The sequence below is a fragment of the Nocardia cyriacigeorgica genome, from assembly GCF_010868145.1.
GTDB lineage: Bacteria > Actinomycetota > Actinomycetes > Mycobacteriales > Mycobacteriaceae > Nocardia > Nocardia cyriacigeorgica_D.
In genome coordinates, this window is record NZ_JAAGUY010000011.1 from 1 (window position 1) to 174,816 (window position 174,816).

Sequence of the window (174,816 nt, forward strand, 5' to 3'; positions counted from 1 at the left end):
GGGCGTCGTCGTCGATCGTCGCGTGTCGTAGGCGTACTTCGGCGAGGTCGGCGCGCACCGCGTCGAGGTCGACTTCCGCGGATTCGGTGGTGGCACCGTCATGGTCGGCGTCGGTGGCGACCAGCAGCACAGCGTGTGGGTCGACGACCGCGCCGGCGGCCACAACGTGGCGCAGCACGCGAAGAGGGCGCTCGGCGCGGACCACATGCTGCATCTTCATGGCTTCGAGGACCGCAACCTCGGCGCGCGCGGGTAGCACCGTGCCGGGCTCTGCCATGGTCACCACGGTTGCGCCCATCGGCGAACGCACCACCCAGTCGTCTGCGCCGAGTTCGACGGAGTCCTGCTGCTGGTCGTCGGCAGACGGTGGTGGTGACCGACCTGTCGCAGGCCACCAGCCCGGATGCCGCGCAAACCCTCATGGGCCGGATGCAGCAGGAACCCGGCGTCGCCGCCGTACAGCCAGCAGGCAGCGGAAACGGAATCATGCTGATCCAGGTCATTCCGAAGACCGGGCCCGATGATCCCGCGACCAAAGATCTGGTGAACCGGCTGCGCGATGATCGCGACCGTATCGAAAGCGGTACCGGCGCAACGTACTTGGTCGGCGGCACCACGGCCGCCAATATCGACACCTCGGACCGGCTTGCCGACGCCCTGCCAGTCTTCCTGGCGGTCGTGGTCGGCTTGGCTCTGGTCTTGCTGACGATCGCGTTCCGCACCGTATTGGTTCCGCTCTCGTCGATCGCGGGGTTCATCCTTTCGGTCTTCGCCGCGTGCGCCACCGTCGACAACCCGATCGTCAAACCGCTGGCGTTCACCCTCGCCGTCGGTGTACTGCTGGACGCCCTCATCGTGCGGCTGACGCCGATACCCGCGTTCATGGCACTCATCGGCAATCGCATCTGGTACCACCCGCGCTGGTTCGACCGATCTGTGCCCGACCTCGACGTCGAAGGCGCCGAACTAGAGCACCGGTTCGCCACGACGGCCGAAACCGACGTCGTCGATAGTGCTGCACACGGATCCGACCAGGTCAGCCGGTAGCGATTCCCATGACGAGGTTGATCGTCGTCGCGAGGATGACGGTGCCGAACGCGTAGGAGAGCAGGTTGTGGCGCAGGGCGATGGCGCGGATCCGACGGTCGGAGACGTCGGTATCGGAGACCTGGTAGGTCATGCCGAGGTTGTAGCTGAAGTAGAAGAAATCGCGGTAGGCGGGTGGCTCATCGGAGTTGAAATCGATACCACCCTTGGGAGATTCGTAGAAGAGATAGGCGTAGCGCGCGGCGTACATGAGGTGCAGCGCGGCCCACGCCATGAAGACACCGCCGAGGGCGACGGCGGCGGCCGCCTTTCGTGCTCCGGTGTCGCCGAGGACAAGGATCACCACGATGCCGATGAGTGCGCTCGATGCCGCGGTGACCACGGAAAGTTCTTCGACGACGGGCCGGAAGTCCTCGCGTCGCGCGTTCGCCTTCGTCTGGTCGGCGTCCATCGGCCACAGCACGAGCCACCCGATGATGACGAAGAGGGTGTCGGCCGCGGCGATGCCCGCGATCACCCCGAGCGGCCACTCGGTGAGCATGCCGACGGGCACTCCGATCAGGAGGCCTGCGATGACCGAGCCGATGAGTCGACTGACGGCGGAATGCAGGAGCCGGGTAGTCATGCACGCTCACTGTACTGATCGGTTGAGCGCGAGGTTTCAGTCCTCGTCCTGTGCGTCGGCAATGCGGTTGCGAGCCTGGGCGATCTCCAACGCCTTCTCGGCAGTCGCTTGATCGCGGTACGGCCCCATCCGGTCACCGACCCAGCAGTCCTTACCCTGTTCCGCGCGATGGTGTTCGAGGCAGTAGTACCAGGCGTCGTTGTCGGAAGTCATGGCGTTAGTATGCGCGAATTCGCATACCGGTTGAGCTCTTGCGGGCGGCGTGGCGAGGGGTTCATGAAGAACTCGAAGGTCGAGGTCGAGTGCTCCACGGGGCCACCACTCAGCGGATGGCAATTTTACAGCTATCAATTCCCGATCGGTGCGATTGCGACAGGCTCCGAGGGGGTGGCGCGTGCGCCAGCCCTCTCGGTGTGGCGCAATCAGGCTTATCTGACCTGGTGACTCGCATTTCTCTCGAGTTGTCGATCGCGTAAACGGATGGCCGGGCCATCGCGTCGCAGCGCTGGATCGTGTGCCGGAATTGCGATTGCGCGCACAGCATGTCGAGCTGTCCGCTATTCTCTAGCGAACGCAAGTCGAAGTAGTGCCGCGGCACCCGGACCCGGGGACCGCTTGGGCTCGGCGGACCGGTGGACCCCAGTATGCCATCGTCCGCGCCTGCCGACCTGTTCGTGAGTTTCTCGACGACAACGCTCGGACGTGCGCTCATCGTCCTTGCGGGAGAGGGCGTTACGACATGCCGACCTCAGCTACACACAGTTCCCATGGTGCGCGCGGACTGGCAGGCGGTGATCAGTGGGCGAGCTAGGACCGCTCGACCGCTCCGCCATGTCCGACACGACCGACCGGCTCACCGACCCCACCTACGAACGTTGCCATGAGGCGCCGGTCTACCTCACCGTCCCGCACGCCCGCGGCATTGTCGGCATTCACGAACGCATCGGATGCAGCTTCGATACGTGTATCCGCTTGCGTGCGGCCCGCTTGCACTTGGCGATGGCCGAGGAGCCCGAGACGCAGAGTTGGGTGCAGTGGTCGGACGGCTCATGGGCGCCGGTATACGCCGACGGTTGGACGGGCGATCCCGTCACGTTCGCCGGAATGCTCGGCGCCGCTGTCCGTGACGCACACTCAATGGGTGAGCGCGATCTTGACGATCACGACGGCCGCGGCGCCCACCGCCAGCAGGACCGCGCCGTAGACGGACCCCCGGGTCGGACGCTCATTGTTGAGTCGAGCGATGACGAACACGATGCCCCCGATCCGGAACAGAACAGCTAGCTCCGCAATGATCTGCGCGGTCCTCGGCTCCAACCAGCCCATCCATCCAGTCGCGAGAATGACGCACGGAAGTACCGCCGAGCTGAGAATCGGGACCGAGTTGCGTAGTTCGTGAACCTTCTCGGACGTGGTCAGCGCACCATGCCGACGAACACTTCGACCGACTGCTTCGGCGAAGGCATGCGCGACGAAGGTGGATCCGCTCGCGCCGAGGACCACCAGGATCCCCACGTACTTGTCCGCCGTGACGACCGGCACCAGCGCCGCGAGCACCAGCACGTTGCCATAGATGTAGGCGCTGATGCGGCTGGCCGCATTGTCGCGGTCCAGCGGCATCCTGCGAGAGAACAACGGGCCGTGAAGAAGCGACTCAGGGCCGGTCTCCGTCATTTCGCGGGGGTCTTGCGCGGGCGAGCCCGCCGTGCGGGTCTGGCTCGAACCGCGGTTTTGGACTCCGTAGAGGTTGTGCTGCCAGAAGTATCGTCGCGCCAGCTGATCTCGATCTCGATCTCGGTTTCATCACCGTCGACCTCGATCTCGAGCTCCCAACGCACCTGGTCGGCGACCTCGATCGAGAGCGACTCACCCTCCGAGCCGAGTTCGACCTCCGAGCCGCCCGCGAGGGCCTGCCCGAGTGCGATGAGCCGCTGCGACACTTCGTCACGAGAGAGTGCGGACTTCTTCTTCAGCTCCAACTTGGGCACGACGACTCCTGACCTAGGTGGTTCATCGCGGCTGTTGCGATATCGACGTCAGCTCAGCGCTTTCGCCTTGAGGGTGTCGAACTCGGCCTGGGTGATGGTGCCCGCGTCGAGCATGGCCTTCGCGTCGGCGATCTGATCGGCGGCGGACTTCCCGGCCACCTGCTTGATGTACCGGTCGGTCGCCTCCTTGGCCTCGGCCTGTGCTTGCATCGTCCGTTCGGCCATGCCCCGGCCTCTGGCGATGATGTAGATGAACACCGAGATATAGGGCAGCACGATCAAGAAGATGATCCATAGGGTTTTGACGATTCCGGACATGCTGCGGTCACGGAAGAGGTCGGCGATGACGTGGAACAAGAGGATCAGGTAGGCGACGAACGCGAAAATGATCAGCGTGTACCACAGCAGTTCCCAGAACGAATCCAACATGGGGTGACCATCCTTCGATGCGGCATTCCAGCATGTGGGTGCGTCGGCTCGACCAGGGCGAACGTGCATGCCGACCCGGTCTACCTCCGCTGTGTCGAGTCTAGGATTTTCGGGTGGGTTCGAGGCTCACCCGCTAGGGGTGAGAATGAGCCCGGGTCGTTGCCGGAGAACGCCGACATCCGGCGTTTCCGGCGTCGAATCGACCTGAATTCACCCAACGTCGATATCAACCTGTGACCATGAGCGGAGCCGTTGTCGTTTCGTGTGTTGATCTGTCTCGGTTGCGGGACAGACGATGGACGAGCGCCGATTCGTCGCACACTGCCGTCCGGCGAATCGTCCGCCTCTGGTACGAGGCCGAGGCGACGCGGGTACGCGCCCAGGAGGTGGCCGTGATGTCATGGTTCGGCCGATGACCGAGGGGCCGACGACCAGTGATCGCCCCGAGCAGGTGGCGGGCCCGCAACGTGTGCTCGCGCTGCTGCTGGCGATGGCGATGTTCGTGCTCGTCGTCGACACATCGCTGATGAATGTGTCCATCTCGTCGGTGGTTCGCGATCTCGACACGACCGTGAGCGGCGTCCAGGCGGCGATTGCGCTCGAGGCGCTGGTATCGGCCGCGTTCATCCTGATCGGTGGCAGGGTCGGGGAACTCATCGGCCGCAAACGCGCCTATGTGCTCGGTTTGCTCGGCTATGCGATCGGGGCGTCCGCGATGGCGGTTGCGCAGAGCCTGACCGCGATCATCATCTTCTGGGCTGTGCTCGGCGGGATCGGCGCATCGCTGTTGCTACCCGCTATGCAGTCCCTCATCCACGGCAACTTCGAGGGAGTGGCGCGGCAGAAGGTCTACGCCATGGTCGGAGCGGCCGCTGCGATCGCCGCTGCCGTGGGACCACTGCTCGGAGGTTTCATCACCACGTATCTTTCCTGGCGTGTCGGCTTCGTCCTCGAGGTCGTCGTCATCGCGATCGTGCTCTCCGGTATCCGGCTCGTGCGCGAGGTGCCCTACACCGGTCCCCGAGGCGTCGACGCGGTAGGCGCGATCCTGTCCGTTCTCGGCATGGGTGGGATCGTGCTCGGCATCCTGGTGTGGCAGGAAGGTGGCGAATCGGTCGGTGTACTCATGGCGAGCGGGGCGCTTGCGTTGGCGGGCCTCGCCTATTGGCTCGTGAAACGCAAACGCGCGGGCAAATCGAGCCTGCTGGACCCCGATCTGTTCCGCTCGAAGACCTTCAGGCTCGGTATCTCCGGGCAGATGCTTCAGCAGATCGCGCTCGGCGGCATCATGATCGCGCTGCCGATCTACTTGCAGATGGTGCTCGAGTACAACGCGATGCAGGCCGGGCTCTCCCTCGCCCCGCTCTCGCTGAGCATGTTCGCGGTGGCGGTGCTGGCGGGTAGGAAGGCAGGAGATCGACGCCCGGGCATCATCATCCGCGTGGGGTTCGCGCTATTGACGATGGGGGCTGTGGCGCTGATCCCGATCGTGCCCCTGGCACAGTTCGGCTGGGGCCTGGTGATCCCACTCGTGGTCGCGGGATCAGGGTTGGGGCTGTTGGTCTCGCAACTCAACAACTACACGCTGGCGCCGATCGAGGAGGATCGGATCAGCGAAGCCGCGGGCGTGAATTCGGCGGCGGGGTCATTCGGATTGTCGTTCGGGCTGGCGTTCGCCGGCGCCATCATGCTGGCAACGTTGTCCATCACCTTCACCGCCATGGCGCAATCGAGCACCGTGCTCCCGCCCGCCGAGCAGCAGCAGGTGGCACAGGTACTCGAGGAGGACGCCGAAGTGATGACCAACACCCACCTCGAACAGCTCCTCGTCGACCAGCCCGCCGAGATCAAGGACGAGATCATCCGCATCAACACCGACGCGCGCCCGCTCGCCCTCCAGGTAGCACTGCTCGTTCCCCTGGTCGCCGGACTCATCGGCGTCGCCATTTCCTTCCGCATGGCGCACGCGTCGGCATCCGCCCGACAGAGACCCGACGAAGGACGAGATCTGCCCTGACGCGCTGACACTCGCGGCCGCGGAAGTCTGCGCATCATCGATGTTCGAAGGTCGTCTCCCGTCCACCGGGACAGAGCCGACGCGACCTCCGGACGAACCGGTTCAGTAGCAGGATCTAGGCCGCGCTTTCGGGTGCGGTGTCCGGCGGCGGATGGAGTGGACTGTGGGTTCGGAACGGATTGTTGTGGTCACCGGCGCGAGTCGCGGGGCGGGGAAGGGTATCGCGTTGGCGCTGGGGGAAACCGGTGCCACGGTGTACGTCACCGGTAGGACGCGGACCGAGGGTGACGCACCGTTACCGGGCACAGTGTTCGCGACGGCCGACGAGATCTCCAGGCGCGGTGGGCGTGGCGTCCCGGTGGTGCTCGACCACAGTGACGACGCGCAGGTCGAGGGCTTCTTCGCCCGGCTGGGAGAGGAGCACGGACGCCTGGACATCTTGGTCAACAATGCTCTGACAGTGCCCGACGGTTTGACCGACAAGGGCCCGTTCTGGGAGAAGCCGCTGACGTTGCTCGACCTGCTGGATGTCGGCATGCGCTCGAGTTACGTCTCCAGCTATTACGCGGCGCCGCTGCTGGTGGCCAACGGTTCGGGGCTGGTGGTGAACACGTCGTCATTCGGCGGCACCTGCTATATGCACGGCCCCGCCTACGGCGCGGGCAAGGCCGCGGTGGACAAGATGGCCCACGATATGGCCGTCGACTTCCGCCCGCACAACGTCGCTGTCCTCTCGATCTGGATGGGTCTGCTCAAAACCGAGCGCACGCTCGCCGGATTCGCGGCGAACCCGGGCGCCTACGAGGGTTTGGCCGCGACCGCCGAGTCGCCGGAGTTCACTGGCCGCGTCATCGATACGCTCGCTCGCGACCCCGAGGTGATGAAGCGCAGCGGGCAGGTGCTCGTCGGCGCGGAGATCGCGCAGGAACTCGGCGTGCAGGACACCGAAGGGCAACGTCCGCCATCGCATCGTCCGTTCCTCGGCGATCCGCCGGTGTTCTCCGATGCGGTCATCGACTGATCCAGGCACCCCTCGACTTCCGGTAGGAGCATCATGAAGTTCGGTTTGTCGTTGTTCACCAGTGACCGCGGGATCTCGCCGGCCGACGCCGCGAAATCGGCGGAGGACAACGGTTTCGATACCTTCTACGTTCCCGAGCACACCCATATTCCGGTGGCCCGAACCTCCGATCACCCGGCCACCGGCGACGAGACGCTGCCTGACGACCGCTACATGCGCACACTCGACCCGTGGGTAGCGCTCGGCGCGGCGGCCGCCGTCACCACTCGGATCGGGCTCGGCACCTCGGTCGCGCTTCCCCTCGAGCACGACCCCATCGCCCTCGCGAAAACGATTGCGACGCTGGACCATATGTCCGGCGGCCGAGTCGTCTTCGGCGTCGGCTACGGCTGGAACCTCGAAGAGCTCGCCGATCACGGTGTGCCACCGAACAAGAGGCGCACCGTCCTGCGTGAGTATCTCGAAGCGATGGGCGCGTTGTGGACCGAGGACGAGGCAGCTTACGAGGGTGAGTACGTGCGGTTCGGGCCGAGCTGGGCGTGGCCGAAGCCGGTGCAGCAGCCACGTCCGCCGATTCTGGTCGGTGCAGGCGGAACCGAGAAGACCTTCGCCTGGATCGTGCGCTCGGCCGACGGCTGGATCACTACACCCATCGAGCAGAACATCGACTCGGGCGTGCGCCAACTGGAGAAGATGTGGCGTGATGCAGGCCGAACCGGCGACCCGCGGGTGGTCGTCCTCGCCGACGAACCCGACCGCGAGAAGCTGAATCACTGGCGCGATATCGGCGTGGCGGAAGTGGTGTTCTCGCTGCCCGACGCCGACACCGCCGAGGTCAAGGCGTTCATCGCCCGGCTCGCCGAGCAACTCGAGGGGGTCGCCGGTGGCGCCGAGTAATAGCAGCCTGAGTTTTCAGATCGCCTACGGCGACTGTGACGCCGCTGGGATCGTGTACTTCGCGACGTATTTTCGGTGGATGGAGCGGGCATACACGTCGTGGTTGTTCGCCAATGGCATACGTGGGGGAGAGCAGTCGGAGGATTTGGGTGGGTTGGCTGTCGGTGTGAGCACCGGGGCGGACTATCTGCGGATGGTGCGGGTGTTCGACATGCTGGAACTTCAAGTGGTGCTCGACCGCATCGGCACCAGCTCCTACACCTTGGGCTACGAATTCACCCGCGGCGACGAACTCGTCACCCGAGGCCATATCGTCTATGCGTTCCGCGACCACGAGTTCGGGAAACAGCCACTGCCCCAGCGGCTTATAGAGCTTCTGCGGACCCTCCCCGAGTCGCGGCTCGAGTCTCGACGCCAACCTGTCCGATAGCCCGGCTCCGAGGAGGTGTCGGGATGGATCTTGTCGCCGGCCGTCGAGCGACCCGCGCTCAGCTCGGAGTGGCGATCTGGATCAAGTTCCCGCAGGTGTCGTCGAACACCGCGGTGGTGACCGGACCCGCATCCAGCGGCTGCTGGGTGAACGTCACCCCCAGGGAGCTGAGGCGCTCGTACTCTGCCTTGACGTCCGGGACCTGGAACGAGGTGGCAGGGATGCCGTCGGCGACGAGGCCTTCCTTGTACGGCTCGACCACGGGGTGGCCGCTCGGCTCGAGGAGGAGTTCGGTGCCTTCGGGGTCCTCGGGGGAGACGACCGTCAACCAGCGGGCTTCGCCGAGGTCGACGTCGTGCTTCTTGATGAAGCCGAGGACATCGGTGTAGAAGTCGAGTGCTTTCTGCTGGTCGTCGACAAACACGCTGGTGATGTAGATCTTCACGTGGGGTGTCCTTTCGTGGTCGGCCACCGTTCATAGATGGCGGCCAGGGGAGTGGTGTCGAGGTGGTGGAACTTGTAGCGGCCTTGTTTGCGCGTCGTGATCAGCCCCGCATCCTCCAGCACCGCCAAGTGCTGGGATACGGCTTGTCGGCTCAGGTTCAACTGATGTCGATTGGTCAGCCGGACACAGATCTCGAAGAGGGTCTGTCCGTCGCGCTCGGTCAGTTCATCGAGAATTGTCCGCCGCGTCGGATCGGCGAGGGCCTTGAAGATATCGCCCATGCACCGACGATAGGCAAGTGGTTACTTGCCTGTCAAGCAGGCGTGCCGAGGCAGTGGTTGGTGCATGCTTCGATGCACATGTGACCGGCGCGCCGCTCAGCTTCGTGACTTCACGACTTGACCTTGACACTGTGACAGGGACTTGAGTGATCGGCGAAGGAGGTAGCTGTCGTGAATACAACCAACCATGACGTCGTTGCTCGCCTCGTCGATGCTCTGGCCGACGCCGATTCGTCGGCCAGATTGCGGGCCGCGCTCTCGGCGGGCACGCTCGGCGATCCCCGCCTCGTCGAGACCTTGGTCGCGCGGTGCGCGGTCGAACCGGATTTCTTCGTCCGGGACATGTTGACCTGGGCGTTGTGCCGGCTTCCTGCCGAGATCACCGTGCCGCGGTTGCTCGCCGAACTCGTGTCCGATCGGGCGCAGGCTCGCAGCCAGGCGCTGCACACCTTGTCCAAGATCGGTGATCGGGGTGCCTGGCCTGCGGTGTCGGCGCTGCTGCACGACGAGCACGACGAGGTCGCGCTCAGCGCGTGGCGGGCGGCCACAGTGCTCGTTCCCCCTGGCGAGGAGCGTGAGCTCGCCGGCAATCTGGCGATCGCCCTCGGCCGCGGTGACCACCAGGTGCAGCGAAGTCTCAGCCGCGCGTTGGCGGCACTCGACGAGGCCGCGGCACCGGTGCTGGATGCCGCGATGGCGCACCCCGATCCACGGGTTCGCGCTCATGCGGAAGCCACCGAGCGGCTCCGTCTCGACCCCGACAGTGGGTTCACCCTGTCGCTCGAGATGGCCAAGCGCATCGCAGTGACCGGCACGGACACATAAATGGAAGGCGACGGAATGTTGATCGGTGAAGTCTCGCGGCGCTCCGGCGTCAGCACCCGCATGCTGCGTCATTACGACGCGGTGGGCTTGGTGACGCCCTCGGTCCGAACAGCGGGCGGCTACCGCGAGTATTCCGTCGACGACATCCGTCGCCTCTTCCACGTCGAGTCCCTGCGCACTCTCGGCCTATCGCTGAGCGAAGCCAAGCGTGCGTTGGACGAGCCCGGATTCACGCCAACCGAATTGGTGGGGCAGCTGATGCGGCAAACCCGTGCACGGATCGCCGCCGAGGAGGAACTGCTCAGAAAACTCGAGCAGGTCGACGCGGCGGCGCCGGCGCAGTGGGGTGAGGTACTGAGCATCGTCACCCTGTTGCGGGCGCTCGAATCGGAATCCGGAGCCCACCGTCAACAAGCGGTACTCACCCACGAGGCGTCGCTGCCGATCGATGCGCTGGTGGAGGCGGCGCTGTCGGAGGAGGACATGAATGTCGCAGGCGCGCTGCGATGGTCGCTGGCGAGGGCGGCCGGCGAAGGGTTGACGGATTTGGCCATAGGCCTGGATTCGCCGAGTAGCGAGGTCCGGCGGCGGGCTACGGTGGCGATCGCGGCCGTGCCCACCGCGGAAGCAACGATCCTGCTGCGGAGAGCTCTGGACGACCTGGATGTGACGGTGCGTGACCGCGCTGCCCTGGCACTCGGATCTCGCCGGGGCAGCGAGGCGGTACCCGCCCTCCTCGCGATGATCGTCGAGGGCCGCTCCGATGTCGAGGCCGCCGAAACACTCGGCTTGCTCGCGGAGGCGGACGCGGCCGACGACATCGTCCGCGATTTGCGGGATCGCCTCGACAACGTCGACGATGGGCCGACCCGTTTGCGAATCACGCAGGCGTTAGCCGAGATCCCGAGCGCCGCGGCGCGGGAGGCGCTCACGGAGCTGACCGGCGACGCCGATCGAACGATCGCGGCCACCGCCTCCGCGATCCTGCGGTACTGACGGGGTGGCGAATCCGCCTGTCCGACAGGGTCAGGTCAGGGCCAACCCATCGGGCCGGGCGAGTACGCATGTGGTGCGGGTGAAGATCGATGGCATGCACTTGTTGCAGTGCGTGCACAGCGACGGCGTGTGTTCGTTCTCCTGGATACGCAGCAGCAGATCGGGCTGGCGCAGCAGGGCGCGGGCCATGGCGACGAACTCGAACCCTTCGTCCATTGCCAGCTGCATCGTTTCGGCTGTGGTGATGCCACCGAGCAGGACCAGTGGCATATTCAGTTCGTACCGGAACTGGCGGGCCAAGCCGAGCATGTACGCCTCGCGGTAGGGGTATTCGCGCAGGAAGAAACGTCCGCCCAGACGCATTCCCCAGCTCATCGGGCCGTGGAACGCTTTCGCGAAATCCTTGCGTGGTGCGTCGCCGTGGAACAGATACATCGGGTTGAGCAGGGAGCTGCCGATGGTCAATTCCAGCGCGTCGAGGGTGCCGTCTTCCTCGAGCCAGCGCCCGATCTGCAAGCTCTCCTCCAGATGGAGCCCACCGACCACGCCGTCGTCCATGTTCAGCTTCGCCAGCACCGCGATCCGGTCGCCGACCGCGTCGCGCACCGCCTGTGCCACCTCCCGAGCCAGGCGCGCGCGGTTGGCCAGGCTGCCGCCGTAGCTGTCGCGCCGGTGGTTCAACAGCGGGCTGAAGAACGAGCTGATCAGGTAGTTGTGCCCGAAATGAAGTTCGACGGCGTCGAATCCGGCTTCTTCGGCGGTGAGTGCTGCGTCGGCGAAGGCCCGCACCACACGCTGTAATTCGGCCGCGTCGGGCCGCACGGTGCGCGCCATCCCCAGCGGGCTGAACATCCGGCCCGGCGCGAGTGCGGGCAGCCGGTTCGACGCGGCATTGGCCACCGGTCCCGCGTGCCCGATCTGTGCGCTCGCGGCGGCGCCCTCGGCATGGATGGCCTCGGTGAGTCGCCGCAAGCCGGGCACTGCCCCCGGGCGCATCCAGATCTGATGGCGGTCGGTGCGGCCCTCGGGGGAGACGGCGCAATAGGCCACGGTCGTCATCCCGACTCCACCCGCCGCTGGCGCGCGGTGGTACTCGATCAAGTCGTCGGTGACGAGCGCGTCGGGTGTGCGGCCTTCGAATGTCGCGGCCTTGATCACCCGGTTGCGCAACGTGACGGGACCGAGCTCGGCAGGGCTGAAAACTGTGGTCATCGGGACTCCAGGGGGGCGGACAAACCCGCGGTGACGAACGCATGCAGCGTCGTGACCGAGGGGGCGGACAGGACGCGATCGTCGGCGAGGGGCGCGCCGAACTGACCGAGGATGAGGTCGAAAGCCAGTATCCAGCGCACCCGCGCCTCGTGATCCGGCAGATCGGGATGCTGTCGGCGCAGTAGATCGACGAATGGGTCGAGGGAGAACCAGCGGGCGGTCCAGCCGATATCGTGACGGCCGAGCACCAGCCGTGACAACAGCCGGATGTGCAGCCGTCCGATCGGATCCTCGGCCAGCGTCACCAGCGGATCGATCACCGCGGATACGCATTCCGCGACCCCGGCGCCCCGGTCTTCGAGGCCGTCCATCGCGGATTCCCACACTGGGCCGAGCCGGCTTTGCAGTAGTGCGGCAACCAGTGATTCCTTCGACCCGAAGTGGTAGTGCACCGCGGCCGGATTCGACTCGGCCGCAGCGCATACCGCCCGGATGGAGACCCGCTCATAGCCCGATTCGAGCAGTAGCCGCTCGGCAGCCGTCAGCAGCCTTTCCCGGGTGGTGAGTTCAGCTTGTCGCACACAGCTAGTAGAGCACGTTTCAATCACTGATTCAATCAGTGATTGAACGATGGTTCGGCGCAGGTATGCCGAACTGATCAGGGCTGGTCTCCGGTCGTGGCCGACCGTTCAACGACGTGCCGCTCGTCGGTGCATGCCAGGCGCGACCTGATTCGCACCGACGAGCGATACGGCCTACGTGGTGTTGGTCGCGGCGGTTCGGGCAACAGGCGCCGCGTCGTCGGCAGCCGCGTTCCCCCGCGGGACCGTGAACGTTGCGAGTACTGCCGTGATCGCGATGACGAAGCAGGCGATCGTGTACCAGAGGTTGCCGATGGGGTCGCCGTTGTCGGTGATCCCATCCACGGCCCCGAAGAAATCGGGGAGGGCCGTCGCCCAGAGCGTCGCCATCACGGCCAGGTACGCCAGCGCGTACCACTGCACCAGGCCGTTGCGATAAGCACGCACCTCGGAGGTTCCCGCACGCAGGGACAACCACTGCCGGGTCATGACAACTACCGCGACCACCGAAAGCACCGCGAGCTCCGCCGCGTACAGGAATCCGCGGACGGTATCACTGCCCATCCCGAAGACCGTCGCGGGAAGGGGAAGCACGAAGGTGCCCACCGAGGCGAGCAACCCGATCACCACGGTGCGCCACACCAGCTGCAATCCGGTGAAACGTGTGCCGGCATCGACGTGGCGGCCGACGAAGTACTGCACACACAGCGCCAGCGACATCGGCCACAGGGCAGCGAAGACGACCACGCTCGGCAGCGGTACCGAATCGAACATCGGCTGGTTGATCGGATTGTCCACCGACCACTCCCACCAGCGCAGTTGCGGGCCGATCTGGTCGAAGATCTCGTAGAACGCGTGGTGCACGAAGCCGACGCAGACCGCGCCGAACAGCACGCCGTAGCGCCGGAAGATGCCGAGCATCCGGACGATTTCGAAGGCAAGCGTCGCCATCAGCGGATAGATCGCGATGATGTAGAGCGGTAGCCGTCCCCACATGAAGTCAACGGTGAACACGTTGTGCGCGAACATCGTGTCGACATGTTCGGCGATGCCGAAGGCCGACGGGAAGTACAGCGGCGGTTCGATCACGAACAGGTAGGCGGTCGCACCGAACCAGAGCACCAGATTGGTCGGGTCGCCATGCCTGCGTAGTCGCATGATCGCGTAGATCAGTGCGAGCGCCGAGCCGAGCACGATGGTCAGTTCGAGCACCGGCAGCGTCCAATTCTCCAGCGCGGCCGGGCTGCGGAACTCGACGAGTCCGCCGGCTTCGTCGCACGAGAAGCCCAGTCGTGTAGCGAGATCGGCGAAAGTGGGCGTACACAGATCCGACATCAGTTCACCACCGATACCATCGGCCGGTCCTGGTCCGCGGTGTACCAGCGAGTGCAGTCGTAGCCCGCGTCGTAGCGCTCGAACCACCTGGCGGCCAGCTCGGGTAGGTTCTCGTGCGTCGGATCATGTTTGGGCATCTGGCTACGGACGACGCCGGCAAGGGCGGTGAGCTGCTGCCGGCGGGAGAGTCCGTCGAATGCGCGTGGCATGGGGCCCTTGGTCAGATACGGCGCGAACGCCGTCAGGACCTTCTGCTTGGCACGGTGTCTGGCGAACATCGACAGCGAGTCGACCTTGCGGTCCGCCAGCGGGACATGCTGATTGAAGCCCGCGCAGGCGATCCGGATCACCTTCATCACGTGCGCGAAGATCGACGGTGCCATCCGCATCCGGTACAGCTCGTCTCCGACAACGGAATTGAACAGAATCAACGCGGAGCTGCGATGTTCGACCTCCTCGACGAAGTGCCAGATGAACAACGATGCGACCCGATCGTCGCCGGGACGGAACAGCGTCGCCTCGTTGTCGAGCATCAGCTTGAAGACCGGTGTGAAGGTGGCCTCGAGGTCGGCGGTGTAGGCGAGCCGGTAGTTGTGTGAGGTCGCCTCGGTGAGCAGGTCGAACTCACCGATCACCGCGTCGAGGGTGTTCTGCAGCCCGGGATATTGCTTGATGAGTGCCTTGACGTGCTGGCGGTGGGCGGTCGAGTGGTGACCCTCCTGGCGCATGAACGCCGTGGCTTCCTCGGCCACCTCCTGGTCGGTGAATACGGGCTTGAGCTGCATGATCAGCTTCACGATCATCTTTTCGAAGCCCACTGCCAGGAACGAGACCGCATTGGACATGCTCGACCAGGCCGGGTTCTGCGGGTTCCACAGGAACGGAACATCCGCGTCGTCGAATCCGAAATCCATCTTTCGGGGCTGCAGGTTGGTCACAGTGCATTACCTCGCGTCGGGAAATGGGGCTGTCGTGTGCGTCGGGAAGCGCACTGAAATCGCACCATACACTCGTGCTGCCGTGTGTATGATTACTTTCGGCAAGAATGACAACGCACCTGCTGAGCAGTGGTAACGTCCGCCCGGTGGCGCGCAGACGTGGGTGGGGCGGGACTCCGCCGAAGGACGACGAGGAAGCGCACCGGCGCGTCGTCGCGGCCGCGGTCGAGCTGATCGGCCGGACCGGCGCGGCCATCAGCATCGCCGATGTCGCGGAAGCGCTCGGCGTCATCCGCCAGACCGTCTACCGCTATTTCCCCAGCTCCGAGGCGTTGATGACGGCGGCCGCGATCGCCTCGGTCGACGGCTTTCTCGACCGGTTGACCGTGCATGTCGCCGGTCTCGACGACCCGGTCGAGGCGATGACCGAAGGTGTGGTCTACACCCTCACCGAAGTGCGCCGAACCCCGCACCTCGGCATCCTGCTGTCGAGCTCGTACGCGAATGTCGACCCCGACAGCCTCACCTCCGTCCAAGCCAAAGCCTTCGGCATGACGATGATCCGCCGCTTCGACGTCGACTGGGACGCACACGGCTACGACGACGCGGCCCTGCGCGAACTGGTCGAATACGTCCTACGCACAATGCACTCGTTCTTCGTGTCCCCAGGCCACCCACCCCGCACCGACGACCAGTTACGCGCCTACCTCCGCCGCTGGATGGGTTCCGCCATCGCCGCCCAGCGCGAGTTCTCGACGCGGACAGGGCGGGGCACCTGATCGGTACCCTTGTACGTTCACGCCACGAAGGTATGCCGTCGGTGGAACGGCTGGTCGGGATCTATTGCGCCGGAACCGTTCTCTCCTCTGCCCGCGGGGGCAGGGTTTCAGTGACCCACGAGATGCGCGACGGAGACAGCGCCGAGATCCGGAGGTGCGTGCCTACTGGTCGCCGATGAGTTCCGGCGGGAGGAACATCGTGCCGAGCTGTGCTGCGATGGCGCTGGTGTGCTCGACGATACGGTTGGCGTCCACGTCCAGGACCCCGGTCCGCCAAGCGGACAACAGTTCGATGAAACCGCCGATGCCGGCCAGGGTGCTCATGCGGATGGCAGTTTCGTCGACGCCAGGGCGCAGGTAGGGCCATGCGGTGGCGATGAGGAGGTCGGTGGCGTCGGTGAGCATCGTTTTGCGGCGCTGCTCGAGGACGGCGCTGCCGGCGTGGTCGGCGAGCAGGATTCTGGCATGGCCGCGCGGATCGGACTGCAACTCGACGGCGCGGGTGATGGCGGCGCGCATGATCTCGAGCGGCCTCCGGTGCGTGTTCTCGGCGACGACACTCGCTAGATCGACGAACACCCCGGTGCACACCTCGTCCCAGACCGCCGCGAGCAGTTCGTCGCGGTCGGCGAAGTGCTCGTAGAAGTAGCGGTCGTTGAGCGAGGTCCGCTGGCAGACGCCGCGCATGGTCACCGCGGCCCACCCGTTGTCGATCCAGATGTCGAGGGCGGCCTCGACCAGGCTGCTCCGCCGCTGTGCTCTGCGCTGGTCGGTGGTCAGCCCGCCCCAGGTCCGTGCCGGTGCGCGCACATCCATGGTTGACAAAGTACTCCGTCGCGAGCCTAATTGGTGTCAGGTGCGGCCAATGGTGGCAGTTGCCACCAATTCGAGCCTCGCCGGGTCGACCCGGGAGTTGCCATGCGACTGTTTCCCTTCGGCGGAGACCGCCGGACCACGAACGCCGACGCCGTGGTGACCGGCGCGGGCAGCGGCATCGGGCGGGCGTTCGCCGTCGAACTGGGCAGGCGCGGCGGCCGCGTCGTCTGCTCCGATATCGACCACGGCCGCGTCGACGAAACCGCCGGATTGGTCGAGGCCGCCGGCGGGAAGGCGATCGGCACAGTGTGCGACGTCTCCGCGATCGCCGAGGTCGACGGGCTGGCCGCCACGGCACAGGACTGGTTCGCCGGCGCACCCACCCTCGTCGTCGACAACGCGGGCATCGGGGCCGGGGGACCGGTGGTCGGCGAGTTCGCCCTCGACGACTGGCACCGCACCCTCGACGTCAATCTGTGGGGTGTCATCCACGGCTGTCACGTCTTCGCGCCGATCCTACGGACGGCGGGGCGCGGGGCGATCGTGAATGTCGCCTCGGCGGCCGCGTTCGGCGCGGCGCCGCGGATGGCCGCCTACAACGTCAGCAAGGCAGGAGTGCTGGCGCTGTCGGAGACCCTGTCCGCGGAGCTGGCTGGCACCGGAGTCGGCGTCACCGTGCTGTGCCCGACCGGTGTGAAAACCAACATCATGGACGCGGATTCACCGATAGACGAGACCGCCGAGCGGTTCGGCGGACTGCTCCTGCGCTGGACCGGTCGCGCACCGGCCGCCATCGCCCGCACCGCCCTCGACGCCGTGGACCACGGCGAGCTGTACGTGGTGCCGCAGCTGGAGGCCAAGATGCTGTGGCAGGCCAAACGGTGGATGCCCGCGACCTACACCCGTTCGGCCGGCCTGCTCGGGCGGGTCGTGCGCTGATCCATCACGCCGAAGGAGTTCGAACGATGACGTTCGCCTATCCCGATATGCTCGCCACCATTCGCACCAAGCAGTGGGCGCTGGCCGATATCGATTGGGACGCACCGGGTGCCGACACCATCACCGACGAGCAGCGCCCTCGGCTCGCCACCTTCATGGCCGATCTCGTGTGGATCGAACACGTGGGAGCCCGCGGCTTCGCCGCACTCGTGCACCAGGCGCCACCGGGGCCACTGCGGGAGATCTACCGGTACTTCCACGCCGAGGAGCAGAAGCACGCCAATGCCGAACTGGCGTTGATGCGCCGGTGGGGCATGGTCGACGGCGACGCGATGCCGGTGCCCAACAAGAACATCCGCCTCGTCATCAGCTGGCTCGACCGCTACGCCGACCAGCTGTCGCTGCCGGTGCTCGGCACCGTCATCCCTTCGCTGGAGACCGCTCTGGACGGCGCGCTGGTGAAATTCCTGCTGGACGAAGTCGAGGACCCGGTGTGTCACGAGGTGTTCCGGCACATCAACAGCGACGAATCCCGCCACCTGGCCGTCGGTTTCCAGGTGCTCGAACAGCTCGGCGCCGGGCCGCTACGCCGGATTGCCATCGAGACGGCCGGATTCGCGGTACGACCATCGTTCGTGCTCGGCGCACTGCTGTATGCGCCACTGCTGTCGCGGATGTCGACCAACATCATCGCCCTCGGGCTCGACGAGGAGAAACTGTGGCAGGCGGTGCGCCGCTACGAGAGTGTCGGCGAGCGTAGCCCGTCGATTCGGCGGATGCCGCTGTATCACGTGGTGAAGATGCACGGTAAGGCCACCATCCATCGCCGTCAGCCGTTCCAGTTGCTGGCCGATGTGTCCAACGCGTGTATCGATCGTTTCCCGGTGCGCATGCTCGGTCGCAAACCGTCCTGGTCGGACGAGCTGACCTACGAGCCGGTGGCGAAATGACCACGCCCCGGTTCGCCGAAACCTTTCACGGCACTCAGTCGCACCGTACGGCTTTCGTCCCACGGCACGAATTCACCGGTCGGCGGGTCGCGATCATCGGCACCGGCGCGGCGGCCGCGCGGCTACTGCCGGGAATCGCCGCGGAGGCCGCGCGGGTGACGGTATTCCAGTCCGATGCGGTGTGGATTCTGCCGCGGGCGCCGCTGCCAGATGCCGAAACGCTGCGGCGAACTCCCGATTGGGTGGTGCGGCTGATCGCACGCGTGAACCTGCGTGTCCAGGTGCGTGATTCGTGGCTGCGGCACCGGCTGACCCCGGACGACACCGCAGGCGTCGCGGTGCACAACAGTTACTACCGCACACTGCGGCAACCGCACTGCACGCTGGTGACCTGGCCGATCGCGCGGTTGGTTCCGCAGGGCGTGCGGACGGTCGACGGGATCGAGCACCGGGTCGACACCATTGTCTACGCCGAGGACGCCGGGCACGTCGTGCGTATGGTCGCGCGCGCTGGCCGCATGCACAACCCGCCCGAACTCGTCACCGCTGTCATTGCCACTCGGCCGAAGGAGATCGCATGACCACCGCCGGAATCGACCACGAGATCATCATCGTCGGCGCAGGGTTCTCCGGGATCGGCGCGGCGATCGCGTTGCGCAACGCCGGATTCGACGACTTCGTGATCGTCGACGACGCCGACGGTGTCGGTGGGACATGGCATTGGAACACCTATCCCGGTGTCGCCGTGGATATTCCGTCGTTCAGTTATCAGTTCTCTTTCGAGCAGCGCACCGATTGGTCACGGGTCTACGCACCAGGGCGCGAACTCAAGGCCTACGCCGAATCGTGTGTCGACAAGTACGAGCTGCGGCCGCGTATTCGCTTCGGCACCACGGTGGTCGGCGCGGACTTCGACGAGGATGCCCATCGCTGGGTTCTGCACACCGCGGAGGCGGGCGACCTCACGGCGCGTTTCGTGATCAGCGCCACCGGCGTGCTCACCCGGCCCAAGCTCCCCGACATCCCCGGCATCGATAGCTTCGCGGGCGTCACGATGCACACCTCGCGCTGGGACCACCGCCAGGACCTGCGCGGCAAGCGGGTCGCGATCATCGGTACCGGTGCATCGGCCGTACAGGTGATCCCCGAGATCGCGCCGCAGGTCGCGCAGCTGACGGTATTCCAGCGCACCCCGATATGGTGCCTGCCCCGTCCCGATGCGCCGCTGCCGCTGCCTGTGCGCTTGGCGATGAAGGTTCCGGGTGGACGCACATTGACCCGGCTGGTGAGCCAGACCTACGTCGAATTCACCTTCCCCCTTGCCGCCCACTACTACCGTTCCCTGCCGACCGCCGCGATCGGCGAGCGCGCGGGGCTGGCTCATCTGCGCCGCCAGGTGAAAGACCCGGTCGTGCGGGAGGCGCTGACCCCGAAGTACGCGCTCGGCTGTAAACGACCCAGCTTCTCCAACGACTACCTGGCGACCTTCAACCGGTCCAATGTCACGCTGGAAACCACGCCGATCGGCGACATCACACCTACCGGCGTGCACACCGAGTCCGGCAGCGAACACCCTGCCGACGTGCTCATTCTCGCCACCGGCTTCAAGGTGATGGAATCGGGCAATATGCCCACCTACGATCTGCACGGCGTGGGCGGCCGCGACCTGGAGACGTGGTGGGACGAGAACCGCCTGCAGGCCTACGAGGGCGTGAGTGTCCCCGGCTTCCCCAACTTCTTCTCCATCATCGGCCCCTACGGCTACAACGGCGCGTCCTACTTCACCCTGATCGAGAACCAGACCCGCCACATCCTGCGCTGCCTGGACCACGCCCGCGCCACCGACGCCGACCGCATCGAGGTCACCGAGGAAGCCAACGACCGCTACTTCCGCGAAATGCTCGCCCGCCGCGGTGGCCAGGTGTTCTGGCAGGACAGCTGCGCCACCGCTAACAGCTACTACTTCGACAAACACGGCGACGTGCCACTTCGTCCCGCCTCCACCCTCGAAGCTGCCTGGCGCAGTGGCCATTTCCCGCTGGCGGATTACGTCTTCACCTGACGTGCGTGCGCTGCGGCCTCGATCCCAGTCCGGTCGAAGCTTCCTCGCTGAGCAGCCTTCGCGGAGTCCGCGCAGACAACAGGGCCGAGATCGGACGGCTCGGGCACGACCTCGTTGCGGCCGGGGCGCGTGCAGCGACCCGGCCGACGAGACATCAGTAGGTGTAGAAGCCTCGGCCGGCCTTGCGGCCCAGGTACCCGGCATCGACCATGCGACGCAGCAGCACCGGCGGTGCGTACTGAGGTTCGCCGAACTCGGCATACAGCGATTCGGCCACGGCGAGGGTGACATCGAGTCCGACGGTGTCGGTCAGACGCAGTGGCCCCATCGGGTGCGCGCAGCCGCTGACCATGCCCTCATCGATGTCCTCGGCGCTGGCGAATCCGGTTTCGAACATGCGAATCGCACTGCACAGGTACGGGATCAGCAGTGCGTTGACGATGAATCCGGCCTGATCCTTGGATTCGATCGTGCGCTTGCCGAGCACGTCGCGCGCGTAGGCGGTGACCGCGTCGGCGACCGTCCGGTCGGTCTTCAACGTCACCACCACCTCGACCAGGGGCAGTACCGGGACCGGGTTGAAGAAGTGCAGGCCGACCACACGCTCGGGGTGCGCGGTGGCATTGGCCAGCCGGATCACCGGGATGGAGGAGGTATTGGTCGCCAGGACGGTCTGCGGCGACACGATGGCGTCCAGTTTGGCGAAGAAGTCCGCCTTGAGCGATTCGATCTCCGGGGCGGCTTCGATCACCAGTTCCCGGTCGGCGAAATCACCGATATCGGTGGTCACGCCGACCCGCGCCCGCGCCTCATCGGCCGCCGCCTGTTCCAACCGTCCTGATTTCACCGCGCGTGCCAGCGACTTCTCGATCCGTTCGACGGCGGCGTCGGCTGCCGCGCCGTCACGCTCCAGAATCAGGACCGATCCGCCCGCCCGGGCAGCCACCTCCGCGATGCCCGCACCCATGGTGCCACCGCCGATCACGCCGATGAATTGCATTCTCGATCTCTCCTCGTGCTCGGATGTCTCGCAGTCATCATGGTGGACCGGGGTCGACCTACCGTCGGCTGGGCTGGTGTTGTGAGGTCCGACGGGGTGTGCCAGCAACACGCCTGATCAGGTGAACGCCCCCGGCACGAATTGCCGGCGTCGTTGCACCGGCCACCAGCACCGTGCTCAGAACCCGTCGATGATGTCCTTGGCGAAGCGTCGCAGTGCGTCCGTCTTCGCGTCGAGCGGCGCGTCGAATCCGAGACCGTAGAGCGGCCAGGGGACGACGATGGTGTCGGTGACACCGATAGCGGCCAGTTCGCGGTACCCGTCGAGACCGAAGCGGTCGGTGCAGAAGGCCTGGATCTCGAACGGCTCCGCGTCACGCTGGTACTCGGAGCGTAGCCGGGTGAGGGTGGCGATGGTCTCCTCGAGCTCGGTGAAGGTCATCATCGCCGAGGTCCAGCCGTCGCCGAGGCGGGCCGCGCGGCGTAGCGCGGGCGCGGTGTGCCCACCGACGTAGATCGGGACGGGCGCGGTGGGTGCCGGGCTCATCCGCAAGCGGTCGAAGTCGAAGAAGCGGCCGTGGTACTCGACCATGCCGCCGCCCAGAATGAGCCGCAGGATATCGATCATCTCTTCGGCGCGTGGCCCACGGTGTTCATAGGGTGCGCCACACCAGGTGAATTCCTCGGGTGCCCAACCCAATCCGACACCGAGGCCGAACCGGTTGCCGGTCACCGTGGCCACGGAGCCGACCTGCCGGGCGAGCAGCACCGGATTGCGGGAGCCGAGCTTGATCACCTGGGTGTAGAACCGCAGTGTCGTGGTGACCGCACCCATCGTGGCCGCCGCTATCAGCGGATCCACCCACGGTGTATCGGCGTCCCACATCCGACTGCCGTCGGGGGTGTAGGGGTAGGCGGCGGAGACCTGCTCGGAGTAGAACAGCGAATCGGGCAGTGCGATGGAGGAGAAACCGCACTCCTCAGCGGTGATTGCCAGTGCGGGAAGCTGATCGAGGGGAATCATGGCGACGCCGAGACTGAATTTCATGGTCGTCCTCGGTATTCGTAGGGGAGGGATCGTCGAATCGCTCAGCGCATACCGGCGAATCGTTCGTCGACCTGGGCTGCGGTGAGCCCGAATTCGGCGAGCCCGTAGGTGTGCACGGGTTTGCGTTCCCCACGATGGCTCTCGTCATCCATCGCGTGGATGGCGGCCAGCGCGGTTTCGGTCAGGTCGAGCCCGAAGTGGCTGTAGACGGTGGCGACCGTGCCAAGCGGGTCGGCGACGAAGTCGTCGTACTCCACGTCGAGAAACTGTGCGGAATCGTGGCGGCGGCGGGCCTCGGTGAACTTCTCCATGCCCCGCGCCCACAGATCGAGCTGCGTACGTCCGATGGTGTGCGGGTCGAAGGCCTCCGACCAGCCGAGGGTCGCCTGCTGGTTCACGCTGCACATGGAGGCGATCACCGTCCGCGGCGAGCGATGAGTGTGGACGATCAACGCGTCCGGGTAGACGCGCAGGATCTCATCGAGGGCGAAGATGTGGCTTGGGTTCTTCAACACCCAGCGCCGGTCGGTGTCGTTGGCGCCGATGAGCTGAAGGGTGCGGCGGTGCCGTTCGTAGGCGTTGGTCCACTCCTGTTCGGCAAGCCACGCGGAGTATGTCGGGACGTAGGTGAGGCACTCGTAGGCGATCGACTGCATCGATTGCTGCAGTACCCGCCAGCATTCTTCGACCTCGACGGCATCCATGTAATGCATACCGGAGAGGTCGGGATTGGCGGCTCGCTGTGCGCGGTAGGCGGCGTCGATCTCCTGGAACGAGGGGTTCGACGCCCATTCCGACCGTGGCGGGCGCGGCTGTGGACGCTCGGCCAGCCACATCTCCAGTCCTTGGTGCGTGGGGTCGGCGGTGAGCAGCCGGTGCAATGCCGTCGTACCGGTCCGGGGCAGACCTGTGACGAAAATGGGCTGCTGGATCGGGATCTCGGTACAGTCCGGCCGTGACTGCCATGCGGCCTCGCTGAGCGAACGGGCCACGAGCGCGCCGCGCAGCGTCTCCCGTATGGCGAGCACACCCAGCGGGGTCAGCTTCGCCTCGCGGGCATAGGAATCGAGCAGGACCTCGAGGCCCTCGGAGTAGTCGTCGGGACCGAAGTCGGCGCCCTCGGTGCAAGACGCGGCGAGTTCGTGCAGATCGCGGACGGTGCCGACCGCGGTGGGGTCAGTGCTCACGGTGTTCTCCGTTCAGTGGTGGTATTCGCCGCAATTGACGTCGAGACATTGGCCGGTGATCGCGGCCGCGTGATCGGAGGCGAGGAAGACGATCGAATCGGCGATCTGGTCGGGCTCGGGCAGTCGGCGCAGATCGGTGTTGGCGGCGGTGGTCTGGTAGACCTGCTCGACGGTGCTGTTCTGTTCGGCGGCGACCGCGGCGAAGTAGCCCTTCAGGGTGTCGGCCCAGATATACCCCGGGGCAACGGAATTCACGCGGATGCCATGAGGGCCGATCTCGCTGGACAATGACTGAGCCATCGAGAGCAGGGCACTCTTGGCGATCTTGTAGCTGCCGTAGGTGGGATCGGAATGGCGCAGCACCATCGAGTTGACCATCACGATGGAACCCTGGGTCGCGGACAGCGCCGGAGTGCACAGCTGGCTCATCCGAAGCGAGCCGATCACCGACAACTCGATGCTGTCGCGGATGTGCTGGTGGTCGGTGTGTGCGAAGTCGACCATCGACGGCATATGGAACGCGTTGTTGACCAGTACGTCGATCCGGCCGTACGCCTGGCATGCCTGCGCCACGACATTCTCGGCCGACGAATGATCGGTCAGGTCGGCCTGCACCGTGATCGCACGCCGCCCGAGCGCGATCACTTCCTTCGCCACTTCCTCGAGGGTGGACCGGGTGCGCGCTACCAAGACGAGGTCGGCACCGGCGCCTGCGCTGCGCAGTGCGATCGAGCGGCCGAGCCCTGGTCCGACACCGGAGACGACGACGACCTTGTCCTGCAGCAGCCCTGTCATGGCGTTCACCCGAGCATCCGCTGGGCGAAGGTGCTCTGACGTGCCGCGATCCTGGCGGTGAAGTCCTCGGGCGTGATCTTGTTGTGCTCGAAGTAGGGCAGTCGTTCGGCGACCTGGTCGATCGTCACGATCTCGGCGGTCGGTCCGTCGGCCTCGGTCAGGGCGCGCGAGAGCCGCTGCCACCGGAACTGGAGATACCCACGCGAATGCCCCACGGTCTCCAGCCAATTGGTGACGCCGGGGTCGCGCTCACTGACGACGAGACGGATCTTGCCGTCGGGGTCCACCTGCGACTGGGCCGAGGTCAGCGAGGTCTGGTGATTGACGTAATCCAGCGACAGATACCACATGCTGCCCAGCTGGAAGCCTTGATAGGGGGCCTCGGAGCAGGGAACGGTGATGATCATCGCCTCGTCGTCGGCGAGGTCGTAGTGCCCGACCGAGGAGTACTGCGTCGCCAGACCGCCCGGGGTGAGTCGGGGCTCGATGAGGGTGTTCACCGGAAGATTCAGGTAGAACCATTCGGGGAATTGCAGCCAGGTACGGATGCGGGTGAGCAGGGCGGCGCCCGCGTCGGTGAAGCGTCGCTGGACCGTCGGCGTGGTCAGCGGCGGAATCGGCAGGCCCGCGGTGTCGGTGCGGGCAATGGTGATGGTGCCGCGCTCTGCGGTCCAGTCGCTGTAGACCTCGCGCACCAGCAGTTCGCTGGAACCGGGTGCGAGCGTGATGTAGTTGCGGCGCCCGGCCGCCTCGTGTGGGCCGAACCGCAGCTCGAAGCTGCCGTCCGGGGCGATGTCGATCTCGCGATCGTCGAATGCGGCGACGCTGGCGGGCACATTCGTGTCGGTGTACTGGCCTGCCAGCACCTGAAAGCTGAGATCGGCTGTGGTACCACGTTTTCCGGTGACCACATACTCGGCGTTGTCGCTGATCGACGCGTTGAAGTACAGGGTGTCGGGGTTATCGAGGCCCTGCTTGATGAACGGTCCCGCGCCCGAGATGAACAGCGGTGCGGCCAGCTCCGGAGCCCAGGCTGCGTGCAAGGTCGCGATGATGCTGCCCGCCAGGTATTGGTAGCCCTCGAGGAGATCCTGCTCTGTCCGGACGTGTGGTGCGCTCTTGATCAATTCTTCGGCTGCGGCCAGATCGGCGGCAAAGGAAGCGGTCAGCATGGTGTGGGATCCCTCCAATTCAGCTGTGTTCGAAATATGGAACGCAGCGGTAGATTCTGGTGGTGACGGCGAGAGTAGGCAGTGCTGCGAGCGCATCGAGCGAGTTGTCCCGCTCGGTGGGAACTCTGTGGCGGGCATGTCGACGCGGCGACCGGATGCCCCCGCGTGTCGACACTGGTGCGGTGGTGTCCCAGATCAGCCTGGGCGGCAAGGTATTTGCCGGTTGTGGCGGCGTCGGTGTCGGGTCTGTCGCCTCTGTCCAGTCCTGCCCGTCGCAGTGGGTGGCCTTGCCGACAATTGCCCGAGTGTTCGATATATGGAACACCCCGGTAGTTCTGTTACGTTCGGCGTCGGTAGATGAGGACGAGAGGAGCGGACATGGGTAACGGCTCTCCGGCGGTCGACGCCGCAACGTTGGATCGGACATCGCCGCCCACCGCCCGGGTGGTACGCCTGCTGAACTTCCTCGTCGCCCACCAGGGCGAACGCTTCGGTCTGGCCGAGCTGTCCCGACGGTGCGAGGTCAGTAAACCGACGGGGCTCGGCATCCTCACCGAACTGGTCGCGGCGGGCTATGTGACCCGCGATCCCAGGGGCAAGACCTACGGTTTGGGTCCAGCGTTGATCGCGGCCGGACGTGCCGCGCAGCGGGACATGGTGGCGTCGCCGACGGTGCGCTTGGAGCTCGAAGGGTTGAGCGAGCGTTTCGATGCCATCTGCACGGCGTCGGGGGTGGTGGGGGACAAGATCGTGGTGCTCGAGATCGTGGCTCCGCCAGGCACGACGGCTCCGGCGAAGGTGGGTCAGACCTACCCCTATGCGCCGCCGGTGGGCCTGATGTATCTGCTGTGGGAGCCCGACAGCGAGCTGGATCGCTGGATGGAGCGTGAGCCGGTGCTGCCGGTCGAACTCGACCGCGACCAATTGCTCGAGGCTGCGGCCGATTGCCGGGCGAGCGGCTATCTGGTGGAGGGCACTTCGAGGGAGATGATGCGCCTGCACACGTTGATGGCAGGTGCGGTGGGGCACGACCTGCCCGCCGATGTGCGCTACCTGCTCGGCGAGATGGTGGCGAATCTGGGGCGGCGCATGTACTTCGGGCGGACGCTGAACGATTCCGCAGGCCCGCATCGGGTGAGCCTGATCGGCGCGCCGGTCTACGACGTGGACGGACGCCAGTCGATGGTGCTCAACATCTATATCGATCGGGTGATCGAGAATGCCGAGCTCACCGAACTCACCTCCGCGCTCAAGGCGGCGGGTGATCGGCTCACCGCGGAGGCCGGTGGGTACGACCCCTTTGTCTCACTGAGAGGGACATGAACGTTGACCCTGCGCTGACCTAGCTCCTACAGTCCCCTCACTCCCCACTTGGAACGCCGCATTCCATATATGGAACACGTAGCCGGTGGGTTGATCACGAGGAGGCGTCAGTGCAATCCCACACCCTGCCGGCCTACGAGCAATCTCATCTACGCACGCTCGAATCCGAGGCCGTTCACATCTTCCGCGAGGTCGCCGCGACCTTCGAGCATCCGGTGCTGCTCTTCTCCGGCGGCAAGGACTCGGTCGTCATGCTGCATCTGGCGATGAAGGCCTTCTGGCCGTCGCCCTTGCCGTTTCCGGTGATGCACGTCGATACCGGCCACAACTTCGATGAGGTGATCGAGTTCCGGGATCGGATGGTCGCCGACTACGGTCTGCGCCTGGTGGTGGCCAGCGTGCAGGACGATATCGACGCAGGCCGTGTCGTCGAGGAGACCGGCCCGCGCGCCAGCCGCAACCGCCTGCAGACCACGGCGCTGCTGCGCGGAATCACCGAGGGCGGCTTCGACGCGGCGTTCGGTGGCGCGCGTCGCGATGAAGAGAAGGCGCGTGCCAAGGAGCGTATCTTCAGCTTCCGCGACGAATTCGGTCAATGGGACCCGAAGAATCAGCGCCCCGAGCTGTGGAATCTCTACAACGGCCGGCACCGGCGAGGAGAACACATTCGGGTCTTCCCGCTGTCGAACTGGACCGAGCTCGATATCTGGCAGTACATCGCCGACGACAACATCGACCTGCCTTCGATCTACTACGCGCACCGGCGCCAGGTCATCCCGCGTGACGGAATGCTACTGGCGCACAACAGGTTCCTCACTCTTCTGCCCGGCGAGGAGCCCCATGAAGAAATCGTGCGCTTCCGCACGGTCGGTGATGCGACCTGCACCGGCTGCGTCGAGTCGGCCGCGGCGACGGTCGACGAGGTGATCGCCGAGGTCGCCGCCACCAGGATCACCGAGCGCGGTGCCACTCGCGCCGACGACCGAATCTCCGAGGCCGGGATGGAAGACCGCAAGAAGGAAGGCTACTTCTGATGACTCAGCTACTCCGGCTCGCGACCGCGGGCAGCGTCGACGACGGGAAATCCACGCTCATCGGTCGCCTGCTGTACGACTCGAAGGCGATCTTCGAAGACCAGCTGGCCTCGGTGGAGCGCACCAGTGCCGATCGCGGTGACGAACACGCGAACCTCGCACTGCTGACCGACGGACTGCGCGCAGAACGGGAACAGGGCATCACCATCGACGTGGCCCACCGCTATTTCGCCACGCCCAAGCGGAAATTCATCATCGCCGACACTCCGGGGCACGCCCAGTACACCCGCAACATGGTGACGGGATCGTCGACGGCGGACGTCGCGTTGATCCTCGTCGACGCACGTAAGGGCATCCTCGAGCAGACGCGTCGGCACGCTTTCATCGCGAGCCTGCTCGGCATCCCGCACCTGGTGGTGTGCGTGAACAAGATGGATCTGGTCGACTGGTCCAAGGAGAGGTTCGACGAGATCCGTGAGGAGTTCCGGCAGTTCGCGATGAAGCTGAACGTCGCGGACCTGACCTTCATTCCGGTCTCAGCGCTGCTGGGCGACAATATCGTCGAGCGGACCGGCTCGATGACCTGGTACGAGGGCACCTCGTTGCTGCACCATCTCGAACAGTTACACGTGGCCTCGGACCAGAATCTCATCGACGCCCGGTTTCCCGTGCAGTACGTGATCCGCCCACAACGTCAACGCGACGATGCGCTGCACGACCACCGCAGCTATGCGGGGACCGTCGCCAGTGGCGTCTTCAAGGCAGGCGATGACGTTGTTGTCCTGCCGTCGGGGTTCGCGACCACCGTGAAGTCGATCTGGGGACCGGGCGGCCGACCGGTGGAAGAGGCGTTCGCTACCTGCTCGGTGTCCGTCGAACTGTCCGACGACATCGATATCAGCCGTGGTGACCTGCTGTGCCGCCCCGGTAACCGGCCATACGTCGGACACGAGCTCGACGCAATGGTGTGCTGGTTCACCGATCGCACCCGGCTCGCCGAGGGCGCGCGGTACATCATCCGGCAATCCACCCGCGAGTCCAAGACGGTCGTCGCCGCCCTCGACTACCGGCTCGACGTGAACACCCTGCATCGCGACGAGGCCGCTGATGCCCTGGGGCTGAACGAGATCGGGCGCGTCCAGCTCCGCACTCAGCAGCCACTGATGTTCGATCCATACCGCCGCAACCGCGCCACCGGAAGTTTCATCCTGATCGACGAGGCCACCAACAATACGGTCGCCGCGGGCATGATCACCGGGCCGACGCAGAAGGTGTCGAATGTGGTCTGGCACGAATCCTCGGTCCGTGCGCAGGACCGTGGCACCCGCGGGCAGACCGTCTGGCTGACCGGTCTGTCCGGGTCGGGAAAGTCAACGGTCGCCGCGGAAGTCGAGAAGCGGCTGGTCGCGGCCGGCGTCTCGGCCTACCTGCTGGACGGGGACAACCTGCGCCACGGGCTGAACGCGGATCTCGGCTTCTCGGCCGCCGATCGCGCCGAGAACGTGCGACGAGTCGGTGAGGTCGCGCGCCTGATCGCCGACGCGGGCCTCGTCGCGGTGGTCTCCCTGATCAGCCCCTCGCGGGCCGAGCGGGACCGGGTGCGGGAACTGCATCGGGTGGCCGGTCTGCCGTTCACCGAGGTGTTCGTCGATACGCCGTTGGACGAGTGCGAACGCCGCGATCCCAAGCAGCTGTATGCGAAGGCGCGCGCCGGCGAGATCACCGGCTTCACCGGCATCGATGCACCATACGAGCCGCCAATCGACCCAGAACTGGTGCTGCGGCCGGAACATGGAACCGCTTCGGTCCAGGCCACGACCATCCTCGATCTGCTGAACGGGTGATCGGATGATCTCGGATAGCGAACTCGCCGCGGACCTGGCGGAATCTGCCGGGCAGCTGCTGCTGGATCTGCGCGCACTCGGGTTGGAGGAGGCCGGCGCGGCAAAGGAGCTCGGGCGCCGCGGCGACGCCGAGGCCAATTCCTTGCTGCTGGAGCGACTCACCGCAGCTCGGCCGGGTGATGCCGTGTTGTCGGAGGAGTCGGCCGACAGTGCGGACCGTCTGGACGCCGAGCGGGTCTGGATCATCGATCCGCTGGACGGGACACGGGAGTTCGCCCTCGGCGGGCGCAGTGACTGGGCGGTGCACGTGGCGCTGTGGCAGGCCGGCCATGGCATTACGGCAGCGGCGGTGGCACAGCCTGCGCTCGGTGCGGTCTACGTGACCGGGCGCACGACCGCCGCGCCGTCGGTGGCGCGGTCGCGGCCGCGCATCCTGGTCAGTGAGTCACGCCCACCGGAGTTCACCGATGCCCTGGTTCGCACGTGGCCGGCCGAGGTGATCGGGATGGGGTCGGCAGGAGCCAAGGCAATGGCGGTGCTACGTGGCGAGGCCGATGCCTATGTCCATGCGGGCGGGCAATGGGAATGGGACTCCGCCGCCCCGGTAGGAGTGGCGCATTCGGCGGGCCTACACGCCTGCCGTGTCGATGGATCACCGCTGACCTACAACGCGCCGCATCCCTATCTACCCGACCTGCTGATCTGCCGCCCGGAACTGGCCGAACCGCTGCTCGCCCGGATTGCCGCCGTCTCCGATACCTCGAGTGGAGCCTCTTGATGACATCGACCGACAGCCCGCGCGTCGCCGTGGCACGGGCCTACCTGGAATCGTTGATCAGCCACGAACCCAGCGCGGTACGGCTCACTGCCGACGCGATGCGGTTCGAGAACGGCGAGCGGCTCGGATCCTCCGGGCCCGAGATTCTCGAATCGCTGGCGACCGGCGAACAGTACAAGCCGCTACGTGAGATCAGGGACCTGCGCTGGCGCGAGTGGGATTCGAATGTTGTGGCCCGCTACCTGCTCGACCTCGAGACCCCGGAGGCAGTCATCGCGACGATCCGGATCACCGAGCACTTCCTGATCCCCGACGACGCCATTGCGGCCATCACCGTGGTCTTCGAGCCGTTCGACGGCTCGGGAGACTGACCACGCGCTATGAATTGAACTGAGCAACTCACTATTTCGGAGGAATCACATGGTATCGAGCCGTCGATTCGAGGATCGAGTCGTCGTCATCACCGGCGCCGCGCGTGGGCAGGGCCGCGCCGAAGCCATCCGCTTTGCCGAAGAAGGCGCCGACATCATCGCCATCGACGCCTGCACACAATTCGAGTCGACGCCCTACGCCGGTGCGACAGCGGCCGATCTGGAGGAGACGGTCCGTTCGGTCGAGAAGACCGGCAGGCGCGTCGTCGCCCGCACCGCGGATGTGCGCGATTTCGCCGCGCTGTCGCAGGCCGTGTCCGAGGGCATCGAGCAGTTCGGCCGGCTCGATGTCGTTGTCGCGAATGCCGGGATCTGCTCGGTCGGGCTCTCTTGGGAGATCACCGCCGAACAGTGGCGCGAGACCGTCGATGTGAATCTGACCGGCGTCTTCCATACGGCGAAAGCCACGGTGCCGTACCTGATCGAGCAGGGCACAGGGGGAGCGATCGTGTTCACCAGCTCGGTGGCCGGGCTCAAAGGCGTACCGTTCACCGGTCATTACGTCGCCACCAAACACGGCATCACCGGTCTGGCCAAGACGATGGCGAATGAGCTTGGTGCGCATCGGATCCGGGTGAACACCGTGCACCCGGCAGGCGTGGAGACGGGCATGGATATGCGCGCCATGGGGCCACTGCTGGACCAGTACGCCGCCACCCTGTCCCCGATGTACATGAACACCTTGCCCGACACCATCAGCCAACCCGAGGACATCGCCGCCACCGTCGCCTGGATCTGCTCCGACGACGCACGCCACGTCACCGGAACGCAGATCCCGGTCGATATGGGAAACCTCAACCGCTGAAACGACATCACCGACGATGTCGGCGACCGGACCCGCCACCTCCATCGGGTCATCGGCACGTGACGTGGCTCGCGCAGGGCGCCGGCGATCCCGGCGCCCGGTCGATATCGGTGGCGGGCCGAATGTCGCCGGATGCTCCCCTGCGTCAGCGCTTCTGATCGTCCTCCGGTCGTCCGAGCACGATATCGACGGTCCGGGCCAGGACTTCCGCGTGATCTGCACCGTCGGCTCGATCGACGGCCAAGAACGACGCGCCGATGCGCATGCAGAAGGCGAGCAGGCTGCGGGCTTCGACTTCGACGGGGTCGGGGTAGTAGGTGCCGATCATCTCGCGCAGCAACTGCATCCGCTGGTTGTCCACTCGACGCAGGCGCTCTGCGACGGCTCGGTCGCGCCTCGCCCAGTCGCGAATTGCGAGGTCGATCGGCAGCAGTTCGGGGGAGAGGGTGAGTGCGCCCGCCAGTTGAATCTTTTCCCTGGCGTCGCCGCCATCGCGACGGACGCGCTCGAGCACCTCGTCGACGCTGCGTCGTTCCCAGGTTTCCAGCATCGCCTCCAGCAGCGCGTTCCGGTCGGAGAAGTATCCGTAGAACCCGCCCTTCGTGACACCGAGCGCTTTCGCGAGCACTTCGATACGGACTGCGTCCGGGCCTCCATGGGCCAGCGTGCGTAGCCCCTCCTCGACCCATCGGTTGCTCGGTGTCCGCGCAACACCCATGTATGTGTCTCCAATCACAGGCAACGTGCTATACGCAAGCGTATATCAGGGCTACTCTTTTCTATACGCCACCGTACATCAGGCGGGTGAGTGTGGGAAGGCGGCGGTGTGTCGAAACGCGCCCTCCCTGTGTCCTTGCATTGTGTGGAATGCGTCAACGGATGGAGAGTTGTCGATGAAACTACCCGCTGCCGAGCACACCTCTCGGTCCTGGCGCATCCATGACATCGCGCCGGGCTTCCAAGTCGAAGACGTCTGGGCGCTGGCGACGCCGGGCGGTCCCGATGACTTCCCGCGGCTCGTGCGTACATTTCTGTCCGATGACCCTGCTGGAGACCCGTTGCTCTTCCGTATGCTCTTCGCGGTCCGATGGAGAATTGGAAAGATCTTCGGATTTGATGATCCCGGATCCGGTATTTCTGCACTCGCCCCGACATTGCGCGACAGGCTGCCGTCGGATTTGCGTGACTTACCGCCTGGCCCGGAGTTCCCTACGGTGCCGTTCACGTCGCTCTATCTCACAGAGAACGAGTGGGCGGCCGAGGTGGCAAACCGAACCGTGCACGCCGTAATGCATATGGGGTGGGTGCCCGAGGAAGGCGATCGCTACCGAGGTCAAATGACTGTACTAGTCAAACCTAATGGCCTACTCGGGAAATCCTATATGGCTGCGATCGCACCTTTTCGGAGTTTCGTGATCTTTCCGTCCATGCTGCGTGGGACCGAGCGAAGGTGGCAGACATGCGCCGAGTAGGACGATCGGCGTGCCCCTCCGAGTCGCGGTGCCTGCGCATCAACTCGCGGGTGTTGGGCGGCAAGACCAAGGTCATCGTCGCTACTACCGCGGCGGTACTTGCGGTTTCGGCTATTGCCTCGGCGGGTCGGTCTCGTATCGACCGCACGGTGGGCGCCTACTACCGGGATGGCATGGACGCGGTTCGCCGTGCCGGATTCGTCGAGAAACAGATCGATATCGGCGGCCACCGCACGAATTATGCGGAGGGCCCCGATAATGGTAGGCCGCTGCTGCTGATCCATGGGCAAGGTTCGCAATGGCAGGACTATATGCGGGTCCTGCCCGAGATCTCCCGGCGGCATCACGTCTATGCCATCGATGTCTACGGCCATGGCGGATCAGCGCGGTTGCCGGCAGCTGAGTACACGAACGTCCGCATCGGTGAACTGGTGGCGCAATTCCTGGAGAGGGTAGTCGGTGAGCCGGGCATCGTGTCCGGACACTCCTCGGGTGGGCTGATTGCCACATGGATCGCGGCATACCGACCGGATCTCGTCCACGGTGTTGTTCTGGAGGACCCGCCGTTCTTCTCATCGGTCATGCCCCGTGCGGCGAAAACAACTGGCGGCGACACTGCGCTCGTCACGCACAACTTCCTTGCCCAGGCGCAGGAAGTCGGTTTCCCGCGGTACTTCATCGAGAACAGCAGGATTCTCTCGTTTCTAGGTCCGCTGGCGCGCCCGATCATTGCCTACGCGAAACGTTACATCGATACGCATCCGGGTCGGCCGCTGGAGATCTTCTTCATGCCGCCCGAACTGAACATCTTCCTGCGGGGGATTGCCAGCTACGACCCGGTGTTCGGCGCGGCCTGGTACGACAATGCGTGGTATGAGGGATTCGATACCCGGGCTGCTCTATCGGCGATCACCGCCCCGACGGTACTGATCCACGCCAACTTTTGGTACAGGCGGTTCGGCACGTACTACAGCAAAAGAGGTGTGTTGATGGCTGCCATGGACGACAGCGACGTTGCCGAGGCGACATCACTGCTGGGCGCCGACACCCAGGTTGTCGAAGTCGAATCCGGCCACATGGTCCACTTCGAGAAGCCGGAACTGTTCACCCGAACTGTCCTCGAGCTCGCCTCGAGAATCGACTAGGTGACATGGAGAGGCCGCGATCGCGAAACACCCTGCCGAAATCGGCCACAACTCTGCCCACCTACATCGTCCGTGGCGATACCGATCGTCTGGTGAATACCGCGTGGTCCACCGCCGCGGTCGCCGAAATGTGCACCCTCGGGACGCCAGTCCATGATGTGATCGTCCCGGGCGGACACGACGCGCCGAACGCGGTGTCTGTTGAGTGGCTACGGTGGGTCGGCGATGTGTTCGCCGGGGCCCCTTCGACTCGACCTGCCCTCAGTGACTTGGGCAGTGGCGGAGTCATCGGCAGAGATACGAGATCGGTGTTCAACGAAGTCCGGTAGCGTCTTTGCGGGCGCACCCGGCGCGGATCGACATCTGTGAGACCCCTTCTGGACGAACCGACATGACACACGACCTCGATATCGACGCGGCACTGGCTGGCCTCGACAGCAGGCGCGAGAGCATGGTTCCATTCGCTGGCATCTGGTGCCCCGCACCGTATCCCCGCACGCAATTGGCGGATGGCCGCGGCTGCACTGTCCTCGCTGACGACGACGGGCTACAGACCCTGGTTGTTGCCGACGACGGCGAAGTCCTGATCATGACCGACGACGGCGCCGAGCTGGTCAACACCACCATCGAGTGCTTCGCCCGCTGCGCCCGTGCCTACACCGACGCCCGCACACAAGCCCGCCAGATCGACGAGGACGACGACGAGACCATGGAAGCGCACGGAGAACACACCCTCGCCACGATTCGAAGCATCGACGCTGCTGCTGTGGTCGGAGAGAACCAGTTCTGGTCCGTCGCCGCTGAGGAGCTGGGCTACGGCCTCACCATCTGAGAATGCGGATCACCACGTCGCGATGGCGGCGATCGGAAGCCGCTGCCCTGGACCGCGGAGATCCTGTCAATCGTCGCGCAGCCCATCTCCGTTGAGGTCCGACGGGTCGTGATCCAAACCGCTGTGGCCGCGTGGCCTGTCTCTGTCAGTCGAGTCATCGTCTGGCGGGTCAGGGACATAGTCCCATTCCGGGATGTCGGAGTTCGGGACCGCAGCTCCCGCCGCACCGCCGATCAGGAACCCTGCGGCACCACCGACACCGAACCCGATCAGTGCGGTGATCGGGAAGAGGACAACGGTCAGCATCCCGAGCACCAGGCCGATAACTCCACCGGCAAGGGCGCCGATGACCATGCCGACGCCTTGGCCTGCTTCGATGCCGCGTTGCCGGGGGGAGATCTGCCGCCAGTGCCCGATGGGCTCAGCGGTGAGCGTGGTCCCCGAGGCGTCGACGCTGGTAGCGAGTGACACCTCGCCGCTGGTTGTGGAAAGGCGCATCGGGAAACTGGCGATGACGGCCCCGGTGCTGTCGACGATGTTCACGCTGTTACTGGCACGCTGGAACGAACCACCGGTCACCGTTGCGGTAACGACCGCGCCGTCGCGGCTGACACGATATCCGACACCGTGATCGGTACCTTCGACACAGCTCGGCACAGTCGGCGAGGGCTGCTCGGCATGGACTGCACCGGAGGCGGCCACGGTCGATGTGATGGCGATCAGCGACGCCGCGGCGTGCCTTCGAATTTTCATGTTGTCCTTGGATTGTGGGGTAGCTATGCGAACCTGCGTGCGACGGTTGAGGACACTGCCTGCCGCAATCTCCACAAGATCGCCGCACGAGATGATCGAAGCTACAAGCCGCTCCGCCGGTCAAAGGGTTTCGTCACATCGAAGGAACGTGACGAAACCCTTGACTGTCCGAGTAACAGACGCGCGCTACGGAGTGGGCGAAAAGTGCTGAATGCCACTGTCTCTCGGACCTTCCCCGGTAACTGTTGGCGCGTCGTCCTCTGCTCTTCCCACTGGAACTCGTCGGAATGCGCCGCTGGGGGAGTTACGACGGGTTCAACTCTCGGTCCAGCGCTACCCGCCGAGTATCCATTCGCGCTGCCACAATGATCAGCACGCCGGCAACGACGCCTGCGAAGAATGGCGAGGGGACCAGAAGGACGCCTCCCAACAGGCACCACGCCGCTACACCCCAGCCGAACCAAGCGGGCACCGCGACCCCGCGGCCGGTGAGATACCAAGTCATGCAGCCCAACAGGATCAAAGGCACGGCAAAACTTCCCGGCCCGGCCCAGAAGGTGACGTCATTCTGCAGGGTCGGCACGGTCTGCACCTCGTCCCCAAGCTCGAGCGGGACAGCCGCCCACATCCCCTGGTTCACCCATTCGGTGATCCCTGCCCAATCGGTCAGCGCGAGAAGTATCAGGTGCCCTGTCGCCACGAAGATCATGATGCCGCTCGCCCAACGGAGTAGCGTTCGTCCAGTGTTCATTGTTTCCTCCTGATGCGCGCTGACACGCGACATGATCGCGGTTGATTCCGGTTCTGGCGCAATGTCTGGCCAGCGCTTGTTGAGATGATGAAGTATCGAAAATGACATGATCGATGGCCATGTCGCTCCGAGTGGACGCGTCCGTTCAGCGTGAGGGACCGACTTTCGCAGTGCATGTCTGCCCTGGTTCCCCTCCAGTTCAGGTGTTCGGCGGTGTCTGGGGCTGCATCGTTGGCGTGCCTGAAGATTTCGCAGGCTTCGCGGTTTGACGCATCGGTCACCTCTCATTTGTACGGCACCGTATAACTCGAATATACGGTAGCGTATAAGTCGTAGGTCATCAATGCGAGCGGCCCGATCCGCAGTGTGGCCTGCCTGACAAGCTGTTGCCGATCGGTTGACGTCCCGACGTCGACTATTTCCGATCCGGCCGGCTCGGGACGCGTCGGCAGGATCATCTCGGCGGCCGTGCCATTCTGCAATGGTGAGCCGGCGGCCGGGTTTGCCACCAGCCGTTCTTGTCCGATTCAGTTCCCCGCCTCCGCTAGGCGTCGTCCAGGGTGGGACTTGTGGCCCGGTGATATGTGCGAAAGCCTGCGGGGCGATATGGGCAATCGCACCTACCTCTGTCCATGGGACGGCCGGCCAGGCCCATCCAGGTCAGGCACCGAAGAGGTCTCCCTTTTCCCGCAGGATGCTTCCAATCTCGGCACGAATCATATTTTTCTGGAGGATGATGTCAGCCTCACGCTGAACGATGCGCAATCATCAGCCCTCCTAGTGAATCCGCCCGCTGGCTCGTCGGTGAAGGTGCTTCGCGGCTGGCGTGCGACTTCTCGCCTCATCTATCGATGCGGCACTGCGGATTCGGTGTAAGGTCTTGTTTGTACGGTGCCGTATATCGGCTCTGGAGGTCGCGACGAGGCGGTCGAGCGCAAGTTGGAAGAGTCGTCGACACCCTTGCGTATGTCGCATATGGAGCGTCACGCGGCGCGGATCTTGGTGGAGGCGATGTGCCGAGCATCTCCGGTGATGTTGCAGCCCTGCGCAAGTGCGATCTGAGGAGTCGAGTGTGAGGGACGAACCGACGCGGGCCGCATCGCGATATCCGGCGGGGTCCGCGGCGCAGAGCTGTTGTCCGGCCGGGGCCGCGATTGCCGAACTGGTGCCGGGCGAAGGTGCCGACATCAGCGAGCCCACCGTCGGCGCAGGCTCCTGGGTCCAGCTCGTTCTCCTGTCGTTCTCGACCTTTGTGTATGTCACATTCGAGCTGAGAACCACCAGCAGCGTCAACACGCAGATCACACCGACGTACACCCATCGCGGACCGCTCCCGATCGATTGCCCGGGCGGCGAAGACTCGACCGAACACGACAGACGGTCACGACCGGCCGGCATCGTCCACCACAACCCGACCGCCACTACCGCCGTGAGGCAGGCGATAGTCGCCGCAGTGCGCATTTCGCCAGCTACACATATTTCGGTCCGATTGTCGTCGAGGCGCTGGGCGGCGATGCCCCGATTGCGTTCTACCTGCTCTTGTTCGGCGCTTCCGGGCTTGCGGGCGTCGTGCTCGTCGGTCGCTTCAACGATCGATGGCCACAACGATCGACAGAGGTGACTGTCGGGATACTCGCGCTGTCTGCGCTGGGAGTCATGATCACGCTGGCGCACGCTCCTCGCGTTGTCGAGTACGGCTTGCTCGCCGTAACAGTGGTGGCATGGGGCGCTGCGACAGCAGCGGTTGCGCCGGTATTTCAGTCGGCCATCATCCGAGTGGCAGGAGCGGAACGGGAACGGGCCTCGGCGTTCTATGTGACCTGTTTCCAGATCGGTATCGCCTCCGGTGCTGCGATCGGAGCAGTTCTGCTCGGAGTTTCCATCATGTGGTTGCCAGTGGGCACATTACTGTGTGCAGTGGCCACCCTTGTCGGCGTCGTCTGCTCGAAGGCGGCGTTCGGCTGACGGTGAGTGCCGTCGCGCAGGAACATCAGGATGCCGGCCGTCATACCTGCTTCATCGGCAAGACTGTCCCGATCGTGGCGACAGCCGGCATGCCGTCGCTCGCAGCCGCTTTCACACGATGGTCGACAATAGCGGCGCCGGCACCGACTCCGCGGAATTGCGGCGGCGTCACGATCATCTGTAGGTATCGGTGCGGGAATCGCGGTGGATGGTGCGCCGCGACCGCCGCGGTCATCGCGGCGAGGCAGCGGAACGGATGCAGCGCAATGGCATCGAGCGGTGCGCTTGCCTCCGTATCCACGTTGTGACCGCGATGTACCGCGCCTCACCCTTCGTCATCTATACGAAGCCGTATAGATCTGTTAGTCTGCTGATATACGCTACCGTATATCAGATGGAAGTAGGTAGATGACGGTGGGTTTCACATGCTTTCACCCGCGTGTGGCAGCGGTTGGACGAACGCATACGGCGCCACTTCGTCACGTGATCGCCTGGTAGGAGGCCGACATGGGTAAGCAACTTCGAAATGCTGCGCATACATCGCGCGCGTGGCGAATCCATGAGATCGCCGTCGGGTTCCGGCTCGAAAACGCCTGGGCAATCCAGATACCCGGCGCAGGCCCCAACGACTTCGGACCGGTGCTCGACACTCTGTTCCCTCTGGAGAGAACGGACGATCCCTTCGCCAGTGCGCCCGCTCCGCTGCGAATTCTTCTCGCCATCCGTCAGTATCTCGGTCGGTTGTTTCGGTGGGACCCGTCAGAGCCGAGTGATGGTGCTCGGGGGTTGCTCCGCGATCATCTGCCGAGCGATCTCCGCGACACTGCGACCAACCGGAGCTTCGCGATGATGACCTCGGTGTATGAACTCGATGACGAATGCGCGTTCGAATTCATCAATAACACCGTCCACGGTGTCATGCACATGGGCTGGGTACCCACGGCGGCCGGCGGGTACGAACTCCACATGGCGGAGATAACAAAGCCCAAAGGTCGACTCGGACGCCTGTATATGACCGCGATCGCGCCATTTCGCCGCACTCTCGCTGTCCCTGCGCTGCTCCGACAGTGGGAGCGACGCTTCGACGCGCCGCAGCCGACCCGTCGGTGACGTCGATCTTTCGCGGCACCGGCCTTCCCACCGCATCGAACTCAGCCTCGACGTACACGGCCGGCGCACGGACGTAGAAGCCGCCGGCGATCCCGGCATCGATCGCGTCGCGATCAGATCTCGCCCGCGGCATGCAGCGTGTTGTACATCTCGACGGCGCTGGCGACCCCCACCGGGATCCCGAGTGCCGCGCCGCCCACCACTGCGCCGATACCGGCTCCGAGGCTGGCTCCGATGATGCATCCGAACGCCGCCGCCGGTGCGGCGACCGGACCCACCGGCAGACGTCGTTCACCGGTGAATCCCGCCGCCGAAGAGTGCCGGATCAGGCGACGACGGCCAGCAATGCCGTCGCCGCGTCGGCCAGCTCCGGGTCGCCGTCGATATCGACGCGGCGGCGTGCCTCGTCGATCGAGATTCCCCGGCTGCCCAATCGCCACAGCGTGTCCTGGTCCATCCGCACCGACGCGGCGGACCGCCGCACCGACTCGCTGACGAGATCCCATCCGGCGCCGTCGGACACGGCCATCCAGCAGCCCCCGGCCGGACCGGTGAGCTCGACCCGCACCGCTGTGCCCTGCGGGCGCACCACATCGCGCAAAGCGAACGGCAGGGCATGCAGGAATGTGACGAGCACCGGCCGGATCATCTCTACCTCGTCGGAACCGGGCCGGGACACCGCATCGCGGATTTGTTGTTGATGGACCCAGAATTCGGTGTACTCACGAGCGATATCGAGCCACGCCGGGCTCGTGTGTGGGCCCACCCACGATACGTCGAGATGCGCAGGGCCGGCGAGATCGGTTTCCGTCCACACCAGGTCCAGCTGTGGGCCAAGGTGGGCCAGCAGATCGATCAGCACGTGCGGGCTGCACTGTCTCATCGCGCGAACGAACTCACCGTTGATGCGTGCCAGATAGGTCGGCAGCGTGTCGTCATCTTCGAACACCGCACCACCGTATTCGTCCCGGCTGCCGGAGATGCGTCGCAGGTAGTCGTTGACGATATGCGCTGTCACATCGTGGACATCCCAGCCTGGACATACAGTCGGCTTCGACCAGTCGTCCACATCCAACGACCGCAGCAGGTCGAGTAGCGCCTGCCGCTCGAGCGGAAACAAGGGGCGAGTATCGAGTGGAATCACATCCTCAGTCAACCGTTCGATCCCCGCCGATGCCAGCGAGTTTCGACCTCTCGAGTTGCCGGGTGACCGACCTCGGGATCCGATCCTCGGCAGCTATCGAACAGTCCCAAACCATCCGTGCCGTCTGCGGCATCAACCCATTGACCAGCCAGATCCTGCCAAGAGATTGACGCAAGACATCGGTGTCGCGGGCCTACTCCGCATTCCCAGCCAATTCTTCGTACAACCCTTCCAGAGCAGCGTGGTCGTGCTCGGTGACGATGTGCGCAGCGGCGAACCAGCGTGCATACTCGGCGATCTCGGACAGCCGCCGGTCCAGCGCGAACAGCTGCCCGGATCATTGGCCGTTGTCTACGCCTACGGCGCAAGAGGTCCTTGCAGCGATTCGTGGTAGTGGATTCCCTTCCAACCGTCGTCGGTGCGATGCGCGATCAGCGTGTTGCGGCCGCGCACGATGAACGTCTCGGTCCCTCCGGTTGTCTCACCCTCGATGTGGAAGGAAAAGAACGCGTAAGCAACGCGTTCGATGATATCGATCCGCAAGTCGGAGACAGTCATGAAGTGCACTTCACGGATGTCCCGGAAAACGCGATCGAAGTATTGGTCGATCGCGGCTTTGCCCACGATCGGTCGGGCCGATTCGGAGGGGCAGTACACGGTTTCGTACTCGGGGTCCCATATCGATTGGAGTGTGCTGGCGTCCCGTCTTGCCCACCCGTTCTGATATGCCTCGATCAGTGCGGCAACATCTTCGGTCTCGTTCGTCATCAGCACGACGCTAGAATGTCAAGCCCGCTCGAGGTCAAGTCGTTGCCGTCGCCAGGGCCGCTGTCTCGTCCGGCGATACGTCGTGCTCCTCGCTATAGGTGGGGTCACCTCGGAGTCCCGCCAAGTCTTTCACGCATATGTTTCCGATACCCGACGGAGTGGCTGGTGGGACAGGTGGAACCGGATGGTTCCACCTGTCCCCGCGCACGGCGCTCATGGGGGAGGGGGCCGTCGCCACGACGTCGGATGAGGCGATCGCGCCGGGGTGTGATGGCCGGGCGAACCGCCGGACATGGGTGTCACCGATCTGAAACCGGAGTGCTTGGCGATCTGGAGTATGGAGTCCTTGATGTTGGGGTCTTCGAGTCGTCGGCGTGGTCAGCGATGTGGGCGCGGACTCCGCGGCCGAGCGGGTCGCCCTGACCGAGGTGGCGGCTCGGTTGTACGCGCAGCGCAAGGGTCAGGAGTTCGATGAGATGAGTTGTGACGGCGACGAACTCTGGCCCGTTCATCATGTTGGCACGGTGTACGAGGGTTCCGGCCATGACCGAGACGGCTGACAGGGTGCCACGCCATTGTTCTGCGGCAATGGGCGCCCCCCGTAGGAGAATGGTACTTATTTCTTCGTGTGGGAACGTAAGTAGCCGGATCCTGGCCGGATCGGAGTGCGCGAACGTCAGTGGGCGAGCCATGGAAATTACTCCTAGGCTGCCTCGCTTCAACATGATCTGTGTGTCCATTTGATCGACTACGACGTCGCCGATCATCGGAATGATCAGGCCAACGCGATCGCCGAAATCAGTGGACTTCAGATGTTGCGTAGTTCGCTGGTAGGTAATGGGCTCAGACTCGAACTCCACCATCTGGTGCTCGTCGAACCTGGCCACTCGCGTGGACCCGCGGAAATCGCCTTTGTCACTGGGGAACACATAGGACAGCGGACCTTGGTTGCCGGTGACGTGGTCGATCCAGCTTTCGGCTCGGCTGTGTAGCGGCACGTCGGCTGTTCTCAGCGCGTCGAGATGGTATGTCGCCTCCGACACGGGTACCCCTCCTCGTTCGCAAATCAGTATGTGTGTTCGCGAATCAAGCTGTGCTGCTCGATATTAATTGTCAGCATATTGCACCTCGCGTCGGTGCGACGTGCGACCGCAACCGATGCCACGTTGCGAACAGCGGCGGGGGTGCCGGAGCGGAGGTGAGTGCGGTGCTCGACCTGCTCGCCAGCGAAATCGACACGCTTCCGATAGTCTCGACGCCTGTCTCCGATACGTGGATTGCGTCTCGTTCATGGGTGACTGTCCAGCGTTGTCCCTGTGGTATCAGAAGTCTCCGGCCTCGTCAGTGGATCCACCCATCGCATCACCTTGACTCAGCGTGTCGCCGATCCTGTCATCTGGGGAGTACACGGTCGGCCGGACGTTTCGCTGGTCGACTACCTGCGGCTTTCCATTTTCTGGGGTGGGATGCCGGGATGGTCGTTCGATCCTGATCATGTACCCGCCGCCCTCGCCGGGCTACGGACCCGCCCCGGTTTCCGACTGGTCCACGATGGCGCGGCGGCCATGACCATGCGGGTGCCAGAACGATGTTCGCGTGGTGGTCAGTCGGCACGGAGTCGCGCATGGAGGTGCATGTCGTGGCGCCCGTCGCTGTGGCGGCCGGCGGCTCGCATGGTGCCTTCGAGGAGATATCCGCATTTGCTCGCGACCCGGCACGATTGCGGATTATGAATCGAGTGGGTGAGTTCGATCCGTTCGAAGCCGATGTCGTCGAACGCCCACTGGGTCACCAGGTTCGCCGCGCGCGGTGCGATGGCGCGGCCGCGCCATTCCGGCGTGGTCCAATAGGCGATCTCGGTGACGCCTTCGGCGAGATCGGTCTTGCGAAGACCGATGCGCCCGGCCAAGTCGCTACCACAGGTAATCGCCCATTGGGCGTTACCAGCGGACCAGACCGACCGCCAGCGTTCGATCCAATCCCTGACCTGTCCGACGGATTCGGCTGTGCGCACGTGCCAGCGTTGGATTGCCTCGTCCTGGAACGCGACGAAAACAGCCTCGGCATCCGATGGAATCCACGGACGCACAACCATGCCGCCGTCGCCGACCAACACCGGCTGCACGGCGCTTGTGAAATGTGCGGCATCAACGGCCGCCGACATCAATTCGGGCACCTCGCCAGTCTCCCAGCAGACGCCATCAAGCGCACTCGGTTTCTGATCATGTGAGGATCCGGGCGAACGACCGGGCCAACGCAGACGGATTCCGTTATTTGCTGTCCCACAACATCTTTGGTTGCCCTGTGCTCACTTCTGCCGGTGCTGATCAGGTTTGGCAGGTGGCAGCACGGGGAGGCGCAGCGTTGACCGGTGAGCGCGGTGATGAGGCATTGCGGCTACTCGATAAGCCGCCGGACCGCCGCGACGACTGTCCGCCGCCCCTCGTCCGACTTCGCGTGGTGTGAGTTCGCGGCAATGCGACAAGGCCGCCGCGCTGCGCCGCCCGCAAGGCCCTGGCCTTCGCGTCATAGGCCGATCCGGAGCCGGCGATGGTGTGGTCTGCCGCCGTGCCACGTTCGAGCCGATGCCACGTCGCCAGTCGGAGGACCTCCGGGTGCGTCCGGCAGTAGTCGTATAGGGCACCGGCGTAGCCCGGCAGATCGTCGGCCGTGAATGGGACCGCGTTCAGTCCGCGTGCCACATGCTGATCGAAGACAGCATCGGACAGTTGTTCTTTGCCGCCGAAATAGACCTCCAACGATACCAACCGGTTATTCACGCGGTTTACCCCACTGGCCAGGAGATGAACTTCTCCTCGAGGAACTCCGCGATTCCGTACGGGCCGCCCTCCCGGCCGAGTCCACTCTTGCTTGTAGCCTCCGAACGGAGCATCCGGGTTGATGACGAAGGAGGAGTTGATGTTGACATTGCCGCTGCGGATTCGTCTCGCGACGGCGAGCGCACGACCGAAATCTGAGGTGAATACACCTGCGTTCAGGCCGAATTCGCTGTCGTTGGCAAGTCGGACCGCCTCGTCCGCGCCGTGAAACGGAATGATCGCGCCGACCGGTCCGGAGAACTCCTTGCGCGCTACGCCTCACCCTGTCGGATCATGCGCTCGACACGTATCCGTTCCGTGTCCCGGATCAACGGACCCGGCATCGAACGCGGATCAGCCGGGTCGCCGACGTGATGGCCCAGGCGTCGGGCACGCTCGAGAAAACCGTCTTCGAGCTCGGGGGAAAGTCGGCCGCGATCGCGTTCGCCGATGCCGACCTCGACCTGGCCGCCGCCGAGGTAGTAGGCAATATGATCGGCAACCGCGGACAAGGCTGCCTCCTACTCACCCGCACGCTCGTCGAGGAACAGGTGCACGACGAACTGGTCGACAAGGTGCTGACACTCCTACCGTTGATCACCGTGGGCACTGGCGGCCGGCTGCACCGCGGTGGTCAAGCCGTCGCCGTATACGCCGCTGCAGGTTCTGACACTCGGCGAGCTGATCGACGAAGCGGGACTTCCGCCGGGAGTGGTCAACATCGTCACCGGGGGCGACGAGGCCTCCATCGAGCTGACGACCCATCCAGCTGTCGATATCGTGAGCTTCACCGGCTCCGATGTCGTCGGCCAAGTTGCCTGCGGGATCCTGAATCAGAATCTTTTGTCCATCAATACTATTCACGATGTTGTTGCGGAGTCTGGCGCCTGCCGCACGCAGTCGGCCCACCTCGGTGGCGAGATCGTCGAGGGTCAGCTGGAGGCGGTTTCAGCCACCCGGCTCCGGAATAGCTCCGTCCGGGATGGGACGACCCGCGGGGCTCTTGGATCCGGCAAGCGGCAGCTACAGGGAAGCCCGAGCCTGGTGTCGATCTCCCGTGCGAGACGCTGGAATTCCGGATGTCAAGTATCGGATGCGAACGGATCGGGCAGGCTCCAGTGCGCCCGGACAGCCGTGCCGTGGTCGCGCGGGACCTCACGGGCCTTCGGCTGGAAGGCGGACACTCCGTTATACGGCGGCCCCGCTCGGCGAGTGCATCGGGGGGGCCAAGCGGTACTTATGATTCGGTTTTCCGAAGGTCGGGTGGCTGATGGCCCAGGCAGCGGTATTGATGATCGCCGACTTGACCCGCGCGGCCGTTCGGCCGCAGAGGGCTCCCTCCTTTGCTCGCGCGTCACCGTCGACCAGCTGGAAGAGCCCGTCGCGTCGGCCGAGGCTGATGTGGTTGCCGATATATGAGAACGTGGTCGGCGCGACGTTGCGGCCGGTCAGGTCCCCGATGATCGCCGCCGTTGCTGCCTTGCTGGTGGGTCCCGCGGAAGCGCAGGACATCGGGTACGGCAGGCCGTTGTCGCCGATGACGAATGCGCTGTCGCCGGCGGCGTAGACGTTCGGGTGTGAGAGCGACCGCATCTGCTGGTCGACTGTGATCTGCCCGTTGGGTTCCACCTGCAGGCCGCTGGCAGAGGCGATCGAGTGAACGGCGAACCCTGCGGCCCACACGATCGCGTCGGCGGTGAAGATAGTGCCGTCTGCGGCGATCGCCGCAGCCTTCTCCACGCGCTCGATAGCGGTGTGGTCGTGGATCGTGATATCGAACCGTTCGAAGGCGCGCAACATGTGGCGGCGAGCCTTGACGCCCAGCCAGCCGCCGAGTTCGCCGCGGGTGACGAGGCTGACTCGAAGCCCTGGACGGGACTCGGCGAGCTCGGTGGCCGCCTCGATCGCGGTCAGATTTCCGCCGACCACAAGCACACGCCCGTCCTCGCGCAGCTCATCCAGGCGAGTGCGCAGGCGCAGCGCGGCCGGCCGCGCTGCCACATGGAAGGTGTGCTCGTCGACCCCGGGAACGCCGTGGTCTGCGATGGTGCTGCCGAGTGTGTAGAGGAGGGTGTCGTATTCGAGCCGGTCGATGCCGTCGCCGTCTTCGACGGTGACGGTCCGATGCTCGGCGTCGACGCTGATGACGCGTGCCAGTAGTAGCCGGATGTCGGTGCGCGCGAATACCTTCGCCAGCGGCCGGTAGCGCAGCTCCTGCCCGGCGGCGAGCTGATGCAGGCGCAGCCGTTCGACAAAATCGGGTTCGGCGTTGACCACGGTGATCTCGAAGTCGTCGGAGTGGAGCCGGCGCGCTAGGAATGTGGCGGAGAATGCTCCGGCGTATCCGGCCCCGAGGACGATGATGCGGTGCTTCATGGCTGAGACTCCTGTCGGGTTTGCGTGGTTGCTGAACGAGACACCGCCGGTCACGGTTTCCTGACAGCCTCGAACGGTGCTGTGATCTATTTCACACAGTGTCAGGATTTTCGTCGACGCGGTGTCTTGTTCTCAATCCGCTCGGATGGAAGGAGGCACCATGGGCAAGAGCATCGATGTGGTCGTGGTCGGTGGCGGATACGCCGGAGTGATGGCGGCCAATCGCGCGAGGCAGAACGACGACGTGACGGTGACAGTGATCAATCCGCGCCAGGTCTTCGTCCCACGGCTGCGGCTGCACCAGCTGGTGGGCGGGACCCACGATGCGGTCGTCGACTACCAGGAGGTGCTCGCCGACGGTGTCGAGCTGGTGGTCGACAGCGTGACGCGCATCGACGCGACCGATCGCACCGTGACGCTCGCCGAGGGTGGCACCATCGGCTACGACTACCTGATCTACGCGGTAGGCAGCCTCAGCGGCGGACCAGCGGTACCGGGCGCGACCGAGTTCGCTTATCCGGTCGCGACTTTAGAGGCCGCGCAGCGGCTGCGGTCGGTGCTCTTCGACACCTCTATGACGGCCGCGGTGACGGTGGTCGGGGGCGGTCCGGTTGGTGTCGAGACCGCTGCGGAACTCGCGGAACGGGGGCGCCGCGTCAGGCTGGTTTGCGGCGGTGTCGTCGGCCCGTCGCTGCACCCCCGCGCGCGCCGCACAGCTCGCAAATACCTCACCGAACTGGGCGTCGAGGTGATCGAAGGCCCGGATACCTCGGTCACCGCGGTGCGGCCGGGGACCGTTGAAGTCGGTGACGGCCGCACCCTGGCGAGTCAGGTGACCATTTGGGCTGCGGGCTTTGGTGTGCCAGATCTGGCCGAGCGTAGCGGGTTGCGCACCGACGCCGCCGGGCGGTTGCTCACCGACGAGACCTTGACCAGCGTCGACAGCGATCGCATCTTCGCGGCGGGCGATGCATCGGCGCCGTCGGACCTACCGTTTCGGATGAGTGCCTACATCGCCGGATGCCTGGGTGCCCACGCGGCCGACACGATGCTGGCCCGGATCGCAGATGAGCGGCCGACGCCGATAGACCTGGCCTTCCAGGCTATGTGCTTCAGCTTCGGCCGCGGTGCGGGGATCTTCCAACTCCTCCGTAAAGACGACACGGCGAAGCGCTTGTACTTCACCGGTTTCATCGGCCGCAAGCTCAAGGAGTTCTCTTGCGCCGCCAGCGTCGAACACCTCGCGACCGAGGCGCACAAGCCCGGCTCGCACCACTGGCCGAAGGATGGTGAACACCGGCACGCGCTACTGAGAGCCCGGAGTGAGAACGTGACGAAAACTAGTGCGTAGAAGTTGGTTGCCGGCTATCGCCCGTGGCACGGTTCGAATCGAGACATTCGCCTGTACCGGACCCACGGTCACCTCCAGAGAGGAAAGCATGCATACGACAGGTGAATCAAGTGAGCGGCGGCGGGCCGATGGCGAGGCCGCGGGCCGCGCCGGCGGTGACCACGCCACGCTCGCGGCGACGGAAACGTTTGTCGCACACCGCAATCTGCTGTTCACCGTCGCCTACGAGATGCTCGGATCCGCGGCAGATGCCGACGACGTCCTGCAGGAAACCTGGTTACGGTGGGTCGCCGTCGACGCGGCGCACGTCGATGACCAACGTGCCTACCTGGTCCGGATCACCACGCGGCAGGCACTCAACCGGCTGCGTTCGGTGAAGCGCCGGCGGGAGGCGTACGTGGGCTCCTGGCTCCCGGAGCCGCTGCTCACCACTCCGGACGTGGCCGCCGACGTCGAACTCGCCGAAAGCGTGTCGATGGGGCTGATGGTCGTGCTCGAGACCTTGACCCCGACCGAACGAGCGGTATTCGTGCTGCGCGAAGCGTTCGGGTTGGGCTATAGCGAGATCGCGGCCGCGGTAGAGAAGTCCCCAGCCGCCGTGCACCAAATCGCCCACCGCGCCCGCCGCCATGTCGAAGCCCGCCGACCGCGCCGCGCGGTCACCGCGCGCGAGGCGCGAGCGGCTGTCGAAGCGTTCCAGCGCGCGCTGGAAACCCGAGACCTACAGGGCCTGCTCGACGTGCTGGCCCCCGACGTGGTGGCGGTCAGCGACGGCGGCGGCATCAAACAGGCCACCCCACGGCCCGTAATCGGCGCGATCAAGGTGGCGCGGTTCATGGTCGGCGGCCTCACCAAGCACGACATCGCACTCACTGTTGAACCGACCGCGATCAACGGCAGCCCTGCACTGGCGCTGCACGTCGATGGGGAACTCGACGGTGTCATCGCGATGCGGGTCGAGGACTCCCGCATCACCGGTCTCTACTTCGTCCGCAACCCGCACAAGCTGACCCACATCAACGCCGAAAACCCGCTCACCCTGCGCTGACACCAGCCACGGCAAGAGGTCCAAGGGAGAAGAAATGACCACGTGGGCACCGCTCGCCACAGACACGCTTCCGTCACGATGGCCGACCGTGGCCCGAGCAGTCGTCTTGCTCACGACGATCATCAGCGTGCTTCTGGTCGCTTTCGCCTGGCCATCGGTGCGATCGTCTCTACATGATGTGCCGATCGCTGTCGCCGGGCCGACCACAACGGTCACCCAGGTCCGCACCGCGCTCGAACAGCGCGCGCCGGGCGGTTTCGACGTCATCGAGGTCGCCGACACTGCGACCGCGGAACACCTCATCGTCGACCGGCAGGTGTACGGAGCCTTGGATCTCAGTTCAGGCACCCTGCAGGTCATCATCGCCTCCGCGGCCAATACCGCAGTCGCCCAAACGCTGCAGACCACCGCGAACGGACTTGGGCAGAGCGGCAATGCCGGTGCGCCGGCGGCGGTCCGTGACCTCGCCGCGATGCCCACCGACGACCCGCGCGGCGCAGGGTTGGCCGCCGGTGCTCTGCCGCTGGTCATGGGTGGCCTGCTCGCCGCGGTGCTGCTGACCAAGCTCATCCGTGGCATCGGCCGCCGCGTCGCCGCGACGCTGGCGTTCGCGGTCACTGGCGGCCTAGCCGTCGCGGGGATCATGCAGTTCTGGTTTGGCTCGCTCAGCGGCTCCTACCTGGCCAATGCCAGTGCCGTCGCATTGAGCATCGCGTCGGTCTCGCTGACCGTTCTCGGGCTCGAATCGGTGTTCGGATACGCCGGAATCGGGATCGGCGCCACGATCATGATGCTCATCGGGAATCCGCTCTCGGGCACGACCATCGCCCCCGAAATGCTGCCGGGCTGGTTCGGTGCGTTCGGGCAGCTGCTGCCACCCGGCGCGGGTGGTCGGTTGATGCGATCGACTGCCTTCTTCGACGGTCGTGGCGCTACCAACGCTGTCACCGTGCTGGTCGTCTGGGCCGTGCTCGGCGCGACGCTGTGCCTGATCGGTGGCCTGCGGGCGCACCGCGAACGTCGAGCCCTGAATATGCAATTCGAATATCAACCAGCGCAAGCCCAAACCGTCGCCACACGGCATGCAGCGACGAAGACCATCAAAAACGCACGCAACGGGGGGCGTCGCGACACCTCGTCGATGAGGCGGGCCAGAAGTCCCCGTAGGGTTTAGGAGAAGATCATGTTGCACGCACATTCGACCAGAGCAATGGTCACCGCTGCGTTCGGCGTCCTGCTCGTCAGTGGCGGCCTCAGCGCCTGCAGTACGGACACTAGCGAGACGGCCGTGCTCAGGCAGCGGGTCGAGATCATCGAGGCGGCCGCCCTGACTGATCAGCTCGCAGTTCTGGATCTCGATAAGCCGGGTGTCAGTCTCGGTGATATGGCTGTCTATTCCGGCGATATCGAACAAGATGGTCGTGCGATAGGGCACGGCGGTGGGACATGCCAGAACATCCATATCGAGGGTGACGAGATCACCATGCAATGTGTGCTCACCGCGCAGCTCGAACGGGGATCCCTGACCATGCAGGCGGTGTGGGTTCAGGGTGCGAGTCCGCTCGATCTGGCGATCACCGGCGGTACCGGCGCATACCGTAGTGCGACCGGGACCGCGCGGTTCTGGGAAATCAACACCCCGAATGAGCGGATGCGTGCCGAGGTCACACTTCTCACGCAGGAGTGACCGGTCGACGGCGCAGGTCATACATCGGCTGAGGACCCGGAGAGTTGGGACTCGCGGCCCACGTCGCCAACTGAGGCTCACCCCATGCCCTTCGGCTGGAATATGGTGCACCAAGTCCTTCGCCGGTGCGGGGGACAACCCGATGCGCGTCTCTCCCATGTCCTCGCGGTGGGCGCATCGCAACCGGAGTGACGCCACACATTCGGATGAGGTCGTGGAAGCTTGGTACGAACACCTTCGGCGCCATGACTTACGGCACACGGGACTCACCTGGTTCGCGGACTCGGGTGTGCCGCTACACAGGTTGCAGGGTCATCGCCGGCCACACCGACCCGCGGATCACGCAGAAATACCTGCACCCGGACATCGACGGAATGCGCGCGGACGGCGACACGCTGTCCAGCCACCTCCGTGGCGAGGGCGGCCCCAGATTGGCCCCAAGCCTCCGTGCTGCTCAGTAACGAAAAATCCCCTCCACTAGGTCGGAGGGGATTTTTCACTGTCGGGCTGACAGGATTTGAACCTGCGACCACTTGACCCCCAGTCAAGTGCGCTACCAAACTGCGCCACAGCCCGTTGCGCCTTGTTGTGGGCGCTCGAAGAGATTACCTCAGGGTGTGTCGGCAGAGCTAATCCGCTGGTCAGTGGGTGTGCGGGGGGGGGTTCGGCCCTCACGCACTCATCAGTACCTCGGAACGCAGGGGTTGGGGAGGGCTGACAAGGTGGCGAGGTCGCAGACGCCGCCGGTGAGCATCTGGAAGGGGGTGATGCCAAGGAGGACGATTACGCCGATGATGTCGCCTTCGCCGGCGAGTTCGACGACTGAGCGGGCGGCTGCTGATCCGGAGTCTGCTGCCGAGGATCCGGTTCCGGCCTCGGCGATGGGAGTGGCGGTTGTGGTGGCGGCGGTGCCGACGAGGCTCGCGGCCGCGATGGAGGCGGCTGCGAGGTGAAGGGCGGTACGCATCGTTGCGCTCCTTGGTGGTTGGTTCTGTGGGTGATGGGATGTGTTCGTGCGCAACGTGGTCGATGCCGTGTGGCACTCCCACGATTCAGCGTGGCGGCAAGCTCATGTCGCGGTTCATCGTGGGGAGTTCGATGCTGATCGGCATGCGCAGTTCGGACAGGTAGATCAGGGCGGCTTTGCGGAGGAATTCGTCGAGTAGCCAGTAGGGGTCCGCCGCCGGTGGGGCGGCGGTGAGGATGCCTTCGCGGACGGCGATGAAGGGGCCCCAGCTGAACTGGAGCAGCGGATCCCAGACCGGTTCTCTCGGGATGGCCAGGCCGTCGGCGATCTTGTCGCCGAGCAAGAAGCGGGTGAACGCGCCGAGGACTCCTCTGCTGAGGATGGTGAGGTCGATATTGGCGCCGAGGCCGAGGAGTCGGTCGGCGAGTTTGGCTCCTTCGGGTGTCGGCGCGAGGATGGGATCGAGGACCTGTGCCGCTTGGGAGTTGGCTTCGGGCCACGAGTTGGGGATGTATTCGTCGCGGACGCCGAGCATGTGCCCGGCCACCTGCCAGGAATGCAGGAATGCCTCCGACTCGTGGGCCGGGATCGGTACCTTCCAGGACGTCAGGTGTTTCATCACGGTGGTGGGCAGGCTGTGCCAGGTGACCATGATGTCGTTCTGGCTGATCGGAATGTCTTCCTGGGCGGAGTGCGCCCAGTGCGGGGACTGTGGCAGCAGGTGCCGTACCGCCGCATGGACGAGCCGGGTCTTGACGCAGGTGACGACCATTTCCCCATCGGGGGCGTAGGCGTTGTTGCTGCCGATGTCGTAGCCGAGCTTGGCGGTTTTGGAGATGCGGTCCTTGAGGTCGTGACCGCCCTTGGAGTAGTAGACCGCCCGCGCTTCCTTGGGAATGACGGTGCTCATCATGCCGCTGGCGAATCCGTACAGCACACCGAGGTACAGGCCGCGCTTCTTGTTGAACTCGACCGCGGTCCCCAGCTTGGCCGGGTCGGTCCACTGCGGCAGCTGACGGGCGTACTCCATGAAGTCCCGCAATTCCGCGGGTAAACCGTCGGGCAAGGGTTGACCGTTTCTCGTCCAGGTCCGCAGCAACTCGTTGACCCGGGGGACTTCACCCCGGTCGATGAGTCCGGCGACCAGGTCGTCGGCTTCGGGATCCCAGACGGTCATCGGGTCGGCGCCGGAACCGGATCCGGCGACCGAACCCTCGGGCGACCAGGACCAGGGTTCCGCTCGCGCGGGCGACACCATCGCGAAGGCGCCGAGGGCGCCCAGGATTCCGCCGGTCTTCAACGCATTACGTCTGTTGAGTCCATCCATGACGTCACTCCTCATTGAGTACGAGCACTCCCGATGGTGCGGGCAGCTGCCTGATCCATCTCTTGCGGGAGGAATGACGAGTAACTTAACAAGTCGCGCGCGGCGCTGTCAGGGTTTTGCCGAAACTGGAAGATCTCGATCTGTGGCGCATGCTTTGGACTCGACCGCGCTGCAGTGAACACGTGATCTTGGTCGTCTCTGACCGCTTTGCCGCGCCGGCATCCGCTCGTCTGCGGCATGATCAGCAACGGAACTCCCGGCCGGTTGGCCATGCGTATGGCGGTAAATGGACAGTAACTTATGGTTCGAATGGGCCCGCCGGGACTCGCTCAGTTCGTCGGCCCGGAATCCGACGATGAACCCGGCGACTCCACCGCCAACTGCCGACGCAGCAGCTTTCCGGTGGCGTTGCGGGGCAGTTCGGCGATCACGCTGACGTCGCGGGGTACCTTGTGCCGGGCCAGCTTCGCCTTGACGTAGTCCTTGATCTCCTGCGGGTCCACCACGGCGTGTGCGGCCGGGACGACGAACGCGTGCAGGCGTTTTCCGAAGTCGTGGTCATCGACTCCGATGACCGCCGCCTCGACGATGTCGGGTCGATCGGTCAGCAGGTTCTCCACCTCCAGCGGATAGACGTTCTCGCCGCCGGAGACGATCATGTCGTCGTCGCGGCCGTCGATGAACAGACGTCCGTCGGCGTCGAAATGCCCGACATCACCACTGGAGAGCAGCCCATCGACGATTTCCTTGTTCCTCCCGTCGGTATAGCCGGTGAAGCTGAGTCCGCTGGAGACGAAGATCGTGCCGATCTCGCCGGCAGTGGTGATCCTGGTACGGGTGTCGTCGTAGATCGCGACCCGGCATCCCACCGGCGGGCGGCCGACCGTTCCAGGTGCGATCCGCATGTCGAGCGGGGTGGCGACCGCGGCGACGGCGACTTCGGTCGAGGCGTAGAGGTTGTAGAGCACATCGCCGAACGCCTCGGCCGTACGCCGGCTCAGATCGGGCGACACCGACGATCCGGCGGCGAAGACCACCCGCAGCGACGATGTGTCGTGCCGGGCCAGCACCTCGGGGCCGAGATCGACGATTCGTTGCAGCATGGTGGGCACGAGCACCAGGGTGGCCGCGCGGTGAGTGGCCACCGCGGCGACTGTCCGTTCGGGATCGAACTTGCGTTGCTGGAAGACGATCGTATTGCCGAGCGCCCATCCGAGGGTGAACTGCGATAGTCCCGTGCCGTGGAAGATCGGGGCGGCCATGATCATCGTGTTCCCCCGTGGCAGCGGGATCCGGTCGAGGAATTGCGCCGACTGGAGTGGTGAGACCTTGTCGCGCGGAGCGCCTTTCGGGGTGCCGGTGGTGCCGCTGGTCAGGATGACCATCCCGCCCGGTTGTTTCGGTGCGGGCGGCGGCGCGGTCGAATGGCCTGCGACCAATCCATCGATGGTCGGCGTGGCGGGGTGGGCGTCTTCCGAGTCGACCCAAGACAGGAACCGCGCGACCTCGTCGGGAATCGCGGTGAGCGTGCCGAGAAATTCCTCGTCGTGCACGATGGCGCTGATGTGTTCCCGCCGCGCCACATCGGCGAGCTGTGGTGCGGCGAAGCCGGTGTTCAACAGCACGATTCGAGCGCCGAGTTTGCCCGCGGCGAGCATGGTCAGCACTATGCCACGGTGATCGCGGCACAGGGCGGCGACGACATCACCCGGGCCGATACCGGTGGCGCCGAGGCCATGGGCGAAGGCGTTCGATTGTGCGTCGAGCTCGTCGAAGGTGAGCGGGCCTCGCTCGTCGACGATCGCCACAGTCGTGCCGTCCCGGCGGACGCCATGGGCGAGGGTCGTAACGAACGGCCCGTACACCTTCGCATCGCGCATGGTTCGGACGATCTCCCCGGGATGCCGGGGATCGATCATGCCGCGCTTGGTCAGAACGGCGAGTGCGGACAGCGCGTCGGTGGCCGTGCGCAGTGCGGTCCGAGGCGTACCTGGTTTCGCCATCAGTCTGCTCCCTTGGAATGTGTATGGAGATTCTTCACTTGTCTTGTGGCCAAACTGGGTTGTTTCGCCGCTATGTTAATGGCAATTCATGAGAAGTGTCAGGGTTGTCGCAATGTCCGGCGCGGGCGCGGGATGCTGTGGAGACCTGTATTGACACCACCTCGGCGACGAGCCGGCGATGACGAACAGGTCAGCTCGGTTCCGGGCCGCCAACCGGTCATCGGATCGTGAGCGAGGCGGATTCCCTGTCGACACCAGTCGTGTCACGATGGCCTGGCCGGGAATTCGCAGCCGAGCTGATTGGGGTCGACATGGGCAAGCTCGATGGCAAGGTCGCGATCGTCACGGGCGGGGCGCGTGGGCAGGGGCGCGCGCATGCGGTGGCTTTGGCCAGCGAGGGGGCCGACGTCGTGATCTGCGATGTCGCCGAGCAGATCGGCACCGTGCGCTATCCGCTGGCCACGACTCAGGATCTGGCCGACACCGCCGAACTCGTGGATGAGGCCGGGCGCCGGTGTCTGGCGGTGCAGGCCGACGTGCGGAGCCAGGAGCAGATGAACGCGGTCGTCGAACAAGCCCGTTCGGAGTTCGGTCGCATCGATATTCTCATCGCCAACGCGGGTATCGCATCGAATGCGCCCATCGCCGAGATGGACGAGCAGACGTGGCGCGACATGATCGAGGTGAACCTCACCGGCGTTTTTCACAGCTTCCGTGCCGTCGTGCCGCACATGATCGAACAACGCAGTGGCCGCATCGTGGCGACGTCGTCGATCGCGGCCCGGATGGGGACCGCCAAAGGCGGGCATTACGCCGCGGCGAAATGGGGTGTGCTCGGGTTGGTGAAGTCGCTGTCGTTGGAGGTCGCCCAGTTCGGCATCACGGTCAACGCGGTGCTGCCCGCGGGCGTGCAGACCGACATGATCATGAATCCAGCCACCTATCAGCTGCTGCTGCCCGATATCGACAACCCGACCGAGGTTGACGCGATGGCGATGTTCGAAGCCGGTGGCGGACTCATCCAGCCCGAGGACGTCGCCGAGGTCATCCTGATGCTGGTCGCCGACTCCGGACGCCATTTCAACGGGGAGGCGATCACCATCTCCGATGGCCTCAGCGCCAATACGACCTGAATCGAGCCGACTGCTGGTCTGCTGCAAAGAAGTCCAGATTCCACGTACTGGATATGGATAGTAGATCCAGTTAGGGCAATGCTGGGCGAATGGTTCGTCGGCTGGTCGCGTTGTACGCGGGGTTGTGGTTGTACGGGTTCTCCATGGCCGTCATGGTGCGAGCAGGACTCGGATTGGATCCCTGGGATGTCTTCCATCAGGGCGTGACCGAGCATGTGTCGCTGAGTTTCGGTGTGGTGACGGCGGTGACGGGCCTGGTGGTGTTGCTGGCGTGGATTCCGTTGCGGCAACGGCCGGGTCTGGGCACGGTGAGCAATGTCGTGGTCATCGCGGTGTCGGTGGATGTGGGGCTGTGGATGCTGCCGTCGTGGGAATCGCTGCCCGTGCGGGTCGGGGCGATGGGCGCGGCGGTCGTGCTCAACGCTGTGGCAACGGTCCTCTATATCGGTGCGGGGATGGGGCCAGGGCCGCGAGATGGTCTGATGACCGGACTGGTTCGGCGCACCGGATTGTCGGTCCGGTTGGTGCGGACGGCGATCGAGGTGACCGTACTGTCCACTGGATGGCTGCTCGGCGGCTCGGTCGGTATCGGCACCCTGGTGTACGCGTTCGGGATCGGGCCGCTGATCCAGGTGCTGATACCGGTCGTGGATCGCTGGTTGCCCGGGTTCGGTGAGGGGCGTGCCGAGGAACCGGCACCGGTGGCATCGACCGCGTAATGGGTTGTGCGTACACGAGGTTGGCCGACGGCCTACGATGTGCCCACGGGAGATCTCCGTGGATGGGAGAGCGTGATGAACGACATTGCGGGCGTGGTGGATCCGAACACGCCGAGTATCGCGCGGGTATACGACTACCTGCTCGGAGGTAAGGACAACTACCCGGTCGATCAGGAGATCGGCGACCACTTCAAGATCAACCTGCCCGGTTCGGTGGCCATCGCCTTCGGCAACCGTCAGGCATTGGTGCGTGGGGTCCGTGATATCGCCCGCAGCGGCGTCGAGCAATTCATCGACCTCGGCAGTGGGCTCCCGACTGCCGACAACGTGCATCAGATCGCGGCCCGCTACACCGACAGCGCGAAAGTGGTCTACGTAGACAACGACCCGATCGTCCTCGCGCACGGTCGCGCACTGCTGGCCACCGACAAGAACACCACCGTGGTGCAGGCGGATGTGCGTGAGCCGGAGCGAATTCGCGACAACGACGAAGTGGCGCGGCTTATCGATTTCGATGAGCCGGTCGCAATCGTCTTCAGCGCGATCCTGCACCACCTCAACGACGACGAGGACCCGATCGGGGTGGTGTCCTACTGGCGCGACCAGATCCCTTCCGGCAGCCAGGTTTTCATCTCGCATTTCCGCTCCGGCGGCAATGCGGAGACCGAGGCAGCCGAGCAGAAGCTGCAGTCGACATTCGGCCGTGGCCGCTGGCGCACCGACGACGAGATCCGTGCCCTGTTCGCCGGTCTCGAGATCCTCGAGCCAGGAATCGTCCCCGCGGTCACCTGGCGCCCTGACGCACCGGGGGCGTCGGATACCTCGATCAGCACCATCGGCACACCGGAAAGAGAACTGACGGTATGGGATCAGCTGATCTCGGCCGGCCTGGCCCGCAAGCCCTGAGTCTTTCGGCACTTCTCGAGGCGGCGCGCCGACTCGGCACTTGTCCGGGCGGCGTGTCTGTGCTGATCATGATCACGTGTTGATTTCTGATGGTGTGATCGGGCTACGGCAGATCACCGTGGCCGATGCGCAGACGCATTCGGCGGGGGAGGACGCGGAGTCGGCCCGATGGCGTGACAGTGGGACAGGCTCGATCCAGACCGTGACGACGCACTTCCAGCGTTGTGTCGCCGAATGGGAGGCAGACGGCCCGAGTAAGACCTTCGCGGTGGTGACCACCGAGGACGGCGTCCTGGTGGGGACGCTGGACATCCAGATCGCTCAGGACTATCTGGCCGTCGGCCAGGCGAACGTGGCCTACGGGATCTATCCGCAGTTCCGCCGCCGCGGTCTCGCGGCCCGCGCGGTGGTGCTGGCCTGCCGTTATATCGCCGCACACGATCTCGCCGACGAGGCGGTGCTGCGCATCGACCCCGCGAACAAGGCCTCGGTGGCGGTAGCGCACCGAGTCGGTTTCGCCTATCACCACAGCACCAACGATCCGGATGAGGGCACGCTCGACTGGTTCATCCAGGCGGTATGAGTCGGTCACGGCGGTGATCAGCGGCGCAGTGCCTTGCGTGCCAGCGGCCCATAGTCCGAAGTGGCCGCAGCACGAAGGGCGTCAGTGGGTGCCGAGGGGGAGCAGGGTGCGGATGGTGTCGGCCCAGTGGCGGATCGTGTGTATTTCGGTCTGGGTGGAGGTTCGCAGGGGGTGCGCGACGACGATCCCGCGCAGTATGGCGATGGTGAGGTCGCGGATAGCGGGGTAGCGCGGGTGGGCCGTGATCTCCTGACCGAACAAGGTGTCGATGACGCGGTAGAGGTCGCGTCCGGCGCGGCGTTCGGAATCTCGTAGGACCGTCGCCAGGTCCGGGTCGGTGCGTGCGGCGGCCCAGAGCTCTTGTTCGGCTCGAGCCGGGGGGCGCGTCATCGTATCGAGGAGTGCGGTCAGGGTGCGGTCGACCGCGTCTGCCGAGTCGCCGATCGACTCGGCCGCTGCTCGCGCCGCGACTTCGTTGAGCTGAACCAGGTGCTCCACCAGGGCTGCGGTGAGGGCGTGGATGGTGGGGAAGTGGTGCAGCAGGGCACCGCGGCTCAGCCCGGCCGCCTCCTGTACCGCGAGGGTCGACAACCCGGCGTAACCCCGCTCGACCAGCAGTTGTGTCGCGGTATCCAGGATCCGGGCACGGGTGGCCGTGCGCTGTTGCTCGCGTGTGGGCATCGCGATATCCCCTCGATGATCGGCGATGACAGAGTTTCACAGTCACTATTGACTGTCAACGGTGCGATGGGACAGGCTGCTCGGTAGCGGCAGAGCGGTCAGCGGTGTGCGCATCCGGCTACCGGTGACGCCACCTTCATGAAAGGAAACCAGTGTCCGACAAGCAATCACATTCGGGAACCCGGCCTGCGGCGTGGTACGAGAACTGGACCGAAGGGCCGGAATCGCCCTGGCGGGATCGGCCGGAGCTCGCCGACGAGCACGAATACGCGACCCTGACCTACGTGCGTGACGGACGCATCGCGCGGCTCACGTTCAACCGGCCGGACAAGGGCAACACAATCACGCCGGACACGCCACGTGACCTGGCGCATGCGGTCGAGCGCGCCGACCTCGACCCGCGCGTACATGTCATTCTCGTGTCCGGGCGCGGCAAGGGCTTCTGCGGCGGATACGACCTCGATATGTTCGCCGAACAGGGCTTCGCCACCGCAGGCGGCGCCGACGAGGTCACCGGCACGGTCGTAGACCCCGTTGTCAACGCCATCAACCACAACCCGTGGGGCACCTGGGATCCGATGATCGACTACGCGATGATGAGCCGATTCAACAAGGGTTTCGCCAGCCTCATGCAGGCGAACAAGCCGACCGTAGCGAAGCTGCACGGCTTCGCCATCGCAGGCGGCACCGACATCGCGTTGTACGCCGACCAGATCATCTGCGCCGACGACACCAAGATCGGCTACCCGCCCACCCGGACCTGGGGGATTCCGGCCGGTGGCATGTGGGCGCATCGGCTCGGCGACCAGCGCGCGAAACGGCTGCTCTTCACCGGTGACTGTCTCAGCGGCAAACAGGCCGAGGAGTGGGGGCTGGCCGTCGAATCCTGCCCTGCCGACGAGCTGGACGAACGCACCGAAGAGCTGGTCGAGCGGATCGCGCGGATGCCGGTCAATCAATTGATGATGGCCAAGCTCGCCCTGAACTCGGCGCTGAACGCGCAGGGGGTGACCAACTCCGGCATGATCAGCACCGTTTTCGACGGTATCTCCCGCCACACCCGCGAGGGCTACGCATTCCAGCTGCGGTCCGCCACCGTCGGTTTCCGTGAGGCCGTCCGTGAGCGTGACGAGCCATACGGCGACCACAAGCGCGCCCAGTTCGAGCGCTGAACGGTGCGATGAGTTTCCGGTGCGGCGGTCGTCACTACTTACATGGAGACACGTTTGCTCGAGACCCCTGAGGCCGATATCGCCTACGACGTGTACGGGCCACTGCCCACCGCCGATGGGCGCCCGCCGCTGCTCATGATCGGCCAGCCCATGGATGCCAGCGGGTTCGTCGCGCTGGCGTCGCATTTCCCCGACCGCACGGTTGTCGCCTACGACCCGAGGGGTCTGGGCCGTAGCACCCGCAACGACGGCCGGGTCGACAATTCGCCGCTCGTGCAGGCCGCAGATGTGCACGCGCTGATCGAGGCGCTCGGTGCGGGTCCGGTCGAACTCTTCGGCAGCAGCGGAGGCGCGATCACGGCGCTCGCGTTGGTGGTGACGCATCCGCAGGATGTGTCCACGCTGGTCGCCCATGAGCCGCCGTTGATCACCGTGTTGCCCGACGCCGAGGCGGCCGGTCGGGCCCAGGCCTGGACGCGCGATGCTTATGTGGCCAAGGGATTCGGCGCCGGAATGGCGCAGTTCATCGCGATGACGTCGTGGCGGGGTGAGTTCACCGAGGAGTATTTCGCCCAGCCTGCGGCCGACCCGGCTCAATTCGGTCTTCCCGCCGAGGACGACGGCTCCCGCGACGACCCGTTGCTGTCGGACCATTCCTGGGCGGTCACCGCCTACCGCCCCGATGTCGGCTCCCTCGCGGCGGCGCCGACTCGCATCGTGATCGCCGTCGGCGAGGAATCGCTTGGCGTCATGACCGGACGCACCGCCGTCGCCGTGGCCGAACTGCTGGGTCAGCAGGCGACGGTATTCCCGAGTCATCACGGCGGGTTCATGGGCGGCGAGTACGGGTACGCCGGGCGGCCAGAGGCATTCGCGCACAAGCTGCGGGAAGTGCTCGAGGATAGGCGCTGACGCGATAGGTCGGGGCGCGCACCCGGGCCGGGGTGGCCGGGTGCGCCTACTCCCACAGCGGGTCGGGAAGCAGACCTTCGGACACACGGAAACGTCGGGCGAATCCGGCGAGCAGGTCGTGTGACTCCGGGGAGAGGTCGACGGCCAACTGCATCAGCCGCCGGAAGTGCGGGTCGGAGAACTCGCTGACCAGATTCGCCTGCGCCGCGGCGGGACGTGGGTCAGAGGAATAGGAATCCGGTACTGCACCCACTTCAACGCTCCCGATCGCCTAGTTGCTGTAGGTAACATACCGGCAAACCCGGCAAGACGCTGGACATCCGGAATATTCGGCGTCGGCGTGTTGCCCGAGAAGTATTGGGCATAGCACTGTTTCGTGTTCGCAACCTCCCCGTCCCTGGTGGCGATGGTGTTGCCGGGGCTGGGAAGTGTGATCTGTTCCGGGGATACCAGATGCGGTTATGTGCGGTGGAGTGCGCGGCCCTCCGTAGTCAGCACACGATCGGCTACCGCTCCCGGCTCGGCCGGGTCTGAGTAGCTGGGCGCATCGAGCCTATCGAGCGACGACGTAATCGGCATGCGTTACGGGAGGGCGGTCTCCGCAAGCGCCCGCGCTTCAGCGGTGGGCAGAGTGGATCCTGTCGCATGGGCGGTGTCGAACGCCTGCGCGCCGAGCGCCCGGCGCGCGACCGTGGCGGGACGGTCGACATCCGGCAGCTCGGCAGGCAGCAGCGGGATCCCATTCGCCGAGCGGACCGCTGCCGCGGCACCGAGCACTCGGGCAGCGATGTCGAACTGCTCCAGGGCGGCTGCGGCCGCGGCGGCACCGGCGAGGGCCATGGCGATATCGCGTGGTGCCGCCAAGCGCTGCGCGCCGTCGAATGCGCTCAGCTGCAATGTCAGCGCCGCGGTTGCCTCACCGCGTTCTTCGAGCAGATAGCCCAGCTCGACTTCGAGCATGGGCTGGAACAGTGGGGTCTCGTCGGCCTCGGGTGGGACCATGGCCAGCAGCTCACGCAGCAGGCGTTCGGCTTCCTCGGGTCTGCCGTCGCGGCGGGCGGTGAAAGCCTGCACGACCGAGGCGAAGATCCGTCCCTGGCCGTAGCCGTGTTCGGTCGCCACCCGGGCTGCGCGATCCGCCAGCTCGACCGCCTGTCCGAAGTCGGTGCGCTGCATGGCGATCCAGCCGAGCCAGCACAGATGTGAGCTCACTTGCCCCCACATGTCCAGCTCCTTGGCCAGTCTGAGGGCCTCGGTATGGATCTCGGCGGCGGCGGCGAGATCACCGGTCAACTCGGCAAGGGCGCCGAGCCATTCGGTGGCTTGCAGCCGGCCCCAACGATCGCCGATCTCGGTGAACATCCGTGCGGCCGTCCGGGCGTGCTGGTCCAGCTGTGCCAAATCGGAACGACTGTGTGCCGTTTTGGCCAGCGCGATATGTGCTGTGGCGGCTCCCCACCGATCACCGAGGGCCTCGCAGACGGTCAACGCCTGCGTGAGGGAGGGCTCCAGGTCGGCCGGATCGCCGGACTCTACGGCCGCAAAGCCGAGAACCGCTGCGGCCCTGGCATATCCGGCCGGATCGTCGACCTCGCTGTAGGCATCCAGCGCCGCACGTCGCTGTGCGGCCGCGTCGGTGAATTCACCCTGCAGGAAGGCGAAGGCGAGACGCCTACTCTTCAGCGGTGCGCGATAGGCCTGCGCGCCGCCGAGGGCGAGGGCGGAGTCGATCCGGCGTCGCGCTTCGCTCAGCCGCCCGCGCAGCATCCAGTACCAGGACAGCGCGTTCGTCAGCCGCAGCGCGGATTCGGCATCGCCGGCCGCGAGGAACCCGTCCATCGCCGCACACATATTGGCGTCTTCGCTGTCGAGGCTGCGCAGCCACCGTTGCTGGTCCGCGCCGTGTAGTTCGGGCATCGCGCGTTCGGCCAGGTCGAGGTAGTACCGGCGATGCGCTGCGTGGGCGGCGTCGAGCTCGCCGGTTTCGGCGAGCCGATCGAGGCTGAAGGCGGAGACCGACTCCAGGAGCCGGTAGCGGCGGCCGCTCGTCTGCACGAGGGATCGGTCCACCAGCCGTGCCATGACATCGGCCACCGCGGCGCGGTCGACGCCCTCGTCGGCGAGCTCGGCGCCGCCTGCGCTGACGATTTCGGCGGCCCCCAGGGTGCAGCCACCAGCATGTACGGCCAGGCGGCGCAGCACGGTGCGTTCCGCATCGTCGAGCAGGTCCCAGCTCCACGCGATCATCGCCGACAGGGTCTGCTGACGTGGCGGCGCGCCGCGATGTCCGGTGGCGAGCAGCCGAAACCTATCGTCGAGCCGGGCGACCATATCGTGGATGCCAAGCCCGCGTACCCGGGTGGCGGCGAGTTCGAGCGCGAGCGGGATGCCGTCGAGACGGCGGCACAGAGTGGCGATGGCCTCCGCGGTATCGGCGTCGACCCGGAACTCGCGTGCGTTGGCCTGGGCGCGGGACACGAACAGCGCTACGGCACTGCACTGTTCGAGTTCGGCGAGGTCGGTGTCTCGGTCGGGCACCACCAGCGGTTCCACCGCGACAACGTCCTCGCCCGGCAGGCGTAACGGCTCGCGGCTGGTCGCGAGCACCCGCACACCCGGTGCCGCGCCGAGGAGCAGTTCTGTGAGATCGGCTGCCCGGTCGACCAGGTGCTCGCAGTTGTCGAGCACGAGCAGGAGCTCCTGGTCGGCGAGGGCGTCGCAGAGCTGCTCGGCGGGGTCGCCGTCATCGATACTCGCGCCGAGTACCCGTGCCACCGCCTCGGCGAGCCATCCGAGGCCATCGCCAGCAGTCGATTGCAGTGGCGCCAGTTCGACCAGCCACACGCCGTGCCGGAAACGCTCGGTCAGCGCCGCCGCGGCAGCGAGTGCCAGCCGCGTTTTGCCGACCCCGCCCGGGCCTGTCAACGTGACCATGCGTGCCTCGGAGACGGCCGCCCGCACCGCGGCGATATCGGCGTCGCGCCCGATGAGATCGGTGCGCTGCGCACGAAGGTTGCCCGGTGCGGATCGCACGCGGGCGGGGTCCGGTGCCGCGACGACCGTCAGTTCCTGCCCGAGGATGGATCGTTGCAGGGCAACAAGTTCCGGGCTGGGGTCGAGGCCGAGCTCGTCGGCGAGGCGATGGCGCAGGTCCTCGTAGCTGTCGAGTGCTTCGGCCTGGCGTCCCGCACCGTAGAGGGCACGCAGGTGCGCCGCCCGCAGCCGTTCGCGCAGGGGATGATCACCGACGAACTCCGCGAGATCGCCCGCCACTTCGCGATATTCTCCGATCTCCAGACGGGCTTCGGCCAGCTCCTCGACCGCGACCAGTCGCTGCTCCTCCAAGCGTGCGATGGCCGGCCGGACGAATTCGGCGTCGCGGAAATCGGCGAACGCGGGCCCACGCCACAGCGCGAGCGCCTCGGTGAGGGCGCGGATCGTGCCCCTGGTGTCGGTGGCCTCGCGTGCGCTGGCCAGCAGCGCGCGGAAGCGCAGCGCGTCGACGTCGGTGGCGGCCAGACGATAGCCGGGCGGCGGAGAGACGACGAGATCGCGGCCGCCGGGTTCGGCGTCCTCGAGCGCTCGGCGCAGCTGAGAGGCCTTCGCGGCCAGCGTGCCCGCGGGATTGCCGGGTGGATCATCGGCCCATATGTCGTCGACGAGACGGTCGGCCGAGACCGGCCTGCCGCTGTTCACCAGCAGATCGGCCAGCAGCATACGCACTTTCGCGCCGGGAACAGCCACGACGGCGCCCTCGTCCGTCCACACCGTCAACGGACCGAGCACACCGAAACGCATGCGGTGAGCGTAGCGAACGCGCGGAGGTCTTCCGGCCGCATCGGAGGTCAGCGGCAACCGACCGTAAACAAACCGGAAGGTGTCCCGGCCAGAGTCGATGACAACACCGCAACAACGACAGCGAAGGACATCGACATGAAGCGCATCGCCCTCCTCACCGCCGCCGCGATCGCCGCGACCGCACTGCTGACCGCATGCGGTGGCGAGACATCAGAGGCCGCCCCCGCCGAGCCGGGCGCCTACACCGAGGTGAATGGCCTGAGGATGTACTACGAAGTGCACGGCGACAAGACCGAGCAGCCGCCGCTGGTGCTACTACACGGTGCGCTCTCGGGCATCGGCACCGATTTCGGCGACCTGATCCCCGAACTGTCGGCCTCCAGGCAGGTCATCGCGATCGAACAGCAGGCGCACGGTCGCACCGCCGATACCGATCGGCCGCTGCGCACTCCGCAGATGGCGGAGGACACGGTGGCGCTACTGCGTGGGATCGGTGTCGAACGGGCCGACCTCCTCGGCTACAGCATGGGCGCAGGCGTCGCATTGGAGATCACGCTGAAACACCCCGAGCTGGTGCGTAAGCAGATCCTGCTGGCAGGCGGCCTCGGCGAAGAGGCGATGCATCCCGGCATGATGGATGGACTTGCCGAACTGGCCCCCGAGCAGCTGCACGGTTCGCCGTTCCACCAGGACTATCTGAAGAACGCGCCGCGACCCGAGGACTTTCCGCAGCTGGTCGCTCGGGTGAAGGACCATGACCAGAACGGTCTGCCGAGCTTCGCGCCCGAGGACGTCCGCACGATCACCGCACCCACCCTGACCGTGATCGGCGATTCGGACATTGTTCGTCCCGAACACGCCGTGGAGATGTTCCGGCTCTTCGGCGGCGGCATCATGGGCGACACTCCGGCGGGGCTGCCCGACTCGCAGCTGGCCATCCTGCCCGGCACCTCGCACATCACCCTTGTGCACCGACCCGACCTGCTGCTGCCCATCCTGCCCGCGTTCCTCGACGCCCCGGTCGAGGACCAGCCGTGAGCGCAACGATCTCGCCCGACCGACTGCGGGTGGTGATGATCGTCGGGAGCATCCGCACCGGCCGGTTCGCGCCGACCGTGGCGGACTGGTTCGGCGGCTGCGTGCACCGCAGACGCGAGCTGGAGCTGGATCGGGTCGACCTGGCCACCGCAGGCCTGCCCGATCAGCTGACCGACCACGACGAGCTCCCGCCCCGAACGGTGCGGGAGCTGGGGACCCGGCTGGCCGTCGCGGATGCCTTCGTGGTGGTGACCCCCGAGTACAACCGGAGCTATCCGGCGGCGGTGAAGAACGCCATCGACTGGTACGGCGTGGAATGGGCGGCGAAACCGGTGACCGTGGTCAGCTACGGGCGTGACGCCGATGTCGGCGCCGCCACCGCGCACCTGCGCCAGGTGTTCGGTGAGCTGAACGCCGTACCCATCCGCCGGGCCGTCACCATTGCGAAGGCCTGGCAGCGATTCGGCCCCGACGGCGGCTGGCCGCGCCGCGACGCCGAGCTGGACGAGCTCGTCAGCGACGCGCTCGACCAGCTGACCTGGTGGGGACATGCGTTGCGGACCGCGCGGGCGGCCACGCCGTTCGTTGCGTGACCGCGGGGTGGCGGAAGGCGCTCGGACACGGTCAGCGGCCGGTCTGGCCGGCGCACGACGTCGACGACTGTACCTCGGTCGCCGATACCTGGCCTATCAGGTCGGATCGGGTGCGGTGACCTCGCGGAGACTGCCATCGGACAGCTCCAGCCAGCGCTCGATCCTGATATCGGCGAGGAAGCGTTCATCGTGGCTGACCACCACGAACGCGCCCCGATAGGCATCGAGTGCACTCACCAGCTGGCCGACGCTGATCAGATCGAGATTGTTGGTCGGCTCGTCCAGCAGCAGCAACTGCGGTGCCGGATCGGCGAACAGCACGCACGCCAGGGTGGCGCGCAACCGTTCACCGCCGGACAGCGCGCCGACCGGTAGCTGGACCCGGGAGCCGCGGAACAGGAAGCGCGCCAACAGATTCATTCGCTGTGCATCGGGCAGGTTCGGGGCGAACGCGGCCAGATTGCCGGCGACGCTGCGGTCGAGATCGAGCAGGTCGAGTCGTTGAGACAGGTAGGCGACCCGGCCTTCGGCGCGGCTGATCGACCCGGACTCAGGGGCCAGATCGCCGTGGATGAGGCGCAAGAGGGTGGATTTGCCAGCACCGTTGGGGCCGGTCAAGGCGATCCGTTCGGGACCGCGGATGGCCAGCTCGGCGCCGCCACCGGTGAAGATCTCGCGGTCGCCGAACCCGAACCGCATCTGCTCCCCGAGGAAGACGGTCCGTCCGGCCGGCACATCGGTACCGGGCAGTTCAAGGGCGATCTTCTGTTCGGCGCGTAATGCCCGCCCGGCCTCGTCGAGCTTCGACTTGGCGGCCTCGACCCTGGCGCTGTGTGTTTCGTCGGCTTTGCCCGCCGACTCCTGCGCGTTGCGTTTCATCGTCCCGGCGAAGATCTTCGGTAGTCCGGCGTTGCCGAGGTTGCGGGCGGCGGTGCTCGCCCGGCGCGCGGCGCGTTCGCGCGCTTGCTGCAACTCGCGTTTCTCCCGCTTGACCTCCTGTTCGGCGGTGCGGATGTTCTTCTCGGCGACCTCGCGCTCGGCCCGGACCGTTGCTTCGTATTCGGTGAAATCGCCGCTGTAGAACCGTATGTCGCCGCTGTGGAGCTCGGCGATGCGATCCATTCGGTCGAGCAGCGCGCGGTCGTGACTGACCAGCAGCAGGCACCCGCTCCAGTCGCCGAGCACGTCGTAGAGCTTGCGCCGGGCGGCGAGGTCGAGGTTGTTGGTCGGTTCATCGAGCAGCAGGACATCGGGCCTGCGCAGCAGTTGCGCTGCGAGCCCGAGCGAGACGATCTGGCCACCGCTGAGCGTGTGGAGCCTGCGCGTGAAGGCGATGTCACCGAGGCCGAGCCGGTCTAGCTGGGCGCGGGTGCGCTCCTCGATATCCCAGTCGGTGCCGATCGTGGTGAAGTGTTCCTCACTGGGGTCGCCGGATTCGACGGCATCCAAGGCCGCGAGGATCGGTGCGATACCGAGGATTTCGGCGACGGTGAGATCACCGGTCAGCGGCAGGGTCTGCGGTAGATAGCCGAGCACGCCGTCGACCGAGACACTGCCTGCGATCGGTTGGAGGTCGCCTGCGATCAGACGCAGCAGGGTGGATTTGCCCGCGCCATTCGGTGCGACCAATCCGGTGCGTCCGCCGGGAACGCTGAACGACAGGTCACGGAACACCGGGGTGTCGTCGGGCCAGGTGAAAGTGAGGGTGGAGCAGACGATATAGGCATCGGACATGGATGAGACCTCAGAGGTAGGTGGGTGAAGACGAACGGCGACATGGCCACGACAGCGGCGCCGTGCGCCTGCTGGTGGCCGTCAGAGCCGGGTAACCCCGGAGATGTCGAGTTCACCTACCATGCCGGTACTCCCTGTGCGATTTACTCCCGATCGACCATAGCAGCCGAATCCGCACCCTCCGCAGATGCGCGGGCATGCGAGAGGACAGCGCTGAGCGCGGCGGCGGCGTCGAGCAGGGCATGGGAACGGTGTGTGATGCTCGCCTCGCGTGCCGCTAGCGCCGCCGCGATGGGTTCGGAGGGGTGGCCGCGTAGGAGATTCGGGACCAGCGCGCGCAAGGTGTCGATGCGGTAGCCCGCGCTGCGCAACTGATGGATGATGCGGGCATCGCGAACCTGGGCGGGAGAGTAGCGACGGGTGCCCGTGGCGGTGACACGGTCGGGAACGACCAGCCGCTCCGCGTCCCAGTGCCGCAAGGTCGACGGGCGCACGCCGAGCGCCGCGGCGAGCTCCGACACGCTCATCGCATCCGTGGGACGGACGTCGGTGATCGGTTCGGCCGAGATCGCCGCGGCGGCGGCCTTCGCCAATCGCAGGTCGGTGCGTTCGCGGTCGAGCCCGGCGTGGGCGGCATCGACGAGGGCGACGGTCTTCGAGATCGGCGCCTGATGGACCGCGCGCATGATGGCTTTCGCCTCGGCCGGGCCGATGGCCTCGGTCAGGGCCCGGTAGGCCAACGCAGAGTGCACATGGACCTCGCCGTAGTTGCGATAGCCCGCGGCGGTGCGTGCCGCTGGGGGCAGAACCCCGTTGCGTTCGAGATCGCGCACCTGCTGCACGGAGTATCCGGCGCGCCGCGCGACATCGACAGTCCTCATCGGCGAATGGAGGGTTTGCGCATATGCTTCCTTGACTACCTGCGGAATTCTTCGACCGAGTCTCCACAAGCACTTTAATGAAACGCTGGAGCGCATGACCATCGACGAGATCATCGACTTCGTAGCAGGCCTCGACGGCGTACTGACCCTGCGGCCCGGCCCCGGCGACGGATCACCCGAAATCGCCTGGGGCGACAGCTTCTTCTACTACTCACCCAGCGGGGTCATACCAACCACGACACAGCCCTTCGCGACGATCGTGACCAAGAACTATCCGGGTGACGAGGCTTCCGACCTCGACCGCCCGGATGCGTTCCGCGTCAATATCGCTGCGGGCAAGGAATCGTTCACCCGCTGGACCGGCCACGCACCACGGGAAGCCGACACCGACGCCGACTTCGCCGCCACCGACACGGTGCTGGCCCACCCCGTCTACGGCACCGTTGGCTGGCTCGCGGTGGTGAATCCGGGGCAACGAACCGGCGAGACGGTGCGCGAACTGCTCCGGGAAGCCTACGACCGGGCGCGCTCGCGCTACGACCGCCGAACCGGCGCAACGGAGAGCTGACCGGCGCGTCAGCGGCGCAGACGTCCGGTACGGGCGAGGTTGCGTTTGATCGACGGCGACAGGTCGGGGGAGTCGGCGTCGAGCTCGGGCTCGGCGGGGTCGGCGCGGACGAACAGTGTGATGGTGGTCGACGCCCCGAAGCCGTTGCGCGACATCAGTTTCGCCGACGCCTCGTTGCTCGATTCGACATCGGTGACGATGCGGCGGGCGCCGCGCTCGAACAGCGCGTTACAGCAGGCCTCGACGAGCCTGCCCGCGATCCCGTGGCCCTGCATATCCGGGGCGACAGCGATCCATTCCAGGTAGCCCCAGTCATCACGCAGCTCGAATTCCATGGAGCCGAGCACGAACCCGACGACCCGATCGGAGTCGAGCGCGACCCAGCATGCGTTGTCGGGGCTGTCGAGATGCTCGGCGACCGAGGTCAGCGACCATGAGGTGTAGGGCTTGACGGAGGTGTCGTAGACCTCATGGCCGAGGTCGAGGACCTGACGGAGATGGCCGAGGCCCATGGGGACGATCGCGATGGCGGGGTCCATGCCAATAGTTTGCCAGCGGTATGCGCGAATCAGGCGCCTTTGCGGGTTGCCGTCTTCTTGGCAGCCGCTTTCTTGGCCGGTGCGCGTTTGCTCGCGGTCTTTGTGGCGGTCTTCTTCGCGGGTGCTGCGCGCTCCTTGCCATCGTCGGAGCGGCGCCCGCTGGCTTCCAGGCTGCGTTGCAATGCGGCGACCAGATCAACGACCTCGGCATCTTGTGCGGCGGGTTCGGCCTCGGGCTGTTCGGCGACCTTGCCGGTGCCGCTGGCGATGGCCTCGTCGAGCACTCGTTTGAGCTCGATCTGGTATTCGTCGGTGAACTCGCCCGGATCGAAATCCTCCGACATCGAATCGACGAGTGTCTCGGCCATCTTGATTTCCTGCGGACGGGGCTTGGTCGCATTCTCCAGCGACTCGAACGACACCGAACGCACCTCATCGGGCCACAGCAGCGTCTGGAGAACCAACATGCCCTCGCGCACCCGCAGTGCCGCTAGGCGCGTCTTCTGTCGGAGCGTGAAATGCACAAGTGCGGTGCGTTCGATGCGTTCGAGGGTGGCGGCGAGCAGCACGTAGGCCTTGGGGGTGGTCGAATCGGGCTCGAGATAGTAGGTCTTGTCGAACAGGATCGGATCGATCTGGTCGGACGGCACGAATTGCAGCACCGGGATTTCGTGTTTCTCGGCGACCGGCAGTTTCGAGAAATCCTCGTCGGTCAGGATCACCTTGTCACCGTCGGGTGATTCGTAGGCCTTGTCGATATCGGCATACTGCACCGAATTCCCGCAGACCGTGCAGACACGGTCGTATTTGATCCGGCCGCCGTCCTTGGCGTGGACCTGATGGAATCTGATGTCGTGATCCTCGGTGGCGGTGTAGACCTTCACCGGGACGTTAACCAGCCCGAACGCGATCGAGCCTTTCCAGATTGACCGCATCACTCCATCATGGACGAACCTCGCCGACCGCGCTCGCTAACCGGTAACCGGAGTGTCGCTGCCGCGATCCGGATCTGTAGCGGACGCGGTAAGTGCGCGAAAAGCGTGCGCATGGCGGAGATGGTGCCCGTCATGTCGGTACGGCCGGAGAGATACGCCCGCTGTAATTCCTGCGGAAGGTCGAAGAAGGCGTCGAAGAATACGGGCAGATCGGCCGGTGAGAGCGCCAGCAGGGCGCGCAGCCCGGCTTCACGTAACCGGTGGACGACGCGGGCCGTCGGCGGCCACGGCGATTCTGCTGCGGCGACGGAATCCGCGGCGGTGAGGGCGGCGGCGACGCTGTACCCGGTGGCCTGATGAATGAATCCGCCGGCCGCGCCGAATCGGAATCGTCCTGGCCTGCCGCCGGTGACCGGGAACCGCACCCGCTCGACGCGCTCACTACCGTCGACGGGGATGCCGCGCGCACGCAAGCGCTGAAGCAGGCGGTCGGCGAGTTCGGTCGGACCGAGTGCGGGGCGTCCGGCCAGACAGGTCTCTTCCAACAGCACGGAGTCCTCGCCCAGCGGCACCGCGTAGAGAAATGACCGGGGCGCGCCGGCCGGGGCACCGTTGTCGAGGCGCCAGTCCATGAACAGCGACGTCATCCCCGTGCACCGGTCGGCGTCGACGACGACGCCGTAGGCGGTCTGCTCGGCTCGCGACGGAGAGCGGGCCAGACCACGCGCATCGATGACGCGTTCGGCTCGGAGCACCGTTCCGGACGCCAGGGTTGCGCTGTCGCGGGTGAGGGCTATCGCGCGATCGGTGTGCACCTCGGCACCGGCGATATCGAGTGACTCGCGCAGCCGTTCGGTGTCGAGGACGGCGTAGCGGCGATCGATGTGGTGCTCCCAGGTACCCCAAGCAACGGGGCGATCGACGGTTGCCGCGATGACCCGGGGACCGAGCCAAGCGGGCAGTTCGTCGGCCCAGGCGGCGTAGGTCGCAGTCCAGCGCCGCTGGGGCGCCGGATCCACCACCGCGACCGACAACCCGTGGACCACACACCGATGCGCCAGCGCCCGACCCGCCGGGCCGAGCCCGCATACGACGACATCCAGCGTCATCGCAGCACCGCGCCGGAGGTCGCGCGGTCGGACGCCGCAGGCGGCGCCACTCGACGGTGCGCGCTGTCCGGACACCATGCCGTGGTGAACCGGGCGGTGTCGGCGTGGACGGGCACGGCGGGTCCTTCCCTTCGGTGGCGATGGCAGCGTACTCAGCCGCGCGCGCAGCGGGAGGTCAGGGTTCGAGCACGACCTTGCCCGTGGTGCCGCGATTCTCCAATGCGTGATGCGCGGCGGCCGCCTCCGCCAACGGATAACGGCTCACGGCCGGCTTCCAGCGACCGGACGCGGCCTCGGCCATCGCCTGCTTCTCGAGCGCGCGGATGTCGCCGCCGATCCGCTCGAGCATGGGCGGGCCGACGACCGTCTCGGAACGGATGCCGCGCCGGTCGGCCTCGGCGTCGGATACCTGCGGGGGTTCGCCGCTCGACCATCCGTAGATCAGGTGGTGGGCTCCGGGGCCGAGCAGGTCGAGCCCTGCCGCAGTGGTCGCCCCGCCGACCGAATCGAACAGCACGGTCGCCGATCGGCCGCCGAGACGTTCGCGGACCTGGTCCGGCCAGCCGGGCTCGCGGTAGTCGATCGCGATACCAGCGCCGTTGTTCCGGACGAGTTCGGTTTTTGCCGGCCCGCCCGCGAGGCCGACGACCATCGCGCCCGCGTTCTTCGCATACTGCACCAGCAGGGTGCCGATACCGCCTGCCGCGGCGGTCACGATCGCGATGTCGTCCGGGCCGAGTTCGGTGAATTGGAGGATGCCCATGGTGGTGCGTCCGGTGCCGATGATCGCTACGGCGGCGGCCGGATCGAGATTCGCCGGGATGTCGTGGAGTGTGCCGACCTCGGTCACCGCGAGTTCGGCGTAGCCGCCCGGCACCATGCCAAGGTGGGCGACCACTGCCTTGCCCAGCCAGGCGGGGTCGACGTCGGCGCCGACCCGGTCTACGGTGCCCGCGACCTCGCGGCCGGGAATCGTCGGGAGGTCGGGCACCGGGTAGGGCCCGGACTCGCCGCGGCGCAGCGCGGTATCGATGAGATGCACGCCGGCGGCTGCTACCGCTATGCGCACTTGACCGGCACCGGGCACCGGATCGGGAACGCTGTCGTAGCTGAGGTTCTCGGCCGGTCCGAAGGCGTGTAGACGGATAGCGTGCATGGTGGCTCCTGTTGATCGGGATCGGTCACCAGCCTTCAACCTGAAGTGTTGTTCAGGTCAACACGATGCGTCACCCGAGGTCGCCGCGGCCCGCGCGGCGAAACCGTCGCACAGTGCGTCCAGACCGAGTTGCAGCAGATCGGCCTGGGCGAACCGGCCGTCGTCGGCGCCTTCGAGATCGGCCAACGCGGGCGGCACCGGATGTAGCGGGCTTCCGGCCAGTAGTGCGCGCAGGCCGTTCTCGTCGTCGGAGTCGAGTCCTTTGCTGGTCAGTAGCGCCGAGCTGATGTGCGGCAGGGTCGCCCCGGAGATGTAGTTCCATACCGCGAACGACATCTGGGTGGCGTCATGGGTGGAGACGTTCAGTTCCCGGAATCCCTCGACCAGCCACGCCAGACAGCCCATGCTGCTCGGTCCGAAGCTGTAGCGGGGCACCGCGAAGGTCAGTAGCACCCATGGATGCTGCTGGTAGAGGTTCCAGTCGATCTCGGCGGCGATCCGGACGCGATCGCGCCAGGTCCAGTTCCGTTCTGCCGTCGACGGGTACGGGTAGCGGCCCGCGACTTCGTCGGTCATCGCGGCGATGAGCTCGTCTTTGTTGGTGACATGCCGGTACAGCGACATGGCGCCGACGCCGAGGCGATCGGCGATGCGGCGCATGGACAGCGCGTCGAGACCATCGCTGTCGGCCAGTTCGATCGCGACGTCGACGATGGCCGCTTTTGTGAGCTTCGGCTCGGTCATCCCATGACTGCCTTTCGATGTCCGGCCAGGATGCGTACACTGTACCCGGACTTCATGCGTACGTCGTACGCGCCAGGGAGAGGAAATCGTTGATGACGAACGTGGAGGCGGTGCGGCCCGCCCCGGACGCGAGCGTGAGCTCGCGGCGGGCATGGCTCGGCCTCGGAGTGCTGGTGTTGCCGGTGCTGTTGGTGTCGATGGACGTCTCGGTGCTGTTCCTTGCCCTGCCCACCTTGACCGTCGATCTGGACCCTTCGGCTTCTGAACAGCTCTGGATTCTCGACATCTACGGGTTCCTGATCGCCGGACTCCTGATCACCATGGGCAACCTCGGTGACCGGATCGGCAGGCGGCGCATTCTGCTGGCTGGTGCGGCCGTCTTCGGTATCGCGTCGGTGCTCGCGGCCTTCGCCCCCAATGCGGCGGTGCTCATCGCAGCGCGCGCACTCATGGGGATCGGCGGTGCGACGCTGCTGCCGTCGAGTCTGTCGCTGATCTCGACGCTGTTCGCCGATGCCAAACAGCGTGCCACCGCGATCGGTGTGTGGACGGCCTTCTTCGCCGGTGGTTCGGCGGTCGGTCCGATCATCGGCGGGGTCCTGCTGCACCATTTCTGGTGGGGATCGGTCTTCCTGATCAACGTGCCGGTGCTGCTGATCCTGTTCGCGCTCGGCCCGATCCTGCTGCCGGAGCATCGCGCCACGTCGCTCGGACCGCTGGATCTGCCGAGCGTGGCATTGTCGATCGGCGGCATCCTGCCACTGGTGTATGCGGTCAAACACGCCGCCGAGCACGGCATCGATACCGAGTTCGGGGTCACCGGGCTGATCGGTGTGGTCGTGCTGACCCTGTTCGTGCGCAGGCAGCGGCATTTGAAGGAACCACTGCTGGATCTGGGACTGTTCGGCCGCGGGCAGTTCTCGGTGGCTATCGGATCGAGCCTGGCCGGGATGATGTCGCTGGCCGCGATGAGCTATTTGGCCAGCATCTACCTGCAGTCGGTCACCGGCCGAGACCCGCTGATAGCTGCGCTGCTCGGGATTCCGATGGCGATCGCGGTGTTCATCTTCTCGATGACGGGTGCGCAGGTTGGGCGTCGATTCGGGGTCCGGCTCACCTTCGCGATGGCATTGTTCGCTTCGGCGATCGGCAATCTGATGCTGCTCGGTGTCGGTGTGGACGGCGGGTTGGCGTGGTACATCGCCGGATCGACCATTGCGGGTATGGGCTACGGAATCACCTTCACGCTGGTGTCGGAGGTGGCGGTGTCGTCGGTGCCGCCGGAACGAGCGGGCTCGGCCGTCGGTATCTCGGAGACCAGTTTCGAACTCGGCAATGCGCTGGGCCTTGCGCTGCTGGGATCGTTGGCGGCGGTGGTGTTCCGTTCGGGCGGAAACTTCGAATCGACGTTGGGGGAGACGCTCGCCCGTGACCGTGATCAGCCCGCAATCGTCGATGCCGCGCGGGAATCGTTCGTGAACGGCATGCATGCGGCCACGACGGTCGGTGCGGTGATCCTGGTGGCGATGGCGATCATCGTCCTGGTGGCGACGCCCAAAGGTCGCTGACGTATCGACAATCCAGCCCCTGGCACGCCAATGCCAGGGGCTGGATTGTGTTGTCGGCGTTGCCGAGGTCAGGAGTTGACGACCCCGCCCGATGCGGGCTGGACCACGGTCGGCTGACCGTGCGGCGGCGCCGCGAGGGCGTCGGCGGCACCGATAGCGGCCCCGGCGGCGGCACCGATAGCGGCCGCGGGCACCGTGATCACCGCGGCACCGATGGCGGCACCGAGTATCGGTCCCGCGACGAGCCCCGCAGGCAGGAACGGCACACCGGCGATCAAACCGGCGACGGCGCCGACCACGGCCGACGTCGCTGCCAGCGGAGTGCTCGCACTCGCACCGGCCACAGCGCCGACAGCCGCCGAACCGATGGTCTGGCTCGCCACCCGGTCGGAGCGGCTGCGTTCCATACCGACGGAGTCGAGGAAGGTCGCCAGACCCGCCTCGGCGTTGGCCGCACCATCGTTGACCTGAGCAGCCTGCTGTGAGTCGAGCCAGGCGGGCGATTCGATGGTGACGTCACCGAAGCGCAGCTGCCCCGGGGGCGGTGCGATCGGCGCGACGGGGGCCACCTGGGTCGGTGCATGCAGACCGCCCAACGGTGCCAGGTAGGCCTTGTCGGGGACCGGTCGAGACCAGGCGAGCGTGGTGTGCGCGCCGGGTGCGGCCGCGGACTGCTGTGCGGCGCCGGGAGCCGCCGCCAGCGCCTCGGGGGCGGTCGCGGCCCCGGGTTCGGCGATATCCGCCGCGATCGCGGCGAGATGCGCCGCAGCAGGTGAGTGGCCGGTCATCGCCGCCGGCTGAGCCGGCTGTGCGGTGGCCGTGGCGGTGCCCGTGCCGACGAGCGCGATGACGAGTGGAACCGCGCCCGCCACGACGATCGACCCGACCTTCTGCCGCTGCGGGTGAGTCATCCTGTGCTTGGCTGTGCCCATGATTGCCTTTCATCCGGAATGAGTCCGATGTCTGTTCGACATTCGGACTCCGCGCACCTCCGGATGGGTGGATTCACGGGCCGTTCGATACGGCTCTTATTGCCGAGAGTTAGCCGGTAGCGCTGGTTCTGTCGGCCTCGACCGGCGCGGCCTCGGGCTTACCGTCGGTGACCACGCCACTCGTGGCCGCCGAGCTCCCGGCGCCGGGTTTCCAGTTGTTCGCGGAGGGATCGCCCAGTGCGGACATCACCACTTCGGCTTCGCCTTCGTCCTCGCCGTTCATGGCCTCCAACGCCAATCGGGCGAACACCCACTGCTCGGTGGCGGCCATCTGACCGCGGGTACGGCCGAGGAAGGTGACGAACCACTGGATGACGGTGATGATCCGGCTGCGGTAACCGACCAGGTAGTACAGATGCAGGGCCAGCCACGCGAGCCAGGCGATGAACCCGCCGAACTCCAGCTTGCCGACCTGGCAGACGGCGCTGAACCGCGACACCGTGGCCATGCTGCCCTTGTTGAAGTACTTGAACGGCTTGCGTTCCTCGGGTGCGTGGCCCTTGAGGCTCGCCTTGATCTGCTTGGCGGCGTAGGTCGAGCCCTGGATCGCACCCTGTGCCTGACCGGGCACGTTCGGCACCGACATCAGGTCGCCGACGACGAAGACGTTCGGGTGCCCCTTGATCGTCAGATCCGGTTCGACGACGACGCGGCCCGCCCTGTCCACCTCGGTGCCGTCGGACCGGTCGGCGAGCATCTTGCCCAGCGGGCTGGCCTGCACACCGGCCGACCACACCTTGCAGGCGGATTCGATACGCCGGATCGTGCCGTCGGGGTCCTTCACCGAGACGCCGTGTGCGTCCACATCGGTGACCATGGCATTGAGCTGGATCTCCACGCCCATCTTCTCCAGCCGCCGCTGCGCCTTACCGCCCAGCTTGGGGCCCATCGGGCCGAGCACGGCGCCCGCGCCTTCGACGAGCACCACCCTGGCGTCGCGCGGATCGATGTTGTGGAAGGTGCCTTCCAGGGTGCGGTCGGCCAACTCGGCGATCTGCCCGGCGAGTTCGACACCGGTGGGGCCCGCGCCGACGACGACGAAGGTCAGCAGGCGTTCGCGTTCCTCCTGGGTGGTCGCCAATTCAGCCTGCTCGAACGCGCCGAGAATACGGCCGCGCAGCTCGAGTGCGTCATCGATGGTCTTCATGCCGGGGGCGAAGGTGGAGAACTGATCGTTGCCGAAGTACGACTGCTGCGCACCGGTGGCCACGATCAGGCTGTCGAACGGGGTGACGGTGTCCTGGTTGAGCAGCCGGGAGGTCACCGTCTTGTCGCGCAGGTCGATATCGATGACCTCGCCCATCAGCACCTGGGCGTTCTTCTGCTTGCGCAGCACCAGCCGGGTCGCGGGCGCGATCTCGCCGACCGAGAGGATGCCGGTGGCGACCTGGTAGAGCAGCGGCTGGAACAGATGCGTCGAGGTTTTGGAGATCAGGGTGACATCGACATCGGCGTTCTTGAGGTGCTTGGTCCCGAACAAGCCGCCGAAGCCGGAACCGATCACCACCACCTGGTGACGACGGTTCTCCACGGTTTCAGTGCTCATTGTCGCTGCTCCTCGACAGACTTGGGGTTGACCCCGCCGAACGTTTCTGACATGGCACACGGTAGTCGGCGCCCACGCCATCGTCACGACGAGATCCCCGTTCGCGGCGCGTGTCGGTGCGATCGCTCACCGTTGTTCGCTGTACGAAGTGAAGCCGGATTCCGGTGAAGCGCCCGGAGAGCGCCGGAAAAGAATACGATGGAGGTTCCTCGCCCAGGGAGGTCTGCCATGGTCACTGTGGACCGTGCCGCCATCGAAAAAGCCCGCGTGCGTGTCGAATCGGAGAATTCCGCGCTCATCGAGATACCCCGTGCGCATCCGATCGATCGGGCGCTGAGCCTTGTACCCGAACGTCGCAGAGTGCTCGCCAACCCGCCCAACGGCAGCACTGCGACCGCGGTGGACGGCGACGCCGGACTGCCCTACCTCGGCCGCGCGCTCCATTACATGCGCTGGGGGCCGGCCGAAATGATGGATCGCTATCGGCGGTACGGACCGGTCACGCTGAACAGCTCACTCGGCATGGAACGGGTGTTGGCCGCGGGGCCAGAGGCCATCGATGAGGTGCTCGGTCGCCGTCGCCGCGATTTCGGCCAGGGCTGGGACTATTTCATCGGCCCGTTCTTCCGGCGTGGCTTGCTGCTGCTGGAGTTCGACGAGCACATGTTCCACCGCCGGATCATGCAGCAGGCGTTCACAAGGGATCGACTCGAGGCGCATCTGTCCTCGTTGACACCCGTGGTGCGTGAGGTCGTTGATCGCTGGGTGCCGCGGGGGCGCGGAGCGAGCCGCACGATCAAACTCTTCCCGTCGGTCAAGGAACTGACCCTCGATATCGCCGGTGAGACATTCATGGCGGCCGATGTGGGTCCGCAACGCCGCCGGTTGACCGACGCGTTCGTCGACTGCACCCACGCCGGGCTTGCCATCGTCCGCCATCCCATGCCCGGTGGCCGCTGGCGGGCGGGTCTGCGCGGCCGCAAGGTGCTCGAGGACTATTTCACCGCGATGCTGCCCCAGAAGCGGCGCAGCGAGGAGCCGGATTTCTTCTCGGGGCTGTGCCATGCCCGCGACGCCGACGGATCGGTGTTCAGCGACGCCGACGTGGTCAACCACATGATCTTCCTGATCATGGCGGCCCATGACACCACCACGACCACCACCACTGCCGTCGCCTACTACCTGGGCAAACATCCTGAATGGCAGGAACGGGTGCGCGCCGAGGTGCGCGCGGCCGACCGCGAGGGCGCGCCGCCGACCATTTCTGAACTCGAAAGTATGCGTGATCTGGATCTGGTGGTGAAGGAGAGCCTGCGTCTGATGCCGCCGGTACCCGGCCTGGTGCGGCGCGCGGTGCGCGATACCGAGATCTGCGGGCACTACATTCCCGCGGGGACGCCGGTCGATCTGGCGTACCAGGTGAACCATCTGCTGCCGGAACTGTGGACCGATCCGGAGATCTTCGATCCCGAACGTTTCGCCGAACCGCGCCGCGAGGACAAATCGCATCGGCTGGCCTGGATGCCGTTCGGTGCGGGCTCGCACAAGTGCATCGGCATGCATTTCGGCACCTTCGAGGTGAAGACCGTCATCGCGGCGCTGGTCCGTGACTACGAATGGTCGATCCCGGACCCGTATCGCATGCCGTGGGGGTTCACCACCATCCCGTTCCCGCGCGACGACGCACCGTTGCGGTTACGGCGCATCACCTGAACCGCGCGCCTGGAACGTGAGTCGCGTGCTCCGGGTGGTCGCCCACCTGGAGCACGCGATCAACCGTGACTAGCGTCCGGCCAGCAGCATTTCGGCGACCTTGGTGTCGGTGTCGGCACCATCGGTGTAGCCGCCCGCGTCACCCATGGACGTCATGATCGACAGGGTGTAGCGCTCGCCGGGTCCGGCGAAGCCGACCGAGTTGACCACCCAGCCGCCCTGTTCGGCGGACCATCCGTTCTTCAGGCCCGGCCGCATCGCCGAGCCCGCGCCCCACACGCCCCAGTGCTGGTTCATGTCGACCTTGCGCATCCGGTCGAGCAGGTAGTTGCGGTCGTCGGGATGCATCCGGTCGAGCACATGCGACATGAGCCGGTCCAGGTCGGCGGCGGTGCACTTCTGGAACGACCAGTCGGGGAACAGGGCCGTGTTGGTCGGCTGAGGAACCAGGCCGGTCATGCCGTTGGCGCGGAAGGCGTTGTTGTAGGCCATCCGGTCCAGGCCCGCGTACTTGTTCCACAGGACGTCGGTGGCCTGATCGTTGGAGGTGGCCAGCATGGACTCCAGCAGTGCCCGATCCTCGGGAGGCAGGCCGATCGCACCCACGCGTGCGCGGTTGAGCAGGTCGGCGGCGATGGCGAGCTTGATCGTCGAGGCGGTCCACACCGAGGCCTCGGCGTGCTCGTTGGCGTACACGCCGCCGGACACCCGGTCGCGCAGCACGTAGCCGGTGACGCCGGGCCGGTTCTTCAGGTAGGCGTTCACGTTGGCGATCCGGCTGCTCATATCGCAGTCGAAGCCGGGCAGGCACGCTTGCGTGTGCGCCAGTGGCGCAGCGGCGGCGGTCGGCAGAATGGCGGGCACACCGGGAAGCGCGATGGCGGCGGCGGCGAGGACACAGGCGGATGCGGCGACGCGGGGAACGGCCCCGGTAGCGGCCATGGGGAAACGCACGAGGGACCACACTGGCATATCCGTGCGCTCGACGCACGTCTTGAGCTCAGCGACTGCTTGTGGTAACGGCTTCGTTATCGCTGTGCGGCAAGAACTTTCGCAGCCTCGATCAGCGCTGCAGTGCGTGCTGCTGTGCGGTGACACCCTCGTTGAGACGGTGGCAGTGCTCGAACGCTTCCGCATGCTGATCACGCGGCCATGAGTGTAGAACGACGGTGCGCCCGTAGCAGCGCGAGTTGACGAGCTCCCATCGGTCACCGATGCGGCGGACGGTGAATCCGCCTCTCGGTACCAGGGGAATCACCATCGCATCCATGAAACGCGAACCAGCCTTTCGGTGCAGTCTCCCGTTCCTCCCCGGGGAAGGACTGTGGCATAGCGTGGCGCCGATCCCTGGATGACACGGCCGAACTCCCGTCGTGTATGTGGCCTATGTCACGCGGGGTGTGGCGGGCCGCTGCGGTTGCGCGTCGGTCGCTGGGCGTATAACGGGTGCACGAAGCGCCGAGGTGCTCGACCCGAGGCCGGTGGTGTGTGGCCGGGCACGCCGAGGCGGACCGCATCGAACGAGAGGGCGCGTATGCCGCTGCACATCCACCGCGGCGAACGCGCCGACGTGCTGGCCGACGCGCTGGCCGCGCTGCTGTCGGACCCACTGCCCGACCCGTTCGCCACCGAGGTCGTCGCGGTCCCCGCCAAGGGCGTGGAACGGTGGCTGACACAGCGGCTTTCAGGTGTTCTCGGGGTATCGGCGCCTTCCGGCGGAGACGGGGTCGCCGCCAATATCGCATTCCCCTCGCCCGGTGCGCTGGTGGCCGAGGCGCTGGCCGCGGCGGGTGGGATCGCGCCCGCGAACGATCCGTGGGCGCACGATCGGGTGGTGTGGACCTTGATGCGGGTGATCGACACATCGCTGGCGCAGCCGTGGTGTGCGGTACTGGCCAGGCACCTGGGAGTGCGTGATGGCGAATCGAGCCACCGCGCCGGCCGCCGCTACGCCACCGCCGCGCATCTGGCGACGCTGTTCGACAGCTACGGCGGGCAGCGCCCGCAGCTCATCGCGGACTGGGTGGCGGGCGCCGATGCCGACGGTGCCGGACAGCCGGTGCCGGACGACCTGCGATGGCAGGTTGCGCTGTGGCGGCAATTGCGAGCCGAGATCGGCACACCGAGCCCAGCGGAGCGCCTCGGACCCGCGTGCGAGCAACTGCGGACCGAGCCGGGAAGCGTGCAGCTGCCCGCTCGGGTATCGCTGTTCGGGCCGACCAGGTTGCCCGCCGACCAGCTGGCGGTGGTCTCGGCGCTCGCCGAGCATCGCGACATTCACCTGTGGCTGACCCATCCGAGTCCGGCGATGTGGGCGGCGTTGGAGAGACTTCCGTCCTCGCTCACCCGAGCCGAGGACCGGACTGCGGCCGCCGTCGCGCATCCCTTGCTTGCCGGTTTGGGTCGCGATGTGCGGGAATTGCAGCAGCGGCTGCCCGTGGCCGCGACCGATCGGCATCACGGTTCGGCCGAGGAGGCGACCGGTGACCGTCTCGGTGCCGCCGGCAACGCCGACACACCCGATCATCGCGACGTTGCCGTTGGTGCCGATAGCGCCGGTCGTGCCGACGCTGTTCGTCGTCCGCACCGGTCGGGGCGGCCGACTCTGTTGCAAGCGCTGCAGGGAGGCATCCGCGACGACCAGTGGCCCGCTGTCACGGGCGAAGCAGACTCCAGCGTCCACATTCACGCGTGCCACGGCCCGTCCCGGCAGGTGGAGGTGCTGCGCGATTGCCTGCTCGCGATGTTCGCCGACGATCCAACGCTCGAGCCGCGCGATGTGCTGATCATGTGCCCGGAGGTCGAGGCATACGCTCCGCTGGTGCGTGCGGCGTTCGGGCAGCGTGTTCCGGGAGCGATCGAGGCAGTGGGGGATTCGGGTGGACCCGGCCATCCTGCGCATCGGTTGCGGGTGCGGCTGGCCGACCGGGGGCGTGCGGTCACCAACCCGCTCCTCGGAGTGATCTCGGTGCTGCTCGACCTGGCCGACGGGCGCGTCACCGTCACCCAGGTCCTGGACCTGGCTGCTTCCGAAACCGTTCGCCGCCGTTGCGGTTTCGATGACGACGACATCGAGCGGCTGCGCGAGTGGGCCGCCGAGACCGGTGCGCGCTGGGGGATCGGACAGCGGCAGCGGCAAGCGTTCGGTCTGGCCGATTTCGCGCAGAACACCCTCAACACCGCGGTCGACCGAATTCTGCTCGGCGTGACCGCGGGCGAGACCTCCGAGGACTGGCTCGACCTGGCACTGCCGCTCGACGATGTCGACAGCAACGATGTCGACCTGGCAGGCCGGTTCGCGGAGTTCATCGACCGGCTGGCCGTCGCGCTGCGTGATCTGCGCGGGCCGCGTCCGGCCTCGGACTGGGCTGCGGTGCTGTCGCGTGCCCTCGAGCTGCTCACCGATGTGCCGGAGTCGCAGGCCTGGATCCGTACCGAGGCGCGCCGCGAGCTCGCCGCGGCCACCGCCTTCGCCGACGGCGTCCCGCTGCGGCTGGCCGATGTCGCGGTATTACTCGCCGGACGGTTGGCGGCGCGCCCGACCCGGGCCAACTTCCGTACCGGCGAGCTGACGGTGTGCACCATGGTTCCGATGCGGTCGGTGCCGCACCGGGTGGTGGTGCTGCTCGGCCTCGATGATGACGTCTTTCCGCGTGCCGGTGCCGTCGACGGAGACGACGTGCTGGCCCGCAACCCATTGCTCGGCGAGCGGGACCATCGGGCAGAGGACCGTCAACTGCTGCTCGACGCGATCATGGCCGCGGGTGAGCGTCTGGTGCTGCTGCACACCGGCTCCGACCCGATCTCCGGGTCACATCGCCCGCCCGCCATTCCGGTGGCGGAACTGCTGGATGTCTTGCGCGCACATGTGGGTTCCGCGGGTATGGGCGAGGTGGTGACGCGGCATCCATTGCAGTCGTTCGACCGCCGCAACTTCCGCGCGGAGCGGCCGTTCAGCTTCGATACCGTGGCCCTTGCGGGCGCCCGTGCCGCCGGGAGCCCGCCGCAACCACGTCCGCTGTTCCTGCCCGCGCCGCTGCCGGCCGCGGATCCGGTGGATGTCGGCCTGGCCGAATTGATGTCGTTCGCCGAACATCCGGTGCGCGCGTTCCTGTGGCAGCGGCTGGGTGTGCGCGTGCCCGATCAGGAGGATGATATCGCCGACCGGCTTCCCATCGAGCTGGACGGTCTGGCGAAATGGGATCTCGGCGAACGTATGCTCGCCGCTCGGCTCAACGGTGCCGAGGCGGCGGGGTTGCGGGCGGCCGAGTGGCGGCGTGGCACGCTGCCGCCGTTCGGATTGGGCGGCGCGGTCCTCCAGGAGGTCGAGCACACCGTCGACACACTGGTACGGATCGCCCTGCCCGAGTACGAGATCGCTGCGCGTGCGGTCGATATCGTGGTCGACCTCGGTGGTGGGCGCCGGCTCACCGGGACGGTGCCGGAGGTGCGTGGCGACGCACTCGTTCGCACCACCTATTCGCGGCTTGCGCCCAAACATCGGATCACGGCCTGGGTGCCGTTGCTGGCGCTGGCGGCAACGCAGGACCGACCGTGGCGTGCGGTGACCATCGGTCGCGGTCAATTCCGCCGTCCCGCATGGCGTTCGGAGCTCACCGCGCCCTCCGCACCGGAGGCGCTGGCGATCCTGCGCGAGCTGGTCGCCCTGCGTGATACCGGGCTCGCCGAACCCCTGCCGATCGCGACCGCAGCCACCGCCGCCTATGCCGAACGTCGTTTCCGCGGCGGCACGATGGAGGAGGGCGTGGCCGCCGCCGAACGCGAATTCAACGGCGGCGCCAATGGTCCGGACAAGTACGGTGAGCACACCGACCGCCATCTGCGCTACATCTGGGGACCGGCGCCCCGCATCGACGATCTGATCGCCGCGCCCGCACCACCCGGCGAGCCGGGCGAGAGCACCCGCTTCGGCGCATTGTCGCGGCGGCTGTGGGTTCCACTGCTGCGGGCGGAGGAGCAGGCCAAGCCATGACCGCACACACCACACCGCTGACACCGCCGCCGTTGGACACCGCCTTCGATCCGGTCGGTGCACTCCCCACCGGAACCACCGTGCTCGAAGCCAGTGCCGGGACGGGCAAAACGTACGCGATCGTCGGGCTCGCCGTGCGGTATGTGGCCGAGGCTGGCATCGACATCTCGCAGTTGCTGCTGGTTACCTTCAGTCGCGCGGCCACCCAGGAACTGCGCGAACGCACCAGGAGCCGGTTCGTCACCGTGGCCGCAGCATTGGCCGATCCGGAGGCCGCGTGCGTCGACTCCGACGAGTTGATCCGGCATCTGGCCGACGCCGATCCCGACGAGGTGTGGCGGCGGCGGGCCCGATTGCTTGCGGCGCTATCGGATTTCGACGCGGGCGCGATCGCCACCACCCACAGCTTCTGCCAGCGCATGCTCGACGAGCTCGGCATCGCCGGCGAACACGATCAGCGTTCGCGACTGGTCGAGAACGTCGACGAACTGGTGGCGACCGTGGCCGACGACCTGTACCTGCATCGCTACGCGCGCACCGAACCGCCGTTCTCCATCAAGGAGGCGCACGCCCTCGCGCTTGCGGCGGTGCGGGACCGGCAGGCGCGGTTGGTGCCCGACACCGACGACCGGGCCGGCGAACGCGTCGGCTTCGGTGTGGCCGTGCGCGCCGAAACCGAACGCCGCAAGCGTCTCTCGGCGATTCGTGATTTCGACGACCTGCTGGTGCTGCTGCACGACGTGCTGACCGATCCGGAACACGGTCCGCGCGCCTGTGCACGTATCCGGGACCGATTCCGGGTCGCGCTGGTGGACGAATTCCAGGACACCGACCCGCTGCAATGGGACATCCTGCGCCTGGCCTTCCACGGCCACACCACCATGGTGCTGGTCGGCGACCCGAAACAAGCCATCTACGCCTTCCGCGGCGCGGAGGTACTGAGCTATCTGGACGCCGCCGCCCATGCCGAGACCCGCAGGGAACTCACCGTGAACTGGCGCAGCGACGCCGGACTGCTTGCGGCGATCGACCAGGTGATGGGTGGTGCGGCGCTCGGCCATGAGGCCATCACGGTGTACCCGGTGGCACCGACTCGGCCGTGGTCGCGGCTGTCGGGGCCGCAGGAGCTGGTGACCCCGTTGCGTCTGCGGTGCCTGCCGCGCACCGGAGCGGGACCGTTGAACAAGAGCGGTTTCCCGACGGTGGGGCGGATGCGGGTCAGGGTCGCCGATGATCTCGCCGCCGATATCGTCGGGCTGCTCGAATCCGGGATGCTGATCGCCGAGACGAATGGCACCGGCGGCAACGGTGACGGGAACAGGACCATCGATCCCGGCGATATCGCGGTTCTCGTCCGCACCCGCTCACAGATCGACGTCGTCCGTGCGGCACTCGATCGTGTCGGGGTCGCCTCAGTACTTGCCGGTGGTACCAGCGTGTTCGCCACCGAAAGCGCCACCGACTGGTTGTGGGTGCTGCGTGCTCTCGAACAACCCCATCGTGGTGATCGGGTGCGTCTGGCCGCGTGCACGCCGCTGCTCGGCGTGACAGCAACCGAGATCGATAGCGGCGGAGCGGATCTGGTCGGTCGCATCAGCGCACAGCTGCGTGACGCCGCCCGGCTGTTCGCGCGGGCCGGTTTCGCGGCCGTGTTCGAGAAGCTGTCCGCCGAGACGGAGCTGGCACCGCGGTTGCTCGGGATCGAGAACGGCGAACGCCGACTCACCGACCTTCGTCATATCGCCCAACTCCTCGACCAGGTCGCGCTCAACGAGGGGTACGGGCTGACAGCGCTCACCCGCTGGCTGGCCGACCGGGTGCGCGATCCCGCCTCTGGCGCGGTCACCGACCGCAGCCGCAGGCTGGATCGCGACGCCGCGGCGGTGCAGATCGCGACCGTGCACGCCAGTAAGGGCCTGGAGTTTCCGGTGGTATATCTGCCGTTCGCCTGGGACAGCGCGCGCAATCCGAAGGCGGCAACGCTGCTGTTCCACGACGATGGCGCCCGTGTCCTCGATGTCGGCGGCCCCGACGCCCCCGGTTACGCCGATCGCAAACGCCGCGCCGAGGCCGAGGAGGCGGGGGAGGAGCTTCGGCTGCTGTATGTGGCCCTGACCAGGGCCATGTGTCAGGTGGTGGCTTGGTGGGCGCCTGCGTACACCACCGACCACGCCCCGCTGCATCGTATGCTGCTCGGCCGCACCCCTGGTGGGGAGGACGTGGCGAACCGGGTGCCCGTTCCTGCTGATTCTGTTGTCGTGGAGCGGCTGTTGGCCTGGGCGAGGTCTGCGGGGACGGCGGTGGCGCTGCACATCGTCGACGGTGAACAGGCGGTGCAGCCACGTCGCGTGCGGGTCGAGACGGTGACCGGAGAACTCGCGGTGGCGAGCTTCGATCGCGTCCTCGATCATCAATGGCGGCGGACGTCCTATTCGGCGCTGACCGCCGCCGCGCACGCCGCACCGCAGGACAGCGAACCGGAGGATGGTCGCGGCCCCGACGACGAGCCCGTAGGCACGCCGCTCGCCGTCAACGAACCGGAATCCGGTGCGCCGTCGCTGATGAACGAACTGCCCTACGGCGCCGAATTCGGCACCCTGGTGCACAGCGTGTTCGAGCACATCGACACCGACGCCGCGGACTTGGCTGCCGAGGTCGGCGTGCGATGCAGGGAGGCGATCGAGGACATGCTCGCCGATGCCGATCCGGCGCTGCTGGCGACGGCGCTGCTCGCGGTGCTACGCACGCCGTCGCCCTACGGCACCCTCGCCGATATCCCGAGCCGGGATCGCCTGTGCGAGCTCGAATTCGAACTACCTCTTGCCGGTGGCGACACAGCGAGCGCCCACACCGCGACCCTGCGGGGTATCGCCGCGCTGCTGCGCGCACACCTGCCTGCCACCGACGACTTCCATCCCTACGCCGACCATCTGGACGCGCTGGAGGACAACCCACTGCGTGGATACCTGACCGGCAGTATCGACGCGGTGCTGCGAGCACCCGACGGACGTTTCGTCATCGTCGACTACAAAACCAACCGGCTCGGCACCGGAGACCTCACCGTCGAGCACTACACCCGCGACCGCATGGTCGCGGAGATGATGCGCTCGCACTACCCGTTGCAGGCGCTCTTGTATTCCGTTGCGCTGCATCGATATCTGCGCTGGCGGCTGCCCGGATACGACCCGGAGCGTCATCTCGGTGGTGCCGCCTACCTTTTCGTGCGCGGCATGATCGGTCCGCGGACACCCGCCGGCCGGGGCGTCCTCGATTGGGCACCGCCCGCGGCCCTGGTGATCGCGCTGTCGGACCTGCTGGCAGGAGATGGGCAATGACCTCCATTCAGATCGCCCAGCGCGGGACGGGCTTGTTGCGGGCGTTCAACGAGGCAGGTGTGCTGTCGGCTGCCGATGTGCACGTCGCGGTGCGGTTGGGTCGGCTCGGCCGTGAGGAATCCGAGCTCGCGCTGTTCGCCGCCGCCCTGGCGGTGCGTGCGGTGCGGTCGGGTTCGGTATGTCTCGAGCTGGCCCGGATGCGCGAGATCGGCATCGACGCCGACGAAACCTGGGACACCAGTATCGATCCGGCGCAACTGCCATGGCCGGAGTTCGAGGGTGTACTGGCGGCGCTACGAGCCAGTCCGCTGGTGCTCGGCGGTGCGGCCGGGCCGTTGCGGCCGCTGCGGCTCGTCGAGGAGCGAAGGCAGGGCGGGCCGCTGCTCTATCTGGATCGCTACTTTCAGCAGGAACAGGTCATCCGGCGAGTGCTGACCGAGCGTGCCGACCGGCATCCGGTGGTCGACCCGGACGTGGTGCGCCGCGAACTCGATCGGCTGTTCGCCGAGTCGGGGGTGGAATCGGTGCAGGGGGTGCCCGACCGTCAGCGCCTGGCCGCCGCCCTCGCCGCGACCCACTGGACGACGGTCGTCGCCGGTGGCCCCGGCACCGGTAAAACGCACACCATCGCTCGCATAATCGCACTACTGGACGCACATCAGCGCGCCAACCCGAAGGCGCCCGCACTGCGAATCGCGCTCGCCGCACCGACAGGGAAAGCGGCTGCGCGGCTACAGGAGGCGGTGCGCGATCAAGCCGGTGAACTCGGCCTGCCCGAACTGAGCGCGTCCACATTGCACCGGCTGCTCGGCTGGCAGCGCGGCCGCGGTACCCGCTTTCGGTATCACGAGTTCAATCGGCTGCCCTACGACGTGATCGTGGTCGACGAGACCTCCATGGTGTCGCTGACGATGATGAGCAGGCTGATGTCGGCGATGCGCCCGGACACCCGGCTGGTACTGGTCGGTGACCCGGATCAGCTCGCCTCGGTCGACGCGGGCGCCGTCCTCGCCGACTTGGTCGCGGGCCCGGTGGTCGGCACACCGAACCCGGTGTTGGAGCAGATCGCCGGGTCCGATGCGGGCGGACCACCGCATCCCGAGGCGCTGAGCACGCTCGAACAGGCACGTTTGCGCGGCGGCATCGTCCGGCTGACCCGTGGTCGCCGATTCGGCGGACGGATCGCCGATCTGGCCGTCGCGGTCCGGGCGGGCGACGCCGATACCGCGCTGGACCTGTTGCGCGCTGGTGGCGACGCACTGTCGTTGTCGGCACCCGACGACACCGCCGCGGTCCGCGCCGACGTGGTCGAGGCAGCCCGCCGCGTCACCGATGCCGCCCTCGCAGGTGACGCGGCCACCGCGCTCACCGCCCTGGAATCGCATCGTCTGTTGTGCGCGCACCGCCAGGGGCCGTTCGGTGTGGAGCGCTGGGACCGCATGGCGGCCGACTGGGCCGCCGCCGCGGGTGCGGGCCCCGAGTCCGGGCAGGCCACCTGGTATCCGGGCCAGCCGCTGCTGGTCACCGCCAACGATCACGAGGCGCGCATCTATAACGGCGATACCGGCGTAATGGTCCGGCAACCCGACGGGTCACTGCGTGCCGCCCTACAGCGCGGCAGTGAGCCGTACCTGGTGCACCCCACCCAGTTCCCTTCCGTAGTAACGGTTTTCGCGATGACGATCCATCGCAGCCAGGGCAGTCAGTACGACGCGGTCACCATCGTCCTGCCCGAACCCGAATCCACCCTGCTCACCCGTGAACTGCTCTACACCGCCATCACCCGCGCCCGCGGCCACGTCCGCATCATCGGTACCGACGCCGCCATCCGCGCCGCCACCGCCCGCCGGGTGCTGCGGGCCAGTGGGTTGAGCCACCGGGCGGACTGAATCGCCGCTATGTGATGCGCATCACTCGAACGGATGTCACGATCGGCCCGCCAACTTACGTCTGGGGTGCATCGGCCGCATACGAGAAAGGACGCGACGATGCGCGAAAACAAGGAGACGGACATGGTGACCGAGCACGAGGTTCTGATCCTCGGCGCCGGATACGCGGGGATGTCGGCGGCGGTGAACCTGGGTGCCCGGGTGAAGCGGCGCGACGATGTGCGGGTGACCGTGGTGAACGCTGGGGAACGCTTCGTGGAGCGGCTGCGGCTGCACCAGACGGCCACCGGGCAGCAACTCGCCGACTTCGATATCCCGGAACTGCTCGACAGCATCGGGGTCGGGTTCATTCGTGGCCGGGTGCGTGAGATCGATCCGGAGGCGAACACGGTACGGCTCGACGATCAGCGGTTGCTGCAGTACGACAAGCTGGTCTACGCCCTTGGCGGTGTGGCCGACACCGGCCGTGTGCCCGGCGCCGACGAGCACGCTTTCACCCTCGACAGCGTCGCCGACGCGGCGGGCCTGGCCGTCCACCTCGACCGGCTCGGGTCCGGAACGGTGGTGGTCGGCGGCGCCGGTCTCACGGGCATCGAGTCGGCCGCGGAGATCGCCGAACGCCACCCACAACTGCGGGTCCTGCTGCTCGGTCGTGACGAACCCGGAGCGAGCATGGCCGCCAAACCCGGTGCTTACCTTCGGGCCGCACTGGACCGGCTGGGAGTCGAGGTGCGCAGCGGTGTCGACGTGGTGAAGGTGCTGGCGGATTCGGTCGAGCTGGCCGACGGCGAGAGCATTGCCACCGACGCTGTGCTCTGGACCAGCGGCGTTCGCGCGGTACCACTGGCGGCCGCGGCGGGACTGGCCGTCGACGAGCTCGGCCGCATCATCACCGATCCCTCGCTGCGCTCGATCTCGCACCCGAACGTGTACGCCATCGGTGACGCGGCCGCCATCGAGCAGGGCTACGGCCTCATGCACGGCACCTGCCAAAGCGGTATGCCGACCGGCGTGCACGCGGCGGTATCGCTGCACCGCGAACTGAAAGGCAAGCAGCCCAAGTCTTTCCGATTCGGCTACTACCACACGCCGGTCAGCGTCGGCCGTAACGATGCGGTGGTCCAGTTCACCAAGCCGGATGGCTCGCCCCGCCACTGGTACCTGACCGGAAACCGCGCGACCTGGTACAAGGAAACAGTGAACGCCGCGCCGTGGCCTACCTTCCTCCGCATGACCCGATTCCCTGGATCGGGCGCCATCTGGCCAACCGGCGGCCGCTACACCCGTCGGGCCGGTGCCCTATGACCTCGCCCGATGACGGTCAGCAGGTGTTCGACGAGTACCGCAACCTGCTGTTCGCCGTCGCCTACCGCATCCTCGGCACGGCTGCCGATGCCGAGGACGCGGTACAGGACGCCTGGTTGAAATGGTCGGCCGCCGACCGGACAGGCGTGACCGACGTCAAGAACTACCTCGCGCGGATCGTGTCGAATCTGGCCATGGACCGGCTGCGCTCCACACGCCACCAACGCGAAACCTACGTCGGCCCGTGGTTGCCCGAACCCATCCTGACCAGCGGTGACATCGTCGACGATGTCACCGGTGCGGAATCGGTGTCCATGGCGATGCTGGTGGTGCTCGAGACGCTGAGCCCGATCGAGCGGGCGGTGTTCGTGCTGAAGGAAGTCTTCGATTTCAGCTACGGCGAGATCGCCTCCGCCGTCGACCGTTCCGAGGACGCCGTGCGTCAGGCCGCGCATCGCGCCCGCGGCCACGTCCAGGCACGGCGGCCGCGGTTCAGCGCGGACCGGACCAAGCAGCGCGATGTCACCACGCGGTTCGTCGCGGCGGCCGCAGGCGGCGATATCAACACCCTCATGGACCTGCTGGCCCCGGACGTGACGCTGTGGACCGACGGTGGCGGCAAAGTCCGCCAGGCCATGCGCCCGGTGATCGGCGCCGAGACCGTCGCGGCCTGGTTCGCCGGGCTCGGCGACCGCGCCTACCAGGGCGTCGAACCGGCGGACATGCGAGTCGAACTGGTCGAGATCAATGGTGCCGCCGGCCTGCTGTTCCGCGGACCGGACCGTGTCATCGCCACCATCAGCCTCACCCTCGACCCCGAGGGGCGCATCGTCGCCATCCACAATGTCGCCAACCCGGACAAGCTGCACGCGATCGTCGAGGGCGCGGTGCACCACCTCGGAGACCGCTGACGGACACGACTCGACGCCTGCCCCGAGGTCGGGCACTCGGCGGCGGGCCGCACCCGCCACTCGAATCGGTCCGACCGGGCAAGTCCCGGATCGGGTAGTGCGCTACTCGTGGCAGTGGCATTGCGCGACAGCAGAATCGGCGCGTGCGATGCGCCGTGTCGCACACAGCGATTCCAGTGGCCGATACGAATCAGGGGGATGGTGCATGGCTGAAGATCAGGTGCGGTCGGCGGCTTCGACGAGTGCGGTGCCGACGCGCGTGTGCGGTCGGACGATCAGGTCACGGCGCGACGGAAGTCCTGCGGTCACGGGGTGCGGGAATCATCGTGCGACACGGCATCCTCGCCAACCCGTCCACCTCACGCCGTCGGCAAGCCGAACGCCCGCCGCCGCACAAACCTTCGCCGAACAGGCGGTTCGCGCTGTTCTGGAAATTCTCGACCGCCGCCGTCCGATCACCCAGCTGAGAGCTTTCACGAGTCCCGACGTGGACGCTCGGATTCGTACCCTCGCCACCGGTGACCTGCCGGGTCGTCCGCTGGGGCTCGCGGTTCCGGTGCGGGTCAAGATTGCGATGGCCGATGGGCCCGCCGTCGAGGTCTGCGCCCGATACCGGCGCGGCCCAAGGAATTTCGCCCTGGCTGCTCAGATCACGCACACCCGGCGGTACGGATGGAGACTGACCGCCATACGAGTGGCCTAGTCGTTGTGCTCCGGATCACATGCTCCCGCTGGAGATCCGATCCCGAGCCTGCGGAGCCTCCCGGTCGGACTCGGCGCCCCGCCCCGACCACGGTGTCCACCAATTGAGTGGCCCCATCAGCTGAACGAGCGCGGGCACGAGCAACATCCGTACCAGTGTCGCGTCGATGATGAGGGCGAGGATCATGCCGATTCCGAGGAACCGCATCGGTGTGAGCGGGGACAGGGTGAACGCGCCGGTGACGACGATGAGCAGCACGGCGGCGGCGGTGATCACCCGCGCGGTCCGCAGCGTGCCGGTGCGCACCGATGCGGCGGTATCCGCGCCGGCGTGATGGGCTTCGACCATCCGCGACAGCAGAAATACCTCGTAGTCGGTGGACAGCCCGAATACCACCGCGATGATCAGCACCACCATGCCCGCGGCGAGCGGTCCCGGTGTCACGCCGAGCATCCCGGCGAGGTGACCGTCGTGGAAGATCCAGGTCAGGATGCCGAAGGTCGCGGCAAGGCTCACGAAGGCCATGGCGACCGCCTTCATCGGCAGCGCTATCGACCGGAAGGCCACACTCAGCAGCAGCAGAGTCGCCGCGACCATGACCGCGATCATCCACGGCATGGCGGCGGTGATCGAATCGACGCTGTCCACAGTGGCCGCGGTGTCACCACCGATGCGCAGTTCGGTCCCGGCCGGTGGCTCGAGCGCTCGTACGGCTGCGACCGCGGCGATGGCGTCATCGCTGCGGTCCGCGCTGTCGAGCATCGCGTGCACGACGACGACATCCACTGCGCGCCCGACCTGGAACACCGGACCGACACCGGGTACGGCGCCGAGATTGCGCACCACCGTGGCGACCGCCGCTGCGTCCGGCGGCGCACCCCCTGGACCGCGCAGGACGGCAGTCACACCGCTGTTCGCCGCCGGGAAACGCTCGGTCAGCTCGTCGACCGCGGTGCGCATCGGATTGTCTGCCGGCAGCGCCCGATGGTCGATATCGCCGAGTCGGACCCCCAACAGCGGTGTTGCCAGCAACAACAGCATCGCCGTCACCATGACCGCGACGATTCTTGGCCTGAGCAGTACCGCGTCGACGATCCGGCCCCAGAACCGCTCGGTGTGTCCCCGTTCCCGCGATGCACCGATGCGCGCACCGAACAGTGCGAGCATCGCGGGCAGTACCGTCAACGACAGCGCAGCGGCCAGGGCGACGGCCGCGATCGCGCCGAAGCCGAGGGATTTGAGCACCGGCTGCGGGAAGACGAACGTTCCGGCGAAGGCGCAGATCAGCAGCGCCGCCGAGAACATGACGGTACGGCCCGCCGTAGCGCAGGTCCGTTCGATGGCGGTGGGCACCCTGTGGCCGCCGGCGATTTCCTCGCGGAATCGGGTGACCAGGAACAGGCCGTAGTCGATCGCCATACCGAGCCCGATCAGTGAGGCGATATTCACCGCGAAGGTGGTGACCTCGGTGAACTCGGTGAGGGCCCGGATCGCGGCCAGTGATCCGCCCACCGCCAGCGCACCGACCAGCACCGGCAACGATGCGGCGGCGAGTCCGCCGAACACCAGCACCAGGATGAGCAGTGTGACCGGGATGGAGATGGATTCGGCGAGGATCAGATCGTGCTGCGATCGGGTGGTGATCTCGTCGGCCAGCGCGCTGTAACCGGCCAGCCGGGTGTGGATCCCGGGAACGCGCAGATCCGCCTCGACCTCACCGAATGCGGTGATGCGCTGGTTCTCGTCGCCTGCCAGATAGACCACGGCCAGCGCCTGCCTGCCATCGGCCGAGCGCAGGAACTGGGTGCGCGGCGGTGCGCTGTTCCAGTAGGTCTCGATGGGCCGCTCCAGCAGGGCCGGATCGATGCGGTCGATCGTGGCGCTGATCTGTGGACCGATCGCGTCGAGTGTCTCGCCGTCCGGCGCGGTGTAGACGGCGACGATATCGGCTGTGGTCGGACCGATGTGTGCCCGGACCAGCGCGTCCACCTGACTGGATTCGCTAGCGGGATCGGTGAATCCGGCTGCTCCGACCTTCTCGGCCGCGCTCGCGCCGTACGCCGCGCCCAACAGCATCAACCCGATGACGACCGCGAGGACCGTGCGCGGACGATTGACGACGAAACGCGCCCACGTCGTCATCGCACGCTCTCGTGGTGGGTGGCCGGGTCCGACTCCAGCGTGGCGACGATCCGGTCCAGCAGCGCGTCAAGGCGCTCGGCGACACCGCGTCCGTTGCGGGCCGAGACCGTCAATTCGGTGTGCCCACCGGATTCCATCAGTCCGAACAGCAGCGGCATCGCGACACTGTGCTGCGGCAGGATCAGCACCGAGGTCGGCCGGAACTCGGGAGTGGCGAGTTCGTCCAGGTCGAACCGGCCCATATGCGACACCGTCGCCGAGGCCAGATTTCGGCCGAATCTGGCGCCGAGCCAGTTGAGGGTGCGCAGCAATGCGCGGCCGGCGGGCTGGGGGATTTCGGCGAGCCCGCTGTTGTCCATCTGATTCAGCTCGCGCCGCTGCTCCAGGCCCGACCGCTTCAGCGCGTTGACCTCGCTCGACGTCGTACCGGCGGTGATGTCGAAGAACAAAGGGAGAGCGAGGTTTCCGGTGGAACGAAGCCGCGGATCGTGTCGGCGAAGATCGACCGGCATCATGATCCGTGACGTGCCCGTGGTCTGTTCGGCCAGCAGCGCCGCGACCCGCGCGACCGCACCCGGTCCGCTCGCCGCGATCGTACGGCGCCGTAGGAGATGCCGTGGTTCGCGTCGAGTCTGGCGTCCGTGGCCGACGGCTGTCCGATACTTCGGCAGCATCATGGTGGGCTTTCCCGGTGCGCCGACGCGACGCACCAGCTCCTGGTCGGCGACCGGGTCCGGCATGGGTTCCGGTTCCTGCCCGCGCAGGGCCGCCAGTACGGCCAGCGCCCACGTCACCAGACCCATGCCGTCCATGACCCCGTGGAAGGCCCGGAAGATCAGCGTGACCGGCCGTGTGGTCAGCAGCAGTACCTCACAGGTCACCTCGGATGTCGGCCCGATCGGAGTGTGCAGCACCCGATCACCGTCGAGCGCGGCGTAGTCGATCGTCCAATCGTCGACGACCCGCACCGCGGCGGGCACACCGCTGTCGACCCAGTCGCGGCCGCGGCGCACCAGCCGAGACCCCGGGCAGGCTGCCGACGCGACATCGATAGCCTGCCGCAGCCGCTCCGGATCGACTGTGCCCTCGCCGGGGAACACGAGCTGCATCAGGAACGGCGGAGCCAGATCACGCATCGGGAAGTACATGCGCTCGGTGGGGGAGATCCGGCGGAATACGGTGCCGGCAGCCATATCTACCTCGCTGATCGGTGGGTCGGTGCGCGCAGCTAGCGCAGCGTTCGGGTGAGTTCGGTGACGCCGCCGTTGGCGGTGAGCCACGAGATGAACGACGCGAGGCCGGTGTCCCGATCGACAACCGGGTGGTAGCCGAGATCACGGGCGGCCGCGGTGGTGTCATAGGTGGCCGACCGGGTGAGCAACGCGACCACATACCTCGACAGCGGTGGTGACCAGCGGGTCGCCACCGGCGGGAGCAGCCATATCGTCTCGATCACCGCGACCGCCGCGCGCACCACCCGCGGATTCGGGGTGCGGCTCGGCGGCGAATAGCCGAGGTCGGTGGCGACAGCGGCGAGGAAACGCCAGACATCGGTGCGTTCACCATCGGCGATGAAGTACGCCTTACCGCCTACCGCGTCACCGTCGACGGTGGCGGCCTTCACGCAGGCGTCGACGATATTGTCCACGTGGCACAGGGATGCGTAGACGGATCGGCCGAACGACAGGTCCGGCAGAGCTCCCGCCGCGGTGCGGTCGAGCAGTCGCACGATGGGGCCGGAGCGATCCCCGGCACCCCATATCGCGCGCGGCCGCAATGCACACGTGCGGAATCCGGGTGCGTCAGCGGCCAGCACCGCCCGTTCGGCGGCCGCTTTGGTCTGCGAGTACAGGTTCAGGTAGCGCCGTGGATACGGCAGCGACTCGTCGACATCCAGCTGATCGCCGCCGTCCAGGTCCATCAAAGCGCTCGGGCTGGAAACGAACACGAAGCGTGAGACCCCGTGCCGCCGAGCCGATTCCAGCAACACCTCGGTCGCACGGACGTTTTCGGCCCAGAACTGCCTGCGCGTGCCACGCTCATCCACTCGCGCCGCACTGTGGAACACCACGTCGACACCCTCGGTGGCGCGACGCAACGATGCCTCGTCGGTCAGGTCGCCGGTTAACACCCGTACGCCGTCGAGACCGTCGAGATCGCCGAGGCTGCTGGTACGGCGCACGAGAATCGAGACCTCATGGCCGCCGTCGCGCACCAGACGCCGGACCAGCGCGCCGCCGAGGAAGCCGGAAGCACCGGTCACCAGAACTTTCATCGTGCTTCCTCTCGATCGTGTTCATCCAGCGTGCGCCACCAAGTGAGCCCGAAAATCTGTGTCATCACCGCGATTTCGGTGCTCGACCGTCCGGTGTGCCGCGCGGCGCGCAGGGCAACGGGAATCTGGGCCGCGTGCACCACGGTGCTCAGGAACGCATCGATCCACCACAGTGCGCGCAGCGCCCGATTGTCCGGTGCCCGGCCCGCGGCCGCCGCAACCAACCCCGCCACCAGGTACAACCAGCCGGCGATCGGAATCGCCCGCAATGCCGTCGTCCTCATCGTGCCCAGCTCCCGCGCAACTGTTTCGCCGACCACACCGCGAGCTTCTCCCGGCCGATTTTGGCGTTGTGCCGGATATCCACCGGAAACGACGGGTGGATCAGGAAGTCGTCGACCGCGGCGGTGAGTTCTGAGCGCGCGGCGTCGGCCCGCAGCGCCGACACCACGGTGGCGGTATCCGCACCGGGTTCCGGCTCCACACACAGCACCGGACGCTGCGCTCCGGCCTCACCCACACCGACCAGCGCGGTGCGGGCCACACCCGCCACGGAATTGAACATCTGCTCCACCTGAACGGTGAACATCGGGCCGGAGGCGGTTACCACCCGCTGACTCTTTCGCCCGCAGAACCAGATTCGGCCCAGCTCATCGATCCAGGCCAGGTCACCGGTGCGATGCCAGATCCGCGGGCCTTCGGCGATCTTCCCGGCGGCATTGGCCTTGTCCGGCCAGTAGTACCGGGTGCTGACGTTCGGACCGGCAACCACGAGTTCACCGATCCCGCGCGAGGAACTCTGTTCGACCCCACGCTGCTCGACATCGTCCCAGGTCGGCAGTGGATCGTCGGTGATGGCGACGATGCGGGCCTCGATCCCTTCCGATGGCCGCCCGAGGCAGATGCCGTCGCCTCGCCGGGTCCGCTCGACGAGTCCGTCCAGCAGGTCCCGCGATTCGATAGTCGACATGGGGAGGGCTTCGGTCGAGCCGTACCCGGCATAAACCCTGGCCTCGGCGTGGAGGACTTCGCGCAGCCCGGCGATGCACCAGTGCGGCACCGGCGCACCACCGGAGAACACGCTGTCCAAGGTCGGCAGTTGGGTCGGTCGCCGGCGTAGCTCGCGTAGCAGCGGAATCAGCACTGCGGGGGAGGCGAACATGGTGCGCACTCCGAATCGGTTGATCGCATCGACCACATGCGCCGGATCGGTGGAACCGACCTTGCTCGGGATGAGCGGCGGCAGCACACAGCGCGCGCCGAGCAGTAGATCGAGGATTCCGACCAGCGGCAGCGTGATCAGCGAGGTGTCCGGCGCGATGCCGTCGCGCGCGGCGTGCACCTGGTCGACCATTGCCGCCAGATTGCCGTGGGTGAGTTCGACCGCCTTGGCCGGACCGGTACTTCCGGTGGTGAAGGCGATCAGCAGCACCTCGCCCGGGTCGGCCGGTGTGCGATCCGGTTGGACGCCACCCGGCTCGCTACCCCAGTCGGCGAGGCTGTCCCCACCCCAGCCCCACCTCCTGCCGACGGTGACGCTGGTGCGCACGCGCCGGAAGCTGCGCCGGAACAGCATTCGGACCGCATGCGCCTGTGGTATCCCGATGAACGCTTCGGCCTGCACCGCGCGTAGGCAGTGCACCATCCTCCGCAAGCCCATGCCGGGATCGATGACCACCGGCACCGCGCCGATCTTCAGCAGCCCGAGCATGATTGCGTACAGCTCGGGGCTGGGCAGCACCAGCACGATCGTGCGGGTTCCCGCGGTGACCCCGCGTGCGGTCAGGCGCTCGGCAATCGTGTCGGACCAGCGGTCCAGGTCGCGGTAGGACAGTGCCCGGTATTCCGGTGTTCCGGCCTCGGGGACGTGCGCGGGGAAGATGACCGCGTCACGGTCCGGGTCGGCCTGCGCGACCGCCCGGAACCGGTCGATCGCCTGCCAGTAGGTCGCCGTCCTCACGCGGCGACTCCGGCGGTGCCCGCGCGGGAGGGCAGCCGGTACAGCACCGCCGCCGCCGAGGGGCCCGCGCCTGCGGCGACGAACAGTACGTGTGTGTGCTCGCTCAGGCCGTCGCGTGCGGCGGCCAGGTCGTAGGCCTGGGTCAGGGACGCGGTGTGTGGGTCGCCGTCGGTGAGATCGGGCAGCAAAACGGATTCGGCGGCGATACCGAGCGATTCGGCCAGCCGGGCGGGGAACGCCGCGCTCGGTGTGGAGGCGATGAGCGCGGTCCTGGTCAGATCGGCATGGCCGGAGTCGGCCAGCGCGGCAAGCGCCGCCTCGGTGGCGAGGGCCAGCAACCGCTGCTCGGCATCCGGCTCGCGAACTACCGTCATCAGGCTACGACCCGCAGTACCCATGGTCGCGGTGTCGACGTACGCCTCGATCGCGGGTCCGCCGGCGCCGCTGAGGCTGTGCACCCGGCCGAAACCTTCGGTGCCGTCGGTGGATTCGAGGAGTAGGGCCGCACCCGAGCTCGCGTACGGGAAATCCTCGGTGGCGGCGGTCCGGGTCAGCGAGGGGTGGGTGTCGCCGGAGACGATCAGCACATGGCTCGCGCCGCCGGTCTCCAGGATCGCCGACCCGACCCGGACGGCGTCGAGCACGCCGACCGCGCCGTTCATCAGATCGAAGGAGAACGTCCGCGGATCGTCCACACCGTACTCGAGTCCGATGCCCGCGGCCTTCTGGATCAATGCGGAGACCGCGGGCTCCACTGTATTGGAGTCGCGGAACACGCCCGCGTTGATCAGCACGCCGACCTGTTCCGGTCGAACTCCGGCCCGTTCCAGGCAGTGCCGTGCGGCGCGGCCGCTGTTCTCGACGACGCTGCGGGTGTCGTCGGCACTGCTGACTGCGGTGGCGGTGATACGCACGCCCATGATCACACCTTCAGGGAGGAGATAGTGGTGGACAGGAAACCGGTGACGACCCCGGAGGCCGCCGGGATCATCAAGACCTTCGACCCGGCCGGAATGCCGGCATCGCCGAGCTGATCGTGCAGCACGATGAAATGCGATGTGGTGGAAGTGTTTCCGTACTTGTGAATGACATTGAGATCCGGTGGCATCGGCGTGCCGAACTCCCGCTCACCGATCGCGTTCATGTACGGGACCGCGGCCGCGCCGAACTGGTGGTGGATGATGTAGTCGAATTCCTCGTCGGCGAAGGAGCGCCCGCGGGCGGCGAGAAAATCGCGCTGGGTGTCGGTCCACAGCAGAAACCGGGACTCGTTGTGCATCTTGCGGTTATCGGTGTAGAGCGCGACGCCCTGGGTCTTGTCGCTTGGCATACCGAGGCACAGATGCGAGTACTCCGACGCGGTCATCATCTCGATGTAGTGGATCTTGTCGGCGTCGTCGACGGCCTGATCGAGCACGAGCGCGCATCCGGAATCGCCGACGGTGAGCGAAGCGAATTGCAGATCGTATTTTTCCGAGATCTCGTTCACGGCGGTATCGGAAATGGGTGTAATGGCTTCACCGCTGACGACGAGGCCATTGCGTACTGCACCGGAACGAATCATGCGATCGAGAATGTATGTGCCGGTGAGCATTCCTGCGCAGGCATTCGAGATATCGAAGGTGATCGCCTGTGTCGCGCCGAGCGCCCGTCCGATCGATGATGCGAACGACGGCTCCATGTACATCCGAGTTGCGTTCTTGCTGCGGGTGATCGACGTGGAGATGATGACGTCGATGTCCGCGGCCGCATATCGTGACCTGGATAAACAGTCGGTAGCGGCGGCGACGGCGAGAGTGAACGAGTCCTCATGACTGTCCGGGCGAGTGTCGCGGACGCGGCGTTCCTTGACGCCCGTGATCCGTTCGAGGTCGAATGACGGCGGAATTGCCAACTGGGACAACACCTCATCGGTGGTTACCACGTTCGAAGGCAGATAGGCGCCGATGGATTCGAATCGAGAATGCAGCACGTGTGCTCCTGAAATCGATGACGAATGCGTTCGGGGGATCGTTCCTGATGGTCGACGCCGCGGACATTACCCGACGGTAACTACCGCCGTGATCCGCTGAACTGGCGAACTGTCCTGCGACGCCGAAGGATTGAATTGCCTGTATCGTGTGGTATCACTAAACCGGTCACCGATTGGCTATGGTGCCCTGGTGATTCGATGCCCTGCTGAAGGGAACGTTGCAGTTCCTTACTTGCCGCGCCCGCTCATCCGGCGAATGTTCAGCTAACGCCCTGGAGGGGTGTGGACGGTCCTCGGGTTCAGGGCGCGCTGTGAGTGACTTCACTGTGCGCGAAAGGGTTCAGGCCTGCGTGGGAAGGTGTCGCGATCACTGTGGCGCAGCTGGAAATATCCCGGGTAGCTCCATCGCGTAGGTCAGATCGTCGGTATTGCCCAGGGTTGCCAGGACGACGCGGATCATGGTGATGCGTGCCGCGGCGACCGTCTCCGGGGCCGGTTCGGAACCGGGTTCGGCGCCGGCCGAGATGCGATAGACGACGTACTCGCAGACCTGTAGCGCGGCATCCAGATCCAGGGGAGACGGGATCGGCCGGCCGAGCTCGGTGAACTTCTCCCGCACGATGGCGCGGATGTCGTCGAGGGCGCGTTCCCGGTAACCGGAGACGGGGGATCCCGGATCGTGGAGTTCGGCGAACAGCGGGCGGAGCATGACGCCGTGGCCGCGGGCCCAGTCCAGGAAGGCATCGATGAGGCGGATGCCGAGCTCGACACCTTCGGTGGTGACGGTCAGTGCGTTGCGGATGCCGTCGACGAGGCCGTCATTGGAGGCGTCGAGTATCACCAGTAGCGGTTCGGTGGCATTGGCGAAGTAGCGATAGAACGTCGGCCGGGCCAGTCCGGCCTGCTCGATGATCTGGGCGACGCTCAGTCCGCGCGTCCCCGTCCGGCTGAACACCTCGGCGGTGGCCAGCACAATCCGTGCCCGAACCTCTTCGGCTTGCTGCTTGGTCTGGCGCGGCCTGCCGCGGCGCGCGGCGGTGGTCTCAGACATGGCCGACCTTCATACCGCGGATCGGTTCATGGCTCTCGTGCACACCCGAGAGCTTGACACGGAGCTCGTCACGCATATTAATCTAACACTAGTGTTCAATTAATCCGCCGAACCCAGGAGAAGGCCGATCATGACGACTGCCCGGCACGCCGACGCCGAAGCGCTGTCCCCGGCGCTGGTGAAACCGCTGCTCGCCCGTGCCGCCGCGGGTGGTGCGCCGTCGGTGGAGGTCTTCGCCCCCGCGACCGGCCACAAGATCGCCGACCTGCCGCAGTCCTCGACCGGTGATATCGATGCCGCCTTCGCACGCGCCCGCCAGGCGCAGCGGGCGTGGGCGGCGCGCCCGATCCGGGAGCGGGTCGCGGTGCTGCGCCGCTTCCACGACATCGTGTTGAAGGAACAGGACACGATCCTCGACATCGTGCAGACCGAGACCGGCAAGTCGCGTGTGCACGCCTTCGACGAGGTCGGCGACGTCGCCGTCAACTCCCGCTACTACGCCTCGGTCGCGCAGAGACTGCTGGCGAACCGCAAGCCGCGCGGTGTGCTGCCGGTGCTGACCAAGATCGATGTCCGCAACCGGCCCAAGGGCGTCGTCGCGGTCATCTCGCCGTGGAACTATCCGCTCGCGCTCGCCGTCTCCGACGCGCTGCCCGCCCTCGTCGCCGGCAACGCCGTGGTCGGCCGGCCCGACAACCAGACCGCGCTGACCGCACTGTGGGCCGTGGACGCCGCCGAACGCGCCGGACTGCCCGCCGACCTGTGGCAGATCGTGCTCGGTCGCGGTTCGGTCATCGGTGGTGAGGTCATCGGCCGCGCCGACTACGTCGACTACACCGGCTCCAGCGCCACCGGCCGCACCATCGCCAAGCAGGCAGGTGAACGCCTCATCGGGTGCTCGCTCGAACTCGGCGGCAAGAATCCATTGCTGGTGCTGTCGGACGCCGATGTGTCAGTGGCCGCCAAGACCGCTGTGCGGGCCTGCTTCTCCTCGGCCGGTCAGCTGTGTGAATCCATGGAGCGCATCTACGTCCACGACGCGGTCTACGACCGGTTCGTGCGTGAATTCGTCGCCAACGTGGAGGCGTTGAAGCTCGGCGCCGATCTCGACTACCGCAACGATATGGGCTCGCTGACCTTCCAGCGTCAGCTCGATACGGTGCGCGCGCACGTCGACGACGCGGTCGCCAAGGGCGCCACGGTGCTCGCAGGCGGTCAGCATCGTCCCGATCTCGGTCCGTACTTCTACGAACCAACGGTGCTCGCGAATGTGGCGCCGGGGATGACGGTGTATCGCGAGGAAACGTTCGGCCCGGTCGTGTCGGTGTACCGCGTCGGCAGTGACGACGAAGCCGTCGAACAGGCCAATGACACCGTCTACGGGCTCAACGCCAGCGTCTGGACCAAGGACACGGCACGCGGACGTGCGGTTGCCGCGCAGATCAATGCCGGTTCGGTCAATGTCAACGAAGGCTTCATCGCCGCCTGGGGCAGCGCCGACGCGCCGTCCGGCGGTCTCGGCATCTCCGGCACCGGCCGCAGGCACGGCCCCGAAGGCCTCCTCAAATACATCGACACCCAGACGATCGCGGTGCAGCGGGTGCTGCCGATCGGACCGCTGCCCGGGATGTCGGAAGAGCTGTGGTCCAAGACCATGACGCTGTACTTCGGCCTCATGAAGACACTGCGCCAGAAGTGACCGGCACCAACCACACGTCGAACAAGGGATGGGATTGATGAAACTGGACACGGTCGCGGGCAAGAAGGTCCTCGTCACCGGCGCCGCCATGGGCCTGGGCAAACTGTTCGCCGAACGTGCTGTGCGCGAGGGCGCCGCGGCGGTGGTGCTGTGGGATATCAACGAGGCCGCGCTGAAGGACACCGCCGCCGAACTGACTGCCATCGGAGGCACCGTCCACCACTATGTGGTCGACGTTTCCGCCCCCGCGGCCATCGCTGAGTCCGCGGCGGCCGTGCGCACCGAGGTCGGCGACATCGACATCCTGATCAACAACGCCGGAATCGTGCGCGGCAACACCTACTTCTGGGAAACCACCGACCGCGCCGACATCGACAAAACCATGGCGATCAACTCGCTGGCCCCGATGTATGTGACCCTCGAATTCCTGCCCGCCATGGTCGCGGGCAGCGGCGAGGCGCGCGTACTGACCATCGCCTCCTCGGCCGGGCTGGTGTCGAACCCCCGGATGAGCGTGTACGCCGCATCCAAGTGGGCGGCACTGGGCTGGTCGGATTCGGTGCGCATCGAGCTCGAGCAGGCGGGCCACGATCACGTCAAGGTGACCACGGTCTGCCCGACCTATATCGACACCGGAATGTTCGACGGCGCCAAGGGTTTCCTGTTCACCCCGATCCTGAAGCAGGACGAGGTCGTGGAGACCTCCTGGCAGGAGATGAAGAGTGGTGGGGCGCTGGTCATCCTGCCGTGGACCTCACGGCTGAACAAGGCCCTGTCGGGACTGCTGCCGATCAAGGTCCGCGACCTGTTCCTCAATGCGGTTGGCGTGTACCACTCGATGGACGAGTTCACCGGGCGCAAGTAGGTTCCCATGCCCCGGCGCGGCGTGAGTGTGCTGCGCCGGGAGCGTGTGCGGGCGAATTACCGGGTGCAGATGATGACGGTCGCGTACAGGTCGGGGGAGTGGGCGATCCTCGGAATGAGACCCGCACCGGTGGCAATCGCCGTGGCGGTAGGTCTTTGCTCCTCGCTGATCTCGACCAGCAGATGACCGCCGGGAGCCAGCCATTCGGGCGCTTCCGCGGCGACGCGGCGGAAGATGTCGAGCCCGTCGTCGCCGCCGTCGAGCGCGTTCGCCGGTTCGTGATCGCGCGCCTCGGGTGGCATCCACTCCATCTCGCTCGACGGCACATACGGCGTGTTGCAGAGCAAGATGTCGATCCGCCCGCGCAACTGCGACGGTAGCGCCGCGAACAGATCACCTTCGTAGGCTCGTCCACCGACCGCTGCCAGGTTCTCGCGGGCACATGCCACGGCGACGGGATCGATATCGGCCGCGTTCAGCTCGATCCGCGATGTCTCATCCGCCAGTTCACTCACCAGCGCGAGGCCGAGCGCGCCCGACCCGCAGCACAGATCCACGACCACGAGGTCATCGCGACTCTCCGCGTGTGCAAGGGCTACCGCCTCGTCGACCAGGAATGCCGTGCGCTGACGCGGCACGAACACCCCGGTCCGTACGCCGACCCGAATGCCGCGGAACTCGACCCAGCCGAGCAGATGCTCGAGCGGAACCCCCGAGACACGCTGCGCGACGAGCTGATCGAGTTCGTCCGCCGACCGCGTCGCCTCGGTCAGCAGGCGTGCCTCGTCCTCGGCGAAGACGCAGCCTGCCGCGCGTAGACGGGTGACGATCTCGCTGGTATCCACCGTGTTCACCGGCCCAGTCTGCCGTGGCGTGCGCCTGAGCCGCATCTCGATTATCGAGCCGGCCCGTGACGAGACCGCGGAAGCGCTCGCGGACTCGGCATCGCTGCCCGACAGCCGGGAGTGAACGGTGCGCGGTGCCGCAGGTGGACGAGGTCGTGTCTCAGCGCGCCCCGGCGAGCTGGAAGGTACGGGTGGCGTCGAGGTAGATGCCGCGCTGGGCCTGCCTGGTCGGCGGCGGCAGCTGCGAGACCAGCTGTTCCAGCGAGGTCGTCGCACCGACCACCCGGGTGCCTGCGACGATGAAATCGGCGACGGCGCGACGGATATGGTTCGGCGAGGTGACCACGACGGCGCTCGAGGCGCCGAGGTCGCGCAGCATCCGGGTGCTGAACAGCGCGTTCTGCACCGTGGACCCGGCCCGGTTCTCCACGTGGATGCGCCAGGCCGGCAGGCCACGGCCGACCAGCCAATGGAACATCGCATCGGCCTCGGCGATCCCGTTCTGCGGGTTGCCGCCGGTGACGACCACCGGGGAGAACGGTGAGGCGATCGCCTGGATCCACGCCGCAGTGAGCCGATTCACCAGCTCCGGGCGCAACGAGCCGTCGGGTAGCAACCCGTAGCCGAGCACTACGATCCCGGTCTGCGGACCGACCAGCGCGGGCAGCGGATTGGGCAGCGTCGCCACGGCCGCACCGATCGCGTTCACCACATTGTCGGTTCCTGCCGCCATGCCTGGGTCGATCCCGCGCAATCTGGTTATCGCTTCGGCGAACGCGGGGACATCGCCTGCGTAATGCGACCAGATGGCCTGCAGCGACAACGCCTCCGCGTCGTTCGGGTCGGCGCCGATGAGCCTGCGCAGATCATCGCGGCCGGCCGCATCGTTGCCCGCGGTGAAGTGGCGCTGCGCGGAGTTGTAGAGGGCGTCGGTTTCAGGGCTGGCCTGGGCGGGCGCGGTGGCGAGCCCGGCGATAGCGGTCGCGGCGAATACGGCCGCGACCAGATGTTTCATATGCCTCGAGATCTTCACTACAGTCGACACCTTTCCACGTGTGACACGGGTTTTCGGTAGGTCAGCTGGCAGTTAGCCGGTGGCAAACACTCACCACGATACGACCGACGGCGCCGGATCAGGCGCAATTGCGGGCAGAACGCACGGCGCGGCGCGCGGGGTCCGGGGCGCGAGTGGCCGCCGCCACCGCGCTAAGCTCAGGACCCGTGGATACCGTTTCGCTGACCGGCAAGGAACTTGCCGCCGCCATCAACGCCGATACCAAGCAGCGCGCCGCGGCACTGTCCGAGAGCGGGTCCGCACCCACGCTCGCGCTGGTCGTCGCGAATGCCGACCCGGCCAGCGCCTGGTACGTGAACTCACTGCGTAAGGCCGCCGAGCGACTCGGAATCAGCTGCGACACCGTCGACCTCGGCGCCGATGCCTCCGCCGACGCGATCCGATCGGAGCTGTCCGCCCGCAGCGCCGACAGCGCTACCGACGCCATCATGTTGCAGACCCCGCTGCCGTCCGGCGTCACTCTCGACGACGTCAGCTCCGCCATTGCCGCCGCCAAGGATGTCGACGGTGTCAGTCCGCTGTCGCTTGGCCTGCTCGCCACCGGCCTGGACGGCTTCGTTCCGGCAACCTCCGAAGCAGTGGTCGAACTGCTGAAGCATCACCAGATTCCGCTGTCGGGCAGGCATGTCGCGGTAGTCGGCCGCTCGAATGTGGTCGGCAAGCCGCTGGCACAGTTGCTGCTGGCCGAGAACGCCACCGTCACCGTCTGCCATTCCCGCACCACGAACCTGCCCGCCGTCACCTCCGCCGCCGATATCGTCGTCGCCGCGGCAGGCCGCATCGGGCTTGTGACCGGCGAGCACGTGCGTGCCGGCGCTGTGGTGATCGACGTAGGCACCAATGAAGCGGCCGACGGTGGAATCGTCGGCGACGTCGAGGCCGAGTCCGTGCGTGGCAAGGCGCAAGCCTCGAGCCCGGTTCCCGGCGGCGTTGGTCCGGTGACCACCGCCCTGCTCATGCGACATGTGGTCGTCGCTGCCGAGACGGCGCGTGGCTGATTCCGGTTGTTTCGTTCGGGTTCCGGTCCGTCGAGTCGACCGCCTCGCTCTCTGCGCGGAGCGCCGGCCCGATGCGACGTGAACATGGGCCGGTGGAACCGCATCACCGTAAGCGTGCCACCAGAATTCCGGGCACGCCTTCGAATAGCTCCAACAGCACGAGCCTCGTCGGCGGCACCTGGTTGCTGACCCGGGATTCGCGTTGAAGCTCGCGCGACTGATCTGACCCGCCGACAGGTTGGCGGTAGGTAGTGAGCGCCTCGGCTGAGCCCAACCGCCCGCCCTATTTCCCCACTTGCTAAAGTATGCAATCAGTATCTGTAGTCGGCGGCGGAAAGGGGCTCGAGCGATGCCCGGACTGAGTAGGCCGCTGTATCAGATGAAGGCGGACTTCTTCAAAACGCTGGGGCATCCGGTGCGGATCCGGGTGCTCGAATTGCTCAGCGAGCGTGAGCATGCGGTGTCGGAGATGCTGCCGGAGGTCGGGGTGGAGCCGGCGAATCTGTCACAGCAGTTGTCGATCCTGCGGCGGGCGGGATTGGTGACCGCGCGCCGGGAGGGGTTGTCGGTGACCTATGCGCTGACTTCGCCGCGCGTCGCCGAACTGCTGGCGACCGCGCGGGCCATTCTCACCGGAGTTGTCGCAGGGCAGGCGGAACTGCTCGAAGACACGGTCGTGCCGGCGACGATGGCGGGTGAGGCCGGGCGCTGACCCCAGATTTCGGTCCACCTCCAGGGCTGGACATTGATTGCAGAATTTCTTAAATAGATACCTAGCGTGTTTAGAAGGAGAAGATCATGACTGGACTCGCAGCGCTGCCGACCAGCCATTCCGGCATCACTGGCTGGGTGCATGAAGTCGCCGAGCTGACCGGGCCGGACCGGATCGTCTGGTGCGATGGCTCGGACCAGGAGTGGGATCGGCTGACCCAGGCCTTGGTCGCCAAAGGCACCTTCGTGCCGCTGAAGGCGAAGCCGAACTCGTTCTGGTGCGTGTCCGATCCCGACGATGTCGCCCGGGTCGAGGACCGCACGTTCATCTGCTCGCAGGATCGCGCCGACGCCGGGCCGACCAACAACTGGGTCGATCCGCTGGATATGCGCACGGTGATGACCGAGCACTACCGCAATGCGATGTCCGGCCGCACCATGTACGTGATCGCATTCTGTATGGCCCCACTCGATGCCGACGAACCGAAATACGGTGTGCAGATCACTGATTCGGAGTACGTCGCGGCGTCGATGCGGATCATGACCCGTTCGGGTACCCCGGTCTGGGACAGACTCGTCGAGGGCGCCGAGTTCGTGCGCTGCCTGCACTCGGTCGGGGCTCCGCTCGCCGAGGGAGCCGCCGACGTCGCCTGGCCGTGCGATACCACCAAATACATCGCGCACTTCCCGGAAAGCCGCACCATCTGGAGCTACGGCTCCGGCTACGGCGGCAACGCTCTGCTGGGCAAGAAATGCTTCGCGCTGCGCATCGCATCGGTGATCGGCCGTGACGAAGGCTGGCTGGCCGAGCACATGCTGATCCTCAAACTGACCTCTCCGCAGGGAAAGACGCACTACATCGCCGCGGCCTTCCCGTCCTCGTGCGGGAAGACGAATCTGGCCATGCTCGAACCCGCCTTGGACGGCTGGAAAGCTGAAACCGTCGGCGACGACATCGCCTGGCTGCGTTTCGGGCCGGACGGCCGCCTCTACGCGGTGAACCCGGAGGCCGGATTCTTCGGCGTCGCCCCCGGTACCGGCGCCGCCACCAACCCTAATGCCATCGCGACCATCGAACGCGGTAACTCGGTCTTCACCAATACCGCTTTCACCGATGACGGCGACGTCTGGTGGGAGGGCCTCACTGACACCCCGCCCGCCCATCTTGTCGACTGGCACGGCAAGGATTGGACACCGGCGTCAGAAACACCTGCCGCACACCCAAATTCGCGCTATTGCACCCCAATCGAGCAATGCCCGTCGGTGGCGCCGGAGTGGAACGATCCCGCAGGCGTGCCGATCTCGGCCATCTTCTTCGGCGGGCGCCGGGCAAGCACCATCCCGCTGGTGACGGAGTCCTTCGACTGGGCACACGGCGTCTTCATGGCCTCGGTGCTGTCCTCGGAGACCACGGCCGCCGCGGTGGGCGCGGTCGGGGTCGTGCGCCGGGATCCTATGGCGATGCTGCCGTTCCTCGGCTACCACGTCGGCGACTATTTCGCGCACTGGCTGGCCATGGGTGCGGCTGCCGATGTCGCAGCACTGCCGAAGATCTTCCAGGTCAACTGGTTCCGCCGCGACGTCGACGGCAAGTTCCTGTGGCCCGGCTTCGGTGAGAACGTCCGGGTGCTGAAATGGGCGCTGGAACGACTCGACGGCGACGCACCCGCAGCCACCACACCACTCGGGTACATCCCCGCCGCCGACGCGCTCGATCTGGCCGGACTCGACTCGAAATACCTGGACCGGGTGCCCGCGGCACTCGCCGTCGACACCGGCGAATGGGCCCGGGAAACCGAACTCATCGACGAGTGGTACGCCACAATCGGCGGAAACCGGTTGCCCGAACAGTTGCGTGAGCAGCTGGCGGATCTGAAATTGCGTCTGGCGCAGTCGAAGTGAGCGTCATGTCGTTGCTGCCGCGCGCGTCGGACTGGCGCCCCGCCGTCCGCGCGCCCGGCGCCGACCTCTTGGCCGGGCTGATCGTCGCGCTGGTGGCCCTGCCACTGGCGCTCGGCTTCGGGATCAGCTCCGGGCTCGGCGCGGCCGCGGGACTGGCCACGGCGATCGTCGCGGGCGCGATCGCGGCGGTCTTCGGCGGCTCCCGATTCCAGGTGTCGGGCCCGACGGGCGCGATGACGGTCGTGCTCGTGCCGATCGTGCATGAGCACGGCGCCAATGGCGTACTGACCGTGGGCCTGCTAGCTGGTGTGCTGCTGGTCGTGCTCGCCGGGCTCGGTGTCGGTCGGGCGGTCCGCTATATGCCTGCTCCGGTGATCGAGGGGTTCACCGCGGGCATCGCGGTGGTGATCGCGCTCCAGCAGTTCCCAGCGACCTTCGGGATCGCCGATGCCGAAGGCGAGAAAGTATGGCAGTCGGCATTCGACGCGGTCCGGCAGTGGCTCGCGGATCCGAGCCTCGCGCAACCGCTGATGGCGCTCGCGGTGGCCGTGGTGGTGCTGATCGGCGGCCGGTATCTGCCCAAGTTGCCGTTCTCACTGGTCACCGTGGTGGTGGCAGCGTTGATCGTCGCGGCATTCGATATCGATATCGCGCGCATCGGCGAGCTGCCCGCAGGATTGCCTGCGCCGTCACTCGGCTTCGTGGAATGGGAGCAGCTGGGTTCGCTGCTGTTGCCCGCGCTCGCCGTTGCCGCGCTGTCGGCACTGGAATCGCTGCTGTCGGCGACCACCGCCGATTCCATGTCGGTGGGCACCCGTCACGATCCGGACCGGGAACTGTTCGGCCAGGGCCTGGCCAACCTGGCGGCGCCCCTGTTCGGTGGTGTGCCGGCCACCGGTGCGATCGCCCGCACCGCGGTCAATGTCCGTTCCGGTGCCCGGACCCGGCTGGCCGCGCTGTTCCACGCGGTGATCCTCGCCGCAATCGTCTATCTGGCAGCACCGTTGGTGGCCGATATTCCGCTGGCGGCATTGGCCGGCGTGCTGCTCGCGACGACGGTCCGCATGGTGGAGGCGGCCTCACTCACCGCGATCGCCCGCGCCTCACGCGGTGACGCGCTCATCATGGTGGCGACCTTCCTGGTCACCGTCGCGGTGGATCTGGTGACCGCCGTGGTGATCGGCGTCGCGGTAGCGATCGTGCTCGCCCTGCGATCGGTGGCGCGCGAGGCCCGGCTGCACCAGGTCCCGCTCGACGAATCCGATCATCTCGCCGAAGAACACGACCTGCTGCGCGACCACATCGTGGCCTACCGCATCGACGGCCCGCTCTTCTTCGCCGCCGCCCACCGGTTCCTGCTCGAGTTGACCGAAGTCGCCGATGTGCGTGTGGTCATCCTGCGGATGTCGCATGTCACCGCGGTCGACACCACCGGTGCGCTGGTGCTCAAGGATGCGATCAGCAAACTCGAGCACCGCCATATCGCGGTCCTGCTCTCCGGTGTGCGCCCCGTTCATCTGCGTCGGTTGACCGCGATCGGCGCACTGCCCTCTGGTGGCGAGGCGAGCGTATTCGCCGGCACCAATGACGCGATCGACTATGGTCGCGCCGTGCTATCCGCATGAATACTCTCGGGATCGGGGACAGGCTCGCCCCGGGCACGCCCGATAGGGTCGTCAATGTGAACGTGGATGTAACTCCGCTACCGGGAATCGGTGTGCGTAAAGATTTTCAATTGACGGGTGTCCGTCGCCGGATCGGTGTGATCGACCACAAGGACGGCAGTATCGACCTAATCTTCACCAAGGTCGGCGATCCCGACACCACCGTGCAGATTCCATTGAGCGAAGTCGAAGCAGGCGTGCTGGCCAATCTGCTCGGTGCGCCGCAGCTGGTCGCGCAGTTGCGCGAGGAACACCGCGATATGGACGGGGTCAACACCCGGCAGCTGCCGATCCTGGACGGTTCGCCCTACGACGGGCGGACCTTGGGTGAGACCGGGATGCGCACCAGAACCACCTCGTCGATTGTCGCCGTGATGCGGGCCGGTCAGGTCATCGCCTCACCGGGGCCGGACTTCGCGTTCACCGCGGGAGATCTGCTTGTCGTAGTCGGTACCGGTGAGGGCCTCGAGGCCGCCGCCCGGATCCTGACCGACGGCTGACCGGTGCAGGTGAGTGCAACCGCGCTGGCATTGATCCAGTTGGGGGCGGTGTTCTTCGGGCTGGGTGTGCTCGGGCGAATCGCGGCGAAGATCGGTATGTCTCCGATTCCGCTGTATCTGATCGGTGGTCTGGTTTTCGGCGAAGGTGGATTCGTTGAACTGCATGAGGTGGACGAATTCATCCACCTGGCCAGCGAAATCGGTGTGGTGTTGTTGTTGCTGCTACTGGGGCTGGAGTACAGCGCGTCGGAACTGGTGACCGGGATGCGAAGATCCTGGCCCGCCGGCCTGCTCGATATCGCACTGAATGCCACGCCGGGCGTGATCGTCGCCCTGATGCTCGGTCTCGGGCCGACCGGCGCTATCGCGATGGCAGGAGTCACCTATATCTCCTCCTCCGGCATCGTCGCCAAAGTGCTCAACGATCTGGGGCGCCTCGGCAACCGGGAAACCCCGGTCGTGCTCTCGATCCTGGTATTCGAGGATCTGGCCATGGCCGGCTATCTGCCGGTGCTGACGGCGGTGCTGGCCGGTGTCGGATTCGTCGCGGGGTTGAAGACACTCGGTATCGCGTTGATCGCGATCACCGTCGTGCTCGTCGTCGCGCTGCGCTACGGCAAATACGTCTCGGCGGTCGTAGCCAGTGACGATCGCGAGATCTTCCTCCTCAAACTGCTCGGTGCCGCGTTGCTGGTGGCCGGAATCGCCTCGGCCGTGCAGGTCTCGGCCGCGGTCGGCGCATTCCTGCTCGGCATCGCCATCTCCGACTCCACCGCACACAACGCCACCAAAATCCTGGAACCGCTGCGGGATCTGTTCGCGGCGATGTTCTTCGTACTATTCGGGCTCAGCACGAATCCGGCCAGCATCCCGCCGGTGCTCGGCTGGGCGATCCTGCTGGCCGTGATCACCACCGCAACCAAGATCGCGACCGGCTGGTGGGCGGCCACACGCGCGGGTGCCACCCGTCTCGGCCGGGCGCGCGCCGGTGCGGCTCTGGTCGCACGCGGCGAATTCTCCATCGTCATCGCGGGACTCGCGGTGTCCGCCGGTGCGGTGCCCACCGGGTTCGCAGCCCTTGCCACGACGTATGTGCTGTTGATGGCGGTGCTCGGGCCGGTCGCGGCCCGCGTGGTGGAACCGGTGGTCGGGCTCATCGGCCAGCTGCCCAAGCCCGCCAAAGACCTGATCGACGAATGATCCGGCACGCCAGGCAGCGTCGAGGAGCCCCTACGCGGGACTGTTGCCGGGCATGGAGCCGGACGGTAGGGTGCCCAGAAGGTCAGCTGGGGAGGTGAGCGAATGGCTACCTGGCGGTTCACCGGCCTGGAGTTCGAGATTCTCTGGTCCGCGTACGGCCACGACCGGCTGCCGTACCCGCTGCGCTACCGCCCGGTCGCCGACGATTTCGAGGACCTGCGGCGCCAACGCGAAGCAGCGGTCGACGTGCTGCTGGAGAAGTACTACTCGGTCGAATTGGTCGATGTGCTCACGATCCTGCGTGAGCCGGAGGTGCGAGTCGAGGTCAAGGGGTACGGCGGCCGGAATATGGCTCGTACCTACCGCTTCCACGGTGCGATGAGCGGCTCCACCGGTGCGACACTCGTGCAACTGCCCGGCACGTCCGCCGATATCGGAGGCGATGTGATCGTCACCAACTGCGCGTCCGATCAGGTACCCGCGCAGGCAGTTGCCGCGCTGCCACCGGCACCCGCGGGCACCCGTCCGGCCGTGGAGGTCCGTCGCGCCGACCTGAGCGCTGACCGGTCCCGCTACGTGCGCCACGTCGACGAACTCAGCCTCACCCAGCAATTGGATCGCGTCTTCAAACGTCAACGGCAATCGCTGGGCGAGATCATGATCTTTCCCGGCCCCGCCGTCGACGCCAGGCCCGCCTTCGGACGCAGCTTCTGGTGGATGGATTACGAGGACGGCCGCTACTACGTCAAAACCGGCGACCCCATCGTCGCCAAACCGGCAGGGCCTACCGCTCTGAGCAATGAGATCGCCCGACTCGCCGGGCTGACCCGTCGCTTCTATCGCGAAGATCGCGAGCACCACGAATACCTGCGCGTCAATCGCTGAGCCAGGCGACCAACCCCATCTTTCTCGACGAGAGTGAGAAGTTCTGATGTCGACTTCCCCTGATGTGCGCTCGGCGCGACGCGACGAAATCGGTCCGCTGTCACACACATTGGCGGCCGCGTTCCACGAAGATCCGGTCTCGGTGTGGTTGTGGCCCGACCCTGAACGGAGAGCCGCCGGGTTGCCGCGCTTCTTCGGTGCGATGACCCGGCACCACCACTTCGCCACCGGCGGCGTCGACATTGCGCTGGACGGTTCCGGCGCCATCGGCGGCGCGGCCCTATGGAATCCGCCCGGAAGGTGGCACCACTCGACGCTGTCGGAACTGTTGATGCTGCCGCAGTTCGCGCGCGCCATGGGCACCCGATTGCTGGCAGGCAAGCGGATGGGCGACACCATAACTGCCCGCCACCCCCACGAACCGCACTGGTATCTCGCGGTGATCGGCAGCGATCCCGCGCAGCGCGGCCGCGGTTACGGGCACGCTTTGTTGCGTGCGCGGCTCGATCACTGCGACCGTGAGCAGGTGCCCGCTTATCTGGAATCGAGTAACGAATCCAACATCGGCTACTACGAGCGGTTCGGATTCGAAGTCACCGACACCATCACCACCCCGGACGACGGCCCGACCCTGTGGGCCATGTGGCGTCGACCGCGCTCGGGCAGCTGAACTGCCGCGGGGCGATCAGGCCAGGTGGTGGGTGAGCTGGTGGACGGCCTCACCCGGATGGGTGGCGAAGATGGGTTCGCCGACAGCCTGCAATTTCCAACCGGTCGCCGCGAGATACAGCTTGGCCATCACCATGCCGGTGTGTGGGCCGCCGCCGTGCAGGTCCAAGTGCGCCAGTTCGGCGCCTGTGCCGGCGTCCACGAGACGGCAGAAGGCATTGCGGATGGTGTCGAAGCTGTGGCCGTGATAGCTGGTAACCACCAGGACCACGGTCGCCACCTGCGGATGAATCCGGGACAGGTCGACCGTGATGACCTCGTTCTCCCCGCCACCCTCACCGGTCATGCTGTCACCGAGATGGCGCACCGACCCGTCGTTGGAATTGAGCTGGGCGAAGTAGACCGCATCGAGCAGATGGTGGTCGTGGTCGAAGAGGAGCGCGGCGGCGTCCAGGTCGGCGGGCGCCGCAGCGCCACCGACGTGGGTGTGTCCGGGGACGGGATCCCAGCCGAGACCGAGCCGCACCAAGTCCAGCGTGGGACCGGTGCTGGTGCGCAGCCGCACCACCTGTCCCGGCAGGAGTCCGATCGGCCGGCCCTCGGGTAGTACTGCCGCGTCCACCTGCTCACGAGCCGCGGCGCGGCGACCCACCTGGACATGGCTCTCGGCCAGCACCGCCGCGAAACCTCCGGCATGGCCGCGCCCGACCGTGGCGATCCCCCAGCCCGCCCCGGTGCGTTCGATATCGACCGCCACCACCGCCGACGCGGTGCCGAGCCCGTCGAACGCGGTGCGGTACAGACTGTCACCGCGGCCGTCGGCGACCTCGATGGCGGGCGCGTCTGCCTCGGCGAAACTGCGGTGTGGATTATCGAGGGCTACAACGACCCGAACGGTGGTCGCCGCATGGGGAATCGAGGACAGGTCGACGTGCAGGGTCGGCGCGGGCGCGACTCCCGGCCCGGCAAGCCGCAATCCCTGCGCCTCGGCTTGGCTGCCGAAAACGAAATCGGTTTCGTCGTGGATGGCGCCGTCGGGGCCCAGCAGAATCGCCGCGAGATGCGCGGGTATCGCCGTCCGCGCGGTAACGACCAGGTTGTCGGCGGCTATGGGGACGATCTGTTGCTGTTCGAGCCCTTCTGTCACGCGCATCCCTTCATCGTGTGCCGGTGAACATGCGGTGCGCCAACGCATTCCCTGCGAAAATGCACCGCGTGCCGATCGGAGGGGTTCCCCCGACGGTTCCCACTGTAGGTGCCGCGCGTTTGCGGACAAGCGATTCGGGTGAATGCGGATGGGCGCCCGTCCATCGACGAGCCGTTCGCCGATTCGGTCGAACGCCGACGAGCCGAGCGGTATCCGTTGTGGGGTTCTTCTGCCTGAACTGCTCAGGGCCTCATGGGCCCGACTTCGGGGACAGCAGTGCGGACAGCGCGTGAGCCGACTGCGGGTATCGGCCGACAAGGGCACTGAGCGCCGCAATTCGGGCGCTCTGTGCACCTGCTTCGGGCTGGTGCCAGGTGGTGTCCTGGCCCAGTGCTGTGGCCAGCGCGGTGCACGTATCGGGGTGTGCGAACAGCAGATCGGTGACAGGGCCCGTCGCAGGCACCGATGTCGGCGCGGTGACCGCAGGGGAAGCAGACCACGGTGCCGTCCACGAGTCGATTGCGGGCAATGTCGCCGGGAAGGTGCGCCCGGCCTCGGTGACCAACCCGGGAACGAAGTCCGCTGCCTCCAGCCGCAACGTCTTGATCAGTGTCGGCAACCACGGCAGCAGCACCGCATCGGGTAGCCGGCCGAATGCCTTGGACAGCAACTCCACCACAAACGGTTTCAACGCGGGTGCGGGCTCCAAGGCCTGGAGGAAGCCGCTGAGGTAGCGCGGGAAGGACGGTACGACGAGCGGGTTGGCCAGCATCTCGTCGCACCGCGTGCGCAACTCGGGCAAGGTGACAAGCCCGAGCTGGAATTGCGCGGCCCACAGCAGCGCCACTTTGTCCGGCGATTCCGGATGCGATTGGCGCACCGCCAGTTCGAGCTGGGTGTGATCGCATCCCAGCGACAGCGCGAGGTTTTCCATGCCGAACAGGAACCCGAGCATGGCGCCGACTTGCCGGGTGCCGGTGTCGTCGTCGGTGAAGGCGATCGGCAGCAGGGTGCAGTAGTGGGCGTAACCCTCGGTGACGAAGCGGCGGCTCCACTCGGGCAGCTCGGGTCCGGTGCCGCGGAAATGGTTGAGTAGCCGCCGGATCCGACGCAGCACCTCTGGTGCGTCGTCGACAGTACGTTCGGCCGACAGCAAGGCGACCGCGCGGGACCCGAGTTCATCGGCCAACCGCACCTGGTCGAGATAGACCAGCGCATCCTCGACCGCCCCCAACGCGGCGGCGGCGGTGGCGTCCGCGGCGGCGACCTCACGGCGCAGCCGGTGCTCGAGCACCTGCTCGACGGTCACACCTTCGTAGCCGAGTTCGACCAGTCTGCGCTGGTGCCTGCCCAGCGCCAGATCCCAGCTCTCCTGGATCGACCGTTCACCCAGACCCCGCGAACCCATGATCGGGCGGGCAGCATCGGGTGGCAGCAATCTGCGCAGCACCCACAGCAGATCCGAGCATGGCCGCAGCTGCGGATCAGCGCGCAGGTCGAGCAAGGTGCGCTGGATGGTGCGCTTGGTCTGATCCAGTCCGAGCGGGGCCAGCCGGTCCAGCACGTCTCGTGCCAGCGGCGGCAACGCGTCGTAGCCGACCTGGCCGATGCGGTCGCCACCCAGCAGGATCTCGCACAGATGACGCACATCGCGACGCCCCGGAACCCGATCCTTCTCGATACAGGTGATCGCGGCATCCTGGAAGTCATACGGAGTCGGCCGCGCCCGATTACGCATGCCCGCCAGCAGGATCGACGTCTCGAACACCGCGATGGCGTCCGCGGTGGAGGCCAGATAGCCGTTGCGGCGTGCCAGCCGCACGATGTCGACCGACCATTCCAGCAGTTCCGCTTCGTCGAGCTCGTCCAATGGCGGTGGACTCGACAGGAAGCCGGACAGCCGGTCTGTGACATCGGCGGTCACAGGGGCGATCGCCTTGCGCTTGGCCCGCGAACCTGTCGTCTTCGCCCCGAGCCGGAATGCCGACAGCCCACCGCGCCTGAGCCCCTTCGACCATGTCGCCGCAGCAATGGAGACCGAGCCGGGAGCGGACCCGAACTGCGCTTCGATGGCGGAATGGCTGGACGGAATCAGCCCATAACGCCATTCGGTGGCGGTGCGCGGTTCGATCACGTACGGCTCGCCCTCATATCCGACGCCGAACTCTTCGACCCGGCTGGCCGCATGGAAGGCGCCGCAGATGTAGAGACAATTCGCCGGATCGGTACCGGTCGCCGCCAGGTGCTCACGCATGCGCGTCCACATGTAGCGCTCGCGGTCTTCGTCGCGGTCGTGGTCGCGGGTGGGCCGCAGCCGGCGGAACAGACTGCCGATCATCACCATGACCTGGCGGTAGGTGTCGTAGTCGGCGCCGGTCAACGGCTGTTCGACATATTGGTCCCACCACTCCGACCAGTGCCTGACCTTGCCGTGATGGAGCAGGTACTGCTCCAGGTCGCCGAAACGTGGACGCAGATCGCCGATGTCGATACCGACCGCGTCTCCGTGCAGCGCCACCTCCTCGTCGGTGTCGGCCGTCTCACCGGGCGGACCCGAATCCTGCGGCGACCATTGGAAGACATGATCGGTTGACCGGTCGACCAGTACCAATTCCACGCCCGGTGTGCCGAGTGCATAGGCGATGGCCTGGTACTCGGCAGACGCCTCGGTGATCGGCGCGACCACCGACAGCGGCGCCCACTGTGCCGGAAATCCGTCGAGCTCGCCGGCGAAGGCCTGTAGTGCCACCGGAAGCGTGCAGTTGTGCAGTTCGTCCAGCAGGGGGCGGAGATCTTCACACAGTTCGAGATAGATGACCGCGGGCCGCTTCTCGTGTAGCCGCCGCACCATCGCCAGCGCGGAGGCAGGCGAATGGTGACAGACCGGGAAGATCTCCAGCTCTTCGCTCAGGGCACGGTCGACGTCATCGACCATCCCGGCGAGAATCTCGCCGAGTACGCCGGGCCCGGTGGCGAACTCGGTGGCAGCGTCGGCCAGCTGCTCGCGCAGCGCCGCGAAGGTGCTCACGACAACCTCGCGATGGCGTCCCGCCCACCCTCCAGGAACTGCGTCCAGGCGCCGCCTTGGTCCTTGCTGCGGGGCTCGACGACGCCGTGCCAGTACTTGTTGAGGATGGTGAGATCCTCCGGGCTGCGCCGCGCCAACGAACCGACCAGCGAACCCGCCAGGGTCTGGGCACTCAGGGTGGTGTCGCCGAAGAACTGACTGTGCAGGATCGCATCCTCCAGCACACCGATCTGCTCGGCGGTCGACAGCGCCGACTCCAGCTTGTCGTCGTCATTGGTCGCGGCATCGGCCGCTGACCGCAGGTCGGCGAAGCTGTCGAGCAGGATATCGAGCAGCGTGGGCGGCAGCTCGAGCTCGATACGGTGGCGGCGCAGCAGCTCGGTGGTGCGGAATCGGACGATCTCGGCCTCGCTGCGCTTGCTGGTGACCACCGGGATACGCACGAAGTTGAACCGCCGTTTGAGCGCCGAGGACAGGTCGTTGACACCGCGGTCGCGGCTGTTGGCGGTAGCGATGATGGAGAAACCCGGCTGAGCGAAAACGATATTGTCGTCGTCGAGTTCGGGAATCGAGACGTATTTCTCCGACAGGATGGAGATCAACGCGTCCTGCACATCGCTGGTGGAGCGGGTCAACTCCTCGAAGCGGCCGATGGTGCCCTGTTCCATCGCGGTCATGATGGGGGAGGGGATCATCGACTCGCGGGACTGACCCTTCGCGATGACCATCGAGATGTTCCACGAGTACTTGATGTGGTCTTCGGTGGTGCCTGCGGTACCTTGCACCACCAGCGTGGAGTTGCGGCTGATCGCCGCCGAGAGCAGTTCGGCGAGCCAGCTCTTACCGGTACCGGGATCGCCGATCAGCAACAGACCTCGATCGGAGGCAAGGGTGACGATGCTGCGTTCGACGAAACTTCGGTCGCCGAACCACTTCTGCTCGATATCGCGGTCGAGGCCGTCGGCACGTTCGGAACCGAGGATGAACAGTCGCACCATCTTCGGGCTCAGCCGCCAGGCGAACGGCTTCGGACCGTCATCGATCGATTCCAGCCAGTCCAGTTCTTCGGCGTACTTGACCTCGGCGGGAGCGCGCAGCGCATCGGACATGGTCGGGACTCCTTCAGTCGAGAAAGTTCTTCAGCTCGGCGACGAGCTTGCGGATATGGCCGGAGATGACGGGGGTGCCCATGGCTTTGAACCGTTGCCGGAACCACGGATTGACGCTCTGGTGGCCGGAGGAGTTCACCGAACCCACCGGGATGAACTTCACCCCGGATCGGTGCACCGACTCCATTGCCTCATACAGCGGCTGGGACCGGTCGAACTCGTAGAAGTCCGAAATCCAGACCAGCACCGTGTTCTTCGGGTCGGTGATCTTCGGCTGGGCCATCGCCATGGCGACCGGGCCGTCGTTGCCGCCGCCGAGGTTGGTGCGCAGCAGCACCTCGAACGGGTCGTGTACCCAGGGAGTGAGATCGAGGGCACGGGTGTCGTAGGCGATCAGATGGACGTCCACCTTGGGCAGACCCGCGAAGATCGAGGCCAGGATCGTGCAGTTGACCATCGAATCGACCATTGACCCGGACTGGTCGACCACCACGATCATGCGAGCCGGGGTGGTGCGCTTGGCGGTCTGCCGGTAGAACAACCGGTCGACGTAGAGCCGTTCGTCCTCGGGGTTCCAGTTGGTGAGGTTCTTCCATATCGTGCGGTCGACATCGAGATTGCGCAGGATGCGTTTGGGTGGCACCGAACGGTCCATCGCCGCTGCGGCGGTCTGCTTGACCTGGGTGCGCAGCACTTCGGCGACCTGATCGACATAGCGCCGGATCAATGCCTTCGCATTCGCCAGCGCCACACCGGACAGGTTCGTCTTGTCGCGCAGCAGCTGTTCGATCAGCGACATGCTCGGTGTCAGCTTCGCAGCGAGCGCCGGGTCGGCGAGCACCTCACGCAGCCGCATCCGTGATACCAGCTCGCCCTCGAGTTCGGACAGCACGCCGTCCATCTCGCCGCTGCCCTGACCACCGAGCGCACGCCGGAACCACCCCGCATCGCGTTGCCAATCGACGAGCTTCCCTGCGCTGACGCCGCCGCTGCCGGTGGCGAACACATTGAGCAGCAGCTTGGATACCAGGGCCGCCGAGCGGACCTGTTCGCGATCGATGGCGGCCGGGGAATCCGGTGCAGTTGACGAGGTATCGGCTTCGTCTGTCGAACAGCGTTCCTCGGCACCGCCGTTATTCGCTGAGTGCACGGCGGCATCACCCGCCGGAACTATCGCGGGCGCCATGGAAGCTGATACCGGCAGCTGCCCGGAGCTCGGCACGGGGGTGATGCACAGCGTATCGAACTCGGCGACGAGCTCTGGGAAACGCTGAACGACATTGTCGACGGAAACGCCGGGATCCAGGAGCACCGGTGGCAGGCCGAGATCCTCGACGACGGCGACGCTGCCCGATTCCAGCGCCGGTTGTGGTTCGTTGCCGAAGATGGTGGCGAGCATGCGCCAGTACAGGATCTGACGACGGGTCTCATCGGACTCGGCGGGCGTGGGTATCTCACTCATGTGCGCAGCAACCGTCCTGCCCGCTCCCGCAACACCGCAACGGCATCACCCGATTTGGCCTGTGCCTTCAGCACTTTCGGGTCCGTTGGTCCGCAGGCCCAGTCGCCACCGTGCACATCGACGACCTTGCCCTTCACCTTGCGCTGCACCGCAAGTGGACGCAGCGACCATCGGCCGTGTTCCCAACGGAGCAGAGCGATACAGGCAGACGAACCGCGCACCGCTTCGGCATCCAGCGGCCCGCACGACGGCAGCCGCTCGGCGTCCACTGCGATCGCGGAGCCATCGAGCTCGAGCACGCCATCGCTGATCCGGTAGCCCTCGAGCAACACCGGCTCGGCGATGTGGACCGGATCTCGGTCCAGCGGAGACGCCGCCGCGGCGACTGCACCGGGCAGTTGCACCCTGGCCGTGGCGAAGGGATCGGCGGGGTCACCGACGTCTGCGCGTGCGTCGTCCCACAACAGGTCGCCACCGGGCAACATCGGCATATCGGTCAGGTCGAGTGATCGGTGCGCGGCAAGGGCGGTGAGCAGATGCTGGTGCGCAGAGAGCAACTGCCACACGGCTGCGCCGACCACGGTATCGACTTTGGGCGCCGAGACACTGATTCGGACTCGCCGCGTCGTGGTGTGGTCGGCGGGTTCGAGCACCGCATACACCTGGGCCTGAACCGCTGACCCGTGCTCGTGCATATCGACACCGACGATGAACAATCGCCCGGAGACCGTGGCGGTCTCCGACGACGCGGGAACACCGGGACCACGCGTGGTGAGCAGCATCGCCCGGCTCCACAGATCAGCCCAGCGTCGGACGGGAACACGCGGCAGTGTCGCTATCGGCACGCAGGCCCGCAACTCGGCGGCGAAGCCGTCGAGGAGAAATGCCAGACGGCGCTGGTCCGGTAGGGCGAGCAGAGTTTCGATGGTGTGGTCGGCCGCGGCCACCAGATCGTGGTCGACGCCGCGCCACCCGGTGATCGCGAGCTCCTGCAGCCAGGACCGGCAGGCCAGGACCGCGCCGTCTGCCGCGCCGCCGGCGGAGGGCTCCGACCACGGCAGGCGTTCCCGCCCGGTGGCGGTGTCGAGCCGGTCAAGCAGCGCATCGTGGATCGCACCGAGCAGAGCGGCCCTGGCACCGGCGAGCGCGGTGAGATCGTCGGGTGTCGGGGCGGCGGTACCGAGGCCCGCCACAGCTGCCGCTGCCGCGGCACCGAGCGGGGAACCGGCGACAGCGCCGGCGAGCGTATGCGCCGCATCGACGGTGCCCGCGTCGAGCCTGGCCAGTCCGTCGACCAGCGCGTTGTCGAATCCGGCGACGACCTCCAGCGCCTCGATGACCCCGGCGGGTGTATCGGCGGTGAGTTCTTCGAGTTGGACGGCAAGCATCAGTCGGCCCCTCCCAGGGCCGGGAACCAGTGCATCTCCGGGATCGGCGTGGTGGTGCCCGGCAGTTCGAGATAGGCGAGGTGGCGCAGGAATCTACTGAACACCACGGCAGCGGGAGCGGGTTCATGGACAGGTGAGAGGGCCTGGGCGACAGTGTCGCCCTCGACAACCTCGACGCCGAGGTACCGCGCGACCCGATCGGTGCCGTACTGCACGACTGCCTCGGCGATCAGCGCCTGCACATGCTTGCAGGGGTACGCACCGCGCAGGCCTCCGCACGGACGATTGTTGTTCGTGCTGCAGCTGAGCCCGTGCGTGGCCGCCGATACGGAGGACACGTAGACCCGGCCGATATCCGAGCCGCTGGACACCACTCCCTGGAGCCGGCCGTCGGCGAGTTCGACGAACGGCACCTTCGCGAGCTTGCGGGGCGCGACCGCGGGAACCACCCGCACCACCGACGCACGTTCGTACTCCTCGTCGGAACTCGATTCCGGTGGATTCACCACCGAGACACCAGATATCACCGCACTCCTCCCCGTCCGATCGACATGGCACGAACCTACGTGAGCCCACCGACAAGTCCCGGCCCGCGGCGCGCACCGGCGCCAACCTGCACGAAGCTTCCGGCACGGCCCGATCCGTGCTATCGAGAACCATGACATCGACGCGTTCGGCCTACGACGTGGTGATCGTGGGTGGTGGCCACAACGGACTGGTCGCCGCCGCCTATCTGGCCCGTGCCGGCCGCTCGGTGCTCGTGCTGGAGAAACACTCCTACCTGGGTGGGGCGGCGGTGTCGGCGCGGGCCTTTCCTGGTGTGGACGTGCGGTTGTCGCGCTATTCGTACCTGGTGAGCCTGCTACCCCGGCAGATCGTCACCGACCTCGGTCTGCGGTTCGAGACCAGGCGCCGCAGCGTCTCCTCCTACACTCCGGTCGGCGATAGCGGGCTGCTGGTCGACACCACGTCCGAGGCGCGAACCAGGGACAGTTTCGTCCGTCTGACCGGGGCCGATCGGGAATTCCGGGCGTGGCAGCGGTTCTATACGATGACGGGAACCCTGGCGCGCCGCGTCTTCCCGAGCTTGACCCGCCCGCTCCCCACCCGTACGGAACTGCAACGCGCAGTGGATGATTCACATACCTGGGATGCGCTCTTCGAGCGCCCGCTCGGTGAAACGATCGAGGGCTGGTTCGCCGACGACACCATTCGCGGCGTCGTCTTCACCGACGCCTTGATCGGCACCTTCACCCATGCCCATGATCCGACGTTGCGCCAGAATCGCTGCTTCCTCTATCACGTGATCGGCAACGGCACCGGAGACTGGGACGTCCCCATCGGCGGCATGGGTGCTCTCGCTACAGCATTGGCCACCGCGGCCCGCACCGCCGGTGCGCACCTGCACACCGGGTGCACGGTCACCGGCATCGACTCCGACGGCACGCGTGCCGAGGTCCGGTGGGAGGGCGGTGCGGTAGCCGCGCGGTATGTGTTGGTGAACGCGGCGCCCGCCGAGCTCGGGCGGCTACAGGGTGAAGCCGCCGGACCGAAACCCGAAGGTGCGCAACTGAAGATCAACATGGTTGTGCGCCGCCTGCCGCGGCTGCGTGACTCTGCCGTCGACCCCCGCGACGCCTTCGCTGGAACACTCCATGTGGCCGAGTCGTACTCGCAGCTCGAGCACGCCTACGCGGAAGCCGCCTCGGGCCGGATGCCGTCAGCGCCACCCGCGGAGATCTACTGCCACACGCTCACCGATCCGAGCATCCTCGGTGCCGATGCAGCCGGCCTGCACGCCCTCACTCTGTTCGGATTGCACACGCCCGCACGGCTGTTCGAGAACACCCCAGCGGCCACGAAGGAAGAGCTGGTGGCAGCGACTCTGGCGCAGCTGGATGCGATACTCGCCGAACCGATCCGGGACTGTCTCGCGGTGGATGTCGACGGCAACCCGTGTCTCGAAGCGAAATCGCCGCTCGACCTCGAGGCCGAGGTCGGATTGCCCGGCGGCCACATCTTCCACCGCGACCTGGCCTTCCCGTACCGTCCGGACGAGGACGATCGCGACGACTCGGCGACCAGATGGGGCGTGGCCACCGGGCAGCCGAATATATTCCTCTGCGGTGCGGGCGCGCTGCGCGGCGGGGGTGTCAGTGGTATTCCCGGTCACAATGCCGCGATGGCTGTCCTGGAAGCCACCAGCGCCGGTAGGTAATTCGGCGCGAAGCAATATCCTCCTATTATTTCCACCCGAGTTTCGGGCCCGCGAATATGGCGGTATCGTTGGCGCCCGGGGCGGCGAGGATGCCGTCCGTTCCGTTGATCCGGCGCCGAGGAGAACAGGTGGAGCTCGATACCGTCCGTGAGGAAAAAGCGATACGGGACTTGGAGAATCGCCTGGTCGACAACTTCACCGACGCCCACACCGCGGAGCGGGTCGGCAGTGCGGTGCAGGATGCGCACCAACGATTCGACGGACGGCCCATCCGGGATTTCGTGCCGATTCTGGTAGAGCGGATCGTGCGCCGGGAACTAGACCCCGAACCGGTTGTGGAAAGGGTTGTCACCAGAATTGAAACGGCCCCGGAGAATTCCGGTCACGACATTGTCGTTTCGAATTCCCATTCTCGTCACCTGCCGGAAACCTTGCGCGCCGTGCTGTTCTCGCGTGGACGTCTGGTACCGGTCCTCGGGGTGGTCGGTGTGCTGGTCGTCGCCGCGGTCGCCGTGGCGGCAGTGCGCGATCCCGATGCGGCGCCGGCCGCCGCCACCGCGCCGATGACGGTAGTGGAGGGTGTCGTCGGCTCGGAGAAGATGGCGTTCTTCGACGACCCCCGAGTGGTGGCCGCGCTGGCGAAGCATGGTGTCGATGTCGACGTGCGGCCGGCGGGTTCGCGTCAGATCGCCACCTCGGTGGAGCTGAACACCCTGGATTTCGCCTTCCCGTCGAGTCTTCCTGCGGCGGAAAGGATTCAGCGTGAAGCGGGCGTGAGCGTGCAGTACACACCGTTCTCCTCGCCGATGGTGATCGCGACCTTCCGCCCGATCGTCGACCTGCTGACCCGGGCGGGCGTGGTGAAGCCCGGGCCGGTGCCGACTTTCGACGTATCGGCCTACCTGGACATGGTTGCGCGTGGTGTGCAGTGGGATCAGCTCGAAGGCAACACTACCTACCCGGTGCGCAAGAACGTCCTGGTGTCCACCACCGATCCACGCAGCTCCAACTCCGCCGCCATGTACCTCGCGGTCGCGAGCTATGTCGCCAACGGCAACGCCGTCGTGCGCGGGGGAGCGGCCGAAGCGCATGTGCTGCCGCTGCTTTCGCGACTGTTCCTGGCCCAGGGGTACACCGAGAACTCCTCCGAAGGCCCGTTCGACGAATACCTCGCCGCGGGCATGGGACCCGCGCCGATGGTGTGGGCATATGAGGCGCAGTACGTCGCCGCGGCGATCGACGACCGGATCACACCCGAGATGGTCCTGCTCTACCCGTCGCCCACCGTACTGTCGCGCCACGCCCTGGTGCCGCTGAACGAGGACGGTGACCGTATCGGTCGGTTGCTGTCCACCGATCCGGAACTTCAGTCACTGGCCGCCGAACACGGTTTCCGTACCGGTGACGCCGCGAAGTTCACCGCCGTAGCCGATGCCAACGATGTTCCCGTCGCCCGCGACCTCATCGATGTCGTCGACATCCCCGCCTATGAAACCCTCGAGAATCTGCTGAACGGAGTCGCGAACTCCTACAACTGATCACCGCGCAGGACCTGGCCGCAGATCTTTTCCTCTGTGCGTCGGATGTCGGACACTCCGGCGAGCGACTCGGCTTCGCGGCCACATGCGGTATCTCTCGGTGCGCTCAACGCGCGGGGAAGCGCAGGACCCGGTCGTCACCGGGACGGATAGTGCCGCGGCCGTCGGTGTTGGAGGTAGTGAGCCACAACGCGCCGTCGGGAGCCACCACGACGGTGCGCACGCGGCCATATCCGTCGCGGAAGTGATCGGTGGGTGTGCCGGTACCGCTGTCGGTCAGTGGTACCGTCCACAGTCGTTCGCCGCGTAATGCGCTGACGTACAAGGTATTCGCTGCGATCGCGATCCCTGATGGTGACGCTTCATCGGTGGACCAGGTCACCAGTGGGTCGGTGAATCCGCGGTCGGCCCCACCGGTGCCCTCGACGGCCGGCCAGCCGTAGTTGCGTCCCGGCTCGATCAGGTTGATTTCGTCGAAGGCGTTCTGTCCGAACTCCGCGGCGAACAGCCGTCCCGTCGAATCCCAAGCCAGGCCTTGGACATTGCGGTGGCCGAGGGAATAGACCGGGGAGTCGGCGCGCGGATTACCCGGAGCGGGGCGCCCCTCCGGGGTGAGGCGCAAGATTTTCCCGTTGGGGCTATCCGGGTCCTGCGAGTCGGCGCGCCTGCCTGCGTCGCCGGTACCCGCATACAGCATCCCGTCGGGCCCGAACGCGATCCGACCACCATTGTGGTTACCGGCCTTCGCGATCCCGTCGAACACCACCTCGGGCTGCTCTCCGAGCCGAAACCGGACGATGCGGTTGTCCGAGGCGGCGGTGAAGTAGGCGTACACATAGCGGTCCTCCGCGTACCGAGGTGAGATCGCGAGCCCGAGCAGACCTCCTTCCCCACCCGCGACTACGCCGGGCACCTCGTAGACCTGCTCCGCGGGTTGTCCCGGCACGATCCGCACGATCCGTCCGGTGTCGCGCTCCGAGACCAGCACGGCACCGGCGGGCAGGAAATCCAGGCCCCACGGAGTATCGATGCCGCGGACCACTTCTTCGGGGGCCGATAGATCCGGAGCGCCCGCAGGCCTGCTCGCCTCGGTCGTGGTCGCCAGTGGTGGCGGCGGAGTCTCTGGCGGCATCTCGGTCGTGTCGCTGCCGCAGCCCGCGATGGTCCACGCCAGGAGGGCAGCCGCGAGTACCGAGCCGGTCGCTCTGGCAGTCCAGCGTGATGGAGAAATGGCCGACCAGAGCGGAACTGACCGACCGCCGCGATCCGACCCGGCGCGGTTTCGCCGATGGTCTGACGGCGGAGGGCCATCACCAGCAAGTCGTCGTTCACCGATCGGAGCGCCAGCTGCCCCGCCCACAGAAATAGTCGTCTCGTGGCATGCGCGCATCATCGCTGACCTCCGGGGCAGAGTAGCCGTCGAGTTCGATCGTGCCCGTCTGTGCGGCTCAGATCGAGTACCGGCGTACCCGCGCCCGTCGGATCGGCCGCATGACCCTGGCTACCCAGACGGTCGAGGGCGCGGTGTGGGACAGGTCGCCGAGGACGGCGTCGTTGTACTGATCATCAACGGCGTTGCGTGGGAGCCCGCAGGCCGTACCTGGTCTCAGGCGAGCTCGTTTGTGACTTCAGAACGCCGAGTCGACTTCAGCGCCGACACCGGCTCGTACGACATGCTGATCCTCGACCACCTCGACGGCTTTCCCGGCGCGCACCAACGGCAACACCCAGAACAACACATACGTGCTGATCAAGCTGAGCGTGCAGATCCCGATGGCATAGCAACTGACCGCCAGCGACGACGCCCCCGCGGTCCACAGCGCGGTGGCGATGAGCGGGGCGAGTCCGCCGCCGAGGATCACCGACACCTGGACGATGAGTGAGGTACCGGAGTAGCGGACAGCAGGCGGGAACAGCTCCGCCACGATGATGCCGCCCACGCTGTGACTGATCGGCAGCACGGCACCCATCCCGAGCAGCGCCACGTACACCACGACCGGATTGCCGGTGTTCAGCAGCGGGAAGTACACCGCCGACCAGACCAGCAGTGCGGCCGTGCCCGCGAGGAAGACGCGGTGGGTGCCGTAGCGGTCGGCGAGCGCACCCCACAGCGGCATGGTCAGGCACCACAGCACAGAGGACACGATCACCCCGAGCAGCAGGAAATCGCGGCTGAAATCCAGCGACTTGGTGCCGTAGGTCAGTGTGAAGACCATGAAGATGTACACCACCGCCGACGTCGCGATCGCGGCGCACAAGATCAGCAGCAGCCGGGCCGGACCGACCCGTAGCGCGTCCCGCAGCGGGAACGAGGGGACCTCGCCGCGCCGGACCAGATCCGCGTACTGCGCCGATTCGGTGATGGTGAGCCGCACCACGAGCCCGACCACCACCAGCACGACGCTCAGCAAGAACGGGATCCGCCAGCCCCACGACAGGAACGCGTCCTCGGGCATCAGTGCGCTGGTGCCGAGGAACACCGCATTGGCAAGGACGAGCCCGGCCGGCGTCCCCATCTGCGGAAAGCTCGCGTAGCGATTGAGCCGACCGTGCGGCGCGTGCTCCATCGAGAACACCACCGCGCCCGCGCCCTCGCCGCCGAGTCCGACCCCTTGGATCAGCCGCAACATCACGAGCAGGACCGGCGCCCAGAACCCGATGCTGTCGTAGGTGGGCAGCACACCGATCAGAGTCGAACTCACCCCCATCAGGATCAGCGACACCACCAGCGTGGTGCGTCTGCCGATCCGATCGCCGAAGTGCCCGAACAGCAGGCCACCGATCGGCCGTGCGCCGAACCCGACCGCGAAGGTGGCGAACGCGGCCAATGTCCCAGCGGCCGGGCTCATCGAGGGAAAGAACTGCTTGCCAAGGATGAGCGCCGACGCGGTGCCGTAGAGCATGAAGTCGTACCACTCGAGTGTGGTGCCGACGAGCGTCGCCATGGCGACCTTGCGGTGTGTCGGCGCGACGGTCGAGCCGGAGGGTCCTGCGGTCACAACAATCCGTTCGGCGTGCGGCCTGAGCCGCGTGTCATCGGGGGGCGGGTCACCGAAGACCCTCAGAGCTGCGAGCCCACCTGCTGTGCGATGAGCTCGAGGTGGTCGAGATCGCGCATGTCGAGGATCTGCAGATAGATGCGCTGGGTGCCGAGCTCGGCGAAGCGGCCGATCTTGTCGACCACCTCGGCGGGCGAACCCGCGAGACCGTTGGCCTTCAGCTCGTCCACCTCGCGTCCGATCGCGTCGGCCCGCCGGGTGACTTCGGCGTCGCTGGTGCCGACGCAGGCAACCAGTGCGTTCGAATAGATCATCTCGTCGGCGGCGCGACCACGCTCGGCGACGGCGGCGCGGACCCGCTCGAACTGGGTGGCGGTTTCCTCGAGCGAGGAGAACGGCATATTGAATTCGGACGCGTAGCGGGCCGCCAGCCGGGGCGTGCGCCGTGCACCCGTGCCGCCGATCAGCACCGGCAGCGGATCCTGCACCGGCTTGGGCAGCGCTGGAGAATCGGTGAGCTGGTAGTGGGCGCCCTCGAAGGTGAACGTATCGCCGAGCTTGGTTTCCCACAGGCCGGTGATGACGGCCAGCTGCTCCTCGAGCCGCGCGAATTTGTCGTCGGGAAACGGGATCCCGTACGCGGCATGCTCTTCGGCGAACCATCCGCTGCCGAGGCCGAGCTCCACCCGTCCACTCGACATCTGGTCCACCTGCGCGACCTGGATGGCCAGCGGTCCCGGCAGCCGGAACGTCGCAGCGGTGACCAGCGTGCCGAGCCGGATGCGGCTGGTCTCCCTGGCCAGCCCGGCGAGGGTGATCCACGCATCGGTCGGACCGGGCAAACCGCTGGCATCACCCATCGCCAGATAGTGGTCGGATCGGAAGAACGCTCCGTAGCCGAGGTCTTCGGCGGCCTTCGCGACAGACAGGAGCGTGTCGTAGTCGGCGCCCTGTTGCGGCTCGGTGAAGATACGCAGTTCCATATCGCCATCGTGCCGCACATCAGGATCGTCGCCGCGGCCGGCACCGCGGCGGGAGTTCAGCTCCGGCGTTGACCGGTCGTCATCGTGGTCGGCCGGACGCGATCGGCCCACCCACACGGTAACGAGCAGGTAGCCGTTACCCAGGTTTCTTCGTCGCCGTTGTCGAAGATGTGCTTGGTGGTCGCGGCGCGGGCGGGATAGCCGCAGTCGCCGCATTTACCGAAGTAGTTGAGGATCTCTTCGGTGTGGGTGATCGCCACGCGGCGATCGGGTTTCGTCATCACTTCTCCTTCGTTGATGGTCGGCAAATCCAGTGTGCCGAAAATGTGGCTGTCGTCACACCTGATCCGGTTGGGAGTTGTCATAGGGCTGGTCGGGCGGGTTTGGGGGAACGGCCAAGCGTGCGTTCGGATGACGACGCAAAAGCCGTGGTGAACATCGGGCAACAGGATTCGCGAGCGATTCCGGCGGCTCCGGCGACACCGAAAGGCAGTGGTGTGAACCACATACCCGCTGTATTGTGACTGACGTTACACAGTAGCTACCCGCCGACCCGAGTTGTTCGTTGCGGGCCGACGAGAAGATGTACGCAGTTGGTTACCGACGTCATCGATGTGGTCGCTGAATTAGCGGCAAGCCGCGCGGCAGTATGGGATCTGCTGCTCGAAGCGCAAACCTATCCACGCGTGTTCCCGGGTATCGGCGCCGCCGAACGGCTGGACGTGCCCGACCGGAACCCGGTCATGGAACTGCGGGTCGGCACCCCAGGCGCCGGCATTCGCATCCATCAGATCCGAGTGGTCATCGGGCGCTGGTACGAAAGCATGGAACTGCACAGCCCCATGCAGGGCAGTTTCGCTTCGGTGCGGTTGAGCGGAGAGGGTGAACGAACCCGCGTCACCGTCACCTTTTTCAGCCCGGCACGGATGCATCCGCATCTGGCGGGGCTGTCCAACGGTGCTATCACCGAGTGGACCGAGAGCGGGCTGCGGCGCATCTCCGACATCATCCGTGGCGCACGCACCTCCGTGGTTGTCAACGGCGAGAATTCGCCGGTCCGGCGTCAGGTCGGCGTTCTGCGCCAGGTCGTGACCACCGGTGTGGTGGCGACGGCCAGGCCCGACGTTGCCGTGAAACAGCTTCGGTCACTGAACAAATGGGGCTTCAACCTGGCAGGCGGATACGCCGCCGGTGCCGCTCACTCACCCGACCGCATCGCCGTCGCCGACGACCGTGGCAGCCGCACGTTCGCCGAAATGCACGAGCGAACCAACGCCCTGGCCGGCGCCATGGGATCGCTGGGGCTCACCTCTGGTGACGCCATCGGGTTGTTGTCGAACAATCACGCGGGCATGGTGGAAACGATGGTCGCCGCGGGCAAGCTCGGCGTTGATGTCGCCCTGCTCAATTCGGGCCTCTCCGGGCGCCGCATCGAGGAGATCGTGCAGCGGCACCGCTTGTCGGCGCTGTTCGTCGACGGTGAACTGGAACAGCTGGTCTGTTACCTGCACTCCGAGGTGCCCCGCTACAACACCGACGGCAGGCCGCCGGTCCCGGGCCGCACCACCATCGACGACCTGATCGCCATGGGGCAGACCACGTTCCGGCGTCCGAGCCAACCGGGCCGGTTGATCGTGCTCACCTCGGGTACCAGTGGCCGCCCCAAGGGGGCGCGCCGCCCGCATCCCAAAGGCTTCGGCACCATTGCCGCGTTGCTGTCCCGGATTCCGCTGCGCATGGACGAGGCCATGCTCATTCCCGCACCCCTGTTCCATACCTGGGGCCTCGCGGGGCTGCAGTTGAGTACCGCCCTGCGGTCCACGGTGGTGTTGCCGGAACGGTTCGATGCCGAGGACTGTCTGCGCCGGATCGAACAGCATCGAGTTGTCACGCTGATCGTGGTGCCGACCATGGTGAACCGGATCATGGATCTGCCGGTGCATGTGCGGTCCCGGTACGACACCTCCAGCCTGCGCCACGTCGTCAGCTGCGGTGCACCGCTGGCCGGGGCGACCGTGCTGCGGTTCATGGACCTCTACGGCGACATTCTCTACAACGTATACGGCTCGACCGAGGTCAGCTGGGCGTCGGTCGCAACCCCTGGGGACCTGCGCACCTCGCCGACCACCGCGGGCAGGCCACCGCTCGGCACCAAGGTCGCGGTGCTGGGTGAGCACCGTAAACCGGTCCCGATCGGCGCCGCCGGCCGCATCTTCGTCGGCAACCACATGCTGTTCGACGGCTACGTCAACGCGGCACCGCCCGATGAGGCCGATGGCATGCTCGACACCGGTGACCTCGGCTATTTCGATGTGACCGGCCGGCTGTTCATCGCGGGCCGCGACGACGAGATGATCATCTCCGGTGGCGAGAACGTCTTCCCGCGCCCGGTCGAGGAGGCACTGTCGCATCTGCCGCAGATCAGTGAAGTCGCGGTGGTCGGCGTCCCCGACGACGAATTCGGCCAGCGCTTGGCGGCATTCGTAGTGAAACGGGAAGGGGCGGGATTGGACCCGGACATGATCCGCACCTACATCCGGCATCGCCTCAGCCGTTTCTCGGTGCCGCGCGATGTCACCTTCCTGAGCGCACTGCCGCGTGGCGAAACCGGCAAGATCCTCAAACGGCTGCTGACCGATGCCGGCGGCCCCGGACGCCCGCCCGCCATCGGGGGTCTGGCGCTGCCCGGTCCGATGTAAGCGAGGTAGTTGCACTCCGGGCATGCGGGGCCATCGCGTAGGTTCGTCTACGCGAACGCCCGGCATGTTGGAAAGGCACCAGTGATCGTCGTCTCGGTTCTGATGGGTCTCGTCGCACTGGCGGTGCTCAGTGCACTGCACTGGTACCTGTGGCGCCGCCTGGTACGCGACACCACCCGGCCCGGTTCGGTGACCCGGTGGTGTGGGACGGGCGTGATCGTCATCGGGGCGGTGCTCATGGTCGCCGCGTTGGTGGGGCAAGTGGCTCGGGCGCCAATGGGTTTCGTTCGCGTCGTGGCGTGGCCGGGGTTCCTGTGGGCAGCTCTGGTCATCTATCTGCTGATCGGTGTGCTGGTTGGCGAGCTACTGCGGCCGCTGGTGATGCGCTGGTATGACGGGGTTCGTGGCGATGGCGCGGATTCGACGCGAACGGCCGCGTCCGCGGCCGGCGAAGATGGCCCGGACTCTGCCCCGCGATCCACGGGCTCACCCACGACCGAATCGGTTGATCCGGCGACGGCCGAACCGGTGCGCGCCGTGGAGGATTCGGCAACGGACCCCGATCCCATCCCGGCCTCGGCCGCGAACTCGCAGGCAGGCCCCACCACGGAGGCTGGAACGGGCGACGCCGCACCGGTCGAGGACGCGAAGCCGGTGTCCAGGAGATTGTTCGTGTCCCGCGTCCTCGGCGGTGCGGCCATAGCCGCCGCCGTGGGCACGGTCGGCCTCGGCACCTACAACGTGCTCAGCGGGCCCGCCGTCAAACGCATGACCGTCCTGCTGCCCAAGCTGCCGCCGGAAGCCGACGGGTTCCGGATCACCCTGGTCAGCGACCTGCATGTCGGTCCGGCGCTTGGGCGTTCGTTCACCCAGCGGGTTGTCGACGCGGTCAACGGCACCCAACCCGATCTGATCGCGGTGGCCGGTGACCTCGTCGACGGCAGGGTGGCGGATCTGCGGTCCACTGTCGCTCCGCTGGCGGACCTGCGCTCGCGCCTCGGTACCTATTACGTGACCGGAAATCACGAGTACTACTCCGGCGCCGACGAATGGATCGCGCATGTGCAGGAACTCGGGATGCGGGTGCTGATGAACAGCCGCGTCGAGGTGGAGGGATTCGACCTGGCCGGTGTCGACGACATCGAGGGCGAAGCCGAGGGCCGCGGCCCCGATGTGGCCGCCGCATTGGCGGGCCGGGATCCGGCGCGGGCGGTGATATTGCTGGCGCATCAACCCGTCGTCATCCACGACGCCGTCGATCACGGCGTCGATCTGCAGCTGTCCGGCCATACCCATGGCGGCCAGCTCTTCCCCGGCAATCTGATCGCCGAACTGGCCAACCCGACGCTGGCAGGCCTGGAACGCTATGGCGACACTCAGCTCTACGTCACCCGTGGCGCCGGTGCCTGGGGCCCGCCGGTGCGGGTGGCCGCACCGTCCGATATCACCGTGCTCGAACTGCGCACCGTCCGCGACCGGATCAGTCCGTCGCCTCGTTGAGCAGCGCGCCGATTCTCGCGATCCGGAGTAGCTGTTCGGCGCGGAACGACGGCGGATGATGCACCTCGACGCTCAACTGCTCGTCGAAGGTGCTGATGATGGTGGTGCCGCCACCTGGTTGTTGCGATCGGCGTCCGGTGCGGTCGCGTTTGGCGATCATGGTGGAGCGGAAGTCGGTGATGCGCAGTCCCTCCGGGGTGATCGGCGCCGGGATGCGTCCCCAGTTGGTGGCGATCACGGTGCCCGGCGGTGTCGCGGCCATCTCGGGAATCTGCAGCGGCGTCTGCTGGATGAACCCCGAGTCCAGGCCCGAGCGCAGGGCGGCGCAGATACCGCGTGCCACACCGAGGAGGGTGGGCTCGACGTCAGCGCCCGGCCGGTAGGAGGTGTAGCCGAGCGCGTTGGTGGCCTCGGTCGGACCGACCGGTGGGATCAGCCGGGACCGCAGATCGATCGAGTACGCGTAGTGCAGCCGGTCCACCGGCACCCCGCGCGTCTCGGCTTCGGTGAGCAGCAGTGCGGCGGATACCATCCCGTGCACGGTGACGCCGCTGCGATGACCGAGGTCGACGAGCGCGGACGTCGCGGCCCGGCTGAGCCGGCAGCGGGTGGTGATCAGTGGGGGATAGGGGTCATCGGCGGCCGACGTCGGCACCGAAGCGGGCACGGGCATGGCCGCGTGGCCACGACTTGGACGTTTCGCGATCCCGCGCGCGCGGAGCAAGTCCTCCACCGACACCGGATACGGATGCTCCGCCACGGTCGGCGCTCGCCCGGCCGCCGCGTTTCGATAGCAGCGCCAGAGCTCGGCGAAGATTGCCAGCGAATGCACGGCGTCGGCGACGCTGTGATGAGTCAGCAGCGTGACGCTCGCCGTGTCGCCGTCGCGGACCACGCACAACGCGCATGCCGCGCGTCGTTGATCGGGATCGGCGCCGGTCAGCAGCTGTTCGGGGGTGCCGTCGGTGACGATGAGTTGTGGAGGGCCGCCCTCCGGTGCCAGCATCACATGCGCCGTGTCGTCGATCGGCGCAAGCCGTGCGCCGAGCATCGGATACGTATGAACGACCGCATCGAAGGCCACCGCCAGGGCCGTCGGATCGAGCCGGCCCGACACCCGGGCCGAATATCCGACGAAGACCTCCGCGAATGCGAAAATCTGCTCACTCGGCGCCAAAGGGCGTAGAACAGTGGCTGCGGTCATGATGTTGACGCCTTCCCCGGTGACCTGCCACGAGACTATCCCAAAACCTTGGGGCGGCCGGGGATTTCACCGGCCGGTCGCGGGGGAATCCGGGCCCGCCGGACGGTCGTGTATCGTTCGGTTAGGTAAACCTAACTTCTCGAGGGAGGCTGGATGGCCAGGAAGCGCACAACCTTGACCGTTGCCAGGACCGAGCAGATCGGCCCGCATTTCGTCCGGGTGTATCTCGGCGACCCCGGCTTCGATGAATTCGACGCGAACGAATACACCGACGCCTATGTCAAGCTGCTGTTCGATCGGCCCGACGGTGAAGTGATGCGTACCTACACGGTGCGATCTGTCGACCCCGTGGCCCGTCAGATCGCGATCGATTTCGTGGTGCACGGCGATGAAGGGATCGCGGGCCCGTGGGCGGCGAATGTGACTGCGGGCGAACAGATCACGATGTTCGGCCCCGGTGGCGCGTACGCACCGCGAGCGGACGCCGACTGGCATCTGCTCGCCGGTGACGAGTCCGCGCTGCCCGCCATCTCGGCGGCCGTGGAGGCGCTGCCCGACGGAGCGATCGCCAAGGTGTTCCTGGAGGTGGCCGACGCCGCCGACGAAATCGTCTTCAATTCCAAGGCTCAGCTCGAGGTGAACTGGATCCACCGCGGTGCCGCCGCCCACGAGGTAGGCGAGGATCGTGCCGGAGACAACGCTCCGATCATTGCCGCGGTCCGCGAGGCGGAATGGTTGCCCGGCCAGGCGGGTGTGTTCATCCACGGCGAGGCGCAGGCGGTGATGCACAACCTGCGCCGCTACATCCGCAGGGAGCGCGGTGTGCCCGCCGAGTTCGCGTCGATCTCCGGATACTGGCGGCGCGGACGCACCGAGGAGGGCTTCCGGGTCTGGAAGTCCGAACTCGCCGCCGCCGAATCCGCCGGATAGTTCCCGGCTCGGACTCTACCTACTGCGCGCGCCTCGGACGGGCTACGTGGTGACGCTGCGCTACCGCCTCCGGCCCTCGCGCGGGTCAGGCGGCGACACAGGTGCTGTCGGACAGGACCGGCAGGCAGATACCGGCCGTCGCCGACAGCAGCAGCCCCGCGCCGAGGGCAAGGGCGCCGAGGCTGACTGTCGCGAACACCAGCACCCACAGCAGTCCGGGCAGCCGGGTCAGCCGAGCGAGCTGATCGGCATCGGTGGTCAACTCACTCGAGCGGCGCCCGGACCGGGTCCGCTGCAATTCGATGACCGGCCGGATCCCGGCCAAGAGCAGCAACCAGGTCGCGAGGTAGGCGAAACCGGCCTGCAGGGTATCCGAGCCGAACCAGGAGACCCCGAAAACCAGTGCGCCGGTGACGAATACCGAGACCACACCATAGATGTTGCGCACCATGATCAGCATGAGAGCCAGCGCGGCGATCGCGATCCACAGCATGAGCGTGATCCGGTTCGCGCCGAGCAGGGCGGCGAAACCGAGGCCGAGCAACGCAGGAGCGGGATACCCCGACAAGGCCGTGAGAATCATGCCGAGCCCATACGGCTTACCGCTGGAGACCGTCAGGCCCGAGGTATCCGAATGCAGTGTGATGCTGTTGAGCCTGCGTCCGGTCAAGAGCGCCACCAGCGCGTGACCACCTTCGTGCGCGATCGTCACCACATTCCGCGTGAGCCGCCACAGCGGCCCGTACCCCACCAGCACCAGCGCCACCGCGGCGGCGCCGAGCACCAGCCACGACGGCGGCGCCGCCTGCGTCGTCGTCAGTCGATCCGCGATCGAGCTGCCACGGTCGACCAATTCGGCTGTATCCACCGCCGCACCCTAATCGACACGGCCGGGCTTCGCAGCTTGCCCGTGACGGGGACCGACCCGGTCGAGCGCAGGCTCCGGCGACTGTCGGAATGCCACGAAGCGAGATATGTGTGAATGGGACGTTTCACAATTGTTCGGCGCGCCGATTCGGCGGATTGCCGAAGTCCGGGAGATGTGACGGGATGGCCGGATAGACAGGGATACGTTCGACCTGTCGGTGGTGTTTCGGTGGAGGGAATGCGATGAACGAGGATGTCCCGTTCGATATGGCGGCACGGGAATCCCCGGTATCGCGCCGCGCGGAAAGCGATTTCGGCGCGGCACTCGGTCTCGGTCTCGAAATGGCGCTGGTGTTGCTCGATGACTCCGACCCCTCGTCGCGGCGGGTCATGGCCCGGCTCGAGCGTGCGGCTGCCCGCTGTGCCCGAGAGCAGGTACCGCTCGAGGCGATCCAGCATGTGATCCATGACAGCGTCAAGACCGGCCTCGGGCTGGGTGACCCGGGCAGGCGGCGCCTCGGATTCAGCAGCGGCGGCAGCGACGAATGCCTCATCGTCGATCTGCTCGACACCCTGACCTCGGTGGTGTCGCGTGCTTATGTTGCGCAGCTGCGATCGGCCTACGGGCACGCGTGAGCAGCGCGGGGTTGTCACCGGGCTGCTCGACGGAGAGTCAGGACGAACGGTAAGTGCGGGCCACCAGAGCCGAACGTAAATACCACAGTCCCGACGGTTGGGTCGGATCGAAGCCGGTGAGCTGGGCGATCCGCTTGAGCCGGTAGTCGATGGTGTTGGTGTGGATATGCATGACTCTGGCGGTGCGCTGACGGTTGAGGTTGTTGGAGATATGGCGTTGCAGCGTCTCCAGCAGTTCCGGGTGGCCGTCGAGGGGGTCGAGCAGTGAGCCGAGGTATTCCCGGCCCGGCCCCGGTCTGGTGAGCTGATATTCCAGGGCCATATCGTCGAACCGGTACAGCCCACGCACGCAGCGCAGCCGCTGCACCATGTCCAGCAGTTCGTGCGCCTGGTCGGCGGCGCCGGGAATCTTCGCCGTCGGCGATTCCACCACCGCGGCGGTGATGGGCACCTGCGCCGCACGCGACAATTGCGTGACGAGCTCGTCGAGTTCGTCATCGGAGAACGTCGTACTCGGAATGAGGATCGTGCCGCCGTCGACGCTCAGCAGCGACAGCGCGCGTTCTCCACAGCGGGTCGCCAGTTCGGCCTGCACCCGCCGCAGCTTGCGCCGCGCCACGACCTTGCTGTTCAGTGTCGCGTCGGCCTCGTCGGGGTGGGCGGGAATCGCCATGGCCAGCACCGTGTAGGACTCGGCGATCTCGATACCGCATTCGCGCGCCATCGTTGAGGTGCTGTGCCCGCCGAGGAGCGCGGAGGTGAGAGTGTGCACCGCCGTGTGGTGTTCGCTGACGACCGCCCGCAGCTCACGCACGTAGGCCATGGAGATCGCCGAGGTCATCCGGTCCAGCATCTCCACTACGAGCTTGGCGCCGTCGACCAGATTCGAGTAGTCGGTGACCGAGGCGTTCGACACCACCAGATCGAAGCCGAGCTTGAATCCCTCGTGGATGGCGTGATGGATCGTGTCGATGGGCACGCCCTCGCGCGCCCAACCCGCGGCGGCGTTCTCCAGGCGACGGGTCTTCTCCGGGATATCGCGCCCGTCGAGCATACTCACCGCGAGCTCGAGACATACGCGGGTGATGGTGGTGACATCGCCGTAGATGGCATCGCCCGGCAGGGTGCCGCACGGCACCACGTTCTCCACGAAGTGGCCGACCATCTGCCGCGATAGGCTGCGAACATCCTGCAGTGGCGCCGACATCGGCTGCCCGGAAACCGTGAGTGCTGCTCGCATCGCGCTGTCGACGGCCATAGTGACTCCTTCTACCCCCCGATTGCGACTGTGCGGTAACACGCTAGCCAGCCCGTCACTGCAATCGGGGAGTTTTGCGAGTGGATTGGGCGGGCACGGGTCGATGAACGACATTGTTTGTGAGCCGTCACAGGTGCGTGCCCTCGTCCTGTCGGTGACCGGCTCAGCCTGGTAGGGCCGGTGCGAGGATGGTGGTGATCCGCTCGACCCTGGTACAGGTCGACCCCCCGCCGGGGGTGGCGCTGCGATCCACCCGGATCCGCACCACCCCGCCGTCGGCGGTGCCGAGTGCGAGCGAGCAGCTGGTGGCCGGGTCGCCGCCGGAGCTGTGGAAGCGCAGGGCGGGCCGTTCGGCGACGGTGGTGTCGGTGGGCTCGGTGATGCCCGGCTCGTCGCGGAGTCGCGACAGCGCGGTGTCCTCGGCGAACAAGATGCGCACGGCGGTATCGGCGCTGCTCCAACCGCATCCGGTCCACGACTCGCCGGCACCCGCGGCGACGTCCTTGCGCTTGGAACCGGCGGCGAATCCCGCCTCGGTGATCAACTGGTCGGAGACCGTGCACGGATCCCAGGAGGGCGCCGCCGGGGTGTCGGCCTCCTCCGCACCGCATCCCGTCGCGAGGATGCCCGCGCTGATCAGTACCGCCGCCAGTCGAATCATGGCGCGGATGCTAACCAGCACGGGGCACCCCGCACAGCTCGCTTGTGCAGGTTCACAGGTGCCCGCAGTGCGAGATTGATCCTGCAACAACGGATGCGCCATATGCATGTTCGGCACGATGACGCAAGGCTCTGGCGGAGTGGCACCGGAATATCGGCGAAGTAATCGAAATTGGAACCAGTGAGCAGTGGTGATCGAGGAGGCCGTGATGACGAAGCCGATGCCGCGGGTGCGTGTCATCCCATCGGGCGAACGCGCCCACTGGTGGAACGAATGGCTCGACTCCAGGCAGTCGTTCCCGGCGACCGGCAATTTCGACCTCGAAGCCAACGCCCACGGACTGCTCATGATGCACAACGAGGACACCGTCGGCGCAGGTGAGGGCTTCGATACCCACCAGCACCGCGATATGGATATTCTGACCTGGGCCGCGTCGATTTCGAAGGTCACGGCACCCTCGCGCAGGGTGACGCCGTCCGCCTGACCGCCACCGGCGGACACCGCGTCACCGCCGCCGAACCCGCGGAGCTACTGATCTGGGAGATGCACGCGGGGCTTGTGTGAGCGGCGGCTGACCGCGGCCGCCTGCCACGATCGTCCGCGATTCGTGGGGTTCGGTCGGTGAGCGGACGGTTGGCGCTGTGGTGCGCGAGCAGTTGTGTGTCGCCGTGGTGCACGGCAGGTGGGAACCGGGAGCCCGCATCGGGATGGCCCCGGCACAGTCGCCTATCGAGATCTACGCCAGATTCCACGCTGACGCTTGGGCGGCTCGAGCCGTTCACGAGCGGACTCGGCTGCCTTGGCCCCGGCGTCGGCCAGGTGCGCACCCTGTTCATGAGCGGTGGCCGCCAGTTCCGCAGCGCGATGCCGGGCGGTTTCGGCCCATTCCGCACCACGGTGCCTGGCCACCTCGGCGAGCTCTGCTCCTCGATGCTTGGCGACATCGGCGAATTCGGAGCCGCGTGATGTCGCGAGTTCGACCCATTCCGGACCGTGCTGTTGCGCGGTCTCGGCCAGTGCGCTGCTGCGATGATGTGCCGCCTCGGCCAACGCGGCCGCACGGTGCCTGGCTGCCTCGGCCAGCTCGGCGCCACGATGGCGCGCCGTTTCGGCCCATTCCGGCGCTCGTTCCTGGGCGGTTTCGGCCAACGCGGCGCCCTTGGTCGCCGCCACACCGGCGAACTCACGTCCACGCTCGGCCGTGTGTTCGAGTTGGTGCCGTAGCGCCTCACCACTGCCGTCCTGAGACGACGCGCCGAACGGTAGTGCCGCACCGACGGCGGCAGCCGCACCCTTCGCCGCCCGTCGTCCGCGCCAACCCAGCGACGGCTTGCCCGCGGTGTCGGCGCTGGCGATCATCAGGCCGCCGAGCAAACTGACGTCCTTGAGGAATGCGGTCCGTTTCGCGGCCCTGCGATCGGGGTCGGATTCGGCCCAGAAGTCCTGCTGGGTAACGGTGGCCGGGACCACGGTCGCGGCCAGCGCCAGCGCCGCCAGCCGCGGTGCCTTGCCGAGCGCGAGCATCGCACCACCGGCGACCTGCGTCACCGCGGTCGCCTTGACCAGCACACTCGGATTGTTCGGCAGCTTCTCTGCCATATCCGACGGGAGCGACTGCTGGCCCTTCTGCACCACCGCCGACGCCGTTTTCACCCGGGGCTCCGGATGCATGAGGGTGTCGACGCCGTCCACGACGAAGGCACTCGCCAGCAGTGGTCGGGCGAGCCTACGGATCAGCATGATGGGAACCCCTTTCTTCGAGAGTGTCGATCGGCCGTGAGGGTCGTGCGGTCGAACTCGAGCGAAGCCGCGGCAACGGGTCGTCGCGGACCGGCAACGGGGTCATGCGACGATGTCGTCGGCCCGCCTACCAGGTGAATCCGACCGTACCACCGCGTATACCCGCTATGACCGAGCCGAATCGGCGGGTGTTCGCGGGCGTTGGCCCGTATACCGACGCGCGGCCGGAAGTCAGAGTGTGATGCGCCTACGTCACTACCTGCCGCCGCCCCTTCGAGACAGTGTGGCGGACTCGGCAGTGCGGTAAGCGTTCGATGAGCGCCGCGATCGGTCGCGGTCACGAACCCGGCCCTGGCAGCGAAGGCACAGATGTGGAGATAGGGGCGCTGTCCCCGGTGGGTCGGTTCGGGCGCGGCGATCGACGTGAGGAGGTCGGCGACCCTCGGCCGTGTGCGGTGCCGGGGGACAGATGAGACGATGCTGCAAGTTTGCCCTGCATGCGGAAGGTGTTCTGGGCCAGTCTATTACGTGCTCACAGGCGCCGTTTCTGTCAGACCTACCGACTATTCTGATGGGGTACGAAACAGTCGGCCAAGGACCTGGACCGTGGGTGCGGGATCCGGCGTCGACACCTGATGGAACGGGGGTTCTGTCCATGCAATTCAACGGACACGATCGGCTGGTGCCGCCGCGCCAACATGGTGCTTCGTGGCGGGAATCGGAGTTCCGATTGCTCGCGGCCCGGGTGCGGGCCGGAATCGGGTTGCGGGAGATCGCAGCAGAGTTGGGGCGCACGCCGTCGGCGGTGCAGGCGGCATTGCGCAATGTCGTTCCCCCAGGTGAGAGGGTGCGCGCGAATGATCGGGCTGGCTGGTTCCAGGATCGGATGGCCGCGGAGCCGGAGTGGGATTGGTGGTCGGTGGTGGTCGAGCATCATCAGCACAGCGCGTCGGTGCTGTGGCTGACCGATGACGAGCACACCGCGCGCGAGGCGTGGGGCGATCGCACCCCGATGCCGGTGCTGGCCCAGCGCCTGCACACCTCGGAGCTCTCGGTCGCGGAGTTCCTGCGGGCGCTTGGCCTGGCCGAAAGCCTGGCCGAGGTCGCCGACCGGCTCGGCGCGACACCGGGCCATGCGCTGGCCAAACGAGTGCGCGCCGCCCGCGATCAGGACACCTCCGCCAGTTGGGTTCTCGTCGTCGACGGTGCCGAGGGCACAGTCCGCCCGCGTAGCGCGCCGGTGAAAAGGCATGTGTCCGTGTACGAATCCCGCGCCGCTGCCGAAGCGGGCCGGGACCGGGTATTGCGCTGGCACCGCCGCAACGCCGGCGACAGCGCCGCACCTGTGTGGTGGACCATCGCCCAGCGCGGCGTCGGCGATATGGCGGGCCGCACATACTGCGGTATCTACGGCCCCCGCGACACCGAGGGCGGCGTCCGCGCCGACACGCTCATGGTGGGCGACCACATCCGCGTCGCCTCCGCTGATGGCGTCGTCCTGGACGCGGTGGTGGAATCGGTCGAGCACTCCGCCGGCGTGGTGGTGGTCGACCTCGGCCCGATCGCAGATTCCCGGGTCCGGCAGGTGATCGAGTTCGACGCCGCCGAACGCGTTGAGGTATTGACGGCCGAGCGCGCCGAGTCGTGACGCATGCACCGTGGCGTCGCGGGATTTCCCCGTGACGCCACGGTACGTCGGCACCGGTTCGGCTCGGCGCCATGGCGTGACCCCACGACGTCGCAATGTGAGGGCGCGACGATGTTCACTACGGCGTCGAGGCTCTCCTCAGAGCTTGTCGCCCGTCCGCCGCGGCATCATGGCGCACGCGATCACCGTCAGCACCGTTATCACCACCACGGCGATGAACACCAGATGCACCGCCGCGGCCAGCGTGTCCGGCGCCGGGCTGTCGGTATCACCGATGCGAGCATTGACGATTGCGCCGAAAACCGCCACACCCACCGCGCTGCCCAGCGATCGGGCGAACATGTTCGCCGAGGTGACCACACCCCGTTCGTTCCAGTCGGCACTGGTCTGCGCGGCAATCAGCGTCGGTGTCGCGACCAGGCCCATTCCGGTTCCGATCACGAAACACGATGCGGCGACCTGCCACAGCGGGCTCTGCGCACCGATCAGCAGCGTCGAGGCCGCGCCGACGGCCGCGAGGATGCTGCCGATCAACGCGGTCGCGCGGAAACCGAGCCGTAGATATACCCGCCCGGCTTGCGAGGCCGCCAGCGGCCAGCCGAGAGTGAGCGCGCCGACCGTCAGCCCGGCCACCAGGGCACCCGTACCCAAGACTCCTTGCGCGAAGGTCGGCACGTAGGAGGTCAACCCGAGCAGCAGTGCCCCGACCATCAACGACACGGCACTGCTGGCCACCACCACCCGCCGCGTGAACAGCCACAGAGGCAGGATCGGATGTGCGGCGCGGCGCTGGACCAGCACGAACAACCCGAGCACCGCGGCACCACCGGCGAAGATCGCGATGCTCGCCGGTGACTGCCACGCCCAGGCCTGTCCGCCCTCGAGCAGTCCGAGGATCAGCGCTCCCGCACCGACCGTGAGCAGCGTGGCGCCCAGGTAGTCCACGCGCTGCTGTCGCCGCGGCGCGGTCTCGGTGAAGTTGCGCAGCAGCATCCAGCCCGCCAACGCCGAGATGGGGATATTGATCAGGAAGATCCACCGCCACCCGATGTATTCGGCGAACACACCGCCCAATAGCGGACCCGCCACCGACGATATCGCCCACACACTCGCCAGATAGCCCTGCACCTTGGCGCGTTCGGCCAGGTTGTAGAGGTCGCCTGCGATGGTCATCGTCATCGGCTGGATGGCACCAGCGCCAACGCCCTGGATCGCTCGGAAGATGATCAACCCGAGCATGCTGCCGGCCAGGCCACACAGCAGCGACCCGAGCGCGAAGACGGCGATCCCGAACAGAATCACCGGTTTACGACCCACGATGTCGGAGAGCTTGCCGTAAATCGGCACCGTCACCGCCTGCGCCAGCAAGTAGATGGAGAACAGCCACGGGAACTGGGCAAACCCGCCGAGGCTTTCGGTGATGGTGAGAACTGCGGTCGCGATGATGGTCGAGTCGAGCGCGACCAGCGAGGTGGCCAGCATCAGAGAACCGAGTACGGCGCCTCGTTCGGAACGCAGGCCTACCGCTGATTCTGCTGTGTCGGTCACCATCGGCGGCCCCTATCGTTCGTTCGAGTAACCATCTCGAACGAACGCTGCCACTGCAAGAAAATTCCGCATGGGCCCATCAGAACCGAATCTTCAGCTGGTCGGTGCGCGGGCGCGCCTGACAGCCCAGGATGTAGCCCGCCGCGATATCCTCCTCGTCGAGGATTGCGCTCGGCGGCATGTCCACCTCACCCTCGACGACGGTGCACGCGCACGAACCACATTCACCTTCCCGGCACGAATACGGCACATCGAGGCCCTTGGACAGCATGACGTCGACCAGGGTCCGGGAGCGCGGCCAGTCCATCTGGTGCACGTCACCATCCAACTCCACCGCGACACTGGCCGAATCCTCATCCTCGGCGATGTCGTCGATATCGGCGAACGGGTCGCCCGACAGCGAAGTGAACACCTCGGTGCGCACTCGCTCGCGCGGCCATCCGGCCCCGGTCAGCGCGTCGCTCACCGCGGTCATGAACGGTCCGGGACCGCAGATGAATGATTCGTACGCTCCGAACGGCTCGGCGAACGCCGCCAGCTGCGCGGGTGTCGGCAGACCCTGCAGCGTTTCCAGCCGGTGCACCACCGTCAACCGCGTCGGGTGGCGCTCCACGAGTTCGCGCAGTTCGTCAGCGAAGATCACCGAATCCTGGTCCCGGTTGGCGTAGTACAGCACGACCCGGCCTTCGCCCTCGGCCAGTGCGGAACGCAGAATCGACATCACCGGGGTGATGCCGCTGCCCGCCGCCCACAGCAGGAAATCGGTGTCGAGGGACTCCGGGGTGAACGTGCCCGACGGTGGCAGCACTTCGATCGTGTCGCCGACAGAGACGTTGTCGCACAACCAGTTCGAACCGTAGCCGCCCTGTGTGCGCTTGACGGTCACCTTCGGCGCACCGCCGGTGAAGGGCGAGCTCGCCAGCGAATAGCAGCGAGCCACCGACCCGGTCTGTTCGCTCGGTATGCGCAAGGTCAGGAACTGTCCCGGTCGGTACCGGAAGCGGTCTGTGGCGTCGGCGGGGATCGCGAATACCAGCGACCGAGCGTCGGCGGTTTCCTCGATCACCTCGGCCACACGCAGCATCACCGCACGCGAGCTGCGGGGTAGGTCAACAGTCGCCGATGTCACTTCATCCTCCTGCGGTCACGAACGTTGGCGCCGACGGCAATATTCGCCGATCCGCGCAGGTCCGAGGGGCGCCGTTCCCGATGGCCGGGACGCTGCCGAGGATGGCCCGCTCACCGGGACGCCGCATGTCACAGCGGTCAGCGCCGCCCTACCGTCACGCCGGTGAGCAGTCGATTTCCCGGGAGCACCCCATGAAACGCATGCAGGACAAGGTCGCGTTGGTCACCGGCGCAGCGAGCGGGATGGGCCGCACCCACTGCCGCAGGCTGGCCGAAGAAGGCGCCGACGTCATCGCCTTGGATCTGGCCGGATCGGCCGACGGTCTAGCCGTCACGGCAAAGGAGGTCGAGGCGCTCGGCCGCCGATGTGTCACCGGATTCGCCGATGTATGTGACCAGAAGTCGCTCGATGCCGCGGTCGCCGAAGGCGCGCAGCGGTTGGGCCGCCTCGACGTGATCGTCGCCAATGCCGGAATCTATGCCGATCTCGGCCCGTCCTGGGAGCTGACCGACGCCGCCTGGCAGCGCACACTCGACATCAATCTCACCGGTGTCTGGCACACCGTTCGTGCCGGCGCGTCCTATTTGCCGACGGGTGCGTCGATCGTCATCGTCAGCTCGACCAATGGCCTCAAGGGTGGTGCGGGTTCGGCGCACTATTCCGCCAGCAAACATGCCGTGGTCGGCCTGGCCCGCACGCTCGCCAACGAGATGGGCCCGCTGGGAATTCGGGTGAACACGGTGCATCCGGGTTCGGTCCGGACGCCCATGATTCTGAACGAGAGCGTTTTCGGGAAGCTGCGCCCGGATCTGGCGAACCCGACCGAGGAAGACGCGGCCGAGGCGCTCGCACAACGCAATCTGCTGCCCGTGCCGTGGGTCGACCCCGTCGATGTCAGCAATGCGGTGGTGTTTCTCGCATCCGACGAGTCCCGTTATGTCACGGGAACCCAGCTCGTCGTCGATGCCGGACTGACTCAGAAGGTGTGACATGGGACGAGTTTCAGGCAAGGTAGCGCTGGTCACCGGCGCGGCGCGGGGCATCGGACGCGCTCAGGCCGTACGGATGGCCGAGGAGGGCGCCGACATCATCGCGCTCGATATCTGCGCGGCGGTGGACACGGTGATCATTCCGCCGGCAACCCCGGACGATTTGGCGGAGACCGCGAGAGCCGTCGAAGCGGTCGGCGGAAAGGTCGTCACGGCGACCGTCGACGTGCGTGACGGTGAGGCGTTGCGGGCGGCGACCGATGCTGCGGTGTCCGAACTCGGCGGCCTCGACATCGTCTGCGCCACCGCGGGTATCACCTCCAGCGCACCGGCATTGGAGCTGAGCGAAGCCGCCTGGCAGACGATGCTCGACGTCAACCTCACCGGAGTCTGGCAGACCTGCAAGGCGGCCACGCCACACCTCATCGAGCGCGGCAGCGGGTCGATGATCCTCACCAGCTCGATCGCCGGACTGCGAGGCCTGGTGGGCGTCGCGCATTACACGGCCGCCAAGCACGGCGTGGTGGGCCTGATGCGTTCCCTGGCCAAGGAACTGGCACCGCATCAGGTGCGGGTCAATTCGGTGCATCCGACCAACGTCGATACGCCGATGATTCAGAACGATATGGTGCGCAGGGTATTCCGCCCCGATCGCGAACACCCGACGCGTGCGGAGTTCGCCGAAGCTGCCATGACGATGAACATGCTCTCGATCCCGTGGGTGGAGCCGATCGATATCGCCAACGCGTCGCTGTTCCTCGCCTCCGATGAGGCGCGCTACATCACCGCGGTCACCTTGCCGGTGGACGCGGGTAGCACGCAGCGGTAGCAGTTCTACCAACGACATTCGGCTCCACACCATTGGTGTGGAGCCGAATGTCGTGTGGATGCCCGATTCAGTCCTTACGCAGCAGGAATGCACGCACCGCCGACTCGAACGCATCTTTCTGCTCGATCATCGCCCAATGCCCGCAGTTGGGGAACACGTGCAACTCCGCGCGCGGAATCGTTCGCATCGGGATCAATGCCATATCCAGCGGACTCACGCGGTCGTCGCGTCCCCAGGTCAGTAGTGTCGGCGCCTTGACCTTGTGCAGCATCGCCCACGGCGGGGGAGCGTCGGATGCCTCCATGGCCCGCACCATTGCCGTGAACGCGGCCTTGCTGTACATCCGGCGGGCGCTGTCGAGGGTCTCTGGATCGGTGGCCTGGGTCCAGCGTTCCTCGATCAGCTCATCGGTGACCATCGAGGAGTCGTAGACCATCGAATGCAGCCATTCGGCGAGTCGCGCGCGGGTGGGGTTCTCGGTGAACTCCTGCAGCAGTTTGATGCCCTCACCCGGTCCAGGGCTGAAGATGTTCTTTCCGATGCCACCGATGGTGACCAGCTTGCCCACTTTGTCCGGGTGCGCGATCGCGTAGTTCAGCGCGACCCCGCCGCCCATCGAGTTACCGATGATGTCGACTCGATCCAGTCCGAGCGCATCGACGAACTCGATCACCGCCTCCAAGGCGGTGACCATCGGATGTCCGCCGAAGTCATCGCTGACCCCGAACCCGGGAAACTCCAGGATCAGACACCGAAAATTCTCCGCGAACACCCCAAGGTTCCCACGAAAGTTCCGCCACCCGGTCACGCCCGGCCCGGATCCGTGCAGAAGCAGCAGCGGGGGACCCTCACCGGCCTCGTGATAGCGCAGCACCCCGGAATCGGTACGAACCTCCCGGAGCGTGCCCTCATAGCTCAGGTCCGATGTCATCGCCCAACCTCCATCTCAGTCGTTCGCCCCCACGTTGCCATTTGCGCACGCGATCCCAGTGCCGCTGTTCCGGTGAGCGGGCACAGCCCTCGCGCCGGCGAAGAAATCAGAGGCGAACCGTGTGATCTCGCGGTAGAGATCGCCGCAGACGCCGATGCCCGCCTGTTCGGTTCGGTGCGGCTCAGACGCCGATGTGGGTGTGGAGCGCATCGATCAGCTGCTCCGGCGGCACGGTGGCCGGTCGATCGCTGACCTGTCCGTCACCGAGTTCGACGATCCGCCACTGCCCGTCGGCGCGCTGGATGAAGTCGGCGGTGACGAATGGTAGGCCGAGCCCTGCGATGAGAGGGGCTGCCGCAGAGGTATCGACTGGTGTGCCTGGCAGGTCGTTCGGCGTATCCGGGTGGGGTCCGGTGAGGTGGCAGGTGCCGTGGATCCACCAGGTGCGGACTTCGGCTGAGGTGAAGGTTTCGAATCGGCGGATGACGTAGCCGCCGGTCATATCGGTGCCGCGTAGTTCGCGGAACCTGTCGGCAATGGACCAGGCGGCGTCCTCGTCGGTCAGTTCTGGAATGAACGCGGTCTCATCCCAGTGGTGTTTCAGCGATTTCGTGTAATCGCGCAGCACCGCTGCGCCGGGGCCGAGGACTCGGCAGGCTTCGGTGAAGTCCGCCCGCTCGCCCCCGACCATCCACGACGAGCGTGGGGTCAGGTCGGCGAGATCGGCGTACCAGCCGGGCAATTCGTGGGCCCGCCGGTACTGCTCGTGACTGGTAGCGAGTGTCACGCCGCGCCGGCGCAGGGCATCGTCGAATTCCTGATACTCGGTACTCCGGAGCATCCAGCCGCGGTAGACGGCCGGCCCTTCCCCCTGGACGCGGCGCACCGCCGCATCGGCGCCGCCCGGGTGGGTGAGCGCATCATGATTCACCAGCTCGACGCCGATCCCCAGCTCACGCGCGGCCGCGGCCTCGGCCACGAAATGTTCATCGGGTCGGCCGGGGCGCAGGACAGAGCTGGGAACCAGGAGCAGCACGGGTCGCACTGTCGCATCGGCTGATGCGGGAGCTCTCCTGCTTTTCGGTGATCCGGGCACGCGTGAACGCCGGCCTCGCGTCCACCGTGAGGCCGGCGTTTTCGCGTATACCGTTGTGGCGCGTCAGGTTCTCGCAAGCGCGGCGTCACGGCGTGCTCGGGCCGAGGCGCTGCGTTCGATTCGCTCTGCCAGTTCGGCCAAGAGGTCTACCAGCAGGTTCTGGGTGAACTCGTCGGTAAGGGCGCCGTCGGTGTCGAACCGTTCGTGCGCGCGGAAGACAACGACCTCCGGCTTGGCCAGAACCTCGGCGCCGACGCTACCCAGGATTTGGCGCAGAGCCAGCTGGGCGCGCACCGCTCCCAGTGCGCCGGGTGAGGCGCCCGCCACGGCAACTGGCTTGCCTGCCATGCCCGCACCGTCGGGCATGCGGCTCATCCAGTCGATCGCGTTCTTCAACGCGGCCGGTATCGACGCGTTGTGCTCGGGTGTCGCGAGCAACAATCCGTCGGCCGCGACGATGTGGCGGTGCAGCTCGCGCACGGCGGTCGGCGGATCTTGTTCGAGGTCTTGGCTGTACAACGGCAGGTCACCGAGATCGGGGTAGATCTGAATCGTCAGTGGTCCGGGATTGAGCTTGTCGGCCGCGCGCAGTAGTGCGGTGTTGTACGAGCCGGCGCGCAGGCTGCCCGAGAGAGCGAGAACGCGGTATTCCTTTGCCGGGGTGGTCATGTGGAGCTCCTGTTCATGGATTGGCCCGCGACGAGGGCGACGAGGGCGATGGTGAATCCGGTGATCTGCCATGGGGTGAGGGCTTGGCCGAGGAAGAGGAATCCGGCCAGGGTGGCGACGAGTGGGTTTGTGGTCGACAGCAGTGATACCGAGGTGGGGGCGAGGCGCTGTACTCCGCGAAACCACAGGGTGTAGGCGAGTGCGGTTCCGATGAGCCCGACGTAGGCGAAGCCGATCAGGTTCGCGGCGGTGAAGGTCGAGGGCAGCCCTTCGACGACGAGGGTCAGCGGGGCGAGGGCGAGTCCGCCGATGGTGAGCTGCCATCCGGTCATGGTCAGCGGCGGAACCGGTGAGCCCCATTTCTTTCCGAGCACGATCGCCAGGGCCATCAACCAGACCGCGGCGAGCATCGCGGCGATGCCGATCGGGTCCGGCGCAGTGGCGGCGGTTGTCGTCATCAGTGCGACTCCGCCCGCGACCACGACGCTCGCCATCAGCATTGATCGTGGCGTGCGGGTCTTCAGGAGTGGCAGTGCCAGTGCCGCGACGATGAGCGGCTGTAGCGCTCCGAGGGTGGCGGCGATTCCGCCGGGCAGCCGGTAGGCGGCGAAGAACAGCAGCGGGAAGAACGCGCCGATATTGAGTGTCGCGAGCGCGATCGTCTTCGGCCACCACGCCCCGCTCGGCAGCGTTCGGGTGAACGCCAGGATGAGCAGCCCCGCAGGCAGCGCGCGCATGGCGCCGGCGAGCAGGGGCCGATCGGGCGGCAGCAGCAAAGTTGTCGCGACGTAGACGGTTCCGAAGCTCGCGGGTGCGATCACAGTGAGTAACAGGTCGCGCAGCGGCGCTGGTTCGCGAGTAGGTGCCCCGGGCTTCGGTTCTGCGGTGGTGACCATGTCGCGTCCTCCCCTCCAATCAGATAATCTCGACATCGAGATAAAATCAGGGAACAATGTTGATGTCAAGTCTCTCGACATCGAGATAAGGAGGAGATGTGGCGGATACCGTCGACGTGATCATGGATCTCTGGTGTCAGGAAGCGCCGGAAATCGCAGATCAGCTGTGGCCAGTGGCGATCGTGGGACGGGTGCAGCGGCTGGCGCGCATCCTCGACCGCGCGTTGAAGGATCTCTATGCCGAGCACGGCCTGGAGGTATGGGAGTTCGATGTCCTCACCACGCTGCGCCGATCCGGCCCGCCGTACGAGTTGACCCCTGGCGCTCTGCTGGAGGCGGCGATGATCACGTCGGGGACGGTCACCAACCGCATCGACCGGATGGAAGCCAAGGGCCTGGTCGAGCGGGTCCGAGATCCGCACGACCGCCGCTCGGTGCGCGTACGCCTGACCGCACACGGGGTCGAGATCGTCGACCGGGTCTTCCGCCTCCACCTCGCCAACGAGGCGCGATTGCTCCCGGACTACGAACCGGCCGAGTACCAGCGCTTCACCGACGAACTTCGGCGCCTGCTCGAGCATTTCGGCGATCGGCTCGACCGTGCCCGGGCCACGGGCACGCCTGCCGAGACGGCCTGACAGCTGCGGGAACGACCGAGCCGGCCGCGCACAGCTGCGCGACCGGCCCGGAACAGGAGACTCAGTGAGCGAACACCAGTCCTTCCTCCCCGGAGTCCGCCACCTTGCTCGGCGCGGACAGCTGGACGATCCGGCGCGGCAGCGCAGCCGCGACCACTGCGCCGATGACCGCGGCCGCGGCACCGATCAGGAACGCGATCGTGAAGCCGCGGTCGAGGTAGAACACCGCTCCCTGGGTCATTTCCGGTGGGATCGGCGCGATGTAGGAGTTGTTCATGACCGTGAAGGCGATAACCGGCAACACGGCGGGGAACACGCTCTGCGAGACACCGACGATGCTCGCCGTGCTGGCCTGCAGTTGTGGCGGTACCGCTTCGATCAGCAGGTTCGGGATGGCCGCGTAGGCCATGCCCATGCCGGTGCCGAAGATGCCCGCGAAGATGATGAGCAGCGGCTTGCTGTCGTGCACGGCGGCGGTCAGCGTGAATCCGACGGCCATCAGCAGCATGCCGCAGGTCATCAGGATGCGGGGCCGGACGTCGCCGCGGCCGACGAGCAGGCCGACGAGCACACCACCGACCACCACCATCAGGCCGACCGGGGCCTGGAAGATCGCGAAACCCTCCGCGGTGACGCCGAACCCGTAGTCGAGGCCGAGCACGGCCGGTGTCATGGCCAGCATCGGCAGCAGGATGGTGAACAGGCCGCTGGATCCGTAGCAGAGTCCGGCGCCGATCGTGGTCAGCAGCACCGGACGATTGCCGAGTACCTCGAGGTCGATCAGCGGTTCCCGGATCATCCGCGCGGTCGCCAGCCATGCCAGCAGCAGCACCACGCCACCGGCCAGGTAGGCCAGGGTCGATCCGTCGCGCCAGCCCCAGGTCGGGCCGAAGCTCACCGCGATGAGCACGCCAGCGATACCGCCACCCAGCAGGACCGCTCCGAGTAGATCGATCCGAGAACGCAGCCGCACCGGCGATTCGGAGGTGGTGAGGAAGATCAGCGCACCCAGCACTGCGAGCCCGATGACGAAGAACCAGAAGATGCTGCGGAACCCGAAGTCGTCGATCAGCCAGCCGGTGAGGAACGGCGCGGGAATCGCGATCAGGCCCATACCGCTGGTCGCGATACTCACGGCCAGTGCGATCGTCTTCGCGGGGAACACGTCCCGGATCAGCGAATAGCTCAGGAACAGGCAGGGGACCAGCAGGCCGGTCAGTGCGCGGCCCGCGATGAGGACGGCGTAGCTGCCCGCGATCGCCGAGATGAACGATCCCACCGCGGCCACGGCGACGCACCCGAGCAGGGCTTTGCGCTTGCCGTACATATCCGCCAACTTGCCGATCAGCGGCGCGGTGACGGCACCGACGAGCAGGAACGACGTCAACAGCCAGGCGCCCTGTGTGGTCTGGTAGTGCGCGGCGATCGACGGCAGTGCCGTGGAGATCATCATGTAGCTCACCGCGAGCATTTCCAGAAGCAGCACGATCGAGGCGAGCGAGAAGATCAGCCGTGGGGTCCAGCGCTGTGCGGTATCGGGTGGAGAGGTAGGAGAGACCATGAGCGGTCCTTTCGGGATGGTCCTCGCATTCGCCGATCGATTCGGAATGCGTAACCGACATCACACTTTCTCCGGGCGTGTCGCAGGACCGGGAATCCCACCCAATGGGAGACAAATATGCCTGATAGGCATGTTGCTGATGTGAAAACTATTGATGATCAGCGATTTCCTCGTGTATCACATTGTTGGAACTCGCGCTCCCAGCGCGAAACGCCAAGCCCCCGTGGACAGTGATGTCCACGGGGGCTTCGTAATGCGTGCACCCAGCCGCCGGATCCCGTTCCGCAGGGCGGCGTTACGAGATCAGCGCGGGAGTTCGGCTCAGGCGTGCGTACCTCCGTCGATACGGATCTCGGTTCCGGTGATGAACGCGCCGTCCTCGGAGACCAGCATGGCGATCACGCCGGCTACGGCGGTCGGATCACCCATTCCGGCGCCATTGGAGGTGAGCTCGGTCGGCAGCACCGGCGACAGCTTCGCGAACAACGACCAGTCCGCATCGGCCGGCACGTATCCCCCGGTAGCCTCGGTGATCCCGGACTTGATGCTGCCCGGCGCCACGCACACCGCCCGCAGCCCCTTGCCGCCGAATTCGAGTGCCAAGGCGTGGGTGAACGACTGGATGCCGCCCTTGCTCGCGGCGTAGGCCGCCATATAGGGATGGGCGAAAGCCGCTGAGGTGGAACTGAAGTTGACGATCGTCGCGCGCGGATTCGCCAGCAGTGCGGGCAACGATTCGCGAACCACGAGGAACGTTCCGGTGAGGTTCACGCCGATGATCTGGTTCCACAGATCCAAGCCGGTCTGATCGGTGTGCGAGGCGCGCAGGATGCCCGCGGCGTTCACCACCGAATCCAGGCCGCCGAGGGTCTCCACCGCGGTCCGGACGCCGTCGACGACCGACCGTTCGGTGCCGATATCCATGGTGAGAGTCGTCAGGCGGTCCGCGGTGCCGCGCTCTCCGGCGCCCTCCTGGGTCGCCGCGAGGCCGTCGGCGGACACGTCCGCGGCGACCACTACGGCTCCTTCATCGAGCAGCCGCAGGGCAGTGGCCTGCCCGATACCCGACGCCGCGCCCGTCACCAGGGTGCGGTGGCCTTCCAATCGCTTCATGAGTTCTCCTCGTCGTGTGGTGGGTCAGCCGATCCGGCCCGGAACCGGTTCGTGTCGCAGTTCGTCGGTGGCCAGCGCGCCGGCGCTGACGGCACGTTCGATCGAATCGCGTAGCGCCGCGCAGGTCGGAATCCATTTGCTGTGCTCACCGAGCGCCGCGCGGCGCGCGAATTCCGGGCACGACGACTCGGCCTCGTCGAGCCATTGCACGCTGGTGTGGCTCGGACTGAACTTCTCAACCAGGACGCGGTTACCGCATGTGCCGCACTGTATCGCCTGCATCTCGATCCTCCTTGTCAGCGTATGCCCGCGGCGTGCCGGGCGCCGACGTAGCCGAAGACCATCGCGGGGCCGATGGTGGCGCCCGCACCTGCATAGTCATTGCCCATGACGGCCGCCGAGGTATTGCCGGTGGCGTAGAGCCCCTCGATGACCGAGCCGTCGTCGCGCAACACCTGCGCGTTCGCGTTGTAGACCAGACCGCCCTTGGTGCCGAGATCGCCGATACGCACCCGCAGCGCGTAGTAGGGCGCCTTGTCCAGGACGTCCAGCGCGGGCTGCGGCAGGGTGGGGTCACCGTAGTAGGTGTCGTAGGCGCTCACACCACGGTCGAAATCGGCGTCGCGGCCGTCGCGGGCGAAATCGTTGTATCGCCGCATCGTCTCCCGCAGCGCTTCGACCGGGACCTCGATCGCGGCGGCCAGATCGTCGACGGTGCCTGCCGTGCGGATCAGACCGCTGTCCAGCCACGGCTTCGGGAACTTCTGACCGGGCATGATGCCGCCGATGGGGTAGCGGCTCTTGGCCTTGGCATCGAAGATCAGCCAGGCCGGTTCATGACCGCCGGCCAGCTGTGCGTGCACGAACGTGACGTACGGCGAGGCCTCGTTGGTGAATCGCTCGCCCGCGCGGTCGACAATGATCGAGCGCGGAATCGACCGCTCCGACACCAGCACCTGATTGATGCCGTCGGGGCGCTGGAACGACGGCATCCACCAGGCGTCGTCCATCAGATCCACCGCGGCTCCGACACGTTCCCCCGCGACGATGCCGTCACCGGTGTTGTCGGCGGAGGCGGCGCTGAAATTGTCGCGTCCGCCTTCGGGCAGGTACTGCTTGCGCATGGCCTGGTTGTATTCGAATCCGCCGGTGGCCAGCATGATGCCGTTGCGGGCGCGGATCCGGAGCTCGCGGCCCTCGCGTTCGGCGACCACGCCGATCACGGCGCCTGCTTCATCGGTGATCAGCGACCGCATCGGGGTGTCGAGCCAGAGCGGGACCCCGGCATCGCGCAGCGCCAGCCGCAACCGGGCGATGAGAGCCCGGCCCAGGGTGTCCATATGGCGGCGCAGCAGGATCGCCTTGACCGCGCGCAGTCCGGTGAGCAAGGCGGTCCAGCGTGCCTTCCAGGTGCGCGTCACCATGTTGAGCTGGACGAAGTCCTTCGACGTGATGAACAGCCCGGGCGGCGTCGCCAGTGCGGCGGGCCGGAGCAGATCTTCGTCGTCGCCGAGCTGTTTGAGATCGACCGGCAATGGTTCGATGGAGCGCCCCGCAGGCCGGCCGCCGGGCGCCTCGGGATGGTAGTCGGAATAGCCGGTGCACCACTGGAATCGCAGGTGCGGGCTGGTCTCCAGGAACTCGAGCATCCGCGGACCCTCGTCGATGAACCGGTCGAGGTTCTGCGACGGGACCCGGTCACCGACGACGGCGTCGAGGTAGGCGCGGACATCGGAGCGGGTGTCGCCGAGCCCCTCCCGCAGCAGCGTCGGATTGTTCGGCACCCAGATCCCGCCGCCCGATAGCGCGGTGCTGCCGCCGTAGACCGCCGCCTTCTCGATGACGAGGGTGTCGCCGCCGCGATCGGCGGCGGCCAGCGCGGCGGTGAGCCCGCCTGCGCCGCTACCGACGACAAGAAAGTCGACCTCGTGGTCCCAGTGTTGTTCGGCTGCAGGCACGTTCGTCTCTTTCCGCTGCACTCGGCAGGCTCAGCCGAAGCTGATGTCGTCCTGCGACCAGAATGCGCGCATGCTGGTGATCTGTGCGTTCTCGTCGAAGGTCATGACATCGATGGGTTCGATGATGATGGTCTGGTCGCCGGTGTCGGTGACCACGCGGAAACCGAATGCGGCGCTGTCGCCCGCGACGCGGACGTTGTTCAGTTCGGTGCTGACGCGCACCGAGGCCAGTGCGCTGTAGAACTTTTCGATCGCGGCCCGGCCGACGTGCGGCGGTGTGCCGACGGGATCCTCGACGGTGGCGTCCTCGGCGTACAGGGCCGCGATATCGGACGCGGACCCGTTGGCGACGGTGTCGAGATAGCGGCGAATCGCCGAGCGGATGTCATCTGGTGTGGCCATCGAGGCTCCTCCGAGTGTTCTTGGCGGTGGTGTGGCTGAACGCAACCACGTGCCGCTGCGGTCGACCGCGGCGCTTCCCGACCAGTGGGAAGCGCCGCGAATCGGATCAGTTGCCGAGCAGATCGCGCACGGCGAGATGGCTGAACAGCATCGATGCGCCGATCGGGTTGCCGCCGCCCGGGTAGACGGTGCCGCTGACGGCCGCCATGGTGTTGCCCGCCGCGTACAGGCCGGGAATCGGCTCGCCGTCGCGTCCGAGCACCCTTGCCGCGCTGTCGGTGCGCAGACCACCCTTGGTGCCGAGATCGGAGATGCCGAACGCTGCCGCATGGAAGGGGCCCTGATCGATCGAGACGAGCGGCGGTTCACCGCCGGAGAACGCGCGATCGTAGGCCTCGTCGCCGCGCCCGAAGTCCGGATCGACGCCGGTGTCGACGAAGGAGTTGAACCGCTGCACGGTCGCCACCAGCTGCTCGGCGGGCACACCGATCTTCGCGGCCAGCTCCGGGAGCGTGTCGGCGGTGTGCCACAACCCGGCGGCCACGTACTTCTCCGGCTCGACCATCGAGACGTTGGTGGCCTTGATCGGCGGCACCTCGCCCTCTTTGTCGTCGTAGATCATCCAGTAGGGGAGTGTGGCCGAACCATCGTCGAGCTTGCTGATGATGTCGCGCCCGAGCCGGTCGTAGGGTGCGGATTCGTTGACGAATCGCTCGCCGCTCTGATCGACGAAGATGCCGCCGGTGAACCACAGCGCGAACGCCGACCGGCCGTCCGGATGCGTGAGACCCGGCGACCACCAGGCCTGATCCATCAGATCGGTATCCGCTCCCGCGGCGATACCCGCCTGGTGTGCCTTACCGAGGTTGCCCCACGGACCCATGGTGTCGCGGGCCTGGCCTGGCACGCCGTAGTGCCTGCGCAGCTCGTCGTTCTGCTCGAAACCGCCCGCCGCGAGGATCACGCCCTTGCGCGCCCGGATCGCGAACGGTTGCCCGTCGCGCTCGGTGATCGCGCCGATGACAGCGCCGTCCTCGACCACCAGCTCGACCAGCGCGGTGTTGCGGTAGAGCCGGACGTCCGGGTACGACGACAGTGCGAGCAGGAACCGCCCGATCAACGCCTGACCGCCGATCAGCATGTCCGGCAGCGGCGCGCCGAGCCGATCGGTGTCGAGCGGCCCGCGCAACTGCTCACGCATCTCGCCGAGCGCCGATGCGGGCAGCGGGGTGGGCATGGTGTGGCGCTGCCCGTCGAGCCTGGCCTTGGGAGCCTTCCCGAAATAGTCCGGCCAGGGCAGCATCTCGAACGCGAAATGGTCGTCGGCCTCGAGGTATTCGATGAGGTCGCTGCCGCGGCGGACGTAGGTGTCCTGTAGCTCGCGCGGCGTCCGGTCACCGACGACGGCGTGGTAATAGGTCAGCGCGTCGTCGATGGTGTCATCGGTGCCCGCGCGGCGCAGCACCGGATTGCACGGGAACCACACGCCTCCGCCCCCGGAATACGCGGTCGTGCCGCCGAACTTGTCGGTCGCTTCGACCACCGCGACGGTCAGCCCTTCGCGGGCCGCGGTGTAGGCGCCGGCCAGGCCGCCGCCCGAACCCGCGACCAGCACGTCCACCTCGTCGTTCCAGTCCACCACTGTGTGGGCCTTCGGGTCTGCCACTGCCTGTCCTCCTGTGCTCTTGCTCACCGTCGACGCTATGTCGAACAACTGCCCGCGGTGTGCGTCTCTCCCGGTCACCGGGAACGTGTCGCCCCGGCGGTGAACGTGCCGGTCAGCGGGAGAAGACCTGCTCGAGAGGTATGCCGAGTCCTTAGCGTCGCGGGGAGAACTGGATTCCATCGAAAGGTAGGCACGTGAACGCCGAGACGCCAACGTCCGCAGAGACCGTCCCGACCAGCGTCGACGTGGTGGTCGTCGGCGCGGGTATCGCCGGGCTCTACGCACTGCACAAGTTCCGCTCGCAGGGTCTGTCCGTGCGCGTGTTCGAGGCCGCCGATGGCGTGGGCGGGGTGTGGTACTGGAACCGCTACCCCGGTGCGCGCTGCGATGTCGAGAGCGTCGACTACTCGTACTCCTTCGACGAGGCGCTGCAACAGGAATGGAACTGGAGCGAGAAGTACGCCACCCAGCCGGAGATCCTCGCCTATCTCGAGCACGTTGCCGACCGCTTCGATCTGCGCCGTGATATCGAATTCGGCGCGCGCGTCACCGACACCGTGCTCGACGAGTCGACGCTGCGCTGGCAGGTGCGTACCGATACCGGGACTGTGGTCTCGACGCGTTTCGTCGTGTTGGCGGTTGGCCCGCTGTCGAATGCGAACACCCCGGCCATCGACGGGTTGGCATCGTTCGACGGTCCGGTGCTGCACACCTCGCATTGGCCCCATGAGGGCGTCGATTTCACCGGTCAGCGGGTTGGCGTCATCGGCACGGGATCGTCGGGGATCCAAGCCATTCCATGCATTGCCGAACAGGCCGAGCAGCTGCATGTGTTCCAGCGGACCCCCAACTACAGCGTGCCCGCGGGCAACGTGCCCCTTGACGAGTCGACCCGCGCCGAGCAGAAGGCGAACTACGCCGAGCGTCGCAGGCTGTCCATGGTCAGCGGCGGTGGCTCACCGCATCTGCCGCACCCGAAATCCGCGCTCGAGGTATCCGAGCAGGAACTGCGTGAGGCCTACCAGAAGCGCTGGGAGCTCGGCGGTGTGCTGTTCAGCAAGACCTTCCCGGACCAGATGGTGACCCCCGAGGCCAACGACACCGCCCGGCTGTTCTGGGAGGAGAAGGTGCGCGCGGAGATCGACGATCCCGCGGTCGCCGAACTGCTCATCCCGAACGATCATCCGATCGGCACCAAGCGGATCTGCACCGACACGAACTACTACCAGACCTACAACCGCGACAACGTCGAGCTGGTGAACCTGCGGGCCACCCCGATCGAACGGATCGACGCCGATGGTGTGCACACCACCGACGCGCACTACCCGCTCGACGCCTTGGTGCTCGCCACCGGGTTCGACGCCATGACCGGCTCGGTGGCGCGGCTCAACATCGTCGGCCGCGACGGCCGCACCCTCAACGAGGCCTGGCAGGAAGGCCCGAAAACCTATCTCGGACTGGGTGTCGCAGGCTTCCCGAACCTGTTCAACCTGACCGGTCCCGGCAGCCCGTCAGTACTGGCGAACATGGTGCTGCATTCGGAACTGCATGTCGACTGGGTGGCCGACGCCATCGACTACCTCGACCGCAACGGTGCGAGCGCGCTGGAGGCTCGGCCCGACGCGGTGGCGGCCTGGGTGGCCGAATGCGCCGAACGCGCCGCGGGCACCCTCATGCCGACCGCGAACTCCTGGTACCTGGGTGCCAACGTGCCGGGTAAGCCGCGGGTATTCATGCCGTTCGTCGGCGGTTTCGGGGTCTATGGCGAGATCATCGCCGAGGTGGCCGCCGCCGAGTACAAGGGCTTCGAGGTCATCGCGGACTGACCGATAAAACGAAACGGGTGGTTGTACCGGTCCTGCCGGAACAACCACCCGTTTCGTTTCTGTGGACTCAGTCGGTGAAACCGCCGAAGGCGCCCTTGAAGAACAGCAGCGGCCGTCCGCCCTCGTCGGCGGCCAGCTCGGTGACGCGGGCGAGCGCGATCGTATGGTCGCCCGCCTCGTGCTCGAATTCGAGCGAGGCCTCGATATGGGCCAGCGCTCCGGTGATCGCCGGCGCACCGTTATTGCCGTGCGTCCAGTCGATGCCCGCGAATTTGTCGCCGCCGCTGACCGCGAACTGGCGGCAGATCTCGCGCTGGTCGTGGGCGAGCACACTGATGCACAGCGAACCGGCCGACCGCAGCAGCGGCCAGCTGGTGGAGCTCTTGGCGGGGCAGAACGACACGAACGGCGGATCCAGCGACACCGACACCACCGACTGACAGGTGAAGCCGAGCGGTCGCGTGCCGTCGTGCGCGGCGATCACCGCGACACCGGTGGCGAAGTGCCCGAGCACCTTGCGTAAAGCGGCCGGCCCTGGGCAGCCCGGTTCGATGACGATGTTGTCTGCACTCATACGTGGGGTCCTCCCGAAGATCTGTCGAACTCCAGCATCGAGTGTGCCGGGTGCTGTCTCAATGCGACGTCCCGGTGAGCGGTAGTTCGGCGGGGACGGGTGATTTGCCTGGTTGCTAGCATTTGCCGGTGGCATCAAGTGAACCGGAAATCGGCCTGGTCAATCTTCCCCCGACCAGTTGGGCCGTGCTCGCCATGCTCTCCTATGAGGAAGAGATCTCGGGCTACGACCTGAAGAAGTGGGCCGATTGGAGTATCCGGTACTTCTACTGGAGCCCCTCGCACAGCCAGATCTACTCGGAGCTGAAGAAACTCGAGCGGCACGGATACGCGACCTCACGGGTCGACAGCGACAACGCCATGCGTGGACGCAGGCTGTATCGGATCACCGACGAGGGCCGCGCTGCGGTCACCCTCTGGTGCAATGAAGCGCCGGTCGACAAGCCGGTGCTGAAGCATCACGTGATGCTGCGGATCATGTTCGGGCACCTGAGTTCCCCGGACCGGCTCAAAGAGATCCTGCGCGACCACATCGACGACATCGATCGGCTGCGCAAGCGTGCCGCCATCGATTCCGCCGCGGCCAAAGCCGAACCCGGCTGGGCATACTCGCAGATCGTGCTGCAGTGGGCCGAGCGGCATTACGCGGCCGAACGCGATCTCGCCCAGGAATTGATCGATGAGATCGACGCGGCCGACTCGATTCTGGTGAAGGCCGAGCACGACGACAAGTCGGAGTACCCGCATCCGACGCCCGGCCGCTGGCGTGAAGTCGAGCAGCGGGTCCAGGAAGCCGACGCGGGGCTCGAGGAAGCCGAAGGCTAGCGCACACAGCTCGGCCACCGGTCCGGATGTGTCGGGCATCCGAAGCCGGTGGCCGAGGGCCGCGCGGTATCAACCGCGAGTCCGGAACTAGACGTACTCCAGCGGCCGGGGTGCGGCGGCGGGGGTGCGCAACGCCGGACCACCACGCAGCGGGCGCGACTGCTGCAGCGTCGGATGCACCCGCGACATCCCATCCTCGATATTGCGCCAGATGCCAAGCGCGGTGGTGCGCACCGGCGCGGTGAGGCGGTAGTCGAAGTTCATCCGATCCACCGGGCCGCACACCGAGACCGCCGCGACGGCCTCGCCGATATTGCCGATGGGCGCGGCGACGCATCCGAAGCCGGGCAGTGACTCCTCGCGCTCATGGGCGATGCCATGGGCCCGGACCTTGTCCAGTTCGGTACGCAGCTGCGTCCTGTTGGCGATGGAGAACTTGGTGCTGCGGCTGAGCAGGCCAGAGCCGAGCGCGGAAATACGCTCCTCGTCGGAGTAGGCGAGGATCGCCTTGCCCACGCCGGTACAGTGCGCGGGCCTGCGGGCGCCGACCCGGGTGGGCACCGCCGCCGCCATGCGGCCGCCGATCTTCTCCAGGTAGACCACATCGGGCCCATCGAGGACGGCCAGGTGCACCACGAAGCCGGTGGCGCGGTAGAGCTCGTGCAGGAACGGCATCGCCGCGCGATGCAGCCGGTCCTGGTGCACGGCGAGCGAGCCCAGTTCCACCAGGCGGATACCCAGCTCGTAGTCGCGGCCCTCGCGGCGCAGCCAGCGCAATTGCACCAGCCGTTCGAGCATGCGATGCGCCGAGGACCGGGGTAGCCCGGTCCTGCGCACTATCTGGGCGAGGGTGAGCCTGCCCGGTCCGTCGAAGGCGTCGAGGACCAGCGAGACGCGGTCCAGTACGGCGCTCGGGGTAGCGGCGTCGGCCTGTGTATTCATGTGGCCCTCCCTGCGGGTCTACGAGCTGATGCCCAACGGGATATTTCTATTAGGCATATGACTATTCATACCATGACCCTGTGGTCGCTGTCACATGAATTTGGAGGTGTGATGTAAATCACAACGACCCCGGGGTTTCAGCCGTGGTGACTGAAACCCCGGGGTCGGGGAGGGGAGAGGTGTTGTGACTACATCGCGGCCAGCGGCTCGCTACCGGACCAGTCGTGGCCCCAGTAGCTGTCCGCCGTGATTTCCTCTGCGGTGTAGTACTTTTCGTCGACGCGCATGCCCTCGGTGCCGAATTCGATATCCCAGCCGCCGGGCGCGCGGACGTAGAACGAGACCATCTTGTCGTTGGTGTGGCGGCCCAGCGTCGACGAGACGGAGAAACCGTCCTTGACGACCCGGTCCAGCGCCTGACCGACCGTGTCGAGCGAATCGACCTCCACCATGATGTGCACCAGGCCGGGCGCACCACCGTGCGGTGCAGGGCACAGCGCCAGGCTGTGATGACGCTCGTTGACACCCATGAACCGGACGCGCATCGGGCCGAACTCCGGCGGTGCCGGGATCCGGAACGCGCCACGCGGCAGGAACCCGAGTACCTCGGTGTAGAACTCGAACGCGCCGTTGGGGTCCATGGTCGGCAGCACGACGTGGCCGAGGCCCTGCGCGCCGGTGACGAACTTCGCGCCGAACGGCGTCACCACCGGGCTGTGGTCGAGCACGGCGCCGTGGAAGATTTCGAGCGTGGCTCCGGTCGGATCCTCGAAGGTGATGACCTCCTCGACCCGACGCGCGTCGGCCTCCTCGACCGAGAGCGGCTTGACCGCGATACCTGCCGCGGTCACCGCCTCCTGCACCCGCACCAGGGCGGCGTGGTCACGCACCTCCCAGCCGATGGTCACGACTTCGTCGGACTCACCCGGTACGACGACCATGCGTGCGGCACGCTCGTCCATCCGCAGGTAGAGCGCGTTCTCGTCCGGCCCGCTGCCCTCGGCGAAGCCAAGCACCTCGAAGGCGAACTTGCGCCAGCGGTCCATGTCGTTGGTCTGGACCTTGACGTAGCCCAGACCCTTGATATCAGTCATTGCTGTTGTCCTTCTCGGTATTCGAAATCAGATCATCGAGCGCAGGTGCTGCGGCGGCTCCACACCGAGCGAGCCGAGCGCCGCGGCGTGGAACACCGTGCTCGGCACATGGATCGCATGGTTGAGGCCCGCGTGCGCATCGCGCCAGAACCGCTGCAGCGGCTTGTCCATCCGCAGGGCATTACCGCCGGAGCGGGCGAAAATCTGGTCGACGGCCATCACCGCGCGCCATGCCGCCCGCACCTGCGTGCGTCGTCCGGCGGCACGATCGGCGAAGGAGACCTCCTTGCCGGCATCGACCAGGTCCCACATCTTGTCGACATTGGCCAGCAGCTCCTGACGGGCGGCGTTGATATCAGCCGCGGCCTCGCTGATCGCGAACAACACGTACGGGTCGTCCTTGATCGCGGTGCCCTGGGCGCCGACCCGATCGCGCTGGTAGTCCAGATGCGCGGCCAGCGCGCCCTCGGCGATACCGATCACCGCGGAGGTGATGCCGAGCGGGAACATGTTCGACCAAGGCATCTTGTACAGCGTCTCGGTGACGCCGTACTCCTTCTGTGCGGTGCCGTCGATGACGTGATCACCGTTCATCACCCGGTAGGACGGCACGAACGCGTCCTTGACGATGATGTCCTTGGAGCCGGTGCCCTTGAGCCCCACCACATTCCACGAGTCCTCGACGATCTCGTAGTCGCTGCGCGGCAGGATCATGTGCAGCATGGTCGGCGGGGTGGCGATATTGCCGTCGGTGTCGCCGAGCATGGCGCCGAGGAAGATCCAGTCACAGTGGTCGGTGCCGGAGCTGAACTGCCAGCGGCCGTTGAAGATGTAGCCGCCGTCCACCGGGCGGGCAATGCCGGTCGGCGCGTACGGCGAGGCCATCCAGGTGTCGTTGTCGGTGCCCCACACCTCTTCCTGCACCTTCGGGTCGGCGAAGGCCAGCTGCCACGGGTGCACACCGACGATGCCGCAGATCCAGCCGGTGGCCGGGTCCAGCGAGGCGGCCGCCATGACTGTTTCGGCGAAGTCCCTCGGGTGTGCTTCGAAACCGCCGTACTTCTTGGGCTGCAGCAGCTTGATCGGGCCGGCCGACTTCAGCATCTTGGCGGTCTCGTCGGGCAGGCGGCCGAGGCGCTCGGCCTCGGGGGACTGCTCGCGCAGCTGATCGGCGATGGCCGTGATGTTGTCGAGAACCTTGTTCATCGGGGCTGTGTTCCTGTCGTATGCGCGAACGGATTAGGTGGTGATGACGGCGCCACGGGCGATGTTGTCGGCCACTTCGGCCTCCCAGCTCGTGACGGCGCGCTCGGTATCGATCTCGAACTCGAACCGCTTGGTCATGTCTTCGGTGATGTCCTCGACGTCGACGTAGAACTGCTTGTACCAGCGGCGCAGCTGATACACCGGGCCGTCTTCCTCTGACAGCAGCGGATTGTCGATGGGGGCCTTGTTCTTCCAGATCTCGATGTCCTGCTCGAAGCCGACCTCGACACCCTGGGCGAACTGCGCGGCCATCGCATTGGCGGCCTCATCGGACATACCCTGCGGCTTCTTCACCATCGCGCCGTACTGCAGCACGAACGAGTTCTCGGTGACGGGGTAGTGGCAGTTGATCAGGATCGTCTCGATCGTCATGCCCTGGGCCTCGCTCCACAGCCAGTCGATCATGTACGACGGGCCGAAATACGAAGCGTCCGAACGCAAGGTCGAGTTCGGGTCGTCGTAGTTGGTGCCGACCTCGATGTCCTGGCGCGGCGTCGAGCGCATGTACTGGGTGGCGACATGGCCTTCGAAGACGTTCTTGAAATAACGCGGGAAGGCGTAGTGCACGTAGAAGAAGTGCGCCATGTCCACGACATTGTCGACGATCTCGCGGCAGTGTGAGCCCTCGATCAGCATCGAGTTCCAGGTCCAGTCGGTCCACTCCGAACTGCCGTACCCCTCGATCTCGGGGATGGTCACCTCATCGGTGGGCTTGCTGCCCTGCGGGTCGTGCCAGACATAGAGCTGGCCGTTGCGCTCGAGCGTCGGCCAGGACCGGGTCTTGGCCAGCGGAGGGACGCGGCGCGCGTACGGGATGCCGGTGCAGCGGCCGTTGCCGCCCCAACGCCAATCGTGGAACGGGCAGGCGATCGAATCGCCCTTGACGCTGCCGTGGGCGAGGTTGCCGCCCATATGCCTGCAGAACGCGTCGAGCACATTGAGCTTTCCGTCCGATTCGGACTGGAACACCACCAGCGTCGTGCCGAAGGCCTTGACCTCGTGTGGTTTGCCGTCCTGGAAGGACTTCAGCAGACCGAGGCAGTGCCAGCCGCGGGCGAACCGGGTGGGCGCCGCCGCGGCTTCGATCGTCCTGAATTCGTCCGCGCTCTGGGCTGAGCCGTTCGGTGATAGACCCGGCATCGAAACCTCCATGTTCCACCGGATGACTGTGATCTGAGTCAAATACTGGACCCGATACGGCCGGCGCGAACGGTGTCCTCCCGGTCAGCGGACAGGTTTCGGCGGTCGCGAATCCGCAGGCTGCGCCGTTCCCGGTGAGCGGGAGCGACCGGTCCCGGTGGCTGGGAGGGACGGGCCGATCACGAAGACGAGAGCAGGGCGGTGTCCAGTGCGCAGAAGCTGTGGCAGAGCCGGTTCACGATCTTGGTTCCGTGTTCGGGGTCGAACCAACGGTCGATATGGGCCCAGTGGTACGGATGGGTCATATACGGCCCGGTCAGTCCATCTATATCGGTGAATTCCTGTTCCCAGATATGCGTCCATCCATGTCCGCCGGGGTCGCCCGCACGGCTCAGCAGGGAGGTGCCGATCGCGTGGATGTAGTCGGGCATCGCCGCTGTCTCGGTTTCGAATCGATCCACCAGCGCGCGGTCGGCGTGCGGGTCGACCGCGACCAGCAATACCCGATAGACGCTCGGTGCCGCCGAATGCCGTCCCGGTGTCGGTGTGCCGGTGAAGGTGGCCGTCTCCACGCGTTCGATGGACGGCTCTCGAGACCATCGATCGACGACTTCCTCGGCTGCTCGCCGACCGGATTCGTCGGCGAACCGGAGCCGGACGATGAGGTCTCCGGCATCGATGCCGCCCGGCAGCGTCGCGGCGATCAACGTTCGGCGTGCATGTGGTTCGACGAGGCCGCGGACCTCGGCCGCGAGCTCGTCGCGCCTCGACGGCTCGGTCAGATGAACGAGATGAACGACCTCAGACATCGGACAATCCCTCCACATCCTCGTAGGCGCAACTGGTCGTTCGCCGACGGCTGACGAGCAGATCATCGGCGGTGCGCCACCACGCCGCCACCTCCGGATCCCGGCTCGCACCGAGCCGCTGGCGCCACCACCGCTCGGCGCCGTGCACCGTCCAGCTGACGGTGATCGTGTTCGATTGCTCGTTCAGCCACACCGGCGGGCTGACCAGCACCCGGTCCAATACCAACCCGCGGTCCCGCGCACCCGGTGCGTACTGCCGCAGGTACCTGTCGAGAAATGCCCGCCCCTGTCCGGGCGGGGCCACCATCTCGTCGACGATGTAAATCGCCGGTTCGTCCGCCGTCCCGCTCATCGCGCTCCTCACCAGTGATTCCGGCGCGGGATCGCGCCGGCACCGTGCGATGGTCTGCGGACCGCCCTGCCCCGTGACGCACCGTTCCCGATCAGTGGGAACAGGGCAGGTCACCCGGCCCGGACCGGCTCTACCGTGGCGTCAGGCTCTAGAGAAGGGATGTGGCGATGGTGCATGTTGCGACGGTCGGTGGTCGCCTCGACCTCGAAGTGGACGCGGCCGGGATCCGCGAGTTCGCTGCTGCCACGCGGTCGCGGGCGGCGGCGCACACGACGGCCGACGCACCGGTTGTCCCGCCGACATTCCTGCCGGCACGACTGGCCCCGGCGGGGGAGCCCACCGCGGCTGACCATTGGCCGGGCATTCCGATCGAGCAGGACTACCGCTTCTTCGGCCCACCCCCGCGCGCAGGCGAACGGCTCACCGCGCAGTCGCGGATCGAACGCGTCTACGAAGTACTCGACGACAACGACAGCCCCGTGACCATGGTCGCGATGGTGACCCAGTACTTCGACCCCACCGGCCGCCTGGTCGCCGAATCATGGATGACCGGCACCCGTCCCACCTCGCAGGAGCCCGCATGACCGCCACCACGCCCGCGCCTGCCACATTCGGCCCACTCACCGAAGCCGATTTCGCCCAGTACCTGGACGCTGCGCGTGGCCCGGTGCCCACGACCGACAACGACCCGGCCGCACCGGATTTCACCGCTACTTCGGGCCCGCTTTCGGCGGCGCTGCTTTCCACCTATGCGACCGAGTGGCTCGGCGCCGACACCGTCCGCCGCTTCCGCACCCGATGCACCCGCCCACTGTGGCCGGGGGACACGCTCACCTGCTCGGGATACGTTGTGCAGCAATATGTTCTGGATGGTGAGTCGTGCGTGGATGTCACCTTGGTCGGCACCGATCAGGATGGACGCGTTGCCGTCCGCGCGTGGGCGACGTTCGTGTGCGAATGAATCGCACGAGCTCGTCGACACGGCGGTAGCCGAGGCCGCTACCAGTGACGCGGCGCATCGCTCCGTTCTGCGCGAGCGCCACCGCGCACACGGGGAATGGACCGGGACCGCTTGGCCGAGCCGCTGCGCAGGACGGAGTCGGGCGGCAGGTTTCTGGACCTCGCAGGTCGTAGTCGGGCGCGGCGGTCAGGTGCGGATACTGAGAACACGTTCGACGAAGGCGGCCAGCGGCGCATGCAGTGCCGCAGGCAGATCCCCCAGCCCGTGGGCGTCGATGTGCTGGACACATAGCTCGTTGATGGCGCCGAGCAGCATGGTGATCTCGGCATCGGACAGCTCGGCAATGGGTAACCCCGCCTGCCTGGCATCGGCGAAAGCCTGCTGCAACGCGGCGGTATAGCGAGCGATTGCGGCGGTGCGCGCGCTTCGGATCGCCGGCGTCGCGCCGAGCGGCTGGAACAACAACATTTCGGTGACCTCGGGCGCCAATTGCAGGACGGCCAAGTAGCTGCCGATCATGGTGTCGAGGAGCCGATCGAGGTCCGCGAAGTCGATGCTGTCGCGCACGCCCGCGATAACCAGTTCATTGACCTCGAATGCCGCGAGGAACGCTTCTTCCTTCGACGAGAAATGCTTGTAGAACGTCTTTTTCGACACTTTGGCCGCGTCGACGATCTGCTGGATGGTGGCAGGCCAGTAGCCGTGCGTGGCGACCACATACGCCGTAGCTCCCAATAGACGCCAGCGTTGATCTGTACGGACGTCCTCGCCGGAGAGCCCGCCGTGCCGCCGGGACTCGGGCGACAGCTTGTCCAATGGCACGCCGCTACGCAGCCGTGCCACCAGCTCTGCGAGTCTGCCCGTCGATTCCACGCCCACCTGTTGCGCCTCCATTCCTGCCGACTGTACTGTTCATTGATGGAAACCAGTTGGTTTCCACGCATGGGTGCCCAGTCGTCGAGGAGCGGAAATGCAACGATTCGAATTCGAGGACACCCACGTCGCCTATCTCGAGCGCGGAAGTGGAACGGCGGTCGTATTCCTGCACAACGCGGGTTCATCGCATGTCATCTGGCGCTCGCAGATCGAGGCCCTCGCTACCAGCCGTCAGATATACGCGCTCGATTTGTTCGGCTACGGCGAGTCCGGACGGCCGGGCGACGGCTACTCTCTCGACCGCTACGCCGCCATGATCGAGCGGTTCCTCGACGACCGGGGGATAGCGTCTGCGGCATTCGTCGGGAACTGTCTCGGGTCGGCCATCAGTCTGACCGTTGCGCGTCGCGCGCCGGACCGGGTCGACGCCGTCGTCGCATGCAATCCGTTGACCGAGTCCACCGCACTTGCCGGCGATCTCGGACCACTGGCCCGTCTCGCACGCCACACACCATCGATCGGCGCCACAGCGGTGAGCGCGGTGACGCTGCCGCGCTGGTCGATCGATGCGATCGTCCGGTTCTGGTTCTCCGACGGCAAGGCGTTCGCCGCCGATCGCTCGATCGTGAACGACATCACCCGCTGGCCCGCACGTGCCCTGCTCGGATTGGTCAAAGATTTGAAATCCTATGCAGCACTGGATAAATGGTCGGACGTCGATCGTGACGCGCTGCCGCCGGTATGCACGATCTGGGGTGCGGACAACCGGGTGCTCAGCGCCGAGTCTGGGCGTGTCCTCAATCAGAAGCTACAACCCCACCGCGCGGAGTTCCTCGCGCGGAGCGGTCACGTCCCGATGCTCGAACGCTCGGACGAGGTCACCTCGATCATCACCGAGTTCCTCGACGAGCATGTCCCCGCCGGTGCGACGGAACTCCCGGAAACGGATCGCTCCGGTAGGTAGCTGTCAGGCCGAACCAGTGCGGATGCTCGCCACCGCACCATGGCCCCAGGCTCGGCGAGCCGACGCAGATGTCGTCTTGCTGTGCCCGATACCACCTTATGGCGCGAAACTTTCTCGACCGCGGGATCGGGGGGCCGCCGCCAATGAGCTCAGCTTTCGGTGAGCTTGCGGATCAACTCGAAGGACCGCGCGCGCGCCTCGATGTCGTAGACGAGCGTATTGAGCATGATTTCGTCGGCCTTGGTCTCCTCGACCAGGCCCATGAGCTGGCGACGCACGGTGTCGGGGGAGCCGAGCAGTTGACCGGCGCGGCGCTGGTCGGCGAAATGGCGTTCGCGATCGTTGGCGGGGAAGTCGGCGGCCTCCTCCGGAGTGGGCAGTCTGCGCGGGCGCCCTGACATCAGATGCAGAAACGCCATCTCGCGCGGGCGGGACAGTAGTTCGGCCTGCTCATCGGTGTCGGCGCAGATGGCCGCCGCCGCGACCATGGCATGCGGGCGCTCCAGCTGCTCTGACGGGCGGAAGTTCTCGCGATACAACTCGAGTGCGGCGACGGTGTTGTTCGGACTGATGTGATGAGCGAAGGCGAATCGCACGCCGAGGATGGCCGCGACCTGTGCGCTATAGCCGCTGGAGCCGAGCAGCCAGATCTCCGGTTCGTCGTCCTGGCCGGGCGTCGCGGCGATGCCGTCCGGGCTGGTGCCGCGGAAGTAGGCGAGTAGGGCTGCCAGTTCCTGCGGAAACGACTCCGCCGACAAGCCGTCCTTGGTACGGCGCAGCGCAAGGGCTGTCGCCTGATCGGTTCCGGGAGCTCGTCCTATTCCGAGGTCGATGCGTCCTGGGTGCAGTGCGTGCAGTGTCCCGAACTGTTCGGCCACCACGAGCGGTGCGTGGTTGGGCAACATCACGCCACCGGAGCCGACCCGGATACGGGAGGTCGCCGCGGCGAGGTGGGCCAGCAGCACGCTCGGCGCGGCGCTGGCGATTCCGGGCATGTTGTGGTGCTCGGCCACCCAGAACCGCGAATACCCCATCGCCTCGGTCCGCTGCGCCAGCTCGGTCGTGGCGGCCAGCCCGTCACCGGCGGTGTTGCCTTCCTGCACGGGCGCCAGATCCAGCACGGAGAGTGGGACGTTGATCATGGGGCTCCTTCGCGATTGCGTACCCCCGTTCGAACGCGCGGGTCGCCCGCGGTATTTCGCCTGGCTCATGAATGTGGCCAGCGAGATGGAGGACGCTCTAGAAACTGACCTATGGGTAAATTACGGTTAGGTCAATTGGCTACGATCGTAGATGGTGACCACCCCTACTGAGAGGAGTCCGATGGCAACCGGACGTTTCGGAGCAGCCCTGCTGAACCCGCCCGCGCTCATACGCGCAGCCACGACGCTGCTGCGACCGGGGAGCGGCCAGGACATCGCCGGTAAGACGGTGCTGCTCACCGGCGCGTCATCGGGAGTGGGCAAGGTCGCGGCGCATAAGCTCGGCGCGCAGGGCGCGAACCTCGTCCTCGTTGCCCGTGGTGCGCAAGCGTTGGACGAGGTCCGTGACAGCGTCCGCGCCGCGGGCGGCAAGGCCGAGGCATTGGCCTATGACCTGGCCGACGGCGACGCCATCGAATCCCTCGCCGAACAGGTCGGCGCCGAATTCGGGGCTGTGGACGTTCTTGTCAACAACGCGGGCCGTTCGATCCGGCGCCGCGCCGACGACGCGACCGACCGGTTCCACGACTACGAGCGAACCATGGCCCTGAACTACTTCGGCGCAACCAGGCTCACCATGGCGTTGCTTCCGTCGATGCTCGATGCGCGCCGCGGGCACATCATCAACATCGCCACCTGGGGTGTCGCAGCCGGATCGATGCCGATGTTCACCGCGTACCACGCCTCCAAGGCTGCGCTCGGTGCATTCGGCAGGAGTCTCGGCGCGGAGACCCGACGTCACGGCGTGCACGTCACCACCATCGGATACCCGCTCATTCGTACAGAGATGATCGCGCCGACTGCCAAGTACGACGATGCCCCCGCATTGTCGGCCGACGCGGCCGCCGAGTGGATCCTCACCGCCATCCGCACTCGCCCGGTCGAGCTCTATCCGCGGTACGCCAGGCTTCTCCAGGCGATCGGCATGGCGTCGCCGCGGACCGTGGATGCGCTCGTCTGGCGCATGGGGATCTGAGGTCGGGAGGGCCCGAAAAGATTGATCTTGGTGTCCTGAGTCACATTCGTGTGATCCGCACCGTTTTCGGGCCCCGCCCAAGGTCGCTGACCAGCGGAAACATGATGGCGACGTGAGGATTTGACGTAGCGTTGTCCGGCACGTAACTTATTCAACGTCAGAGCGACACGGACACCGACCCGGAGCCCACAGGGCCTGGGAAACGAGGTAGGACGAGGAGCGCCTGACAAGCCGGTCGAAGAGCGGATTTGACTCTGAGCCACTGATCGGTAAGCTAGAGAACCTGCCTCACTGAAGCTCCTAGTCGAACACTAGGGCGGATGTTTGTGCGCCTGTTCTTTGAGAACTCAATAGTGTGTCGATGAATGTCAGTGCCAAATAATATATTTGGTTCCGGCCTCTCATACCCCCGTGTGTTGAGGTCGGACATTTAGTCAGCAAATCTTTTTGCTGG

At 66.5% G+C, this 174,816-nt stretch carries 162 protein-coding genes, 1 tRNA gene and 4 pseudogenes; 74 read left to right on the plus strand and 93 right to left on the minus strand.

The window, feature by feature from the left end:
* A partial coding sequence (locus GV792_RS14885; protein WP_175584393.1) for a hypothetical protein occupies positions 1–298 on the minus strand: 298 nt, incomplete at its 3' end.
* Positions 299–372: 74 nt separating this feature from the next.
* Between GV792_RS14885 and GV792_RS14890 the strand changes: the two genes are divergently transcribed.
* Entirely contained in the window at positions 373–1,047 is a 675-nt protein-coding gene (locus tag GV792_RS14890; protein WP_309139115.1) for an MMPL family transporter, read from the plus strand.
* On the opposite strand, the gene GV792_RS14895 is transcribed toward GV792_RS14890, so the two are convergent.
* The 5 genes from GV792_RS14895 to GV792_RS14910 all read right to left on the minus strand — a co-directional run bounded on the left by GV792_RS14895 (position 1,037) and on the right by GV792_RS14910 (position 4,089).
* Positions 1,037–1,672: a DUF1345 domain-containing protein gene (locus GV792_RS14895; protein ID WP_163824707.1), complete on the minus strand. Its 636-nt coding sequence runs from the start codon at positions 1,670–1,672 to the stop codon at positions 1,037–1,039. The genes GV792_RS14890 and GV792_RS14895 overlap by 11 nt on opposite strands.
* A gap of 36 nt (positions 1,673–1,708) precedes the next feature.
* Positions 1,709–1,885, minus strand: coding sequence for a hypothetical protein (locus GV792_RS29070; protein WP_175583004.1), 177 nt, complete (start codon positions 1,883–1,885; stop codon positions 1,709–1,711).
* 921 nt (positions 1,886–2,806) lie between these two features.
* Complete coding sequence (locus GV792_RS14900; RefSeq protein WP_256668508.1) at positions 2,807–3,292, minus strand: hypothetical protein; 486 nt, start codon at positions 3,290–3,292, stop codon at positions 2,807–2,809.
* Positions 3,293–3,342: 50 nt separating this feature from the next.
* Entirely contained in the window at positions 3,343–3,660 is a 318-nt protein-coding gene (locus GV792_RS14905) for an amphi-Trp domain-containing protein (RefSeq protein WP_163824709.1), read from the minus strand.
* Between the two features lie 48 nt (positions 3,661–3,708).
* Entirely contained in the window at positions 3,709–4,089 is a 381-nt protein-coding gene (locus tag GV792_RS14910) for an SHOCT domain-containing protein (protein ID WP_163824710.1), read from the minus strand.
* 412 nt (positions 4,090–4,501) lie between these two features.
* Here GV792_RS14910 and GV792_RS14915 point away from each other — a divergent pair, with 412 nt between their 5' ends.
* From GV792_RS14915 to GV792_RS14930, 4 genes are all read left to right on the plus strand, one after another.
* Entirely contained in the window at positions 4,502–6,106 is a 1,605-nt protein-coding gene (locus GV792_RS14915; protein WP_163824711.1) for an MFS transporter, read from the plus strand.
* Between the two features lie 151 nt (positions 6,107–6,257).
* Positions 6,258–7,127, plus strand: coding sequence for an SDR family NAD(P)-dependent oxidoreductase (locus GV792_RS14920; protein ID WP_163824712.1), 870 nt, complete (start codon positions 6,258–6,260; stop codon positions 7,125–7,127).
* 33 nt (positions 7,128–7,160) lie between these two features.
* Positions 7,161–8,024, plus strand: a complete 864-nt coding sequence (locus GV792_RS14925; RefSeq protein WP_163824713.1) for an LLM class F420-dependent oxidoreductase — start codon at positions 7,161–7,163, stop codon at positions 8,022–8,024.
* Positions 8,011–8,454 (plus strand): acyl-CoA thioesterase, encoded by a 444-nt coding sequence (locus GV792_RS14930; RefSeq protein ID WP_163824714.1) that lies wholly within the window; start codon positions 8,011–8,013, stop codon positions 8,452–8,454. The genes GV792_RS14925 and GV792_RS14930 overlap by 14 nt, the downstream gene beginning before the upstream one ends.
* 58 nt (positions 8,455–8,512) lie before the next feature.
* Here GV792_RS14930 and GV792_RS14935 read toward each other — a convergent pair whose 3' ends face one another.
* Both GV792_RS14935 and GV792_RS14940 read right to left on the minus strand, forming a co-directional pair.
* The gene (locus GV792_RS14935; protein WP_163824715.1) at positions 8,513–8,899 is read right to left on the minus strand and encodes a VOC family protein; all 387 of its coding nucleotides are present in this window, start codon (positions 8,897–8,899) and stop codon (positions 8,513–8,515) included.
* On the minus strand, positions 8,896–9,180 hold the full coding sequence (locus tag GV792_RS14940) for an ArsR/SmtB family transcription factor (RefSeq protein ID WP_163824716.1): 285 nt from the start codon (positions 9,178–9,180) through the stop codon (positions 8,896–8,898). Before GV792_RS14940 ends, GV792_RS14935 begins: the two co-directional genes overlap by 4 nt.
* Positions 9,181–9,351: 171 nt before the next feature.
* On the opposite strand from GV792_RS14940, the gene GV792_RS14945 reads away from it, so the two are divergent.
* Together GV792_RS14945 and GV792_RS14950 are read left to right on the plus strand one after the other, a co-directional pair.
* A complete protein-coding gene (locus tag GV792_RS14945; protein WP_163824717.1) occupies positions 9,352–10,005 on the plus strand; it encodes a HEAT repeat domain-containing protein in 654 nt (217 codons plus the stop codon).
* Between the two features lie 15 nt (positions 10,006–10,020).
* Positions 10,021–11,001 (plus strand): MerR family transcriptional regulator, encoded by a 981-nt coding sequence (locus GV792_RS14950; RefSeq protein ID WP_163824718.1) that lies wholly within the window; start codon positions 10,021–10,023, stop codon positions 10,999–11,001.
* A 30-nt stretch (positions 11,002–11,031) separates the two neighbouring features.
* Here GV792_RS14950 and GV792_RS14955 read toward each other — a convergent pair whose 3' ends face one another.
* From GV792_RS14955 to GV792_RS14970, 4 genes are all read right to left on the minus strand, one after another.
* Positions 11,032–12,213 carry an NADH:flavin oxidoreductase gene (locus tag GV792_RS14955; RefSeq protein ID WP_163824719.1) on the minus strand — a complete coding sequence of 394 codons (1,182 nt, stop codon included), beginning with the start codon at positions 12,211–12,213 and terminating at the stop codon, positions 11,032–11,034.
* Positions 12,210–12,794, minus strand: a complete 585-nt coding sequence (locus GV792_RS14960; protein ID WP_178124428.1) for a TetR/AcrR family transcriptional regulator — start codon at positions 12,792–12,794, stop codon at positions 12,210–12,212. Before GV792_RS14960 ends, GV792_RS14955 begins: the two co-directional genes overlap by 4 nt.
* A 174-nt stretch (positions 12,795–12,968) precedes the next feature.
* Positions 12,969–14,129 (minus strand): hypothetical protein, encoded by a 1,161-nt coding sequence (locus GV792_RS14965; RefSeq protein WP_163824720.1) that lies wholly within the window; start codon positions 14,127–14,129, stop codon positions 12,969–12,971.
* Positions 14,129–15,067 (minus strand): metal-dependent hydrolase, encoded by a 939-nt coding sequence (locus tag GV792_RS14970; protein WP_163824721.1) that lies wholly within the window; start codon positions 15,065–15,067, stop codon positions 14,129–14,131. The genes GV792_RS14965 and GV792_RS14970 overlap by 1 nt, the downstream gene beginning before the upstream one ends.
* Before the next feature lie 146 nt (positions 15,068–15,213).
* Between GV792_RS14970 and GV792_RS14975 the strand changes: the two genes are divergently transcribed.
* Complete coding sequence (locus GV792_RS14975) at positions 15,214–15,846, plus strand: TetR/AcrR family transcriptional regulator (RefSeq protein WP_163824846.1); 633 nt, start codon at positions 15,214–15,216, stop codon at positions 15,844–15,846.
* Positions 15,847–16,008: 162 nt separating this feature from the next.
* Here GV792_RS14975 and GV792_RS14980 read toward each other — a convergent pair whose 3' ends face one another.
* The gene (locus GV792_RS14980) at positions 16,009–16,662 is read right to left on the minus strand and encodes a TetR/AcrR family transcriptional regulator (protein ID WP_163824722.1); all 654 of its coding nucleotides are present in this window, start codon (positions 16,660–16,662) and stop codon (positions 16,009–16,011) included.
* A gap of 102 nt (positions 16,663–16,764) precedes the next feature.
* Here GV792_RS14980 and GV792_RS14985 point away from each other — a divergent pair, with 102 nt between their 5' ends.
* The 4 genes from GV792_RS14985 to GV792_RS15000 are packed head-to-tail and all read left to right on the plus strand — an operon-like array spanning position 16,765 to position 20,613.
* Positions 16,765–17,601: an SDR family NAD(P)-dependent oxidoreductase gene (locus GV792_RS14985; RefSeq protein WP_163824723.1), complete on the plus strand. Its 837-nt coding sequence runs from the start codon at positions 16,765–16,767 to the stop codon at positions 17,599–17,601.
* A gap of 26 nt (positions 17,602–17,627) precedes the next feature.
* A complete protein-coding gene (locus tag GV792_RS14990) occupies positions 17,628–18,551 on the plus strand; it encodes a ferritin-like domain-containing protein (protein WP_163824724.1) in 924 nt (307 codons plus the stop codon).
* On the plus strand, positions 18,548–19,132 hold the full coding sequence (locus GV792_RS14995) for an NAD(P)/FAD-dependent oxidoreductase (RefSeq protein WP_163824725.1): 585 nt from the start codon (positions 18,548–18,550) through the stop codon (positions 19,130–19,132). The genes GV792_RS14990 and GV792_RS14995 overlap by 4 nt, the downstream gene beginning before the upstream one ends.
* Positions 19,129–20,613: a flavin-containing monooxygenase gene (locus GV792_RS15000; protein WP_163824726.1), complete on the plus strand. Its 1,485-nt coding sequence runs from the start codon at positions 19,129–19,131 to the stop codon at positions 20,611–20,613. The genes GV792_RS14995 and GV792_RS15000 overlap by 4 nt, the downstream gene beginning before the upstream one ends.
* A gap of 154 nt (positions 20,614–20,767) precedes the next feature.
* Here the strand turns inward: GV792_RS15000 and GV792_RS15005 are convergent, their stop codons facing one another.
* The 5 genes from GV792_RS15005 to GV792_RS15025 form a co-directional block, all read right to left on the minus strand.
* Positions 20,768–21,613, minus strand: a complete 846-nt coding sequence (locus tag GV792_RS15005) for a 3-hydroxybutyryl-CoA dehydrogenase (RefSeq protein ID WP_163824727.1) — start codon at positions 21,611–21,613, stop codon at positions 20,768–20,770.
* 177 nt (positions 21,614–21,790) lie between these two features.
* The gene (locus GV792_RS15010; protein ID WP_163824728.1) at positions 21,791–22,660 is read right to left on the minus strand and encodes a TIGR03619 family F420-dependent LLM class oxidoreductase; all 870 of its coding nucleotides are present in this window, start codon (positions 22,658–22,660) and stop codon (positions 21,791–21,793) included.
* Positions 22,661–22,701: 41 nt separating this feature from the next.
* The gene (locus GV792_RS15015; RefSeq protein ID WP_163824729.1) at positions 22,702–23,847 is read right to left on the minus strand and encodes a sulfotransferase family protein; all 1,146 of its coding nucleotides are present in this window, start codon (positions 23,845–23,847) and stop codon (positions 22,702–22,704) included.
* A gap of 12 nt (positions 23,848–23,859) precedes the next feature.
* Complete coding sequence (locus GV792_RS15020) at positions 23,860–24,642, minus strand: SDR family oxidoreductase (RefSeq protein ID WP_163824847.1); 783 nt, start codon at positions 24,640–24,642, stop codon at positions 23,860–23,862.
* Between the two features lie 5 nt (positions 24,643–24,647).
* Entirely contained in the window at positions 24,648–25,814 is a 1,167-nt protein-coding gene (locus tag GV792_RS15025) for a hypothetical protein (RefSeq protein ID WP_163824730.1), read from the minus strand.
* Positions 25,815–26,192: 378 nt separating this feature from the next.
* Between GV792_RS15025 and GV792_RS15030 the strand changes: the two genes are divergently transcribed.
* The 6 genes from GV792_RS15030 to GV792_RS15055 all read left to right on the plus strand — a co-directional run bounded on the left by GV792_RS15030 (position 26,193) and on the right by GV792_RS15055 (position 32,029).
* The gene (locus GV792_RS15030; protein WP_163824731.1) at positions 26,193–27,137 is read left to right on the plus strand and encodes a helix-turn-helix domain-containing protein; all 945 of its coding nucleotides are present in this window, start codon (positions 26,193–26,195) and stop codon (positions 27,135–27,137) included.
* Between the two features lie 110 nt (positions 27,138–27,247).
* A complete protein-coding gene (cysD, locus tag GV792_RS15035; RefSeq protein ID WP_163824732.1) occupies positions 27,248–28,171 on the plus strand; it encodes a sulfate adenylyltransferase subunit CysD in 924 nt (307 codons plus the stop codon).
* Positions 28,171–30,015, plus strand: a complete 1,845-nt coding sequence (gene cysC / locus GV792_RS15040; protein ID WP_163824733.1) for an adenylyl-sulfate kinase — start codon at positions 28,171–28,173, stop codon at positions 30,013–30,015. The genes cysD and cysC overlap by 1 nt, the downstream gene beginning before the upstream one ends.
* Before the next feature lie 4 nt (positions 30,016–30,019).
* Positions 30,020–30,793, plus strand: coding sequence for a 3'(2'),5'-bisphosphate nucleotidase CysQ (locus tag GV792_RS15045; protein WP_163824734.1), 774 nt, complete (start codon positions 30,020–30,022; stop codon positions 30,791–30,793).
* The gene (locus GV792_RS30450; protein WP_163824735.1) at positions 30,793–31,164 is read left to right on the plus strand and encodes a hypothetical protein; all 372 of its coding nucleotides are present in this window, start codon (positions 30,793–30,795) and stop codon (positions 31,162–31,164) included. The genes GV792_RS15045 and GV792_RS30450 overlap by 1 nt, the downstream gene beginning before the upstream one ends.
* Positions 31,165–31,213: 49 nt before the next feature.
* A complete protein-coding gene (locus GV792_RS15055; RefSeq protein WP_163824736.1) occupies positions 31,214–32,029 on the plus strand; it encodes a mycofactocin-coupled SDR family oxidoreductase in 816 nt (271 codons plus the stop codon).
* A 145-nt stretch (positions 32,030–32,174) separates the two neighbouring features.
* Here the strand turns inward: GV792_RS15055 and GV792_RS15060 are convergent, their stop codons facing one another.
* Positions 32,175–32,747 carry a TetR/AcrR family transcriptional regulator gene (locus tag GV792_RS15060; RefSeq protein ID WP_163824737.1) on the minus strand — a complete coding sequence of 191 codons (573 nt, stop codon included), beginning with the start codon at positions 32,745–32,747 and terminating at the stop codon, positions 32,175–32,177.
* Positions 32,748–32,922: 175 nt separating this feature from the next.
* Between GV792_RS15060 and GV792_RS15065 the strand changes: the two genes are divergently transcribed.
* From GV792_RS15065 to GV792_RS15075, 3 genes are all read left to right on the plus strand, one after another.
* Positions 32,923–33,501, plus strand: coding sequence for a DUF2867 domain-containing protein (locus GV792_RS15065; RefSeq protein WP_163824738.1), 579 nt, complete (start codon positions 32,923–32,925; stop codon positions 33,499–33,501).
* Between the two features lie 53 nt (positions 33,502–33,554).
* Complete coding sequence (locus GV792_RS15070) at positions 33,555–34,646, plus strand: alpha/beta fold hydrolase (RefSeq protein ID WP_163824739.1); 1,092 nt, start codon at positions 33,555–33,557, stop codon at positions 34,644–34,646.
* 391 nt (positions 34,647–35,037) lie between these two features.
* Positions 35,038–35,478 carry an SUKH-4 family immunity protein gene (locus GV792_RS15075; protein ID WP_218579916.1) on the plus strand — a complete coding sequence of 147 codons (441 nt, stop codon included), beginning with the start codon at positions 35,038–35,040 and terminating at the stop codon, positions 35,476–35,478.
* Positions 35,479–35,544: 66 nt separating this feature from the next.
* Here the strand turns inward: GV792_RS15075 and GV792_RS15080 are convergent, their stop codons facing one another.
* Together GV792_RS15080 and GV792_RS15085 are read right to left on the minus strand one after the other, a co-directional pair.
* On the minus strand, positions 35,545–36,231 hold the full coding sequence (locus GV792_RS15080; protein ID WP_163824740.1) for a hypothetical protein: 687 nt from the start codon (positions 36,229–36,231) through the stop codon (positions 35,545–35,547).
* Positions 36,232–36,535: 304 nt separating this feature from the next.
* Positions 36,536–37,090: a DUF6463 family protein gene (locus GV792_RS15085; RefSeq protein WP_218579917.1), complete on the minus strand. Its 555-nt coding sequence runs from the start codon at positions 37,088–37,090 to the stop codon at positions 36,536–36,538.
* A gap of 1,233 nt (positions 37,091–38,323) precedes the next feature.
* On the opposite strand from GV792_RS15085, the gene GV792_RS15090 reads away from it, so the two are divergent.
* Positions 38,324–38,947, plus strand: a complete 624-nt coding sequence (locus GV792_RS15090) for an MFS transporter (protein WP_163824741.1) — start codon at positions 38,324–38,326, stop codon at positions 38,945–38,947.
* 40 nt (positions 38,948–38,987) lie between these two features.
* On the opposite strand, the gene GV792_RS15095 is transcribed toward GV792_RS15090, so the two are convergent.
* Positions 38,988–39,248 carry a hypothetical protein gene (locus GV792_RS15095; RefSeq protein ID WP_163824742.1) on the minus strand — a complete coding sequence of 87 codons (261 nt, stop codon included), beginning with the start codon at positions 39,246–39,248 and terminating at the stop codon, positions 38,988–38,990.
* Positions 39,249–39,454: 206 nt separating this feature from the next.
* Between GV792_RS15095 and GV792_RS15100 the strand changes: the two genes are divergently transcribed.
* A complete protein-coding gene (locus tag GV792_RS15100) occupies positions 39,455–40,057 on the plus strand; it encodes a DUF2867 domain-containing protein (RefSeq protein WP_163824743.1) in 603 nt (200 codons plus the stop codon).
* A 113-nt stretch (positions 40,058–40,170) separates the two neighbouring features.
* Here GV792_RS15100 and GV792_RS15105 read toward each other — a convergent pair whose 3' ends face one another.
* From GV792_RS15105 to GV792_RS15125, 5 genes are all read right to left on the minus strand, one after another.
* A complete protein-coding gene (locus GV792_RS15105) occupies positions 40,171–40,335 on the minus strand; it encodes a hypothetical protein (protein ID WP_163824744.1) in 165 nt (54 codons plus the stop codon).
* A 47-nt stretch (positions 40,336–40,382) separates the two neighbouring features.
* Positions 40,383–41,213: a maleylpyruvate isomerase family mycothiol-dependent enzyme gene (locus tag GV792_RS15110; protein ID WP_175584395.1), complete on the minus strand. Its 831-nt coding sequence runs from the start codon at positions 41,211–41,213 to the stop codon at positions 40,383–40,385.
* Positions 41,214–41,558: 345 nt separating this feature from the next.
* Positions 41,559–41,969 (minus strand): YybH family protein, encoded by a 411-nt coding sequence (locus GV792_RS15115; RefSeq protein WP_163824745.1) that lies wholly within the window; start codon positions 41,967–41,969, stop codon positions 41,559–41,561.
* Between the two features lie 299 nt (positions 41,970–42,268).
* Positions 42,269–43,012, minus strand: a complete 744-nt coding sequence (locus tag GV792_RS15120; protein WP_163824746.1) for an AraC-like ligand-binding domain-containing protein — start codon at positions 43,010–43,012, stop codon at positions 42,269–42,271.
* A 560-nt stretch (positions 43,013–43,572) separates the two neighbouring features.
* Positions 43,573–44,145, minus strand: coding sequence for a GNAT family N-acetyltransferase (locus GV792_RS15125; RefSeq protein WP_218579918.1), 573 nt, complete (start codon positions 44,143–44,145; stop codon positions 43,573–43,575).
* Between the two features lie 164 nt (positions 44,146–44,309).
* Between GV792_RS15125 and GV792_RS29615 the strand changes: the two genes are divergently transcribed.
* The gene (locus tag GV792_RS29615) at positions 44,310–44,435 is read left to right on the plus strand and encodes a hypothetical protein (protein ID WP_256668250.1); all 126 of its coding nucleotides are present in this window, start codon (positions 44,310–44,312) and stop codon (positions 44,433–44,435) included.
* Positions 44,436–44,458: 23 nt separating this feature from the next.
* Here GV792_RS29615 and GV792_RS30330 read toward each other — a convergent pair.
* Positions 44,459–45,028 (minus strand): annotated as a pseudogene (locus tag GV792_RS30330) (aldehyde dehydrogenase family protein); the annotation flags it as partial.
* 134 nt (positions 45,029–45,162) lie between these two features.
* On the opposite strand from GV792_RS30330, the pseudogene GV792_RS15140 reads away from it, so the two are divergent.
* Together GV792_RS15140 and GV792_RS15145 are read left to right on the plus strand one after the other, a co-directional pair.
* A pseudogene (locus tag GV792_RS15140) lies at positions 45,163–45,339 on the plus strand (aldehyde dehydrogenase family protein); the annotation flags it as partial.
* 79 nt (positions 45,340–45,418) lie between these two features.
* A pseudogene (locus GV792_RS15145) lies at positions 45,419–45,547 on the plus strand (aldehyde dehydrogenase family protein); the annotation flags it as partial.
* A gap of 429 nt (positions 45,548–45,976) precedes the next feature.
* Here the strand turns inward: GV792_RS15145 and GV792_RS15150 are convergent.
* The gene (locus GV792_RS15150; RefSeq protein WP_163824747.1) at positions 45,977–47,164 is read right to left on the minus strand and encodes an NAD(P)/FAD-dependent oxidoreductase; all 1,188 of its coding nucleotides are present in this window, start codon (positions 47,162–47,164) and stop codon (positions 45,977–45,979) included.
* Between the two features lie 160 nt (positions 47,165–47,324).
* Here GV792_RS15150 and GV792_RS15155 point away from each other — a divergent pair, with 160 nt between their 5' ends.
* The 4 genes from GV792_RS15155 (at position 47,325) to GV792_RS15170 (ending at position 51,250) form a co-directional block, all read left to right on the plus strand.
* Positions 47,325–48,515: an NAD(P)/FAD-dependent oxidoreductase gene (locus GV792_RS15155; protein WP_163824748.1), complete on the plus strand. Its 1,191-nt coding sequence runs from the start codon at positions 47,325–47,327 to the stop codon at positions 48,513–48,515.
* 88 nt (positions 48,516–48,603) lie between these two features.
* On the plus strand, positions 48,604–49,563 hold the full coding sequence (locus tag GV792_RS15160; protein WP_163824749.1) for an RNA polymerase sigma-70 factor: 960 nt from the start codon (positions 48,604–48,606) through the stop codon (positions 49,561–49,563).
* Between the two features lie 34 nt (positions 49,564–49,597).
* Positions 49,598–50,737, plus strand: a complete 1,140-nt coding sequence (locus GV792_RS15165; RefSeq protein ID WP_175583001.1) for a hypothetical protein — start codon at positions 49,598–49,600, stop codon at positions 50,735–50,737.
* Between the two features lie 9 nt (positions 50,738–50,746).
* Positions 50,747–51,250 carry an allene oxide cyclase barrel-like domain-containing protein gene (locus GV792_RS15170; protein ID WP_163824750.1) on the plus strand — a complete coding sequence of 168 codons (504 nt, stop codon included), beginning with the start codon at positions 50,747–50,749 and terminating at the stop codon, positions 51,248–51,250.
* Between the two features lie 502 nt (positions 51,251–51,752).
* Here the strand turns inward: GV792_RS15170 and GV792_RS15175 are convergent.
* The 4 genes from GV792_RS15175 to GV792_RS15190 all read right to left on the minus strand — a co-directional run bounded on the left by GV792_RS15175 (position 51,753) and on the right by GV792_RS15190 (position 55,547).
* Positions 51,753–51,826 (minus strand) — tRNA-Pro (locus tag GV792_RS15175).
* Between the two features lie 106 nt (positions 51,827–51,932).
* Entirely contained in the window at positions 51,933–52,217 is a 285-nt protein-coding gene (locus GV792_RS15180; RefSeq protein WP_163824751.1) for a hypothetical protein, read from the minus strand.
* Between the two features lie 85 nt (positions 52,218–52,302).
* Entirely contained in the window at positions 52,303–53,544 is a 1,242-nt protein-coding gene (locus tag GV792_RS15185; protein ID WP_163824752.1) for an oxygenase MpaB family protein, read from the minus strand.
* 329 nt (positions 53,545–53,873) lie between these two features.
* Positions 53,874–55,547, minus strand: coding sequence for an acyl-CoA synthetase (locus tag GV792_RS15190; RefSeq protein WP_163824753.1), 1,674 nt, complete (start codon positions 55,545–55,547; stop codon positions 53,874–53,876).
* A 311-nt stretch (positions 55,548–55,858) separates the two neighbouring features.
* Between GV792_RS15190 and GV792_RS15195 the strand changes: the two genes are divergently transcribed.
* The 4 genes from GV792_RS15195 to GV792_RS15210 all read left to right on the plus strand — a co-directional run bounded on the left by GV792_RS15195 (position 55,859) and on the right by GV792_RS15210 (position 58,888).
* Entirely contained in the window at positions 55,859–56,680 is an 822-nt protein-coding gene (locus GV792_RS15195; RefSeq protein WP_163824754.1) for a mycofactocin-coupled SDR family oxidoreductase, read from the plus strand.
* An 89-nt stretch (positions 56,681–56,769) separates the two neighbouring features.
* Positions 56,770–57,399 carry a membrane protein YczE gene (yczE, locus tag GV792_RS15200; protein WP_163824755.1) on the plus strand — a complete coding sequence of 210 codons (630 nt, stop codon included), beginning with the start codon at positions 56,770–56,772 and terminating at the stop codon, positions 57,397–57,399.
* Between the two features lie 75 nt (positions 57,400–57,474).
* Positions 57,475–58,305: an SAM-dependent methyltransferase gene (locus GV792_RS15205; protein ID WP_163824756.1), complete on the plus strand. Its 831-nt coding sequence runs from the start codon at positions 57,475–57,477 to the stop codon at positions 58,303–58,305.
* Between the two features lie 76 nt (positions 58,306–58,381).
* Positions 58,382–58,888, plus strand: a complete 507-nt coding sequence (locus tag GV792_RS15210) for a GNAT family N-acetyltransferase (protein WP_309138518.1) — start codon at positions 58,382–58,384, stop codon at positions 58,886–58,888.
* An 81-nt stretch (positions 58,889–58,969) separates the two neighbouring features.
* Here GV792_RS15210 and GV792_RS15215 read toward each other — a convergent pair whose 3' ends face one another.
* Entirely contained in the window at positions 58,970–59,569 is a 600-nt protein-coding gene (locus GV792_RS15215; protein ID WP_163824757.1) for a TetR/AcrR family transcriptional regulator, read from the minus strand.
* A gap of 152 nt (positions 59,570–59,721) precedes the next feature.
* Here GV792_RS15215 and GV792_RS15220 point away from each other — a divergent pair, with 152 nt between their 5' ends.
* Together GV792_RS15220 and GV792_RS15225 are read left to right on the plus strand one after the other, a co-directional pair.
* The gene (locus GV792_RS15220) at positions 59,722–60,741 is read left to right on the plus strand and encodes a crotonase/enoyl-CoA hydratase family protein (protein ID WP_163824758.1); all 1,020 of its coding nucleotides are present in this window, start codon (positions 59,722–59,724) and stop codon (positions 60,739–60,741) included.
* A 42-nt stretch (positions 60,742–60,783) separates the two neighbouring features.
* Positions 60,784–61,653, plus strand: a complete 870-nt coding sequence (locus GV792_RS15225; protein WP_163824759.1) for an alpha/beta fold hydrolase — start codon at positions 60,784–60,786, stop codon at positions 61,651–61,653.
* A gap of 46 nt (positions 61,654–61,699) precedes the next feature.
* On the opposite strand, the gene GV792_RS15230 is transcribed toward GV792_RS15225, so the two are convergent.
* Together GV792_RS15230 and GV792_RS15235 are read right to left on the minus strand one after the other, a co-directional pair.
* On the minus strand, positions 61,700–61,906 hold the full coding sequence (locus GV792_RS15230) for a hypothetical protein (RefSeq protein WP_163824760.1): 207 nt from the start codon (positions 61,904–61,906) through the stop codon (positions 61,700–61,702).
* 329 nt (positions 61,907–62,235) lie between these two features.
* Positions 62,236–65,451, minus strand: coding sequence for a BTAD domain-containing putative transcriptional regulator (locus tag GV792_RS15235; protein WP_163824761.1), 3,216 nt, complete (start codon positions 65,449–65,451; stop codon positions 62,236–62,238).
* Positions 65,452–65,586: 135 nt separating this feature from the next.
* Here GV792_RS15235 and GV792_RS15240 point away from each other — a divergent pair, with 135 nt between their 5' ends.
* Together GV792_RS15240 and GV792_RS15245 are read left to right on the plus strand one after the other, a co-directional pair.
* Entirely contained in the window at positions 65,587–66,489 is a 903-nt protein-coding gene (locus GV792_RS15240) for an alpha/beta fold hydrolase (protein ID WP_163824762.1), read from the plus strand.
* Positions 66,486–67,082, plus strand: a complete 597-nt coding sequence (locus GV792_RS15245) for an NADPH-dependent FMN reductase (protein ID WP_309138517.1) — start codon at positions 66,486–66,488, stop codon at positions 67,080–67,082. The genes GV792_RS15240 and GV792_RS15245 overlap by 4 nt, the downstream gene beginning before the upstream one ends.
* A 96-nt stretch (positions 67,083–67,178) precedes the next feature.
* On the opposite strand, the gene GV792_RS15250 is transcribed toward GV792_RS15245, so the two are convergent.
* Positions 67,179–68,816, minus strand: coding sequence for an ABC-F family ATP-binding cassette domain-containing protein (locus tag GV792_RS15250; protein WP_163824763.1), 1,638 nt, complete (start codon positions 68,814–68,816; stop codon positions 67,179–67,181).
* 143 nt (positions 68,817–68,959) lie between these two features.
* Entirely contained in the window at positions 68,960–69,697 is a 738-nt protein-coding gene (locus tag GV792_RS15255; protein ID WP_163824764.1) for a MerR family transcriptional regulator, read from the minus strand.
* A gap of 94 nt (positions 69,698–69,791) precedes the next feature.
* On the opposite strand from GV792_RS15255, the gene GV792_RS15260 reads away from it, so the two are divergent.
* A complete protein-coding gene (locus GV792_RS15260) occupies positions 69,792–70,265 on the plus strand; it encodes a DUF6194 family protein (protein WP_163824765.1) in 474 nt (157 codons plus the stop codon).
* Between the two features lie 8 nt (positions 70,266–70,273).
* Here the strand turns inward: GV792_RS15260 and GV792_RS15265 are convergent, their stop codons facing one another.
* The 5 genes from GV792_RS15265 to GV792_RS15285 form a co-directional block, all read right to left on the minus strand.
* Positions 70,274–70,804, minus strand: coding sequence for a GNAT family N-acetyltransferase (locus GV792_RS15265; protein ID WP_163824766.1), 531 nt, complete (start codon positions 70,802–70,804; stop codon positions 70,274–70,276).
* Between the two features lie 29 nt (positions 70,805–70,833).
* Positions 70,834–71,739, minus strand: a complete 906-nt coding sequence (gene ku, locus GV792_RS15270) for a non-homologous end joining protein Ku (protein WP_163824767.1) — start codon at positions 71,737–71,739, stop codon at positions 70,834–70,836.
* Positions 71,739–72,848 carry a lycopene cyclase family protein gene (locus GV792_RS15275; protein ID WP_163824768.1) on the minus strand — a complete coding sequence of 370 codons (1,110 nt, stop codon included), beginning with the start codon at positions 72,846–72,848 and terminating at the stop codon, positions 71,739–71,741. Before GV792_RS15275 ends, ku begins: the two co-directional genes overlap by 1 nt.
* A 175-nt stretch (positions 72,849–73,023) precedes the next feature.
* Complete coding sequence (locus GV792_RS15280; RefSeq protein ID WP_163824769.1) at positions 73,024–74,004, minus strand: zinc-binding dehydrogenase; 981 nt, start codon at positions 74,002–74,004, stop codon at positions 73,024–73,026.
* Between the two features lie 57 nt (positions 74,005–74,061).
* A complete protein-coding gene (locus tag GV792_RS15285; RefSeq protein ID WP_163824770.1) occupies positions 74,062–74,748 on the minus strand; it encodes a TetR/AcrR family transcriptional regulator in 687 nt (228 codons plus the stop codon).
* Between the two features lie 92 nt (positions 74,749–74,840).
* Between GV792_RS15285 and GV792_RS15290 the strand changes: the two genes are divergently transcribed.
* Positions 74,841–76,316, plus strand: coding sequence for an MFS transporter (locus GV792_RS15290; RefSeq protein ID WP_163824771.1), 1,476 nt, complete (start codon positions 74,841–74,843; stop codon positions 76,314–76,316).
* 68 nt (positions 76,317–76,384) lie between these two features.
* Here GV792_RS15290 and GV792_RS15295 read toward each other — a convergent pair whose 3' ends face one another.
* Both GV792_RS15295 and GV792_RS15300 read right to left on the minus strand, forming a co-directional pair.
* A complete protein-coding gene (locus GV792_RS15295; RefSeq protein ID WP_256668202.1) occupies positions 76,385–77,248 on the minus strand; it encodes a hypothetical protein in 864 nt (287 codons plus the stop codon).
* A 109-nt stretch (positions 77,249–77,357) separates the two neighbouring features.
* The gene (locus GV792_RS15300; RefSeq protein ID WP_163824772.1) at positions 77,358–78,854 is read right to left on the minus strand and encodes an NAD(P)/FAD-dependent oxidoreductase; all 1,497 of its coding nucleotides are present in this window, start codon (positions 78,852–78,854) and stop codon (positions 77,358–77,360) included.
* 228 nt (positions 78,855–79,082) lie between these two features.
* Between GV792_RS15300 and GV792_RS15305 the strand changes: the two genes are divergently transcribed.
* On the plus strand, positions 79,083–80,567 hold the full coding sequence (locus tag GV792_RS15305) for a cytochrome P450 (RefSeq protein ID WP_163824773.1): 1,485 nt from the start codon (positions 79,083–79,085) through the stop codon (positions 80,565–80,567).
* 69 nt (positions 80,568–80,636) lie between these two features.
* Here the strand turns inward: GV792_RS15305 and GV792_RS15310 are convergent, their stop codons facing one another.
* Together GV792_RS15310 and GV792_RS15315 are read right to left on the minus strand one after the other, a co-directional pair.
* Positions 80,637–81,509 (minus strand): tat pathway signal sequence, encoded by an 873-nt coding sequence (locus GV792_RS15310; protein WP_175584396.1) that lies wholly within the window; start codon positions 81,507–81,509, stop codon positions 80,637–80,639.
* Between the two features lie 121 nt (positions 81,510–81,630).
* Positions 81,631–81,828 (minus strand): hypothetical protein, encoded by a 198-nt coding sequence (locus GV792_RS15315; RefSeq protein WP_256668201.1) that lies wholly within the window; start codon positions 81,826–81,828, stop codon positions 81,631–81,633.
* A 273-nt stretch (positions 81,829–82,101) separates the two neighbouring features.
* Between GV792_RS15315 and recC the strand changes: the two genes are divergently transcribed.
* The 6 genes from recC to GV792_RS30335 all read left to right on the plus strand — a co-directional run bounded on the left by recC (position 82,102) and on the right by GV792_RS30335 (position 93,703).
* Entirely contained in the window at positions 82,102–85,560 is a 3,459-nt protein-coding gene (gene recC, locus GV792_RS15320) for an exodeoxyribonuclease V subunit gamma (protein WP_163824775.1), read from the plus strand.
* Positions 85,557–88,895, plus strand: a complete 3,339-nt coding sequence (locus tag GV792_RS15325) for a UvrD-helicase domain-containing protein (RefSeq protein WP_163824776.1) — start codon at positions 85,557–85,559, stop codon at positions 88,893–88,895. The genes recC and GV792_RS15325 overlap by 4 nt, the downstream gene beginning before the upstream one ends.
* On the plus strand, positions 88,892–90,784 hold the full coding sequence (recD, locus tag GV792_RS15330) for an exodeoxyribonuclease V subunit alpha (protein WP_163824777.1): 1,893 nt from the start codon (positions 88,892–88,894) through the stop codon (positions 90,782–90,784). Before GV792_RS15325 ends, recD begins: the two co-directional genes overlap by 4 nt.
* A gap of 99 nt (positions 90,785–90,883) precedes the next feature.
* Complete coding sequence (locus GV792_RS15335) at positions 90,884–92,089, plus strand: NAD(P)/FAD-dependent oxidoreductase (protein ID WP_163824778.1); 1,206 nt, start codon at positions 90,884–90,886, stop codon at positions 92,087–92,089.
* Positions 92,086–93,000 (plus strand): RNA polymerase sigma-70 factor, encoded by a 915-nt coding sequence (locus GV792_RS15340; RefSeq protein ID WP_163824779.1) that lies wholly within the window; start codon positions 92,086–92,088, stop codon positions 92,998–93,000. Before GV792_RS15335 ends, GV792_RS15340 begins: the two co-directional genes overlap by 4 nt.
* Before the next feature lie 205 nt (positions 93,001–93,205).
* Positions 93,206–93,703, plus strand: coding sequence for an Rv3235 family protein (locus GV792_RS30335; protein ID WP_375154464.1), 498 nt, complete (start codon positions 93,206–93,208; stop codon positions 93,701–93,703).
* 15 nt (positions 93,704–93,718) lie between these two features.
* Here GV792_RS30335 and GV792_RS15345 read toward each other — a convergent pair whose 3' ends face one another.
* The 8 genes from GV792_RS15345 to GV792_RS15380 form a co-directional block, all read right to left on the minus strand.
* The gene (locus GV792_RS15345) at positions 93,719–95,845 is read right to left on the minus strand and encodes an MMPL family transporter (protein ID WP_163824780.1); all 2,127 of its coding nucleotides are present in this window, start codon (positions 95,843–95,845) and stop codon (positions 93,719–93,721) included.
* Positions 95,842–97,038 carry a peptide synthetase gene (locus GV792_RS15350; RefSeq protein WP_163824781.1) on the minus strand — a complete coding sequence of 399 codons (1,197 nt, stop codon included), beginning with the start codon at positions 97,036–97,038 and terminating at the stop codon, positions 95,842–95,844. Before GV792_RS15350 ends, GV792_RS15345 begins: the two co-directional genes overlap by 4 nt.
* Before the next feature lie 35 nt (positions 97,039–97,073).
* Positions 97,074–98,120, minus strand: a complete 1,047-nt coding sequence (locus GV792_RS15355) for an NAD-dependent epimerase/dehydratase family protein (protein ID WP_163824782.1) — start codon at positions 98,118–98,120, stop codon at positions 97,074–97,076.
* Positions 98,117–98,404, minus strand: coding sequence for a hypothetical protein (locus GV792_RS15360; protein WP_175583000.1), 288 nt, complete (start codon positions 98,402–98,404; stop codon positions 98,117–98,119). The genes GV792_RS15355 and GV792_RS15360 overlap by 4 nt, the downstream gene beginning before the upstream one ends.
* Complete coding sequence (locus GV792_RS15365) at positions 98,401–100,080, minus strand: fatty acid CoA ligase family protein (protein WP_163824783.1); 1,680 nt, start codon at positions 100,078–100,080, stop codon at positions 98,401–98,403. Before GV792_RS15365 ends, GV792_RS15360 begins: the two co-directional genes overlap by 4 nt.
* On the minus strand, positions 100,077–101,000 hold the full coding sequence (locus tag GV792_RS15370) for a hypothetical protein (RefSeq protein WP_163824784.1): 924 nt from the start codon (positions 100,998–101,000) through the stop codon (positions 100,077–100,079). The genes GV792_RS15365 and GV792_RS15370 overlap by 4 nt, the downstream gene beginning before the upstream one ends.
* Before the next feature lie 2 nt (positions 101,001–101,002).
* The gene (locus GV792_RS15375; protein ID WP_163824785.1) at positions 101,003–102,052 is read right to left on the minus strand and encodes a 3-oxoacyl-ACP synthase III family protein; all 1,050 of its coding nucleotides are present in this window, start codon (positions 102,050–102,052) and stop codon (positions 101,003–101,005) included.
* Positions 102,053–102,419: 367 nt separating this feature from the next.
* Complete coding sequence (locus GV792_RS15380) at positions 102,420–103,103, minus strand: TetR/AcrR family transcriptional regulator (RefSeq protein ID WP_163824786.1); 684 nt, start codon at positions 103,101–103,103, stop codon at positions 102,420–102,422.
* Positions 103,104–103,233: 130 nt separating this feature from the next.
* Here GV792_RS15380 and GV792_RS15385 point away from each other — a divergent pair, with 130 nt between their 5' ends.
* A complete protein-coding gene (locus GV792_RS15385; protein WP_163824787.1) occupies positions 103,234–104,802 on the plus strand; it encodes a succinic semialdehyde dehydrogenase in 1,569 nt (522 codons plus the stop codon).
* Positions 104,803–104,839: 37 nt separating this feature from the next.
* Positions 104,840–105,667 carry an SDR family NAD(P)-dependent oxidoreductase gene (locus tag GV792_RS15390; protein WP_163824788.1) on the plus strand — a complete coding sequence of 276 codons (828 nt, stop codon included), beginning with the start codon at positions 104,840–104,842 and terminating at the stop codon, positions 105,665–105,667.
* A gap of 56 nt (positions 105,668–105,723) precedes the next feature.
* On the opposite strand, the gene GV792_RS15395 is transcribed toward GV792_RS15390, so the two are convergent.
* On the minus strand, positions 105,724–106,557 hold the full coding sequence (locus GV792_RS15395; protein WP_163824789.1) for a putative protein N(5)-glutamine methyltransferase: 834 nt from the start codon (positions 106,555–106,557) through the stop codon (positions 105,724–105,726).
* Between the two features lie 115 nt (positions 106,558–106,672).
* Positions 106,673–107,527, minus strand: a complete 855-nt coding sequence (locus GV792_RS15400) for a YdcF family protein (RefSeq protein ID WP_163824858.1) — start codon at positions 107,525–107,527, stop codon at positions 106,673–106,675.
* Positions 107,528–107,733: 206 nt separating this feature from the next.
* On the opposite strand from GV792_RS15400, the gene GV792_RS15405 reads away from it, so the two are divergent.
* The 8 genes from GV792_RS15405 (at position 107,734) to GV792_RS15440 (ending at position 116,117) form a co-directional block, all read left to right on the plus strand.
* Positions 107,734–108,585: a bifunctional 5,10-methylenetetrahydrofolate dehydrogenase/5,10-methenyltetrahydrofolate cyclohydrolase gene (locus GV792_RS15405; protein ID WP_163824790.1), complete on the plus strand. Its 852-nt coding sequence runs from the start codon at positions 107,734–107,736 to the stop codon at positions 108,583–108,585.
* Positions 108,586–108,934: 349 nt separating this feature from the next.
* Positions 108,935–109,297: an ArsR/SmtB family transcription factor gene (locus GV792_RS15410; protein WP_163824791.1), complete on the plus strand. Its 363-nt coding sequence runs from the start codon at positions 108,935–108,937 to the stop codon at positions 109,295–109,297.
* An 86-nt stretch (positions 109,298–109,383) separates the two neighbouring features.
* Positions 109,384–111,198, plus strand: a complete 1,815-nt coding sequence (locus tag GV792_RS15415; RefSeq protein ID WP_163824792.1) for a phosphoenolpyruvate carboxykinase (GTP) — start codon at positions 109,384–109,386, stop codon at positions 111,196–111,198.
* A gap of 5 nt (positions 111,199–111,203) precedes the next feature.
* Positions 111,204–112,823 (plus strand): SulP family inorganic anion transporter, encoded by a 1,620-nt coding sequence (locus GV792_RS15420; RefSeq protein WP_163824793.1) that lies wholly within the window; start codon positions 111,204–111,206, stop codon positions 112,821–112,823.
* A gap of 56 nt (positions 112,824–112,879) precedes the next feature.
* The gene (locus GV792_RS15425) at positions 112,880–113,362 is read left to right on the plus strand and encodes a cation:proton antiporter regulatory subunit (protein WP_163824794.1); all 483 of its coding nucleotides are present in this window, start codon (positions 112,880–112,882) and stop codon (positions 113,360–113,362) included.
* A gap of 9 nt (positions 113,363–113,371) precedes the next feature.
* Positions 113,372–114,562, plus strand: a complete 1,191-nt coding sequence (locus tag GV792_RS15430; RefSeq protein ID WP_163824795.1) for a cation:proton antiporter — start codon at positions 113,372–113,374, stop codon at positions 114,560–114,562.
* Between the two features lie 102 nt (positions 114,563–114,664).
* Positions 114,665–115,447, plus strand: coding sequence for an ESX secretion-associated protein EspG (locus tag GV792_RS15435; RefSeq protein WP_163824796.1), 783 nt, complete (start codon positions 114,665–114,667; stop codon positions 115,445–115,447).
* Between the two features lie 46 nt (positions 115,448–115,493).
* Entirely contained in the window at positions 115,494–116,117 is a 624-nt protein-coding gene (locus GV792_RS15440) for a GNAT family N-acetyltransferase (RefSeq protein ID WP_163824797.1), read from the plus strand.
* A 15-nt stretch (positions 116,118–116,132) separates the two neighbouring features.
* On the opposite strand, the gene GV792_RS15445 is transcribed toward GV792_RS15440, so the two are convergent.
* The 6 genes from GV792_RS15445 to GV792_RS15470 all read right to left on the minus strand — a co-directional run bounded on the left by GV792_RS15445 (position 116,133) and on the right by GV792_RS15470 (position 124,777).
* On the minus strand, positions 116,133–117,269 hold the full coding sequence (locus tag GV792_RS15445) for a TerD family protein (protein ID WP_163824798.1): 1,137 nt from the start codon (positions 117,267–117,269) through the stop codon (positions 116,133–116,135).
* Positions 117,270–117,513: 244 nt separating this feature from the next.
* A complete protein-coding gene (locus GV792_RS15450; protein ID WP_163824799.1) occupies positions 117,514–120,291 on the minus strand; it encodes a DUF5682 family protein in 2,778 nt (925 codons plus the stop codon).
* Positions 120,288–121,400 carry an ATP-binding protein gene (locus GV792_RS15455; RefSeq protein WP_163824800.1) on the minus strand — a complete coding sequence of 371 codons (1,113 nt, stop codon included), beginning with the start codon at positions 121,398–121,400 and terminating at the stop codon, positions 120,288–120,290. The genes GV792_RS15450 and GV792_RS15455 overlap by 4 nt, the downstream gene beginning before the upstream one ends.
* A gap of 13 nt (positions 121,401–121,413) precedes the next feature.
* Positions 121,414–122,862, minus strand: a complete 1,449-nt coding sequence (locus tag GV792_RS15460; RefSeq protein ID WP_163824801.1) for a VWA domain-containing protein — start codon at positions 122,860–122,862, stop codon at positions 121,414–121,416.
* Positions 122,859–124,250 carry a hypothetical protein gene (locus GV792_RS15465; protein ID WP_163824802.1) on the minus strand — a complete coding sequence of 464 codons (1,392 nt, stop codon included), beginning with the start codon at positions 124,248–124,250 and terminating at the stop codon, positions 122,859–122,861. Before GV792_RS15465 ends, GV792_RS15460 begins: the two co-directional genes overlap by 4 nt.
* Positions 124,250–124,777, minus strand: a complete 528-nt coding sequence (locus GV792_RS15470) for a hypothetical protein (RefSeq protein ID WP_256668199.1) — start codon at positions 124,775–124,777, stop codon at positions 124,250–124,252. The genes GV792_RS15465 and GV792_RS15470 overlap by 1 nt, the downstream gene beginning before the upstream one ends.
* Positions 124,778–124,908: 131 nt before the next feature.
* On the opposite strand from GV792_RS15470, the gene GV792_RS15475 reads away from it, so the two are divergent.
* The gene (locus GV792_RS15475; protein ID WP_163824803.1) at positions 124,909–126,468 is read left to right on the plus strand and encodes a phytoene desaturase family protein; all 1,560 of its coding nucleotides are present in this window, start codon (positions 124,909–124,911) and stop codon (positions 126,466–126,468) included.
* Positions 126,469–126,596: 128 nt separating this feature from the next.
* Complete coding sequence (locus GV792_RS15480; RefSeq protein WP_178124429.1) at positions 126,597–128,006, plus strand: three-helix bundle dimerization domain-containing protein; 1,410 nt, start codon at positions 126,597–126,599, stop codon at positions 128,004–128,006.
* A gap of 106 nt (positions 128,007–128,112) precedes the next feature.
* Here the strand turns inward: GV792_RS15480 and GV792_RS15485 are convergent, their stop codons facing one another.
* The 4 genes from GV792_RS15485 to GV792_RS15500 all read right to left on the minus strand — a co-directional run bounded on the left by GV792_RS15485 (position 128,113) and on the right by GV792_RS15500 (position 132,269).
* Positions 128,113–129,138, minus strand: coding sequence for a PQQ-dependent sugar dehydrogenase (locus tag GV792_RS15485; RefSeq protein WP_163824804.1), 1,026 nt, complete (start codon positions 129,136–129,138; stop codon positions 128,113–128,115).
* A gap of 496 nt (positions 129,139–129,634) precedes the next feature.
* Positions 129,635–131,005 carry an MFS transporter gene (locus GV792_RS15490; RefSeq protein WP_163824805.1) on the minus strand — a complete coding sequence of 457 codons (1,371 nt, stop codon included), beginning with the start codon at positions 131,003–131,005 and terminating at the stop codon, positions 129,635–129,637.
* Between the two features lie 62 nt (positions 131,006–131,067).
* Positions 131,068–131,988, minus strand: a complete 921-nt coding sequence (locus GV792_RS15495) for an LLM class F420-dependent oxidoreductase (RefSeq protein ID WP_163824806.1) — start codon at positions 131,986–131,988, stop codon at positions 131,068–131,070.
* A 56-nt stretch (positions 131,989–132,044) separates the two neighbouring features.
* Positions 132,045–132,269 (minus strand): hypothetical protein, encoded by a 225-nt coding sequence (locus GV792_RS15500; protein ID WP_163824807.1) that lies wholly within the window; start codon positions 132,267–132,269, stop codon positions 132,045–132,047.
* A gap of 312 nt (positions 132,270–132,581) precedes the next feature.
* On the opposite strand from GV792_RS15500, the gene GV792_RS15505 reads away from it, so the two are divergent.
* Both GV792_RS15505 and GV792_RS15510 read left to right on the plus strand, forming a co-directional pair.
* Positions 132,582–134,687, plus strand: coding sequence for an AMP-binding protein (locus GV792_RS15505; RefSeq protein WP_175582998.1), 2,106 nt, complete (start codon positions 132,582–132,584; stop codon positions 134,685–134,687).
* Between the two features lie 102 nt (positions 134,688–134,789).
* Positions 134,790–136,187 (plus strand): metallophosphoesterase, encoded by a 1,398-nt coding sequence (locus tag GV792_RS15510; RefSeq protein ID WP_163824808.1) that lies wholly within the window; start codon positions 134,790–134,792, stop codon positions 136,185–136,187.
* Here GV792_RS15510 and GV792_RS15515 read toward each other — a convergent pair.
* Positions 136,168–137,391, minus strand: coding sequence for a phthiocerol/phthiodiolone dimycocerosyl transferase family protein (locus tag GV792_RS15515; protein WP_163824809.1), 1,224 nt, complete (start codon positions 137,389–137,391; stop codon positions 136,168–136,170). The genes GV792_RS15510 and GV792_RS15515 overlap by 20 nt on opposite strands.
* A gap of 153 nt (positions 137,392–137,544) precedes the next feature.
* On the opposite strand from GV792_RS15515, the gene GV792_RS15520 reads away from it, so the two are divergent.
* Positions 137,545–138,321, plus strand: a complete 777-nt coding sequence (locus tag GV792_RS15520) for a siderophore-interacting protein (protein WP_163824810.1) — start codon at positions 137,545–137,547, stop codon at positions 138,319–138,321.
* Positions 138,322–138,406: 85 nt separating this feature from the next.
* On the opposite strand, the gene GV792_RS15525 is transcribed toward GV792_RS15520, so the two are convergent.
* Positions 138,407–139,189 carry a M50 family metallopeptidase gene (locus GV792_RS15525; protein WP_163824811.1) on the minus strand — a complete coding sequence of 261 codons (783 nt, stop codon included), beginning with the start codon at positions 139,187–139,189 and terminating at the stop codon, positions 138,407–138,409.
* Between the two features lie 242 nt (positions 139,190–139,431).
* Here GV792_RS15525 and GV792_RS15530 point away from each other — a divergent pair, with 242 nt between their 5' ends.
* Positions 139,432–139,824, plus strand: a complete 393-nt coding sequence (locus GV792_RS15530) for a hypothetical protein (protein ID WP_163824812.1) — start codon at positions 139,432–139,434, stop codon at positions 139,822–139,824.
* A gap of 37 nt (positions 139,825–139,861) precedes the next feature.
* On the opposite strand, the gene GV792_RS15535 is transcribed toward GV792_RS15530, so the two are convergent.
* Together GV792_RS15535 and GV792_RS15540 are read right to left on the minus strand one after the other, a co-directional pair.
* Complete coding sequence (locus tag GV792_RS15535; RefSeq protein WP_163824813.1) at positions 139,862–141,082, minus strand: PucR family transcriptional regulator; 1,221 nt, start codon at positions 141,080–141,082, stop codon at positions 139,862–139,864.
* Positions 141,083–141,245: 163 nt separating this feature from the next.
* Positions 141,246–141,743, minus strand: a complete 498-nt coding sequence (locus GV792_RS15540) for a DUF3558 family protein (RefSeq protein ID WP_163824814.1) — start codon at positions 141,741–141,743, stop codon at positions 141,246–141,248.
* Between the two features lie 220 nt (positions 141,744–141,963).
* On the opposite strand from GV792_RS15540, the pseudogene GV792_RS30340 reads away from it, so the two are divergent.
* Positions 141,964–142,170: pseudogene (locus tag GV792_RS30340) on the plus strand (pirin family protein); the annotation flags it as partial.
* A 299-nt stretch (positions 142,171–142,469) separates the two neighbouring features.
* Here GV792_RS30340 and GV792_RS15550 read toward each other — a convergent pair.
* A complete protein-coding gene (locus GV792_RS15550; RefSeq protein ID WP_163824815.1) occupies positions 142,470–143,483 on the minus strand; it encodes a DoxX family protein in 1,014 nt (337 codons plus the stop codon).
* Between the two features lie 655 nt (positions 143,484–144,138).
* Between GV792_RS15550 and GV792_RS15555 the strand changes: the two genes are divergently transcribed.
* Positions 144,139–145,131 carry a hypothetical protein gene (locus GV792_RS15555; RefSeq protein ID WP_163824816.1) on the plus strand — a complete coding sequence of 331 codons (993 nt, stop codon included), beginning with the start codon at positions 144,139–144,141 and terminating at the stop codon, positions 145,129–145,131.
* 138 nt (positions 145,132–145,269) lie between these two features.
* Here GV792_RS15555 and GV792_RS15560 read toward each other — a convergent pair whose 3' ends face one another.
* Positions 145,270–146,682 (minus strand): MDR family MFS transporter, encoded by a 1,413-nt coding sequence (locus GV792_RS15560; RefSeq protein ID WP_163824817.1) that lies wholly within the window; start codon positions 146,680–146,682, stop codon positions 145,270–145,272.
* Between the two features lie 76 nt (positions 146,683–146,758).
* Positions 146,759–147,763 carry a ferredoxin--NADP reductase gene (locus GV792_RS15565; protein WP_163824862.1) on the minus strand — a complete coding sequence of 335 codons (1,005 nt, stop codon included), beginning with the start codon at positions 147,761–147,763 and terminating at the stop codon, positions 146,759–146,761.
* A 236-nt stretch (positions 147,764–147,999) separates the two neighbouring features.
* Between GV792_RS15565 and GV792_RS15570 the strand changes: the two genes are divergently transcribed.
* Entirely contained in the window at positions 148,000–148,797 is a 798-nt protein-coding gene (locus GV792_RS15570; protein WP_163824818.1) for a mycofactocin-coupled SDR family oxidoreductase, read from the plus strand.
* A gap of 1 nt (position 148,798) precedes the next feature.
* Entirely contained in the window at positions 148,799–149,626 is an 828-nt protein-coding gene (locus GV792_RS15575) for a mycofactocin-coupled SDR family oxidoreductase (RefSeq protein WP_163824819.1), read from the plus strand.
* A 67-nt stretch (positions 149,627–149,693) separates the two neighbouring features.
* Here GV792_RS15575 and GV792_RS15580 read toward each other — a convergent pair whose 3' ends face one another.
* The 4 genes from GV792_RS15580 to GV792_RS15595 all read right to left on the minus strand — a co-directional run bounded on the left by GV792_RS15580 (position 149,694) and on the right by GV792_RS15595 (position 153,218).
* Positions 149,694–150,557 (minus strand): alpha/beta fold hydrolase, encoded by an 864-nt coding sequence (locus GV792_RS15580; RefSeq protein ID WP_163824820.1) that lies wholly within the window; start codon positions 150,555–150,557, stop codon positions 149,694–149,696.
* Between the two features lie 181 nt (positions 150,558–150,738).
* Positions 150,739–151,593, minus strand: coding sequence for an ATP-grasp domain-containing protein (locus GV792_RS15585; RefSeq protein WP_163824821.1), 855 nt, complete (start codon positions 151,591–151,593; stop codon positions 150,739–150,741).
* Positions 151,594–151,716: 123 nt separating this feature from the next.
* Entirely contained in the window at positions 151,717–152,322 is a 606-nt protein-coding gene (locus tag GV792_RS15590; RefSeq protein ID WP_163824822.1) for an NADPH-dependent FMN reductase, read from the minus strand.
* Positions 152,319–153,218, minus strand: coding sequence for an EamA family transporter (locus tag GV792_RS15595; RefSeq protein WP_163824823.1), 900 nt, complete (start codon positions 153,216–153,218; stop codon positions 152,319–152,321). The genes GV792_RS15590 and GV792_RS15595 overlap by 4 nt, the downstream gene beginning before the upstream one ends.
* A gap of 98 nt (positions 153,219–153,316) precedes the next feature.
* Here GV792_RS15595 and GV792_RS15600 point away from each other — a divergent pair, with 98 nt between their 5' ends.
* A complete protein-coding gene (locus GV792_RS15600) occupies positions 153,317–153,856 on the plus strand; it encodes a MarR family winged helix-turn-helix transcriptional regulator (RefSeq protein ID WP_163824824.1) in 540 nt (179 codons plus the stop codon).
* 61 nt (positions 153,857–153,917) lie between these two features.
* Here GV792_RS15600 and GV792_RS15605 read toward each other — a convergent pair whose 3' ends face one another.
* From GV792_RS15605 to GV792_RS15630, 6 genes are all read right to left on the minus strand, one after another.
* Positions 153,918–155,417: an MFS transporter gene (locus GV792_RS15605; RefSeq protein WP_163824825.1), complete on the minus strand. Its 1,500-nt coding sequence runs from the start codon at positions 155,415–155,417 to the stop codon at positions 153,918–153,920.
* A gap of 321 nt (positions 155,418–155,738) precedes the next feature.
* Positions 155,739–156,530, minus strand: a complete 792-nt coding sequence (locus GV792_RS15610; protein ID WP_163824826.1) for an SDR family NAD(P)-dependent oxidoreductase — start codon at positions 156,528–156,530, stop codon at positions 155,739–155,741.
* Positions 156,531–156,554: 24 nt separating this feature from the next.
* Positions 156,555–156,812 (minus strand): hypothetical protein, encoded by a 258-nt coding sequence (locus GV792_RS15615; RefSeq protein ID WP_163824827.1) that lies wholly within the window; start codon positions 156,810–156,812, stop codon positions 156,555–156,557.
* A 14-nt stretch (positions 156,813–156,826) separates the two neighbouring features.
* Positions 156,827–158,488, minus strand: coding sequence for an FAD-binding protein (locus GV792_RS15620; protein ID WP_163824828.1), 1,662 nt, complete (start codon positions 158,486–158,488; stop codon positions 156,827–156,829).
* 30 nt (positions 158,489–158,518) lie between these two features.
* Positions 158,519–158,890: a nuclear transport factor 2 family protein gene (locus tag GV792_RS15625; protein ID WP_163824829.1), complete on the minus strand. Its 372-nt coding sequence runs from the start codon at positions 158,888–158,890 to the stop codon at positions 158,519–158,521.
* Positions 158,891–158,996: 106 nt separating this feature from the next.
* On the minus strand, positions 158,997–160,532 hold the full coding sequence (locus tag GV792_RS15630) for an FAD-binding protein (protein ID WP_163824863.1): 1,536 nt from the start codon (positions 160,530–160,532) through the stop codon (positions 158,997–158,999).
* A gap of 218 nt (positions 160,533–160,750) precedes the next feature.
* Here GV792_RS15630 and GV792_RS15635 point away from each other — a divergent pair, with 218 nt between their 5' ends.
* The gene (locus tag GV792_RS15635; RefSeq protein WP_163824830.1) at positions 160,751–162,382 is read left to right on the plus strand and encodes a flavin-containing monooxygenase; all 1,632 of its coding nucleotides are present in this window, start codon (positions 160,751–160,753) and stop codon (positions 162,380–162,382) included.
* 67 nt (positions 162,383–162,449) lie between these two features.
* Here GV792_RS15635 and GV792_RS15640 read toward each other — a convergent pair whose 3' ends face one another.
* The gene (locus GV792_RS15640; RefSeq protein WP_163824831.1) at positions 162,450–162,956 is read right to left on the minus strand and encodes a flavin reductase family protein; all 507 of its coding nucleotides are present in this window, start codon (positions 162,954–162,956) and stop codon (positions 162,450–162,452) included.
* 194 nt (positions 162,957–163,150) lie between these two features.
* On the opposite strand from GV792_RS15640, the gene GV792_RS15645 reads away from it, so the two are divergent.
* The gene (locus tag GV792_RS15645) at positions 163,151–163,780 is read left to right on the plus strand and encodes a PadR family transcriptional regulator (protein ID WP_256668651.1); all 630 of its coding nucleotides are present in this window, start codon (positions 163,151–163,153) and stop codon (positions 163,778–163,780) included.
* A gap of 87 nt (positions 163,781–163,867) precedes the next feature.
* Here the strand turns inward: GV792_RS15645 and GV792_RS15650 are convergent, their stop codons facing one another.
* The 6 genes from GV792_RS15650 to GV792_RS15675 all read right to left on the minus strand — a co-directional run bounded on the left by GV792_RS15650 (position 163,868) and on the right by GV792_RS15675 (position 169,383).
* Positions 163,868–164,722 (minus strand): IclR family transcriptional regulator, encoded by an 855-nt coding sequence (locus tag GV792_RS15650; RefSeq protein WP_163824832.1) that lies wholly within the window; start codon positions 164,720–164,722, stop codon positions 163,868–163,870.
* Positions 164,723–164,910: 188 nt separating this feature from the next.
* Positions 164,911–165,816: a biphenyl-2,3-diol 1,2-dioxygenase gene (bphC, locus tag GV792_RS15655; RefSeq protein WP_163824833.1), complete on the minus strand. Its 906-nt coding sequence runs from the start codon at positions 165,814–165,816 to the stop codon at positions 164,911–164,913.
* A 27-nt stretch (positions 165,817–165,843) separates the two neighbouring features.
* Positions 165,844–167,022 carry an acyl-CoA dehydrogenase family protein gene (locus GV792_RS15660; RefSeq protein ID WP_163824834.1) on the minus strand — a complete coding sequence of 393 codons (1,179 nt, stop codon included), beginning with the start codon at positions 167,020–167,022 and terminating at the stop codon, positions 165,844–165,846.
* 33 nt (positions 167,023–167,055) lie between these two features.
* Positions 167,056–168,222 (minus strand): Rieske 2Fe-2S domain-containing protein, encoded by a 1,167-nt coding sequence (locus tag GV792_RS15665; protein WP_256668650.1) that lies wholly within the window; start codon positions 168,220–168,222, stop codon positions 167,056–167,058.
* 179 nt (positions 168,223–168,401) lie between these two features.
* Positions 168,402–169,031, minus strand: coding sequence for a Dabb family protein (locus GV792_RS15670; RefSeq protein ID WP_163824836.1), 630 nt, complete (start codon positions 169,029–169,031; stop codon positions 168,402–168,404).
* Positions 169,024–169,383, minus strand: a complete 360-nt coding sequence (locus GV792_RS15675) for a hypothetical protein (RefSeq protein WP_163824837.1) — start codon at positions 169,381–169,383, stop codon at positions 169,024–169,026. Before GV792_RS15675 ends, GV792_RS15670 begins: the two co-directional genes overlap by 8 nt.
* Positions 169,384–169,550: 167 nt before the next feature.
* Here GV792_RS15675 and GV792_RS15680 point away from each other — a divergent pair, with 167 nt between their 5' ends.
* Positions 169,551–169,967: an FAS1-like dehydratase domain-containing protein gene (locus tag GV792_RS15680; protein WP_163824838.1), complete on the plus strand. Its 417-nt coding sequence runs from the start codon at positions 169,551–169,553 to the stop codon at positions 169,965–169,967.
* On the plus strand, positions 169,964–170,344 hold the full coding sequence (locus GV792_RS15685; RefSeq protein WP_163824839.1) for a hypothetical protein: 381 nt from the start codon (positions 169,964–169,966) through the stop codon (positions 170,342–170,344). The genes GV792_RS15680 and GV792_RS15685 overlap by 4 nt, the downstream gene beginning before the upstream one ends.
* A gap of 186 nt (positions 170,345–170,530) precedes the next feature.
* Here GV792_RS15685 and GV792_RS15690 read toward each other — a convergent pair whose 3' ends face one another.
* Positions 170,531–171,238 carry a TetR/AcrR family transcriptional regulator gene (locus GV792_RS15690; protein ID WP_163824840.1) on the minus strand — a complete coding sequence of 236 codons (708 nt, stop codon included), beginning with the start codon at positions 171,236–171,238 and terminating at the stop codon, positions 170,531–170,533.
* Between the two features lie 76 nt (positions 171,239–171,314).
* On the opposite strand from GV792_RS15690, the gene GV792_RS15695 reads away from it, so the two are divergent.
* On the plus strand, positions 171,315–172,184 hold the full coding sequence (locus GV792_RS15695) for an alpha/beta fold hydrolase (protein WP_163824841.1): 870 nt from the start codon (positions 171,315–171,317) through the stop codon (positions 172,182–172,184).
* 149 nt (positions 172,185–172,333) lie between these two features.
* On the opposite strand, the gene GV792_RS15700 is transcribed toward GV792_RS15695, so the two are convergent.
* Positions 172,334–173,326: an LLM class flavin-dependent oxidoreductase gene (locus GV792_RS15700; protein WP_163824842.1), complete on the minus strand. Its 993-nt coding sequence runs from the start codon at positions 173,324–173,326 to the stop codon at positions 172,334–172,336.
* Between the two features lie 181 nt (positions 173,327–173,507).
* Between GV792_RS15700 and GV792_RS15705 the strand changes: the two genes are divergently transcribed.
* Positions 173,508–174,362 carry an SDR family oxidoreductase gene (locus tag GV792_RS15705; RefSeq protein ID WP_163824843.1) on the plus strand — a complete coding sequence of 285 codons (855 nt, stop codon included), beginning with the start codon at positions 173,508–173,510 and terminating at the stop codon, positions 174,360–174,362.
* Positions 174,363–174,816: the final 454 nt, after the last annotated feature.

Bases quoted from the DNA above. Each gene is read 5' to 3' on its own strand.
- GV792_RS15305 (WP_163824773.1), top strand. From the start codon at position 79,083: ATGGTCACTGTGGACCGTGCCGCCATCGAAAAAGCCCGCGTGCGTGTC.
- GV792_RS15205 (WP_163824756.1), top strand. From the start codon at position 57,475: ATGAACGACATTGCGGGCGTGGTGGATCCGAACACGCCGAGTATCGCG.
- GV792_RS15510 (WP_163824808.1), top strand. From the start codon at position 134,790: ATGGGTCTCGTCGCACTGGCGGTGCTCAGTGCACTGCACTGGTACCTG.
- GV792_RS14955 (WP_163824719.1), bottom strand. From the start codon at position 12,213: ATGACCACAGTTTTCAGCCCTGCCGAGCTCGGTCCCGTCACGTTGCGC.
- GV792_RS15350 (WP_163824781.1), bottom strand. From the start codon at position 97,038: ATGGCTGCCGGCACCGTATTCCGCCGGATCTCCCCCACCGAGCGCATG.
- GV792_RS15580 (WP_163824820.1), bottom strand. From the start codon at position 150,557: ATGACATCGGACCTGAGCTATGAGGGCACGCTCCGGGAGGTTCGTACC.
- GV792_RS15020 (WP_163824847.1), bottom strand. From the start codon at position 24,642: ATGACAGGGCTGCTGCAGGACAAGGTCGTCGTCGTCTCCGGTGTCGGA.
- GV792_RS15225 (WP_163824759.1), top strand. From the start codon at position 60,784: ATGGAGACACGTTTGCTCGAGACCCCTGAGGCCGATATCGCCTACGAC.
- GV792_RS15300 (WP_163824772.1), bottom strand. From the start codon at position 78,854: ATGAGCACTGAAACCGTGGAGAACCGTCGTCACCAGGTGGTGGTGATC.
- recC (WP_163824775.1), top strand. From the start codon at position 82,102: ATGCCGCTGCACATCCACCGCGGCGAACGCGCCGACGTGCTGGCCGAC.
- GV792_RS14925 (WP_163824713.1), top strand. From the start codon at position 7,161: ATGAAGTTCGGTTTGTCGTTGTTCACCAGTGACCGCGGGATCTCGCCG.
- GV792_RS14965 (WP_163824720.1), bottom strand. From the start codon at position 14,129: ATGTCGGATCTGTGTACGCCCACTTTCGCCGATCTCGCTACACGACTG.
- GV792_RS15515 (WP_163824809.1), bottom strand. From the start codon at position 137,391: ATGACCGCAGCCACTGTTCTACGCCCTTTGGCGCCGAGTGAGCAGATT.
- GV792_RS15385 (WP_163824787.1), top strand. From the start codon at position 103,234: ATGACGACTGCCCGGCACGCCGACGCCGAAGCGCTGTCCCCGGCGCTG.
- GV792_RS15550 (WP_163824815.1), bottom strand. From the start codon at position 143,483: ATGCTGATCCGTAGGCTCGCCCGACCACTGCTGGCGAGTGCCTTCGTC.
- GV792_RS15290 (WP_163824771.1), top strand. From the start codon at position 74,841: ATGACGAACGTGGAGGCGGTGCGGCCCGCCCCGGACGCGAGCGTGAGC.
- GV792_RS15360 (WP_175583000.1), bottom strand. From the start codon at position 98,404: ATGAGGACGACGGCATTGCGGGCGATTCCGATCGCCGGCTGGTTGTAC.
- GV792_RS15025 (WP_163824730.1), bottom strand. From the start codon at position 25,814: ATGCTGACCGCTTCCTTTGCCGCCGATCTGGCCGCAGCCGAAGAATTG.
- GV792_RS15370 (WP_163824784.1), bottom strand. From the start codon at position 101,000: ATGGGCGTGCGTATCACCGCCACCGCAGTCAGCAGTGCCGACGACACC.
- GV792_RS15390 (WP_163824788.1), top strand. From the start codon at position 104,840: ATGAAACTGGACACGGTCGCGGGCAAGAAGGTCCTCGTCACCGGCGCC.
- GV792_RS15055 (WP_163824736.1), top strand. From the start codon at position 31,214: ATGGTATCGAGCCGTCGATTCGAGGATCGAGTCGTCGTCATCACCGGC.
- GV792_RS14980 (WP_163824722.1), bottom strand. From the start codon at position 16,662: ATGGATGTGCGCGCACCGGCACGGACCTGGGGCGGGCTGACCACCGAC.
- GV792_RS15460 (WP_163824801.1), bottom strand. From the start codon at position 122,862: ATGAGTGAGATACCCACGCCCGCCGAGTCCGATGAGACCCGTCGTCAG.
- GV792_RS15555 (WP_163824816.1), top strand. From the start codon at position 144,139: ATGCAATTCAACGGACACGATCGGCTGGTGCCGCCGCGCCAACATGGT.
- GV792_RS15565 (WP_163824862.1), bottom strand. From the start codon at position 147,763: ATGCTGCGTGTGGCCGAGGTGATCGAGGAAACCGCCGACGCTCGGTCG.
- bphC (WP_163824833.1), bottom strand. From the start codon at position 165,816: ATGACTGATATCAAGGGTCTGGGCTACGTCAAGGTCCAGACCAACGAC.
- GV792_RS14895 (WP_163824707.1), bottom strand. From the start codon at position 1,672: ATGACTACCCGGCTCCTGCATTCCGCCGTCAGTCGACTCATCGGCTCG.
- GV792_RS15440 (WP_163824797.1), top strand. From the start codon at position 115,494: ATGTCGACTTCCCCTGATGTGCGCTCGGCGCGACGCGACGAAATCGGT.
- GV792_RS15415 (WP_163824792.1), top strand. From the start codon at position 109,384: ATGACTGGACTCGCAGCGCTGCCGACCAGCCATTCCGGCATCACTGGC.
- GV792_RS14910 (WP_163824710.1), bottom strand. From the start codon at position 4,089: ATGTTGGATTCGTTCTGGGAACTGCTGTGGTACACGCTGATCATTTTC.
- GV792_RS15660 (WP_163824834.1), bottom strand. From the start codon at position 167,022: ATGAACAAGGTTCTCGACAACATCACGGCCATCGCCGATCAGCTGCGC.
- GV792_RS15590 (WP_163824822.1), bottom strand. From the start codon at position 152,322: ATGACCACCCCGGCAAAGGAATACCGCGTTCTCGCTCTCTCGGGCAGC.
- GV792_RS15560 (WP_163824817.1), bottom strand. From the start codon at position 146,682: ATGGTGACCGACACAGCAGAATCAGCGGTAGGCCTGCGTTCCGAACGA.
- GV792_RS15075 (WP_218579916.1), top strand. From the start codon at position 35,038: ATGACACACGACCTCGATATCGACGCGGCACTGGCTGGCCTCGACAGC.
- GV792_RS15010 (WP_163824728.1), bottom strand. From the start codon at position 22,660: ATGAAATTCAGTCTCGGCGTCGCCATGATTCCCCTCGATCAGCTTCCC.
- GV792_RS15355 (WP_163824782.1), bottom strand. From the start codon at position 98,120: ATGAAAGTTCTGGTGACCGGTGCTTCCGGCTTCCTCGGCGGCGCGCTG.
- GV792_RS15530 (WP_163824812.1), top strand. From the start codon at position 139,432: ATGAACGAGGATGTCCCGTTCGATATGGCGGCACGGGAATCCCCGGTA.
- GV792_RS15690 (WP_163824840.1), bottom strand. From the start codon at position 171,238: ATGGAGGCGCAACAGGTGGGCGTGGAATCGACGGGCAGACTCGCAGAG.
- GV792_RS14990 (WP_163824724.1), top strand. From the start codon at position 17,628: ATGACGTTCGCCTATCCCGATATGCTCGCCACCATTCGCACCAAGCAG.
- GV792_RS30335 (WP_375154464.1), top strand. From the start codon at position 93,206: ATGGCTGAAGATCAGGTGCGGTCGGCGGCTTCGACGAGTGCGGTGCCG.
- GV792_RS15435 (WP_163824796.1), top strand. From the start codon at position 114,665: ATGGCTACCTGGCGGTTCACCGGCCTGGAGTTCGAGATTCTCTGGTCC.
- GV792_RS15215 (WP_163824757.1), bottom strand. From the start codon at position 59,569: ATGCCCACACGCGAGCAACAGCGCACGGCCACCCGTGCCCGGATCCTG.
- GV792_RS15475 (WP_163824803.1), top strand. From the start codon at position 124,909: ATGACATCGACGCGTTCGGCCTACGACGTGGTGATCGTGGGTGGTGGC.
- GV792_RS15445 (WP_163824798.1), bottom strand. From the start codon at position 117,269: ATGCGCGTGACAGAAGGGCTCGAACAGCAACAGATCGTCCCCATAGCC.
- GV792_RS14940 (WP_163824716.1), bottom strand. From the start codon at position 9,180: ATGGGCGATATCTTCAAGGCCCTCGCCGATCCGACGCGGCGGACAATT.
- GV792_RS15640 (WP_163824831.1), bottom strand. From the start codon at position 162,956: ATGAGTGCAGACAACATCGTCATCGAACCGGGCTGCCCAGGGCCGGCC.
- GV792_RS15645 (WP_256668651.1), top strand. From the start codon at position 163,151: ATGCTCTCCTATGAGGAAGAGATCTCGGGCTACGACCTGAAGAAGTGG.
- GV792_RS15485 (WP_163824804.1), bottom strand. From the start codon at position 129,138: ATGCCGCCAGAGACTCCGCCGCCACCACTGGCGACCACGACCGAGGCG.
- GV792_RS14920 (WP_163824712.1), top strand. From the start codon at position 6,258: ATGGAGTGGACTGTGGGTTCGGAACGGATTGTTGTGGTCACCGGCGCG.
- GV792_RS15045 (WP_163824734.1), top strand. From the start codon at position 30,020: ATGATCTCGGATAGCGAACTCGCCGCGGACCTGGCGGAATCTGCCGGG.
- GV792_RS15610 (WP_163824826.1), bottom strand. From the start codon at position 156,530: ATGAAGCGATTGGAAGGCCACCGCACCCTGGTGACGGGCGCGGCGTCG.
- GV792_RS15695 (WP_163824841.1), top strand. From the start codon at position 171,315: ATGCAACGATTCGAATTCGAGGACACCCACGTCGCCTATCTCGAGCGC.
- GV792_RS15340 (WP_163824779.1), top strand. From the start codon at position 92,086: ATGACCTCGCCCGATGACGGTCAGCAGGTGTTCGACGAGTACCGCAAC.
- GV792_RS15535 (WP_163824813.1), bottom strand. From the start codon at position 141,082: ATGGCCGTCGACAGCGCGATGCGAGCAGCACTCACGGTTTCCGGGCAG.
- GV792_RS15595 (WP_163824823.1), bottom strand. From the start codon at position 153,218: ATGGTCACCACCGCAGAACCGAAGCCCGGGGCACCTACTCGCGAACCA.
- GV792_RS14900 (WP_256668508.1), bottom strand. From the start codon at position 3,292: ATGCCGCTGGACCGCGACAATGCGGCCAGCCGCATCAGCGCCTACATC.
- recD (WP_163824777.1), top strand. From the start codon at position 88,892: ATGACCTCCATTCAGATCGCCCAGCGCGGGACGGGCTTGTTGCGGGCG.
- GV792_RS15395 (WP_163824789.1), bottom strand. From the start codon at position 106,557: ATGCGGCTCAGGCGCACGCCACGGCAGACTGGGCCGGTGAACACGGTG.
- GV792_RS15295 (WP_256668202.1), bottom strand. From the start codon at position 77,248: ATGGGCACAGCCAAGCACAGGATGACTCACCCGCAGCGGCAGAAGGTC.
- GV792_RS15115 (WP_163824745.1), bottom strand. From the start codon at position 41,969: ATGACGAACGAGACCGAAGATGTTGCCGCACTGATCGAGGCATATCAG.
- GV792_RS15000 (WP_163824726.1), top strand. From the start codon at position 19,129: ATGACCACCGCCGGAATCGACCACGAGATCATCATCGTCGGCGCAGGG.
- GV792_RS15150 (WP_163824747.1), bottom strand. From the start codon at position 47,164: ATGAAGCACCGCATCATCGTCCTCGGGGCCGGATACGCCGGAGCATTC.
- GV792_RS15380 (WP_163824786.1), bottom strand. From the start codon at position 103,103: ATGTCTGAGACCACCGCCGCGCGCCGCGGCAGGCCGCGCCAGACCAAG.
- GV792_RS15240 (WP_163824762.1), top strand. From the start codon at position 65,587: ATGAAGCGCATCGCCCTCCTCACCGCCGCCGCGATCGCCGCGACCGCA.
- GV792_RS15250 (WP_163824763.1), bottom strand. From the start codon at position 68,816: ATGTCCGATGCCTATATCGTCTGCTCCACCCTCACTTTCACCTGGCCC.
- GV792_RS15310 (WP_175584396.1), bottom strand. From the start codon at position 81,509: ATGGCCGCTACCGGGGCCGTTCCCCGCGTCGCCGCATCCGCCTGTGTC.
- GV792_RS15335 (WP_163824778.1), top strand. From the start codon at position 90,884: ATGCGCGAAAACAAGGAGACGGACATGGTGACCGAGCACGAGGTTCTG.
- GV792_RS15285 (WP_163824770.1), bottom strand. From the start codon at position 74,748: ATGACCGAGCCGAAGCTCACAAAAGCGGCCATCGTCGACGTCGCGATC.
- GV792_RS14915 (WP_163824711.1), top strand. From the start codon at position 4,502: ATGACCGAGGGGCCGACGACCAGTGATCGCCCCGAGCAGGTGGCGGGC.
- GV792_RS15260 (WP_163824765.1), top strand. From the start codon at position 69,792: ATGACCATCGACGAGATCATCGACTTCGTAGCAGGCCTCGACGGCGTA.
- GV792_RS15085 (WP_218579917.1), bottom strand. From the start codon at position 37,090: ATGTCATTTTCGATACTTCATCATCTCAACAAGCGCTGGCCAGACATT.
- GV792_RS15465 (WP_163824802.1), bottom strand. From the start codon at position 124,250: ATGCTTGCCGTCCAACTCGAAGAACTCACCGCCGATACACCCGCCGGG.
- GV792_RS15500 (WP_163824807.1), bottom strand. From the start codon at position 132,269: ATGACGAAACCCGATCGCCGCGTGGCGATCACCCACACCGAAGAGATC.
- GV792_RS15180 (WP_163824751.1), bottom strand. From the start codon at position 52,217: ATGCGTACCGCCCTTCACCTCGCAGCCGCCTCCATCGCGGCCGCGAGC.
- GV792_RS15080 (WP_163824740.1), bottom strand. From the start codon at position 36,231: ATGAAAATTCGAAGGCACGCCGCGGCGTCGCTGATCGCCATCACATCG.
- GV792_RS15160 (WP_163824749.1), top strand. From the start codon at position 48,604: ATGCATACGACAGGTGAATCAAGTGAGCGGCGGCGGGCCGATGGCGAG.
- GV792_RS15665 (WP_256668650.1), bottom strand. From the start codon at position 168,222: ATGCCGGGTCTATCACCGAACGGCTCAGCCCAGAGCGCGGACGAATTC.
- GV792_RS15065 (WP_163824738.1), top strand. From the start codon at position 32,923: ATGAAACTACCCGCTGCCGAGCACACCTCTCGGTCCTGGCGCATCCAT.
- GV792_RS29070 (WP_175583004.1), bottom strand. From the start codon at position 1,885: ATGACTTCCGACAACGACGCCTGGTACTACTGCCTCGAACACCATCGC.
- GV792_RS15165 (WP_175583001.1), top strand. From the start codon at position 49,598: ATGACCACGTGGGCACCGCTCGCCACAGACACGCTTCCGTCACGATGG.
- GV792_RS15315 (WP_256668201.1), bottom strand. From the start codon at position 81,828: ATGGTGATTCCCCTGGTACCGAGAGGCGGATTCACCGTCCGCCGCATC.
- GV792_RS15235 (WP_163824761.1), bottom strand. From the start codon at position 65,451: ATGCGTTTCGGTGTGCTCGGTCCGTTGACGGTGTGGACGGACGAGGGC.
- GV792_RS15265 (WP_163824766.1), bottom strand. From the start codon at position 70,804: ATGGACCCCGCCATCGCGATCGTCCCCATGGGCCTCGGCCATCTCCGT.
- GV792_RS15345 (WP_163824780.1), bottom strand. From the start codon at position 95,845: ATGACGACGTGGGCGCGTTTCGTCGTCAATCGTCCGCGCACGGTCCTC.
- GV792_RS15255 (WP_163824764.1), bottom strand. From the start codon at position 69,697: ATGAGGACTGTCGATGTCGCGCGGCGCGCCGGATACTCCGTGCAGCAG.
- GV792_RS15455 (WP_163824800.1), bottom strand. From the start codon at position 121,400: ATGTCCGATGCGCTGCGCGCTCCCGCCGAGGTCAAGTACGCCGAAGAA.
- GV792_RS15570 (WP_163824818.1), top strand. From the start codon at position 148,000: ATGAAACGCATGCAGGACAAGGTCGCGTTGGTCACCGGCGCAGCGAGC.
- GV792_RS15185 (WP_163824752.1), bottom strand. From the start codon at position 53,544: ATGGATGGACTCAACAGACGTAATGCGTTGAAGACCGGCGGAATCCTG.
- GV792_RS15410 (WP_163824791.1), top strand. From the start codon at position 108,935: ATGCCCGGACTGAGTAGGCCGCTGTATCAGATGAAGGCGGACTTCTTC.
- GV792_RS15700 (WP_163824842.1), bottom strand. From the start codon at position 173,326: ATGATCAACGTCCCACTCTCCGTGCTGGATCTGGCGCCCGTGCAGGAA.
- yczE (WP_163824755.1), top strand. From the start codon at position 56,770: ATGGTTCGTCGGCTGGTCGCGTTGTACGCGGGGTTGTGGTTGTACGGG.
- GV792_RS15540 (WP_163824814.1), bottom strand. From the start codon at position 141,743: ATGATTCGACTGGCGGCGGTACTGATCAGCGCGGGCATCCTCGCGACG.
- GV792_RS15190 (WP_163824753.1), bottom strand. From the start codon at position 55,547: ATGGCGAAACCAGGTACGCCTCGGACCGCACTGCGCACGGCCACCGAC.
- GV792_RS15325 (WP_163824776.1), top strand. From the start codon at position 85,557: ATGACCGCACACACCACACCGCTGACACCGCCGCCGTTGGACACCGCC.
- GV792_RS15675 (WP_163824837.1), bottom strand. From the start codon at position 169,383: ATGAGCGGGACGGCGGACGAACCGGCGATTTACATCGTCGACGAGATG.
- GV792_RS15575 (WP_163824819.1), top strand. From the start codon at position 148,799: ATGGGACGAGTTTCAGGCAAGGTAGCGCTGGTCACCGGCGCGGCGCGG.
- GV792_RS15520 (WP_163824810.1), top strand. From the start codon at position 137,545: ATGGCCAGGAAGCGCACAACCTTGACCGTTGCCAGGACCGAGCAGATC.
- GV792_RS15685 (WP_163824839.1), top strand. From the start codon at position 169,964: ATGACCGCCACCACGCCCGCGCCTGCCACATTCGGCCCACTCACCGAA.
- GV792_RS15615 (WP_163824827.1), bottom strand. From the start codon at position 156,812: ATGCAGGCGATACAGTGCGGCACATGCGGTAACCGCGTCCTGGTTGAG.
- GV792_RS15100 (WP_163824743.1), top strand. From the start codon at position 39,455: ATGGGTAAGCAACTTCGAAATGCTGCGCATACATCGCGCGCGTGGCGA.
- cysC (WP_163824733.1), top strand. From the start codon at position 28,171: ATGACTCAGCTACTCCGGCTCGCGACCGCGGGCAGCGTCGACGACGGG.
- GV792_RS15400 (WP_163824858.1), bottom strand. From the start codon at position 107,527: ATGAAACATCTGGTCGCGGCCGTATTCGCCGCGACCGCTATCGCCGGG.
- GV792_RS15495 (WP_163824806.1), bottom strand. From the start codon at position 131,988: ATGGAACTGCGTATCTTCACCGAGCCGCAACAGGGCGCCGACTACGAC.
- GV792_RS15155 (WP_163824748.1), top strand. From the start codon at position 47,325: ATGGGCAAGAGCATCGATGTGGTCGTGGTCGGTGGCGGATACGCCGGA.
- GV792_RS14995 (WP_163824725.1), top strand. From the start codon at position 18,548: ATGACCACGCCCCGGTTCGCCGAAACCTTTCACGGCACTCAGTCGCAC.
- GV792_RS15030 (WP_163824731.1), top strand. From the start codon at position 26,193: ATGGGTAACGGCTCTCCGGCGGTCGACGCCGCAACGTTGGATCGGACA.
- GV792_RS15420 (WP_163824793.1), top strand. From the start codon at position 111,204: ATGTCGTTGCTGCCGCGCGCGTCGGACTGGCGCCCCGCCGTCCGCGCG.
- GV792_RS30450 (WP_163824735.1), top strand. From the start codon at position 30,793: ATGACATCGACCGACAGCCCGCGCGTCGCCGTGGCACGGGCCTACCTG.
- GV792_RS15280 (WP_163824769.1), bottom strand. From the start codon at position 74,004: ATGCACGCTATCCGTCTACACGCCTTCGGACCGGCCGAGAACCTCAGC.
- GV792_RS15680 (WP_163824838.1), top strand. From the start codon at position 169,551: ATGGTGCATGTTGCGACGGTCGGTGGTCGCCTCGACCTCGAAGTGGAC.
- GV792_RS15195 (WP_163824754.1), top strand. From the start codon at position 55,859: ATGGGCAAGCTCGATGGCAAGGTCGCGATCGTCACGGGCGGGGCGCGT.
- GV792_RS15005 (WP_163824727.1), bottom strand. From the start codon at position 21,613: ATGCAATTCATCGGCGTGATCGGCGGTGGCACCATGGGTGCGGGCATC.
- GV792_RS14985 (WP_163824723.1), top strand. From the start codon at position 16,765: ATGCGACTGTTTCCCTTCGGCGGAGACCGCCGGACCACGAACGCCGAC.
- GV792_RS15625 (WP_163824829.1), bottom strand. From the start codon at position 158,890: ATGGCCACACCAGATGACATCCGCTCGGCGATTCGCCGCTATCTCGAC.
- GV792_RS15670 (WP_163824836.1), bottom strand. From the start codon at position 169,031: ATGTCTGAGGTCGTTCATCTCGTTCATCTGACCGAGCCGTCGAGGCGC.
- GV792_RS15060 (WP_163824737.1), bottom strand. From the start codon at position 32,747: ATGGGTGTTGCGCGGACACCGAGCAACCGATGGGTCGAGGAGGGGCTA.
- GV792_RS15275 (WP_163824768.1), bottom strand. From the start codon at position 72,848: ATGACGCTGGATGTCGTCGTATGCGGGCTCGGCCCGGCGGGTCGGGCG.
- GV792_RS14950 (WP_163824718.1), top strand. From the start codon at position 10,021: ATGTTGATCGGTGAAGTCTCGCGGCGCTCCGGCGTCAGCACCCGCATG.
- ku (WP_163824767.1), bottom strand. From the start codon at position 71,739: ATGCGGTCAATCTGGAAAGGCTCGATCGCGTTCGGGCTGGTTAACGTC.
- GV792_RS15650 (WP_163824832.1), bottom strand. From the start codon at position 164,722: ATGAATACACAGGCCGACGCCGCTACCCCGAGCGCCGTACTGGACCGC.
- GV792_RS15705 (WP_163824843.1), top strand. From the start codon at position 173,508: ATGGCAACCGGACGTTTCGGAGCAGCCCTGCTGAACCCGCCCGCGCTC.
- GV792_RS15605 (WP_163824825.1), bottom strand. From the start codon at position 155,417: ATGGTCTCTCCTACCTCTCCACCCGATACCGCACAGCGCTGGACCCCA.
- GV792_RS15170 (WP_163824750.1), top strand. From the start codon at position 50,747: ATGTTGCACGCACATTCGACCAGAGCAATGGTCACCGCTGCGTTCGGC.